Origin of the sequence: Pseudomonas sp. Marseille-Q5115 (assembly GCF_916618905.1) — a bacterium.
GTDB classification, from domain to species: domain Bacteria; phylum Pseudomonadota; class Gammaproteobacteria; order Pseudomonadales; family Pseudomonadaceae; genus Aquipseudomonas; species Aquipseudomonas japonica_A.
In genome coordinates, this window is record NZ_CAKAKI010000001.1 from 3964594 (window position 1) to 4195279 (window position 230686).

Annotated in this window: 191 protein-coding genes, 3 tRNA genes, 3 rRNA genes, 2 pseudogenes and 1 riboswitch (2 of these 200 running past the window's edge); of the genes and pseudogenes, 92 read left to right on the plus strand and 107 right to left on the minus strand. The window is 62.0% G+C overall.

What is annotated here, in order from left to right; all coding sequences use genetic code 11:
* A protein-coding gene (locus tag LG385_RS18155; RefSeq protein ID WP_225775370.1) for an ABC transporter substrate-binding protein crosses the window boundary here: on the plus strand, positions 1-526 show its 3' portion. 263 nt of this gene lie to the left of the window's left edge; the window shows 526 of its 789 coding nt (coding positions 264-789); the start codon falls outside the window, past its left edge; its stop codon occupies positions 524-526.
* A gap of 42 nt (positions 527-568) precedes the next feature.
* Complete coding sequence (locus tag LG385_RS25550) at positions 569-2116, plus strand: amino acid ABC transporter permease/ATP-binding protein (protein WP_318781405.1); 1548 nt, start codon at positions 569-571, stop codon at positions 2114-2116.
* On the opposite strand, the gene recD is transcribed toward LG385_RS25550, so the two are convergent.
* The 9 genes from recD to tyrS form a co-directional block, all read right to left on the minus strand.
* A complete protein-coding gene (recD, locus tag LG385_RS18170) occupies positions 2094-4160 on the minus strand; it encodes an exodeoxyribonuclease V subunit alpha (RefSeq protein ID WP_225775371.1) in 2067 nt (688 codons plus the stop codon). The genes LG385_RS25550 and recD overlap by 23 nt on opposite strands.
* On the minus strand, positions 4157-7840 hold the full coding sequence (recB, locus tag LG385_RS18175; RefSeq protein WP_225775372.1) for an exodeoxyribonuclease V subunit beta: 3684 nt from the start codon (positions 7838-7840) through the stop codon (positions 4157-4159). Before recB ends, recD begins: the two co-directional genes overlap by 4 nt.
* Complete coding sequence (gene recC / locus LG385_RS18180) at positions 7837-11295, minus strand: exodeoxyribonuclease V subunit gamma (RefSeq protein ID WP_225775373.1); 3459 nt, start codon at positions 11293-11295, stop codon at positions 7837-7839. Before recC ends, recB begins: the two co-directional genes overlap by 4 nt.
* Before the next feature lie 152 nt (positions 11296-11447).
* A 5S ribosomal RNA gene (gene rrf, locus LG385_RS18185) occupies positions 11448-11563 on the minus strand.
* 125 nt (positions 11564-11688) lie between these two features.
* Positions 11689-14576, minus strand: a 23S ribosomal RNA gene (locus tag LG385_RS18190).
* A gap of 236 nt (positions 14577-14812) precedes the next feature.
* A tRNA-Ala gene (locus LG385_RS18195) sits at positions 14813-14888 on the minus strand.
* 7 nt (positions 14889-14895) lie between these two features.
* Positions 14896-14972 (minus strand) — tRNA-Ile (locus LG385_RS18200).
* A gap of 79 nt (positions 14973-15051) precedes the next feature.
* Positions 15052-16588, minus strand: a 16S ribosomal RNA gene (locus tag LG385_RS18205).
* Together the 16S, 23S and 5S rRNA genes with 2 tRNA genes alongside form the textbook arrangement of a ribosomal RNA operon.
* A gap of 513 nt (positions 16589-17101) precedes the next feature.
* Positions 17102-18301 carry a tyrosine--tRNA ligase gene (gene tyrS / locus LG385_RS18210; RefSeq protein WP_225775374.1) on the minus strand — a complete coding sequence of 400 codons (1200 nt, stop codon included), beginning with the start codon at positions 18299-18301 and terminating at the stop codon, positions 17102-17104.
* A gap of 219 nt (positions 18302-18520) precedes the next feature.
* On the opposite strand from tyrS, the gene LG385_RS18215 reads away from it, so the two are divergent.
* Both LG385_RS18215 and LG385_RS18220 read left to right on the plus strand, forming a co-directional pair.
* A complete protein-coding gene (locus tag LG385_RS18215) occupies positions 18521-19948 on the plus strand; it encodes a peptidoglycan DD-metalloendopeptidase family protein (RefSeq protein ID WP_225775375.1) in 1428 nt (475 codons plus the stop codon).
* The gene (locus tag LG385_RS18220) at positions 19948-21039 is read left to right on the plus strand and encodes an anhydro-N-acetylmuramic acid kinase (RefSeq protein WP_225775376.1); all 1092 of its coding nucleotides are present in this window, start codon (positions 19948-19950) and stop codon (positions 21037-21039) included. The genes LG385_RS18215 and LG385_RS18220 overlap by 1 nt, the downstream gene beginning before the upstream one ends.
* Positions 21040-21088: 49 nt before the next feature.
* On the opposite strand, the gene erpA is transcribed toward LG385_RS18220, so the two are convergent.
* Together erpA and argC are read right to left on the minus strand one after the other, a co-directional pair.
* A complete protein-coding gene (gene erpA / locus LG385_RS18225; RefSeq protein WP_181113117.1) occupies positions 21089-21439 on the minus strand; it encodes an iron-sulfur cluster insertion protein ErpA in 351 nt (116 codons plus the stop codon).
* Between the two features lie 120 nt (positions 21440-21559).
* Positions 21560-22594 (minus strand): N-acetyl-gamma-glutamyl-phosphate reductase, encoded by a 1035-nt coding sequence (gene argC / locus LG385_RS18230; RefSeq protein WP_225775377.1) that lies wholly within the window; start codon positions 22592-22594, stop codon positions 21560-21562.
* A 132-nt stretch (positions 22595-22726) separates the two neighbouring features.
* Between argC and hemJ the strand changes: the two genes are divergently transcribed.
* The 4 genes from hemJ to coq7 all read left to right on the plus strand — a co-directional run bounded on the left by hemJ (position 22727) and on the right by coq7 (position 25107).
* Entirely contained in the window at positions 22727-23152 is a 426-nt protein-coding gene (gene hemJ / locus LG385_RS18235) for a protoporphyrinogen oxidase HemJ (RefSeq protein ID WP_181113123.1), read from the plus strand.
* Between the two features lie 82 nt (positions 23153-23234).
* Positions 23235-24008: an SDR family NAD(P)-dependent oxidoreductase gene (locus LG385_RS18240; protein ID WP_225775378.1), complete on the plus strand. Its 774-nt coding sequence runs from the start codon at positions 23235-23237 to the stop codon at positions 24006-24008.
* Positions 24009-24079: 71 nt separating this feature from the next.
* Positions 24080-24418, plus strand: a complete 339-nt coding sequence (locus LG385_RS18245; protein WP_181113129.1) for a histidine triad nucleotide-binding protein — start codon at positions 24080-24082, stop codon at positions 24416-24418.
* Between the two features lie 41 nt (positions 24419-24459).
* Entirely contained in the window at positions 24460-25107 is a 648-nt protein-coding gene (gene coq7 / locus LG385_RS18250; protein ID WP_225775379.1) for a 2-polyprenyl-3-methyl-6-methoxy-1,4-benzoquinone monooxygenase, read from the plus strand.
* A 56-nt stretch (positions 25108-25163) separates the two neighbouring features.
* Here coq7 and speD read toward each other — a convergent pair whose 3' ends face one another.
* On the minus strand, positions 25164-25958 hold the full coding sequence (gene speD, locus LG385_RS18255; protein ID WP_225775380.1) for an adenosylmethionine decarboxylase: 795 nt from the start codon (positions 25956-25958) through the stop codon (positions 25164-25166).
* A 209-nt stretch (positions 25959-26167) separates the two neighbouring features.
* Complete coding sequence (locus LG385_RS18260; protein WP_225775381.1) at positions 26168-26611, minus strand: OsmC family protein; 444 nt, start codon at positions 26609-26611, stop codon at positions 26168-26170.
* A 186-nt stretch (positions 26612-26797) separates the two neighbouring features.
* On the opposite strand from LG385_RS18260, the gene crp reads away from it, so the two are divergent.
* Positions 26798-27436: a cAMP-activated global transcriptional regulator CRP gene (crp, locus tag LG385_RS18265; protein ID WP_181113140.1), complete on the plus strand. Its 639-nt coding sequence runs from the start codon at positions 26798-26800 to the stop codon at positions 27434-27436.
* Here the strand turns inward: crp and LG385_RS18270 are convergent.
* The 7 genes from LG385_RS18270 to rpe form a co-directional block, all read right to left on the minus strand.
* Positions 27421-28137, minus strand: coding sequence for a biotin/lipoate A/B protein ligase family protein (locus LG385_RS18270; protein ID WP_225775382.1), 717 nt, complete (start codon positions 28135-28137; stop codon positions 27421-27423). The two genes, crp and LG385_RS18270, sit on opposite strands and share 16 nt — an antisense overlap.
* Before the next feature lie 36 nt (positions 28138-28173).
* Positions 28174-28980 carry an indole-3-glycerol phosphate synthase TrpC gene (gene trpC / locus LG385_RS18275; RefSeq protein WP_225775383.1) on the minus strand — a complete coding sequence of 269 codons (807 nt, stop codon included), beginning with the start codon at positions 28978-28980 and terminating at the stop codon, positions 28174-28176.
* Positions 28977-30026: an anthranilate phosphoribosyltransferase gene (gene trpD / locus LG385_RS18280; RefSeq protein WP_225775384.1), complete on the minus strand. Its 1050-nt coding sequence runs from the start codon at positions 30024-30026 to the stop codon at positions 28977-28979. The genes trpC and trpD overlap by 4 nt, the downstream gene beginning before the upstream one ends.
* Positions 30027-30035: 9 nt before the next feature.
* Positions 30036-30635, minus strand: a complete 600-nt coding sequence (locus LG385_RS18285) for an anthranilate synthase component II (RefSeq protein ID WP_225775385.1) — start codon at positions 30633-30635, stop codon at positions 30036-30038.
* 53 nt (positions 30636-30688) lie between these two features.
* Positions 30689-32170, minus strand: a complete 1482-nt coding sequence (gene trpE / locus LG385_RS18290) for an anthranilate synthase component I (RefSeq protein ID WP_225775386.1) — start codon at positions 32168-32170, stop codon at positions 30689-30691.
* Between the two features lie 66 nt (positions 32171-32236).
* Positions 32237-33055, minus strand: a complete 819-nt coding sequence (locus tag LG385_RS18295) for a phosphoglycolate phosphatase (RefSeq protein WP_225775387.1) — start codon at positions 33053-33055, stop codon at positions 32237-32239.
* Complete coding sequence (gene rpe / locus LG385_RS18300; protein ID WP_181119000.1) at positions 33052-33726, minus strand: ribulose-phosphate 3-epimerase; 675 nt, start codon at positions 33724-33726, stop codon at positions 33052-33054. Before rpe ends, LG385_RS18295 begins: the two co-directional genes overlap by 4 nt.
* Before the next feature lie 139 nt (positions 33727-33865).
* On the opposite strand from rpe, the gene LG385_RS18305 reads away from it, so the two are divergent.
* Positions 33866-34825, plus strand: a complete 960-nt coding sequence (locus LG385_RS18305; RefSeq protein ID WP_225775388.1) for an alpha/beta hydrolase family protein — start codon at positions 33866-33868, stop codon at positions 34823-34825.
* 81 nt (positions 34826-34906) lie between these two features.
* Here LG385_RS18305 and LG385_RS18310 read toward each other — a convergent pair whose 3' ends face one another.
* The 3 genes from LG385_RS18310 to LG385_RS18320 are packed head-to-tail and all read right to left on the minus strand — an operon-like array spanning position 34907 to position 37364.
* Positions 34907-35671: a TerB family tellurite resistance protein gene (locus LG385_RS18310; RefSeq protein WP_225775389.1), complete on the minus strand. Its 765-nt coding sequence runs from the start codon at positions 35669-35671 to the stop codon at positions 34907-34909.
* Positions 35671-36342 carry an N-acetylmuramate alpha-1-phosphate uridylyltransferase MurU gene (gene murU / locus LG385_RS18315; RefSeq protein ID WP_225775390.1) on the minus strand — a complete coding sequence of 224 codons (672 nt, stop codon included), beginning with the start codon at positions 36340-36342 and terminating at the stop codon, positions 35671-35673. The genes LG385_RS18310 and murU overlap by 1 nt, the downstream gene beginning before the upstream one ends.
* Positions 36339-37364 (minus strand): aminoglycoside phosphotransferase family protein, encoded by a 1026-nt coding sequence (locus LG385_RS18320; protein WP_225775391.1) that lies wholly within the window; start codon positions 37362-37364, stop codon positions 36339-36341. The genes murU and LG385_RS18320 overlap by 4 nt, the downstream gene beginning before the upstream one ends.
* Before the next feature lie 128 nt (positions 37365-37492).
* Here LG385_RS18320 and LG385_RS18325 point away from each other — a divergent pair, with 128 nt between their 5' ends.
* The 11 genes from LG385_RS18325 (at position 37493) to LG385_RS18375 (ending at position 51316) form a co-directional block, all read left to right on the plus strand.
* Positions 37493-40276 (plus strand): LPS-assembly protein LptD, encoded by a 2784-nt coding sequence (locus LG385_RS18325; RefSeq protein ID WP_225775392.1) that lies wholly within the window; start codon positions 37493-37495, stop codon positions 40274-40276.
* On the plus strand, positions 40257-41549 hold the full coding sequence (locus tag LG385_RS18330; RefSeq protein WP_181113962.1) for a peptidylprolyl isomerase: 1293 nt from the start codon (positions 40257-40259) through the stop codon (positions 41547-41549). The genes LG385_RS18325 and LG385_RS18330 overlap by 20 nt, the downstream gene beginning before the upstream one ends.
* Entirely contained in the window at positions 41546-42532 is a 987-nt protein-coding gene (gene pdxA / locus LG385_RS18335; protein WP_225775393.1) for a 4-hydroxythreonine-4-phosphate dehydrogenase PdxA, read from the plus strand. Before LG385_RS18330 ends, pdxA begins: the two co-directional genes overlap by 4 nt.
* Entirely contained in the window at positions 42532-43338 is an 807-nt protein-coding gene (gene rsmA / locus LG385_RS18340) for a 16S rRNA (adenine(1518)-N(6)/adenine(1519)-N(6))-dimethyltransferase RsmA (protein ID WP_181113181.1), read from the plus strand. Before pdxA ends, rsmA begins: the two co-directional genes overlap by 1 nt.
* Before the next feature lie 82 nt (positions 43339-43420).
* Positions 43421-43801, plus strand: coding sequence for a Co2+/Mg2+ efflux protein ApaG (apaG, locus tag LG385_RS18345; RefSeq protein WP_225775394.1), 381 nt, complete (start codon positions 43421-43423; stop codon positions 43799-43801).
* Positions 43801-44622, plus strand: a complete 822-nt coding sequence (locus tag LG385_RS18350) for a symmetrical bis(5'-nucleosyl)-tetraphosphatase (RefSeq protein WP_181113187.1) — start codon at positions 43801-43803, stop codon at positions 44620-44622. The genes apaG and LG385_RS18350 overlap by 1 nt, the downstream gene beginning before the upstream one ends.
* A gap of 17 nt (positions 44623-44639) precedes the next feature.
* The gene (gene glpE, locus LG385_RS18355; protein WP_225775395.1) at positions 44640-44966 is read left to right on the plus strand and encodes a thiosulfate sulfurtransferase GlpE; all 327 of its coding nucleotides are present in this window, start codon (positions 44640-44642) and stop codon (positions 44964-44966) included.
* A gap of 305 nt (positions 44967-45271) precedes the next feature.
* Complete coding sequence (locus LG385_RS18360; protein ID WP_225775396.1) at positions 45272-47194, plus strand: PrkA family serine protein kinase; 1923 nt, start codon at positions 45272-45274, stop codon at positions 47192-47194.
* A gap of 121 nt (positions 47195-47315) precedes the next feature.
* Positions 47316-48590 (plus strand): YeaH/YhbH family protein, encoded by a 1275-nt coding sequence (locus tag LG385_RS18365; RefSeq protein ID WP_225775397.1) that lies wholly within the window; start codon positions 47316-47318, stop codon positions 48588-48590.
* Positions 48587-50149, plus strand: a complete 1563-nt coding sequence (locus LG385_RS18370) for a SpoVR family protein (protein WP_225775398.1) — start codon at positions 48587-48589, stop codon at positions 50147-50149. Before LG385_RS18365 ends, LG385_RS18370 begins: the two co-directional genes overlap by 4 nt.
* Positions 50150-50200: 51 nt before the next feature.
* Entirely contained in the window at positions 50201-51316 is a 1116-nt protein-coding gene (locus LG385_RS18375; RefSeq protein WP_225775399.1) for a multifunctional CCA tRNA nucleotidyl transferase/2'3'-cyclic phosphodiesterase/2'nucleotidase/phosphatase, read from the plus strand.
* Positions 51317-51351: 35 nt separating this feature from the next.
* Here LG385_RS18375 and folK read toward each other — a convergent pair whose 3' ends face one another.
* Both folK and folB read right to left on the minus strand, forming a co-directional pair.
* Positions 51352-51852, minus strand: a complete 501-nt coding sequence (gene folK / locus LG385_RS18380) for a 2-amino-4-hydroxy-6-hydroxymethyldihydropteridine diphosphokinase (protein WP_225775400.1) — start codon at positions 51850-51852, stop codon at positions 51352-51354.
* Positions 51843-52196, minus strand: a complete 354-nt coding sequence (gene folB, locus LG385_RS18385; protein ID WP_181113208.1) for a dihydroneopterin aldolase — start codon at positions 52194-52196, stop codon at positions 51843-51845. The genes folK and folB overlap by 10 nt, the downstream gene beginning before the upstream one ends.
* Positions 52197-52268: 72 nt before the next feature.
* On the opposite strand from folB, the gene plsY reads away from it, so the two are divergent.
* Positions 52269-52838 carry a glycerol-3-phosphate 1-O-acyltransferase PlsY gene (gene plsY / locus LG385_RS18390; protein ID WP_225775401.1) on the plus strand — a complete coding sequence of 190 codons (570 nt, stop codon included), beginning with the start codon at positions 52269-52271 and terminating at the stop codon, positions 52836-52838.
* A gap of 34 nt (positions 52839-52872) precedes the next feature.
* Here plsY and tsaD read toward each other — a convergent pair whose 3' ends face one another.
* Positions 52873-53898, minus strand: a complete 1026-nt coding sequence (tsaD, locus tag LG385_RS18395; protein WP_225775402.1) for a tRNA (adenosine(37)-N6)-threonylcarbamoyltransferase complex transferase subunit TsaD — start codon at positions 53896-53898, stop codon at positions 52873-52875.
* Positions 53899-54100: 202 nt separating this feature from the next.
* On the opposite strand from tsaD, the gene rpsU reads away from it, so the two are divergent.
* The 6 genes from rpsU to LG385_RS18425 all read left to right on the plus strand — a co-directional run bounded on the left by rpsU (position 54101) and on the right by LG385_RS18425 (position 60782).
* Positions 54101-54316 (plus strand): 30S ribosomal protein S21, encoded by a 216-nt coding sequence (gene rpsU, locus LG385_RS18400; RefSeq protein ID WP_002551877.1) that lies wholly within the window; start codon positions 54101-54103, stop codon positions 54314-54316.
* Positions 54317-54541: 225 nt separating this feature from the next.
* On the plus strand, positions 54542-56500 hold the full coding sequence (gene dnaG / locus LG385_RS18405) for a DNA primase (protein WP_225775403.1): 1959 nt from the start codon (positions 54542-54544) through the stop codon (positions 56498-56500).
* Between the two features lie 67 nt (positions 56501-56567).
* On the plus strand, positions 56568-58418 hold the full coding sequence (gene rpoD / locus LG385_RS18410; protein ID WP_225775404.1) for an RNA polymerase sigma factor RpoD: 1851 nt from the start codon (positions 56568-56570) through the stop codon (positions 58416-58418).
* A 174-nt stretch (positions 58419-58592) separates the two neighbouring features.
* Positions 58593-59312 carry a GNAT family N-acetyltransferase gene (locus LG385_RS18415; protein WP_225775405.1) on the plus strand — a complete coding sequence of 240 codons (720 nt, stop codon included), beginning with the start codon at positions 58593-58595 and terminating at the stop codon, positions 59310-59312.
* 60 nt (positions 59313-59372) lie between these two features.
* Positions 59373-59449: transfer RNA gene (locus tag LG385_RS18420), tRNA-Ile, on the plus strand.
* 211 nt (positions 59450-59660) lie between these two features.
* Positions 59661-60782 (plus strand): Fic family protein, encoded by a 1122-nt coding sequence (locus tag LG385_RS18425; RefSeq protein ID WP_225775406.1) that lies wholly within the window; start codon positions 59661-59663, stop codon positions 60780-60782.
* Here LG385_RS18425 and LG385_RS18430 read toward each other — a convergent pair.
* The gene (locus LG385_RS18430) at positions 60772-61110 is read right to left on the minus strand and encodes a helix-turn-helix domain-containing protein (RefSeq protein WP_225775407.1); all 339 of its coding nucleotides are present in this window, start codon (positions 61108-61110) and stop codon (positions 60772-60774) included. The two genes, LG385_RS18425 and LG385_RS18430, sit on opposite strands and share 11 nt — an antisense overlap.
* A 141-nt stretch (positions 61111-61251) precedes the next feature.
* Complete coding sequence (locus tag LG385_RS18435) at positions 61252-62685, minus strand: DUF2723 domain-containing protein (protein WP_225775408.1); 1434 nt, start codon at positions 62683-62685, stop codon at positions 61252-61254.
* Positions 62686-63127: 442 nt separating this feature from the next.
* Here LG385_RS18435 and LG385_RS18440 point away from each other — a divergent pair, with 442 nt between their 5' ends.
* From LG385_RS18440 to LG385_RS18560, 25 genes are all read left to right on the plus strand, one after another.
* Entirely contained in the window at positions 63128-63586 is a 459-nt protein-coding gene (locus LG385_RS18440) for an Lrp/AsnC family transcriptional regulator (RefSeq protein WP_181113230.1), read from the plus strand.
* Positions 63587-63809: 223 nt separating this feature from the next.
* On the plus strand, positions 63810-65492 hold the full coding sequence (locus tag LG385_RS18445) for a flavin monoamine oxidase family protein (RefSeq protein WP_225775409.1): 1683 nt from the start codon (positions 63810-63812) through the stop codon (positions 65490-65492).
* Positions 65493-65496: 4 nt separating this feature from the next.
* Positions 65497-66303 (plus strand): carbon-nitrogen hydrolase family protein, encoded by an 807-nt coding sequence (locus LG385_RS18450; protein WP_225775410.1) that lies wholly within the window; start codon positions 65497-65499, stop codon positions 66301-66303.
* A 625-nt stretch (positions 66304-66928) separates the two neighbouring features.
* Positions 66929-67696, plus strand: a complete 768-nt coding sequence (locus tag LG385_RS18455) for a hypothetical protein (RefSeq protein WP_225775411.1) — start codon at positions 66929-66931, stop codon at positions 67694-67696.
* A gap of 65 nt (positions 67697-67761) precedes the next feature.
* The gene (locus LG385_RS18460; protein ID WP_225775412.1) at positions 67762-68877 is read left to right on the plus strand and encodes a DegT/DnrJ/EryC1/StrS family aminotransferase; all 1116 of its coding nucleotides are present in this window, start codon (positions 67762-67764) and stop codon (positions 68875-68877) included.
* Positions 68878-68898: 21 nt separating this feature from the next.
* Complete coding sequence (locus LG385_RS18465; protein ID WP_225775413.1) at positions 68899-70422, plus strand: lipopolysaccharide biosynthesis protein; 1524 nt, start codon at positions 68899-68901, stop codon at positions 70420-70422.
* A complete protein-coding gene (locus tag LG385_RS18470; RefSeq protein WP_225775414.1) occupies positions 70419-71348 on the plus strand; it encodes a glycosyltransferase family 2 protein in 930 nt (309 codons plus the stop codon). Before LG385_RS18465 ends, LG385_RS18470 begins: the two co-directional genes overlap by 4 nt.
* Before the next feature lie 111 nt (positions 71349-71459).
* Positions 71460-73670, plus strand: a complete 2211-nt coding sequence (locus LG385_RS18475; protein WP_225775415.1) for a polysaccharide biosynthesis tyrosine autokinase — start codon at positions 71460-71462, stop codon at positions 73668-73670.
* Positions 73671-73702: 32 nt separating this feature from the next.
* Positions 73703-74488 (plus strand): WbqC family protein, encoded by a 786-nt coding sequence (locus tag LG385_RS18480; protein WP_225775416.1) that lies wholly within the window; start codon positions 73703-73705, stop codon positions 74486-74488.
* A gap of 10 nt (positions 74489-74498) precedes the next feature.
* On the plus strand, positions 74499-75020 hold the full coding sequence (gene rfaH, locus LG385_RS18485) for a transcription/translation regulatory transformer protein RfaH (protein ID WP_225775417.1): 522 nt from the start codon (positions 74499-74501) through the stop codon (positions 75018-75020).
* 19 nt (positions 75021-75039) lie between these two features.
* Positions 75040-76041: a glycosyltransferase gene (locus tag LG385_RS18490; RefSeq protein WP_225775418.1), complete on the plus strand. Its 1002-nt coding sequence runs from the start codon at positions 75040-75042 to the stop codon at positions 76039-76041.
* Positions 76038-77285, plus strand: a complete 1248-nt coding sequence (locus LG385_RS18495) for a glycosyltransferase family 4 protein (protein WP_225775419.1) — start codon at positions 76038-76040, stop codon at positions 77283-77285. Before LG385_RS18490 ends, LG385_RS18495 begins: the two co-directional genes overlap by 4 nt.
* On the plus strand, positions 77254-78564 hold the full coding sequence (locus tag LG385_RS18500; RefSeq protein ID WP_225775420.1) for a hypothetical protein: 1311 nt from the start codon (positions 77254-77256) through the stop codon (positions 78562-78564). The genes LG385_RS18495 and LG385_RS18500 overlap by 32 nt, the downstream gene beginning before the upstream one ends.
* On the plus strand, positions 78530-79780 hold the full coding sequence (locus LG385_RS18505) for a hypothetical protein (protein ID WP_225775421.1): 1251 nt from the start codon (positions 78530-78532) through the stop codon (positions 79778-79780). The genes LG385_RS18500 and LG385_RS18505 overlap by 35 nt, the downstream gene beginning before the upstream one ends.
* Before the next feature lie 53 nt (positions 79781-79833).
* Positions 79834-80949: a glycosyltransferase family 4 protein gene (locus LG385_RS18510; protein WP_225775422.1), complete on the plus strand. Its 1116-nt coding sequence runs from the start codon at positions 79834-79836 to the stop codon at positions 80947-80949.
* Positions 80946-82148 (plus strand): glycosyltransferase family 4 protein, encoded by a 1203-nt coding sequence (locus tag LG385_RS18515; protein WP_181113270.1) that lies wholly within the window; start codon positions 80946-80948, stop codon positions 82146-82148. Before LG385_RS18510 ends, LG385_RS18515 begins: the two co-directional genes overlap by 4 nt.
* 61 nt (positions 82149-82209) lie before the next feature.
* A complete protein-coding gene (locus LG385_RS18520) occupies positions 82210-83622 on the plus strand; it encodes an undecaprenyl-phosphate glucose phosphotransferase (protein ID WP_225775423.1) in 1413 nt (470 codons plus the stop codon).
* 52 nt (positions 83623-83674) lie between these two features.
* Positions 83675-84757, plus strand: coding sequence for a polysaccharide biosynthesis/export family protein (locus LG385_RS18525; RefSeq protein ID WP_181113276.1), 1083 nt, complete (start codon positions 83675-83677; stop codon positions 84755-84757).
* A gap of 109 nt (positions 84758-84866) precedes the next feature.
* Positions 84867-87341 carry a pyrroloquinoline quinone biosynthesis protein PqqF gene (pqqF, locus tag LG385_RS18530; protein ID WP_225775424.1) on the plus strand — a complete coding sequence of 825 codons (2475 nt, stop codon included), beginning with the start codon at positions 84867-84869 and terminating at the stop codon, positions 87339-87341.
* Positions 87342-87475: 134 nt separating this feature from the next.
* Complete coding sequence (gene pqqA, locus LG385_RS18535; protein ID WP_003243383.1) at positions 87476-87547, plus strand: pyrroloquinoline quinone precursor peptide PqqA; 72 nt, start codon at positions 87476-87478, stop codon at positions 87545-87547.
* Positions 87548-87613: 66 nt separating this feature from the next.
* Entirely contained in the window at positions 87614-88525 is a 912-nt protein-coding gene (pqqB, locus tag LG385_RS18540; RefSeq protein WP_225775425.1) for a pyrroloquinoline quinone biosynthesis protein PqqB, read from the plus strand.
* 61 nt (positions 88526-88586) lie between these two features.
* Positions 88587-89375 carry a pyrroloquinoline-quinone synthase PqqC gene (gene pqqC / locus LG385_RS18545; RefSeq protein ID WP_225775426.1) on the plus strand — a complete coding sequence of 263 codons (789 nt, stop codon included), beginning with the start codon at positions 88587-88589 and terminating at the stop codon, positions 89373-89375.
* Positions 89372-89647 (plus strand): pyrroloquinoline quinone biosynthesis peptide chaperone PqqD, encoded by a 276-nt coding sequence (gene pqqD / locus LG385_RS18550; protein ID WP_181113287.1) that lies wholly within the window; start codon positions 89372-89374, stop codon positions 89645-89647. The genes pqqC and pqqD overlap by 4 nt, the downstream gene beginning before the upstream one ends.
* Positions 89619-90767, plus strand: a complete 1149-nt coding sequence (gene pqqE, locus LG385_RS18555; protein ID WP_181113290.1) for a pyrroloquinoline quinone biosynthesis protein PqqE — start codon at positions 89619-89621, stop codon at positions 90765-90767. The genes pqqD and pqqE overlap by 29 nt, the downstream gene beginning before the upstream one ends.
* Positions 90733-92568, plus strand: coding sequence for a prolyl oligopeptidase family serine peptidase (locus LG385_RS18560; protein WP_225775427.1), 1836 nt, complete (start codon positions 90733-90735; stop codon positions 92566-92568). Before pqqE ends, LG385_RS18560 begins: the two co-directional genes overlap by 35 nt.
* Here the strand turns inward: LG385_RS18560 and LG385_RS18565 are convergent.
* From LG385_RS18565 to tssI, 5 genes are all read right to left on the minus strand, one after another.
* Entirely contained in the window at positions 92565-92723 is a 159-nt protein-coding gene (locus LG385_RS18565) for a YqaE/Pmp3 family membrane protein (RefSeq protein WP_011063854.1), read from the minus strand. The genes LG385_RS18560 and LG385_RS18565 overlap by 4 nt on opposite strands.
* A gap of 374 nt (positions 92724-93097) precedes the next feature.
* Positions 93098-94882: an acyl-CoA dehydrogenase C-terminal domain-containing protein gene (locus tag LG385_RS18570; protein ID WP_225775428.1), complete on the minus strand. Its 1785-nt coding sequence runs from the start codon at positions 94880-94882 to the stop codon at positions 93098-93100.
* Positions 94883-94980: 98 nt separating this feature from the next.
* On the minus strand, positions 94981-96267 hold the full coding sequence (locus LG385_RS18575; RefSeq protein WP_225775429.1) for a sensor domain-containing diguanylate cyclase: 1287 nt from the start codon (positions 96265-96267) through the stop codon (positions 94981-94983).
* Positions 96268-96482: 215 nt separating this feature from the next.
* Complete coding sequence (locus LG385_RS18580) at positions 96483-98288, minus strand: phenylacyl-CoA dehydrogenase (RefSeq protein WP_225775430.1); 1806 nt, start codon at positions 98286-98288, stop codon at positions 96483-96485.
* A gap of 165 nt (positions 98289-98453) precedes the next feature.
* A complete protein-coding gene (tssI, locus tag LG385_RS18585) occupies positions 98454-100241 on the minus strand; it encodes a type VI secretion system tip protein TssI/VgrG (protein ID WP_225775431.1) in 1788 nt (595 codons plus the stop codon).
* Between the two features lie 359 nt (positions 100242-100600).
* Here tssI and LG385_RS18590 point away from each other — a divergent pair, with 359 nt between their 5' ends.
* Positions 100601-101608, plus strand: coding sequence for a hypothetical protein (locus LG385_RS18590; RefSeq protein WP_225775432.1), 1008 nt, complete (start codon positions 100601-100603; stop codon positions 101606-101608).
* A gap of 1384 nt (positions 101609-102992) precedes the next feature.
* A complete protein-coding gene (locus LG385_RS18595) occupies positions 102993-103544 on the plus strand; it encodes a hypothetical protein (protein WP_225775433.1) in 552 nt (183 codons plus the stop codon).
* Between the two features lie 44 nt (positions 103545-103588).
* Here LG385_RS18595 and LG385_RS18600 read toward each other — a convergent pair whose 3' ends face one another.
* From LG385_RS18600 to bioB, 6 genes are all read right to left on the minus strand, one after another.
* Entirely contained in the window at positions 103589-103879 is a 291-nt protein-coding gene (locus LG385_RS18600) for a pyrroloquinoline quinone biosynthesis protein PqqE (RefSeq protein WP_225775434.1), read from the minus strand.
* 73 nt (positions 103880-103952) lie between these two features.
* Entirely contained in the window at positions 103953-104633 is a 681-nt protein-coding gene (gene bioD, locus LG385_RS18605) for a dethiobiotin synthase (protein WP_225775435.1), read from the minus strand.
* Positions 104634-104647: 14 nt separating this feature from the next.
* Positions 104648-105442, minus strand: coding sequence for a malonyl-ACP O-methyltransferase BioC (bioC, locus tag LG385_RS18610; protein ID WP_225775436.1), 795 nt, complete (start codon positions 105440-105442; stop codon positions 104648-104650).
* Positions 105435-106145: an alpha/beta fold hydrolase gene (locus tag LG385_RS18615; RefSeq protein WP_225775437.1), complete on the minus strand. Its 711-nt coding sequence runs from the start codon at positions 106143-106145 to the stop codon at positions 105435-105437. Before LG385_RS18615 ends, bioC begins: the two co-directional genes overlap by 8 nt.
* Complete coding sequence (gene bioF / locus LG385_RS18620; RefSeq protein WP_225775438.1) at positions 106138-107328, minus strand: 8-amino-7-oxononanoate synthase; 1191 nt, start codon at positions 107326-107328, stop codon at positions 106138-106140. Before bioF ends, LG385_RS18615 begins: the two co-directional genes overlap by 8 nt.
* A 3-nt stretch (positions 107329-107331) precedes the next feature.
* A complete protein-coding gene (gene bioB, locus LG385_RS18625; protein ID WP_181113330.1) occupies positions 107332-108390 on the minus strand; it encodes a biotin synthase BioB in 1059 nt (352 codons plus the stop codon).
* An 83-nt stretch (positions 108391-108473) separates the two neighbouring features.
* On the opposite strand from bioB, the gene LG385_RS18630 reads away from it, so the two are divergent.
* The 5 genes from LG385_RS18630 to rarD all read left to right on the plus strand — a co-directional run bounded on the left by LG385_RS18630 (position 108474) and on the right by rarD (position 113972).
* Positions 108474-109211: a ComF family protein gene (locus LG385_RS18630; protein ID WP_225775439.1), complete on the plus strand. Its 738-nt coding sequence runs from the start codon at positions 108474-108476 to the stop codon at positions 109209-109211.
* Positions 109212-109266: 55 nt separating this feature from the next.
* Complete coding sequence (locus tag LG385_RS18635) at positions 109267-110031, plus strand: TOBE domain-containing protein (RefSeq protein WP_225775440.1); 765 nt, start codon at positions 109267-109269, stop codon at positions 110029-110031.
* 67 nt (positions 110032-110098) lie between these two features.
* The gene (locus LG385_RS18640) at positions 110099-112003 is read left to right on the plus strand and encodes a PhoX family protein (RefSeq protein WP_225775441.1); all 1905 of its coding nucleotides are present in this window, start codon (positions 110099-110101) and stop codon (positions 112001-112003) included.
* A 50-nt stretch (positions 112004-112053) separates the two neighbouring features.
* A complete protein-coding gene (locus LG385_RS18645) occupies positions 112054-113028 on the plus strand; it encodes a serine/threonine protein kinase (RefSeq protein WP_225775442.1) in 975 nt (324 codons plus the stop codon).
* 50 nt (positions 113029-113078) lie between these two features.
* Positions 113079-113972, plus strand: a complete 894-nt coding sequence (gene rarD / locus LG385_RS18650; RefSeq protein WP_225775443.1) for an EamA family transporter RarD — start codon at positions 113079-113081, stop codon at positions 113970-113972.
* Positions 113973-114177: 205 nt separating this feature from the next.
* On the opposite strand, the gene LG385_RS18655 is transcribed toward rarD, so the two are convergent.
* Positions 114178-114696 carry a glycine cleavage system protein R gene (locus LG385_RS18655; protein WP_181113347.1) on the minus strand — a complete coding sequence of 173 codons (519 nt, stop codon included), beginning with the start codon at positions 114694-114696 and terminating at the stop codon, positions 114178-114180.
* A gap of 276 nt (positions 114697-114972) precedes the next feature.
* Between LG385_RS18655 and LG385_RS18660 the strand changes: the two genes are divergently transcribed.
* Positions 114973-117156 carry a malate synthase G gene (locus tag LG385_RS18660; protein ID WP_225775444.1) on the plus strand — a complete coding sequence of 728 codons (2184 nt, stop codon included), beginning with the start codon at positions 114973-114975 and terminating at the stop codon, positions 117154-117156.
* A 131-nt stretch (positions 117157-117287) separates the two neighbouring features.
* Here the strand turns inward: LG385_RS18660 and LG385_RS18665 are convergent, their stop codons facing one another.
* Together LG385_RS18665 and LG385_RS18670 are read right to left on the minus strand one after the other, a co-directional pair.
* Complete coding sequence (locus LG385_RS18665) at positions 117288-118625, minus strand: OprD family porin (protein ID WP_225775445.1); 1338 nt, start codon at positions 118623-118625, stop codon at positions 117288-117290.
* 255 nt (positions 118626-118880) lie between these two features.
* Positions 118881-119324 (minus strand): response regulator, encoded by a 444-nt coding sequence (locus tag LG385_RS18670; protein ID WP_225775446.1) that lies wholly within the window; start codon positions 119322-119324, stop codon positions 118881-118883.
* Between the two features lie 216 nt (positions 119325-119540).
* Between LG385_RS18670 and LG385_RS18675 the strand changes: the two genes are divergently transcribed.
* Both LG385_RS18675 and LG385_RS18680 read left to right on the plus strand, forming a co-directional pair.
* Positions 119541-121478: a putative nucleotidyltransferase substrate binding domain-containing protein gene (locus LG385_RS18675; RefSeq protein WP_225775447.1), complete on the plus strand. Its 1938-nt coding sequence runs from the start codon at positions 119541-119543 to the stop codon at positions 121476-121478.
* Positions 121475-122182 carry a PolC-type DNA polymerase III gene (locus tag LG385_RS18680; protein ID WP_225775448.1) on the plus strand — a complete coding sequence of 236 codons (708 nt, stop codon included), beginning with the start codon at positions 121475-121477 and terminating at the stop codon, positions 122180-122182. Before LG385_RS18675 ends, LG385_RS18680 begins: the two co-directional genes overlap by 4 nt.
* A gap of 4 nt (positions 122183-122186) precedes the next feature.
* Here the strand turns inward: LG385_RS18680 and LG385_RS18685 are convergent, their stop codons facing one another.
* Positions 122187-122690 (minus strand): ATP-dependent zinc protease, encoded by a 504-nt coding sequence (locus tag LG385_RS18685; protein WP_181113363.1) that lies wholly within the window; start codon positions 122688-122690, stop codon positions 122187-122189.
* A gap of 192 nt (positions 122691-122882) precedes the next feature.
* Between LG385_RS18685 and LG385_RS18690 the strand changes: the two genes are divergently transcribed.
* Positions 122883-123770 carry an acyltransferase gene (locus tag LG385_RS18690; RefSeq protein ID WP_181119043.1) on the plus strand — a complete coding sequence of 296 codons (888 nt, stop codon included), beginning with the start codon at positions 122883-122885 and terminating at the stop codon, positions 123768-123770.
* Here the strand turns inward: LG385_RS18690 and LG385_RS18695 are convergent.
* Positions 123767-124330, minus strand: a complete 564-nt coding sequence (locus tag LG385_RS18695) for a DUF2780 domain-containing protein (RefSeq protein ID WP_225775449.1) — start codon at positions 124328-124330, stop codon at positions 123767-123769. The genes LG385_RS18690 and LG385_RS18695 overlap by 4 nt on opposite strands.
* Before the next feature lie 192 nt (positions 124331-124522).
* Between LG385_RS18695 and LG385_RS18700 the strand changes: the two genes are divergently transcribed.
* Positions 124523-124864 carry a hypothetical protein gene (locus LG385_RS18700; RefSeq protein WP_181119149.1) on the plus strand — a complete coding sequence of 114 codons (342 nt, stop codon included), beginning with the start codon at positions 124523-124525 and terminating at the stop codon, positions 124862-124864.
* Positions 124865-125013: 149 nt separating this feature from the next.
* Here the strand turns inward: LG385_RS18700 and fdhA are convergent, their stop codons facing one another.
* The 7 genes from fdhA to glyA all read right to left on the minus strand — a co-directional run bounded on the left by fdhA (position 125014) and on the right by glyA (position 133825).
* The gene (gene fdhA, locus LG385_RS18705; protein ID WP_225775450.1) at positions 125014-126213 is read right to left on the minus strand and encodes a formaldehyde dehydrogenase, glutathione-independent; all 1200 of its coding nucleotides are present in this window, start codon (positions 126211-126213) and stop codon (positions 125014-125016) included.
* A 124-nt stretch (positions 126214-126337) separates the two neighbouring features.
* Positions 126338-127195, minus strand: coding sequence for a formyltetrahydrofolate deformylase (gene purU / locus LG385_RS18710; protein WP_225775451.1), 858 nt, complete (start codon positions 127193-127195; stop codon positions 126338-126340).
* 83 nt (positions 127196-127278) lie between these two features.
* A complete protein-coding gene (locus tag LG385_RS18715; RefSeq protein ID WP_225775452.1) occupies positions 127279-127908 on the minus strand; it encodes a sarcosine oxidase subunit gamma in 630 nt (209 codons plus the stop codon).
* 39 nt (positions 127909-127947) lie between these two features.
* Complete coding sequence (locus LG385_RS18720; RefSeq protein WP_225775453.1) at positions 127948-130965, minus strand: sarcosine oxidase subunit alpha; 3018 nt, start codon at positions 130963-130965, stop codon at positions 127948-127950.
* The gene (locus LG385_RS18725; RefSeq protein ID WP_181113386.1) at positions 130962-131291 is read right to left on the minus strand and encodes a sarcosine oxidase subunit delta; all 330 of its coding nucleotides are present in this window, start codon (positions 131289-131291) and stop codon (positions 130962-130964) included. The genes LG385_RS18720 and LG385_RS18725 overlap by 4 nt, the downstream gene beginning before the upstream one ends.
* 14 nt (positions 131292-131305) lie before the next feature.
* Entirely contained in the window at positions 131306-132556 is a 1251-nt protein-coding gene (locus tag LG385_RS18730; protein ID WP_225775454.1) for a sarcosine oxidase subunit beta, read from the minus strand.
* A 15-nt stretch (positions 132557-132571) separates the two neighbouring features.
* Positions 132572-133825, minus strand: a complete 1254-nt coding sequence (glyA, locus tag LG385_RS18735) for a serine hydroxymethyltransferase (RefSeq protein WP_225775455.1) — start codon at positions 133823-133825, stop codon at positions 132572-132574.
* Positions 133826-134017: 192 nt separating this feature from the next.
* Between glyA and LG385_RS18740 the strand changes: the two genes are divergently transcribed.
* Entirely contained in the window at positions 134018-135070 is a 1053-nt protein-coding gene (locus LG385_RS18740; protein ID WP_225775456.1) for a threonine aldolase family protein, read from the plus strand.
* A 79-nt stretch (positions 135071-135149) separates the two neighbouring features.
* Here LG385_RS18740 and LG385_RS18745 read toward each other — a convergent pair.
* The 4 genes and pseudogenes from LG385_RS18745 to gbcB all read right to left on the minus strand — a co-directional run.
* A pseudogene (locus LG385_RS18745) lies at positions 135150-135404 on the minus strand (chemotaxis protein); the annotation flags it as partial.
* Positions 135405-135797: 393 nt separating this feature from the next.
* Complete coding sequence (locus tag LG385_RS18750; protein WP_181113401.1) at positions 135798-136100, minus strand: cell division protein ZapA; 303 nt, start codon at positions 136098-136100, stop codon at positions 135798-135800.
* Complete coding sequence (locus tag LG385_RS18755) at positions 136097-136327, minus strand: hypothetical protein (protein WP_225775457.1); 231 nt, start codon at positions 136325-136327, stop codon at positions 136097-136099. The genes LG385_RS18750 and LG385_RS18755 overlap by 4 nt, the downstream gene beginning before the upstream one ends.
* A 246-nt stretch (positions 136328-136573) precedes the next feature.
* Positions 136574-137674, minus strand: coding sequence for a glycine-betaine demethylase subunit GbcB (gbcB, locus tag LG385_RS18760; protein WP_225775458.1), 1101 nt, complete (start codon positions 137672-137674; stop codon positions 136574-136576).
* 302 nt (positions 137675-137976) lie between these two features.
* Between gbcB and gbcA the strand changes: the two genes are divergently transcribed.
* Positions 137977-139272, plus strand: a complete 1296-nt coding sequence (gbcA, locus tag LG385_RS18765; RefSeq protein ID WP_225775459.1) for a glycine-betaine demethylase subunit GbcA — start codon at positions 137977-137979, stop codon at positions 139270-139272.
* Here the strand turns inward: gbcA and LG385_RS18770 are convergent.
* Together LG385_RS18770 and LG385_RS18775 are read right to left on the minus strand one after the other, a co-directional pair.
* Entirely contained in the window at positions 139246-139911 is a 666-nt protein-coding gene (locus LG385_RS18770) for an RHS repeat-associated core domain-containing protein (RefSeq protein WP_225775460.1), read from the minus strand. The two genes, gbcA and LG385_RS18770, sit on opposite strands and share 27 nt — an antisense overlap.
* On the minus strand, positions 139898-140605 hold the full coding sequence (locus LG385_RS18775; RefSeq protein WP_225775461.1) for an RHS repeat-associated core domain-containing protein: 708 nt from the start codon (positions 140603-140605) through the stop codon (positions 139898-139900). Before LG385_RS18775 ends, LG385_RS18770 begins: the two co-directional genes overlap by 14 nt.
* Before the next feature lie 168 nt (positions 140606-140773).
* Between LG385_RS18775 and LG385_RS18780 the strand changes: the two genes are divergently transcribed.
* On the plus strand, positions 140774-142870 hold the full coding sequence (locus LG385_RS18780) for a TonB-dependent siderophore receptor (protein ID WP_225775462.1): 2097 nt from the start codon (positions 140774-140776) through the stop codon (positions 142868-142870).
* A gap of 201 nt (positions 142871-143071) precedes the next feature.
* Here LG385_RS18780 and LG385_RS18785 read toward each other — a convergent pair whose 3' ends face one another.
* The 6 genes from LG385_RS18785 to LG385_RS18810 form a co-directional block, all read right to left on the minus strand.
* The gene (locus tag LG385_RS18785; RefSeq protein WP_225775463.1) at positions 143072-143842 is read right to left on the minus strand and encodes an electron transfer flavoprotein subunit beta; all 771 of its coding nucleotides are present in this window, start codon (positions 143840-143842) and stop codon (positions 143072-143074) included.
* A 10-nt stretch (positions 143843-143852) separates the two neighbouring features.
* Entirely contained in the window at positions 143853-145073 is a 1221-nt protein-coding gene (locus tag LG385_RS18790) for an electron transfer flavoprotein subunit alpha/FixB family protein (protein WP_225775464.1), read from the minus strand.
* Positions 145070-147040: a dimethylglycine demethylation protein DgcB gene (gene dgcB, locus LG385_RS18795; protein ID WP_225775465.1), complete on the minus strand. Its 1971-nt coding sequence runs from the start codon at positions 147038-147040 to the stop codon at positions 145070-145072. The genes LG385_RS18790 and dgcB overlap by 4 nt, the downstream gene beginning before the upstream one ends.
* A 117-nt stretch (positions 147041-147157) precedes the next feature.
* Entirely contained in the window at positions 147158-149218 is a 2061-nt protein-coding gene (gene dgcA / locus LG385_RS18800) for a dimethylglycine demethylation protein DgcA (RefSeq protein WP_225775466.1), read from the minus strand.
* 15 nt (positions 149219-149233) lie between these two features.
* Positions 149234-149764, minus strand: coding sequence for a DUF5943 domain-containing protein (locus LG385_RS18805; protein ID WP_181113443.1), 531 nt, complete (start codon positions 149762-149764; stop codon positions 149234-149236).
* A 60-nt stretch (positions 149765-149824) separates the two neighbouring features.
* A complete protein-coding gene (locus LG385_RS18810) occupies positions 149825-150802 on the minus strand; it encodes a dipeptidase (RefSeq protein ID WP_225776280.1) in 978 nt (325 codons plus the stop codon).
* Between the two features lie 284 nt (positions 150803-151086).
* Here LG385_RS18810 and LG385_RS18815 point away from each other — a divergent pair, with 284 nt between their 5' ends.
* The gene (locus tag LG385_RS18815; protein WP_181113447.1) at positions 151087-151515 is read left to right on the plus strand and encodes a lysozyme inhibitor LprI family protein; all 429 of its coding nucleotides are present in this window, start codon (positions 151087-151089) and stop codon (positions 151513-151515) included.
* A gap of 95 nt (positions 151516-151610) precedes the next feature.
* On the opposite strand, the gene LG385_RS18820 is transcribed toward LG385_RS18815, so the two are convergent.
* Positions 151611-152552 (minus strand): GlxA family transcriptional regulator, encoded by a 942-nt coding sequence (locus tag LG385_RS18820; RefSeq protein WP_225775467.1) that lies wholly within the window; start codon positions 152550-152552, stop codon positions 151611-151613.
* A 163-nt stretch (positions 152553-152715) separates the two neighbouring features.
* Here LG385_RS18820 and LG385_RS18825 point away from each other — a divergent pair, with 163 nt between their 5' ends.
* The 5 genes from LG385_RS18825 (at position 152716) to LG385_RS18845 (ending at position 156422) form a co-directional block, all read left to right on the plus strand.
* Positions 152716-153654, plus strand: coding sequence for a choline ABC transporter substrate-binding protein (locus LG385_RS18825; RefSeq protein ID WP_225775468.1), 939 nt, complete (start codon positions 152716-152718; stop codon positions 153652-153654).
* 61 nt (positions 153655-153715) lie between these two features.
* Entirely contained in the window at positions 153716-154612 is an 897-nt protein-coding gene (locus tag LG385_RS18830; protein ID WP_225775469.1) for a 3-keto-5-aminohexanoate cleavage protein, read from the plus strand.
* A gap of 2 nt (positions 154613-154614) precedes the next feature.
* Positions 154615-155580: an L-carnitine dehydrogenase gene (locus LG385_RS18835; RefSeq protein WP_225775470.1), complete on the plus strand. Its 966-nt coding sequence runs from the start codon at positions 154615-154617 to the stop codon at positions 155578-155580.
* Entirely contained in the window at positions 155573-156061 is a 489-nt protein-coding gene (locus tag LG385_RS18840; protein ID WP_225775471.1) for a thioesterase family protein, read from the plus strand. The genes LG385_RS18835 and LG385_RS18840 overlap by 8 nt, the downstream gene beginning before the upstream one ends.
* Positions 156062-156167: 106 nt before the next feature.
* Positions 156168-156422, plus strand: coding sequence for a hypothetical protein (locus tag LG385_RS18845; RefSeq protein WP_181113462.1), 255 nt, complete (start codon positions 156168-156170; stop codon positions 156420-156422).
* A 47-nt stretch (positions 156423-156469) separates the two neighbouring features.
* Here LG385_RS18845 and LG385_RS18850 read toward each other — a convergent pair whose 3' ends face one another.
* Together LG385_RS18850 and LG385_RS18855 are read right to left on the minus strand one after the other, a co-directional pair.
* The gene (locus tag LG385_RS18850) at positions 156470-157573 is read right to left on the minus strand and encodes a GlxA family transcriptional regulator (RefSeq protein ID WP_225775472.1); all 1104 of its coding nucleotides are present in this window, start codon (positions 157571-157573) and stop codon (positions 156470-156472) included.
* A 408-nt stretch (positions 157574-157981) separates the two neighbouring features.
* The gene (locus LG385_RS18855) at positions 157982-159358 is read right to left on the minus strand and encodes an L-serine ammonia-lyase (protein WP_225775473.1); all 1377 of its coding nucleotides are present in this window, start codon (positions 159356-159358) and stop codon (positions 157982-157984) included.
* Positions 159359-159787: 429 nt separating this feature from the next.
* Between LG385_RS18855 and LG385_RS18860 the strand changes: the two genes are divergently transcribed.
* From LG385_RS18860 to betA, 6 genes are all read left to right on the plus strand, one after another.
* Positions 159788-160735 (plus strand): choline ABC transporter substrate-binding protein, encoded by a 948-nt coding sequence (locus LG385_RS18860; RefSeq protein WP_225775474.1) that lies wholly within the window; start codon positions 159788-159790, stop codon positions 160733-160735.
* 64 nt (positions 160736-160799) lie between these two features.
* Positions 160800-161645: a choline ABC transporter permease subunit gene (gene choW / locus LG385_RS18865; protein WP_181113470.1), complete on the plus strand. Its 846-nt coding sequence runs from the start codon at positions 160800-160802 to the stop codon at positions 161643-161645.
* Complete coding sequence (gene choV, locus LG385_RS18870; protein ID WP_225775475.1) at positions 161642-162877, plus strand: choline ABC transporter ATP-binding protein; 1236 nt, start codon at positions 161642-161644, stop codon at positions 162875-162877. The genes choW and choV overlap by 4 nt, the downstream gene beginning before the upstream one ends.
* A gap of 151 nt (positions 162878-163028) precedes the next feature.
* The gene (betI, locus tag LG385_RS18875; protein WP_181113474.1) at positions 163029-163628 is read left to right on the plus strand and encodes a transcriptional regulator BetI; all 600 of its coding nucleotides are present in this window, start codon (positions 163029-163031) and stop codon (positions 163626-163628) included.
* Positions 163629-163702: 74 nt separating this feature from the next.
* Positions 163703-165175, plus strand: a complete 1473-nt coding sequence (betB, locus tag LG385_RS18880; RefSeq protein ID WP_225775476.1) for a betaine-aldehyde dehydrogenase — start codon at positions 163703-163705, stop codon at positions 165173-165175.
* A 75-nt stretch (positions 165176-165250) separates the two neighbouring features.
* A complete protein-coding gene (gene betA, locus LG385_RS18885; RefSeq protein ID WP_225775477.1) occupies positions 165251-166978 on the plus strand; it encodes a choline dehydrogenase in 1728 nt (575 codons plus the stop codon).
* A gap of 26 nt (positions 166979-167004) precedes the next feature.
* Here the strand turns inward: betA and serB are convergent, their stop codons facing one another.
* Positions 167005-168210 carry a phosphoserine phosphatase SerB gene (serB, locus tag LG385_RS18890; RefSeq protein WP_225775478.1) on the minus strand — a complete coding sequence of 402 codons (1206 nt, stop codon included), beginning with the start codon at positions 168208-168210 and terminating at the stop codon, positions 167005-167007.
* 122 nt (positions 168211-168332) lie between these two features.
* Here serB and LG385_RS18895 point away from each other — a divergent pair, with 122 nt between their 5' ends.
* The gene (locus LG385_RS18895; protein WP_225775479.1) at positions 168333-169820 is read left to right on the plus strand and encodes an AhpA/YtjB family protein; all 1488 of its coding nucleotides are present in this window, start codon (positions 168333-168335) and stop codon (positions 169818-169820) included.
* 132 nt (positions 169821-169952) lie between these two features.
* Here LG385_RS18895 and LG385_RS18900 read toward each other — a convergent pair whose 3' ends face one another.
* The 9 genes from LG385_RS18900 to LG385_RS18940 all read right to left on the minus strand — a co-directional run bounded on the left by LG385_RS18900 (position 169953) and on the right by LG385_RS18940 (position 179139).
* Positions 169953-170657, minus strand: coding sequence for a membrane integrity-associated transporter subunit PqiC (locus tag LG385_RS18900; protein WP_225775480.1), 705 nt, complete (start codon positions 170655-170657; stop codon positions 169953-169955).
* 160 nt (positions 170658-170817) lie between these two features.
* On the minus strand, positions 170818-173076 hold the full coding sequence (parC, locus tag LG385_RS18905; protein WP_225775481.1) for a DNA topoisomerase IV subunit A: 2259 nt from the start codon (positions 173074-173076) through the stop codon (positions 170818-170820).
* A 7-nt stretch (positions 173077-173083) separates the two neighbouring features.
* Entirely contained in the window at positions 173084-173605 is a 522-nt protein-coding gene (locus LG385_RS18910; protein ID WP_225775482.1) for a TIGR02281 family clan AA aspartic protease, read from the minus strand.
* Complete coding sequence (locus LG385_RS18915; RefSeq protein ID WP_225776281.1) at positions 173602-174588, minus strand: esterase-like activity of phytase family protein; 987 nt, start codon at positions 174586-174588, stop codon at positions 173602-173604. The genes LG385_RS18910 and LG385_RS18915 overlap by 4 nt, the downstream gene beginning before the upstream one ends.
* Positions 174588-176492 (minus strand): DNA topoisomerase IV subunit B, encoded by a 1905-nt coding sequence (parE, locus tag LG385_RS18920; protein ID WP_225775483.1) that lies wholly within the window; start codon positions 176490-176492, stop codon positions 174588-174590. Before parE ends, LG385_RS18915 begins: the two co-directional genes overlap by 1 nt.
* 29 nt (positions 176493-176521) lie before the next feature.
* Positions 176522-177130 carry a YqiA/YcfP family alpha/beta fold hydrolase gene (locus LG385_RS18925; RefSeq protein WP_225775484.1) on the minus strand — a complete coding sequence of 203 codons (609 nt, stop codon included), beginning with the start codon at positions 177128-177130 and terminating at the stop codon, positions 176522-176524.
* Between the two features lie 54 nt (positions 177131-177184).
* Positions 177185-177997: a 3',5'-cyclic-AMP phosphodiesterase gene (cpdA, locus tag LG385_RS18930; protein ID WP_225775485.1), complete on the minus strand. Its 813-nt coding sequence runs from the start codon at positions 177995-177997 to the stop codon at positions 177185-177187.
* Between the two features lie 81 nt (positions 177998-178078).
* On the minus strand, positions 178079-178531 hold the full coding sequence (locus tag LG385_RS18935; protein WP_181113496.1) for a DUF1249 domain-containing protein: 453 nt from the start codon (positions 178529-178531) through the stop codon (positions 178079-178081).
* Positions 178522-179139: an NUDIX domain-containing protein gene (locus tag LG385_RS18940; RefSeq protein ID WP_181113498.1), complete on the minus strand. Its 618-nt coding sequence runs from the start codon at positions 179137-179139 to the stop codon at positions 178522-178524. The genes LG385_RS18935 and LG385_RS18940 overlap by 10 nt, the downstream gene beginning before the upstream one ends.
* A gap of 145 nt (positions 179140-179284) precedes the next feature.
* Between LG385_RS18940 and LG385_RS18945 the strand changes: the two genes are divergently transcribed.
* Positions 179285-180028 carry an RsiV family protein gene (locus LG385_RS18945; RefSeq protein ID WP_181113500.1) on the plus strand — a complete coding sequence of 248 codons (744 nt, stop codon included), beginning with the start codon at positions 179285-179287 and terminating at the stop codon, positions 180026-180028.
* On the opposite strand, the gene cytX is transcribed toward LG385_RS18945, so the two are convergent.
* The gene (gene cytX / locus LG385_RS18950; protein WP_225775486.1) at positions 179988-181286 is read right to left on the minus strand and encodes a putative hydroxymethylpyrimidine transporter CytX; all 1299 of its coding nucleotides are present in this window, start codon (positions 181284-181286) and stop codon (positions 179988-179990) included. The genes LG385_RS18945 and cytX overlap by 41 nt on opposite strands.
* A 52-nt stretch (positions 181287-181338) precedes the next feature.
* Complete coding sequence (gene thiC / locus LG385_RS18955; RefSeq protein WP_225775487.1) at positions 181339-183225, minus strand: phosphomethylpyrimidine synthase ThiC; 1887 nt, start codon at positions 183223-183225, stop codon at positions 181339-181341.
* Between the two features lie 139 nt (positions 183226-183364).
* Positions 183365-183471, minus strand: a riboswitch (TPP riboswitch).
* Between the two features lie 102 nt (positions 183472-183573).
* Here thiC and LG385_RS18960 point away from each other — a divergent pair.
* Entirely contained in the window at positions 183574-185007 is a 1434-nt protein-coding gene (locus LG385_RS18960; protein WP_181113504.1) for a TolC family outer membrane protein, read from the plus strand.
* A gap of 71 nt (positions 185008-185078) precedes the next feature.
* Here the strand turns inward: LG385_RS18960 and waaA are convergent, their stop codons facing one another.
* Genes waaA through LG385_RS18985 form a run of 5 tightly spaced genes read right to left on the minus strand, consistent with a single transcriptional unit; the run spans position 185079 to position 190918 of the window.
* Entirely contained in the window at positions 185079-186350 is a 1272-nt protein-coding gene (gene waaA, locus LG385_RS18965) for a lipid IV(A) 3-deoxy-D-manno-octulosonic acid transferase (protein WP_225775488.1), read from the minus strand.
* A 50-nt stretch (positions 186351-186400) separates the two neighbouring features.
* The gene (gene dhbA, locus LG385_RS18970; RefSeq protein WP_225775489.1) at positions 186401-187156 is read right to left on the minus strand and encodes a 2,3-dihydro-2,3-dihydroxybenzoate dehydrogenase; all 756 of its coding nucleotides are present in this window, start codon (positions 187154-187156) and stop codon (positions 186401-186403) included.
* Positions 187157-187209: 53 nt separating this feature from the next.
* Complete coding sequence (locus tag LG385_RS18975) at positions 187210-188085, minus strand: isochorismatase family protein (protein WP_225775490.1); 876 nt, start codon at positions 188083-188085, stop codon at positions 187210-187212.
* Between the two features lie 10 nt (positions 188086-188095).
* A complete protein-coding gene (locus LG385_RS18980) occupies positions 188096-189730 on the minus strand; it encodes a (2,3-dihydroxybenzoyl)adenylate synthase (protein ID WP_225775491.1) in 1635 nt (544 codons plus the stop codon).
* A complete protein-coding gene (locus tag LG385_RS18985) occupies positions 189731-190918 on the minus strand; it encodes an isochorismate synthase MenF (RefSeq protein WP_225775492.1) in 1188 nt (395 codons plus the stop codon).
* A 227-nt stretch (positions 190919-191145) separates the two neighbouring features.
* On the opposite strand from LG385_RS18985, the gene fepB reads away from it, so the two are divergent.
* On the plus strand, positions 191146-192123 hold the full coding sequence (gene fepB / locus LG385_RS18990) for a Fe2+-enterobactin ABC transporter substrate-binding protein (RefSeq protein WP_225775493.1): 978 nt from the start codon (positions 191146-191148) through the stop codon (positions 192121-192123).
* A gap of 74 nt (positions 192124-192197) precedes the next feature.
* Here the strand turns inward: fepB and entS are convergent, their stop codons facing one another.
* Positions 192198-193433 (minus strand): enterobactin transporter EntS, encoded by a 1236-nt coding sequence (gene entS / locus LG385_RS18995; RefSeq protein ID WP_225775494.1) that lies wholly within the window; start codon positions 193431-193433, stop codon positions 192198-192200.
* A gap of 129 nt (positions 193434-193562) precedes the next feature.
* On the opposite strand from entS, the gene fepD reads away from it, so the two are divergent.
* From fepD to LG385_RS19010, 3 genes are read left to right on the plus strand one after another with little or no spacing between them, the layout of a single operon-like run.
* Entirely contained in the window at positions 193563-194549 is a 987-nt protein-coding gene (fepD, locus tag LG385_RS19000) for a Fe(3+)-siderophore ABC transporter permease (protein ID WP_225775495.1), read from the plus strand.
* Positions 194546-195541: an iron-enterobactin ABC transporter permease gene (gene fepG, locus LG385_RS19005; protein ID WP_225775496.1), complete on the plus strand. Its 996-nt coding sequence runs from the start codon at positions 194546-194548 to the stop codon at positions 195539-195541. Before fepD ends, fepG begins: the two co-directional genes overlap by 4 nt.
* On the plus strand, positions 195538-196332 hold the full coding sequence (locus LG385_RS19010; RefSeq protein WP_225775497.1) for an ATP-binding cassette domain-containing protein: 795 nt from the start codon (positions 195538-195540) through the stop codon (positions 196330-196332). Before fepG ends, LG385_RS19010 begins: the two co-directional genes overlap by 4 nt.
* 67 nt (positions 196333-196399) lie before the next feature.
* Here LG385_RS19010 and LG385_RS19015 read toward each other — a convergent pair whose 3' ends face one another.
* From LG385_RS19015 to LG385_RS19040, 6 genes are all read right to left on the minus strand, one after another.
* The gene (locus LG385_RS19015; RefSeq protein ID WP_225775498.1) at positions 196400-200365 is read right to left on the minus strand and encodes an enterobactin synthase subunit F; all 3966 of its coding nucleotides are present in this window, start codon (positions 200363-200365) and stop codon (positions 196400-196402) included.
* Positions 200362-200574: an MbtH family protein gene (locus tag LG385_RS19020; RefSeq protein ID WP_225775499.1), complete on the minus strand. Its 213-nt coding sequence runs from the start codon at positions 200572-200574 to the stop codon at positions 200362-200364. Before LG385_RS19020 ends, LG385_RS19015 begins: the two co-directional genes overlap by 4 nt.
* A 35-nt stretch (positions 200575-200609) precedes the next feature.
* Complete coding sequence (gene fes, locus LG385_RS19025; RefSeq protein ID WP_225775500.1) at positions 200610-201866, minus strand: enterochelin esterase; 1257 nt, start codon at positions 201864-201866, stop codon at positions 200610-200612.
* 58 nt (positions 201867-201924) lie between these two features.
* Complete coding sequence (locus tag LG385_RS19030) at positions 201925-204105, minus strand: TonB-dependent siderophore receptor (protein ID WP_225775501.1); 2181 nt, start codon at positions 204103-204105, stop codon at positions 201925-201927.
* Positions 204106-204359: 254 nt separating this feature from the next.
* Positions 204360-204845 carry a hypothetical protein gene (locus LG385_RS19035; RefSeq protein WP_225775502.1) on the minus strand — a complete coding sequence of 162 codons (486 nt, stop codon included), beginning with the start codon at positions 204843-204845 and terminating at the stop codon, positions 204360-204362.
* Between the two features lie 45 nt (positions 204846-204890).
* Complete coding sequence (locus tag LG385_RS19040) at positions 204891-205079, minus strand: hypothetical protein (RefSeq protein WP_225775503.1); 189 nt, start codon at positions 205077-205079, stop codon at positions 204891-204893.
* 263 nt (positions 205080-205342) lie between these two features.
* Between LG385_RS19040 and LG385_RS19045 the strand changes: the two genes are divergently transcribed.
* The 4 genes from LG385_RS19045 (at position 205343) to LG385_RS19060 (ending at position 208728) form a co-directional block, all read left to right on the plus strand.
* A complete protein-coding gene (locus LG385_RS19045; protein ID WP_225775504.1) occupies positions 205343-205675 on the plus strand; it encodes a DMT family transporter in 333 nt (110 codons plus the stop codon).
* Positions 205676-205744: 69 nt separating this feature from the next.
* The gene (locus tag LG385_RS19050; RefSeq protein WP_225775505.1) at positions 205745-206917 is read left to right on the plus strand and encodes an NAD(P)/FAD-dependent oxidoreductase; all 1173 of its coding nucleotides are present in this window, start codon (positions 205745-205747) and stop codon (positions 206915-206917) included.
* On the plus strand, positions 206914-207726 hold the full coding sequence (locus LG385_RS19055; protein ID WP_225775506.1) for an aldo/keto reductase: 813 nt from the start codon (positions 206914-206916) through the stop codon (positions 207724-207726). The genes LG385_RS19050 and LG385_RS19055 overlap by 4 nt, the downstream gene beginning before the upstream one ends.
* Positions 207727-207756: 30 nt before the next feature.
* The gene (locus LG385_RS19060) at positions 207757-208728 is read left to right on the plus strand and encodes a metal ABC transporter ATPase (RefSeq protein ID WP_225775507.1); all 972 of its coding nucleotides are present in this window, start codon (positions 207757-207759) and stop codon (positions 208726-208728) included.
* 3 nt (positions 208729-208731) lie between these two features.
* On the opposite strand, the gene hldE is transcribed toward LG385_RS19060, so the two are convergent.
* The 3 genes from hldE to msbA all read right to left on the minus strand — a co-directional run bounded on the left by hldE (position 208732) and on the right by msbA (position 212871).
* Positions 208732-210153 (minus strand): bifunctional D-glycero-beta-D-manno-heptose-7-phosphate kinase/D-glycero-beta-D-manno-heptose 1-phosphate adenylyltransferase HldE, encoded by a 1422-nt coding sequence (gene hldE, locus LG385_RS19065; RefSeq protein WP_181113546.1) that lies wholly within the window; start codon positions 210151-210153, stop codon positions 208732-208734.
* 79 nt (positions 210154-210232) lie between these two features.
* The gene (locus LG385_RS19070; RefSeq protein ID WP_225775508.1) at positions 210233-210904 is read right to left on the minus strand and encodes a sulfotransferase family 2 domain-containing protein; all 672 of its coding nucleotides are present in this window, start codon (positions 210902-210904) and stop codon (positions 210233-210235) included.
* A 164-nt stretch (positions 210905-211068) separates the two neighbouring features.
* Positions 211069-212871 carry a lipid A export permease/ATP-binding protein MsbA gene (gene msbA, locus LG385_RS19075; protein ID WP_225775509.1) on the minus strand — a complete coding sequence of 601 codons (1803 nt, stop codon included), beginning with the start codon at positions 212869-212871 and terminating at the stop codon, positions 211069-211071.
* A 114-nt stretch (positions 212872-212985) separates the two neighbouring features.
* Here msbA and LG385_RS19080 point away from each other — a divergent pair, with 114 nt between their 5' ends.
* Positions 212986-213627 carry a lipopolysaccharide kinase InaA family protein gene (locus tag LG385_RS19080; protein WP_225775510.1) on the plus strand — a complete coding sequence of 214 codons (642 nt, stop codon included), beginning with the start codon at positions 212986-212988 and terminating at the stop codon, positions 213625-213627.
* On the opposite strand, the gene LG385_RS19085 is transcribed toward LG385_RS19080, so the two are convergent.
* The 14 genes and pseudogenes from LG385_RS19085 to glnE form a co-directional block, all read right to left on the minus strand.
* A complete protein-coding gene (locus tag LG385_RS19085; RefSeq protein WP_225775511.1) occupies positions 213602-214756 on the minus strand; it encodes an O-antigen ligase family protein in 1155 nt (384 codons plus the stop codon). The genes LG385_RS19080 and LG385_RS19085 overlap by 26 nt on opposite strands.
* 93 nt (positions 214757-214849) lie before the next feature.
* Positions 214850-215806, minus strand: a complete 957-nt coding sequence (locus LG385_RS19090; RefSeq protein ID WP_225775512.1) for a glycosyltransferase — start codon at positions 215804-215806, stop codon at positions 214850-214852.
* Between the two features lie 34 nt (positions 215807-215840).
* Positions 215841-217235: a PIG-L deacetylase family protein gene (locus tag LG385_RS19095; protein ID WP_225775513.1), complete on the minus strand. Its 1395-nt coding sequence runs from the start codon at positions 217233-217235 to the stop codon at positions 215841-215843.
* Positions 217232-218128, minus strand: coding sequence for a GNAT family N-acetyltransferase (locus LG385_RS19100; RefSeq protein ID WP_181113977.1), 897 nt, complete (start codon positions 218126-218128; stop codon positions 217232-217234). The genes LG385_RS19095 and LG385_RS19100 overlap by 4 nt, the downstream gene beginning before the upstream one ends.
* On the minus strand, positions 218128-219258 hold the full coding sequence (locus LG385_RS19105; protein ID WP_225775514.1) for a glycosyltransferase: 1131 nt from the start codon (positions 219256-219258) through the stop codon (positions 218128-218130). The genes LG385_RS19100 and LG385_RS19105 overlap by 1 nt, the downstream gene beginning before the upstream one ends.
* Entirely contained in the window at positions 219242-220999 is a 1758-nt protein-coding gene (locus LG385_RS19110) for a carbamoyltransferase (protein ID WP_225775515.1), read from the minus strand. Before LG385_RS19110 ends, LG385_RS19105 begins: the two co-directional genes overlap by 17 nt.
* Before the next feature lie 124 nt (positions 221000-221123).
* Positions 221124-222559: pseudogene (locus LG385_RS19115) on the minus strand (lipopolysaccharide kinase InaA family protein).
* Entirely contained in the window at positions 222560-223312 is a 753-nt protein-coding gene (locus LG385_RS19120) for a lipopolysaccharide kinase InaA family protein (RefSeq protein WP_225775516.1), read from the minus strand.
* Positions 223309-224043, minus strand: coding sequence for a lipopolysaccharide kinase InaA family protein (locus LG385_RS19125; protein WP_225775517.1), 735 nt, complete (start codon positions 224041-224043; stop codon positions 223309-223311). The genes LG385_RS19120 and LG385_RS19125 overlap by 4 nt, the downstream gene beginning before the upstream one ends.
* Complete coding sequence (gene rfaP, locus LG385_RS19130; protein ID WP_225775518.1) at positions 224043-224849, minus strand: lipopolysaccharide core heptose(I) kinase RfaP; 807 nt, start codon at positions 224847-224849, stop codon at positions 224043-224045. The genes LG385_RS19125 and rfaP overlap by 1 nt, the downstream gene beginning before the upstream one ends.
* Positions 224846-225970, minus strand: a complete 1125-nt coding sequence (locus LG385_RS19135) for a glycosyltransferase family 4 protein (protein WP_225775519.1) — start codon at positions 225968-225970, stop codon at positions 224846-224848. The genes rfaP and LG385_RS19135 overlap by 4 nt, the downstream gene beginning before the upstream one ends.
* Entirely contained in the window at positions 225970-227031 is a 1062-nt protein-coding gene (gene waaC / locus LG385_RS19140; protein WP_225775520.1) for a lipopolysaccharide heptosyltransferase I, read from the minus strand. Before waaC ends, LG385_RS19135 begins: the two co-directional genes overlap by 1 nt.
* Positions 227032-228081, minus strand: coding sequence for a lipopolysaccharide heptosyltransferase II (gene waaF, locus LG385_RS19145; protein WP_225775521.1), 1050 nt, complete (start codon positions 228079-228081; stop codon positions 227032-227034).
* 53 nt (positions 228082-228134) lie between these two features.
* Positions 228135-230686, minus strand: the 3' portion of a protein-coding gene (gene glnE, locus LG385_RS19150) for a bifunctional [glutamate--ammonia ligase]-adenylyl-L-tyrosine phosphorylase/[glutamate--ammonia-ligase] adenylyltransferase (RefSeq protein ID WP_225775522.1). It continues 367 nt past the right edge of the window; 2552 of the gene's 2919 nt are visible here — the last part of the coding sequence; the start codon falls outside the window, past its right edge; the stop codon is at positions 228135-228137.

Below are 230686 nucleotides of genomic sequence, written 5' to 3' on the forward strand. Positions count from 1 at the left end.
CTACGACGCGATCATTTCCGGGATGTACATCACACCCGAGCGCGAAGCCCAGGCCCAGGCGATCCCGTACGCCAACACCGGCGCGGCGATCATGGTGCCCAAAGGCAGCGAGCTCAGCCCGAAAACGCCGGAAGACCTCTGCGGCCTGAAGATCGGCCTTGAGCAAGGTACCACTTGGGTGGCGAAATTCCGCGAGCTGTCCACCAGCTACTGCGTGCCGAACAAGAAAGGCGAGATCACCGTGAGCGAGTTCCCGTCGGCGCCAGAGGTGACTCAGGCCTTGCTCTCCAAGAACGTGCAGGCACAGGTGGAGATTGCCGGCGCGGCGCACATGATCGCCCAGCGCACCAACGGCCGCGTGATCGTGACCTCGGAAAAACTGGTGTACCCGCAAACCCTGGGCATCTACGTGAAGAAGGGCAACGCCGATACCTATGCCGCCTTGCTGGAAGCGGTGAAGGCCAGCAAGCAGAACGGCGAGTACGACGCGATTCTCAAGAAGTACGACCTGGAAGCGGTTAACTGACGTTTATCAGCCGCCCTTCCGGGGGCGGCGCCTGAGGTGCCTATGCAATTCGACTGGAGTTATTTTGTTTCGCTGTTTTCCATGGCGGACTTCTGGAAAGCCTGCGTCACAGTCATCGCGTTGAGCGCCCTGGCGTGGTTCCTGGGGATGATACTGGGCTTCTTGCTGGCGTCGGCCAAGCTGTCGACATCGCGGTTCCTAAGCCTGCCAGCCAGCGCCTACATCTGGTTCTTCCGCAGTATTCCGCTGCTGGTGCTGGTGGTGTTCGTGTACAACCTGCCCCAGCTGTTCCCGGCCACCGGCGCGGTGCTGTCCAACCCGTTCTATTCCGGCTTGTTCGCCCTGGTAGTGACCGAAGCGGCGTACATGGCGGAGATTCACCGTGGTGGGCTTATCTCGGTGCTCAAGGGCCAACGGGAAGCCGGCCGCGCGCTGGGCATCGATACCGTGGGCCTGCAGCGGCTGATCGTGATTCCGCAGGCGTTTCGCATTTCGCTGCCCACGCTGATCAACGAATACATCACCGTGGTGAAGTTGACCTCGCTGGTGTCGGTGATTTCCCTCACCGAGTTGCTCACCGTTGGCCAGCGGCTGTATGCGCAGAACTTCCTGGTGATGGAAACCCTGGCCGCGGTCGGCGCGTATTACGTGCTGATCGTGACGGTATTCGGCTGGCTGCTGCAGTGGCTGGAGCGTTCGCTGGACCTCAACCGTCGCACACCCGCAGCCTTGAACGAACACGCCCTGGCCCAGCTCCGCAGCGTACCGGCGGCGGCCACGCGGCCCAGCGAACCGGTGCCTGCTCGCGGCGCGGCGCCGGCCCTTCAACTGCGCAACCTGCACAAGCGTTATGGCGAGCACGAGGTGCTCAAGGGCATCGACCTGACCGTCGCCGCCGGCGAGGTGATTTCTATCATCGGGCCGTCGGGTTCGGGGAAAACCTCGCTGATTCGCACCATCAACGCACTGGAGAGCATCGAGCAGGGTGAAGTGGTGCTGTTTGGAGAGAGCTATATCAGCGCCGGGGACAAGCCCAACACTGCACGGGTGCGCCAGGGTATTCGGCGCATCGGCATGGTGTTCCAGAATTTCAACCTGTTCCCGCACCGCACCCTGCTGGATAACCTCACCCTGGCGCCCCGCTACCATGGCGAGCCCAAAGCCGTAAGCGAGCGCCGGGCGCTGGCCCTGCTGGATAAGGTTGGCTTGCTGGCCCACGCGTACAAATACCCGCAACAGTTGTCCGGTGGCCAACAGCAACGCGTGGCCATCGCCCGCGCCATGGCGCTGAACCCTGAGATCATGCTGTTCGACGAGCCCACCTCCGCGCTGGACCCGGAGCTGGTGGGCGAAGTGTTGAAGGTCATCCGCGACCTCGCCGACGAAGGCATGACCCTGGTGATCGTGACCCATGAAATGGACTTCGCCTTGTCTATTTCAGACCGGGTGATTTTCATGGAGAACGGCAAGGTCGCATTCGATGGGTCGCCCCAGGCCATCCGTACCGAGGCAGCGGCGCAACGGGTGCGCCGCTTTATCGGCCTGGAAGAAGAAGCCTCGCCGTCGCTCAGCGAGCGGGCTCGAGCATAAGCCCGCTGAGCCGGCGCACCTTGCGTTTTACCGCTTCCTCGAACACCCCGGGGCGCGGTTCCACCAAGCTGAACCAGCGCCTGGCGCGGGTGATCCCGGTGTAGATCAGCTCCTTGGTCAGCACCGGGTTCAGCGCATCGGGCAGCACCAGCGCGGTGTGCTCGAATTCCGAGCCCTGGGACTTGTGCACCGTCATGGCGTACACGGTTTCCACATCGGTCAGGCGGCTGGGCAATACGAAGCGAACACCGCCCTGCCCGTCGTTGCGCGGGAAGGCCACGCGCAGCGTGAGCCGTGACGAACCTTCGGCTTCGGGCAAGCGCAAGGCAATGCCGATGTCCCCGTTCATCAAGCCCAGGCCGTAGTCGTTGCGGGTCATCAGTACGGGCCGCCCCTCGTACCAGTGATGGTCGCTTTCAATGAGGCCGGCGGCGTACAGCGCCCGGGTCGCCCGTTGGTTCACCGCCTCAACGCCCCAGGGGCCTTTGCGCACCGCGCATAGCAGGCGGAACGTATCGAAGGCGCGCAATACATCACCTGCCCATACCAGCCAGGCGGGGTCTTCAAGTGAAGCGGTGGCTGCAGGGCGGTTGCGCTGCACGAGGGTAAGGTAGTGCCGATAGCCGAGGGGGCCGCCTGTGCGGGCACCGGCGCCCTTGGTCGCCCCGTTGAGCAACAGGCGCTCCAGCGCCTGATCCTGCTCGCCATGCAGGCGGCAGCTGGCGATGTCTTCCAGCGAGCGATCGTTCAACACCTTCCGGGCATCTTCAGGCCGCTGCTGGTTGACGCAGCGGGCCAACTCACCAATGCCACTGCCTTCCCCAAAGCGCCGGGAATAACGCAGCATCACCAGTTGTTGCGCCAGGGCATGCTCGGCGTCAGTACCCTCCTGCAGGCCAGCTGTGGAAAGGCTTTGCCCGGCAATCGCTTCTAGCCAGGCTTGAGTGGCTGGCGTGTAATAGCCCTGCTCGGCGTCGCGGCACAGATCGCCCAGCACCGCGCCGGCCTCTACCGATGCGAGCTGGTCCTTGTCGCCCAGCAGGATCAACCGCGCCTTAGGCGGCAGCGCCTCCAGCAAATTGGCCATCATTTCCAGGTCGATCATCGACGCTTCGTCCACCACCAGCACGTCCAGCGGCAAGGGGTTACCCCGGTGGTGGCGGAAATGCCGCGTGCCGGGCCGGCTACCCAGCAAACGGTGCACCGTGGTGACATCGGTGGGGATACGCGCCTTGATCGCGTCGGCGACGTCCAGGCCCTGCACTTGCAGGCCGATGGATTCGGTCAAGCGGGCGGCGGCCTTCCCGGTAGGCGCGGCGAGGCGAATGCGCAACGGGCGGTTCGCCTCGACCCGAGGCCCTTGCAGCAACGCCAGCAGGCGTACCACCGTGGTGGTTTTGCCGGTGCCCGGGCCGCCCGTGATGATGCTCAGGGCCGAGCGGGTAGCCAGGGCACAGGCCAGCTTCTGCCAGTCCACCGGCATGGACGCCTGATGAGGGAACAGCGCATCCAAGCGTTCACCCAGGTCAGCCGGAACCTCCGAAGGCTGCGCTAGGCGCTGCCGTAAAGCACCGTCCACCGCGCGCTCGTAATTCCAGTAGCGGCGCAGGTACAGGCGGCTGCCATTGAGTACGAGGGGGCAATCCGCTGCACCAAGGGCGCCTGTCGCCACCAAAGGGGAGGCGCTCAAGGTGTGCAGCCATTGGGCAAGCTCCAGCGTGGCGAGCACCTGGGAGGGCAGCACTTCACCCGAAAGGCCGGCGTCCCCCTCCGGTGGCAAGGACAGCGCAAAATCCGGCTCCAGCAGGGTTTGCTCCAGGTCCAGGCATACGTGGCCATGGCCCAGTTGGTGGCTGGTGAGCGCGGCGGCGAGCAATACCAGAGGGTCGGCCGTGCTCACTCGTTCGGCGAAGAAACGTACCAGGGCTTCATCCAGCGGCCGCAGCCACCCGCGCTCCACCCACAGCCGCAGCAAGCGAAACAGGCCGTCGATGGATGCCAGGGGCGAGGTGGTTTCTTTCTGTTCAAGCGTGAGTTCACTCATACCAAGGCCCCCAGGAACAGATCAGCCTGCTCACCCGGGCCGGCGTCTTCCAGGCGGCCCTGGAACAGCAGGTCGAGCTGCTCGATAAGCGCCCGGGGTGGGCGGCTGAAATACACGCCTCGCGTAGGGGCGCTCAAACCGCGCAGGAATATGAACAAGGCGCCTCCTATGTGCTGGTTGTAGTCGTAGCCCGGCAGGCGAGCCTTCAGTTGCCTGTGAAGCGCCAGCAGGTACAGCACATATTGCAGGTCGTAACGGTGTTCGAGGATCGCGGCCTCCATGGCCAGCGGCGAATAACTGGAGTCGTCCGGGCCGAGCCAGTTGGATTTGTAATCGGCCACGTAATAGCGCCCGTTGTGTTCGAAGCACAGGTCGATGAAGCCCTTGAACAGGCCGTTGAGCCGCCCGCCTTCTGCCGCGGCGCGCGCCGCCCCATGATGGGTGTGCTGGCGAACCAGGGTGTCGAGCCGGTGAACGTCCACCTCGCTGCTGGCGAACCAAAACTCCATTTCATAACGATACGTGGCCAGCTCGGCCAGGCAAGCCTCCTGCCCGTCGCCCAATGGCAGCGGCGCCTGCAGCATGCCGCCCAGCCATTGCTCAAGGGTGGGTATCCAGCCGCTCCAGCTGCGGGTGGCGCAACGCCGGGCCAAGGTATCGCGCATCAGGGCGGGCCGCTGGGCAAGCGCGGCAAAGCCTTCGCGTGCCGCCCACTCCAGTAGCCCGTGAAGGAAGGTGCCAGGGTGAGGGCCCCGCGGGAACTGGTGGATCGGGCCCTGGGCAGGCCCCAGGGACGTGGCGTTGCCGAGGGGCTCATCGTCCAGCAGGTTTTGCGCGCGCAGGCTGTCGGGGGCCAGGCCACCATCGACGTTTTCGGCGATACGCAAGGCGCTGTAGGACGCGATCCACCAGTGCTCCGCCGCCCGCCGCGCGGGGGTAAGGGCCGGCCGCGGCTGGCGCTCACTGCGCGGCGGCACATAGATCTCTCCGGTCGCTTCCGGCACTGGGCATACCGCTAAAGCGGGCAAGCCGCCTTGCACGGTGGCGAGCCAATCGCCGAGCGCAGGGGATTCCGCCAAGGGCTGGCCGCCCCCCAGCAAGTAGCCCAGCGCCGAACGGTGCAGCGCAGAGCGGCTTTCACGGCCACGCTTGAGGTCGGCCACGCCCAGCCAGCAGGCGTATTGGGCCCGCGTGAGCGCAACGTAGAGCAGGCGCAGGTCCTCGCCCAAGCGCTCGTCATCGGCAGCAGCAATGGCGGCATCGTCGGGTGCCATGGACACGCACACTTCACCCTCGGGGGTGTGCCAGCTCACCGGCAGCCGGCTGCCATCGACGGGGCGGGCGCTGCAGACGAAGGGCAGGAATACCAGTGGATACTCAAGGCCCTTGGACTTGTGAATGGTCACCACCTTCACCAGTTGCTCGTCGCTTTCCAGGCGCACCACTTGCTCGTCGCCACCGTCGTGGGTGCTGGTCAGCCGTTCCGCCAGGTGCCGAATCAGTGCTTGTTCGCCGTCCAGCTCGGTGGAGGCTTGCTGCAGCAATTCAGTAAGGTGCAAGAGGTTGGTGAGTATGCGCTCCCCGTCCGCTCGGGCGGTGAGGGTCTGGGGCATGTCGAAATCGTGCAGCAGGCGGCGCAGCATGCTCAGTACACCCTGGGTGCGCCAGAGCACGCGGTATTCGCGAAATTGCATCACCCGCGCTTCCCAGGCCAGTTCGTTGCGGTTCAACGCCTCCAGCTCGGACAAAGGGCGGGCCAGGGTGACGCTGGCCAGCGCGGCGCGCAGCAAACGATCGGCGTCCGGCTCGGCGCAGGCGCGCAGCCAGGCGAGCACATCCAGTGCTTCCTGGCTGTGAAACACCGACTCCTTGTCCGACAGGTAAACGCTGCGCACGCCTCGCGCCCGTAGTTGAGCGCGTATCGCCCGCGCCTCGCCACCGTCGCGCACCAGGATCGCGATGTCGGCAGGTGCGAGCGGGCTGAGTGTGCCGTCCCCGGCTTGGAAGCCGCACAGCCCGCGCTTCCCCAATTCCAACAGGCGCACGATTTCGCTCGCGCAGGCCGGCGCCAGTTGATCGCGGTAGACACCGTTGGCCACGGGCTTCTCGCTATCGAGCGCCCAGAACGTCAATGCAGGCTGGGGCTCGCCCTGTACTACCCATTCCTGCTTGCGCCCCTGCGCCTCCACCGACAGGAACGGTACCGGGTTGTCATCTGCTTCGCGGAACAGGAACGCGCCACGCCCCTGCTCGCGCGCCTCGGCCTGTTCGAACACACGGTTGACTGCTGTCACCATGGCGTGGCTGGAGCGGAAATTGGTACCCAGGCTGTGCAGGCGCCCGGCACTGGCCCGGCGAGCGCGCAGGTACGTGTGGATATCGGCGCCGCGGAACGCATAAATCGCCTGCTTGGGGTCGCCGATAAGGAAGATGCCAAGGTCTGTGCGGTTATCGGCGATCTGATAGATGCGCTCGAAAATGGTGTATTGGATCGGGTCCGTGTCTTGAAACTCGTCGATCAAGGCCACCGGGAACTGCGTGCGGATCACTTCGGCCAACGCTTCGCCGGCGCTGCCGCGCAAGGCGGCGTTCAGGCGAAGCAGCATGTCGTCGAAACCCATTTCGGCGCGGCGACGCTTCTCGTGTTCGAAGCGATGCGCAATCCACGCCGCCGCATGCTGGAGCGCGTCCGCGCCTGGGTCCGGCAAGCCTTTGAGGCGATCACGCAGGGTAAGCATCGCTTCGAAGGCTTCATGATTGGGCGGGTCGGTTTTCCATGCCTCGGCAATGCCTTCCGGTGTAAGCCGCTCAAAGCCCTTGCCGATGTCCAGTGTGTGAAGGTTCGGATCGGCGTGCCAGTCTGCCAGCCCTTGCAGCCAGGGCTCAAAATAGCGCGGCTGAAGCTTGCGCGCGTCCACGGCTTTATCGGCAATGCCCTGCAGCAGCAAGGCCCGCACCTGCTCGACCCATTCTGCCCATGGCTGCTTGATGCGAGACAGCTCCTCCAGCCGGCGCTGCAAGCCGCTCTCGATGTGATGGCCCGGGTGCGCGGCTTCGTCCAGTGGCTGCGCACCGCTCAGCAACGCACGCACGCGCGCCAGCAGGCTTGTTGGGGACTTCCAGTGTTCGCGCACCCAGGTGAGGGTGTCGCCGACCATGCCGTAGCAGTATTGCCGCCAGTAGTCGCGCACCACTTCGCCCAGCAGCTCGCTGTGGTCGGTTTCCAGGCTTTGGGTGAACAGGCTGCCGCTGTCAAAGGCGTGCTCGCGCAACATGCGTTGGCACCAGCCATGGATGGTGGACACCGCGGCTTCGTCCATCCATTGCGCCGCGGCGTCGAGCTTACTTGCACAGGCCGGCCATTGGCTGTCGGGGTAGTCTTCTCGCAACTGCCGCACAAGGTCGTCGGGCGCCGGGATTTCATCCCGAAAGAACTGCGCCGCTTGCGCCAAACGGGTGCGGATACGGTCACGCAGTTCCTTGGTGGCGGCATCGGTGAACGTCACTACCAGGATTTGCGGCGGCAGTAGCTCCCGCCCGAACCCGCAGGCCTCGCCCCCATGGTTGAGCACCAGGCGTAGATACAACGCCGAGATGGTAAAGGTTTTCCCGGTGCCGGCGCTGGCTTCGATCAGCTGGCTGCCGCGCAGGGGAAAGGTCAATGCCAAGGGGCGCGTCATCGGCTGTTCTCCTGAGCGGAAAGGTCTGCCCAGGGGGCGGCATGCAAGGGTTGGTACAACGTTTCTACCCAGCCTTCGAAGGTTTCGTCCTGAGTCAGGGCGTTGAAGTCCGGGTATTGGCGCGCCAGGGCCATGTCGCGGGTGCGCTCGCCGGCGGCACCAAAATCGCTGCCGTCATAGGCCAGCTGAGCGGCTTTGATTCCAGCGTCACGGTCCTTGGCGTCGAGGAAGGCAAAGGCGGTACGAGCAGCGACAGGTAGGGGCTGCGCCATGCCCAGGTGCCAGCCCTGTAAGAGGCCAGCCAAGTGCCCGCTGGCGACGGACTGCTCCAGTGGCGGCAACATCAGGGTAATGTCAGTCGCCACCACGGCGCTGTGTAGCGGCAGGCCTTCAGCACAGGCGATGAGGTGCTGCACCCAGGTTTCGATCAGGCGAGGCCATTTGCGGCCGCTGCGCGTGTTGATGCCGTTGGCCACCAAGGTAACACTGAGCAGTGACCCATCGCTGCCTTCGTGCACGCCGCCCAGCCAGCCTTCGACTGCTATGCCTTGCGCTTCGAAGTGAAGCGGCAAGGCGCTGTCCAGCCGTTGTGGCCAGCGCACCAGCAAGCCCTGGTAACGTGTGATCAGGTCGGGCAACGGCGCAATCAATTCGGCCTGCAGCAGTTCGCCAAACCCCGCCATCGGCAGCCGGCCCGCAGCCTGCAAGCGTTGGGCGTGGGCTTGTAACACTGTGTTCAGCTCGCTGTCGCCGGCGAGCACGGCGGCATCGAGCAGGTGCCGGCTCAGCCCATAATGCTGCAAGCCGTCGAGGGTGAAGGGTTCGGCTTCATCCAGCGCGCCTTGCAGCTCTTCGAAGTAGATCTTCAGCCGCTGCGTGTAAAAATGCTTCACGGGGTTACGGAGGAAATTGGCAAGCACATCAGGCGCGATGGGCGCATCCAGCGTGTACGCCGGAAGCGGTTGTTCCACGCTCAGCGCTTGCACCGGTTCATGCACCCGCTGCCACTCATGCGCATAACTGAAAAGCCCTTCGTGGCCTGCCTCGAAATACCGCGCGCTGAAAGGCTGGAGCGGGTGCTCCAAGGTGAGCCCATGGAGCAGCTCGGTGCTGTCGCTCTCCTCCCCTTCTAGCCGCCAGCCGCTGGCGAGGTGGTCACGTAGTTGGCCGATCAGTACCGACGGCGGCCGCTCGGTATTGTCGCGAATGCTACGGCCTACCCAGCTGATGTACAGCTGGTGCCGCGCAGACAACAATGCCTCCAATAGCAGATAGCGGTCGTCTTCCCGTCGCGAGCGGTCGCCTGGGCGGTAGTCCGCAGCCATGAGGTCGAAATCCAGGGGCGGCTGCGCGCGGGGATAATCGCCGTCATTCATGCCCAGCAGGCACACTACATCGAAGGGAATGGCGCGCATGGGCATCAAGGTGCAGAAATTCACCGAGCCCGCCAGGAAGCGCTGGTTCAAGCTGCCCTGATCCAGCCCAACCAACCAGGCTTCACGCACGACCGTAAGCGGCAGGGCGTCCTGCAGCTCCACATGTTCGCAAGCTTGCAGCCACTGGTCCCGCAGCTCATCCAATTGAATGAGCAGGTACTCGGCGTGTTCGTCTTCCGGCACGAAGAAGTCCACCAACAGCTGCTGCAGGCGCTCACCCCACTCCTGGGTAGCGGCGGGCGAAGCGAGGGTTTGATACCAATGGTCAAGACGATCGACCAACGCATACAGCGGGCCAACCAGAGCAGCATCCAGCCCACCGACCTCGTCGTATGGTTCTATCCCGTCGAAGCCGGCTTCGCCGCCTACCGCGTAGCCCAACAGCATGCGGCGCAGGCCAAACCGCCAACTGTTCTGCTCGATCCCTTCGGGCAGCCCCAGTGCCGTGCGCTGCCGTGCATCCAGCCCCCACCGAATGCCCGCCCCTTCGATCCAGCCATGGAGAATTGCCAGGGATTGCTCGGGTATACCAAAACGCGCCCGTAGCGCCGGCACGTCGAGAAGGTCCAGCACTTCACCGACCGCGAATCTGCTATCCGGCAGGTGCAGCAAATGCTCCAACGCAATCAACAAGGGCTCACGGCCGCGCTGGCCTTGGTCATTGAGGGTGAAGGGTATGTGACGACGGTCGTCCCGCGGCACCTGGCCAAATACTGCCCGTATGTGTGGGGCATAGGCATTGATATCCGGCACCATCACGATTACGTCCCGGGGGTTCAGATCCGGGTTGGCGGAAAAACGCTGCAGCAATTGATCGTGCAGCACTTCTACTTCGCGTTGGGGGCTGTGCGCCAAGTGAAAACGAATGGAGTCATCTGTTGCCGGGTTAACCGCAGGCCATAGCTCGCGGGTTTCCCGTAAGGGCCGTAGTTCCAGTATGTCGTTCTGCAGTTGGCTCAGGAGGGTGGGGGTGTCACTTTCGCTATAGAGGTCGATCTTGCCGTCGCTGAATGCGCCACGGTAGCTGTCTGGCTGGTCGAATTCATCGAGCAGGCTGATGTAGTCGCGCCCTTGTTTACCCCAGGCGGCCAGCAAGGGGTGAGCATGCTGGTGAAGGTCTTGCGCCTCTACTTGAAGCGGCATACCTGACTTGCGTTGCTGGCGCCGGTATTCACGGCGGAGCAGGTCTTTATCGGCGACGATGTCGGCCCAATGATGGCGACACGGGTTATGCACACACAACAGCACCTGGGTGAAGCGGGAGAGCCCGGCAAGCGCATGAAGTATCTGGGCAGGCAGGGACGATATGCCGAAGACGATGACCCGTTCTGGCAAATCAGCCGGTGGGGTTTGCGCTGTGGTGATAACTTCCATGTAGCGCTGATGCACGCCTGCCCGGCTTTGGGCCATACCTTCCTGGCCTACGTCCTCGAGCAACGCTTGCCATAACGCAGCTTGCCATCTGTTGGCCTCGGCCAGCGGCTTCGCCTCCCCTCTTGCCGAGCGAAGCTGAAACGCACCGTTGCCCCAATCCTCCAGCCAGTCCGCCCGGTACACCTGGTACTGGTCATAGAGGTCTGCCAGACGTTGGGCGAGCTGGTAACGCTTGCGCATGTCCGTGTCGTCGCCAAGGAAACGCGCCAGTGGCTCGAATGAGGGCTTGAGCACGAGGCAGGGTAATAAGCGCATGAGCCGCCAGGTGAGCGGCACTTTGTCCAAGGGCGACACTTCAGGAATCAGGTCCCTTCCCAGTACGGCACGGTACAGCTGCCACATGAAGCTGCCGGGCAATTGCACATCGATCGCAGCAGCAATGCCACAGCCGCCGTTCTCCGGATCTTGGGCAAGGGCCATCTTCAGCCACTGGGCGATACCGTTGCTTTGTACCAGGGCAACTTCGTTTTGCAAGGGCCGCAGCGGGTAACGCCGCATCCACTCCACTACCAGGCTGCGCAAGTCATCGGGGCGGTTGCCATGGATGACCATGAACCCTGGTGTAATGGCTTCGGTTGCTGACATTCCGCCGTCCCGGAGATAAAGAATTGGAGGGAGACGATGCCACTACTGCCTTTGGGTCGCAAGGCGTGTGAGGCCGCGGGGCAGTGGCGTTTTCGAGGGCCAGAAAAGACAAAACCCCCGATCGCGAAGCGATCAGGGGTTCTGGGTTTGAATCTTGACGATGACCTACTCTCACATGGGGAAACCCCACACTACCATCGGCGATGCATCGTTTCACTGCTGAGTTCGGGATGGGATCAGGTGGTTCCAATGCTCTATGGTCGTCAAGAAATTCGGTAGCGGCCCCGTTTGCACGCGGTCGCGAATCTGGGTATGTGATGTTTGTGATGTCGCCAATTTTCGGTGTGTCTTCACCGCCGCGCTCTGTGCTTACACAGATTGCTTGGGTGTTATATGGTCAAGCCTCACGGGCAATTAGTATGGGTTAGCTCAACGCCTCACAGCGCTTACACACCCCACCTATCAACGTCGTAGTCTTCGACGGCCCTTCAGGGAGCTCAAGGCTCCAGTGAGATCTCATCTTGAGGCAAGTTTCCCGCTTAGATGCTTTCAGCGGTTATCTCTTCCGAACATAGCTACCCGGCAATGCCACTGGCGTGACAACCGGAACACCAGAGGTTCGTCCACTCCGGTCCTCTCGTACTAGGAGCAGCCCCTCTCAAATCTCAAACGTCCACGGCAGATAGGGACCGAACTGTCTCACGACGTTCTAAACCCAGCTCGCGTACCACTTTAAATGGCGAACAGCCATACCCTTGGGACCGGCTTCAGCCCCAGGATGTGATGAGCCGACATCGAGGTGCCAAACACCGCCGTCGATATGAACTCTTGGGCGGTATCAGCCTGTTATCCCCGGAGTACCTTTTATCCGTTGAGCGATGGCCCTTCCATACAGAACCACCGGATCACTAAGACCTACTTTCGTACCTGCTCGACGTGTCTGTCTCGCAGTCAAGCGCGCTTTTGCCTTTATACTCTACGACCGATTTCCGACCGGTCTGAGCGCACCTTCGTACTCCTCCGTTACTCTTTGGGAGGAGACCGCCCCAGTCAAACTACCCACCATACACTGTCCTCGATCCGGATAACGGACCTGAGTTAGAACCTCAAGGTTGCCAGGGTGGTATTTCAAGGATGGCTCCACGCAGACTGGCGTCCACGCTTCATAGCCTCCCACCTATCCTACACAAGCAAGCTCAAAGTCCAGTGCAAAGCTATAGTAAAGGTTCACGGGGTCTTTCCGTCTAGCCGCGGATACACTGCATCTTCACAGCGATTTCAATTTCACTGAGTCTCGGGTGGAGACAGCGCCGCCATCGTTACGCCATTCGTGCAGGTCGGAACTTACCCGACAAGGAATTTCGCTACCTTAGGACCGTTATAGTTACGGCCGCCGTTTACCGGGGCTTCGATCAAGAGCTTCGCTTGCGCTAACCCCATCAATTAACCTTCCGGCACCGGGCAGGCGTCACACCCTATACGTCCACTTTCGTGTTTGCAGAGTGCTGTGTTTTTAATAAACAGTCGCAGCGGCCTGGTATCTTCGACCGGCAAAAGCTTACGGGGCAAGCCCTTCACCTTCGCCGGCGCACCTTCTCCCGAAGTTACGGTGCCATTTTGCCTAGTTCCTTCACCCGAGTTCTCTCAAGCGCCTTGGTATTCTCTACCCAACCACCTGTGTCGGTTTGGGGTACGGTTCCTGGTTACCTGAAGCTTAGAAGCTTTTCCTGGAAGCATGGCATCGACCACTTCATGCCCGAAGGCACTCGTCATCAGCTCTCGGCCTGGGGATCCCGGATTTACCTAAGATCCCAGCCTACCACCTTAAACCTGGACAACCAACGCCAGGCTGGCCTAGCCTTCTCCGTCCCTCCATCGCAGTAACCAGAAGTACAGGAATATTAACCTGTTTTCCATCGACTACGCTTTTCAGCCTCGCCTTAGGGACCGACTAACCCTGCGTCGATTAACGTTGCGCAGGAAACCTTGGTTTTTCGGCGTGCGAGTTTTTCACTCGCATTGTCGTTACTCATGTCAGCATTCGCACTTCTGATACCTCCAGCCAGCTTCTCAACTGACCTTCACAGGCTTACAGAACGCTCCTCTACCGCGTCACTTGCGTGACACCCGTAGCTTCGGTGTATGGTTTGAGCCCCGTTACATCTTCCGCGCAGGCCGACTCGACTAGTGAGCTATTACGCTTTCTTTAAAGGGTGGCTGCTTCTAAGCCAACCTCCTAGCTGTCTAAGCCTTCCCACATCGTTTCCCACTTAACCATAACTTTGGGACCTTAGCTGACGGTCTGGGTTGTTTCCCTTTTCACGACGGACGTTAGCACCCGCCGTGTGTCTCCCATGCTCGGCACTTGTAGGTATTCGGAGTTTGCATCGGTTTGGTAAGTCGGGATGACCCCCTAGCCGAAACAGTGCTCTACCCCCTACAGTGATACATGAGGCGCTACCTAAATAGCTTTCGAGGAGAACCAGCTATCTCCGAGCTTGATTAGCCTTTCACTCCGATCCACAGGTCATCCGCTAACTTTTCAACGGTAGTCGGTTCGGTCCTCCAGTCAGTGTTACCTAACCTTCAACCTGCCCATGGATAGATCGCCCGGTTTCGGGTCTATACCCAGCGACTAAACGCCCTATTAAGACTCGCTTTCGCTACGCCTCCCCTATTCGGTTAAGCTCGCCACTGAATATAAGTCGCTGACCCATTATACAAAAGGTACGCAGTCACAGAACAAGTCTGCTCCCACTGCTTGTACGCATACGGTTTCAGGATCTATTTCACTCCCCTCTCCGGGGTTCTTTTCGCCTTTCCCTCACGGTACTGGTTCACTATCGGTCAGTCAGTAGTATTTAGCCTTGGAGGATGGTCCCCCCATGTTCAGACAAAGTTTCTCGTGCTCCGTCCTACTCGATTTCATTGACAAGAGATTTTCGCGTACAGGGCTATCACCCACTATGGCCGCACTTTCCAGAGCGTTCCGCTAATCTCAAATCAACTTAAGGGCTGGTCCCCGTTCGCTCGCCACTACTAAGGGAATCTCGGTTGATTTCTTTTCCTCAGGGTACTTAGATGTTTCAGTTCCCCTGGTTCGCCTCTTGCACCTATGGATTCAGTACAAGATACTCAGCTTGTGCTGAGTGGGTTCCCCCATTCAGAGATCTCCGGATCAAAGTCTGTTTGCCGACTCCCCGAAGCTTATCGCAGGCTACCACGTCTTTCATCGCCTCTGACTGCCAAGGCATCCACCGTATGCGCTTATTCACTTGACCATATAACCCCAAGCAATCTCGGGATCGTACGGTGGTGAAGACAACATTCGCCGAAAATTCGCGATTCAACTCACAAATTTTACCTTAGCCTGAACACACACCAGTGAAAGTGCTGTCCAGTCTATCTTTCTATCACATACCCAAATTTTTAAAGAACGATTCTGAAAAAGATCAGAAATCAACATTCAGGCCTCGAACCGAGGGAATGCTCATTTCTAAGCTTTGACCGATGAAGGTGGTGGAGCCAAGCGGGATCGAACCGCTGACCTCCTGCGTGCAAGGCAGGCGCTCTCCCAGCTGAGCTATGGCCCCAAACAACTGGTGGGTCTGGGCAGATTCGAACTGCCGACCTCACCCTTATCAGGGGTGCGCTCTAACCAACTGAGCTACAGACCCAGTTAGATCTGAACCTAATCGTCTTTTACAAGGAATCAAGCAATTCGTGTGGGTGCTTATGGGCGGCTGTGTCGTCGATTAAGGAGGTGATCCAGCCGCAGGTTCCCCTACGGCTACCTTGTTACGACTTCACCCCAGTCATGAATCACACCGTGGTAACCGTCCCCCCGAAGGTTAGACTAGCTACTTCTGGTGCAACCCACTCCCATGGTGTGACGGGCGGTGTGTACAAGGCCCGGGAACGTATTCACCGCGACGTTCTGATTCGCGATTACTAGCGATTCCGACTTCACGCAGTCGAGTTGCAGACTGCGATCCGGACTACGATCGGTTTTGTGAGATTAGCTCCACCTCGCGGCTTGGCGACCCTCTGTACCGACCATTGTAGCACGTGTGTAGCCCAGGCCGTAAGGGCCATGATGACTTGACGTCATCCCCACCTTCCTCCGGTTTGTCACCGGCAGTCTCCTTAGAGTGCCCACCTTAACGTGCTGGTAACTAAGGACAAGGGTTGCGCTCGTTACGGGACTTAACCCAACATCTCACGACACGAGCTGACGACAGCCATGCAGCACCTGTCTCAATGTTCCCGAAGGCACCAATCCATCTCTGGAAAGTTCATTGGATGTCAAGGCCTGGTAAGGTTCTTCGCGTTGCTTCGAATTAAACCACATGCTCCACCGCTTGTGCGGGCCCCCGTCAATTCATTTGAGTTTTAACCTTGCGGCCGTACTCCCCAGGCGGTCAACTTAATGCGTTAGCTGCGCCACTAAGAGCTCAAGGCTCCCAACGGCTAGTTGACATCGTTTACGGCGTGGACTACCAGGGTATCTAATCCTGTTTGCTCCCCACGCTTTCGCACCTCAGTGTCAGTATCAGTCCAGGTGGTCGCCTTCGCCACTGATGTTCCTTCCTATATCTACGCATTTCACCGCTACACAGGAAATTCCACCACCCTCTACCGTACTCTAGCTTGCCAGTTTTGGATGCAGTTCCCAGGTTGAGCCCGGGGATTTCACATTCAACTTAACAAACCACCTACGCGCGCTTTACGCCCAGTAATTCCGATTAACGCTTGCACCCTCTGTATTACCGCGGCTGCTGGCACAGAGTTAGCCGGTGCTTATTCTGTCGGTAACGTCAAAACAGCAAGGTATTCGCTTACTGCCCTTCCTCCCAACTTAAAGTGCTTTACAATCCGAAGACCTTCTTCACACACGCGGCATGGCTGGATCAGGCTTTCGCCCATTGTCCAATATTCCCCACTGCTGCCTCCCGTAGGAGTCTGGACCGTGTCTCAGTTCCAGTGTGACTGATCATCCTCTCAGACCAGTTACGGATCGTCGCCTTGGTGAGCCTTTACCTCACCAACTAGCTAATCCGGCCTAGGCTCATCTGATAGCGTGAGGCCCGAAGGTCCCCCACTTTCTCCCGTAGGACGTATGCGGTATTAGCGTTCCTTTCGAAACGTTGTCCCCCACTACCAGGCAGATTCCTAGGCATTACTCACCCGTCCGCCGCTGAATCCGGGAGCAAGCTCCCGTCATCCGCTCGACTTGCATGTGTTAGGCCTGCCGCCAGCGTTCAATCTGAGCCATGATCAAACTCTTCAGTTCAATACTGCTTGGGTTTTGAGAAAACCCTAAACTTGGCTCAGCAATCGCAAGACTTCCCGAAGGAAGCCACTCAATTCGAATTTCTTCGTTTGAGTTCTTGTGATGCTGATAATCATTGTGACAATCAGTCCAACTCACAAGCACCCACACGAATTGCTTGATTCATTTTGTTAAAGAGCGGTTGGTTGAGCTGTTCGCTTCAACCGAGGCGCGCATTCTACGCTAACCTTACATCGTGTCAAGCGTTTATTTTGGAAGTTTTCAGAATTTCTCGTTCAACTTCAAACACTTGACTGCTTCGCTAACCTCTCGAAGCGGGAGGCGAATTCTACAGCGTTACCACCTGCTGTCAACCCCCTTTCTCACCGCATCCGATCCGGAGATCGAAGCCACTTCCGGCTTACCCGAGCTGCTAACTTGTTGATTCTCAAGAAGTTTGCCGTTCCGTTGTCGCTGGAAGTGGGGCGCATTATAAGGGCTTTCGAGAGGGCGTCAACACCTTTCTTGAAAAACTTACTCGGCGCTCAGCGTGATGCGTGCGAAGGCCTTTTTGCCCGCCTGGCAAACGTGCGTTGCGCCCAGCTGGAATACAAAGGAGCGGTCCACTACTTCACCATCTATACGCACGCTGCCTGCGCTGAGCAGATCGCGCGCAGCCGCAGAGTTCTTCACCAGGCCTGCCTGGTTGAGCACCGCTGCAATAGGCATAGGCTCTTTGGCTACCAGCGCTACCTCTGGAAGGTCTTCAGGCAGCTCCCCTTCCTTCATACGGTTACCCGCACCGCGATGCGCATTCGCGGCAGCTTCTTCACCGTGGAAGCGAGCAATGATTTCCTCGGCGAGCTTGATCTTGATATCCCGGGGGTTCGCGCCGGCAGCAACGTCGGCCTTGAAGCCGTCGATCTCGGCCATGGAGCGGAAGCTCAGCAGCTCGAAGTAACGCCACATCAGGGTGTCGGGAATAGACAGCAGCTTGCTGTACATCACGCCGGGCGCTTCCTGGATACCTATATAGTTGCCCAGGGACTTGGACATCTTCTTCACGCCATCCAGGCCTTCAAGCAGCGGCATGGTCACGATGTTCTGTGCTTCCTGCCCATAGCCACGCTGCAGCTCGCGGCCCATCAGCAGGTTGAACTTCTGATCGGTACCGCCCAGCTCCACGTCTGCCCGCAAGGCAACGGAGTCGTACCCCTGCACCAGCGGGTAGAGGAATTCGTGGATCGCGATCGGCTGGTTACCGCTGTAGCGCTTCTGGAAGTCATCGCGCTCCAGCATCCGCGCCACCGTGTACTGGGAAGTAAGGCGAATGAAGTCCGCCGGGCCCATCTGGTCCATCCAGGTGGAGTTGAACGCCACCTCGGTGCGGGCGGGGTCGAGAATCTTGAACACCTGGGTTTTGTAGGTCTCGGCGTTTTCCAGCACCTGCTCCCGAGTCAGAGGCGGGCGCGTGGCGCTCTTGCCGCTGGGGTCGCCGATCATTCCGGTGAAGTCACCAATAAGGAAGATCACCTGATGCCCCAGATCCTGGAACTGCCGCAGCTTGTTGATAAGCACGGTGTGGCCCAAGTGGAGGTCGGGTGCCGTTGGGTCGAAACCGGCCTTTATTCGAAGCGGCTGCCCGCGCTTGAGCTTCTCGATGAGCTCCGCCTCGACCAATACCTCTTCCGCGCCGCGCTTGATCAGCGCCAGCTGCTCGTCAATAGAGTGCATATAAAGCCCCACAAGGCTGCGATTCAAAAACGCCCAACATACAAGATCGCCGCCTCAAACCCAAGCAGCACGGCGATGTGACTCGGCCCTCAGGCAAAAGCGTCTGGGAAAGCTTGCCTCACGGATGAATTGGTTATATTTTAGGCAGTTATTTCATCTTCATCATGTCATTCATCTTTTCCAAGTCATTTCCATTCTCATTTATAAAGCCCAGAACCCATGACCGACGCCCCAACCAAAGCGCCGCCCCTGTACCCCAAAACGCACCTGCTGGCCGCCAGCGGCATCGCCGCCCTGCTTAGCCTGGCACTGCTCGTCTTCCCATCCGCGGAGGTTGAAGCCAAGAAAACCTCCCTCGCTATCGATCTGGAACCGCCAAGCCAAAGCCTGCAGGAACAGAGCCCGGATACGCTCTCAACCGCACCCGACAACGGGGATTCGCCGTTTGCGCAGATAGAAGGTGACGCCGATGACGCAACGGCCTCCGCTCCCGAAACCCCGGCCCAGCCACAACCGGCGCCTGCGGTAGCCGCGGCGCCTGCGGAGCTTCACCGGCAGGTTGTGGTCGGCCGCGGAGATACGCTTTCAGCGCTGTTTGAAAAGGTGGGCCTCTCGGCCGCCGAGGTACAGTCCGCGCTGGACAGCGACAAGCAGGCGAAACAGTTCACGCACCTGCGCAAGGGCCAGATCCTCGAGTTCGAACTCACGCCCGACGGCAAGCTGCAAACACTGCACACCAAGCTGTCGCACCTTGAATCCATACGCCTGGAGCGCGGCAGCAACGGCATGTTCGCCTTCCAGCGCGCGGTCGAAACCCCTGTCACGCGCGCGGCCTACGCCCACGGCACGATCACCAGTTCGCTGTCGGTGTCAGCGCAGCGCGCCGGGTTGTCCCACGCCCAGATCATGGATCTGGCAAACATCTTCGGCTACGACGTGGACTTCGCCCAGGACATCCACCCCGGTGACCAGTTTGACGTGGTCTACGAGCAGCGCGTTCTGGACGGCAAGGTGATCGGTACCGGCAGCGTGCTATCCGCCCGCTTCATCAATCGGGGCAAAACCTACACGGCGGTTCGGTACACCAACAAGCAGGGCAACACGAACTACTACACGGCCGACGGCAACAGCATGCGCAAGGCATTCGTGCGCTCCCCGGTGGATTTCGCCCGCATCAGCTCGCGCTTTTCCGGCGGCCGCAAGCACCCCATCCTGAACAAGATCCGCGCTCACCAAGGGGTGGATTACGCCGCGCCACGGGGCACCTCGATCAAAGCTACCGGCGACGGCAAGGTTGTTCTGGCCGGGCGCAAAGGCGGCTATGGCAACACCGTGATCATCCAGCACGGCAATACTTACCGCACCCTCTACGGGCACATGCAAGGCTTCGCCAAAGGCATTCGTGACGGCAGCCCGGTGAAGCAAGGCCAGGTGATTGGTTACATCGGCACTACCGGCCTGTCCACTGGCCCGCATGTTCACTACGAATTCCAGGTAAACGGCGTGCACGTAGACCCTCTGGGCCAGAAGCTCCCGATGGCAGACCCCATCGCCCGCAACGAACGCCAGCGCTTCCTGCAGGTTGCCCAACCGCTTATGGCCCGTATGGACCAGGAGCGTTCTACCCTCGTGGCGAGCAAGCGCTGATGAGCCTGTATGTCGGGATCATGTCGGGCACCAGCCTGGATGGTCTCGACATCGCAGTGGTGTCTCAAGAGGGCACCACCCGCCTGATCGCCTCTCGCTATGTACCCCTTCCTGATTCGCTACGCGCCGAGCTGCTCGCCTTGTGTGCCAGTGGCAACGACGAGGTCGCCCGTGTAGCGCTGGCTGAAAACGCCTGGGCCACCCTGGCAGCCGACGGCATCAACCACCTGCTCTCCGAAGCCGGAATAGCAGCGCTCGAGATACGGGCCATTGGTAGTCATGGCCAGACCATTCGCCATGAGCCCGCCCGTGGCTTTACGGTCCAGATCGGCAACCCGGCTCTTCTGGCAGAGCGCACTGGCATCACTGTGGTTTCGGATTTCCGCCGACGTGATGTGGCCGCTGGCGGCCAAGGCGCCCCACTCGTTCCCGCCTTCCATGAAGCGCTGTTCGCGGCCCAAGGCAGCGCGGTCGCTGTGCTCAATGTGGGAGGCTTTTCCAACCTCAGCCTGATCCGCCCGGGGCATCCCGTTCGCGGCTTCGATTGCGGCCCAGGCAACGTACTGCTGGATGCCTGGATAAACGCCTGCCGTGGCGAGTTGTTCGACAGGGATGGCGCATGGGCAGCCAGTGGCGTGGTCGATCGGGCACTGCTGAATACAGTGCTGGCAGACCCATTCTTCGCCGCCACAGGCCCCAAAAGCACCGGCCGGGAGGTCTTCAACCTGGCTTGGCTGCAGCAACAGCTGGCGAAACACCCACAGGTCAGCCAAGCGGACGTGCAAGCAACATTGCTGGAACTTACGGCGCGCACGGTCACTGATGCCCTGCTCAAAGTGATGCCAGCCCCCGAAGGAGTATTCGTGTGCGGCGGCGGCGCTCACAATGCAGCGCTCATGGCCCGCTTGCAAAGCCTGTTGCCGGAAAGCCGAGTGCTGAGCACCGACGCCCTGGGCGTGGACCCGGACTGGATGGAAGCCATGGCGTTTGCCTGGCTGGCCCACTGTTGCCTGGAAGGTATCCCGGCCAATCGCCCCGAAGTGACTGGTGCGAGCGGGCTGCGGGTGCTGGGCGCGATCTACCCCGCATGAACGAAAACGCCGCGACAATGCGCGGCGTTCTTGCAGCTGATGCGAAGGGTCAGATCGAGAACGACTGCCCACAACCGCAGGTGGTGCTGGCATTGGGGTTGTTGATCACGAACCGGGACCCCTCAAGCCCTTCCTGGTAGTCCACTTCCGCGCCAGCCAGGTATTGGAAGCTCATCGGGTCTACCACCAGGCTTACGCCTTCGCGCTCTACGATGGTGTCATCGTCGGCGATGTCTTCATCGAACGTGAAGCCGTACTGGAAGCCCGAGCAGCCGCCACCGGTCACGAATACGCGAAGCTTCAAACGATCGTTGCCCTCTTCCTCGACCAGGGTTTTCACCTTGTGGGCGGCACCCTGCGTGAACTGCAACACCGTGGGCGTGAAGGTTTCGACACTCATGTTGACTCTCCCGGCGCTAGCCGAACTCTAATGCGAAATGCGGGCATTATCCGCTTTCCCGAGCAAAATGGTCAACAATTGCTCAGGGCATGGGGCCGGCTCATTCCGCACCGGCCGTAATTACGGCATCAAGCCCGCATGCGCCAGGCCCAGGCGCTCGTCGAGGCCGAAAAGGATGTTGAGGTTCTGAACGGCTTGCCCGGAGGCGCCCTTGACCAGGTTGTCGATCACCGAAAGCACGACTACCAGATCCCCGCCCTGAGGGCGATGAACTGCAATACGGCAGACATTGGCGCCACGCACGGAGCGGGTTTCCGGATGGCTGCCTGCAGGCATCACATCCACGAACGGTTCTTGCGCATAGCGGCGCTCGAACAAGGCCTGCAGGTCCACGGACGTATCCGCAACGGTAGCGTAGAGTGTGGCGTGAATGCCGCGAATCATTGGGGTAAGGTGGGGAACGAAGGTCAGACCGACCTCGCCGCCCGCCGCCTGGCGCAACCCCTGGGTGATCTCGGGAAGGTGCCGGTGCCCCTTCACGGCGTAGGCCTTCATGCTTTCGCCGGCCTCGCAGAACAGTGAGCCTACGCTCGCACCGCGGCCAGCACCGCTTACCCCGGATTTGCAGTCTGCGATCAGGCGGGTATTGTCCGCCAGCCCGGCTTCAAGCAGCGGCAGGAAGCCCAATTGAGCCGCGGTGGGATAGCAACCTGGCACTGCAATCAGGCGAGCGGAGCGAATACGTTCGCGGTTCACTTCCGGCAGGCCATACACAGCTTCGCCCAGCAATTCAGGGGCACCGTGGGGCTGCCCATACCACTGCGCCCATTCTTCGGCGTTTTGCAGGCGAAAATCCGCAGACAGGTCGATCACACGGGTGCCGGCTGACAGCAATTCGCCTGCAAGGGAATGGGCTACACCATGAGGCGTGGCGAAGAACACCACATCGCAGGCACCCAAGGCGGCGGTGTCTGGCACGCTGAATTTGAGATTGTCGTAATGGCCGCGCAGGTTCGGATACATGTCAGCCACCGATACGCCGGCTTCCGACCGGGACGTAATAATCGCGACCTCAGCCTCGGGATGCTGGGCCAGCAGGCGCAACAACTCGACACCGGTGTAACCCGTGCCGCCAACGATACCCACCTTGACCATTTGCCTGCCCACCCTGAACACGATCGGAAAGCCCGGATAATAGGGGCGTGCGGCAGGGGCGACAACTGTTGGCGTGACGCGTGGGCGCTGGCGTTCTACTATCGTGACGGTCTAAACCGTGGAAGCCTGGAAATGCTCTATCTCTGGATCAAAGCCCTGCACATCGTGAGCCTGGTGTGCTGGTTCGCGGCGCTGTTCTACCTGCCCCGACTGTTCGTTTACCACGCCATGAGTGAGGACACGCCCAGCCGGGAGCGCTTCGTTATCATGGAGCGCAAGCTCTATCGAGGCATCATGACACCGTCCATGCTGCTGACCCTGATCTTCGGCGCATGGCTCGTTTACCTTAACCCCAGCTGGATGAGCATGGGCTGGCTGCATGCGAAGCTCGCCCTGGTAGTGCTGTTGATCGGCTATCACCATGTGTGCGGCGCCCACCGCAAGCGGTTCGAGCGCAACGAAAGCCGCCATAGCCACACGTTTTATCGCTGGTTCAATGAGGTGCCGGTGGTGTTGCTGCTGGTGATCGTGGTGCTGGTAGTGGTCAAGCCCTTCTGATCGGTGAGCGCTGCGGCTTGTGACACGCTTCAGCCGTGGCGTTAAACTGCGGCGCTCATCTTCATCGCCATTCGGTATCCCTATGCCTTCCTACGCCCTGGTGACAGGCGCCTCGAGCGGTCTTGGCTTGGCCCTGGCTGAAGCCTTGGCCCGGCGAGGCCGCAACCTGCTGCTGGTGGCACGTTACCGTGACGACCTCGAGCCGATCGCGATCGAATTCACCCAGCGCTTCGGCGTGGAAGTGCTTTTCCGCGGCTGCGACCTCAGCGAGCCCCTGCGGCTGACCGGCTTTCTGCTGGAGCTGGAGGAAAGCGGGCAGCACATCGACTTGCTGGTAAATTGCGCAGCGATCCATTCCCAGGGGCACTTTCTGGCCCAGGACTGGCTGCGTGAGCAGGACCTCATCGAGTTGAACATGCTGGCCCTGGCTCGCCTGTGCCATTCAATCGGAAACGCCATGGCCGTGCAGGGCGGCGGCCAGATTCTCAACGTAGCCTCGATAGCGGCTTTCCAGCCGGGGCCCTGGATGAGCAGCTATGCTGCCAGCAAGGCTTACGTACTGCACCTTTCGGAAGGGCTGCGCGAGGAGCTTCGGCAGAGTGGTATCGGTGTATCGGTGCTCTGCCCGGGCCCTCTGCGCGTGCACGGCGAACAGCAGCGTGAAAAACGCGGCAGCCGCCTGCCGATGACGCCTGAAGAAGTGGCGCTTACCGCGGTGCTGGCGCTGGAGCGCAACAAGGCGCTGATTATTCCCGGCTGGCGTAACCGTTGGCTGGTTCGCGCTTCGCAAGTGGCACCCCGATGGTTGGTACGCAAGGCGCTTTCCTCGATCAACCGCACCGCTGCAAGGGCCTGAACAGAGAGCGCTGGGCGGATGCGCGCCCGGATAGGTAAACTGCACCACACTGACAGCCAGGGAGAAACGCTGTGGACACGCTTTTCGACAAGATCATCCGAAGGGAAATACCTGCCAATATCATCTATGAAGATGATCAGGTCATCGCCTTCCATGACATCGCACCCCAAGCCCCGGTGCATTTTCTGGTAGTACCCAAGAAGCCCATCGCTACCTTGGCCGACCTCACCGAGGAAGATGCACCGCTTGCCGGGCACATTCTGTTCACCGCGCAACGGCTGGCCAAGGAACTTGGCTGCGAGAAGGGCTTCCGCGTTGTAATGAACTGCAATGAACTGGGCGGCCAAACGGTTTATCACATTCACATGCATGTGCTTGGCCAGCGCCAGATGCACTGGCCGCCGGGCTGATAACCACGCGCTCCCCGCCATTCTTATCCCAGGAGGTTTTCGTGGCCAACGACCGTCACTATTCGACTATCGACAAACTGCTGCTCCAGGCGGATAACGTCGCCCGCACACTGTTGCCGTTCAGCGGGCAGCCTGCTCGCCCATCGCCCGCCCTGCTACAGCCGGACGTAGCCCTGAGCGACGCCCAGAGCAAGCACGTGGCCGGGCTGATGCGCGTGAACCATACTGGAGAAGTTTGCGCTCAGGCCTTGTACCAGGGCCAGGCGCTGACGGCGCGGCGCACGGAAATCCGTGAAGCCATGGAACATTCCGCCGACGAAGAGGTGGATCATCTGGCGTGGTGCGAGCAACGCATCCGCCAACTGGGCAGCCGCCCGAGCGTGCTGAACCCGCTGTTCTATGGTGCGTCATTCGGAATGGGCGCGGTTGCCGGGCTGATCAGCGACAAGGTGAGCCTTGGGTTTGTAGCTGCAACCGAGCAACAGGTATGCAAGCACCTTGATGAGCACCTGCAGAAACTCCCCGTTGAGGACCAGAAGTCTCGCGCGATTCTGGAGCAGATGCGTACGGATGAAGCCCATCATGCACAAGCGGCACTGGATGCCGGTGGCCTGCGCTTCCCATTGCCGGTGAAGCTGGGCATGAGCCTGATGGCGAAGGTAATGACCAAGAGTACCTATCGGATCTGACCGCCGAGGGCGGTACCCGCAACCGGGCGCAAAGCCCGGCTGGGTACCGCTCGCTTTTACTGGGCGAAGTTACGCCCGTAGAAGATCTCCAGCATTTCGTGCTTCACCCGCTCCGTTACCTGGCTGCGCTGCTCGGCGGAGAAGTTGCTGGTGGCGTCGCCGAACAGGTAGTTGTCCAGCTCGAATTCCTTGAGCAACATCTTGGTATGGAAGAGGTTGTCCTGATACACGTTCACGTCGACCATCTGGTAGGCGTCGCGCGTGTCATCGGACAGGTAATTCTGGATCGAGTTGATCTCGTGGTCGATGAAGTGCTTGCGCCCTTCGATGTCACGCGTAAACCCACGCACGCGGTAATCCACGGTCACGATATCCGAGTCGAACTGGTGGATCAGGTAATTCAGCGCCTTGAGCGGTGAAATCACCCCGCAGGTGGAAACGTCGATGTCCACACGGAAGGTCGCGATGCCGTTATCCGGATGGATTTCCGGGTACGTATGCACCGTGATATGGCTCTTGTCGAGGTGCGCGAGGATGGTATCCGGCAGCGGGCCGGGGGATTCCTCGATCTGGCTCTCGGTAGGGGTAACCGGTTGCTCGGAAATGAGGATGGTCACACTGGCGCCCTGTGGCTCGTAGTCCTGACGCGCGATGTTCAGGATATTGGCACCAATGATATCTACAACATCCGTAAGGATCTGGGTCAGGCGGGCGGCGTCGTACTCCTGGTTGATGTACTCGACGTAAGCCTGCTGGTCCTGCGGCGTCTGCGCATAGCAGATGTCGTAGATGTTGAAGCTCAAGGTCTTGGTCAGGTTATTGAACCCGTGGAGCTTGAGTTTGCTTTTCACCGTTGGAAAACTCTCTTTGAATGCGGCCCGGCCGCGTGATCAAGCATGCCCGTCAGGCGCCGGCTGGCGTCTGCGTAGGACGGTTTACACCTCTTCGCGATGGCGATTTTGGTTGTCTTGCCCGGGGGGTTCCCGGCTTCAAGGTGGGCCTTGAAAAAGTGGCGCATTATGCAGACCCGCGCCACCGTATGCCAGAGTATGGGGCGCTTTTATGATGCCTGGGTGTTGCTGTCGCCCAGCTCGACGATTTCGTACGAGTGAGTGATGTTCACCCCGCCGCGCGCCAGCATGATAGAGGCCGAGCAATATTTTTCGGCGCTCAGCTCCACGGCGCGCTTCACGTGAGATTCCTTCAGGCCACGCCCCTGCACCACGAAGTTGAGGTGAATGCGGGTAAAGACCTTGGGGTCATCTTCGGCGCGCTCGGCGTCCAGGAAGGCCTCGCAGCTCTCCACGGGCTGGCGGGCCTTCTTGAGGATGGCAACCACGTCGAAGCTGCTGCAGCCGCCCAGGCCGATCAGCACCATTTCCATGGGGCGCACACCCAGGTTGCGCCCGCCGTTTTCCGGCGCGCCGTCCATGACTACAGCGTGCCCGCTGCCGGATTCACCGATAAACATGGCCCCGCCGGCCCATTGGATTCGTGCCTTCATTGCTGGCTCTCCGCTTAAAAGGCCGCCAGCTTAGCACAGGCCTCCATGGCCAAAATCAGCCCTCGATGCCCAGCGGGCTCAAGTTATCGGTAATTATCGCGATACAGATGAAGTGCTGGTAAGCTGACGTCAAGATGATGGCATGCCGCCACTCCACCCTGTTGCCTCGTACCGGAACCCCAGCCCATGGTCGCGTTAGCCGCCAAAATCAACCCCGTCGACAAGCTGTTGGCTCATTGCCAACGCCGCCGCTATGCCGCCAAAAGCACTATTATCTGTGCGGGCGACAAGTCGAACGTGCTCTCGTACATCATCAAAGGCTCGGTCACGATTCTGATCGAAGACAGCGATGGCCGGGAAATGGTGATTGCCTACCTCAACCAGGGTGACTTCTTCGGCGAACTGGGGCTGTTCGATCCACCTCACATGGAAGGCGAACGTAGCGCCTGGGTTCGCGCCAAAACCGAATGCGAAGTGGCCGAAGTGGGCTACGCAAAGTTTCGTGAGCTGGCGCGTCTGGACCCGGAAATACTGTACAGCCTCGGCACGCAGATGGCTTACCGGCTGCGCAGGACCACCCGCAAGGTGGGCGACCTGGCCTTCCACGATGTTACCGGGCGCGTTGCGCGCTGCCTGACCGACCTGTGCAAGGAACCGGATGCGATGACGCACCCGGACGGCATGCAGATCAAGGTGACCCGTCAGGAGATCGGCCGGATCGTAGGCTGTTCCCGCGAGATGGTCGGCCGCGTGCTGAAAGACCTGGAAGAGCGCCAGCTGATCCACGTTAAAGGCAAAACAATGGTGGTCTACGGTACGCGCTGATTCAGCACGCGAACAGCTGCAAGCTCTGCCTCGAGGGCCGCTTGCAGTTGGCCCAGCGCATGCACGCCCGCGAAACGCTCCTCGAAGGCAAGGTGGCTTGCAGGGTTGCAGCGCTGGGCTAGCCCGCAGCCCTCATTGAACGCATTCACTACCGCGATCATGTCTTCACGCTGGTTTTCCATGAGCATGGCCCCGTGCACCAGCACAACCGGCCCTCCATGGTGGCGTGACTGCCGCCAACGCTGCGCGGTGCCAACCCATTTGCGCCCGTCGATATTCACGTTGTAGCGCCCATCGCAGAACGCCCCCGGCACCTCGCCCAGGCTTGCCTGTGCGCCCAGCCCGCGAATCACTGCACACAACGGATCACATAGACGAAGGTAAGCACGCTCCAGCCTATTGAGATCACCTTCGACGCGGGGCGCTGCGTATACGAGTGCCACATTGATGGTGGCCGAGGATTGTGGCACCGGTTCACCGCCGGTTTCGCGCAGCAACACCGGCCAGCCAAGCGCCGCAGCGGCCGCAGCACCGTTTGAAAAACCAGGCAAGCGCTCCATGCGCCGAGGCATTACCAAGGCTTGGTCAGTGGGCTGCCACAGCAATAGCCCATCGGCGCGCTCGCCATCACATACCGAGGCGAGCAACGCCAGCTCAGCCTGCAAGCCTTGTTCGGTGGCAAGTTGCTGAACGTCATCCATGAAGGTGCTCCTTGCGCTCCAGTTGATAGCCCGAGCTCAGCGCTGGGGGAAGAACAACCGCGCCAGCTCGTCGCCCGGGTGCTCCGCGCGCATGAAGGCTTCGCCAACCAGGAAGCCGTACACGTCGTTGATCTCCATCAGCTCCACATCGGCGCGATTGAGGATGCCGCTTTCGGTGATCACCATACGGTCCCGCGGAATGCCTGGCAGCAGGTCGAGGGTGGTTTCCAGGCTCACGTCAAAGGTATGCAGGTTGCGGTTGTTCACGCCGATCAACGGAGTATCCAGATGCTTGAGCGCACGCTCCAGCTCTGCGCCATCGTGCACTTCCACCAGCACGTCGAGGCCCGCGTCCTTGGCGGCGCCCGCCAGCTCAACCATCAGGCCGTCGTACAGCGCGGACACGATCAGCAGAATACAATCGGCGCCCAGGGCCCGAGCTTCATACACCTGGTAGGGGTCGATCATGAAATCCTTGCGGATCACCGGCAGCGAGCACGCGTCACGCGCCTGTTGGAGATAGTGGTCGGCGCCCTGGAAAAAGTCGATATCCGTGAGCACTGACAAGCAAGTGGCGCCGCCGGCCTCGTAGCTTTTGGCAATCTCTGCAGGGAAGAACTCCTCGCGGATCACCCCCTTGCTCGGGGACGCCTTCTTTACCTCGGCGATCACCGCAGGTTGCTTGAGCTTGCGCTGACGTAGCAAAGCTTCGGCGAAGCCGCGAGCGGGCGAGGCAACGCGGGCCGCAGCCTGTTGCTCGCTCAGGCTGATCCGCGCCTTGCGCTCGGCCACTTCCTCGGCTTTGCGGGCCAGGATCTTTTCCAGCACTGTCGGCACGCTCATGCTTCGTTCTCCTGCTTGAATACGGCGGTAAAGGCGCCCAGTTCTTCGAGTTTTTCCCGGGCCAGCCCCGTGTGAAGCGCGTCGCTGGCCAAGGCTACCCCTTCCTTGAGCGTGGTGGCGTGGTCTGCGGCATAAAGCGCGGCGCCAGCATTGAGGATGATCATCTCGGCAGCCTTGCGACCGTTTTCGGTCTTGCGGCGCCCCAGCGCATCGCGAATCAGCTCAAGGGAGGCCTGCGGGCTATCGACCGTCAGGCCGTGCAAGCTCTGGCTGCGCAAGCCAAGGTCTTCAGGCTCTACGGTGTATTCGATCACTTCGCCGTTCTTCAGCTCCGCCACGGTGGTAGGGGCGGCCAGGCTGAACTCATCCAGGCCATCGCGCGAGTGCACCACCAGCACGTGCTTGCTGCCCAGGCGCAGCAGCACCTGAGCCAACGGGCGGCACAGGGCCGGGGTGAACACACCCACCACCTGATGCACCACGCCTGCGGGGTTGGTCAGCGGCCCGATCATGTTGAACAGCGTGCGCAGGGCAAGGTCCTTTCGGGGCCCGGCGGCGAACTTCATGGCGCCATGGTGGGCCTGGGCGAACATGAACCCGATGCCGATGCTGTCGATGCAGCGCGCCACTTGAACAGGCGTGAGGTTAAGGTAAACCCCGGCGGCCTCAAGCAGGTCCGCGCTGCCGCTTTTGCCGGACACCGCGCGATTGCCATGCTTGGCCACCGTGCAACCAGCAGCGGCCGCTACCAGCGCCGAAGCAGTGGACACGTTGAAAATATTCGCGCCATCGCCGCCGGTACCCACGATGTCGACCACCTTGTCCAAGGTGCCGAGTTCCACCTTGCCAGCCAGTTCACGCATGGCAGACACAGCGCCGACGATCTCGTCGATGCTTTCGCTTTTCATGCGCATGCCCATCAGGAACGCGCCGATCTGGGCCTCCGTGCATTGGCCGGTCATGATCTGCCGCATCACGTCGCGCATTTCTTCGGTGCTCAGGTCCAGCTGGCTGACCACGCGCCCCAGGGCTGTCTTGATATCCATCTGGTGTCCTTAACCCTGGCGAGTGCCGCCGGTTTGCTTGAGGAAATTGGCCAGCAGCTCATGGCCTTGTTCGGTGAGGATCGACTCCGGATGAAACTGCACGCCCTCGATATTCAGGGTTTTGTGGCGCAGCCCCATGATCTCGTCCACGCTGCCGTCGGCGTGTTGTGTCCAGGCGGTCATTTCCAGGCAGTCCGGCAGGTTTTCGCGCTTCACGACCAGCGAGTGGTAACGGGTCACGGTCAGTGGCTGCGCAAGCCCCTCGAATACGCCCAGGTTACGGTGGGTAACCGGGCTGGTTTTACCGTGCATCGCCTGACGGGCGCGAACCACTTCACCGCCATAGGCCTGGCCCAGCGCCTGATGCCCCAGGCAAATGCCCAGGATCGGCAGCTTGCCTGCAAAGTGGAGAATAGCCTCGATGGAGATACCCGCCTCGCTTGGCGTGCAGGGGCCCGGGGACACCACGATGCGCTCCGGCGCCAGCGCCTCTATTTGCGCAACGGTCAGTTCATCGTTGCGCACCACCTTGACCTCGGCGCCCAGCTCGCCCAGGTATTGCACAACGTTATAGGTAAAGGAGTCGTAGTTATCGATCATCAGCAGCATGGCGCGAACCTCTCGAATCGGGAATCGGGCAGGCCCTGTGCGGCCCGCTCCGCTTATTCAGCCGTGGCCTGCTCGGCCAGTGCGACGGCGCGGAACATCGCCCGCCGCTTGTTCAGGGTTTCTTCCCATTCCAGGGCCGGTACCGAGTCGGACACGATGCCCGCGCCCGCCTGCACATGCAGCTCCCCACCCTTGATGACCGCGGTGCGTATGGCAATGGCGGTGTCCATGTTGCCGTTCCAGGCGAAGTAGCCCACGGCGCCGCCGTACACGCCACGCTTGACGGGTTCCAGCTCGTCGATGATTTCCATGGCGCGGATTTTCGGCGCCCCCGACAGGGTGCCGGCCGGAAGAATGGCCCGCAGCGCGTCCATGGCGGTCAGCCCTGCCTTCAATTGGCCGGTCACGTTGGAAACGATATGCATCACATTGGAATAACGCTCGATCACCATCTTTTCGGTGAGCTTCACGCTGCCGATTTCCGATACCCGGCCCGTATCGTTGCGGCCCAGGTCGATCAGCATCAAATGCTCTGCCAGCTCCTTCTGGTCGCTGAGCAGGTCCACTTCCAGCGCGTGATCCGCCTCTTCGGTAGCACCTCGCGGCCGGGTACCCGCGATGGGGCGAACGGTGATCTGATTATCTTCCACCCGCACCAGCACTTCGGGCGAACTGCCCACCACGTGGAAATCACCGAAGTTGAAGAAGTACATGTAGGGCGTGGGGTTGAAGCAACGCAGGGCGCGGTACAGGTCGATGGGCGCCGCGGCGAAGTCGATCGACATGCGCTGGGAAGGCACCACCTGCATGCAGTCCCCCGCCAGAATGTAATCCTTGATGGTGCTCACCGCGCGCTCGAAGTCTTCCTGGCTGAAGCTGGAGCGGAACGCCGGCTCCGCGCCTGCTGGCCGGGAAAAGTCCAGCCCAAGGCGTGGCGTAATGGGCTGGCGCAGCCGAGTGATCAGTTCTGCCAGCTGTGCGCGGCCTTGTTCGTAGGCGTCTGCCTGGGCAGGGTCGGCCAGCACGATGGCGTGCATCTTACCCGCCAGGTTGTCGAAGACCACCACGGCATCCGACACCATCAGCAGGATGTCCGGCACACCGATAGGGTCCGGGTTGGGGCAAGCGCCCAAGCGTTTCTCTACATACCGCACACAGTCATAGCCGAAATACCCGACCAGCCCGCCGTTGAAGCGTGGCAAGCCGGCAATGGTGGGCACGTTGTAGCGGGCTTTGAACGCCTCGACGAAGGCGAGCGGATCCTCGACCTCGTGCTGCTCGATCTCGACCCCGTCACGGGTGACGCTTACCGCATGGCCATGCACCCGCAATACGGTTCGGCAGGGCAAGCCGATGATGGAATAACGCCCCCACTTTTCCCCGCCCTGCACGGACTCGAGCAGATAGGAGTTGGGTTGGTCAGCCAGCTTCAGGTAGATCGACAGCGGCGTATCGAAGTCGGCCAGGGTTTCGTGGGCAAGGGGAATGCGGTTGTAGCCGGATTGGGCCAAGCGCAGGAATTCTTCGCGGGTCATAGCAGCCTCGTGGCGGAGGAAAGAACGGAGTACGAGCAAACGCGCCGGCGGGCCGGCCAGGGGAAGTCAGGCGCGCCAGCGCCAGCGGGCCAGGGCCTTGATGACTTTCATCCAGAGTTTGCAGGTAACCGCCACGGGGGATTCTCGACCTGAAGAGGCAGGGGTGTCGGGCAACGTTATCTCAGCGGCACGCTCGAAGCAACCAGGCAAAAGTGCCCGCAGGTCATCCAGCACCAGTGAGGGCTGCTCTTCGGCAATCGGCCGCCCATGGTTGTAGCCATAGGTAAGGCCCACACAGGCCACGCCAGCGGCCTTGGCTGCACGGATATCGTTGCGCGAATCGCCCACGAACAGGGCGTGTTCCGGGGCTACCCCGGCCATTTTCATTACATGGAACAGCGCGGCCGGATCAGGCTTCTGTTGTGGCAGCGTATCGCCACCGATGATCCAGCGAAAATATCGCCCCAGCTTCAGCTCATCCAGCAGCGGCGCCACGAACTGCTCGGCCTTGTTAGTGATAAGCGCCATTTCCACGCCTTCCTTGGCCAGCCATTTCAGGGTATCGCGAACGCCCGGGTATACCTCGGTGCGGCCGTGGTCCTCGCCGTAAGCGGTCATGAACAGCGCAAGCCCGCGGTCGGCGAGCTCGTCATCGACCGTGCTATGTTCGAGACCACCGGCCAGCGCCCGGCGCACCAGCACCTTCGAACCGTTGCCGATCCACAGGCGCACGGCATCGATACCTGCAGGCGGGCGGCCGAGCTCGACGAGCATGCGATCGACCGCGGCGGCCAGGCCCGGCACGGAGTCCACCAGTGTGCCGTCGAGATCGAACATCACAAGCCTGGGCAACTGGCCGGGGAACAGCCGCTCGAACCCGCTCATGGGCGGGCCAGGGCGAGCTCGGCGCGCATGCTGTCGATCACCGCGCGGTAATCCGGGGCGTTGAAAATGGCCGAGCCGGCCACGAACGTATCGGCGCCCGCGGCAGCGATCTCACGAATGTTGTGCACGTTCACGCCGCCGTCGATTTCCAGGCGGATATCCCGACCGCTGGCGTCGATGATCGCCCGCGCCTGGCGCAGCTTCTCGAGCGTGCCGGGGATGAATTTCTGCCCGCCAAACCCCGGGTTCACGCTCATCAGCAGGATCATGTCTACCTTGTCCATCACGTATTCGAGCACGCTCAGGGGGGTAGCCGGGTTGAACACCAGCCCCGACTTGCAGCCGCCTTCACGCACCAGCTGCAGGGAGCGGTCGATGTGCTGGGTGGCTTCGGGATGGAACGTGATATAGGTGGCGCCGGCTTCGATGAAGTCACCAATGATGCGGTCTACCGGGCTGACCATCAGGTGCACGTCGATAGGCGCGGTGATGCCGTACTTGCGCAGCGCGGCGCACACCATCGGGCCGATGGTCAGGTTGGGGACGTAGTGGTTGTCCATCACATCAAAATGCACCACATCCGCTCCAGCGGCGAGTACGTTGTCTACCTCCTCGCCCAGGCGAGCGAAGTCGGCGGAGAGGATGGACGGCGCAATAGCGAAGGGTTGCATGCTGGACCTGTAGGCTGAACACGGTGGCGCGCATTGTAGCCGATGGCGGCCCAAGGCGGGCAGTAGCGCGGCCGAGGGCACTGGCGGTGGCCGCCGAATGGCCTTAGGCTGCGGTCAAGCAATCGATATGGAAACCACGATGCGCGCTTTTTACTGTGCCAGGCTGCTCGCACTGGCGGCCGCCCTCCCCATTTCATTTCATGCCATCGCCGCTGACGAACCCGCCGCGCCGCCTGCGGCGGTAGAGCGTGCGCCCTTGCTCGAGCGCAGCGAACAAGAGGCCCAGGCTATCGCGCGCCAGCTTCCAGCCCAGGAGGTACAAACGCTGCAGGCCAGCGGGGATAACTTCATGGCCCTGTGGCACCCGGCTAACGACGCCGACCCGGTGGGCATGGTGATCATTGTTCCGGGGGCCGGAGAAAGCGCCAACTGGCCCGACGTCGTGGCGCCCCTGCGCACACGGCTGCCGGATGCTCGCTGGGGCACGCTCAGCCTTACCCTCCCCGACCTTGTCAGCGAAGCGGTGCAACCGCGCGGCATCGAACCGCCCGCCCCGGCGGCAGCGGGAAGCTCGGCAACGCCCCCCGATGCCAATGCGCCGATCGAACAGGCGGCGGCCAGCGGCTCGGATACCACCGCACCGACGGAGGGCGAGAACAGCACCGATGACCAGTTGAAAACGGACGCCGCCCGAATCTTTGCGCGTATCGACGCCGGCATTGCCTTCGCCCAGCAGGTGAAGGCACGCAACATCGTGCTGCTGGGCCACGGGACCGGCGCCTATTGGGCCGCCCGCTACCTGAGCGAACGCCAGCCCTCACGCGCTCAGCGCCTGGTGATGGTAGCGGGCAGAACACCCGAATCAGCCCCGGCCGGGCTAGACCTGCTGGCACCGCAGCTGAAGGTGCCGGTAGCAGACATTTATTACGCGACCAATCCCAACCTGCGCAGTGCCGCGGCTCAGCGCCTGCAAGCCAGCAAGCGCCAGGCCGGTAGCCAATACAGCCAGACCGAGCTCAATGCCCTGCCCGGCGACCGCGCGGCCGAGCAGGAGCAACTGTACCGTCGGATCCGCGGCTGGCTGAGCCCGCAGTCGTAAACCTGGGAGCGCTGTGGCAGCCCGCCTGGGCGGCGACCGGCCCGGCAGGGCCGCAAATCCTGCGACGGCTGACACGTTGGCTCAGAACCCCCGCCGCCGGCGCACCACCTCATAGGCACCGTGTAGCTCTCGGGTGCGTTCGGTCGCGGCCTTTACCTGAGCCGGGCTGGCGCCTTTGCCCTGCAACTTGTCGGGATGGTGGCGGCTGAGCAATCGCCGATACGCTTGCTTGATCTGTTCCGGGTCGGTCGCCGCGTTAACGCCCAACACCCGCAAGGCATCGTGGTAGGCCCCGGCCGGGCCCGCCAGTGTGCGTGATGCAGGCGCGTAGTCCTGGCCCAGGGCCCGCAACTGAGGCGCGGTCCAGCCAAGCCAGTTACCCCAGTCGAGCATAAGCTGCTGCTCGGCCGGGCCTACGCGGCCATCCGCCCAAGCCATCCGCCAGCAAGCCCGCAACAGCCCTTCCGCTGTGGTTGGCTGGCCTTGCAATCGGCGCAGGTGGCTGCGCAGCGGATCCTTGCCAGCCTTGCCACGGCCAAACGCGGCAATGGCTCGCTTGCGCGCAGGCGCGTCCATCCCCAGCAAGGCCATTTCGTTGCGTGCCTGGGCAATGTGGCTTTCCTCAACACGGCCGTCGGCCTTGGCCAGCCGCCCCAGCAGCACGAACAGCAGTTCATCCTCGGCCAGCCCCGGTCGCCCATTCATGCGGGCCCACAGCTCGGCCCAGCGGTGAGCATCCAGGCGGCGGTCCACCACCTGGCCCAGCAAGCCGCCCAGGATCGCTCCTGGAATGTGAGCCAACGCAAAGCCCGCCGTCACGCCTACAACTGTCACCGGCCACAACATCAATGGCGCTCCGCAAGCAGTTGCTCAACCTCTGCCAGGCGCTCCGGGGTTCCTACATCTACCCAGGGGCCGTCAAAGTACTCACCCGTCACGCGGCCGTCAGCCATAGCCTTGCGCAGCAAAGGGGCCAGCTTGAAAGCACCTTCGCCGCAGCCCTCGAACAAGGCAGGATGCAACACAGCAATACCGCTGTAGGTCAAGGGTTGACCCGCTGCAGGCAAGTCGGCAAGCCGCCCTTCATTCAAAGCGAAGTCCCCCGAGGGATGGTGCGCCGGGTTGTTCACCATCACCAGATGCGCCAAGGCGCCCTCGGGCAAGCGCAAACGTGAATAGTCATAACCGGACCATACGTCACCGTTGACGATTACAAAGGCGCCATCGTCCAACAGTGGCAAGGCCTTGAAGATCCCGCCGCCGGTTTCCAGAGGCTCGCCCTCAGGCGAATAGCGGATGTGCGCGCCAAATCGCTCGCCGGTGCCGAGGTAGGTTTCGATCTGCTCACCCAGCCAGGCGTGATTGATCACGATGTCCCTGTAACCGGCCTTCAGCAAGGCTCGCAACTGATGCTCGATCAAGGGCACGCCGCCCGCTGGCAACAGTGGCTTGGGCGTGTGCAGGGTGAGTGGGCGCATGCGCTCGCCTTTGCCGGCGGCGAGGATCATCGCCCTCATACGCTCGCCTCGGCGGGTTGTGGCAGGGTGCTCAGCAGTTCGGCCAGCCCCGACAACTCCTTGCGCCGCTTGCACACCGCATTGATGTAGGCGAAGAAGCGCGGTACATCTTCCAGGTAGCGAGGTTTGCCGTCGCGATGGCAGATGCGGGCAAAGATGCCGATGACCTTGAGGTGGCGCTGAACCCCCATCAGGTCGCTGGCCTGGAGGAAATCGGTAAGGCTGGGTTGCACCGGCATGCCTTGTTCACGGGCCGCGTGCCAGTATTGGCTCAGCCAATCGCCTACGCGAGCCTCGGGCCAGCTGAGGAACGCATCCTTGAACAGGCAGGTAATGTCATAGGTCACCGGCCCATACACAGCGTCCTGGAAATCCAGCACCCCAGGGTTGGGCGTACTGAACATAAGGTTGCGGGGCATGTAGTCCCGGTGCACCAACACCCGGGGCTGAGCCAGGGCGCTGTCGATCAACAATTGGCTGACCGCAGCCCACTGCGCCTGCTGGTTCTGGTCAAGCTCCACGCCCAGGTGGCGGCGAACGTACCATTCCGGGAACAGTTCCAGCTCGCGGCGCAACAGCGCGTCGTCATAGCTGGGCAAGGGTGCGGTCATGGGCAACTGCTGGAACTTCAGCAATGCCTGTATCGCCGCATCGAACAACGCGTCGGCGTTATCCGTGGAGATCACCTCCAGGTAGGTTTTGCGCCCCATGTCACTGAGCAGCAGAAAGCCCCGCTCCAGGTCCTGCGCATGAATAAAAGGCACATGCACGTCGGCGCTGGCCAGCAGCGCGGCGATGTCCACGAACGGTTTACAGTTCTCCTGCGGAGGCGGGGCGTCCATCACGATGAAGCTTCGCTCAGGGGTAGCCCAGCGGAAATAACGGCGGAAGCTCGCGTCGCTGCTGGCGGCGCTCAATTCGCCCTCGGGCACCTCGCCCCAGCCTTGGGCCCGGTACAGGTTCTTGAGTTGCAACTCAAGCCATGGCTGAAGTTGTTCGAGGCGTACATCTTGATCGGGCATTTAAGGAGTCTCCAACGGCGCTAGCCGTCAAGCGGGTCATGCTTTATTATCCAGCATCTTTTTCAGACCATCGAGAGGCGTGCACACCCGCACGGGCAGATGGCACGCAGGAAGCCCGGACTAATAAGATGGCATTGAAATCCCCCGCGTTTCGTAGAAAGTTTCCGTTGCTGGTTACCGGCGGCCTGCTGGCGATGCAACCCTTTGCATCGTCTTTCGTCAGCGCCGCTCCGCAGTATGACTGCCAGGTGTCCGCTTCGGGTTCCTGGGACTGCAAAACCCGCGACACCAGCGCCGCACTTCCACCCCGCCCCCAGCATACCGCCTCTTCGGTAAGCGCAGCGGCAGGTGATGAAGGCGGCACCGCTGGCGAAGACACCGCCCCGGCCACCACGCTGGTAACCGAAAGCAAGGGCCGTGTTCTCAAGTCCCGCAGCGCCGATTACAGCCATCTGGACTGGGTACCCCGGGAAAAGCTCACGCCCGCGCAGCTCGCGGAAACCGGCCCCTACTGCTCCGGCACCTACGTAGAGCCGTTGCGCCCCGGCATGAACGACAAAACGTCGAAGTCCGATGCGCCTACCTATATCAATGCTCGCGCCTCGCGCTACGAGGAGCAGTCGCAAACCGCTACCTTGGCGGGTGATGTGGTCATGCGCCAGGGCAGCATGCAGGTCGAAGCCAACGAAGCCGCGCTGCATCAGGCCGAGAACCGTGGCGAGCTGAACGGCAATGTGAAGCTGCGTGACAACGGCGCGCTGATCGTGGGCGATCACGCCGAAGTCCAACTGGACACCGGTGCTGCCCAGATCGACAACGCCGAATACGTACTGCACAAGCAGCGCGCCCGTGGTTCGGCGCTCTACGCCAAGCGGGCCGAAAACGCGATCATTCGCCTCAAGGATGGTACCTACACCACCTGCGAACCGAGCAGCAACGCCTGGTCCGTCAAGGGCAACAACATCACGCTGAACCCGGCCACCGGCTTCGGCACCGCGACCAACGCCACGTTGCGCGTGAAGGACATCCCTGTCCTCTATACGCCGTACTTCTACTTCCCGATCGATGATCGCCGCCAATCCGGTTTCCTGGCGCCGAGCATCTCGACCAGCAGCGACAACGGCCTTACGCTGGTCACCCCGTACTACTTCAACCTGGCGCCCAACTACGACGCCACGTTGTACCCGCACTACATGGCCAAGCGTGGCTTGCTGATGGAAGGCGAGTTCCGCTACCTCACGCCCACCAGCGAAGGCCAGTTCGGCGGCGGTTACCTGAACGACGAGAACGACGACCGGGAAAACCAGTCCGACTACGCCAAGCGTCGCTGGATGATCAACTGGCAGCACAAGGGCGGCCTGGATACGCGCCTGCTGAGCGAAGTGGACTACACCCGCATCAGCGATCCGTACTACTTCCAGGACCTGCAAACCGATCAGATCGGCGTCGAGAACCGCGACTTCGTCAACCAGCAGGGTGCGCTCACCTATCGCGGCCAGGGTTATACCGCGCGGCTGAACGTGCAGAGCTACCAGCTGGCGACCGTTTCGGACATCACCCCGTACGACCGCCTGCCACAGCTCACCCTCGATGGCGCGCTGCCGTTCCGCCCGGCGGGCCTGCAGTTCAGCTATCACACCGAAGCCGTACGCTTCGATCGTGATTTGCGGACAGGTACCTATACCGACGACAACGGGTTTGAAACCCCGCGCATCGACCGTAACGTCTTCGGCCTTGCGCGCGCCAACGGCGACCGCCTGGACCTGGTTCCGGCCATGAGCCTGCCAATGGATTGGACCTACGGTTACATCCGCCCGACCGTCAAGTACAAGTACACCAAGTACAACCTTGACCTGGATTCCAAGGGCAAGGCGGATCTGTTGAGCACCGCCAACACTACCGGCGAGTCTTACAGCAGCTCCCAGGACATCAGCGTACCGATCTTCAGCGTGGACAGCGGCCTGTACTTTGACCGCGACACCCAGATGTTCGGCACGGATTACCGACAAACGCTTGAGCCACGCCTGTTCTACCTCTACGTTCCGTACGAGAACCAGAACGACATTCCGGTCTTCGATACGGGTGAAAGCGTGTTCAGCTACGCCTCGCTGTTCCGGGACAACCGCTTCAGCGGCGGCGATCGCATCGGTGACGAGAACAAACTGTCCCTGGGCGTAACCAGCCGCTGGATCGAGGATAACGGCTTCGAACGCCAACGCTTCGCGATTGGTCAGGCCGTGTATTTCAAGGATCGCAAGGTTCAGCTTCCGCAGATCGCTTACCAGGACCGCGAAGACGCCCAATCGGACGTTTCCCCGTACGCGCTGGAATACGAATACCGCTTCAACCGCGACTGGCGCTTCACCTCGGACTTCAACTGGGACCCGGACAGCCGCAGCACCCGCTCGGGTAGCGCGATGTTCCACTACCAGCCAGAAGACAACCCGAACAAGATCATCAACGCCGGCTTCCGCTACCGTGACGATACTATCCACTACGACACAGCCACCGGCCGTTGGCAGTTTGGTGGCGACTACGGTAGCCCGGGCAACGACAACTACGTGAAGGACTACTACAAGATCCAGCAGCATGACTTCTCGGTCATGTGGCCGCTGGTTCCGCAGTGGAACCTCATCAGCCGCTGGCAGTACGACTACAACCGCAACCGCACGCTGGAAGCCTTCGGTGGCTTCGAGTACGACAATTGCTGCTGGAAACTGCGCCTGATCAACCGCTACTGGGTTGATTACGACGAATACAGCCAGAACGCCCCAGAGAACGAAAAGGGCGATCACGGCATCTTCCTCCAGATCGTGCTCAAGGGCCTGGGTGGCGTAGTAGGCAATAAAGTCGAAGGTTTCCTCGACAAAGGCATTCAGGGTTATCGTGAACGTGAAGACCAAGCTATGTGATCGACTGCGCCCCCTGCTGTTGGGCGCACTGTTTATAGGTACCCTGGCGCATGCGCAGGTTCAGCAACTGGACAAGGTAGCGGCCATCGTCGACAACGACGTGATCATGCAAAGCCAGCTGGACCAGCGTATGCAGGAAGTTCGGCAAACCATCGCCAAGCGTGGCGGTGGCGAGCCGCCGATCGAGGAACTGCAGAAGCAGGTGCTCGACCGCCTTATCCTGGAAAACCTGCAGCTGCAGATCGGCGAACGCTCCGGCATTCGCATTACCGATGAAGAGCTCAACGGCGCGATGGGCACCATTGCCCAGCGCAACAACATGAGCCTGGATCAGTTCCGCGCTGCCCTGGCCCACGACGGCCTGTCGTACGACGGGGCCCGTGAGCAGGTACGCCGCGAAATGATCATCAGCCGGGTGCGGCAGCGTCGCGTTGCCGAGCGTATCCAGGTGACTGAGCAGGAAGTGAGGAACTTCCTGGCGTCCGATCTCGGCAAGGCTCAGCTGTCGCAGGAATACCACCTGGCCAACATCCTGATTGCCACACCGGATGGCGCGAATTCGCAGCAGATCCAGGCCGCGGGCAACCAGGCAATGGCTTTGTACCAGCAGCTACGCGAGGGCGCGGACTTCGCACAGCTGGCTACCACGCGTTCGGCCAGTGACAACGCCCTCGAAGGCGGTGACATGGGCTGGCGCAAGGCGGCTCAATTGCCAGCCCCGTTCGACCAGATGCTGGCTTCGATGAAGCCGGGCGAGGTAACCCAGCCGGTACGTACCCCTGGCGGCTTCATTATCCTCAAGCTGGTGGAAAGCCGCGGTGGCCAGGCAGAAATGCGCGAAGAAGTCCACGTTCGCCACATCCTGCTCAAGCCAAGCGAAATCCGTAGCCCGGCTGAAACCGAACGCTTGATCAAGACGTTGTACACCCGCATCAAGGACGGAGAGGATTTCGCCACGCTGGCCAAAAACTTCTCGGAAGACCCGGGCTCTGCGCTCAACGGTGGCGATCTCAACTGGATCGACCCGCAATCGCTGGTGCCCGAGTTCCGTGACGTGATGGCGCAAACCCCGGTAGGCACTGTATCCCAGCCCTTCCAGAGCCAGTTCGGCTGGCACGTTCTCGAAGTGCTTGGCCGCCGCGCCACCGACGCTACCCAGCAAGCTCGTGAACAGCAGGCGCTGAACGTACTGCGCAGCCGCAAGTACGACGAAGAACTGCAAAACTGGCTCCGTCAGATCCGTGACGAGGCCTACGTCGAAATCAAGCAGTGAGCGCCCTTCGCTTCGCGCTTACACCTGGCGAGCCAGCCGGCATAGGTCCTGACCTTTGCCTGCTGCTGGCCTCCGAGGCTCAACCCTACCCTCTCATTGCCATCACCAGCCGTGACCTGCTCGCCGAGCGGGCCACGCAGCTGGGGCTGGCAGTGGACCTGAGGAGCGTTACCCTCGCGGCATTACCTGACACACCCGCCCCCGCGGGTGCGCTGTACGTCCTGGATGTGCCGCTCGCCGCACCGGTTGTTGCCGGCGGCCTGAACCCCGCCAACGCTGACTTCGTACTGGCTACGCTTACCCTGGCCGGCCAAGGCTGCCTGCAGGGCTACTTCGCCGGCATGATCACCGCCCCTGTCCACAAGGGCGTGATAAACGAGGCCGGCACGCCTTTTTCCGGGCATACCGAGTTTCTCCAGGAACTGTGCGGTGCCGAGCAGGTAGTCATGATGCTGGCAACCCGTGGCCTGCGCGTGGCCCTGGTGACGACTCACCTCCCGCTCAAGGATGTTGCAAACGCCATCACTGACGAGCGCGTGGAGCGGGTGACTCGTATCCTGCACCGGGACCTGCAAGAGAAGTTCGGCATTGCCACGCCGCGTATCCTGGTGTGCGGGCTTAACCCCCATGCCGGTGAAGGCGGCCATCTGGGGCATGAGGAAATCGACGTGATCGAGCCAGTGCTGCAGCGCCTGCGTACTGAAGGCCTGGACCTCACAGGGCCGCTCCCGGCCGACACGCTGTTTACCCCCAAACACCTCGAGCACTGCGACGCGGTGCTCGCCATGTATCACGATCAGGGCCTGCCGGTGCTGAAGTACAAAGGCTTCGGCGCGGCGGTCAACGTCACCCTGGGCCTGCCGATCATCCGCACCTCCGTCGACCATGGCACTGCCCTGGACCTGGCCGGTAGCGGCAAGGTCGATACCGGCAGCCTGCAGGTCGCACTTGAAACTGCCTATCAAATGGCCGAGGCACGTTGATGAACGAGCAATACCAACACCGGGCGCGTAAACGCTTCGGTCAGAACTTTCTCCATGACGCCGGCGTGATCGACCGCATCCTGCGCGCGATCCATGCCCGTGAAGGCGATCGGCTGCTCGAGATAGGCCCCGGGCAAGGTGCCCTTACCGAAGGCCTGCTGGACAGCGGCGCGCAACTGGACGTGATCGAGCTGGACAAGGACCTCGTGCCCTTGCTGCATCAGCGATTCGAAGGCCGTGGCAACTTCGCGCTGCACCAGGGCGACGCACTGAAGTTCGACTTCGCCCGGCTCGGCGCCGCCCCGCGCAGCCTGCGGGTGGTCGGCAACCTGCCCTACAACATCTCCACGCCTTTGATCTTCCATTTGCTTGGCAACGCTGCCCTGATCAAGGACATGCACTTCATGCTGCAGAAGGAAGTGGTCGAGCGGCTTGCCGCGGGGCCTGGCGGTGGCGACTGGGGCAGGCTATCGATCATGGTTCAATACCATTGCCGCGTGGAGCACCTGTTCAATGTCGGCCCCGGTGCGTTCAACCCGCCACCAAAGGTGGATTCGGCCATCGTGCGCCTGGTGCCTCACGAAACCCTGCCCCACCCGGCGAAGGACCACCGGCTGCTTGAGCGGGTAGTGCGCGAGGCGTTCAATCAGCGCCGCAAGACCCTGCGCAACACCCTCAAGGCACTGCTGCCGGCCGCGGCCATCGAGGCGGCGGGCGTGGATGGAAGCTTGCGCCCGGAGCAGTTGGACATCGCAGCGTTCGTACGCCTGGCCGACCAACTGGCCGACCTCCCCGAGGCGTCATAGCCCAGGCAAGGCCATCCACGGCAGGATGGCCTAGACTCATGGCGACGCATTGTTCATTCGATCCGGTTTAAAGGCTGCACCTATGTCTGACCCGCGTTATCACATAGACGTCTCCGTCGACACACGCTTCCTGGCGGAGCAATCCAGCCCTGATCAGGGCCGCTACGCATTCGCCTATACGGTGACCGTTCGCAACAAGGGCAAGGTGCCTGCGCGGCTCATGTCACGCCACTGGGTGATCACCGATGGCGATGGCAAGGTCGAGGAAGTGCGCGGCCCCGGCGTTGTGGGCCAGCAGCCGCTGATCGGTGTGGGCCAGGCGCATACCTACAGCAGCGGTACCGTCATGGCCACGAAAGTGGGCAACATGCAGGGGAGCTACCAGATGGTTGCCGAAGACGGCAAACACTTCGACGCCATCATCGCCCCGTTTCGCCTCGCCGTTCCCGGGGCCCTGCACTGATGGCGGTGTATGCGGTAGGTGACCTTCAAGGGTGCCTGGACCCACTCAAGCGCTTGCTCGATGAGGTTCACTTCGACCCCGCCCGGGATACGCTCTGGAGCGTGGGCGACCTGGTCAACCGCGGCCCCCAATCGCTCGAAACCCTGCGTTTTCTTTACTCCATTCGCGATTCGTTCGTGTGCACGCTCGGCAATCACGACCTGCACCTGCTGGCCGCCTGGTACAACATCGAACGGCTTAAAAAAGCCGACACCCTCGCCGAAGTGCTTGAAGCCCCTGACGCACCCGAATTGATGCAATGGCTGCGTGGCCAGAAGCTGCTCCACTACGATGAGCCGCGCAACATCGCCCTGGTGCACGCGGGTATTCCGCCTGTCTGGCCGCTGAGCAAAGCGCTGCGCCATGCCGCCGAAGTGGAAAGCGCGTTGCGCGACGATAACCTGGTAAAACCTTATCTGGACGGCATGTACGGCAACGAGCCCGCCAAGTGGAACAAGGATTTGCACGGCGTGACGCGCCTGCGGGTGATCACCAATTACTTCACGCGCATGCGCTTCTGTACCCGTGACGGGAAGCTGGACCTCAAGGGCAAGGAAGGCGCTGACAGCGCGCCGCCGGGCTATGCGCCCTGGTTCAGCCACAAAGACCGGCGCACCCGCCACACCCGTATCATATTTGGCCATTGGGCGGCGCTGGAAGGCCGTTGCAACGAGCCCGGCGTATTTGCCCTGGACACCGGCTGCGTGTGGGGCAACGCCATGACCCTGATGAACATCGATACCTTGCACATGCACCGCTGCAAGTGTTCACCCAATCGCTGAGCGGCACAGGAGCCATCATGTCGGAATTCAAGCGTATCGCCCCTCAACAGGCGCAAAGCCTTCGCGAGCAGGGCGCAGTGGTGGTCGATATCCGCGACCCGCAAACGTATGCCACCGCCCATATCAGCGAGTCGCGCCACCTGGACATCCACTCCTTGCACGACTTCATCGCCAAGGCCGATCTGGACGCGCCACTGGTGGTGGTGTGCTACCACGGCAATTCGAGCCAGGCTGCGGCCGCCTACCTCATCAGCCAGGGGTTCTCGGACGTCTACAGCCTCGACGGTGGCTTCGAGCTCTGGCGCCAGACCTTCCCGCAGGAGGTTTCAAAGCAGGCCGAGTGAAATTTTTTTTGTCATGTTCCATACCTGACAAGCGCTCCACGGGGTCACGGTTTCCGGGGCCTCGCTGCCTCCCCATGCCTCCCAGCCCCCTAACTAAATGCGGGGGCGCCCTTGAATTTCTGGATTACCAACTATCCTTAAGCCCAGGCCATCCAAAACAGGGGAGAGCCGGTATACCGGCGCGCGGGTCATCGGTAGCAATTTTCAGGTGTTCTGGGGGGTAATGGCAGCAGGTCGGCTCCGGCTGCCACCAAGCATCGGCTGAGTGATCCGACGTCGGCTCCGGTATCGAGCGAGGTGACGTCATGAGTATTTTTAGCCACTTCCAACAACGTTTCGAAAGCACGCGACAGGAAGAGCTCACACTTCAGGAATACCTGGAGCTGTGCAAAACCGACCGCAACGCCTACGCGTCGGCGGCCGAACGCTTGCTCACGGCCATCGGCGAGCCCGAGCTGGTAGATACTGCTGCCAACTCCCGTCTGTCTCGCATATTTTCCAACAAGACCATTCGTCGCTATCCGGCGTTCAAGGACTTCCATGGAATGGAAGACTGCATCGACCAGATCGTGTCCTACTTCCGCCATGCCGCCCAAGGCCTGGAAGAAAAGAAACAGATCCTCTATCTGCTCGGCCCGGTAGGCGGCGGTAAGTCCTCGCTCGCAGAAAAATTGAAGCAGTTGATGGAAAAAGAACCCTTTTACGCAATCAAGGGTTCGCCGGTGTTCGAATCCCCGTTGGGGCTGTTCAACGTGACCGAAGACGGGGCCATTCTCGAGGAAGACTTCGGCATTCCCCGCCGCTACCTCAACACCATCATGTCCCCCTGGGCCACAAAGCGGCTGCAGGAGTTCGGCGGGGACATCAGCCAGTTCAAGGTGGTCAAGCTCTACCCTTCCATCCTGAACCAGGTCGCACTGGCCAAGACCGAGCCGGGCGATGAGAACAACCAGGACATTTCCGCGCTGGTGGGCAAAGTGGACATCCGCAAGCTGGAGGAATACCCCCAGAACGACGCCGACGCCTACAGCTATTCCGGTGCATTGTGCCGCGCCAACCAGGGCATGATGGAATTTGTGGAAATGTTCAAGGCACCGATCAAGGTGCTGCACCCGTTGCTGACTGCCACTCAAGAAGGCAACTACAACAGTACCGAGGGCCTGGGCGCGATACCGTTCACCGGGGTACTGCTGGCCCACTCCAACGAATCGGAGTGGCATACCTTCCGCAACAACAAGAACAACGAAGCCTTCATTGACCGTATCTATATCGTGAAGGTGCCGTACTGCCTGCGGGTCAGCGACGAGATCAAGATCTACGACAAGCTGCTGATCAACAGCTCGTTGTCCAAGGCACACTGCGCCCCGGACACACTTAAGATGCTTGCCCAGTTCACCGTACTTTCGCGGCTCAAGGAGCCGGAAAACTCGAATATCTATTCGAAGATGCGGGTGTATGACGGCGAAAACCTGAAGGACACCGATCCCAAGGCGAAGTCGATCCAGGAATACCGGGATTCGGCGGGCGTAGACGAAGGCATGAACGGCCTTTCCACTCGCTTCGCCTTCAAGATCCTGTCCAAGGTGTTCAACTTCGACCCGCACGAAGTGGCGGCCAACCCCGTGCACCTGTTGTACGTGCTGGAACACCAGATCGAGCAGGAACAATTCCCCGCAGAGGTACGAGAACGCTACCTGCGCTACCTGAAGGAATACCTGGCGCCTCGCTATATCGAGTTCATCGGGAAGGAAATCCAGACCGCGTACCTGGAATCCTACAGCGAGTACGGTCAGAACATCTTCGATCGCTATGTGCTTTACGCAGACTTCTGGATACAAGACCAGGAGTACCGCGATCCGGAAACCGGCGAAATCCTCAACCGGGTGGCCCTGAACGAGGAATTGGAGAAGATCGAAAAACCGGCCGGCATCAGCAATCCGAAGGATTTCCGCAACGAGATCGTCAACTTCGTGCTGCGTGCCCGTGCCAATAACAATGGCAAAAACCCGACCTGGCTGAGCTACGAGAAGCTGCGCGTGGTGATCGAGAAGAAAATGTTCTCCAACACCGAGGACCTGCTGCCGGTCATCAGCTTCAACGCCAAGGCCAGCAAGGAAGACCAGCAGAAGCACAACGACTTCGTTACCCGTATGGTCGAACGCGGGTATACCGACAAACAGGTGCGGTTGCTCTCCGAGTGGTACCTGCGTGTTCGCAAGTCGCAATAAGCCCGCGAGCGGCAAGGGACAAGCTCCAAGCGGCAAGCTGCCCGGTACTGCCGGGTAGCCTTGCGTATGCCGAATTCTTGCAGCTTGAGGCTTGAGGCTTGAAGCTGCCCCGGAGGGGCCTATGAGTTATGTGATCGACCGACGCTTGAATGGCAAGAACAAAAGTACGGTAAACCGCCAGCGCTTCCTGCGGCGGTACCGTGATCACATCAAGAAAGCGGTGGAAGAAGCGGTCAGCCGGCGCTCCATCACCGACATGGAACACGGCGAGCAGATCAGCATCCCCGGCCGCGACATCGACGAACCCGTGCTGCACCACGGCCGTGGCGGCAAGCAGACCACCGTCCACCCTGGTAACAAGGAGTTCACCTCCGGGCAGCATATTCCCCGCCCTCAAGGTGGCGGTGGAGGTGGCAAGGGTGCCGGCAAGGCTGGCAACTCCGGTGAGGGCATGGACGAGTTTGTATTCCAGATCACTCAGGAAGAGTTTCTGGAATTCATGTTCGAAGACCTCGAGTTACCGAACCTGGTCAAGCGGCACCTTACCGGCTCTGAAACATTCAAGACTGTTCGTGCGGGTATCGCCAACGAGGGCAACCCGTCACGCATCAACATTATCCGCACCCTGCGCTCGGCCCATGCCCGGCGTATCGCGCTATCTGGCAGCAGCCGTGCGCGGCTGCGTGAGGCGAAGGCCGAGCTGGAACGCCTTCGTCGGGAGGAGCCCGATAACTTCGGCGATATCCAGGCACTGGAAGCGGAGGTGGAAAAACTCAACGCGCGTATTCACCGGGTACCCTTCCTCGATACCTTCGACCTGAAGTACAACCTGCTGGTCAAACACCCCAACCCCAGCTCAAAGGCTGTGATGTTCTGCCTCATGGACGTTTCCGGTTCCATGACCCAGGCCACCAAGGACATCGCCAAGCGCTTCTTCATCCTGCTGTACCTGTTCCTCAAGCGGAACTACGACAAGATCGAAGTCGTGTTCATCCGCCACCACACCAGCGCCCGGGAAGTCGACGAGGAAGAGTTCTTCTATTCCCGTGAAACAGGCGGGACCATTGTGTCCAGCGCGCTGAAACTGATGCAGGAAATCATGGCGGAGCGGTACCCGACCAACGAATGGAATATCTACGCCGCCCAGGCTTCGGATGGCGACAACTGGAACGATGATTCCCCCATCTGCCGGGAGATCCTCACCAAGCAGATCATGCCCCATGTGCAGTACTACACTTACGTGGAAATCACCCCCCGGGAGCATCAGGCCCTGTGGTTCGAATACGAGCGGATCGGCGATCACTTCCCCGACACCTTCGCCCAGCAACAGCTGGTGACCGCCGGGGACATCTATCCGGTCTTCCGTGAACTCTTCCAACGCAGGCTAGTGACATGACCGCGAGAGAGCAGAAGCGCCAACCTTTGTCCGTTGGCTCGGAGTGGACATTCGAGCTTATCCAGACCTACGACCGGGAAATCGGCCGTATCGCAGAGCGCTATGCTCTGGATACCTACCCTAATCAGATCGAAGTGATCACCGCCGAGCAGATGATGGACGCCTATGCGTCGGTGGGCATGCCGTTGGGCTATCACCACTGGTCCTACGGCAAACACTTCCTCAGTACCGAGAAATCCTACACCCGTGGGCAGATGGGCCTGGCCTACGAGATCGTGATCAACTCAGACCCGTGCATTGCCTACTTGATGGAAGAAAACACCATCGGCATGCAGGCCTTGGTGATCGCCCATGCCTGCTACGGCCATAACAGCTTCTTCAAGGGCAATTACCTGTTCCGCACCTGGACGGACGCCAGCTCGATCATTGATTACCTGGTGTTCGCCAAGCAGTACATCATGCAGTGCGAGGAGCGCCACGGCATCGACGCCGTGGAGGACCTGCTCGATTCCTGCCATGCCCTGATGAACTACGGCGTGGACCGCTACAAGCGCCCCTACCCTATTTCCGCGGAAGAGGAGCGCCGTCGCCAGAAAGACAGGGAAGAGCACCTTCAGCGGCAGATCAACGACCTGTGGCGCACCATTCCAAAGGCGACTGAAAAGGCAAGCGAGCAGGATCACGCGCGCTTCCCGTCTGAGCCCCAGGAGAACATCCTCTACTTCATCGAGAAACATGCGCCGCTGCTGGAGCCCTGGCAACGGGAAGTAGTGCGGATCGTTCGCAAGATCGCCCAATATTTCTATCCACAGCGCCAGACGCAGGTGATGAACGAGGGCTGGGCAACGTTCTGGCACTACACCTTGATGAACGACCTGTATGACGAGGGCCTGGTAACGGACGGCTTCATGATGGAGTTTTTGCAGTCCCATACCAGCGTCGTATACCAGCCGGGCTATGACAGCCCGTATTACAGCGGTATCAACCCTTACGCGCTCGGGTTTGCCATGTACCGGGACATTCGCCGGATCTGTGAAAAACCTGACGAAGAAGACCGCCGCTGGTTCCCGGATATTGCCGGCAGCGATTGGCTGTCCACGCTCAAGTTCGCGATGAGCAGCTTCAAGGACGAGAGCTTTATCCTGCAGTACCTGTCGCCGAAGGTCATTCGCGACCTGAAACTGTTCAGCATTCTGGATGACGATCAGCGGGATGACCTGCTTGTACCCGCCATTCATGACGACAGTGGCTATCGGCTCATCCGGGAAACGCTCGCCGCGCAGTATAACCTTGGCAATCGTGAACCCAACGTGCAGATCTGGAGCATAGACCGCCGGGGCGACCGATCACTGACACTGCGCCACCAACAGCACGACCGCAAGCCGCTTGGGGAATCTACCGAAGAGGTGCTCAAGCACCTGCACCGCCTGTGGGGCTTTGATGTACACCTAGAAACCGTGCAAGGCGATCAGATAGTCAAGACTCACCATGTACCTCCGCGCAATGACCACGGCGAGGGCGACTACGGCCGCCTGGACATGGCTGTGGTTCACCTCTGAGCTGATCCTTCGGCGCTGCCGGTATATCCTGTAGCTCTGAAGGAGAACTGCATGAAGATTTACAAGGTTGGCGGCGCCGTGCGCGACCGCCTGCTGGGCCTGCCCGTGGCAGACATCGACTGGGTGGTGGTCGGGGCCTCGGCCGAAGCGATGCTTGCGCTGGGCTACCGCCCTGTAGGGGCGGATTTTCCTGTGTTCCTCCATCCCGACACTGGCGCCGAATACGCGCTGGCACGCACTGAACGCAAGAGCGGCCGGGGTTATGGCGGCTTCGTGTTCCATGCAAGCCCCGACGTTACTCTCGAGGACGACCTGCGGCGCCGAGACCTCACTATCAATGCCATGGCTGAGGACGATGACGGCCATGTCATTGATCCCTACGGAGGCCAAGCTGACCTCGAACAACGCTGGTTGCGTCATGTTTCCCCGGCGTTCGCCGAAGATCCCTTGCGTGTATTACGTGTAGCCCGCTTCGCGGCGCGATATGCCCCGCTGGGCTTTCGGGTGGCCCCACAGACACTGGAACTGATGCAGCAACTGAGCGAATCCGGGGAGCTGGAGGCGCTAACGCCTGAGCGCAGCTGGAAGGAAATTTCCCGGGCGTTGCTTGAAGCTACCCCGGAGGTGTTTTTCGATACGCTTGAAGCGTGCGGGGCTTTGGAAGTGCTGTTCGCCGAGTTCAGCGCATTGCCGAAGCCTCTGCGCAAGCTCAGCTTGCAAGCCCTCCATCAGGCGGCTGCAGAGGAACATCCGTTGGCGGTGCGCTGGTCAGCACTGCTGCTGCACCTGAACTCCCAGGCCGTTGCCGCGCTGAGCGCACGCTTTAAGGTGCCTCGCGATTGCCAGGAGCTGGCCCAACTGGCTGCCGAATACCACACGCAGGCAGAACACGCTCGCGAAATGGACCCCGAAGCGCTACTGCAACTGTTGCAAGCCTTCGATGTGTACCGCAGGCCCCAGCGCTTTGAAGGGTTTCTTCATGCCTGTGAGATGGCGGCGCGAGCGGAGGGCAGGCCATCTTGGCCCGAGGGAGCGTATCTGCACGGCGCCGCAGCCGCAGCGCGTGCCGTCCCGGTGAAGCCTCTGGTGGATGCGGGCTATACCGGCCAGGCGCTGGGCGACGCGCTAAAGCAAGCCCGCCTGGCAGCCCTGACAAAACTTCTGTAAATACTCGTACCCCGCCGCTTCCCACGCATATGAGCCTAATGGGCGGGCGCCTGCCAATCGAACGGCACCCGCGCCAGGCGCTGGTCGATGGATGCTTCGCCCCACAACTCGGCAAAGGTGCGCCCTACGCCTGGGTGCACTTCATCCGGCGCCAGCAGGGCCAGTGGCCACAGTACGAAAGCATTGCGCAGTATTTCGGCCCGCGGCAACACCAGCCCGTCGAAGTTGCCCACCTGCTGGCCGTACATCAGCACGTCGATGTCCAGCGGCAGGCCTTTGCGCTGCGGCGCATAGCGGCCGTTGTCCGCCTCGATGAACTTGAGCTTGCGGTCCAGTGCCATCAGCGGCATGGCTGTGAGCCCGGTGACGACCAGGTTGAGGAAGGGCCCGCTCTTGATGCCGATGGGCTCGCTTTCGAACACCGGAGAGCACTGCAGGCCCTGGAGGATTTCGGCAAGCGCGTCGAGCCCGGCGCACAAATGAGTATGGCGGTCGATATTACTACCGAGCCCCAGGTAAACCCTGGTCAGCGACATCCGCGCTCGATCTCCACACCCACACCCTTGGCGGCCGGAACGGCGCCAGGCTTGGTGACACGCAGGCGCAGCCAGGGCATCCCGAAATCGCTCATCAGTTTCGCAGCGAGCCGTTCGGCGAAGGTTTCCACCAGTTCGAACCGCGCTGCCTGGGCAAACGCCTGCACGGCTTCGGACACCTTGGCGTAATCGAGGGCCTTGGTCAGGTCATCGTTGGCCGCCGCAGGCCGGTTATCCCAGCCAAAGCTGAAATCCAGGCGCAGGCACTGGCGAATATCGCGCTCCCAGTCATAGGCACCAATCACGGTGTCTACCTCAAGGCCTTCGATGAACACGATGTCCAAGCTTTTTCTCCCCTGACGACAAAGGCGCCCTGCGCCGTTAGAATCCGAACGTCCACGCCCGGAATAGTTAGCATGCCTTGGTTACTGGCCCTTGTGGCCTACCTGCTCGGCTCACTGTCCTTCGCCATCCTGCTCAGCCGAGGGGCCGGGATGCCCGACCCCCGCGCCAGCGGTTCCGGCAACGCCGGAGCCACCAATATGCTGCGCGTTGCAGGGCGTAAACTGGCCATGCTGACCCTCCTTGGTGACCTCGCCAAGGGCCTTGCACCGGTGTTGCTGGCCAAGGCCCTGGGGCTCGGCCTGCAAGCCCAGGCGTGGATCGGCCTGTGCGCGGTGATAGGCCATTTGTTCCCGCTGTACTTCAACTTCAGGGGTGGCAAGGGTGTAGCTACTGCCGCGGGCATGTTGCTGGGCCTTTACCCGCCCGCCCTGCTGCTGGCAATAATCGTGTGGCTGCTGACCTTTCAGCTGACCCGCACGGCCTCTCTGGCTGCCCTGACTGCAATTCCGCTCACCCTACCGCTACTGGCCTGGCAGGCACCACAGGCACTCTTGCCAATGACCGTACTCACGGTATTGGTAGTGTGGCGCCACCGAGCGAACCTGCGAGACCTGCTGGCAGGGCGGGAGCGGCACTTTTAGGCGCCTTCACCCAAGCCCTGCCAGACGGGCCCCGTCACACTGCGGGTAGTTGTTCCATCGGCCAGCGAGCATGTACCTGGATACCCAAATCCTCATGCTGCCCGGCCAGCAACCGCTGGCAGCCCGCATAAGCGATCATTGCGCCGTTATCGGTGCAAAACCGGGGGCGGGCATAGAACACGCCGCCGCCCAATTGGCCGGTCATGCTTTCCAGCGAGGCCCGCAAAGCCTTGTTGGCGCTCACACCACCCGCGATCACCAAGGTTTTCAGCCCGGTTTGCTTGAGGGCACGTTTGCATTTGATGGCGAGAGTCTCAACGACTGCCTGCTGGAACGCCAGCGCAATGTCGTTACGAGTTTGTTCACCGTCGTCGCCAGCTGCCTTGCACTGCTGCCAGGTGTTGAGCGTGAAGGTTTTCAGCCCGCTGAAGCTGAAGTCCAGCCCGGGGCGGTCGGTCATCGGCCGCGGGAAGGTAAAGCGACCCGCAGTGCCGAATTCCGCCAGGCGGGCTATTTCCGGACCGCCGGGGTAAGGCAACCCCATCAGCTTGGCCGTTTTGTCGAAGGCCTCGCCTGCGGCGTCGTCCAGGCTTTCGCCGAGCAGCTCATAGCGACCGATGCCGTCGACCCGAACCAGTTGCGTATGCCCGCCGGAAACCAGCAAGGCCACGAACGGGAACGCCGGCGGCTGATCTTCCAGCATGGGCGCCAGCAGATGGCCTTCCATGTGATGCACGCCTAAGGCGGGAATACCCCAGGCGAACGCCATGGCTTGCGCGCAGGACGCACCGACCAGCAGCGCGCCGACCAGCCCCGGGCCCGCGGTATACGCAATGGCGTCGATATCGCCCGTGGTACGGCCGGCCTGCCCCAGCACTTCACGAATCAAGGGCAGCATACGTTTCACGTGGTCGCGCGAAGCGAGCTCGGGCACCACGCCGCCATAGACACGGTGCAGGTCGATCTGGCTGAATAGCGCGTCGCCGAGCAGGCCCTGCTCGCTGTCGTACAGCGCGACGCCCGTTTCATCGCAGGATGTTTCCAGTCCCAGTACTAGCATGGGTATCAATAGCCTTTGCCGAGGCGGTAACGAAGGCGCGCATGATAGTCGCGCCCCGTCGTGCCGACCAGCGGTTTTCGATCAGAGGCTTTGCAATCCGTGCCTTCAAAGGGTAACATCCGCAACCCTTGAAAACCGACGTATTCCACCGCGCTTTAAAGCAGGGGTACGTTGCCCCGGTAATGAATTAAGGTAGCCCTGGATGCCAGCCGTCAAAGTTAAAGAGAACGAACCCTTCGACGTAGCTCTGCGTCGTTTCAAGCGCTCCTGCGAAAAAGCCGGTGTACTGGCTGAAGTTCGTAGCCGCGAGTTTTACGAAAAGCCGACTTCCGAGCGCAAGCGCAAGGCTGCAGCCGCAGTCAAGCGTCACGCCAAGAAAGTTCAGCGCGAACAGCGCCGCGCCGTTCGCCTGTACTAATACCGGCGTTCGCTGCAAGCATTTGTCTGGCCCGGCCTTCAAAGCCGGGCCATTGGCAATTGCGGATCACGTAATTCCGGCGGGTGGCCCTGTGCCGCCAACCGCGATCCAACTGCGTTCCCCCTCCGTTTTCGTTGCACAGCGCTCGCTGCGACTGGCACTGCCTCGGTGCTAACATTCCGCACCATCACTTGACCAACCGCACGTCTAGCCTGAGGGCATGGCATGGCCGGGCTCATCCCGCAAGGTTTCATTGACGATCTGCTGAACCGCACTGACATCCTCGATGTAGTGAGCTCACGCGTTCAACTGAAAAAAGCGGGCAAGAACTTCACCGCATGCTGCCCGTTCCATAAGGAAAAAACCCCGTCGTTCAGCGTCAGCCCAGACAAGCAGTTCTATTACTGTTTCGGCTGCGGCGCCGGCGGTAACGCCTTGGGCTTCGTGATGGACCACGACAATCTGGACTTTCCCCAGGCTGTCGAGGAGCTTGCCAAAGCAGCGGGCATGGAGGTGCCGCGCGAAGAATCACGCCGTGGCAGCAAGCCGCGCCAGCCTACGGATTCGCCGCTGTACCCGTTGCTGGCCGCAGCCGCAGACTATTATCGCCAGGCCCTGCGGCAACACCCGGCACGCAAAAGCGCGGTGGAATACCTCAAGGGCCGCGGGCTTACCGGGGAAATCGCTCGCGACTTTGGCCTGGGCTTCGCTCCACCGGGTTGGGACAACCTGCTGCGCCACCTCAGCAGCGATACCCTGCAGCAGCGGGCGATGATCGATGCCGGGCTGCTGATCGAGAACGCCGAAACCGGCAAGCGCTATGACCGCTTCCGGGACCGGGTGATCTTTCCGATACGCGACAGCCGGGGGCGGGTCATCGCTTTCGGCGGCAGGGTGCTCGGCGACGACAAGCCCAAATACCTGAACTCGCCGGAAACACCGGTGTTTCATAAAGGCCAGGAACTCTACGGCCTGTTCGAGGCTCGCAAATACAATCGCAACCTCGACGAAGTCATCGTTGTCGAAGGCTACATGGATGTGATTGCCCTGGCTCAGCAGGGCCTGCGCAACGCGGTGGCTACCTTGGGTACCGCTACCAGCGAGGAACACATCAAGCGATTGTTCCGTATTGTGCCTGGCATTCTGTTCTGCTTCGACGGAGACCAGGCCGGCCGGAACGCTGCCTGGCGCGCACTGGAAGCTGCGCTGCCCAGCCTTCAGGATGGGCGCAAGGCACGCTTTTTGTTTCTGCCGGAAGGGGAAGACCCGGACACGTTGATCCGTGCCGAGGGCCTGGACGCGTTCAAGGCGCGTATCGCGCAGCATGCGCAACCGCTGGCGGATTATTTCTTCCAGCAGTTGTCCGAAGAAGCGGACCCGCGGTCGCTTGAAGGCAAGGCGCATATGGCCACGCTGGCGGCGCCGCTGATTGATCGGGTGCCCGGGGCGAATTTAAAGGCATTGATGCGGGCAAGGCTGGGTGAAATTACCGGCCTGAGTGGTGAAGCAATGAGCCAACTGGCTCAACGGCAACCTCAGCGAGACACCGCCCAAGGCAGTGATCCTGGGGGTTACGTGGACTTCGAGGGCCCCGCCGACTACGTACCGGCCTACCTTGACGCGCCAACCATCGAGCCCAACCAGCCATGGCAACCGCGCAAGGGCAGCGGGAAGAAAAGAGACGGCAAGCCGTGGGAGCGCGGCGGCCAGCGCCGGGACTTCGAGCCCAGGGCGCCACGTACGCCAACCAGTGTGGAGCCGCCCACGCTCAGCGCGTTGCGTACGCTGTTGCACCACCCGCAGTTGGCGACAAAAGTTGAAGATGCCAGCCATCTGGCCGATGAAGATCATGTTTACGCCCAATTGCTGGTCGCGCTGCTCGAGGCACTTCAGAAGAATCCTCGGCTACGCTCTCTGCAATTGATCGCCCGGTGGCACGGGACGGACCAGGGGCGCCTTTTGCGCGCTCTGGCCGAGAAAGAATGGCTGATAGAGGCCGACAACCTTGAACAACAGTTTTTCGACACCATTTCTAGCCTGTCAGCCCGTCAACGTGAGCGCAGCCTGGAAAACCTGATTCGAAAGGCCAGGCAGGGTGAACTCAGCGCAGAGGAAAAAAACCTGCTGCGCGAGCTGCTTAGCCGCAATGCAAACGCACAAAACCCGACCTCAACTGGCGTGTGAGGTCCTAGCTCGGGTATAATCCTCGGCTTGTTTTTTGCCCGCCAAGACCTTCAGTGGATAGGGTGTTATGTCCGGAAAAGCGCAACAGCAATCTCGTATCAAAGAGTTGATCACCCGTGGTCGTGAGCAGGGCTACCTGACTTACGCCGAGGTCAACGACCACCTGCCCGAGGATATTTCAGATCCGGAGCAGGTGGAAGACATCATCCGCATGATCAACGACATGGGGATCAACGTATTCGAGACTGCTCCGGATGCGGATGCCCTCCTGTTGGCCGAAGCCGACACGGATGAGGCTGCCGCGGAAGAAGCCGCCGCTGCGCTGGCCGCCGTCGAGACCGATATCGGTCGCACCACCGACCCCGTCCGCATGTACATGCGTGAAATGGGTACCGTGGAGCTGCTCACCCGCGAAGGCGAAATCGAAATCGCCAAGCGCATCGAAGAGGGTATCCGCGAAGTCATGGGAGCTATCTCCCACTTCCCGGGCACTGTCGACTATATCCTTAGCGAATACGATCGCGTCACCACCGAAGGTGGCCGCCTGTCGGACGTTCTCAGCGGCTACATCGACCCTGACGACGTGATCGCCAGCCCGTCGGACATGCCACCTCCCGTCGATCCCAAGGCAGCGCCCGCCGCTGACAAGGAAGAAGACGAAGAGGAAGACGGCGACGCGACCGACGACGAGGAAGAAGGCGAAAGCGGGCCGGATCCGGAAGTTGCCCGTCAGCGCTTCGGTGCAGTCGCCGAACAGCTTCAGGCGGCTCGCAAGGTCCTGAAGAAGCACGGCCGCGACAGCAAGGAAGGCGTAGCCGAAATGCTGCTGCTGGCCGAACTGTTCATGCCGATCAAGCTCGTGCCCAAGCAGTTCGAAGTGCTGGTGGAGCAGGTACGCGGCGCGCTGGATCGCGTTCGTGCCCAGGAGCGCGCCATCATGCAGCTGTGCGTACGTGACGCCCGCATGCCTCGTGCAGACTTCCTGCGCCTGTTCCCCGGCAACGAAGTGGACCAGGGCTGGGCTGCCTTCCTGGCCCGCGGCAAGGCGAAATACGCCGAAGCCATCGGCCGCGTGCAGGCAGATGTAGAGCGCTGCCAGCAGAAGCTGATCGACCTTGAAGCCGAAACCGGCCTCACCGTCGCGGAAATCAAGGACATCAACCGTCGCATGTCCATCGGCGAAGCCAAGGCTCGCCGCGCCAAGAAGGAAATGGTCGAGGCGAACCTGCGTCTGGTGATTTCCATCGCCAAGAAGTACACCAACCGTGGCCTGCAATTCCTCGACCTGATCCAGGAAGGCAACATCGGCTTGATGAAAGCGGTGGATAAGTTCGAATACCGTCGCGGCTACAAGTTCTCGACCTACGCCACCTGGTGGATTCGCCAGGCGATCACTCGCTCCATCGCCGACCAGGCGCGCACCATCCGTATTCCGGTGCATATGATCGAGACGATCAACAAGCTCAACCGTATTTCCCGCCAGATGTTGCAGGAAATGGGCCGCGAGCCCACTCCGGAAGAGCTGGGTGAACGCATGGAAATGCCTGAGGACAAGATCCGCAAGGTATTGAAGATCGCCAAAGAGCCGATCTCCATGGAAACGCCGATCGGCGACGATGAAGACTCCCACCTGGGCGACTTCATCGAGGACTCGACCATGCAGTCCCCGATCGACGTGGCTACGGTAGAAAGCCTCAAGGAAGCGACCCGCGAAGTGTTGTCCGGCCTTACCGCCCGCGAAGCCAAGGTGCTGCGTATGCGTTTTGGTATCGACATGAACACTGACCACACCCTTGAGGAAGTGGGCAAGCAGTTCGACGTTACCCGTGAGCGTATCCGCCAGATCGAAGCCAAGGCGCTGCGCAAGCTTCGCCACCCGACCCGTAGCGAGCACCTGCGCTCGTTCCTGGACGAGTAAGCTTCACGCGCGTCACAAAACCCCGGGCTTGCTCGGGGTTTTTTATTGCCGACAACATCCGGCCTAGGCGCCTATATGGGCAAGCAATTGGCTCCCTTTAAATTCTCTCCAATGGATCTTTAACAGAACCATTGCTCCGCTACAGTGGTGCATCCACATAACAAGGCAGGCACCATGGCAAGGCAGAATGAATACGGTCAACCCATTGGCTTCCCTATTGAAGGGTGGGCGCCCCGGCCCCAGCCTGCCGGGGTTACCCTGCCCGGCCGCTACTGCCGCCTTGAGCCGCTGGACGCCGATACCCACGCCGCCGACCTGTATGCCGCCTATAGCCAGGCCAAGGACGGCAGCGACTGGACTTATCTGTTCGTTGGCCCTTTTGATAGCCCCGAAACTTACCGGGCCTATGCCGAAACCGCCGCCTTGCGCACTGACCCTCGTCACTTCGCCGTGATTGACCTGGGCACAGGCAAAGCCGTCGGCACCCTGGCCCTGATGCGGATCGACCCTACCCATGGCGCAATCGAGGTGGGCAGCGTGACCTTCTCTCCCTTGCTCAAGCAATCTCCACTGTCCACCGAAGCCCAGTACCTGCTTATGGCCTACGCGTTCGATACGCTTGGCTATCGCCGCTACGAATGGAAATGCGACGATCTCAATGCACCTTCTCGCAAAGCGGCAGAACGCCTTGGCTTCAGCTATGAAGGCACCTTCCGCCGTGCCGTGGTTTACAAAGGACGTAACCGCGATACGGCGTGGTATTCGATCATCGGTGAGGAATGGCCAGCCGTTAAGAGCGCCTTCGAGGCGTGGCTCGCTCCGCAGAACTTCGATAAGCAGGGCCAGCAGCGGCATGCCCTTGCGGCCTTGCGCAACCCCGCAAGCAATAAGTAACAAACGGTTCTTTCGGATGGCACCCAACCAAAAGCCTCGTTATAATCGCCCGTCTCTCAAGGGCCTATAGCTCAGTTGGTTAGAGCAGAGGACTCATAATCCTTTGGTCCACGGTTCAAGTCCGTGTGGGCCCACCAACTCCAAAGCCGCGCATTGCGCGGTTTTTTTGTGCCTGTTGGTTTTCCATCGGCAGACACAAAAGGCGCCTGCCCTGCTTCCCTCAGCCCGGATCCTGAGCCGAATAACCCGCTATTCGGCTCACCACATGAGCCGAATAGCGGGTTATTCGGCTCACCACATGAGCCGAATAGCGCTATTATTCGGCTCATCGCGTTCGGAGATTTACCCGTGAACCCTCCTGCTTGGATCTGGCAATTCCCCGGCTGGCCGGCTTTCACATGGCAAGCCGAGCCGCTTTTGCCTTTGCTACGCGCCTGTACCCAAGCACAGGGCCGTCTCTTAGGGATGGCGGGTGCCGTTGAAGAAACCACAGACGCACAGCAGTATCTCGATGCATTGCTGCAGAACATCATCACGTCTTCTGCCATTGAGGGCGAAGAGCTGAATGCTGGTTCGGTGCGATCATCCCTTGCTCGCCGGCTGGGTGTGCAAGACAGCGGTAAACCGAGTCCCCGTAGCGAGGGGCTGGCCGCCCTAATGCTGGATGCCACCCGCAACTACGACCACAGCCTCACGCTTGGCCGGTTATTCACTTGGCACAAGTGGTTATTTCCTGCTGACGAGCCGTTGCTGACGCCACCTGTTCGGGTAGGCACGTTGCGGGGTAATGAACCCATGCAAGTTGTGTCCGGCCGGTTGGATCGACCCACTGTTCATTTCGAAGCACCACCACGTGAAGGGCTGGAGGCTCAGTTACAAGCCTTTATAGACTGGTTCGACAGCAGTCATGCAAATGCAGCGCTCGACCCACTGCTACGTGCCGGCATCGCCCACTTCTGGTTCGTGACCCTCCATCCGTTCGACGACGGGAATGGCCGGCTCACCCGCGCCCTGACCGACCTTGCGTTGGCACAGGCAGACAACCAGGGGATTCGCCTGTATGCCATGTCCGCCAGCATCCTGGAAGACCGAGCTGGCTATTACCATGTACTGGAAACCAGCCAAAAGGGTGGTCTGGATATTACGGCCTGGCTGGAATGGTTTCTTCACACGCTGCTGCGCAGCCAGACTGCCGCAATGGCTCGCATAGGGAGGGTGATGGCCAAGGCCCGCTTCTGGCAAACACACCGCGGCGCGGAGCTGACCGAGGAACAGGTCAAGGTCCTTAACCGCTTGCTCGACGGTGGAGAGCGAGGTTTCGAAAGCGGTATCAGCGCGGCGCAGTATCAGGCCGTGGCCAAGGTCTCCAAGGCAACGGCCACTCGACACCTGGCCGACCTGTTGGCCAAAGGTTATCTGGAACGGCTGCCTGGCGGCGGGCGGAGCACCCGTTATCGGGTCAACAACTAGGCGAATGTGTTGGCATATCCTGAGCAGAAGCCGGGCCGGCTTGATCGCTTTGCAGTGCTGCCAAGACATGAGCAGGATCGTTTTGTATAGCCCGCAGCAAAGCCCTGGCTGGCCCTACAGGATCGCGGCGCCCCTGCTCCCAATTTCGGAGTGTGCCGACCGCCACATCTATTTGCTGATTCCAGCCTCGATTGAGCCCCCCCGTTCCGATTATGAGGTCGCCCGCATCCGGATTCCGGGTCAAGTGAATCTGGAAGGCGAAGTACTCTTCCTCGCTAAGCAGATCCATTACATCTTCGGTGAAAATGGGCGTTTCAATGAATATCATACAGCCGGGCTTCCTGCGCCAATGGCGTACATGCTAAAGCCCGTCACGCAGCAGATCACTGCCCTCTTATCTGCGGTTACAAGTGACGGGCGAAGCCAACCGGTGCAGCCAAGCCCGCCGTGGCGGCTAGTAAGCGAAGCCTTACTTGCCGAGCAGTTGATACCCCACCACCAGCTTCTCCAGCTTGAACCGCGCCTTGATACCTTCGCAGTAACTGGTCCGAGGCAGGAATGCACCTGGGCCCTGCAGGTACAGGCTCAGGTCCTGGGCGTTTTCACAGGGCATGAGAGAGCGGTCGGTGAGTATGCCTGCGGCTTGGGCCGAGCGCAGTGCGCCCATGGGAATCCAGTCCGAGACGATCAGCGCGCCCACGGGGGCGGAGGCCGCATAGAAATGGGCGAACTCCTCGGCGGAGCGATCGCGCAGGTACGGCACCATGATGTAGTGGATGTCGTTACGCATAGGCAGCGCCTCGGCGTGCACCGGCAACGGCACCGCGCCAGCGGTGTACAACAGCCACATACCCAGTAGCGCGGCCGGTGAACACAGCGCCGACAGCCCAAGCAGCCAAGCGCCCAGGCGGGTATTAGGGAGCAGCTCGCGCAGCTGAATCACCCCGAGCACCGCTGCGAAGATGACACCGGGCAGGAAAAAGGCGAAACGCTCATACACGTTGAATGACACCGCGAACACGAAGTTAAACAAGAGCGTCCACCACACCAGGCGCAGCTTGCGATCTTTAGGCACCAACACGAGCCCCAACAGCTGCGGCCCGATCAGCGACAGGCAGAGCAACATGACGGAGTTCTTTTCGTGCCACATCACGTCGAAGCGCAGCATGCTGCCTTCCCAGCTTTGGTCAGGAGCGAACGGGGAGGCGCCGGTAAGGTAATGGCGGGCGGCCTGCAGCAGGCTCATGCCTGAGTCCAGGTCGTTGAACATCGCCGGGTACGCCGTGAGAAAGCCCACCACAAAAGCCGGTACGGTGAGCAGGATGAACACCCGCTGTTCCCTTGCCAGGCGCAGGTACAGCGGCAGCATCACTACGAAGGTCAACGGGTGAGTACTCGCGGCCAGGCCGGTGAACAGCCCGATCACCAGCAGCTTGCCGATGTCGCCCAGGCCGCTGCGGCGCTCGAAGTACAAGGCGTAGGCGAGCACCACGAACAGCGCGTGAAAGATGTACACGCCGGCCTTGGTCGACACCCAGAATACGGCATGGGAGAGCACCATCACAGTAGCGCCCAGGAGCGCCAGGTTACGCTGCGAGCCCAGGTTACGGGCCAACCAGTACGTGCTCCCCGCCAGGGGGATTAGCAGGATGGAATTGAGCAGGCCCAGCACCTGAATGCCGAACTGCTCGAACACCGCCGTACTGAAAAACTGATAGAGCGGGTGATCCGACGCCCCCAGGGTTTCGCTGAAGTACCGGCCCACGGTGGCGTCGGCGATGGCCATGCCATTGTCCATCCATTGCACCGGGCCGCTGGAGGCCAGGAAGCTGGCGACGATGGCGGCGCACAGCAACAGCAGCGGCCACGGCCCCTTGAAATGGTTTGAATATCCTTGGCCCATCGAGTGTTCTCCTTGAAACAAACCAGGTAAAGCAGCCTGTGCGCGTGTCGATTTGCGCTGCTCCAGCTCAAGCCCTTGTGCACAAACGCAAGTGAGGCTTCAACTAATAAGTTTGAACCGAATAAGTTGACGCTCGTATCAGTTTGCAGATGGCGAAATGACTTGCAGCAACTTCCCGAATGAGCACCATGCCATCAGGCCTCGTATAACCCGCAACTATAACGACATTTATTTCAAAGCCACCGCAAATTAATAAATGGGTCGATGGCGTTTCGCCACCTAGCTGACGCCAAAAAACTGGAAAGTCCCCTTCTCAATTTCCTGCCACGCCAGAACTGCACGAAAAAGAATCTTCACGCCTATTCGACGTTTTGCGATAACGAGTGACTCGGAGCGCTGGGTTTACTAGGATAGCCCTATGCCTTCATGTGTTTGAGCACCGATGACAGATCACAGCGCATTTTCCCTCGACGGGGTTGACCGTCAATTGATTGCCGCCCTACAGGTGAATGCGCGCGAGAGCGTTGCCACCCTTGCCAGAAAACTGGGGATTGCCCGAACCACAGTAACCTCGCGCCTCGCCCGCCTGGAGCGCAACGGGGTAATCGTTGGCTATGGCGTTCGCCTGGCACAGCGCGCCCTGACCGGCGGCTTGCAGGCCTATGTAGGCATCACGGTACAGCCCAAGGCGGGCCGCGATGTGCTCAAGCGTCTTGGCGCCATGGCACAGATTCAGCAGCTGAGCGCGGTAAGCGGCGAGTTCGACTATGTGGCATGGCTACATACAGACAGCCCAGAGGCGCTGGATGAGCTGCTGGACCAGATCGGCGCCCTTGAAGGCGTAGACAAGACCACTACATCGATCATCCTCAGCACCAAGATCGATCGCGGTCGCGGTTAGCGCGATATTCCCTGTGGGGTTTGCCATACCCAAGGAAAGCTCGCTGACATGGGTCGTTCGCGGGCCTAGCCCGCCCTACGGCAAAAATGACTAGCGTGTTTACCATTTCGACGAAAAATCAGGCAAAAAGACCGCACTCTGCGTCTTAATAACGTGCCAGCACCTCCCTAGAATCCCCGTCAGCCTTTCTATACTGACCAGACTGCATTCCTGCGAGGTGCCCATGCTCAAACCCAACCGCCATCCCGCTGGCTTCGAGAAGCCGATTACCGTATTCGGGCCTGACTTTCCCTTTGCCTTCGACCAGTGGATCGAGCATCCCGAGGGGCTGGGCAGCATTCCGGAAGCGAACCACGGCAAGGAAGTGGCCATCATCGGTGCGGGCATCGCGGGCCTGGTGGCGGCGTATGAGCTGATGACGCTCGGGTTGCGCCCGGTGGTATATGAAGCCTCACGCCTGGGCGGGCGCCTTCGCTCGCAGCCTTTCGAAGCGGCTGAAGGCATCATTGCCGAGCTGGGCGGCATGCGCTTCCCGGTTTCCTCTACCGCGTTCTATCACTACGTCGACATGCTGGGGCTGGAAACCCGCCCCTTCCCTAACCCGCTCACTTCAGCATCGGGCAGTACCGTGATCGACCTTGAAGGGCAAACCTACTACGCCGAAAACGTGGCGGACTTGCCCAAGCTGTTCCACGAAGTTGCCGATGCCTGGGCTGATGCACTGGAGGAGCGGGCGCATTTCAGGGAAATCCAGCAAGCCATACGCGACCGCGACGTTACCCGCCTCAAGGCCCTCTGGGACAGCCTTGTGCCCCTGTGGGACGACCGCACCTTCTACGATTTCGTGGCCACGTCCAAATCCTTCGCCGGGCTTACCTTCCAGCACCGTGAGGTGTTCGGGCAGGTAGGGTTCGGCACCGGTGGCTGGGACTCGGACTTCCCCAATTCCATGCTCGAAATCCTTCGGGTAGTGATGACCAACTGTGACGATCACCAGCATCTGGTAGTGGGCGGTGTAGAGCAAGTGCCCTTGGGCATCTGGCGGCATGTGCCGGAGCGCTGCGCCCACTGGCCTGAAGGCACCAGCCTGAGCAGCCTGCACAGTGGCGCGCCCCGCTGCGGCGTGCAAAAGGTCGCACGCGCCGACAACGGCCAGTTCGCCGTGACCGACGTGTGGGGCCACACCCGTGTGTACCCTGCCGTGCTCGCCACGTGCCAGAGCTGGCTGCTTACCACCCAGATCGAATGCGAAGAATCGCTGTTTTCCCAGAAGATGTGGATGGCCCTGGACCGCACCCGCTACATGCAGTCCTCGAAAACCTTTGTGATGGTCGACCGGCCATTCTGGAAGGACAAAGACCCTGTCACCGGCCGTGACACCATGAGCATGACCCTCACCGACCGCCTTACTCGTGGCACGTACCTGTTCGATAACGGGGAAGGCAAGCCTGGCGTGATCTGCCTGTCTTATTCGTGGATGAGCGATGCGCTGAAGATGCTGCCCCATCCGGTCGAAAAGCGGGTGAAGCTTGCCCTGGATGCCTTGAAAAAGATTTACCCCACCGTTGACATCGCCGGGCACATCATTGGCGACCCGATCACTGTGTCCTGGGAGGCAGACCCGCACTTCCTTGGCGCTTTCAAGGGCGCGCTGCCGGGGCACTACCGCTACAACCAGCGCATGTACGCGCACTTCATCCAGCGCGACATGCCCGCCGAACAACGCGGGATTTTCATTGCTGGCGACGATGTGTCCTGGACCCCAGCCTGGGTGGAGGGAGCCGTGCAAACCTCACTCAATGCCGTGTGGGGGATCATGAACCATTTCGGCGGCAACACATTCCCCACCAACCCGGGCCCTGGCGACGTGTTCGACGCGCTTGGCCCGGTCGCCCTTGCGGACTGACGCCATGCGAATCGCCTTGTATCAGGGCCCTGCGGGGCCCAACCTGCCAGCGCAAAACCTGGCCAGGCTTGAGCGTTGGGCAACCGAGGCGGCGCGCCGTGGCGCCGACCTAGTAGTATTCCCTGAGATGTTCCTCAGCGGCTACAACATCGGTTCCCAGGCCGCCCAGGCACTGGCTCATCCTCCCGACGGAGAAGCGCCGGCGCAAGTCGCCGCGATTGCACGCAGAAACAGCATCGCCATTGCCTATGGCTACCCCGAGGCAGGCCCCGCCGGGGCAGTCTACAACGCCGCGCAGCTCGTGGATGGGCAAGGGCAACGCCTGATCGACTACCGCAAGGCGCACTTGTTCGGCGACCTCGACCGGGCCATGTTCAGCGCAGGCGATGGCGGGTTCCCGGTAGCCACGCTCAACGGATGGAAGCTTGGCCTGCTGATCTGCTATGACGTCGAATTTCCGGAGGCTGTACGCCATCTGGCGTTGAGTGGAGCCGAACTGGTACTGGTGCCAACGGCCAACATGGCGGGCTTCGAATTGGTGGCCGAAGTCACGGTACGGGCGCGGGCCTACGAAAATGGCTGCTATCTCGCCTATGCCAACTATTGCGGCGAGGAAGCCGACCTGCATTACTGCGGCCTCAGTAGCCTGTGCGGCCCGGGTGGTGAGCAATTGGCCATTGCGGGAACAGAAGAAGCCCTGCTGATAGCCGATCTGGACCGGCAGCATCTGCATGCAACTCGCATAGCCGCCCCTTATCTCGCTGATCGCCGTAACGATCTTTACGGCCGTCGCGGCCCTCAGTCAAATTAACGACAGCGCGCCGAAGCCTCTGACAGACGTCGCCATATATCTGGCGACGTAAATTCAAAAGCCTAACGGGCGACAGTACATCGTTGACACCCGCTGAAAGCCCCTGCCAGAGGGCCTACGCCGGTATTTGACGAGAGAAATCAATGATTTCCGCCTGATGGCCATCACTGTGCGCCAAAACGCTATTAATATGATGGCGTCAAAATTAAATTTTCATATTTATCATGTAGTTACATTCTTACATCCCTCGCTAGCGTGTTTACGCCACTTTTTTCGTCCGAAATGATTGACAGCTAGCGGCTAAAAACCGATATATCACTCACCCAAGGCGAAGACCTCGGTCGGCTCGCACTACGCCAGCCATCATAAAATCTGAAACACCCCACAAGCCGCCACGAAGAGCGCTCACTTTTTTTGAGCGCCCAAGGTATCGGCTTGTTATTGATTTGGCCGCCTGCATCAGCACCCGATTTGTAACGGGAGGGCGGTAGCGTTCCTGAAACATTACATACAGGCAGTACGAAGTTTGGGTCCAACGGATTACAGGACCTGGCGGTAGCTTTGTCCGAAGTCAACAACTTCGGTTTAAAAGTTAAGCGTTCATTCACGGATAGAGTGTCTTGTCATGTCGCCATTGTTCCGCAACGACCCTACTTCAATTGCACTTCTGGTCAATGATATGGACCAGCAAGGGCATGCTGTTATCGAACATGCATTTTCATCTGATGACTTGGCTGAAATGCGCCAATACGTGGAACGTGAAGCCGGCCGGCACCACGGCCAATATTTCGCCTACCACGGCCTGAAGGCCCTTGCCGGCAGCCCCATGGCTCGGCTTGCGGCATCCCCCGAGCTGGCAGCGATCCTCGACCAGCTGCATCGCCACGCCACCGGTGCCCCTGCAACCAGCAGCGAAATCTTCCCCGTGCTGCGCTGCGTCCAGGGCGGCACTGGCGCCCGCGAATCCAACGCCTTCCACTATGACGCCACCCTCGTCACCCTGCTGGTACCCGTGTTTATCCCGGAGCAAGGCGAGGAACGCGGCGATCTCATCATGTTCCCCAACCTGCGCTCGGTGCGCTCCAGCGTGGCGGCCAATGTGATCGAAAAGGCCGTGCTGCAGAACAAGTTCAGCCGCCGCGTGCTCACCCACGGCATCCAGGCCGGCTGGTTCAAGCCACGCACGCTGCCACTGGTGCCGGGCAACCTTTACCTGTTCTGGGGCTACCGCAGCCTTCACGCCAACCAGCCGTGCAGCCCGGAGGTACGTCGCGCTACCGCGCTGTTCCACTACGGTGATCCTCACGCCGGCAGCCTGGCCACCCGGCTGATCCTCAAGCTCAACCAGCAGCGCGCACGCCGCAGCGTTGCCCGTTCCGACACCGTCGCCTGACCCGCACTGGACTTTGCCGTCACCTCGACAGCCATCCGCGCAAGGCTTGCGCAAGGACGATCCGCATGATCAATGTCACCAAGTCGTACATGGGCAACCTGGAAAAATTCAAGGCGTACGTGGACGGCATCTACGCCTCACGCTGGCTGACCAACCAAGGGCCGCTGTGCTGCGAGCTGGAAGAGCGCCTGAAGGATTACCTCGACGTGCGTAACATTGTGGTCGTCAGCAACGGCACCATGGCCTTGCAGGTCGCCTATCGCGCGCTCGGCCTCACCGGTAGCGCCGTGACCACGCCCTTCAGCTTTGTGGCAACCAGCAGCACGTTGCAGTGGGAGCACATTCGGCCAGTGTTCGCGGACATTTGCCCGGACACCTGGAACCTGGACCCCGCCCGCATCGAGGCCAGCCTGCAGGAAGACACCGGCGCTATCGTGGCCACCCACGTGTTCGGAAACCCCTGTGCCGTGGATGAGATCGACACCGTGGCTCAGCGCCATAAGCTGAAGGTGATCTACGACGGTGCCCATGCGTTTGGCGTTCAACAGGCCGGGCAGTCGGTGCTCAACCGGGGCCACGTGACCACGTTGAGCTTCCATGCGACCAAGCTGTTCCACACCATCGAAGGCGGCGCCATCGTGACCAACGATGACGACCTCGCCGAGCGTGTGCGGCTGATGACCAACTTCGGGATCGCCGACTACGAAACCATCGAGGGCCTGGGCACCAATGCCAAGCTGAACGAGTTCTCCGCGGCGATGGGGCTGTGCATCCTCGACGACATCGAGCTGATCCTCGAGCAGCGCGCGGAGATCGCCCACTTCTACACCCGCCACCTGGGCGACTACCTTCAACTGCAACGCGTGGCGCCCGACAGCGAACCCAACTTCAGTTATTTCCCGGTGGCCCTGGCCAACCATCGGGCGATGTTATCGGCACGGGCCGCGCTGCAAGCCGCCGACATCAACCCGCGCCGTTACTTCTACCCGTCCCTGGACACGATCGACTACCTGCAACCGCAGCAGGCGCAACCGATCTCCCGTGGGCTGGCGCAGCGTGTGTTGTGCCTGCCGATCTATCCGGGGCTGGGGCGGAACATTCAGCAACGCATCGTCGACACCCTGCTACGCCAGTGTGATTCGCCACTCCTACCCTTGGCGCCGCTGCGCCGGGCCCTTTAATCATCCGTAGCCGGGCCGGTCATGAGCACAAACCGATCGATATTTCGCAACACCACCCTCAACTACGTTGGGCAGGCCTATACGCTGTTGATCGGTATCGTGATCATGCCGTTTTATCTCAGCCACCTCGGCGCGGAGGTGTATGGGCTGATCGGTTTCTATACGGTGCTGCAAACCTGGCTGCAGCTGCTGGACGTCGGCCTGTCGCCTTCGCTGGTGCGGCAGATTGCGCACCATCAGCACGCGGGCAATGAAGGTTGCCGCGAGGGCGGCTGGTTGCTGCGCTCATTCGAGCTGATCTTCCTTCCGCTCGCCTTGCTGACCGTGGTGGCGGTGTACCTGGGTAGCCCGTGGATTGCCGCGCATTGGCTCAATGCCCAGGCGCTGGACACGTCCACCATTGTGCAATGCATCACGCTGATGGGCTGGATGGTTGCGCTGCGGTTGTATGCCACGCTGTACAAAAGCGGCCTGCAAGGCCTGGAAATGCACGCCTGGCTCAACGGTGCCAACGTGGTGATCACCACTTTGCGCTACTTTGGTGGCCTGTTCCTGGTGGCAGTGGTGTCGCAGGACGCGTTGGTATTCTTCAAGTTCCAATTGTGCGTGGCGGTGATCGAAACGTTGATCTTCGCCAGCAAGGCCTATAGCCGCTTGCCCACGCCACGCTGGTGGAGTGGCTTCAATTGGGCGCTGGTCAAGCCCATCGTGCCGTTCGCCCTCAGCCTGTCGTTCACCTCGGTGCTGTGGATCGTGCTCACCCAGCTGGACAAGATCCTGCTGTCCGAGCGGCTGTTGCTGACCGAGTACGGTTACTTCTCCCTGGTGGCGCTGATGACCACCGGAATCCTGATGCTGATCAACCCGCTGGTGCAAACCCTGCTGCCGCGCATGACCGTGCTGCTGGCCGAGGGGCGGGACAAGGACATGCACCAGCTGTACCTGGCTGCCAGCCGCTTTACCTGCACCTTGCTGTTTCCACTGGCGAGCGTGATGGCGGTGCACGCCGGCGACTTGCTGTATGCCTGGAGTGGTGACCGCGCCGCAGCCGACTGGGGCAGGCCGATCCTGTTCTGGTACGCCTTGGGCAGCGCGATCATGGCCGCCAGCACCTTCCAGTACCACCTGCAATACGCCTACGGGCAGATCCGCCTGCACGTGTGGTACAGCGTGATTTCTGCCGCCGTCACCGTCCCGGTGATGGTGTTGGCCATCGACAGTTGTGGCGCCCTGGGCGCCGCTGCCGCGTGGTTCGTGCTGCGGCTGCTGTCCTTTGCCATCTGGCCGCGCGTGGTCCACCACCACCTGGCGCCGGCCCTGCATGGCGTGTGGTTGAAAGACATTCTGCGGATCAGCCTGATGACCCTGCTGGGCCTTGGGCTGACCGAACCGATTGTGCGCCTGATGGCCGGCGAAGATCGCCTGCTTACCCTGGCGAGCCTGGCCATCTGCGGCCTTGTCACCCTGGCTATCGTGGCCGGCAGCGACCGCTTGCTCGCCGCCCGGGTGATTCTTCTGTTCAGCAAACCGAGCGTAGGACGATGAACATTCGAACCGAACGAGACATCATGCAAGGCTGGGGTGGGGCAAGGATTCCGCTTGTCAGCGTAGTCTGCCCGGCTTTCAATCAGAAAGCGTTCATCGCCGCGACGGTGGACAGCTTTCTTGCCCAGCGAACCGATTTTCCGTTCGAGATCCTGATCAACGACGATGCCTCCACCGACGGTACCCGGGAGATCATCCAAGCCTATGCCGAGCGTTACCCCACCCTCATTCGCCCGGTGCTTCACGAGCAGAACCAGTACCGTCAGGGCAAGCTGTTCTACCCTGCCCTGTTCAACATGGCCAAGGGGCGCTACCTGGCGTATTGCGATGGCGACGATTTCTGGACCGACCCGCTCAAGCTGCAAAAGCAGGTGGACTTCCTGGAGCGCCACCCCGACTACGTAATCACTTATCACGACGCGGTGATGGTCAGCGAACAGGGCGAACAAGGGCTTCAGCTCGGGCGTGCCTGGCAGCGTGACGCGACCAGCGTGGAGCTGATGCAAGGCCGGCGCATTTCAACCCTTACCGCGTGCTTCCGTAACGTGCTGCGCGAGCTGCCGCGCGAGCTTGAGCTGGCGCCCCTGATGGACGTGTGCTGGTGGTCGATGCTCGGCGCGCACGGCAAGGGCAAATACCTGCCAGACATCACCCCAGGTGGCTACCGCGTGCACTGCGGCGGGATGTTCTCCATGCGTGGCGAAAAGAAAAAACTGCACATGTCGCTGCAGACCGCCGCCTGCCTGGCCAACTACTACCACAACCGCGGCAACCAGCCCTTGTACGAGCACTTTCTTACCCAGGTGTTCGGCCTGTCGCTGGCCGCGGTATCGCCCTGGCAAAAGCTCAGCGCCCTGGGGCTGGTAGCTGCCAACGTAAGCCGCAACCTGTTCCGCCGGCTGGCGCTACCCATGGGAAGGAGCTAGCGATGCCTGCCCCCGATTGACGGCCGGCATCACCTGCCTGGCACCTTCAAGCACTGCTTCATTATCACGGACACGATTGCCAACGCCGCGCGCCTTGGCCAGGAGCTTCACATGACCGCAATGACCCGTTCCAGCCTGGAGTATCAGCAGGACACTCGGATCGACGTGGCAAGTATCTTGCGCATGCTGTTCGACCACAAAGTGTTGATTGCCTGGGTGGTCGGGCTCTTTACCCTGGTTGGGGGCATTTACGCGATCGTCGCCACGCCGGTGTACCAGGCCAACGCGATGATCCAGATCGAGCCGAAAAAGATCGGGCTTGATGCCACGCCGGTGTTCAACAGCAAGCCGACCTCGGTGTCCGAAGCGGCCACCGAAATCGAACTGATCAAATCGCGCGCCGTGCTTGGGCGTGTGATCAGCGACCTGAAACTGGACATCGTCGCCACCCCCCGCTACCTGCCATTGATTGGCAAGTGGTATGCGCGCCAGTTCAAGCCCGCAAAGGGTCACGTTACCGCAGCCCCCTTCGGGCTGAACCGCTTTGCCTGGGGTGGCGAAGCCATTGCCGTCGATGCGCTGGAAGTGCCCAAGGCCATGCTGGGCCTGCCGCTTACTCTGGTCGCTGGCGCCAACGGCAGCTACAGCGTGCAGGACGCCGACGGCAACGCCGTGGTGGACGGCAAGGTAGGCCTGGCGAGTGCAAGCAATGGTGTGAGCCTGCTGGTTACCTCGCTGCAAGCGCGCCCGGGCACCGAGTTTCGCCTGGTGCGTAACCGGGAGCTGGCCACCGCTCTGGATTATCAGGAGCGCCTGAAAGTCAGCGAGGCCGGCAAGGATTCGGGCATTGTGTATATGTCCATCCAGGACACCGACCCCGCTCGCGCCGTGATGTTGGTCAAGGAAGTAAGCGACCGCTACGTACGCCAGAACGTGGAACGCAGCTCTGCCGAGGCCGCGCAACGGCTGGATTTTCTCCGCTCGCAGCTGCCGGTGGTACGCGCCGAGCTGGAGAAGTCCGAAGAAGCGCTGCACGAATTCCAGTTGCGCACCCATGCCGTGGACATCGGCCAGCAAACCCGTACCTTGCTGGACCAGGTCGTGGACTACGACAACCAATTGTCCGAGCTGCGCCTAAAGCGCACCGATCTGGATCGCCTGTACACCCGCCAACATCCGCAGTCGGTGGCGATGTCCCAGCAAATCGGCCAGCTCGAAGCCCAGAAGGCCAAGCTTCAAGCTGAAGTGGGCCAGCTGCCCGAGACCCAGCAGGAACTGCTGCGCCTGAGCCGCGACATGCAGGTGACCACCCAGACCTACACTAACTTGCTCAACCGTGTGCAGGAACAGGACATCATCCGCGCGGGCAACATCGGTAACGTGCGTGTGATCGACGCCGCCGACGCCAATGTGGAAGAGCCGGTGAAACCCATGCGCAAGCTCATCGTGGCCCTGGCTGCGTTGCTGGGCGCGCTGTTCGCAATCTCGATCATCTTCGTTCGCCAAGCGTTCTACCGCGGCGTCGAGAACCCTGAGAGCGTCGAGCAACTTGGGCTGCCGGTGTACGCCTCGCTGCCGCTGTCCCGCCAGCAGGAACGCCTCAACCGCGGGCAAACCCGCAAGGGCCAGGCGCCTTCCCGGCTGCTCGGTGTGGTGGCGCCTCGCGAAGCGACCATGGAGGCACTGCGCAGCCTGCGTACCAGCCTGCACTTCGCGATGGCTGAAGCACGCAACCACATCCTGATGATCACCAGCCCTACCCCGGGCGTGGGCAAGTCCTTCGTGTGCGCCAACCTGGCGGTGGTCAATGCGCAATCGGGCAAGCGCGTACTGCTGATCGACGCCGACATGCGCAAAGGCTACCTGCACCAGCAGTTCGGTGTGCAGCCGCGCCACGGCCTGGCTGATGCACTGGCGGGCAAGCTGCCCTTTGCCGACGTGGTCCACGACACTGCGGTGAAGAACCTGCAGCTCATTTCGTGCGGCTTCGCGGCGCCCAACCCGTCCGAACTGCTGATGCATGAAAACTTCACTCGCCTGCTGCGTGAACTGGCGCCGCATTACGACCTGGTGATCATCGACACCCCGCCCGTGATGGCTGTGACCGACGCAACGCTGGTGGGCCGTCAGGCAGGCACTTGCATGATGGTCAGCCGCTTCGGGCAGAGCACGGTGAAGGAGATCGACGTGGCCCGCCGCCGCCTGTTGCAGAACGGCGTGACCCTTAAGGGTGCCATTTTCAATGGCGTGGTTCGCAAGGCCTCTACCGCCGAATACGACTGCGCTTCGTATGGCTACGACTACGGCGACAGCCGCGCGTAACCGTTCATTGACTCGCCAGGGACAGACACAGGATGAATACGACGATAGCCATGATGCAGCCCTACTGGTTCCCCTACCTGGGCTACTTCCAATTGATTGCCGGCGCCGATGTGTTCGTCCTGGGCGACGACCTGCAATACGTGAAAGACGGCTGGATCAACCGCAACCGCGTGCTGTGCGGGGGCAAGCCCTGGTTGTTCAGCCTGCCGCTGGCCCGGGACGTTCATGGCCTGGCGATCAACCAGCGGCGCCTGGCCGACACCGCCACCGGCAATCTGGACAGCCTGCTCAAGACGCTCGCGCTGCATTACGCGCGCGCGCCACAGCGAGCCGAAGTGATGCCCTTGCTCGAAGGCATCATGCGCTACCCGGATGCCAACCTGGCCCGCTATCTGGAGTACAGCCTGCGCCAGGTGTGCGCCTACCTGAAGATAGACACCCCCATTCTGCTGGCCTCCGAACTGGATATTCGCGACATCGCCGATAAACAGGACCGCGTGATCAAGACCATGCACCGCCTGGGTGGCAACCGCTACATAAATCCCATCGGCGGGCGCGAGCTGTATGAAGAAGAACGCTTCCGTCAGGCCGGGCTGAGCCTGCGCTTCCATCACATGGGAGACATCAGCTATGCCCAGTTCGGCCAGGCGTTCGTGTCGCACCTGTCGATCATCGACGTGTTGATGTTCAACCCGGTGGAACAGATCCGCCAATGGCTCGACCACTACAGCCTGCTGCTGCCTGCGCCGCGCATGGACGCAGCCCGGGCCCAGGCCAGCGTGCCGGTCGCTGCCCGTGCCCCCCTTTCTCTGTCATAGGACACACGCCATGGATGCCGCTGTCGCCAACCGCTTGAACGCCAACTGGTATTTGATCCAGACCAAGCCACGCCAGGAAGCACGCGCCGAGGAGCACCTGGCCCGTCAAGGCTTCGAGTGCTATCGCCCGCTGACTGAAAGTGCCCCTGCCGGCGCCCGGTCGAGCCGCCTGGTGGAGCAGCCGCTGTTCCCCGGCTACCTGTTCATTCATATGCACCGCGACGATAGCTGGTACCCGATCCGCTCTACCCGCGGCGTGTCGCGCATCGTGGCGTTCGGCCCCAACCCGTGCCCGGTGAGTGACAAGCTGATCGACGAAATTCGCCAGCGCGCTCATGTCACTAGCGACACACCGGGTTTTCATCGTGGCGAGAAAGTCGGCGTGGTCACCGGGGACAGTGAGATGGAAGCGATCTTCCTGTGCAATGACGGGGAGGAACGAGCGGTGATCCTGCTCAACCTGCTGCAGCGCCAGCAACGCGTGGTACTGGCTCGCCAGAACCTGCAACGAGTGGTCAGCCATGCGTACTGAATCTCAGCGGAGGCGCAACATGAACGGTACCACTACCCTGGTGACGCTCACTTATGGGCAGCGCCTGAACTACCTGCGAACACTGGTTAACCGGTCACTGGGCAGCTGGCGCATCCAGCGCGTGATCGTGGTGAGCAACGCCTCCACCGACAACCTGCGCTCACTGTGTGAGGCATGGCCGGGCCAGGTGGAGGTGATCGACCTGCCCATCAATACCGGCTCGGCCGTGGGTTACAAGGTAGGGATAGAGGCCGCGCTGGAGCGAGGCGCCGAATACATCTGGCTGATGGATGACGACAACGCGCCCACGCCCGGCGCCATCGACGCCCTGCATCAACGCTTGTTCGAATGCGCCCAGGGGCGCGGCTGGGACAAGGCCGCGGTGATCGGCTTCCGCCCCACGCATCAGGCGGACATTGCCGCTGGCGTACCCCGGCCGTTCGCCGTGCAATGGCGCTCCAGCTGCTTCGGCTTTCATATCGCGCAGCTGCCGTACAAGGTGTGGCGCCGCACTCCTTGGGGGCGGCCCAACGCTCGGCGCAAGCAGGCCTCGCTGGTGAAGCTGCCGTTCACCACCTATGGCGGGTTGCTGGCTCACCGCTCGCTGTATGAGCGCATCGGCACGCCACTGGGCGATCTGCTGCTATATGCCGACGACACCGAATACACCTGGCGCATCACCGCGTCGGGTGGCGAGATTTTCCTGGCCACCGAGGCCGTGCTGGATGACCTGGAGCATTCGTGGAACATCAAGGAGCGCACCGGCAACATCTACGAGACCTTCCTGCTGGGTAACTCGGAGTTTCGAGCCTATTACGCCGCGCGTAATCAGGCGTGGTTCGACAAGCACGTCTGGGCCGCGTCTGGCTGGCTGTATTACCTCAACCGGTCGCTGTTCCTCTTCTTGCTGCGCCAGGTAGCCCGTCGCAAGGGCTCGCTGGAGCGGCTGAACCTTATCGAGCAGGCGATCCGCGACGGCGAGTCGGGACGGCTGGGCACTCACGAGTCCTATCCGCTATGAAGCTACTGTTCCTTAACAGCCTGTACGCCCCGCACATTGGCGGGGGCGCCGAGATTGTGCTGCAACGCACCGTGGAAGGGCTGCAAAGGCGTGGTGATGACGTTTGCGTGCTGGCCACCGGCCCTCAACCCGGGTTACACGTCACTGACGTTCGCGGCGTCAAGGTGTACCGGGCCGGGCTGTTGAACGCTTACTGGCATTTCAGCCCTCAACGCCCCGGCGCGCTGGTGCGCCTAGGCTGGCACCTGCGGGACCGCTACAACACCGGCATGCGCCAGTACGTGCGCGAAGTGATCAAGCGGGAAAAGGTGGACGTGGTGGTGTGCCACAACCTTGCAGGCTGGTCGGTCGCGGCCTGGGATGAAATCACCGAGGCAGGGCTGCCTACTGTTCAGGTGCTGCACGACCTTTACCTGTTGTGCCCGGGCAGCAACATGTTCAAGAAGGGCAACGCCTGCAAAACCCCCTGCACCCTCTGCCGCAGTTTTCGCCAAGGCCATGCCGAGCGCTCCGCGCAGGTGACCGCGGTGGTGGGCGTGAGCGAGTTTCTATTGCAGCGGGTGCGGGCTGCGGGCTTTTTCAGCAAGGCTGACGCCAGCGTGGTGTACAACGCCACGCCGCGCGCCGATACCGCCATCGCTGCCTACCAGCCGCCTGCGCAACCCACGTCGGCGCCCGTTCGGTTTGGCTACCTGGGCACACTGTCGGAACAAAAAGGGCTGACTTGGCTGATCCGTCAGTTCAATACCCTGGACTTTCCCGCCACCCTGGAAATCGCCGGGCGCGGGCAGGCCGACTACGAGGCGCAGCTCCGCGCCCTGGCCGGCGATACACCGCGTATCCGCTTCGTGGGCTACCAGTCCCCGGAAAACTTCTACCGCCACATCGACGTCGCCGTGGTGCCTTCGGTGTGGAACGAGCCCTTCGGCCTGGTGGCCGTTGAGGCCTGTTCCCATTCGGTGCCGGTAATCGCCAGTTGCCGGGGTGGCTTGCCGGAAATCATCGAGGACGGGGTGAACGGGTTGCTGTGCTATCCCGAGCAGCCTGGCTCGCTGGCCGAGGCCATGAAGCGCCTCGCGCAGGACCCTGCCCTGCGCCAGCGCCTGACCGACCAGGCGCGCTGCAGCGTGGAGCACTTGCTGGACATAGAGCGGATGCTGGACGCGTATCAAGAACTCTTCAAACAGGTTGTTACCAAGGGGTCGCCACGTCATGGCAACGACATTGCCGTACACAGCCGTTGAGCGCCGGGCCTGGCTGGCCTTCGACAAATCCACGGTCATGGCCTGGACCGCCTTGAGCCTGATGGGCGTGGAGACGTTCTCCGGCGCGCTTCGCTATTACCTAGACATGGCGGGCGCCTCGGCGCTGCTCTACTTGCCCAAGGCCGCCTGCCTGGCGCTGTTTGCCCTGGAACTGTTCAGTGCCCGGCTGAGCCGCAGCTTCTGGTTGGCGTTGCTGTTGCTCGCCGCCTCCAGCCTGATGGGGATGCTGCATGGGGCCAGCGCCAGCAATGTCGGCTTTAGCCTGTTCATCTACAGCCCGCTGTTGTTCGGCATGCTGTGCGGGGCGTACCTGCAGCAGCGCAAGCACCTGATGGTCTGGATAGTGGGCCTGTGCCTGGTGGCCTCGATGGCAGGGATACTGCTCGACAAGTACACCAGCGTGCCGTGGAAGGGTTACAGCTACAACCTGGGCGATACCACCCTGCGTGGCAACACCGCCTGGTCGACCGGAGGCACCGATCGCCTGGCCGGGTTTGCCCGGATGTCCACCACGGCCGCCATGATGATGGCTATCTACGCCCTGTACCTGACTGCTTTCACCCGCTCCCGGGTGTTGATGAGCCTGCTGTTCGCCGCCACCTTTGGCAGCATCCTGCTGACCACGAACAAATCCACTGCCGCCGCGTTTGCCATCGCGCTGCTGCTATTGCCCATCTTGCGTCAGCCGCTGCTGTGCCGGGTGCTGTTCCTGCTTGTAGTAGGCATGGGAATCGCCCTCCCCGTGCTATCTGTACTGTCGGATTTCGACGGCCACGCCACCACGGGCGACAGCGTAATGGCCTCGTTCTATGACCGTCTGGTGAATACCTGGCCGATGGTGATCACCACCATTACCCGCGAAGGCTGGGGGGTCATGGGCGCTGGCTTCGGCATGATCGGCAGCAGCGTGGCGCTGTTCCCGGTGTACTCGGCGCAGATGCCTGCGGTGACCGACAGCACGGCCTTGTACCTGTGGAGCACCCTGGGGGTGGCCGGCATCCTCCTGTTCGGTGGCCTGCTGCCGTTGCTCAGTGGCCTGGCTGCGCGGCGGGACTGGATGAGCGGCGCACTGATGACGATCACGTTCTGCATCACCCTGATCAGTTGGACCACTGACGTTCTGGAGGTGCCTGTCGCGGCCCTGGCCGTCGGGCTGGCCGTGTCGCATCTCCTGAGGCGCCCCGCTGTTCCGACCTTTGAGCTGTATTTGCGGGAGCTGTCCCATGAACCTGTATTTCCTGCGCCGCGCGCTCTGTAGTGCCGCGTTGCTGTTGTGCTGCCCGGCAGGTGCCTTTGCAGAAGAGGCACCGGCGGCTTCCGCAGGCTTCATCCTCGGTGTGGGTACCCACTTGTTCAACCAGCAAAAGCAGGTCGAGGCGCCCTTCGCGATGATGCGCGACGCGCAGATCCGTTCGGTACGCGATGACGCGTTCTGGTCCACGGTGGAACAACTGCCCGGCCAACTGATGATTTCGCCGGACTGGTACAAATACCTGCGCGAGCAGCGCGCCAGCGACATGAGCAACATCCTGGTGCTGGGGTATGGCAACCGGTTCTATTCCAACAACAGCAAGCCTGTATCACCGACCGTGCGCGCCGGCTTCGCTCGCTACGTCGACTTCGTAGCGCGCCGGCTCAAGGGCCAGGTAGGTTTCTACGAGGTGTACAACGAGTGGGACGTGGAGGACCCGATTACCCAGGCGTTTGGCGAGGCGTACCTGGACCTGGTGCGAGATACCTCCCGCCAGCTACGGCGCCTCGATCCGGGCGCGCGCGTCCTCGCCGGCGCGGTGACCACCCGTGGCATCAAGGTCGGTTTTGCCGACCGGCTGGTGCGCAATGGCGTGATGAAGTACGTGGACGGGCTGTCGCTGCACCCTTATGTGCATTGCGAAAAGACCAACGGCGGCAATACGCCGGAAAGCTGGATTCGCTGGATGCGGCAAGTCTCCACGCGGCTCGACAACCTGGCGGGCGAGCCTGTCCCGCTGTACCTGACTGAAATGGCCTGGCACAGCACTGGCGACCTGGACCCTTGCGGCATAGACGAAACCACGCAGGCTGCCTGGCTGGCGCGGGCGTACCTGCTGGCCAAGACCCTGCCGGCCATCAAGGGCCTGTGGTGGTACGACCTGAGCAACGACGGCAACAACCCGGCTGACCCGGAACACAACTTCGGCCTGTTGCGTCGGGACCTGAGCATCAAACCTGCCTATGCCGCGCTCAGGCGCATCGCGCCGGTGCTCAATCACTACCGTTATGTGCCGGCGCAGCCACTGCCGGCTACCCAAGGAAGCGAGCCGCTGATCGAAATGGAATTTCGCCGGGGCAGCCATCGTCTGCTGGCGGTATGGACAGAGGGGCAGCCCGGCCCTGTGACCCTTTCGTCACCCGGCGCGCCGACGCATCCGGTCCAGGTGAGCGGCATGCCGTTGTTGATTCGGCTCGACGACAGTAGCGCCCCAAGAACATGACCGGCCAGGCAGGCCCTTTCAACACCGACCCGCTGCACAAGGATGTATCGAAGATGATTGTCATCAATGCGCGTTTTTTGACCCAGGAACTTCGTGGTGTGCAGCGTTTTGCCGAGCAGATCTGCCTCGCGCTGAAAACCTTGCGTAATGACGTGGTGTTTGTATCACCGCCGGGCATCCGCATGGAAGAAACCGCACACACGCTGGGCGCCCAGGTGATCGGCCGCAACAGTGGCCACTTGTGGGAACAGCTGGATCTGCCCCTGTACCTGCATCGCAACGGGCGCCCATGGTTGTTGTCGCTGTGTGCCACCGCACCCGTTTTTTATCGTCGCCAGGTAGTGACTCATCACGACATTACCTATGTGCGGCACCCCGAGAGCTACAGCCTGGCGTTTCGCACGGCCTACCGCCGGATGACCCCGCTGATGCTCAAGCGGGCTCACACGCTGATCACGGTCAGCGAGTTCTCGAAGCGGGAAATCGGCGAGTTCTACGGCATGCCTTCCGCTCGCATCCTGGTGGTGCCCAATGCGGTGAGCGGCGCGTTCCAGCCCCATCGTCTGGAGATCCCGCGGCCGTACCTGCTGGCGGTGTCCTCGCCCAGCGCGCACAAGAACTTCGCGCGGATGATCGAGGCGTTTCTGCGGCTCAAGGGCCATCCGGAAGTGGAGTTGCGCATCGTGGGCGCGGCGAATGGCATTTTCGCTGACCCCAGCCTGCAGCACCAGGCCGCTGGCGACCCGCGGATTCACTTCCTGGGCCGGCTGACCGACGCACAACTGATTGACCAGTACCAGCATGCCAGTGCCTTCGTGTTCCCTTCGCTGTATGAGGGCTTTGGTATTCCCCCCCTGGAGGCGCAGGCCTGCGGTTGCCCGGTACTGGCCGCCAACGCCGCGTCGATCCCGGAGGTGTTGCAGTCCAGCGCGCTGTACTTCGACCCGCTGGACGTGGACCAGATGGCCCGCGCCATGGCGCTGGTGCTGGACAACCCGTCCATTGGCGAACACCTGAGAACCCTCGGGCTACGCAACGTGGCGCGCTTCAGCTGGCAGGCCTCGGCCCGGCTGATCAGTGACCGGCTGGATACGCTGCAGCAAAACGACCGCACCCCTTTGCACATCACTACTAAAGGCGCTGAACAGCGCGCCAGGGAGCACCAATGAAAATCGCCATCGTCCATGACTGGTTGGTTACCTTTGCCGGAGCGGAGCGAGTATTGGCGTCTTTGCTGAAAGTGTGGCCGCAGGCAGACCTGTTTGCGGTGATTGATTTCCTCAGCGATGAAGACCGCGCCCGCCTGGGTGGCAAACAGGCGAAAACCACCTTCATCCAGCGCTTGCCCAAGGCACGTACCAAGTACCAGAAATACCTCCCGTTGATGCCATTGGCCATCGAGCAGATGGACCTTTCGGGCTACGACCTGATCATTTCCAGCAGCCATGCGGTGGCCAAGGGCGTGCTCACCGGCCCCGACCAGCTGCACATCAGCTATGTGCACTCGCCCATTCGCTATGCCTGGGACCTGCAACACCAGTACTTGACCGAAAGCGGCATGAACACCGGCCTGAAGGGCAAGCTGGCGCGGATGATTCTGCATTACATGCGCATGTGGGACCAGCGCACCGCCGCCGCTGTCGATGATTTCGTGGCCAACTCCCGCTTCATCGGCCGCCGCATCGACAAGGCCTACCGCCGGCCGTCCACGGTGATTTACCCGCCGGTGGACACCAGTGGCTTCAGCTTCAACAGCGAGAAGCAGGACTACTATGTGACTGCTTCGCGCATGGTGCCCTACAAGAAAATCCCGATGATCGTGCAGGCCTTCGCCGCCATGCCGGACAAGCGCCTGGTGGTGATCGGCGACGGCCCCGAGCTGGCCAAGGCGCGTGCCGTGGCCGGGCCGAACGTAACCATCCTTGGCCAGCAACCTTTCGAAGTGCTGCGCCAGCATTTGCAGAATGCCAAGGCGTTTGTGTTTGCCGCCGAGGAAGATTTCGGCATTACGCCAGTGGAGGCACAGGCCTGTGGCACGCCGGTAATCGCTTATGGCCGTGGCGGCGTGCTGGAAACCGTACGGGGCCTGGACGACACGGCACCCACCGGCGTGTTCTACCCGCAGCAAAGCGTGGAAGCGCTGATCGCCGCCGTGCAAACGTTCGAGCGCGAAGGCCACCGTATTTCCGCGCGGGCCTGCCGTGAGCAGGCAGAGCTGTTTGGCGAGCGGCGCTTCGAACGCCAGATCCGCCACTTCGTGGAGGTGCGTTACGCCGAGGCCAACCTGCCGGCACCCTTGGCCGCTACGCCACGCCTCACCTTGGCCTCCTTGAACAAGGCCGCCCCGGCGGTGGTGACACCGATGTAACCGGGCTTTCCCGCAATTGGCCACATTGAACCGATGCACGTTTCACTGACAGGACGACACCATGACGACACCTCACAAGGGCATTCTTCACGCCCACCAGTCCTTCCTTTCCCTGGCCCACCGCTTGCTCGACCTGGCCGTGATCGTCGCCGGTACGCTCTGGGCCGATTGGGCCAACCAGCATCCGATTACCAGTGAAACCTGGATCAAGGTGTTGCTGGCCGTGCTGGTATTCCACTGGTTGAGCGAGTACCACAAACTCTATGGCTCCTGGCGCGGCGAGCGGATTAGCAGCGAGCTACGGCGGGTGGCCACTTATTGGGCGCTGACGTTCATGTGCCTGCTGCTGGCCGATCAGTTGCTGCCGCAGAACAGCGCGCTGCCAGCAGCCCATCACCTACAGACCTTCGCTTTCGTACTGGCGATACTCGGTGGCTACCGGTTGGCGATCCGCAGCACCCTCCACGCCCTGCGCAAGCGCGGCTACAACACGCGCAACGTGGCGATCGTGGGCACCGGCCAGGTAGGCGAGCGGCTGGCGTTGTCCATGGCCCAGGCACCGTGGATGGGCTTGCGGTTGTTCGGCTTCTATGACGACCAGCCACAGCAGATGGACCTCTCCGGCATCGGCCGCCGCGTGATTGTGCGCGGTGGGCTGGATCAACTCATCGACCACGCCCGCGACGGCCGTATCGACAAGGTGTACATCACCCTGCCGATGGTGCAGGAGCCGGTGATCCAGGAGCTGGTGAAATCCCTGAGCGACACCACTACCTCGGTGTACCTGATCCCCGATGTGTTCATGTTCGATCTGCTGCATGCACGTAGCGAAAGCATCAACGGCCTGGCCAGCATCAGCCTGATCGACAGCCCCATGGAAGGCTCGAGCAGCCTGATCAAGCGCGTCGAGGATATCGCCGCCTCCAGCCTGATCCTGGCAATGATTGCCGTGCCCATGTTGCTTATCGCGCTCGCTATCAAGGTTACTTCACCTGGCCCGGTGCTGTTCCGCCAGGTGCGTTACGGGCTGGATGGCCGCCCGATCAAGGTATGGAAATTCCGCAGCATGACGGTTCAAGAAAACGGCAGCGATGTACGCCAGGCCAGCCGTAACGACGTGCGCATCACGCCATTGGGCAAGGTGCTGCGCCGCACGTCGCTGGACGAACTGCCGCAATTCTTCAACGTGCTGATGGGCGACATGTCCATCGTGGGGCCACGCCCGCATGCCGTTGCGCATAACGAGCAATACCGGCGGTTGGTGAGCTGCTACATGCTGCGCCACAAGGTGAAACCCGGTATCACCGGGTGGGCCCAGGTGAACGGCTGGCGCGGCGAAACCAACACGCTGGACAAGATGCAGAAACGGGTGGAATACGACCTGGATTACATCGAACGCTGGTCGGTATGGCTGGACCTGAAAATCATCGCGCTCACGCTGTTCAAGGGCTTCGTGAACAAGAATGCCTACTGATGCCGCCGCGCATTACTCACGCGAGAAGTCTGTTTCTCCAAGGAAGATTGAAATGAATCGCAATGTATTGGTTGCCATGCTGTTGAGCGCGGTGCTTCAAGGTTGTGCCTTCGCCCCAGGGCAACACATGACACCGGACGATGCCTCCGAGGACACTGGCATCAACGGCCCGGTGCGCGTGGTGCAGATCACCAACAACAGCGTCAACGAAGAAAAGACCATCTACCAGCCACAGCCCGTGCCGGCTGAACTGCTGACGTACAAGCCCGAGGAATACCGCATCGGCCCGGGCGACGCACTGGTGGTAACGGTATGGGAACACGAGGAGCTGAACGCCCCGTCGGGCCCGGATCAGGGCAGCTCGGCCGCGCGTGTGGTGCGTGGTGACGGGACCATCTACTACCCCTACATCAGCTCCATCGTGGCCGGCGGCAAGACGATCGAAGAGTTTCGCGCCGAGCTTCAGCAAAAGCTGTCGCAGTACCTCACCGTGGCCAAAGTGGATGTGAACGTGCAGGGCTATGAAAGCCAGCGTGTGGTGCTGTCGGGGGCTTTTCGCAGCCCCGGCGTGCAGCCGCTGACCAACGTGCCGCTGTCGATGGTCAGCGCCATCAGCAAGGCCGGGGGCGAGGCGGACAACGCGAATCTTGCCGGGCTGATCCTCAAGCGCGATGGCAAGGAATACCTGCTGGACATCGATACGCTCAACCGCAAGGACTCGCCGCTCAACCGCATCTACCTGAAAAACGGCGACCAGTTGCACCTGGGCAACTACCGCGCAAACAAGGTGTACGTGCTGGGCGAAGTACACAACCCGCAGGTAATGAACTACGGCGGCAGCACCTTCAACCTGATGGAAGCCTTGGGTAATGCCGGCGGCATCAGCCAGGAAACCGCCAACGCCGAGGCGATCTATGTGATCCGCAGCGCGCAACCGGAAACCAGCCAACCGCCCACGGTGTTCTACCTCAACGCCAAGAAGCCCACCGCCTTCCTCCTGGCTCGGCAGTTCGACCTGCAAAGCGCCGACGTAGTGTTCGTGGGGCCCGCCAATATCACGCGCTGGAACCGCTTCATCAGCCAGTTGCTGCCGTCCGCCAGCGTAGTCGCCACGGGCGCTGCCTTCCGCAACTAAGGAAGCTTGCGTAACGGTCACGCCCTGTCGGTACCGTTACGCAATATTTCCCCCTTCCCTTTCAGGGATCCGCTACGATGAAGGCCTGTTGCCTCTGGATCGGATCCCCATGTCTGCTGCTCAATCAGCCGCCAGCGCGACTCTGGTGCTCGACAACGGGCTACGTGTACGTATCTGTCACGAGCCGCGCCTCAAACGCGCGGCTGCATTCTTGCGGGTTGATGCAGGTAGCCACGATGTCGACCTGGCCTGGCCTGGCCTCGCGCACTTCCTTGAACACCTCTTCTTTCTCGGCACCACCCGCTTCGCCGGCGATCAGGCATTGATGCCGTTCGTCCAGCGCCATGGCGGGCAACTCAATGCCTCCACCCGCGAGCGAACCACGGATTACTTCTTCGAAGTTCCGGTGCCTGCCTTTTCCGGCGCGCTGGAGCGAATGTGCGAAATGTTCGCCAACCCGCGGCTCAGCGCCACCGACCAGCGCCGTGAGCGTGAAGTACTGCACGCCGAATTCATCAGTTGGTCACGGGACAACCAGGCCCACCATGAGCTATGGCTTACCAGCCCACTGTCGGCGCGCCATCCGCTGCGTGCCTTCCACGCCGGTAACCGTTACAGCCTGCCGCTCGAGCGCGCCGAGTTCCAGGTAGCGCTGCGCCAGTTCCACTTGGACCACTACCACAGCGGGCAGATGACCCTGACCCTCGTAGGCCCCCAGCCGGAGGATTACCTGATCCGGCTGGCGCAACGTGCCTGTGCCATCCTTCCAAGGGGAAAGCCACGGCTTCGTCCCGCGCCACCGCCGCTACTCGACGGTACCGGGGACGCTCAGCCACAAGCCGAAGGCAGCCGCTTCAACCTGGCGTTCGCCTGCGATGAGCTGCCTGAAGGGGCGCCAGCGGCCGTGGCGTTTTTCAGCACCTGGTTCGCCAATGCCCAGCCCGGCGGATTGCAGGCGGAGTTGCTACGGCGCGAACTGATCGAAAGCATGCGGGTAAGCGCTCACTACCTGTACCAAGGGCAGGCGCTGATCGATATCGAATTCACGCTTACCGCCCATGGCCAACGGCACCTGCCAACCCTCAGTGCGCTGACATTCGACTGGCTTGAGTTTTTCGAGGCTGTGGATGACTGGCCCATGCTTCGTGAGGAGTACGCGTTGTTGCAAAGGCGCCAGGCCCTGACCAGCGGCGCCCTGGCCTTGGCCAGGCGCCTGGCTCAGCCTGAAGAACACGCCGAAGTGCTGGACAACCAGGGCCTGGTTGCCTTGCGTGCCCTGCTTGCCCAGTTGCGGCCCGAACGCGTGCTTCATCCGCTGCCCAAACCCTCAGATGCGTTTGTCGCCTCCGCACCTGGCGCTCATTGGCGGCTGCCTCAACGCAACCGCTTCCTGCGGCCAAGCCGCCGCCCCGATCAACCCGTGGCCGACATTCGTGCCATGCGTTACGCACAGGGTGTAGATAACAGCGCACATGAGGCCGAATTGCTGTTGCGCTGGAACGTAGGCGCATCCCACCAGGCTGGCCTGTGGCAGGTGCTGGACCGCGCCTTGCAGCGGCTGGTGCACGAGGCACGGCAAGCCGGGGTGAAGGTGCTGTTCACCAGCCTGGGTGAAGACTGGCAGCTACGCCTCAGCGGCGTCAGCGAGCCGATGGCGCCGCTGCTGGAGCAGGTGCTGGCTGTCTTGAATGCGCCGCCGCCAGAGGTATGGCGCTATGCCGAGCCGCTGACGCCGCCAGCACAAACGCCTATTCGCGAATTGCTGCGCCAATTGCCCGAGCACTGCCTGGGCAATAGTCGTGGCAGCGCCCGTCATCAGCCGGAAGACGTGCAGCCGGGCAAACTTCAGAAGGTCTGGAGCGTGGCTACCTGGGAAGGTCTGGCGCTGGGCTTCAGCGATTCAAGCCGCAGTGCGCTTAACCTGGCGCTGCGGGCCATGCCGGGCCACCCCGACCCACAGATGGCCGCCCGCGCCCGGCGCATGCAAGGCAAGCGCTGGAGCGTACTGCCCGCGCCCGGGAGCGAGCATGCCCTGTTGCTGTTCTGCCCCGCACCGCCGGGGTCGATCAGCGAGGACGCTGCCTGGCGGTTGATCGCACAGATCGCCCAGGCGCCGTTCTACCAACGGTTACGGGTAGAGTTGCAGCTGGGGTACGCGGTGTTCAGCAGCTTCCGACAGATCGCCGGCTTGCCGGGCCTGGTGTTTGGCGTGCAGTCACCCGGCACGGACCAGCCCGCGTTGCTTGGCCATTTCGATCAGTTCCTCAAGCAACTGCCGCGGCTGATCGGCAACCTGGGCAGCGAGAAGCTGCTTGGCCAGCGGCAGTCATTGATCAACCGCTTGAAACCGGAGGAGATGGACACCAGCCAGCTGGCGGACACGCTATGGCAGGCCCACCTGGGTGGCCACGACGGGGATTATCTCAAGCGCTTGCAGCAGGCCATGGGGGAGTTGCGCTCTACCGAGCTGGTGAGCGCGGCTTGGCGGTTGGCCAACGCCGACCACGGCTGGCTGGTATTGGCAAACGGGGGTGAAGCACCAAAAGGGTGGGAGGCAATGGGAACATTCTTACCGGAACGGTAATGAGCTTTCCTTTATTTTTCACCTAACCGGCTGGTTACTTTGAGTACAATGGCGGCCAACCTCGCATGAACGTCCGCGCCCGCGCGCGGACTAAACATTGCCGGCTTTTTTCTTTCCTACAGAGGATGACGCCCATGTGGACCAAACCTGCTTACACTGATCTGCGTATTGGTTTTGAAGTAACGATGTACTTCGCTAATCGTTGATCTCAACGATCGGCATGACGCCTCGGTTCGCCGGGGCGTTTTTATTTGCGCTATTCGAGAGCCCACATGTACGTTCAAATCCTCGGCTCGGCGGCGGGTGGTGGCTTCCCTCAGTGGAACTGCAATTGCCCCAATTGCCGTGGCCTGCGTGACGGCACCTTGCGCGCCCAGGCTCGCACCCAGTCCTCTATTGCCCTGTCCGATGACGGCGTGAACTGGATTCTATGCAACGCCTCCCCGGACATTCGCGCGCAGCTACAAAGCTTCGCGCCGCTGCAACCGGGCCGCGCGCTGCGCGACACGGGCATCGGGGCGGTCATCCTGCTGGACAGCCAGATCGACCACACCACCGGGCTGCTGAGTTTGCGTGAAGGTTGCCCGCACCAGGTGTGGTGCACCGACATGGTCCATCAGGACCTCACCACCGGCTTCCCGCTGTTCAACATGCTTAGCCACTGGAACGGTGGCTTGCAATGGCAACGGATCGGCCTGGACGAAAGCTTCACCGTACCGGCCTGCCCGGCGCTGCGCTTTACCCCTTTGCCACTGCGAAGCGCTGCCCCACCCTATTCCCCGCACCGGTTCGATCCGCACCCCGGCGATAATATCGGGCTGATAGTGGAAGACCTGAACACCGGTGGCCGATTGTTCTATGCACCAGGCCTGGGCCAGGTGAGCGAGGAACTGCTGACACGCATGGCGCAGGCAGACTGTTTGCTGGTAGACGGCACCCTGTGGGAAGACGACGAGATGCAACGCCGTGGCGTAGGTACCCGTACCGGCAGGGAAATGGGCCACCTGGCGCAAAACGGCCCCGGCGGCATGCTTGAAGTGCTGGACGGCCTGAACGTTGCGCGCAAGGTGCTGATCCACATCAACAACACCAACCCGATCCTCGACGAAGACTCCCCCGAGCGCGCCGAAGTGGAGCGGCGCGGCGTAGAAGTGGCCTTCGACGGCATGAGCATCCAGCTGTAGGGTACGCCTGCGCCTTGCAGGAGCTTTCAACCTGCAGGAAGCGGGCGTAGCTCGCGAATGGATGACGCGCCTTACACCGATCACAAGAGGCATTCCCGTGAGCGAACAACCCCTCACCCCGGCCGAATTCGAACAGGCCTTGCGCGCCAAGGGCGCCTATTACCACATCTACCACCCGTACCATGTGGCCATGTACGAAGGGCGCGCCACCCGCGCGCAGATCCAGGGATGGGTGGCCAACCGTTTCTACTACCAGGTCAACATCCCCATGAAGGATGCGGCCATCCTTGCCAACTGCCCGGACCGCGAGGTGCGGCGCGAGTGGATTCAGCGCCTGCTCGATCATGACGGCGCGCCGGGCGAGGACGGTGGCATCGAAGCCTGGCTAAGGCTGGGGGAGGCCGTGGGGCTGGACCCCGACCAGCTGCGTTCCCAGGAGCTGGTGCTGCCGGGCGTGCGCTTTGCCGTGGACGCTTATGTAAACTTCGCCCGCCGTGCGAGCTGGCAAGAAGCCGCCAGCAGCTCGCTGACCGAATTGTTCGCGCCACAGATTCATCAATCCCGGCTGGACAGCTGGCCGGCGCATTACCCGTGGATCGATCCGGCAGGCTACGAGTACTTCCGTACCCGCCTGGGCCAGGCGCGCCGGGATGTGGAGCATGGGTTGGCGATAACCCTGGCCCACTACACTACGCTCGAAGGCCAGCAGCGCATGCTGGAGATTCTGCAGTTCAAGCTCGATATCTTGTGGAGCATGCTGGACGCCATGACCATGGCCTATGAGCTTGATCGCCCTCCTTATCACAGCGTGACCCGCGAGCGGGTCTGGCACAAAGGAATAACACTATGAGTTTCGACCGTAACCGGGTGCCCGCCTGGCGCCCCGGCTATCGCTTTCAATACGAGCCGGCGCAGAAAGGCCATGTGTTGCTCTACCCTGAAGGCATGATCAAGCTCAACGAAAGCGCGGGCGCCATCGGCGCGATGATCGACGGCCAGCGCAGTGTCGCGGCAATCATCGACAGCCTGAATTCACAATTCCCGGGTGTACCGGAGCTGGCCGACGACGTCGAACAGTTCATGGAGGTGGCGCGTGAAAAGCACTGGCTCCAGCTCGCCTGAGCCCGCAGTGGGCCTGCCGCTGTGGCTGCTGGCGGAGCTGACCTACCGCTGCCCGCTGCAGTGCCCTTACTGCTCCAACCCGCTGGACTTCGCCGCCCAGGGGAAAGAGCTGACCACCGAGGAATGGTTCCGGGTGATGGCCGAGGCCCGCGAGATGGGCGCGGCCCAGCTGGGGTTTTCCGGTGGCGAGCCGCTGGTGCGCCAAGACCTTGCCGAGCTTATCGGTGAGGCTCGCCGGCTGGGGTATTACACCAACCTCATCACCTCCGGCATCGGCCTCACCGAAGCCCGCCTGGATACCTTCAAGGCGGCTGGCCTGGACCATATCCAGATCAGCTTCCAGGCCAGCGACGAGGACGTGAACAACCTGCTCGCGGGCTCGAAAAAGGCCTTCGCGCAGAAGTTGGCGATGGCGCGAGCGGTGAAAGCACGGGGCTACCCGATGGTGCTCAATTTCGTGACCCACCGGCACAACATTGACCGTATCGACCGGATCATCGAACTGTGCCTGGCATTGGAAGCTGACTTCGTGGAGCTTGCCACCTGCCAGTTCTACGGGTGGGCACAGCTGAACCGCGTAGGTTTGCTGCCAACACAAGAGCAGTTACGCCGGGCCGAGCGCATCACCAACGAATACCGTGCACGGCTCGAAGCCGAGGGCCATCCGTGCAAACTGATCTTCGTGACGCCGGATTACTACGAAGAGCGGCCCAAGGCCTGCATGAACGGCTGGGGCAGTATCTTCCTGACCGTGACGCCTGACGGCACCGCATTGCCTTGCCACGGCGCGCGCCAGTTGCCGGTGCAGTTCCCCAATGTGCGGGAACAGTCGCTGGATGATATCTGGTACCGCTCCTTTGGCTTCAATCGCTTCCGGGGCTATGACTGGATGCCCGAGCCGTGCCGCTCCTGCGATGAGAAAGAGCAGGATTTCGGCGGCTGCCGCTGCCAGGCGTTCATGCTGACCGGCGACGCCAGCAATGCCGACCCGGTGTGTGCCAAATCGGCTCACCATGGGGTGATTTTGGCAGCGCGGGAGGAAGCCGAGCGCAGTACCACTCCTATCGAAGGGCTGACCTACCGAAATGAGCGAAATTCACACGTCATCGCCCGGGGCTGAGCCCCTTGGCGCACCGGAAGTGGTTGCCGCTGGCCGCGACTTCGCCGAACTCGCCGTTACTGGCGCCGGGCTGTTCTGGAACGAATTCCGCCCTGAAGAAGGTAGCTCCCGGCTCTATCGCTGGCAGGAAGGCGCCACTCACTGCGTCACACCTGAAGGGTTCAGCGTACGCAGCCGGGTGTACGAGTACGGCGGTGGGGCCTTCTGTGCCGGGCCGGAGGCGGTGTATTTCGTCAATGAAAAAGACCAGCAGATCTACCGGCAAGCGGTCACACCCTTGGGCGAGCCCGAACTGCTGAGCCAGGGTGGCTGCCATTATGGCGGCCTGGCCTGGCATCACGGCCTGGTGCTAGCGGTAGAGGAACGGCCGGGGCTGCCTTATCCCAGCCACCGCCTGGTGGCACTCGACGCCCAAACCGGCGAGCGCCAGGTACTGGCCGAGGGCGCGGACTTCTACGGCGCGGCCACACTCAGCCCGTGCGGCAAGCGCCTGGCGTGGGTGGAATGGGACCGCCCCGAGCAGCCGTGGACGCGCACTCGCTTGATGTGTGCGGAACGCGCGGGCAGCGAGGGTTGGAATGCGCCGGCCTGCGTGGCAGGCAACAGAACAGCCGAATCCCTGCAGCAGCCACGGTTCGACAGCCAAAGCCGCCTGTATTGCCTGAGCGATCGCAAAGGGTTCTGGCAACCCTGGGGCGAAACCGCTGATGGTTGGGCCATGCTGCCCGGCAAAGCGGCGGACCACGCCAGCGCGCCTTGGCAACTGGGTACCACCAGCTGGTTGCCGCTGCCTGAAGGCGGCTATGCCGCGAGCTGGCTGGAGAAAGGCTTCGGCTACCTCGGCGTTGTCAGCGATGCGGGGGAGCTGACTGATTACACCGATCACTACACACGTTTTCGCAGCATCGCTGCCACTGACGAATACTTGTATGCCATTGCCGCCTCCCCGCTGCTTCCGCCTGCGGTGATCGCCATCAACCGAGCTAACCACGAGCTCGACGTAATCGCAGGTAGCGAGCCATTACTGCCAGCCTCAGCGATCACAACACCCCGGCCGTTCACCTACCCCAGCGGCGACGGCGAGGCACACGGCTTCTTTTACCCTGCGTACGGCGAACCGGCGAACGCGCCCTTGCTGGTGTTCATTCATGGTGGCCCAACCTCCGCCTGCTACCCCGTGCTGGACCCGCGCATACAGTTCTGGTGCCAGCGTGGCTTTGCCGTTGCCGACCTGAACTACCGTGGCAGCAGCGGCTATGGCCGCGCCTATCGCATGGCGTTGCAGCATAACTGGGGCGTGACGGACGTACAGGATGCCGGGAACGCTGTAACCTGGTTGCGCGCCGAACGCTGGGTAGACGACGCCCACGCCTTCATCCGTGGCAGCAGCGCCGGTGGCTACACCACACTGTGCGCCCTCGCGTTCCTGGATATTTTCAGCGGCGGTGCCAGCCTGTATGGCGTAAGCGACCCGATGACGCTTGCGCGCGAAACCCACAAGTTCGAGGCCGATTACCTGGATTGGCTGATCGGCGACCCTGACCAGGATGCCCAGCGTTACGCCGAGCGTACCCCGCTACAGCACGCTGACCGTATCACGGCCCCGGTGATTTTCTTCCAGGGCGAGCTTGATACGGTGGTGGTGCCCGAACAGACCGCGGCGATGGTCGCTTCGCTAGAGGCCAACGGCGTGCCGGTCAAAGCGTTCTTCTACGCCGAGGAGCGCCACGGCTTTCGCCAGGCGAAAAACCTGGCGCACGCACTGGAGCAGGAGTGGCTGTTCTACAAGGGGATGGTCTAACGTTTCGCGATGATGTAGACAGCATGCACAATGCCCGGAATGTAGCCACAGAGCGTGAGCAGAATGTTCAGCCAGAAGGCGCCCCCGAAGCCCACTTGCAGGAAAACGCCCAGCGGGGGGAGCAGGATGGCGAAAATGATGCGGATCAGGTCCATGGGGTAATGCCTCCAAAAGGTATACCTCACAGACCCCGGCCTGCCGCTGCGGTTCAGCGGTTGGCGCCTCTTGCTCTATAGGAAGCGGGCGGAGCTCGCGAATTGCCAGCGCCGCAAGAAGGCCGTTCTTGCGCTTCTCGCAGGGGGCCCATCGATTCATATTCCCAGAAACAAGAAACCCCGCCGAGGCGGGGTTTGCAGACTTGTTTCCCTGACATCCATATCGTCCCGCCAGCCTTGGCAGTGATCCTTTTCGTGTCCCTTTTCTGTTCGGCGCTTCCTGCGCTACGTCCATGTGCACAAGATACGCACCGCAGCGGCGGGCGCCAATCAGCTATCGACACCGGTGCGTGTAAGCGATGGCTTACACGCTATCAGACAGCCAGAAATTGCTCCGCTTCCAACAGGTACAAGGATTCACTGCCCGCCCTTACCGAAGCGGCGAGCGAGTGAATACGGGGCAGCAGCCGTGCGAAGTAGAACCGCGCGGTGCCCAACTTGCTGGCGTAGAACGCTTCCTCGCCCCCTGCCAGCGCAGCCTGGGCCATGCGCGCCCACATATAGGCGTACGCCGTGTAACCAAAGGCCTGGAGGTATTCGACCGAGGCAGCGCCGATTTCCTGCGGGTTGCCGGCGGCACGCGTGAGCACCCATTCCGTAAGGCCGTCGAGGGTATCGAGGGCGGCCGTCAGCGGCGCAGTGAACTCGGCAAGGTCACTTGAGGCGCCGTTGGCAAACGCGCGGATTTCGTCCGAGAACAACCGATAGAATGCCCCGCCGCTGCCCACGACTTTACGGCCCACCAGATCCAGCGCCTGAATGCCGTTGGTGCCTTCGTAGATCTGGGTGATTCGCACATCGCGCACCAGCTGTTCCTGGCCCCACTCACGAATATAGCCATGGCCACCGAATACCTGCTGGCCGTGAACGGTCGTTTCAAGGCCGGCATCGGTAAGGAATGCCTTGGCCACAGGCGTGAGCAACGCTACGAGGTTCTCGGCACGGGTACGGCGTTCGGGTTCTTCTGCGTATTTAGCCACGTCCAGCTGCATCGCCACATAGGTGGAAAAGGCTCGTCCACCTTCGTTCATGGCTTTCATGGTGAGCAGCATACGGCGCACGTCCGGGTGCACGATGATCGGGTCGGCCGGCTTGTCCTTGGCCTGTGGGCCTGTGGGCGAACGGCTTTGCAGGCGCTCGCAGGCGTATTCCACGGCGTTCTGGTATGAGCGCTCACCGGAGGCCAACCCTTGGATACCCACGCCCAGGCGCTCGTAATTCATCATGGTGAACATGGCGGCCAGGCCCTTGTTCTCTTCGCCCACCAGGTACCCGACCGCGTCGTCGAAATTCATTACGCAGGTGGCAGACGCCTGGATGCCCATCTTGTGCTCGATGGAGCCACAGCTCACGGCATTACGTTCGCCCAGGCTGCCATCGGCGTTGACCATGAACTTAGGCACCAGAAACAGCGAGATACCCTTTGGCCCGGGCGGTGCGTCGGGGAGCTTGGCCAGCACGAGGTGGATGATGTTCTCGGTAAGGTCGTGCTCGCCACCGGTGATGAAGATCTTGGTGCCGCTGACCTTATAGCTGCCATCGGCCTGGGGCAGCGCGCGGGTACGGATGATGCCCAGGTCGGTGCCAGCATGGGGCTCGGTAAGGCACATGGAGCCTGCCCATACGCCGGCGTACATGTTCGGCAGGTACTGCTGCTTCAGAGCTTCACTGGCATGGGCGCTAATGGACAGGCAGGCCCCGGAGGTCAGCATGGGGTACAAGCCGAAGGCCAGGCTGGCCGAGTTCACCATTTCCTCGACTTGAGCCGAAATGGCCTTGGGCATGCCCATGCCGCCAAAGGCCGGATCGCCCCCTACGCCTACCCACCCGCCTTCGGCGTACAGCTTGTACGCCTCCACAAACCCTTTGGGCGTGGTAACTACGGTATCGGCGTAATGGCAGCCTTCTTCGTCGGCGGCGCGGCTGAGGGGAGCAATGGCGGTACCGGTAAGCTTGCCGGCTTCCTCCAGCACGGCCAAGGCGGTTTCGGCGTCTACCACCTCCGCCAGCGCAGGCAGGCTGGCCCACTGAGCAGGCGCGTCGAATACGTTTTCAAGGATGAAACGCATGTCGCGCAACGGGGCTTTGTACTCGGCCATGGCAACCTCTCAGAACACAAAAAAGGAGATGGCGCCAGTGTAGCCCAACAACAAATCAGAGACGTAGCGTCATGGCGTGACCGGACAGTTTAGCTCGGTCACGCTGCATTTCGCGTCCGGATGGCTCCCCGTCGATTCTGGCCATGGGCTACCACGCAATTGCGGCCGGCCCCCTTGGCGGCATACAGCGCCTGGTCGGCGGCCTTCAACACCTCTTCGGGGTTGCGCTGTTCGAGTTGCCGCTCGGCGACGCCAATGCTGATGGTGACCGAAACCTGAGTGGCAGCGCTGGCACCCCGGCGTTGCCTGCCTTGCAGATCGTCGGCGGGGCGGTCCGGGTCCCGCAGGTGGATGGTGTAGGCGGCGATCACGCCTCGCACCGCTTCCAGGTGAGGCAGGCACTCTTCCAGGGTTTTGCCGGCGAACACCAGGGCGAACTCTTCGCCCCCATAGCGATAGGCCCGGCCCCCGCCACTCACCTTGCCGAGCTTGCTGGCTACCAGGCGCAATACCTGGTCGCCTACGTCATGGCCATGGGTATCGTTGAAGCGTTTGAAGTGGTCCACGTCGCTCATGGCGATCACGTAGTTGCGCCCCAGCCGCTGCAGCCGTTCGTTCAGCGCGCGACGGCCCGGCAAGCCGGTAAGCTCGTCACGGAACGCCATCTGGTAGGCCTCATGCGCTACCGCTGCGGCGATCATCAGCATCACCTGGCTGCACATGATATTGAGCGTGAACGGCAGGATGAAGGTCTTGGGCAGCATCCAGAACAGGCCTACCAACCCCACCAGTTGGGCGGCATGCAGCGGGCGGGGCTGGCGGACGTATTGAACGCCCAGCAGCACGAACATCAGGAAAAATACAGGGTAGGCCAGCTGGATCAGGCTCATCCACTGCCCATGCAGCGCGGGCCAGCGAATGTCCGCGAGCCAACTGAGCAGCGCCTGCGGGAAACTTTGCTCAAACCCGAGCGCCACTGCGCCCACTGCCAGCAGCACGGCGAAGCGGGCCACCATGTCCTGCACCAGGTGCGTGCGCTCCTGCCACGCGCCGAACAAGCCGTAAAGCAGGGGCAATAACAGGCAGCACAGATGGAAGATCACTGCGGCGTCATCGCGGACCTTGCCGTTGTCCCGGTAATAGTCGGTCTGGGTGTCCAGGAGGAAATAGGCGACATACACCGTGACCATCAGGAACAGCTCACGCTGGCGGCGGTACACCGCGCAGTAAGCACCACCCAACAACAGCACCAACGTAGGCAGCACGTTGAACAGCGAGGTAAAGAATGTGCTCAGGTCACGTACATAGGCTGCAGCCAGCCCCGCCAGCAATAACAGGGCAGACGGCAGAAAGTGGCTATAGCGATAGGCAGATGAACGCGGCAAAGGGACTGGCTCCGGCCCAGCAAATGGTATGTGGCATTGTGCCTTTATTTGTATCGGCCGTGCCTCTTAAAGAATGAGGCACCCGTCAAAGGTCGGACCAAAAGCCGGCGCTTACATTCCCTCGAGTGGCCTGGAGCATCAATAACACCTTTTTTTGCGAGCAACAAAAAAGCCGCTACCTGTGAAGGTAGCGGCTTTGGGAGCAGCGGGCAGTATCAGTAGCCGAGGTCGAACGCCGCTTCTTCCAGGGCCATCAAGTTGCTTGCCCCCGACAGCATCGCAGCCACATGGGTGCGGGTGCGCGGCAGGATGCGCTGGAAGTAGAAGCGTGCGGTGTGCAGCTTGGCGGTGTAGAAGGCTTCTTCGGAAGTGCCTTCGGCCAGTTTCTGCGCAGCCAGGCGGGCCATGTCCGCCCAGAAGTACGCCAGGCAGGCGTAGCCCGAGTACATCAGGTAATCCACGGAGGCCGCGCCCACTTCTTCGCGATCCTTCATGGCAGCCATGCCGACTTTCATCGTCAGCTCGCCCCACTCTTTGTTCAGCTGGGCCAGGGGCGTCACGAATTCCTTCACGGCTTCGTTGCCTTCCTGGGCCTGGCAGAACTTGTGCACGATCTTGGTGAAGCCCTTGAGCGCTTCGCCCTGGGTCATCAGTACCTTGCGACCCAAGAGGTCCAGGGCCTGAACGCCGGTAGTGCCTTCGTACAGCATGGAAATGCGGCTGTCGCGAACATTCTGCTCCATGCCCCACTCGGCGATGAAGCCGTGGCCGCCGTAGATCTGCACCCCGTGGTTGGCCGCTTCGAAGCCTACTTCGGTCATGAAGGCCTTGGCGATCGGGGTCATGAAGGCCAACAGGCCGTCAGCGCGCTTCTTCTCTTCTTCGTCCTGACTGTACTTGACGATGTCTACCAGCTTGGAAGTGAAGTACACCATGGCACGGTTGCCTTCGGCGAATGCCTTCATGGTCAGCAGCATGCGGCGTACGTCGGGGTGAACGATGATCGGGTCAGCGGCTTTGTCTGGCGCCTTCGGGCCGGTGAGCGAGCGCATCTGCAGGCGGTCACGGGCATATTTCAGGCCACCCTGGAAGGCGATCTCGGCATGGGCCAGGCCTTGCAGGGCGGTACCCAGGCGAGCGGTGTTCATAAAGGTGAACATGCAGTTCAAGCCTTTGTTCGCCGCGCCGATCAGGTAGCCGGTGGCGCCGTCGAAGTTCATCACGCAGGTCGCGTTGCCGTGGATGCCCATCTTGTGCTCGAGCGAGCCACAGGACACACCGTTGCGCTCGCCCACGCCGCCTTCGGCGTTGGGCAGGAACTTGGGCACGATGAACAGCGAGATGCCTTTGGTGCCAGCCGGGGCATCGGGCAGGCGAGCCAGTACGATGTGGACGATGTTATCGGCCATGTCGTGTTCGCCGGCGGAGATGAAGATCTTGGTGCCGCTGACCTTGTAGCTGCCGTCGGCCTGAGGCTCGGCCTTGGTGCGCAGCATGCCCAGGTCGGTACCGCAGTGAGGCTCGGTGAGGCACATGGTGCCGGTCCACTCGCCGGACACCAGCTTGGTCAGGTAGGTGTGCTGCTGTTCCGGGGTGCCATGGGCAGAGATGGTGTTCATCGCGCCATGGGACAGGCCGGGGTACATGCCCCACGACCAGTTGGCGGTGCCCACCAGTTCGCTGATAACCAAGCCCAGCGACTCGGGCAGGCCTTGGCCACCGTGGTCCACGTCATGGGCCAGGCTTGGCCAGCCGCCTTCAACGAACTGCTTGTAGGCTTCCTTGAAGCCCGTCGGCGTTTTCACCCCGCCCTCGGACCAGGTGCAGCCTTCGAGATCGCCTACACGGTTCAGCGGCGCCAATACCTGCTCGGCGAATTTGGCGCCTTCTTCGAGGATGGCATCGACCATGTCCGGGGTAGCATCCTGGCAGCCAGGCAGGCTTTGATAGTGCGCTTCATAGCCGAGCAGCTCATCGCGAACGAAGCGAATATCACGCAAGGGGGCCTTGTAGTCGGGCATAACGAAAACCTCTGTGCTGAATCCGGTAGGGGGTGAACCGCAAATAATCGACTCATCCACCCGCGGCGGACGCGTCAAACAGGTGTTTGAAACATACGTTTATGCCAGATGGGTTGTCAAGGGGCATGGCTGGGCCGCTGATCGACTCTCGCCCGACGAGAGGCTTTAATTGAGATTGATGGCGGTCGATCCTTTTATATCGACCGTCACACCGGATAACAGAATCCGCCCATCGGGGTGCATTACCAACTTGCTCGAACCCACCTCCAGGCTGATGGCCGTTGTAGCCTTGAGCGCTAGCACGCCCTGTTCGACCGAGACGCAATAGTTGCCGTCCTCGACGATCACGCTGCTTTCCAGCTTGATGATCTCCGAGTGCATCCCACTAACGATTGTCCTGCGATTGCCACCTACAGAGCGGCTTTCGTCCGCCTGGACGCTGATATTCAGATTACGGTGAGCATGCACGAGGACCTGTTCGGCACCGGTCTTGTCATCGAACCGCAAGGCGTTTGCCGTACGGGCGTCGCCCTTGATCGAGCGCGTGAGGAAGCCGCTCTGTGTCTTTTGCGCTGGCAACGCCCAGGGCGGCGAGTTGATACCGTTGTATAAACTACCGATGATCAATGGGCGATCAGGGTTGCCGTCCAGGAAGGCCACGATCACTTCGTCACCCACCCGGGGTATCTGGATGCTGCCGAAACCACCACTGGCAGCAGCCTGCGCTACACGAACCCAGCACGAGCTGCGGTCGTCGGACGTGCCGTTGCGGTCCCAGTGGAACTTCACCTTCACCCTGCCCAATTCATCTGTAAAGATCTCCTCGCCACGGGGCCCGGTCACGATCGCGGTCTGCGGCCCGCTGATCACGCCCCTGGGCGTATCAAGGCTTGGCCGGAACGGAATCTTGCGGCGGATACAGGTAAAGGTGTTGCTATAACCGGCCCCACCCTGGTTGCTGTAGTTATTGCGACCATAGTGGTCCACCGCAAGCAGCAGGAAGTGCCGGTCTTCGGGTTGGCCATCGTCATGGTCGTAGTGTTGCGTCAGTTCGAAGGTATGGCCGGGCTCCATTGCCCGGCAAGTACTCTTGCCATCGAACACCTTGCCCTGGACTTCCATTGCCTCGAGCCGGTGCCTTGCCTTGGCATCCCCTGCTTCGAGATTGGGATAACCATAGAGGCCCTCGTACTGAAAGACCTCCAGTTCGCCAACGTCGCCTTGTTCATTGATCGATTTCAAATGAACCCAGTTCGAGTCCCGGGGATATTTGTAGTTGAAGGTTTTAAGTGACAAGGCGCTCGGCTGGAAATGGCGCGCGCCCGACCATTCGGTGATCGAATCCTCGGTTTCAACAGCAGACGCGCCGTGGTAGCGGATTACCGGTTGCGCCACCAGCGGCTTGAGCCGGTCACTGTCATCGGCAATGATCAGGCGATGGCCGTCTTCGCGATGCTGGAACATGAAGAACAGGCCCTCGTTTTCCAACAGCCGCAGAACGAAATTAAGGTCGCTTTCCTCGTACTGCGTGCAATAGCTCACAGGCTCGAGCGGCTTACTCAGGCGGAATTCGTAATCGGCCAAGGCTGGGTAATGGGCCAGGACCTCTCTCACGATTTCCTCGGTGGATTTGTCCTGGAAGATACGGGAATCGCGGCGGCGGCTGAGCACCCATAGCCATGGCACCAGCTCGGCGTGGTAATGCGCGACCTGTTTATCGACACCCACATGAACAAAGTTCGACACCAGCGCGCTGATGTACCTCATGCTGCCATCGGCCAAGGTGATGCCAATCCGCACCTGCTGCCCGATCAGCTTCTTCAACTCGATGTTGGGATCGTGGGCTATCAGCTGCACATTGAAGCGGAACAGCTCGGACATCGCCTCCCGCCCTTCGAACCGCAGCAGTTGCAGTACTTGATGGGAAGGTAATGGCGAATGAAACGTGAACAAGCGATTGTCCTGTAAGCAATGACCCAAGGTTTTCCATAATCATGATGAGCTTCCTGCGCCTATCGAAACGGCCACATGGAACCGCTCCCAGGCGCGGAACGTCAATAAAACGTTACCAAAAAGCGTCAGAAAATGTTGCGAACAGCCTGGGGCTTTGCGGCCGCTCAACGTCTCGCATCAACCTCTCAAACGCCTCTAAAACAGGCCTTTCAAGGCATCCTAAGGACACTTGGCGTCGGTGATAAAGGTCGCTATAAGCGGATCCCATCCGTTTGAAATCGATAGGTCCTGCCTGTAGGCTCGTCCCCTTTCGAGGCTGCCAACCCAGCCAAAAGCCATGCCGACAAGGAAAGCCCGTCATGAGCCCAAGCAATGCCCAGCTCGAACAGCTGGACCGCGAACTCGACGAAAACCAGCGTGAACTGATCATTTTGCCCATGGACGGGCCTGTCACACGCATCCCCCCTTTCACCACGGTGCCAACCCCAACCCAGGCACCCCGAATATGTACCCGGACACAGCCCGGGTTACTGGATGGCGCCTGGGGCAGAACACAGGCTGCCTATAACGGGACGGTTCATGAGTATGTGAATACGAATGCAGGCGTTCCGAGTGCATTGGGTGTATATGATCTTTACAACTTTGCGAAGTTTTATCGTGATATCGGCGGCTTCGGTACCAAGGTCAAGATATCGACCCACAACGGACGGCAGTACTTAGTGCTGACTGGCCACGCCGGACTTCGAAATAAACTCAAGGGCACGCGCTATGGCATTCGCAATCCTCAGCTCGTCGAGATGGGAATCGGGAAGTACGGCATAAGAGGAACTTCCATCTCCGGCTTCAAACTCTCCTGCTATGTAGCGGTCGGTATTGAAGTTTTGGAATGGGTTTTTAATGACGAAGCGGTAATGAGTGACTTATTTGCAGGGATCGGGGTGGAACTCGTAAAGGCGGGAATCGCCTCGGCGGTTGGGTATGCCGTGGCGGTTATCGTGGCTGCTTGGGTTGGCACCGTTCTCCTACCCGTTGCGGCAGGGGCATTCATAGTGTTCGCCGTAGGGTATTCATTGAATACCCTGGATACCGACTATGGCGTGAAGAAATCGGTGAAGGCCGGTCTCCGCTACGGAGTTGAAAACCTCCACAACCTAAAGTTAAAATTTACCGAGATCAGAAAAGTCGACCTGCAAAAATATACCACAAAAATAGGCAATGGCATTGCGTCGAGCGCAACGGAACACTTCCTAGAGGAAACTAAAAAATGGGCGCTACAAAAAATACAATATGAGGGTATATACCCTTCAGGCTGGCCTGCGCCTCCCCGCCTCCCCCGCCTGCCTGGCTTTAATATCCCAGGACTATAGCCTGATGACGTCCAGAACCAAACATCATCATCTACAAACGTTATCGACAAAAACCAGACTAATCGCTACGGCGTTCATCCCCTTCATGCTGCTTATGACTTGCCTTTCACTTTATTGGCTAATAAAATTCCTGATTCAACTCTACGGGAGACTTCAGCGCGAAGCTCTAGTCGTAGAAACTCAATATATAGTTCTCATTTTCCTAGCGGCGCTACCTATTTTTGCTCTAGCGACTACCTCCGCTATAGTTGCAGCATACACAGGCAAAAAATTTGATCCACCGAAGGGATCAAGGCTATTTAGATTTCAAAACCTAATGTTTACAGTGGCATTCAAGACACTTATTTACCTAGTACCAGCGACCGCTATTATTATAACTATAATACTGCTTGCAAGAGGCTATTCGCCCTGCGGAAAGCTATATATTTCAGGCACCACTCGACAGATCTATTGGGTAAACGACGATCGCGCATGCTTCAAGCCCGACCACTACATAAACGATAACTGGCCCTGCAAGATAGTGAATGGAAAGGACGTTTGCATTCAGGTAGACGGGCGATAAAGCGCATCTGGATCTACTAACCTACCCGGGCACCCAATAGTTCTACCCTAGCGCAGCCGGGGTTACTGGATGACGCCGTTCTCAGACTTCTTGTAAACTATAAACCCATGCGATCACATTTTTACGAACCAACATCTGAGCGGCTTAGTATACGCCTGAGGTGTGTCGCCGCTGTGTTTGCCTTTGGCATGGGAATAATAGGTATATTCTCAGTTTATTTTCTGATGACACACATATACCCACTCTATGCCCGACTGTATCGTAATGACTTAGTAGTTGAAACGCCGTACCTCATATTCTCGCTTCTCATGGCTCCGCCCGCAGCGACACTATTCGTAGTAGCCGGAATTTCTTCTGTATTCACCGGAAGAAAGTTTGACCCTCCAAAGTGGTCCCCTTTATTTAAATTGTCTACGCTAATGCTAGCCACATCCGCTTATACGTTCATTTATATTGTACCAACCGTAGTGACACTTACTACAGCCACCTTATATCTCCGAGGGTATACTTCTTGCCACGAGTTACGGATCGCTGCATCAGCCTGGAATGTCTTGTGGATCAACGACGATCGTTTATGCTTCAAGCCCGAGCACTACATCAACGATAACTGGCCCTGCAAAAAGATCAATGGAAGGGACGTTTGTGTTCCGCTGGACGGACGGTAATTTTATAACTCTGCATCCATACGACGCATGTCATTCAATAGCCACTATGGCGACCGGAATTAAAGGTTGACCAGACAACTGAAGCGTCCAACTCAAAATTTGCATCTTACATTTCCGATGGAGGATGCATCAAGTTTCGATAATAAGTCATAGCGCTATGAAACCGACAAGCTATTATTTAGAGCCATCACCAAATAAAATTAGACTATTCGCAGCCATTCTCATACCGATCTTGTTGCCTGCAGGCGTACTCGCCTGTTACTGGACGTGGCACGGCGTACTGCCAATTTATGGCCGGCTTTATAGAAATGCGCCCGTCGTAGAAACACCCTATCTACTCTTTTGGCTTCTGATGGCACCGCCCGGCCTGCTCGCCTTGATTATAGGGTTGGTAATCTCAGCAGTGACAGGTAAAAGCTTTGACCCGCCTAAAAGCTCTCGCTTATTTAAATTTCAAAGTTTGATGTTTGCCGCCTCATTCAAGATACTCGTTTATACAATCCCATTCGCCATTGTAGTAACGACAGCACTCCTGATCGCCAAAGGCTATTCACCTTGTTCCAAACTGCTCGTCTCAGGTTCAGCTTGGCAGGTTTTTTGGGTAAACGACGAACGCGCATGCTTCAAGCCCGACCACTACATAAACGATAACTGGTCATGCAAGAAAATCAACGGCGAGGAAGTTTGCATCGAGATACAAGGTTGGTAAGCGTGTGCACTGGCTTCACGTAACAAAAGCCAGTGCAGCACACATCAAGCGTACGTATCGATCATCGTGCCCAGCGCTCGATCCGAGGCTTTTTCGACTTTGGCCCCCGCCTCTACCTGCAAGGCAGCCTGGGTCATTTGCACGGTAAGCGCGGCGAGGTCGGTCTGCTGGCTGGCATCCACGGCGTTGAGGCGTTGCGCCTGGTAGCCGGTGGACTGGGTGAGCGCCGCGCTATCGTTGGCTACGCCGGCCACTTTGGCGGCGGCGTTGTCGAAACGGGTGCTGGCGGCCTGGATGGCGCTAAGGCCGGAGGTCATGGCGGACGAAATCTGCATGGCACTGTCCTGTTGCTAATTGGCTATTAGCCATCAGTGTACGCCGTTCCGCGGCAGCGTAAAGCGACGCTGGTCAGGCGAGGCGGCTGAGGTCCAGATGGTCGGCGACTGCGGCGGCATCTGCTTGCGGCAAGCGAGGCACCTGGCCGATGCACGGTGCAGGCAGGCGCTCCGCGAGGGTCGCCAGATTGGCTTCCAACCGCGACGTGCGGGGATCGATGATGTTTGCAACCCACCCCGCCAACGCCAGGCCATCCCGCGCGATGGCTTCGGCGGTGAGCACCGCATGGTTGATGCAACCCAACCGCACGCCTACGACCAGGATGACCGGCAAGCCGAGTGCGATGGCCAGGTCTGACAGGTTGTCCTGCCCGGCCAACGGCACCCGCCAGCCGCCAGCTCCTTCGATCAAGGTGAAGTCGGCGGGCTGTGCCAGCACCTTGCGCATGGAGGGCAACACAGCCTGCACCGTCAAGGCTACCTCTGCCTCCTGCGCGGCGATGTGCGGGGCAATGGCCGGCTCGAACGCGAACGGGTTGATGGCGCTATAGGGCAGCTGAAGCGTGCTTTCGGCCATCAAGGCCAGGGCATCGCTATTGCGCAGGCCGCCCGACGTGAGATCACAGCCAGACGCCACCGGCTTGGCCCCCAGGGTGCTCCAGCCGTTACGTCGTGCCGCCTGAAGCAACCCGGCGGAAATGGTGGTCTTGCCCACTTCGGTGTCCGTGCCAGCGATGAAATAGGCGTGTTTCATGGTGTGATCCTTTGTCATGGCTTACTTAGCACCCCGTACACCACCTGGTACGTGGCGGGCAGGCCGGCCGGTTGGCGAAAGCCTTCGTAGGCGGCGACCATCGCGGCAATACGCGCGCGGCCAGTGAGCCCACCGGGGCGCCCGGGGTTGAGGTTATGGGCACCTAGCGCTTTCAGCTCGTGGGTAAGCCCGCGAACGTCGGGGTAGTGCAACACATGCGGGTTACAAACCAGCGCTTCCACCCGCAGGCCGCTGTGGTCGCACAGCTGTTGATATGCCTCGAACCGACGGAAGCGGTTCACGTGCACCTGGCCGTCTGCGGCTTCCCAACTTGCCCGCAATTCGCCCAGAGTGCCGGTGCACAGGCTGGCGAAAGCGAACCGACCGCCCGGGCGCAGCACCCGATGGGCTTCGGCCAGCACTTTTGTGAAGTCTTCGCACCATTGCACGGCCAGGCTGGTGAATATCAGGTCCACGCAGCCATCGCGTAGGGGCAGACCTTCCGCGTCTCCGGCCAAATACCAGCGGGCGCCACCCTGAGTGCGCGCATGGGTGAGCATGCCCTCGGCAATGTCCACTGCCAGCCCGGCGGCATCCGGCCAGCGTTGGGCCAGTTTGCGGCTGAAGTAACCCGTGCCGCTGCCGAGGTCGAGCCAGCGGGCCGGGACCGATGCGCCGCCAAGCAGCGCGAGCAAGTGCTCGCCCACGTCACGCTGCAAGCCCGCCACGCTGTCATAGGTGTGGGCAGCACGGGAGAACGACGCCGCCACCTGGCGTTTGTCCGGCAACGCCGCCGTCGCGTCATTCATAGGTTGCTTCCTTGATAAATGCCCATGCCCGGTTGGCCAATACGGCAGGCGCCTCCAGCACCAGAGCATGGCTGCCTTCAAACGCCTCGATACAGGCCGTGGGGGCAATCTGCTCGACTGCCGATGCAGCGCCCGCGGGCACCAGCGCATCGGCACGGGCATAAATATGCAATTGCGGCAGGCTGATCGCTTGTAATGCGCCACGGTTATCCAACGCTGCCAGCAGTGCCAAGCCTTGGGCCGTGGCGTAGGCGGTGTCCAGGCTCAAACCTATAAGCAGTGCGCGCCCGCGTGGAGCGCCTTGAGTGCATAGCAGGCCGAAACGCTTGAGCGTGCCGGCTGGGTCCGCCGTGCAATGGGCTGAAAAGGCCTCGAACGTCTCCGAGGCCATGGCAGCGGGCCAACCGTCGCGCGCCACGAAACACCCGTTACTGGCGAGCGTGATGACACCCGGGCAAGTGCGGGCTCGACGTTCGGCCAGCTTCACCGCAAGCATGCCGCCGAGAGACCAGCCGAGCAGCCAGGCGCCCGGAGGAATGGCCTGATCAAGCTCGGCCAGGGCTTGCTCAGGGTCGGCCGACTGAGGCAGCGAATGGACCGTGACAATGGCCTGCGGCCGCGCCGCGCGCAATGCCGTAGCCAAAGGTTCCAGTGCCGCCGGGCCAAGCCCCCACCCCGGCAGCAGGGCGAGCGTTTCACTCATTGCCCAGCTCCGGCAGTGCCTGGCAAGCCGCCAGGCCATCGAGTAACCGGGCTACCTGCGCCTCTGTGTGCGCCGCAGACAGGGTCACTCGCAAACGCGCGCTGCCGGCCGGCACGGTGGGCGGGCGTATGGCGGTGACCAGCAAGCCCTGGCCGCGCAACCGCCGGGACCAGGCCATGGCCCGCCCACTGTCGCCAATAACGATTGGCTGAATGGGGGTATCACTGGGCATCAGACCAAGCCCCAATGCTTCGGCGCCTGTACGGAATTGCCGCACCAGTGCGGCCAGATGCTCCCGCCGCCAGCCTTCATGGCGCGCCAGCTCCACACTTTTAAGCGTGGCGCAGGCCAGCGCGGGCGGCTGGCTGGTGGTGTAGATATAAGGGCGGGCGAACTGCACCAGGTAGTCGATCAGCGCCTCGCTGCCGGCCACAAAAGCGCCAGCGGTACCGAACGCCTTGCCCAAGGTCCCGACCAGTACCGGTACGTCATCCAGCCCCAGGCCGAAATGCTCCACCACCCCACCGCCCTGTGGCCCAAGCACGCCGAAACCGTGCGCATCGTCCACCATCAGCCAGGCGTTGCGGGCCTTGGTTACCTGCGCCAGCGCCGGCAGTTCGGCAACATCGCCGTCCATGCTGAACACGCCGTCCGTGACCACCAGCGAGGCGCCGTCAGGGGGCGCTTTTTCAAGCCGGGATGCCAGGCTCGCAGGGTCGTTGTGCAGGTAGCGTGAAAACCGCGCGCCGCTCAACAAGCCGGCGTCCAGCAGAGAGGCGTGGTTAAGCCGGTCTTCGAGTACGCTGTCGCCCTGCCCCACCAACGCGGTGACGGCGGCAAGGTTGGCCATATAGCCTGTGGAAAACAACAACGCACGGGGCCGACGGGTAAGGTCCGCCAGCGCCTCTTCGAGTGCATGGTGAGGCGCACTGTGGCCGATCACCAGGTGCGACGCACCGCCGCCCACGCCCCAGCGCTCGGCACCGCTGCGCCAGGCAGCGATCACATCCGGGTGGTTGGCCAGGCCCAGGTAGTCGTTGTTACAGAATGCCAGCAACGGCTGGCCGTCCACGATAACCTCGGGCCCCTGCGCGGTGCCCAGCAAAGGCCGCTGGCGATACAGGCTGTTGGCGCGCCGCTCGTTCAGTCGATCGGCAATGCGCGCCTGAAGGTCCGCTGCCATGCCTCAGGCAGACGCTGCGTCGTAGAACAGCTCGCCGCTGCGTTGCTCCACCAGCGCTTGCTCGATCGCCGCCTGATGAACTTCGTCATCGTGCTCTTCGCGGGCTTCGGGGCGAATGCCCAGCCGCGCAAACAGCTGCATGTCCTTGTCGGCCTGCGGGTTGGCGGTGGTGAGGAGTTTGTCGCCGTAGAAAATGGAGTTCGCGCCGGCCATGAAAGCCAGGGCCTGCATCTGCTCGTTCATCTGCTCGCGCCCGGCGGACAACCGCACGTGGGATTGCGGCATCAGAATGCGGGCCACGGCCAGCATACGAATGAAGTCGAACGGGTCGATGTCTTCAGCATTGGCCAGCGGCGTGCCGGCAACCTTCACCAGCATGTTGATCGGCACCGATTCCGGGTGCTCTGGCAGGTTGGCGAGTTGGATCAGCAGCCCGGCGCGGTCATCCAGCGATTCACCCATGCCGAGAATGCCGCCCGAGCAGATCTTCATGCCCGCGTCCCGTACATACGCCAGGGTTTGCAGGCGCTCACCGTAGGTACGGGTCGTAATGATGCTGCCGTAGAACTCTGGCGAGGTGTCCAGGTTATGGTTGTAATAGTCCAAGCCGGCCTGGGCCAGCGCCACGGTCTGCTCCTGATCCAGCTTACCCAGGGTCATGCAGGTTTCCAGGCCCAGCGCTTTCACGCCGCGCACCATCTCCAGCACATAGGGCATGTCCTTGGCCGAAGGGTGCTTCCAGGCGGCGCCCATGCAGAAGCGGGTAGAGCCGATGGCCTTGGCGCGCGCGGCTTCCTCAAGCACCTTTTGCACTTCGAGCAGCTTTTCCTTCTCCAGGCCCGTGTTGTAGTGGCCGGATTGCGGGCAGTACTTGCAGTCCTCGGGGCAGGCGCCGGTCTTGATCGACAGCAGCGTGGACACTTGAACCTCGTTAGGGTTGAAGTGCGCGCGGTGAACGCTCATAGCCTGGAACAGCAGATCGTTGAACGGCTGGGTGAACAGGGCCTTTACTTCGGCCAACGTCCAGTCATGACGCAGCGGGCTTTGCAGGCTGGCGCTCATCGGGGGTTCCTTGTTCTATGCTGGGGTGCCCGGGCGAACGCCGGGCTGGTCACGGTATGAAACAAATGGTCAAGGAAGGCCTTATGCGCTGTCAACCGCTACGCGACCTGTTGGTCGACATATGCTCAAAATTTAATCAACGCTGTTATCTGTGCGGGGGCGAAGGGGACAACCCCTATCCGCTGTGCAGCGGGTGTGAAGGTGATCTGCCGTGGGCGGGTGCCGCCTGCGTGCACTGTGCGCTGCCGCTGGTTTTTGAGGGCCCGGCCTGTTCGGCCTGCCAATGGTCACCGCCCCCCTTCGAATGCGTGGAGGCACCCTGGACTTATGACTTTCCATTGGACGCTGCCATCAAACGCTTCAAGCATCAGGCCGACAGGCCCATGGGCCACCTGCTCGGCCATCGGATGGCGGCCTGGCTCGAACACCGTTACGCCGAAGGCCTGCCGCGGCCGGACCGATTGCTGCCCGTTCCGCTGTCGGCGAAACGGCTGCGTACGCGCGGCTTCAATCAAGGCCAATTGATGACCGAGTGGCTGGCCGCCGCGCTGGGGCTCACAGGGGATAGCCGTATGTTATTGCGCACCCGCGACACCCGCTCTCAACAGGGTTTGAACCTGGCGGAGCGCCAACGCAACCTGCAGGGCGTGTTTTCCATCGCGCAGGGCGCCATGGTGAAAGGGTTGCACCTGGCACTTGTGGATGATGTGGTTACTACCGGCGCGACGGTAAAGGCGCTTGCTACGCTGCTGCGCCAGGCCGGGGCACGCCGGGTGGACGTGTACTGCCTGGCCCGCACGCCAGCGCCGCCCTGCGCTTGACGCTTCGAAGGCAGGGCCGCAAGGTCTCGGCTTTGCCCCTCTCGTACCGTTTACCATGTCGCTACCTGCCGCATTGTCCCATTACCTGTCCCATCGCCCGCAGCGCATTGCCTTGTTGCAGCACATTGCCGAACAGGGTTCGATCACCCGGGCCGCCAAGGCCGCAGGGCTGAGTTACAAGGGCGCGTGGGACGCGATCGACGAGCTGAACAACCTCGCCGCTCGGCCTCTGGTCGAGCGCAGCGTTGGCGGCCGGGGCGGCGGCGGAGCGCGCCTGAGCGAAGAAGGCCAGCGCCTGCTGCGCTTGTATCAACGGCTGCAAGCCTTGCAGGCGCAGGTACTCGAAGCCGCCGAGGACAGTGCCGACCTCGACCTGCTGGGTCGCCTGATGCTCCAGACCAGCGCGCGCAACCAGTTGGCAGGCACCGTGGCCTCGGTCGAGGAAGATGGCGCGCACGATCTGGTTTATCTGGACCTCGGCGGGGGCCTGCACATCTGCGCGGCCATTACCCGTGAGAGCACCCATCGGCTGCACCTCACCGCGGGCACCCACGTGGTAGCCCTGATGAAAGCTGGCTGGCTGGCTGTGCATGATCGGCACACCCCCTGCGACGGAACGGCCAACAGGCTGCCCGCCCAGGTCAATTCCATCGAGCCAACCGACGCCGGCTCCAGCGAAGTACGGATGAACCTCCCCAACGGGCAAACCCTCTGCGCGCTTGTGGATAACACCACCCGAGACACGCTTGGCCTGGAAAGCGGTGCCGAGGTTGCAGTCAGCTTCGATCCCGGCTCGGTGTTGCTGGGCCGGCCTTTCTGAAACTTAAGTAACAAAAGCTTCATGGTGCATGGTTAACGTGGCTGGCTGAACCGCCGGGAGCCTGACCATGGAACACTATCAAGAAGATGACCGCCCCACTGATCTGGAGCGATATGTAGGCCTGAGCCGTCGGCGCTTCATCGGTGCCGGCGCGCTGTGCGGGGCTGCGATGTTTTTAGGCGGCGGCCTGCTGGCTCGCAGCACGCTCGCCCAAGCTGTGGAACAAGCCGGCAGTGCCTTGCTGGGCTTCGGCCCGATCGCCGCAGCCACCACCGATACCGTCACACTCCCGCCGGGCTACAAGGCCCAGGTGCTTATCAGCTGGGGCCAGCCCCTGCATGCCGACAGCCAGGCATTTGACCCCAGCGGCCGTGCCGATGCCGCTACCCATGCCGGCCAGTTCGGCGACAACAACGACGGCATGAGTTTCTTCCCGTTCCCGGACGACCCCAACCGCGCCTTGATGGCCATTAACAACGAGTACACCAACTATCGCTACCTGTTCGAGCACGGCGGCATGCCGGCTTCGGCCGCGGAGGTGCAGAAGGCCCTGGCCGTGGAAGGCGTGTCGGTGATCGAAGTACGCCGCCAGGACGGCCGTTGGCAATTCGTCCAGGGCTCCCCCTACAACCGCCGCATCCATGGCAACAGCCCGTTGCGCTTCAGTGGCCCGGCAGCCGGCGATGCGTTACTCAAGACCGCCGCCGACCCCAGCGGCCTGAAGGTGCTGGGCACCTTCCAGAATTGCGCCAACGGCAAAACCCCCTGGGGCACCTACCTCACGTGCGAAGAGAACTTCACCGACTGCTTCGGTTGTACCCAGCCCGATCAACCGCTGGACGCGGCGCAGAAACGTTACGGCCTGGCCCCGGCCAGCAAGGACATCGGCTGGCACCCTCACGACGAACGCTTCGATGTGTCACGCAACCCCAATGAGCTGAACCGCCACGGCTGGGTGGTGGAGATCGACCCGTTCGACCCGAAGTCCACGCCGGTAAAGCGTACGGCGTTGGGCCGCTTCAAGCATGAAAACGCGGCCGTGAGCGAAACCCGCGATGGCCACGCCGTGGTGTACATGGGCGATGACGAACGTGGCGAGTTTATCTACAAGTTTGTGAGCCGCGACCGGATCGACCATGGCAATCCGGCGGCCAACCGGGACTTGCTCGATCACGGCACGCTCTATGTGGCGCGCTTCGACGCTGGCAACGGCGATGCCGACCATCCCAAAGGCCACGGTGAATGGGTAGCCCTTACCCATGGCCAGCCCGGCCTGGACGCCGCCAGCGGGTTCGCCAGCCAGGCTCAGGTGCTGGTACATGCGCGGCTTGCCGCTACCGCGCTGAAGGCTACACGCATGGACCGCCCCGAGTGGATTGTGGTCAGCCCTCTGGACGGCCAGGTGTATTGCACGCTTACCAACAACAGCAAGCGTGGCGAAGACGGCCAGCCGGTAGGCGGCCCCAACCCTCGGGAAAAAAACGTGTATGGGCAGATCCTGCGTTGGAAGCCGAAGGCCGGTGACCACGGCGCCCTGGCCTTCGAGTGGGACCTGTTCGTGGTAGCGGGCAACCCCACCGCCCACCCGAACGGGGCCAAGCGTGGCTCCTCGAACATCACCGCGCTGAACATGTTCAACAGCCCCGACGGCCTTGGCTTCGACGCCAGCGGTCGCCTGTGGATATTGACCGACGGCGACATGAGCAACAGCGGTGACTTCGCCGGCATGGGTAACAACCAGATGCTCGCGGCCGACCCGGCTACCGGCGAAATCCGCCGCTTCATGGTGGGCCCGGTAGGTTGCGAGGTGACCGGCATCGCGTTCGCCCCCGACTACCGCACGATGTTCGTGGGCATCCAGCACCCTGGCGAAAACGGCGGCTCGACATTCCCCGAGCACCTGCCCAACGGCAAGCCGCGTTCGTCCGTCATGGCGATTACCCGTGAAGACGGCGGATTGATAGGCACCTGAGTACAGGCGTCTGCGCTACCATGTGAAGCCAGGCGCACCCAGGAGCTGAAATGTCCCACCCTTTCGACACACTTACTCCCGACCGGGTACTCGATGCCATAGAAAGCATCGGGTACCTGAGCGATGCGCGGGTAATGGCCCTTAACAGCTATGAAAACCGCGTGTATCAGGTTGGGATCGAGGACAGCGAGCCGTTGATCGCCAAGTTCTACCGGCCCGGCCGCTGGAGCGATGCGGCAATTCTGGAAGAACATGCGTTTACCGCGGAGCTGGCCGACTGTGAAGTGCCCGTGGTGGCGCCCCTGATGCGCGACGGGGTGAGCCTGTTCGAGCACGCCGGCTTTCGCTTTGCGCTGTTCCCCCGCCGTGGCGGCCGGGCGCCAGAACCTGGCAACCTTGACCAGCTTTACCGTCTCGGCCAACTGCTGGGCCGCCTGCATGCGGTAGGGGCCAGCCGCCCGTTCCAGGCCCGCGAAGCGCTGACGGTGGATAACTTCGGCAGTGCCTCCCTCGCTACCTTGCTGGACGGAGGATTTATCCCCAAAAGCCTGTTGCCTGCCTATTCCTCGGTAGCACGGGATTTACTGGCGCGCGTCGAAGCCGTATTCGCCAGCACGCGCTTTACCAGCATTCGCCTGCACGGTGACTGCCATCCCGGCAACATCATGTGCCGGGAAGAAGTGTTCCACCTCGTGGACCTGGATGACTGCCGCACCGGCCCGGCCGTTCAAGACCTGTGGATGATGCTTGCCGGCGAGCGGCATGAAAAGCTCGGCCAGCTGGCCGAACTGATGGACGGCTACAACGAATTCAACGACTTCGACCCTCGCGAGCTCAACCTCATCGAACCCCTGCGGGCCCTGCGCCTGCTGCACTACAGCGCGTGGCTGGCGCGCCGCTGGGACGACCCGGCGTTTCCCCGTAGCTTCCCCTGGTTCGGGAGCGAGCGCTATTGGGGTGACCAGGTGCTGGCCCTGCGAGAACAGCTCGCGGCCTTGAATGAAGAACCGCTGCGGCTGTTCTGACCGCCTCATCCGTCACACCGTAGAACCACAAGAAACCACAAGGAAGCACCATGCAAACCGCCAACCCGCGGCGCGGGTATGTATTGGGCCTGACTGCCTACATCATCTGGGGGCTGTTCCCCATCTATTTCAAAACCCTGCAAAGCGTTCCTTCGATGGAGATCATCGTCCAACGCGTAGTGTGGTCGGCCGTGTTTGCGGTTGCCACCATTCTTGTGTGGAGGCATCCGGGTTGGTGGAAAGCCCTTGTGGATAACCCGAAACGGTTCCTGATCCTCATGACCAGCGGCACCCTGATTGCTGGCAACTGGCTGGTGTACGTGTGGGCCGTAAACAATGGCCGCATGCTCGAAGCCAGCCTTGGCTACTACATCAACCCATTGGTAAACGTGCTGCTCGGGATGTTGCTGCTGGGAGAACGGCTACGCCGTTTGCAGTGGGTGGCGGTCGGCCTGGCAGTTATCGGTGTGGTGCAACAATTGTGGCTGGTGGGCAGCCTGCCGTGGGTGTCGTTGGCGCTGGCGTTGAGCTTTGCGTTTTATGGGCTGATCCGCAAACAGGCGCCGGTGCCCGCCCTGCCCGGGTTGCTGGTGGAAACCTGGATGTTGCTGCCGTTGGCGCTCGGCTGGTTGCTGTTCCATGGCGACGCCATGACCACCCAGCCTGCGTTCTGGAGCACACCGGTGGCGCTGCTACTGGTTGCAGCGGGCCCGGTCACGCTGGTGCCGTTGCTGTGCTTTACCGCAGCGGCTCGCAACCTGCCCTACGCCACCCTGGGCTTTCTCCAGTATGTAGCCCCTACCTTGGTATTGCTGCTGGCAGTGACCTTCTATGACGAACACCTCAGCGCGGCGAACCTGACCGCCTTCGGGTTTATCTGGCTGGCGCTGGCGGTGTATAGCGTGGACGTATGGCAAGTGCTACGTCGAAATGCTGGTCATTAAATGATCAACCCTCTGAAAGCCCTGGCCCGCCTGGATTTCAGAGGAGTCTCCCAAGCTTATCCACAGGCTGGTCCACGCGGTTTGTGCACAAGCCTCTGAAATTGCTCGTTTTTTGATCTGTTCGTTGGAGCCCGCGCCATTGCTGGCTTGCAGCCGTCACCCCCCAGCTTATCCACAGCCCCGTTCAAGTTTTCCATGAATAACCTCAAGGCTCGGGTCGCAGCTTCAAATCCACCATCAATTCATCCGCCAGTGCCTCCAGGCTCTCCTGCAGAGCGTCGAGATTGACCGTTTCCGGCACGGCCAGCTGGGCTTCGGCCGTGAACAGCAATTCATTGGTCATGGGCGCGGGCGATGCGTCTGTGGATAAACGCTCCACGTTCACGCCCTGCGCGGCAAGCACCCGGGAAATGTCCCGCACGATGCCGGGCCGGTCATTGGCCGTTACGCTCAGGATCACGCGCTTGAGCACTTCGCTCTGGGCGCTACTGCTTTGTTCCACCAGTACCCGTATACCGTGCGTGCTCAGTTGCTGGAGGGCGTCCACCAGTTCCGCTCGGTTCACGGCAGGCACGTCCACCCGCAGAATGCCCGCGAACTGCCCTGCCATTCGTGCCATCCGGCTTTCAAGCCAGTTGCCATGGTGTTCGGCGACGCAATTAGCAATGCGCTCCACGTGCCCGGCCTTGTCCTGGGCCAATACGGTCAATACCAGTTGGTCCACGGTGCGTCTCCCTGTGAAGTGAACCGCTAGTATAGGCCTGTAGGGCGATACCGCTGATGCCAGGTAATTTGTTGACCAACCAGACAAGAAACTTCAGCCTGGCGACTGTCCGGGTTATGCTTGGGCGGCGAGGCGGCAACGGCTTCCACAGAGCCTTGGAGCGTGACTGTTCAGTCTTGTTTTGCCTTATAGAACAGCTCATGTAGTATCGCGAAAAAAGCACTACATAACACCCATTTCGTCCTTCGACGCCACTGGCACAGAGTGAGGCAAGCAATGACCGATTACGTCAACGTAGGCGACCTGCGGGTTGCCAGGGTACTGCTGGACTTCGTGAACAACGAAGCCATTCCAGGCAGCGGCGTTACTGCCGAGGCGTTTTGGGCCGGGGCCGATCGGGTGATCCATGAGCTGGGCGAAAAGAACCGCACGCTGCTTGCGCGCCGTGATGCGCTGCAGGCAACGCTGGACGGCTGGCATCGCGAACGTCAAGGCCAGCCGCACGATCAGGTCGCGTATAAAAGCTTTTTGAAGGAGATTGGCTATCTGCTGGAAGAGCCGGCCGACTTCCACGCCACAACACAAGGCGTAGACGAAGAGGTCGCCCGCCTCGCCGGGCCGCAGTTGGTGGTACCGGTGATGAACGCGCGCTTCGCCTTGAACGCCTCCAACGCGCGCTGGGGCTCGTTGTACGACGCGCTTTACGGCACCGACGCCATCAGCGAGGCCGAAGGCGCAGAAAAAGGCAGCGGCTATAACCCGGCACGTGGCGCCAAGGTAATCGCCTTCGCCAAGGCCTTCCTCGATCAAGCGGCGCCCTTGGCGAGCGGTTCCCATGCCGACGCTACCGCCTATGTCATTGAAGGCGATGCGCTGGTGGTTTCGCTGGCCAACGGAGAACGCGTCGGATTGGCCGCCCCTGAGCAGTTTGTGGGGTTCCTGGGCAACACCGAAGCGCCTACCGGCGTGCTGCTCAAGCACAACCAGCTTCACTTCGAAATCCAGATCGACGCGCACAGCCCTGTCGGCCAGACCGACGCGGCAGGCGTTAAAGACGTACTGATGGAATCGGCGCTTACCACCATCATGGACTGTGAAGACTCGGTTGCCGCCGTGGACGCGGACGACAAGGTCATTGTTTACCGCAACTGGCTTGGCCTGATGAAAGGCGACCTGGCCGAGCAGGTGAGCAAACAGGGCAAGGTGTTCACCCGCACCATGAACCCGGACCGGGTGTACCGCACCGCAAGCGGCGGCGAGCTTACCCTGCACGGCCGTTCGCTGTTGTTCGTACGCAACGTTGGCCACTTGATGACCATCGATGCCGTGCTCGACAAACACGGGAACGAAGTGCCGGAAGGCATTCTCGACGCGCTGTTCACCAGCCTGGCGGCGATCCACGACCTCAAGGGCAACGGGGGCCGCCGCAACAGCCGCACCGGCTCGGTGTATATCGTGAAACCCAAGATGCATGGGCCGGAAGAAGTGGCCTTCGCCAATGAACTGTTCGCCCGCGTGGAAGGCGTACTCGGCCTGCCCGCGAATACCCTGAAAATGGGCATCATGGACGAGGAGCGGCGTACCACCGTAAACCTGAAGGCGTGCATCCAGGCCGCGCGGGAACGCGTGGTGTTCATCAACACAGGCTTTTTGGACCGCACCGGGGACGAGATCCATACCTCCATGGAAGCGGGCCCGATGGTACGCAAGGCCGAGATGAAAGCGCAGCCCTGGATCGCGGCCTACGAAAACTGGAACGTGGATGTTGGCCTGGCTTGCGGCCTGCAAGGGCGTGCGCAGATCGGCAAAGGCATGTGGGCCATGCCAGACCTGATGGCCGCCATGCTGGAACAGAAAATTGCTCATCCGAAGGCCGGCGCCAATACCGCCTGGGTGCCCTCGCCTACCGCGGCTACCCTGCACGCACTTCACTATCACCAGGTGGATGTTTTCGCTCGCCAAGCCGAACTGGCCAAGCGTGAACGCGCTTCACTGGACGCCATCCTGAGCATTCCCTTGGCGCCGAACACCGACTGGTCGGCCGATGAAATCCGCAATGAGCTGGATAACAACGCGCAGGGCATTCTCGGCTATGTGGTGCGCTGGATCGATCAGGGTGTGGGCTGCTCCAAGGTGCCGGACATCAACGACATCGGCCTGATGGAAGACCGCGCGACGCTGCGCATTTCCAGCCAGCTGCTGGCGAACTGGTTGCGCCATGGCGTGGTGACGGAGGCTCAGATAGTGGAAAGCCTGAAGCGGATGGCGCCGGTAGTAGACCGGCAGAACGCCAATGACCCGGCCTACCGACCGATGGCCCCGGGCTTCGATGACAACATCGCGTTCCAGGCCGCGCTGGAGCTGGTACTCGAAGGGGCCAAACAGCCCAATGGCTACACCGAGCCGGTATTGCATCGTCGGCGCCGGGAGTATAAGGCCCAACAGCGCACTACCCTGTAGCAGCGAAGGGCGGGCCACGCTGGCCTGCTCGCGAAGAAGCCGCCCCGACACAAGCGGCCCTGTCGGGCCGGTCGCCCCCAAGGCGTGCTGCTACAGCGTTCGGCCCGGCCTGTAGCGGGCCGGGCCTTTTGTTACAACAACGGCAGGGTGTAGCTCAGGATCAGGCGGTTCTGGTCCTGGTCATAGTCGCCGCCCACGTTGGTGCGCAGCATACCGTTACGCCAGCCCAGGCCAACGCCTTTGAACGAACCGCTCTGGACCACGTAGTCCACGGCAATGTCGCGCTCCCACTCTTCACCGTGGCCGTTGCCGTTAGCAGCGGTGATCTGGGTACCCTTGAGGTAGGTAACCGAAGCGGTAAGGCCGGGTACGCCCACCTCGCTGAAGTTATAGGCATACTGCCCGAAGCGGGTTTGCTCGCCGGCGCGGATAAAGCTGGAGATCAACCGGTCGGTGAACAGATACACGCTGGTGCCGGTCGCACCTTCGTTAGGAAGCCCGCCTTGGTTCAGCTGGGTGAAGTTGCTGTTCTCCGACACGCTCTGATAACCGGCCGTGAAGGCATGGCCACCCAAGCTGTAAGTGAAGATGGCGCTCCAGGTGTCGTTATCGATCTTGCCGCCGGTACCATTGCTGTAGCCGCTCAGCTTGTAGCCTGCGGTACGGCCAGCGGCCGAATCGTTGGCGCCGTCTGCATCGGTCTTGAAATAACGCAGGTCGGTCTTGAACGAGGAGTCCTTGCTGATCGGGTACACGTGCACCAGGCCCGCGAAGTGCTGCTTGTAGTAGTCCTCGAGGTTGGCGTAGTAGTACTGCACGGTGAGTTGATCGTTGACCAGGTAGTCGCCACCGCCGAACCAGAACTCGTTACTCTCCTGAGTGCCACCTGCTACCGCCAGCCCGGTGCGGTTGGTGGAAGCACGCCCCACCGCGTGTTCCAGGCGCCCTGCCACCAGCTTGAGCTTGTCGATCTCGTTGGAAGTGATCATGCCGCCCTCGAAGGTCTGGGGCAGTACACGACCATCGTTGGAAACAAGGATTGGCAGCTTGGGCTGCAGGTTGCCGTAGCGCAGCTCGGTCTTGGAGAAGCGCATTTTCCCGGTCACGCCTGCGTGGCTCCAGGAGTCCACCGGGTCACCGTTGGACTCGGACGGGATCATGCTGCTCCCCTGATGGCGGCTCGGGCTGCTATCGAGCGTCAACCCCAGCAACCCCTGCGCGTCCAGGCCAAAGCCTACCGTGCCGTCGGTGTACCCCGACTTGTAATCCAGCACAAACCCTTGCCCCCACTCAGCCAGCTTGCTGCCAGCACTGGTGGTTTGCTCCCGGTAATCGTTGTTGAAATAGAAGTTACGCAGTGCCAGCGTGGCCTTGCTGTCCTTGATGAAATCGGCATGTGCCACCGAAGGCAAGAGGCCTGCGGTAAGTACTGCGAACGCGCCAAGCGCGGCCTTGTTATTAACGGTCATTTGGTGCTCCCCATTGTGTTTCTAATTTTTGCGGGAGCATAAATATCAGCACCAATGCAGCCTTTGCAACGGTGCCTTGCAGGAGTTGCAACAAAGGTTGCACCTTCAAGGAGGTTTTTTTCCGATCAGCGCAACCCTCCGATAGAAATTGGCGCCGCTTCAGTACTTATAAGTCTATGATTTTTAAAAGTTTATAGCTTTCGAGGTGCCCTGCCATGCGAGCACATGGTTATAGCTAATAAATCTTAAAATTTCTCAGCTAATACCCAATTCTCGGCGGACCAGCTGCAGCAATTGGTTGGCGTCGATGGGTTTCAGGAGGAAGTCCACCACGCTCAGATGCATAGCCTCGATCGCGTCCTGCACCGCTGCGTCACCCGAAATGATGATGATCGGCAGCGCCGCCCTTTCCGATTCGCGTAGCTGGCGAATCAGGTCCAGCCCTGTGGCGGGAAACATTCGCAAGTCGGTGATAAGCAAGCCCAGCCCGCGGTCTTGCATCAGCAGCTCGAACGCGGTGCTGGCATTGCTCGCGGTGGTGCACTCGATACCGTGCAAGGCGAGTATTTCGGCTAGCAGTTCGCGGGAATCCGGGTCGTCGTCTACCACCAACGCACGCAGGGGCGCCAGTGTGGGCACCCGTAAAAGCTCATTGAGCGCCTCGCGTTCCTCGTCGCTGAGGATATCCAGATCAGACATCAGCCTCGCCATCCGTCACATGCAAACATACGACCGCAGGCCCTGGCTAACCGCCACGGCCACGCTGGGTCGGGTGCATAAGGTGAAGCATAGCCCCCGGGTTGCCAACGGAAAAAAGGCATATTTCACAACCGATACCTACTACTTACGTCCAATGGGCAGCAGCAGCCAGCGGGCGGACGATGACCACAGAACATAAAAAAAACGATACACACCATGAGCAAGGCAGACGCGTACGTTCAGGCAGGAAAAACCGCAGTTCTGCAGAACGTGCACGGCACGTTGCAGTTCCTTCAGCGCTTTGCGCCTTTCAGCCAGATGGAACAGGTACACCTGGTTTATCTGGTGGAGCAATGCCACCTGCGCTTCTACGCCAGCGGCGAAAGCATTCTCAGGCCCGATGAAGGCCCGGTAGAGCACTTCTACATCGTCAAACAGGGCCGTGTGGTGGGTGAGCGCCCGAGGAGCGCTGGCGGCGGCAACGAGACCACCTTCGAGATCGCCAGCGGCGAATGCTTTCCCCTGGCCGCACTGCTCGGCGAGCGCGCTACCCGTACCGAGCACCTTGCCGGTGATGACACCTTTTGCCTGCGGCTGCCCAAGGCGAGCTTCATTCATCTGTTTGCCCTGTCGGCACCCTTCAGGGACTTTGCCTTGCGCGGCGTCAGCAGCTTACTGGACCAGGTCAATCGGCAAGTGCGTCGGCAAGCCGCAGAAACCCTCGGCAGCCAGTATTCACTGAACGCTCGCCTGGGCGATCTCGCCCTGCGCCATCCCGTGACCTGCGATTGCAGCCTGCCCGTAAGGCTCGCAGTCAAGGCCATGCACGAGCAGCAAGTGGGCAGCATTGTGGTGGTGGATGCCGAGCAGGCGCCCGTGGGCATATTCACCCTGCGCGATCTGCGCGAGCTTGCGGCTCAGACCAATGCCGACTTCAACCAGCCCATCGCGCAGCGGATGGTAACCGCCCCGTTCACGCTGTCACCGGACGCCACCGCCTTTGAAGCCGCGCTGGCGATGACCGAGCGGCACATCGCACATGTGTGCCTGGTAAAGGACGGACGGCTATGTGGCGTGATCTCCGAGCGAGACCTGTTTTCGCTTCAGCGCGTGGACCTGGTGCACTTGGCCAGGGCTATTCGCACCGCGCCAACCCTCGACAGCCTCACCGCCATCCGCCAGGACATTGGCCCGCTGGTAGAGCGAATGCTCGCGTTTGGCGCGTCGTCCACTCAGATCACTCGGATTGTGACGCTGCTGAATGACCACAGCGTATGCCGAGTGATCGAGCTCACGATCACGGCGTATGGCGATCCTGGCGTGGCCTTTAGTTGGCTAAGCTTCGGCAGCGAAGGCCGCCAAGAGCAAACGCTGTACACCGATCAGGACAACGGCCTGCTGTTCGAAGCCGACGATGCCGTGCACGCCGCAGAGTTGCGCGGCAAGTTGCTGCCGCTGGCCCACCAGATCAACCAGGCACTCGCCCACTGTGGTTTTGCGCTATGTGCCGGGAACGTGATGGCCGGCAACCCGGAACTATGCCTTTCACACGCCGAATGGTCGCGACGCTTCGCGGCTTTCGTGCGAGAAACCACACCAGAAAACCTGCTGGCTTCGAGCATCTTCTTCGACGTGCGAACGGTGTGGGGAGACCCGGAACCGGGTTACTGGCTACAGCAGCGGCTATTGGCGCAAGTGGCGGATAACGGGATTTTCCAGCGCATGATGGCCAGCAATGCCCTGCGCCAGCGCCCGCCGGTAGGGCGCTTTCGAGAATTCGTGCTGGCGCGCAAGGGGAGCGAGCGCACCGCTACCCTGGACCTGAAAACACAGGGCCTGGGCCCCTTCGTCGATGGTGCACGGTTGCTGGCCCTGGCCAATGGCATCAGTGCCACGCCTACTGTAGAGCGCCTTCGCCAGCTGGCGCAGCGGGGCGTCATCGACGCTCAGGATGCAGCGGCCTACGAAGAAGCGTATGCGTTTATTCAGCAACTGCGACTGCAACATCACCAGGCGCAAAGCCGCGAACACTTGCCGTGGTCCAACCGCCTGGACCCCGATACGCTCAACCAGCTGGACCGGCGCATCCTGCGTGAATCCTTGCGTCAGGCTCAGCGGCTGCAAGGCAGCCTCGCGACACGGTACCAGCTGTGAGCCTGTTCGACCGGTTCAAGCCCCGCCTCGTGAAGCTTTCACCAGAGCAGGCGCGCCGCTTGGCCGCCTTGACACCTCCAGCGCCCTTGCACAGCACACCGCTGGAGGCGCAGCCCTGGGCCGTGGTAGACGTCGAAGCCACAGGCCTGCATCCGCAAAAGGATCAGCTGCTGGCCATTGGCGCGGTTGCGCTGGAGGGCCAGATCATTCCGCTCGGGCAAGGGTTCGAATGCACCTTGGCCGCCAATTGGAGCAAGCCCGGGCCAAGCGTATTGATCCACGGGCTCAGCCCCTCCGCAGTGGCCAAGGGAACGCCACCCGCCGAGGCATTGCTGGGCTTTCTGGAGTGGCTGGGGGGCCGTCCGCTGCTGGCCTTTCATGCCAGCTTCGATCAAGCCATGTTGAGCCGAGCGATCAAGCTTACCCTTGGGTTGCAGTGGGACGCACCCTTCATAGACCTTGCCCAGGTAGCCCCGCTTCTTTGCCCTGAGCTGGCCACCCACAACCACAGCCTGGATGACTGGGCCGGCCAGTTCGGCTTGCAAACCGGCGAGCGCCATAACGCCAGCGCCGATGCTCTGCTCACCGCCGAACTTGCGCTGATGCTGTTCAGCCGGGCACGCCGGCAAGGGCTGGCCACGCCATTGGCGTTGCACGAAGCCTTGGTGCGCTGGCACCGGTTACAGCATCAGCCGCGTTTCTGACAGTTCAGCACTCAGGCTGGCCCGCCACATAACGCCGCGCCGGGTTCACGGCAGCATCGAATTCGCGCAAGCCCTTGGCCCCAATCAGCAAGGGATAATTGAAGCCGCTGCGGTCGGTGAGGTTGACCTCGATGGTGCGCTTCACGTCCCCCAGGCACAGCTCCAGGTCGATCACTGGGCGGTGGGCGACTTCCACGCTCTCTTCTTCGCCTTCGTTTTCATCGGCGCGGCTTTTGATCCGGCTCATGCGCGAGACCTTGTGCTCGTACACCTTGCCATCCGCGTCCCGCGTAGCCAGGCGAAAACGCACCCAGTCTTCGCCATCGCGGGTGAAGGTTTCGATATTGCGGGCCGACAGCGAGGCTGTAAGCGCCCCGGTGTCCATCTTGGCTTTGAGGGTTTGCCCGATTTCCGGCAGCTTGAAGTACTCGTAGCGGCCATACAGCGTTGGCTCGGCGGCCATGGCGGAGAGCGACAGCAAGGACAGCAGGGCAAAGACAGCTTTCACGTGTTCATTCCTTTTCAGGGGCGCGAGGAGTTAGATTCCGGCACCTGCATTAGTTCGCCAAACGCCTAAGGTAAGGGCTATGCCCTTTACAAAAAGTAAAAATTTGGTGAAGTCCCGCTCAGCCGTCTGCATTTGGCGCGGCAACGGCGTGCCCGTATCATTGCGGCCCTGACCATGCATACGAGTTTTTCCATGCTCCACCTGCTTAAAGGCTGCCTTACCGCCTCGCTGCTGTTGCTCAATACGTTGGTGCTGATCGGCCCGCTGATCATCCTGGCTTTGCTCAAGCTGATCGCACCTGCCGCCTTGCGCGACAGCGCGTCTCGTGGGGTGATGTGGATCGCCGAAACCTGGGCAGAAATCGACAAGGCAATCTTTGCGCTTTGCACCCCTACCCGCTGGGATATCCGTGGGCTTGAAGCCCTGCACCTGGACGCCTCGTACCTGGTGGTCTGCAATCACCAATCCTGGGTAGACATCCCTGCGTTGATCCAGGCGTTCAACCGCCGCGCGCCGTTCTTCAAGTTCTTCCTCAAGAAAGAGCTGATCTGGGTACCTTTGCTGGGCCTGGCATGGTGGGCATTGGATTACCCCTTCATGAAGCGCTACAGCAAGGCGTTTCTGGACAAGCACCCGCAACTGCGTGGCAAGGACCTGGAAATCACCCGCAAGGCCTGCGAGCTGTTCAAGCGCCAGCCCGTAACGGTGGTGAATTACCTGGAAGGTACGCGCTTTACCCAGGCCAAGCATGACCAGCAGGCATCACCCTTCCGCTATCTGCTCAAGCCCAAAGCCGGCGGCGTGGCGTTCGTGCTGGCAGCCATGGGCGAGCAGCTCGATCGGCTGCTTGATGTGACCGTTGTGTACCCCAGCCAGCGCATCCCCGGGTTCTGGGACCTGCTGTGCGGCCGCGTGCCCAAGGTGATCATCGACATTCAATCCCGAGCCATTGACCCGGCGCTGGTGCAGGGCGATTACGAGAACGACCCCGCGTTTCGCCAGCATGTTCAGGGCTGGATCAACCAGCTGTGGGCGGAGAAGGATGCCCGCATCGAAGCGTTGCGGGCACGGCACGGTTAAGGCTGGGTGCCCCATACCGAGGCCAGGCTCTGCAGGGCGGAGCCACTGGCACCCTGCTGGCCCAGGTATTGAAGGATGATCGGCGCAAACTGCGTCACCATTCCACTGTTCATGCCCAGCTGGCTGAACGCGCTGTTCATGTCCTGAGTGGTTTTCACATTGGTGAGGGCGTTGTTCAGCGCACTCGCCTTGTTGCTGTCCGCATTGCCCATCAACCCGCTTAGCCCTACCAGGCCGCCCAGCGCGTTATTGCCGGAGAGCTTGTCCAGCCCAGGTACAGATTTGGTCAATTCGGTGTATTGCGATTGTGGCAGCTGATTTTTGGCCAGCCCCAGCATCGCACCGGTGCCACCGATGGCCTGTTCGGGAGTAATTTTGAGTTGGGTACCCAGGGTGTTGAGCAACCCCGCCGCTGGCGCCGCGGCGGCTACCGGCGCACCGTTCTGGTTGCCGTTTTGCAGAGTGGACGCAGCGTTGACCGCGTCGTTGAGGTTGAAAGCCATGGCCTGGCTTGCCGCGAGGGCGAAGGAAAAAGCCAGCAGGCTGGGGGACATACGCATCGATTACCGCTCCTGATACAAAATACCTCCATTGGACGCGAGAGAGCCGAAGGGTTCAACCGCTGGTCTGTCAGGCCAATGTGTAGGAGGCGGCGCAGCCGGCGAACCAGGCCCCAACTGAGCATGGCCTATAATCACCGGTCAAACCGGAACGCCGGGCGCCGGGGTGCCGGCCCGATGGGAGCCATGGCATTGAAAAAATACTGGACGCGATACCTGGACTTACTCGACAACGACCTGAACACCCGGGTATTCGACAGCTTCAAGAATATGGTGCTTTGCGCACTGTTATTCGCAGCTGGCACCAACGCCATACAAACCGACCATCGAGTGTTCTTTAGCCCGGTCGCTACAAACCTGGCAGGTTGGGGAATCATTGCCGTATCGGCCGTGCTGATGATTCTGAATATCAGCGACGGCGTTCGTCGATTGGGCAAGCTTCGCTATCACCTGATTCTACAGATACTGATTGTTCTGTTTTATGTCGTGATTTCTGTGCGCGTTATAGAAATCGTGTGGAGTTTTCGGGCGTGACAGGCCCGCAAGCTCTCAGGCTACTGACTGACGTTCCTCCAGTTACTTGCCAGATGCTGTAAGGCGGACCACCGGCCAGGCAAAGCCTGCAACCATAAATATCCGGTCGTAGGCTTTGCTCTCTTCACGCTATTGGCCAGTTACTGCAATCAAGCCGCGCTAAACAACCGATGCGGATCGATCACAAACTTCTTCGGCACACCAGCATCGAACTCGCCGTAGCCCTGCGGGGCCTGGTCGAGGCTGATTACCTGCACGCCAACCACTTCGGCGATGTTGATGCGGTCCCACATGATGGCTTGCATGAGTTGGCGGTTGTACTTCATCACCGGGGTTTGGCCGGTATGGAAGCTGTGGGATTTGGCCCAGCCCAGGCCGAAGCGAATGCTCAATGCCCCCACCTTGGCGGCAGCGTCGTGGGCACCCGGGTCTTCGGTAACGTAAAGGCCTGGAATGCCGATCTTTCCGGACACCCGGGTGATTTGCATCAAGGAGTTAAGCACAGTGGCCGGGGCTTCCTGCTGAGCGCCTGCATGGCCATGGCCGCGCGCTTCGAAACCTACGGCGTCTACCGCGCAGTCCACTTCAGGCTCGCCCAGCAGGTTGGCGATCTGCTCATGCAGTGGGGTGTCCTGGCTCAGGTCGGCGATCTCGAAGCCTACGGCCTTGGCATGGGCCAGGCGGGTGGGGTTCACGTCCCCCACAATCACCACGGCGGCGCCCAGCAAACGAGCCGAGGCGGCAGCCGCCAGGCCAACCGGGCCGGCGCCGGCAACGTAGACGGTACTGCCAGGCCCGACGCCTGCGGTGACCGCCCCATGGTAGCCGGTGGGCAAGATGTCCGAGAGGCAGGTGAGGTCGCGGATCTTCTCCATGGCCCTGTCGCGGTCAGGCAGCTTGAGCAGGTTGAAGTCGGCATACGGCACCAGCACGTATTCGGCCTGGCCGCCGGTCCAGTCACCCATGTCCACATAACCATAAGCGCCGCCAGCACGGGCCGGGTTTACGGTCAGGCATACGCCGGTGTGTTGCTCCTTGCATGAGCGGCAGCGGCCGCACGCTACGTTGAACGGCACAGATACCAGGTCACCGAGTTGCAGGTTTTCGACGTCGCTGCCTTTTTCGATCACTTCACCAGTGATTTCGTGGCCGAGCACAAGCCCAACCTGGGCAGTGGTACGGCCGCGCACCATGTGTTGGTCCGAGCCGCAGATGTTGGTGGAAACCACACGCAGGATCACCCCATGCTCGATCTTGCGCCCGCGGGGGTCCTGCATCTTGGGATATGCGATGGATTGCACCTCGACCTTGCCGGTTCCCAGGTACACCACGCCACGATTGTCAGCCATGCTCGTTCACCTCGCTATTGTTGTTTTAGCTGCAAGCTGTAAGCGGCAAGCTGCAAGAAGCAGCAGCCCTACCTTTTGCTTGAAGCTTGTTGCTTGAAGCTTGAAGCCGGCGGCCAAGCCGCCGTTAGAGAACGACGGTACGGTTGGCGTTAAGGAACACCCGCCGCTCGATGTGATAACCCACTGCTCTGGCCAGGGTGAGGCATTCGATGTCTCGGCCCTTGGCGACCAGGTCTTCGGCGTAATGGGCGTGGTCTACTACTTCCACGCCCTGAGCAATGATCGGCCCTTCGTCCAGGTCGTTGTTGATGTAATGCGCCGTGGCGCCCACCAGTTTCACGCCCTTGTTGTAGGCCTGATGGTAAGGCTTGGCGCCTTTGAAGCCGGGCAGCAGTGAATGGTGGATGTTGATGGCCCAGCCATCCAGGCGCCGGCATAGCTCGGGCGAGAGCACTTGCATGTACCGAGCAAGGATCACCAGCTCGGCACCCGTGCTTTCCACCACCTCCATCACCTTGCGTTCCTGGGCTGGTTTGTCGGCCGGGTCCAGGGGGAAGTGGTAGTACGGAATGTCATGCCAGCGCGCCAGCGGCTCCAGGTCAGGGTGATTGGAAACTACCGCCGTCACGTCCATCGGCAACTGCCCGATGCGCTGGCGGTACAGCAGGTCGTTCAGGCAGTGGTCTGCCTTGGACACCATGATCACTACCTTGGGCCGGTACTGCGGCGCGGTGAGCTCGAAGCGCATGCCGAACTCGTATACGCGTTCACCCAGCCCGGCGCGAAAGCCCTGCTCATCGAAGCCTTCGGGCTGGCGGAATTCCACGCGGATGAAAAATCGCGCGGAGAGCCTGTCATCGAAGGAATGGTGCTCGGTGACGTAACAACCCTGCTCGTACAGGTAGCGGGTGACCGCGTCCACCGTGCCGAGCCGGCTGGGGCAGTCGGCGGCGAGTATCCAGGTATCAGGGGCGCGGCTCATGGGGTTCTCCGTAAAAAAGCCGTAGGAGCGGGCGATAGCCCGCGAACGGGGTAGATCAGTTGTTCGCGGGCTTACGCCCACTCCTACACCACAGCCAGCCCGTACTCCGCGCTGGCATCCTGCAGCCACAGCCACCAGTAATCGGCGAAGCTGCGGCGGATCACCAGCTCCCAGGTGTCCTCGCCCATGCGCCGAATGATCAGCTGCGACTTGGCGAACACCGTCCCCACACCCTTGCCCACGGGGAAGTTGTTTGGATGTACATCGTAGCTGGTAGATTTCATCAGCATCTCACGGACCTTCGGCCCGGTGAGCTCCAGTACAGTTTGCCCGCCACTCACATTCACCACTTGGATGTGCTGCCCGTCCAATGCATCGCGCAGGCGCTGCTCGGCGGCGAATTCCTCCCCGCGCGGGCAGATGAACAGCCACTCGTCCGGCCCCATCCATTGGAGTGTAGTGTCGCCACTGCCCACCACGGTGAGCGCAACCGGCAGCTCCAGGCCGAGCGCCTTATGCACCCCGCTCGCGAATGCAGGGTTATTGCCATCGCCGCGCAGGGTGAGATGGCCCAGCAGTTTCTTTTCCCGAAGGGTTACGCCTGCACTTGCCCTACCCTTGCCAACCAGGCTGGCAAGGTCTGCATGATGCAGAGGGGTCTCGGCCTTCACCGGGGCATCGGGGCGCTGCTGGTATACGTTGGCTGTGCTCATTTCAAAGCCCTTCAAAAATGTCGTGGGTGCCGGTGCCGGTCATACGTTCTGCCGCTCGCCTTTTGGGTCCACGAACACTGAACCGCAGATCTCCGCTTCGATGGCGCTGCCGTCGGCGAGCGGGGCCCACACCTTTTCGCCCATGCGCTTGAGCCCGCCTTTCACCACAGCCATCGCAAAGGAACGGCCCAGCGTGGGGCTCATGTAGCTGGAGGTCACGTGGCCCACCATGTCCATGGGGATCGGCTGCTTGGGATCGAACACCAGTTGCGCGCCTTCAGGCAGTACGCGGTTGGGGTCAACCGGCTTGAGGCCTACCAGTTGCTTGCGGTCTTCACGCACGCAATCTTCGCGGCTCATGCCGCGCGAACCGATCCACGGGAAGGGCTTGGTACGGCCCACACACCAGCCCATGTTCAGGTCGTCCGGTGTCATGGAGGCGTCCGTGTCCTGGCCCACGATGATGAAGCCCTTCTCGGCCCGCAGCACGTGCATGGTCTCGGTGCCATACGGCGTAAGGTTGTACGCCTTGCCGGCTTCGACGATGGCTTCGAGCACGCCCATGGCGTAGTCGGCCTGGATGTTCACTTCGTAGGACAGCTCACCTGTGAACGAGATGCGGAAGACACGCGCCGGCACGCCCGCCACCTTGCCTTCCTGCCAGGTCATGAACGGGAACGCTTCCTTGTCCAGATTGATGTCGGTGACATGGCTCAACAGCTTGCGGCTGTTGGGGCCCGACAGCGTGAGCGTGGCCCAATGGTCGGTGACCGAGGTGAAGTACACCTTCAGTTCCGGCCATTCGGTCTGGTGGTACAACTCAAGCCACTGCAGCACGCGCGCCGCGCCACCGGTGGTGGTGGTCATCAGGAAGTGATTGTCGGCCAGGCAGGCGGTCACGCCGTCATCGAACACCATGCCATCTTCTTTGCACATCAAGCCGTAGCGGGCCTTGCCCACGTCCAGCTTGGTCCAGGCGTTGGTGTACACACGGTTCAGGAACTCACGGGCGTCCGGGCCCTGAATGTCGATTTTGCCAAGGGTGGAGGCGTCGAGCAGGCCCACGCTGTCACGCACGGCCTTGCATTCGCGGGCCACGGCACTGTGCAGGTCCTCGCCACGGCGCGGGAAGTACCAAGGGCGCTTCCACTGGCCCACATCCTCGAACTCCGCGCCTTGCTTCACGTGCCAGGCATGCAGCGCGGTGAAGCGCACGGCATCGAACAGGTGGCCGCAGTTGCGCCCGGCCACCGCGCCGAAGGTCACCGGCGTGTAATTGGGGCGGAACATGGTGGTGCCCATCTCGGTGATGGAGATGCCACGGGACCGCGCCGCGATGGCCAGGCCGTTGATATTGCCCAGCTTGCCTTGATCGGTACCGAAGCCCAGCGCGGTATAGCGCTTCACGTGCTCCACGGATTCGAAGCCTTCGCGGGTGGCCAGCTCGATCGCCGCCGCGGTAACGTCATTCTGCAGGTCCACGAACTGCTTCGGCGCCCGTGCGGTGGATTTGTCATGGGGTACCTGGAACAGCGCCAGGGTAGGTTCTTCAAGGCGGCTTACGGCTGTGGGCACCACGCCTTCCACGATCTTGAAGCCTGCTTCTGCCGCAGCGCGCGCGCCACCTTCAAAGCCGTCTGCCAAGGCGTCCCCCAGCGGGTACACACCGTTGATGCCGCCTACACAGACACGCTTTTGCGCCGCTTCTCCTGGTACGAAACCGAGGATGTCTTCACGCCAGATCGGGCGCCCGCCCAGGTGGGACGCCAAGTGAACCACGGGGCTATAGCCACCGGAGCTCGCCACCAGGTCGCACTCCAGCCATTCGCCCGGGCTGAGTACCTTCATGGCCTTGGCGTCGATGGCAGCGATGCGGGCCCCGGTTACCCGGCGGGTACCGCGGGTTTCAAGTACCGCGCTGCTGGTCAGGATTCGTACGCCTTTGGCGCGAGCTTCCTCTACCAGCGCGCCCCGCGGGTTGGGACGGGCATCGGCGATGGCCACCACTTGCAGGCCCGCATCAAGCCAATCCAGCGCAGCCCGGTAAGCGTGATCGTTGTTGGTGCCCAGTACCAGTTGCTTGCCGGGCGCCACGCCGTATCGGCGCACGTAGGTGGAAACCGCCCCGGCCAGCATGTTGCCGGGCAAATCGTTGTTGCCGTACACCTGCGGCCGCTCGTGAGCACCGGTTGCCAGTACCACGCGGTTGGCCCGCACACGGTGAACACGCTGGCGCACCTGCCCGATCGGCGCGCGCTCGCCCAGATGGTCGGTAAGGCGCTGGTGAATGGTGAGGAAGTTATGGTCGTGGTAACCATTGACCGTGGAGCGTGGCAGCAGGGTCACGTCCGCCATACCGCTCAGCTCGGCCAGCACGGTGGCGACCCACTCGGCCGCAGGCTTGCCGTCGAGGGTTTCCCGGGTGTCCAGCAGGCTACCACCGAACTCTTCCTGCTCGTCCGCCAGGATCACCCGCGCGCCGCTGCGCGCGGCCGCCAGCGCCGCTGCAAGCCCGGCCGGGCCCGCGCCCACAATCAGCACATCGCAGTGCTGGTTCATGTAGTCGTAGCTGTCGGGGTCGATCTCGGTCGGCGAACGGCCAAGCCCGGCGGCCTTGCGGATGTACTTCTCGTAGGTCATCCAGAAGGATTGCGGGTACATGAACGTCTTGTAGTAGAAGCCCGGGGGCATTAGCTTGCCGCCCACCTTGCCGAGGATGCCCATCAAGTCGTTGTTCACGTTGGGCCAGCCGTTGGTGCTGCTGGCGACCAGGTTGGCGTACAGCGCCTGCTGCGTGGCGCGCACGTTCGGGATCTGGGTGGCTTCGGTGGCGCCGATCTGCAACACGGCGTTGGGCTCTTCGGCGCCAGCGGCGACGATGCCGCGCGGGCGCGAATACTTGAAGCTGCGCCCGATCACATCCACGCCATTGGCCAGCAGGGCCGAGGCGAGCGTGTCGCCTTCAAAGCCGGTATAGCGCTGGCCATTGAAGGTAAATTCGATGCGTTTGTTGCGGTCGATACGGCCGCCGCTGGACAGGCGATTGACCTGGCTCATACCTTTTCCCCTTGCGCACGGGTCACTGGCTGCGCCGCGGAGGGCTTTTGCGTGACCTGCGGTTTGGCACCGATCGGATAGGTTTCGAAAATCTCGTAGGTGACCGTGTCGCGGCTCATGTTGAAGTAGCGGCGGCAACCGGTGGCGTGCAGCCACAGCTCATGGTGAATCCCGCGCACGTTGTCGCGGAAGAACATGTAGGTGCCCCACTCCTCGTCGGTGCAGGCGGCAGGGTCGAGCGGGCGCGGGATATGCGCCTGGCCGGCCACCTGAAATTCCTCTTCGGAACGGGCTTCGCCGCAATACGGACAGAAGATATGCAGCATGGTGGTGTCTCCGGTCAGTGGGCCACGGCGGCGGCGCCGTGCTCGTCGATGAGGGCGCCGTTGTAGAAGCGGTCGATGGAAAACGGTTTGGCCAGCGGGTGCATTTCCCCCTTGGCCAGGCTGGCGGCGAACACGTTGCCCGAGCCCGGCGTAGCCTTGAAGCCGCCGGTACCCCAGCCGCAGTTGAAGAACAGGTCCTTCACCGGCGTTTTGCTGATGATCGGGCAGGCGTCGGGCGTGGTGTCGACGATCCCGCCCCACTGGCGGTTCATGCGCACCCGCGACAACACGGGGAACATTTCCACGATGGCCTGCAGGGTGTGTTCGATCACCGGGTAAGAGCCGCGCTGGCCGTAGCCGACCCAGCTGTCGATACCGGCGCCGATCACCAGGTCGCCCTTGTCGGACTGGCTGATGTAACCGTGCACGGCGTTGGACATGATCACGCTGTCGATGATGGGCTTGAGCGGCTCGGACACCAGCGCTTGCAACGGGTGGGATTCAATCGGCAGGCGGAAGCCGGCCAGGCTGGCCATGTAGCCCGAATTACCGGCGGTAACCACGCCCACACGCTTGCCGCCGATGAAGCCTCGGTTGGTTTCCACGCCGATCACCACGCCGTTTTCCTTGCGGAAACCGGTAACCTCGGTTTGTTGAATCAGGTCCACGCCCAGCGCGTCGGCGGCACGGGCATACCCCCAGGCGACCGCGTCGTGGCGAGCCACCCCGCCCCGGCGTTGAACCGTGGCTCCGATAATCGGGTAGCGGGTATTTTTCGAGCAATCCAGGTAAGGGATTTCCTCGGCAACCTGTTGGGCATTGAGCAATTCGCCGTCCACGCCATTGAGGCGGTTGGCGCTTACCCGCCGCTCGGAGTCACGCATGTCTTGCAGGGTGTGGCAAAGGTTGTATACGCCACGCTGAGAAAACATCACGTTGTAGTTGATGTCCTGGGACAACCCTTCCCACAGTTTCATCGCGTGCTCGTACAAGTGGGCGGATTCGTCCCACAGGTAGTTCGAACGCACGATGGTGGTGTTACGGGCGGTGTTGCCGCCGCCCAGCCAGCCTTTCTCGATCACGGCCACATTGGTGATGCCGTGTTCCTTGGCCAGGTAGTACGCCGTGGCCAGGCCGTGGCCGCCACCGCCTACGATGATCACGTCATACACAGGCTTGGGCGTGGGCGTGCGCCACATGCGCTGCCAGTTTTCGTGGTGGCTGAGGGAGTGCTTGAAGAGGCCAAAGCCTGAATAGCGCTGCATGATCGGTACTCCAGCTCAGCGGTAAACCGGGAATTCGGCGCACAGGGTGCTGACCTGGGCAGCCACGTTGGCCTCCACGTCGGCGTCGCCGAGGTTGTCGAGAATGTCGCAGATCCAGCCCGCCAGCACCTGGCACTGCTCCACTCTGAAGCCGCGGCTGGTAACCGCCGGGGTGCCAATCCGCAGGCCGGAGGTCACGAAGGGGGACTGCGGGTCGTTAGGCACGGCGTTCTTGTTCACTGTGATATGGGCACGGCCGAGGGCCGCATCCGCTGCCTTGCCGGTGAGCCCCTGCCGGATGAGGCTGACGAGGAACAGGTGGTTGTCGGTGCCGCCGGAGACCACGTCGTAACCGCGGTCCACGAATACCCCGGCCATGGCCTGGGCGTTGTCGATCACCTGTTGCTGGTACACCTTGAAGCCCGGCTCCGAGGCTTCCTTGAAGCACACGGCCTTGGCCGCGATCACATGCATCAGTGGGCCACCCTGGCCACCGGGGAATACCGCGGCGTTGAGCTTCTTTTCAAGCTCTTCGTTGTGGCGCGCCAGGATCAACCCACCGCGTGGGCCGCGCAGGGTCTTGTGGGTAGTGGTGGTCACCACGTCGGCATAGGGCAGCGGGTTCGGGTACAGCCCGGCCGCCACAAGCCCAGCCACGTGGGCCATGTCCACGAAGAGGTAGGCGCCTACCTTGTCAGCGATTTCACGGAAGCGGGCGAAATCCAGCGTCTTGGAATAGGCGGAGAAACCGGCGATGACCATCTTCGGTTTGCATTCCAGGGCCAAACGCTCGACCTCGTCGTAGTCGATCAGCCCGGTGGCCGTGTCCAGGCCGTACTGCACGGCGTTGTACAACTTGCCGGAGAAACTCACCTTGGCGCCGTGGGTAAGGTGGCCACCGTGCGCCAGGCTCATGCCCAGCACCGTGTCGCCCGGTTGCAGCAGCGCCAGGTACACGGCGGCATTGGCCTGCGAGCCGGAATGCGGCTGCACATTGGCGTAGTCGGCGCCAAACAGCGCCTTGGCGCGATCGATGGCCAGTTGCTCTACCGTGTCCACATGCTCGCAACCGCCGTAGTAGCGCTTGCCCGGGTAGCCTTCGGCGTACTTGTTGGTAAGGCCGCTGCCCTGGGCTTCCATCACACGCTTGCTGGTGTAGTTTTCCGACGCGATCAGCTCGATATGGTCTTCCTGGCGCTGCTCCTCGGCGTTGATGGCTGCCAGCAGTGCGTCGTCATATCCCTGAATCTGGTCTTGCTTGCTGAACATCGCGGATCTCCCAGCGCGGATGGCGCCTGTCATAGGTGCAGTGGGGTCGATGGTAGGCTCGGCCCCGGTGCGTCAGATGCCTATGGGCGCCACGCATCGGTGCGATTACGACATGGACGGAACCTTCGCTCCCATACCGCTCTAGGCCCGCGCGGCGTACAGTAGCCCGGGTATCTACTATGGAAGTGCCCCATGTACGAGCAAAGCCAACAATTCGCCAGCGACAACTACTCTGGCGTGTGCCCGGAAGCCTGGGCGGCAATGGAATTGGCCAATCAGGGCCATCAGCGCGCCTATGGCGATGATGAATGGACGGCCCGGGCGGCGGACCATTTCCGCCGACTGTTCGAAACCGACTGCGAGGTGTTTTTCGCCTTCAATGGCACGGCCGCGAACTCGCTGGCCTTGTCGGCCTTGTGCCAGAGCTACCACAGTGTGATCTGCTCGGACGTCGCCCACGTGGAAACCGACGAATGCGGTGCGCCGGAGTTTTTCTCCAACGGTTCCAAATTGCTGACCGCCCGCAGCGAAGCCGGCAAGCTCACTTCCGAGGCTATCCGTGAGATCGCCTTGAAGCGCCAGGATATCCACTACCCCAAGCCTCGTGTGGTGACGCTTACCCAGGCCACGGAAGTGGGCACGCTGTACAGGCCCGATGAGTTGAAGGCCATCAGTGCAACCTGCCGCGAACTGGGGCTCAACCTGCACATGGACGGCGCCCGCTTCGCCAACGCCTGCGCCTCGCTGGGTTGCAGCCCGGCCGAGCTGAGCTGGAAGGCTGGCGTGGACGTACTGTGCTTTGGCGGCACCAAGAATGGGATGGCCGTGGGTGAGGCGATTCTATTCTTCCGCAAGGAACTGGCCGAGGACTTCGATTACCGCTGCAAGCAAGCAGGCCAGTTGGCGTCAAAGATGCGCTTCCTGTCGGCGCCGTGGGTAGGTTTACTGGAAAACGACGCCTGGCTGCGCCATGCCCGGCACGCCAACGCCTGTGCCCGCCTGTTGTCAGAGCTGATTGCAGACATCCCTCAGGTGAGCCTGATGTTCCCGGTAGAAGCCAACGGCGTGTTCCTGAATATGCCTCAGCCTGCGCTGGCAGCACTACAGGGCCGTGGCTGGCGCTTCTATACCTTTATCGGCGGCGGCGCGCGCTTCATGTGCTCGTGGGACACCAGCGAAGCCCGCGTGCGAGAACTGGCGGCGGACATTCGTGCAGTGGTGGACGGCAACGCTGCGGCCTTGTAGATGTTTTAGGGCGACACATTTCGCGAGCCTCGCCCGCTTCCAGCAACGCGAAGGGGCTCCCACGGCGATCGGCGGGCGACTACAGCTTGAAACCACCCATCTGCCGCCGGAGCGCGTCGGCCAGGGCCATCAGCGTCTGGCATTGCTCGCGGCAGTCGCGCACTTCAGCGGCGGTGGACCTCGCCAGGTCGGAGATACCTTGCACGTTACGGTTGATCTCCTCGGTGACCGCCGACTGCTCCTCGGTAGCGGTGGCAACTTGATGGTTCACATCGCTGATTCGTTCCACCTGGCCGCTGATCGCCGCGAGTGACGCACCTGTGCGCTCGCTCGCGGCACCCAGAGGCCCGGCCAGCAGGCGCTCGATGTCGTTGCGAGTGGCCTCGATGCTGGCAGGTAACGCTGTTTCAACCAGATAACGCTTGGCCAGGCGGTCGATCACGGCCGTGTACAAGCCGACCACGATCAGCAGGCTGACAATCAGCGCTGCGCCCATGCTCAAGATCAACTTCCACTGGATACTGCGTTGCCAAAGCTGCATGGTGGCTCCTCGAGGCGTACCTGCCACGCGCCCACAGGCGTACTGCCGGTATCTCGCGCGCCCAGCGGCGCGGTACGGCACCGCGCCTTGCCCTTAGTGGACCGCAAGCAGCGCTTCACTGCTCAACCCTGCTGCAGCGGGGCGACCAACCGGCTTATGCTGCCTGAGTGAGCGAAGCGGCGTTGATTACTCCGCCGCCTTCCCTACGGTCCGCTCCAGCTGTTCTACCGTAGCGTTGACCTGGCTTTCGTATTCTTCCAGCGCCAGCTGGTGTTCACGACGAGCCTCCAGCAACTGAGAGCAGATGTTCATGGCGGTAAGCACCAGCAAGCGGTCGCCCAGCAACGTGGGGTGCTTCTTCTTGGTCTCGGCCAGGCTCGCCTTGAGCATCATTGCCGCATCGAACAAGGTTTGTTCCTGATCGGCCGGGGCACGCAGGGTGTAGTCGCTGCCGAGGATTTCGACTACCCGCGTGGTGTTCTGGCTCATGCGCCAACCGGTTCGGGGCTGACCCTTTGAATCAGGGCCTGAATGCGTGCTGCCGTAGCGCCTTGCTGTTCTTCCTGCTCCAGCAGGGAGATCTGCAGGCTGTCGTTCTCATCCCGGGCTTGCGCCAGCTCGGCGCTCAGCTTGCCATTCGCCTCGGCCAATTGACGGTTCTGCTCTAGCAGTTCGCCGACCAGTGTTTCCAGTTTGTTAAGGGATGCTTCCAACATGAGGGGTACTCGAAACCAGGGTGAAGATGAAGGGCGCGTACGATAAGAAAAAAGCGCGCGCCTCGCCAGCGCGAAGGTATGAACAAGCATGAAAATACAAGATGAAGCCTGCCGCTTCGCGTTGGGCATGCGACTCGAGGATAGATGCCGGGTTCCCGGGCCAGGGTAACAACGGACCAACGGTCAGCGACGTACCGCGTAGCAGGCCCTGACCCTGTGAGAGAGGCGAACCCTGCGAGCACTCCCTCAATACTCGATCCGCACATCCCCCTTGGGCACGCTGCAGCACGCCAGGATGTACCCCTCGGCTTCGTCTTCCTCCGTAATGCCCCCGTTGTGTTCCATTTCTACCTCGCCGCTAAGCTTGAGCACCTTGCAGGTGCCGCAGATGCCCATCCCACAGGCCTTGGGAATGGTAAGCCCCAGCTTGGCGGCTGCGGCGTGGACTGTTTCCCCCGGGGTCACGCGGATGCTCTTGCCGGTATCCACGAACTCCACCTGGTGCAGGTCCGCGGCAGGTACCTCCGGCGCGTCGGCGGCTTGCTCGGCTTGCTCCACTGCGTCTGCCCGTGCCTCGGGCGGCGTGGCGCCAAAGGATTCTTCGTGATAGCGGCGCATGTCAAAGCCGGCCTGCTCAAGCAGCCGTTTCACTGCCGTCATGTACGGGGTGGGGCCGCAGCAGAACACTTCCCGGTCGAGGAAGTCCGGTGCCATGAGCTCGAGCATCGGGCGGTTCAGGTAACCCCGGTATCCAGCCCAGGGTTCACCCAGGCCGTGTTTCTCACAAATGATATGTAGCGCGAAGTTGGGAATACGCGCCGCCATCTGCTCCAGCTCGCGGTGGTAGATGATGTCTTTGGGGGAGCGGGCGCTGTGCACGAAAATCATGTCCACGTTGGCGTTGGTGTCATAGAACCAACGAGCCATGGACATTACCGGCGTGATCCCCACCCCGCCGCTCAGGTACAACACCCTGGTAGAGGGGTAATCCATGGCATTGAACAGCCCCACCGGGCCATGCACCGCCAGCTCCTGGCCCTCGTGAAGAGTGTCGTGCAGCCAGTTGGACACGCGCCCGCCCGGCACACGCTTGATGGTAATGGAGAAGCTGTAAGGCACTGAGGGTGAACTGGAAATGGTATAGGAGCGCATCACTGGCTGGCCGTCGATTTCCAGCTCCAGGGTCACGAACTGCCCGGGCTTGAAGAAGAACATTACCGGCTGGTCGGCCATGAAGCAGAACGTACGTACATCCCAGGTTTCCTGAATCACCTTGACGCAACGAACGACATGACGGCCATTGGCCCAGGTCTGGGTGGTGACCGGGTTCAGGAAATTATCAGACATGCTTGCCACTCCATAGCCGACCACCGGCCTTGTGGTCCCGATTCTGCGTGGCGCCCGTGCAGCGAACTTTCCTGTTCGCGACATCGGCATGCTCATGGCGACCAGCCTTGCCAGCACTGGCTCGGGTGGTCGGGAACGGATTCGGCCATGTCGCCCATGGATAAGGTTCGCCACCTGCTCCCAAGCACACTCGCCACATATCGGTCGCAGCCTCGATTCAAGGTTGCGGCGCCACCGTGAAGCGCGATCCCGCGCGCCCCTACTGCCCTGCCGCCGGCGCGCCGGCCTTGAGGATTTTAACGATGGACGTCACCCAGAACCTGAGCCTTGGCGATCCGCTGGAACCCGCGCGCAGTGCCACCGCCCATATGCTGCAAACCCGGGAGCGCACGTTCTCGTTGCCGCAGCCGTTCTACACCGACGAAAGGCTGCACGAGATAGATATGCAGGAGATCTTCCACAAGGAGTGGCTGATCGCTGGCATGACCTGTGAAATCCCGAAAAAGGGTAACTACCTCACGCTGGAGATCGGTAAGAACCCGGTGATCGTGGTGCGCGGCGCAGACAACGCCATCCATGCCTTCCATAACGTGTGCCGCCACCGCGGCTCACGCTTGTGCACAGGCGAAAAAGGCAAGGTCGCCAAGCTGGTATGCCCTTACCACCAATGGACCTACGAGTTGGACGGCCGCCTGCTGTTCGCCGGCAGCGAAATGGGCGATGACTTCGACATGAAGGCGTACGGCTTGAAGCCCGTACATGTGAAAAACGCCGGTGGGTATATCTTCATCAGCCTGGCGGACAACCCGCCCGCCATCGACGAGTTCCTCCAGACCCTGGCCCATTATATGGAGCCCTACGACATGGAGAACACCAAGGTGGCTGTGCAAACCACCCTGCGCGAGAAAGCCAACTGGAAGCTGGTGCTGGAGAACAACCGCGAGTGCTACCACTGCAACGGCTCTCACCCGGAACTGCTCAACACCCTGCTGGAATGGGACGACACCAACGACCCGCGCGCCAGCCAGGCCTTCAAGGACCATGTGGCCGAATCCGCCGCGGCCTGGGAAGCGGAGAAGATCCCTTACCTGCACACCAGCTTCGGCCTGCGCAACCGCATCGTGCGCATGCCGCTGCTCAAGGGCACCGTTTCCATGACCATGGACGGCAAGCCTGGCTGCAGCAAGCTCATGGGTCGGATCAAGAACCCGGACCTGGGCTCAATGCGCATCCTGCACCTGCCCCATGCCTGGAACCACTGCATGGGCGACCATGTGATCGTATTCACCGTATGGCCGATCAGTGCACAGGAAAGCATCGTCAGCACCAAGTGGCTGGTGCACAAGGATGCCGTGGAAGGCGTGGATTACGACCCTGCTCGCCTGCGCCAGGTGTGGGACGCCACCAACGACCAGGACCGTCGCCTGGCCGAAGAAAACCAGAAGGGCATCAATTCAACTGCGTATCAACCTGGCCCGTACTCGAAAACCTACGAGTTCGGCGTGGTCAACTTTATCGACTGGTACAGCGAGCGCATGCTCAATAACCTGGGCGCCGAGCCGGCGGCGTATTTAAAGGGCGTGGCTGCGCACGAGTAGGTCACTGCGACCTAGCACGTCAACAAGCTCGATAGCACGAGGGGGCCGGCGCCTAAAGGCCTGGCGCCCCCATTGCACCGCCAGTGCCCCTCTGCCCAGGGCGGTAAGGGCAGTGGCGGCAATGGACGCGATTTTTGCCGCATCACTATCGGTAGCAATGCCTACGATCCAGGCCACGCTGCTGCCCGCCATCAGGGTGGCGTCTACCCCGACCATCAGTTTGGAGGGCGGCGAGACCCGGTAGCCTGTGAGCATCATCGCTCCGTAGGCCACGATCCCCAGTGCGCCCATGATATCGCCCAGCAAGTCCAAGGCTTCCTGACCACCTGGGTCATGTCGGTTGACCGGGTCGCCCTGACAATAGGTATAGGCATTAGGGCCGCCCCGAGCGAAGGGTGACAGGGCATCCGGCTGGCAGAACCGCATCATAATAGGCTGGTAAAGGCGGCGGCCATTGCCCAGTGGGTACACACCCCACGGCTCGCGCCGCTGCCCCGTGTAGCCGAGCTGGCCTGTCATGCCTGGGGTGGCCTGGTAGCCGAAAGGCAGATACGGCGCACGCGGCTTCACGTGGCTCAGTACTGTCCGCGCACGGTCATGGGCCACAAGAGCTGTGTGGGCAGGCTTAAGCCAACACATGCTTGAGTTCCTGCACTTCCCGCATATACCAGTGTTTCGCGTAGTAGCTGCGCCGCACGCCAAATACGCGACCAGCAGCCCTGCGCGCCCCTGCCTGCCAGATCATTGGAGCAAAAACAGTGATGCGCAGCGCTACCGATCCCACACCCAGGCCGATACTCGCCCAGGCAAGTGTGCTCTGGGCCTGCTGATCCGCTTGGGCGCCCGCGATCACCCCGGCAGCCACCGAGGCTCCGCTGGCCAACAGCGCAAGCCGGGTACCCCACATCATGGAAGCCGAAGTAGCTTTCATGCTCTTGCTGCCCAGGTTTGTCAGGTGCAGCGCGGTCATGGCAATACCGTTCACAATCCCGCCAATGACGAGGGAGGCAAATGCGCGGCCTGTCCTATCCACTCGGTTCACGGGGTCCCCGGCGCAATAGGCGTAGGCATTAGGGCCACCCTCGCCAAACGGGCTGTGCCGATCAGGCTGGGCAAATCGGCCAAGCGTTGCTTGATAGCCACGGTAACCCTCGCCCAGCATATATAGCCCTGCTGCTGATTCCATCCATTGGCCGGTAAACGCTGATTGGTTGCGCATCGCCAAGGGCTGTAAGGCGCCGAAGGGTGTATAGCAATGGCGGCCGGTACCTACCCCATGGCAGCTCGCGAGGACAGTGCCGGCACGGTCGGCCATCAACAATCTATCAGGCATGCCATTTTCCCCTGAGCCTGGCTGGAAGATTAGGCAAGTCATCCCTGCGCGGCTACCTGGCACTTCTGTCAGGTAGTTGCCAGATGAAACGATTTACCTATACCCATCTCTAGGAACGAATTAGAATTGTTCTCATTAAAATCAGTCCAATCCCAGGCTTCCCTCTTCATGCACCTCAAAGTCTCCAGGTCCGCTCTGGCGGTCGCGCTGTTCTCGCTACCACCCGCCACCCTTGCACACGCCGATACCGTCGAACTGGCACCCACTCAGGTACAGGACAGCGCGCTACCTGTAGAGGAGGGTTACACCCGCGCAAGCGCCAGCACCGCTAGCAAGTCTGAAGTGCCCGTGCGTGACGAAGCCCAGAGCGTGAACGTGGTCACCCAGCAAACCCTCCAGGATTTCAGTGCTACATCGCTGGACGACGCCATGAAATTCGTCAGCGGCGTTTCGCAGGGCAATACCCTGGGCAATACCAAGGATGCGCTGGTCAAGCGCGGCTTCGGCACGAACGACGACGGCTCGATCCTGCGCGACGGCGTACGCTCGGTAGTGGGCCATAACCTTAACGCTACCACCGACCACGTGGAGGTGCTCAAAGGGCCAGCCTCTTTGCTCTACGGCGCGCTCGACCCCGGCGGGCTGATCAACGTCATCAGCAAGCAGCCGCAATACACCCAAAGCACCACGGTCACGGGCTCGGCCTACAGCGAAGGGGGCGGCACCCTGAGCGTGGACACCACCGGCCCATTGGGCGACACGGGCCTGGCTTACCGCTTGATCGCGGAGCAGAAACACGAGGATTACTGGCGCAACTACGGCACGGACGAGCACACGCTGGTGGCACCATCCCTGACATGGACCGGAGACCGCGCCAGCCTTACGCTGTCTTACGAATACAACGACTACAGCAGCCCGTTCGACCGCGGCACGGTGTTCGTGAACGGCCATCCTGCTGATGTGAGTTACAGCAAGCGGCTGGACGAGAAGTGGGCGAAAACCGTCGGTATTTCGGAAACGGCGCAGGCCCGATTCGAGTATCAGCTGAGCGACACCTGGAAAACCCGCGTCACCTACGGCTGGAACAACGACCGCTACAGCCTGGCTATCGCGCAACCGAACACGCTTGTTAACGGCAAACTCACACGCGTGGCCAATGGCGGCCATTATGATTACGAAACCCGCTACGCCAGCCTGGACTTCATCGGCGAGCAACAAGTCCTGGGGCAGCGCCATGAGTTGCTGGTGGGCATTGATAACGAAGCCAGCGACAAGTACCGGGGCAAGACGTATCGCAATACAGCCGTGAAAGGGTTCGATATCTACAACCCTACCTATGGAAATTTGGCCGAGCCCAGCGTGGTAAGCCCTGCCACGAGCAACCTGCGCAACGAGCTCACTTCCACCTCGGTGTATTTCAAGGACAACTGGCACCTGAACGATCGCTGGATTGCGGTATTTGGCGCTCGTCAGCAGCATTATGACCAGTACAGCTCGCAGGGCCTGGTCACCAAGGTGGTCAACCGCGACGACAACGGCGAAGCCTTCATCCCCTTCGCCGGCCTGGTGTATCAACCAACCGATACGTGGGCGTTGTATGGCAACTACAGCCGCTCATTCGTGCCCAACGATACGGTAGACGACGCCGGTAATACCTTCGACCCCGAGGAAGGCCGCAGCTACGAAGTGGGCGCCAAGTTCACACCTTCGCAGGCGCTTAACGTCAACCTGGCGCTGTTCGATATCGTGAAGACCAATGTGGTTACCACCGATGCGAATGACGACAACGCCGAAGCGGCGGGCAAGGTGCGCTCGCGCGGTCTTGAACTGGACGCCACTGGGCACTTGGCGCCGCGCTGGGATGTGATTGGCACCTATGCCTATACCCGCACGAAAGTGCTCGAAGACAAGAAATACGAGGGCCTGCGCTTGAGCAACGCGCCCGAGCACACCGCCAGCCTGTACCTGACGCACCACTTGTCTGTGGCGGACAATCTGGGCCAATGGCACGCTGGCGCAGGGGCTCGCTACGTAGGTGAACGCGCGGGAGATGCCGCCAACACCTATTGGTTGGACGGATATACCGTTGCCGACGCCTTCCTGCGCTGGGACCTTCCTACCGCCGGATACAAGACGCGGTTACAGCTGAATGTAGATAACCTGTTCAACAAAGAGTACTACCCGTCCAGCACGGGCAGCGGCCAGCTTCAAGTGAACGTAGGGGAAGCACGCACGGCGAGGCTGACAGCCAGTGTGACGTTCTAAGGTCGCGCACCCTTGCGCCATTCGCGAGCTGCGCCCGCTTCCCACAGGTGAGTGAGCGAGCCCCTCAGGGTGTCAGGATGAATCCTGTGGGAGACGGGCGGAGCCGCAGGCGGAGCTCGCGAATAAGGGCTTAGGAAAACCGCGCAAGACAGTTGCTTCCCACAAAGTTAGAGCCCTCCCACCAGAGAAGCGGCCTGCAGTTCAGCGAACAACGCCCTCTTCAACCAGCAGCTTGAGGATCGCCTCGGCGCCTTCTTCGGGGCTTACACCCTTGAGCACCTTGCCGCCACCGCCGCTGGCTTTGGCGGTAGCGGCTTTCATCCGGTCGGCACCGCTTTTGGCCTTGATCACCTTCAGGCGCTTGGGCCGGGGGCGGGCCGGTTGAAGCTCTGCGATGCTCAACAATTCGTCCTGCACGATTTCCACTTCATGGGCCAGCAGTTCACCGCGCTGGGCAGGGCCATAAGCGCTTTGCCGAGCCTTGGGCGCGGCGCTGTCCACCGTCGCAATCAACGGCAGGCGCACGTTCAAGCGGCGTCGCTGGCCGCGAGGCAATGCCTGCAACACCTGCGCAATGCCGTTATCGATCCGCTCGATCTCCGCCAGCCCTGTGACCACCGGCCAGCCCAGCCGCTCGCCCAGCAGATAGGGCAGCATGCCAGAACCTTCGCCTGTTTCTGCCCGACTACCCGCCAGTACCATCTGAACGCTGGCATCACGCAGGTATTCAACCAGCCCGGGCAGCGCATCGCCGTTGGCCGGTTGTTCCAGCACATCCAGGTGTGACAGGCCCATGCCAAGGTAGTCCCGCAGTGCCGGCTCGGCGGGGTCGCCCACATGCAATACTTCGAGCGCTTCGCCCGCCAGGCGAAGGCCCAGCTCAACGGCGCGAGCGTCATGTTCGGCCCGCCGGGCGCGGCCGGACGCGGGATGAGCGCCTACGGATACCAGGGTTACGATCTTGCTTTTCATCGGGCAGGCCTCAGGCAGCGTTTCGTTCAGCGCCATTGCGCCGTTTGGCCATCGCCTCGATCAAGGCGCGCAATACTGCGCTGCTGTCCGCGATGACCGAAAGATCAGCGCGCTTGATCATGTCGCAGGTCGGGTCCATGTTCACCGCAATCACCTTGTCGCAGGCACCGATCCCCTGAAGGTGCTGAATGGCCCCGGAGATTCCAATCGCCACATACACCCGCGCAGTTACCCAGGTGCCGCTGGCACCGACCTGCCGGTCGCGCGTCATGAAGCCATCGTCCACGGCCACCCGCGAGGCGCCTTCGGTGGCACCCAAGGCGACTGCGGCCTGGTGGAACAACGTCCAGTCCTTCACGCCGTTGCCGCCCGACACAATGAATTCGGATTCGGCCATTGGGACCGCGGCAGGGTCCACGGCTACCGCGCCGCCGTCTTCGATCCGCGACAACGTACGCACCGCCGGTGGTTCCAGCATCAGCGGGAGTGCTTCATGGCGGGTCTCGCTCACCGGCTCGGCACATTCGGCTGCAGCGAGGATCATCCGCGGCAACGCTTGCGTAAGGTCCTGGTACCCGGCCCCAGCGCGGCCGGTGCACTGGCCATCCTTGACCTGCCACACTCTTGTGGCGGGCCGTTCACCCAGCCGCGCCGCGAGGCGACGGCCCATTTCCCCACCGCCGTCACGGCTATCGGGGAGCAACCAGTGGCGCGGGCTGAGCTGGCTTTCCAGCGCGTGCAGCGCCTGAATGCGTTGCTCCGGCGCATAACCCGTGTATTCATGCCCCTCGAGCCGCAGCAAGCGGTCTACCCCCGCCGTATCGAAGGTTGTCTCCTTGTGCTCGCCGAACACCACAGCGAGCACCGCGCCATCCGCGCCCGCCAACTGGCGTGCCAGGCCAAGCAGGTCACGGTCGTGAGCGGTCAGTCGGCCGCCGACCATGTCAGGCGCCACCGCCACGTAGAATGCTGGCGTGGGTACTTGATGCAGTGGCAACTGAACCTGGGCTGTGGCCATGCGCCGGACGTTGCCACCTTGCTCGGCGCCGCTGCGGTCGATGCGGCGAATGCCGTTTGGCCCGATGAACCCTACCGCGTGAGGGTTCTTGCGTACTACGCCCGTGGGCCCGCTCCAGCTTGCTTGTTGGGCTTGCAGGCTGGCGTGCAGCGGGTGCAAGCGGTTGCGGGCAATCCATTCAGCGTGTGGGTCACGCCGTATCACATCGCTCATGGGGCAACCTCCGCCGGGGCTCGCTGGGTGACGTCGGGCTTTCTGACAGGGGCAGGCGCATCATCGATCAAGGCATCGGCCACCAGCTCTGCGAGGTCTTTGATGTCCGGGCGCGGCGCAACCACACCTTCAAGCATGGCGGTGCACTGCGGGCAGCCCACCGCCACCAGCTCGGCGCCGGTTTCGCGAATGTCGTTCATACGCATGTCTGGAATGCGCTGCCGGCCCGGAATGTCCGTAATGGGGGCGCCACCGCCGCCGCCGCAGCAACGGGACCTGAAGCCAGAGCGCTCCATTTCCTTCACTTCGATGCCCAGCTCACGCAGTACTTGGCGCGGCGCTTCGTATTCCCCGTTATAGCGGCCCAGGTAGCACGGGTCGTGATAAGTCACGCTGCCACCCCGGTGCGTGCCAACGTTAAGCTGTTGCGCTGCCATAAGCTCGGCCATGTACGTGCTGTGATGGAGCACCTCATAGTTGCCACCGAAGGCGCCGTATTCATTCTTCAGTACATGGAAGCTGTGCGGGTCGCAGCTTACGATGCGGTTGAACCGGTACTGCCCCAGGGTGTGGATATTGCGTTTGGCCAGTTGCTGGAAGGTGGCCTCATCCCCCAGCCGGCGCGCCACGTCACCGCTGTCCCGCTCCTCGAGGCCAAGCACGGCGAAGTCCACTTTCGCTGCCCGTAGCACCTTCACGAAGGCACGCAGGGTGCGCTGGTTGCGCATATCGAACGCACCATCCCCTACCCAGAACAACACGTCCGCCTGTTTCACCTCGGCCATCAGCGGCAGGTCCAGGTCCGCTGCCCAATGCAGCCGCCCGCCAGGCGCGAAGCCTCCCGGGTTATCCGTTGCGATAAGGTTTTCCAGCACCTCGGCGCCTTTGTTCGGCGTGGCCCCTTTTTCGAGGGTGAGGTGGCGGCGCATGTCCACAATGGCGTCCACGTGCTCGATCATCATGGGGCACTCTTCCACGCACGCGCGGCAGGTGGTGCAGGCCCACAACGTATCCGCTTCCACCAGGCCATTGACGATTGGCTGGTGCGCATTGCCGCCATGCTCGCCCAGCGGCCTGCCCTTGCCATCGGGGGATGGGTACGGGCTGCCGGCGAAGCGCGCATCGGTGCCGCCGGCCAGGCCAATGACCATGTCCTGAATCAGTTTTTTCGGGTTCAGCGGTTGGCCGGCGGCAAAGGCGGGGCACATGGCTTCGCACTTGCCGCACTGCACGCAGGCATCGAAGCCCAGCAGCTGATTCCAGGTGAAGTCCTTGGGTTTCTCCACGCCAAGCGGTGCCGTAGCGTCGGCCAGGTCGAGTGGCTTGAGCCCGCTGGAACGGCCGCCACCGAAGCGCTCGGCGCGGCGGTGCCAGGCCAGGTGGAGCGCGCCAGCGAAGGCATGCTTGAGCGGGCCACCCCAGGTCATGCCGAGGAACAGTTCGCTCACACCCCACAGCACGCCAACGAAGAGAATGGCTGCCAGCACCCAGCCGCCGAAGTCCGCTGGCAACAGGCCCGCCACTGGCAACGTGGCAACGAAGAAGCTGGCGGCGAACATCAGCAGGCTTTTCGGCAGCCGCATCCACGGCCCTTTGGACAGGCGCGACGGCGGGTTGAGGCGGCGCTTGTACACGAACAGCGCGCCACAGAACATCACCGCCGTGGCCACCAGCAGCGCGTAGCCCAGCACCTTGTTGTGCAAGCCAAAGCCATGAACCGCAATGGCAAGTACCGCCGCCAAGGCAAAGCCGCCCGCCGTGGCCACGTGGGTATTGGACATGTAGCGGTCGCGGGCCACCACATGGTGCAGGTCCACCAGATAGCGGCGCGGCATGGCCAGCAACCCACCGAGCAGGTCGACCTTGGCGGCGCGGCCCTGGCGCCACAGGGCAACCCGGCGGGCGGCGCCCAACAGCGTGAGCGCCACGGCGGCGAAGAGCAGAATGGGGAGAATGGTGTCGAGCATAGGGCGCAAGCCTCTGATAATCCTGTAGGAGCTGGCGCCAGCCTGCGAACGGCTCGCCGCGATTTCATGTAGCCAGATTCGCGAGCTACGCCCGCTTCCTACAGGGGGTGTTGTGCCTTAGAAGTCCTTGCACAGGCGCAGGGCGTCGTACAGGGCGGCGTGCACGTTGCGCTGGGCCACGCAGTCGCCGATCCGGAACAGCAGGTAGCCCTCGCCCGGCTGGCTGAGCGACGGTTGCGGTTCGATGGCGAACAACGCGTCTATGTCGATCTGGCCTTTGTTGCGCGAGCCTTCCTTGAGGCCGTAATACAAGGCTTCGTCTGGCCGCACACCGTTCTCGATCACCACCTGGTCCACCACGCGCTCTTCCTTCGCGCCGGTGTATTCGTTCTCCAGCAGCGCGATCAGCTTGTCTCCCTCGCGGTAGACCTTTTCCAGCATCAGGTCGCCGGTCATGATCACCTCCTTGGGGTACAGGCTGCGGTAGTACGTAGGGAATGTGGTGCCCCCCATGGCCACGCCGGGCTTGATGTCATCGGTAACGATTTCCACCTGGCTGCCTTTGTCGGCCAGGAAGTCCGCCGCGGACATGCCGGTAAACTCGCAGATGGTGTCGTACACCAGCACGTTTTTGCCCGGCGCCACCTTGCCGTCAAGGATGTCCCAACTGCTGACCACCAGCCCCTCTTCCGCGCCCCAGTGCTCGTTCTGCTCCATGAAGGGATGGCCACCGTTGGCCAGCACAATCACGTCCGGGCGCAGGTCCATGATGGTGTCGATATCGGCCGCGGTGCCCAGGCGCAGGTCTACATTCAGGCGGGCCAGCTCCAGCTGGAACCACCGGGTAATGCCGGCGATCTGGTCGCGCTGAGGGGCCTTGGCGGCGATGGTGATCTGGCCGCCGATCTGCTCTTTCTTCTCGAACAGGGTCACGTCATGGCCACGCTCGGCGGAAACGCGCGCGGCCTCCATGCCCGCCGGGCCCGCCCCCACCACCACAACCTTGCGGCGTGGCCCGTTGCTTTTTTCGATGATGTGGGGCACGCCCATGTATTCACGGGAGGTTGCAGCGTTCTGAATGCACAGCACGTCCAGCCCCTGATATTGGCGGTCGATGCAGTAGTTGGCGCCCACGCATTGTTTGATCTGGTCTATCTGCCCCATCTTGATCTTGGCGATCAGGTGCGGGTCGGCGATATGTGCGCGGGTCATGCCCACCATGTCCACATAGCCGCCTTCCAGAATCCGCGTTGCCTGGTTCGGGTCCTTGATGTTCTGTGCGTGCAGTACCGGTGCTTTCACTACCTCCTTGATGCCGGCTGCCAGGTGCAGGAACGGCTCGGGTGGGTAGCTCATGTTGGGGATAACGTTGGCCAGTGTGTTATGGGTGTCACAGCCCGAGCCCACCACCCCGAAGAAGTCGACCATCCCGGTGGCATCGTAGTAGGCCGCGATCTGCTTCATGTCTTCATGGCTGAGGCCATCGGGATGGAATTCATCACCGCAAATGCGCAAGCCTACGCAGAAATCATCGCCCACTTCGGCGCGCACGGCCTTGAGCACTTCCAGGCCGAAGCGCATGCGGTTTTCGAAGCTGCCACCCCACTCGTCGGTGCGCTTGTTGACCCGTGGGCTCCAGAACTGGTCGATCATGTGCTGGTGCACGGCTGAAAGCTCCACGCCGTCAAGCCCGCCCGCCTTCGCTCGGCGCGCAGCCTGGGCGTAGTTGCCGATCACCCGCTGGATTTCTTCCGGCTCGATGGTCTTGCAGGTGGCGCGGTGCACAGGCTCGCGGATGCCGGACGGCGACATCAAGGTAGGCCAGTGTTCCCCATCCCAACGCGAGCGTCGGCCCATGTGGGTGATCTGGATCATGATCTTGGCGCCGTGTTTGTGCATGGCGTCGGCGAGGTTCTGGAAATGCGGGATGATCCTGTCGGTGGACAGGTTCACGGATTTCCACCAGCCCTGCGGGCTATCGATGGCAACGCTGGACGACCCACCGCAAATGGCCAGGCCGATGCCGCCCTTGGCCTTTTCTTCGTAATACTTGATGTAACGCTCGGTGGTCATGCCGCCGTCGGTGGCATACACCTCGGCGTGCGCGGTACTCAGTACGCGGTTGCGGATCGTCAGTTTGCCGATCTGGATCGGCTGGAACATCGCTTCGAACGCCATTTGCTTTCTCCGACCCTAGCGCGGCTTGACTACGAACAGCCCGTCGTCGTGACCTTCTTCGGCACCGCTGTACACCTGCTCGGCCACGGTGCGCAGTTCACTGCCACGGGCGGCAAGAATCTGGTCCATGGCGCCAGCGAACCAGCCGGTGAACATGTAATCCACCTTGCGGCCAACCTTGCCGTACACGTACACAAAGCAGGAGTGCTCCAGCTTTACGCTGGCGGTGCCTTGCTCCAGGTCAATGTCCTGGATCTTGAACAAGCCCCAGCCGCGTTGGCTCAGGCGTTTCATGTAGTGCTCGAATACCGCTACGCCTTCCAGGCCATGGCACTCGGCTTCCTTCTCGCACCAGTGCCAGGCCGACTTGTAACCCGCCTTGTAGAGGATTTCGGCGTAGGCATCGGCGCCAAGTACTTCCTCGATGCCCATGTGGTTATTGACGAAGAAATGGCGGGGCACATAGAGCATCGGCAGGGCATCGCTGGTCCAGACGCCGGTTTCGCTGTCGACTTCGATGGGTAATTCAGGGGCGTGCTTGGCCATGGAACTTAACTCCAGTCAAAAAAGTTGCTATCAATCGTGATCAACGGTGTAGCCGTACCGCTATTCGCCCCAGACGTCGGCCAACACGCTCATCCAGTTTTCGCCCATGATCTTGCGAACCACCCGCTCGCTGTGCCCGCGCGTGAGCAGCGTTTCGGTCAGGTTGGGGAATTCACCCACGGTGCGGATGCCCAGCGGGTTGATGATCTTGCCGAAGTTGGTCAGGCGGCGGGCGTAGCCCTTGTCGTGGGTGAGGTACTCGAAGAATTCCTGCCCATGGCCCTGGGTGAAGTCGGTGCCGATGCCAATGGCATCCTCGCCTACGATGTTCATCACGTATTCGATGGCTTCGGCGTAGTCGTCGATGGTGGAATCGATGCCCTTGGCCAGGAACGGCGCGAACATGGTCACGCCCACGAAGCCACCGTGGTCGGCGATGAACTTCAGCTCCGCGTCAGACTTGTTGCGGGGATGCTCCTTCAGGCCCAGCGGCAGACAGTGGGAATAAGTGACTGGCTTCCTGGATTCCAGGATCACTTCTTCCGAGGTTTTCGAGCCCACGTGGGACAAGTCGCACATGATGCCAACGCGGTTCATCTCGGCGACCACTTCGCGGCCGAAGCCCGACAGCCCGCCATCGCGCTCGTAGCAGCCAGTGCCTACCAGGTTCTGGGTGTTGTAGCAGAGCTGCACGATGCCCACGCCAAGCTGCTTGAAGATTTCCACGTAGCCGAGCTGGTCCTCGAACGCATGGGCGTTCTGGAAGCCGAACAGAATGCCGGTCTTGCCTTGCTCCTTGGCGCGGCGGATATCGGCGGTGGGGCGTACCGGCATCACCAGGTCGCTGTTTTCACGGATCAGCTTCTGGCTGGCGGCAATGTTGTCGCAGGTGGCCTTGAAACCTTCCCATACCGACACCGTGCAGTTGGCGGCGGTAAGGCCGCCCTTGCGCATGTCTTCGAACAACTCGCGGTTCCACTTGGCGATGATCAGCCCGTCGATGACGATGCTGTCGGCGTGCAGTTCGGCCGGGCTCAAAGCTGGGCTCATCAGGCTGTCCCCTTGTCAGCGGTACGCCAGATCGTTTGCCGGCGCTTTGGGGGCCAGCATATGCCCCCGCGCCTGCGGGCCCGGATGCAAAAGCGACCGATCAAATGCCAAAAGCGTCAAGGTGGCCCGTACCCGGCCAAAGCAGGCCACATGCAGGGCATATGCAAGGCTGTACAGCCCTTCTGAACATGAAATCCATCCCCCTGGCTGTTCAGCAGGCGGAGGTTGAGCCAGAATCCGTGAATCTTTTCGCACGGCCCAGGGGCGTGGTAATGAAATCGTGGTTATGGATACTGGCGTTCATCGCCGTGGGTGCTCAGGCGGCCGACGAAGACGGCCCTACGCCGTGCGACAACGTGGAAACCAGCCAGCAGAGCCTGGATTGCTCGGTCTATAACCGCAAAACCGCAGAGGCTGAGCTCAACGATGCCTACAACGGCCTGAACGCCCGTGTCAGTGCGCAATATGGCGACCAGCCAGCTGTGCTCAAGGAGTACCTGGCCAAGGTGAAAGCCGCCCAGGACTTATGGCACAAGCTGCGTGACGCCGACTGCGCCGTGGAAATACTGGAAGCCGACAAGGACGGCACGTCCAGCCAGACCGCGCTCAACGATTGCATGGCCCAACGCAGCGACGAGCGCAGCGAGTACCTGCAAACCATCGGCACCCAGGGCGACGAAAACGACGCGCCGGACCAGTGATAGCCCCTGCGTGGCGATAGCAGCCTCTCATGGAGCAGTATTGTTTGGCGGCGACCGCGGCCCCTTGTGGGAGTAGGCGAAAAGCCTGCGAACATTCACGGTTGCGGTGATCGATCCTCACGCGGCGGCCGACCAAACCGCACCTTGTAACGCCGGGTGAAATAGGACCGCAACTCGAAGCCACAGGCAATGCTTACCTCGGTTACGCTCATGTCGGTTTGCCGAAGCAGTTGGCGGGCTTTTTCCAGGCGTATACCCAGATAAAAGCTGCTGGGCGTTTCCTGCAAATGCAGCTGAAACAGCCGTTCCAGCTGGCGCCGCGTAACCCCCGCGCAGTCAGCCAGTGCCAGCGTGCTCAGCGGGGTTTCAATGTGCTGCTCCATGGCCCCGATGGCCTGCACCAGCTTGCGGTTGCGGGTACCGTAGCGCGACGCCACCGCCATGCGCTGGTGATCCTGGCGTGGCCGGATCCGCCCCAGCACGAACTGTTCGGACACTTCGATGGCCAGCTCACTCCCATGGGCCTGGGCGATCAGGTCCAGCATCAGGTCGATCGAGGCGGTGCCACCGGCGCAGGTGATAATACGGCCATCGATCTCGAAGAGTTCCTGCGTGGCTTCGATGGTCGGCCAGCGCTCCCTGAAGGCATCCAGCGCCTCCCAGTGCAAGGTCACCCGGGCCGTATCGACTACCCCGCAGGCCGCCAGCACAAAGGCACCGGTATCGATACCGCCAAGCGTGCCGCCCTGCGCCGCAATCCGGCGCAGCCATCCCCGCAAGGGCAGCGACACGCTTTTCAGTGGGTCAAAGCCGGCAATCACAAACACGCGCGCGGGTGCGAGCAACTCACTCAAGCCACCATCCACGTTCACCGACATGCCATTGCTGGCCAATACCGCCCCGCCATCCAGGCTAAGCACTTCCCACTTGTAAAGCCCCGGGCGGAAGCGATTGGCGACTCGCAGGGGCTCGATCGCGCTGATGAAACCCAGCGCCGAAAAACCAGGCAGCAGCAAAAAATGGAACACATCAGGCATGGGCTCGGCTCCGCGGGTATGGCCTGGTTAATAACGCGGCGGTCGCCGGCGTGCAACTCCCCGTCGCCACAGTGCGCTTGCCGCTGCGCCTGTGGGGGTAACCTCTCGCTCAAGGTGCACAGACACCCCTACCTATAAATGCCCTGCCAGAGGAACTACCGCCATGAAGAGGTTGATCCGCTGCTGTCTGCTGATGCTTACCGCTACCGCTATTCCCCTCACCCAAGCCGCAGACCCGGAGAGCTGCAAGAATGTGCGCCTTGGCGTGGTGAACTGGACCGATGTAATCGCCACCAGTGGCATGGCCCAGGTGCTGCTGGATGGGCTGGGGTATGAAACCCGCCAGACCAGCGCCTCTCAACAGATCATCTTCGCGGGGATTCGCGATCAACGCCTGGACCTGTTCCTGGGGTACTGGAACCCGCTGATGACCGCTACCCTCACACCATTCGTGGAGCAGAAGCAGGTGCGCGTGCTGCAAGCGCCTAGCCTGGCGGATGCTCGCGCCACGCTGGCGGTGCCGACCTACCTGGCCGATCAGGGGCTTAAAAGCTTCAGCGATATCGCTCGGTTTAAAACGCAACTGGGCGGCAAGCTCTATGGCATCGAACCGGGCTCGGGCGCCAACACCCAGATCAAGCAGATGATCGCCAGCAACCGCTTCGGCCTGGGAGATTTCCAGCTGGTGGAATCCAGCGAGGCCGGGATGCTCTCGGCGGTCAGCCGGGCGGTGAAGCGCAAGGAAGCCGTAGTGTTCTTCGGCTGGGCCCCGCACCCCATGAACGTGAACCTGGACATGACGTACCTCAGCGGCAGCGAGAACGCTCTTGGCCCGAATGAAGGGCAAGCGACCGTGTGGACCGTCACCGCGCCCGACTACGCCAGCCGCTGCCCCAACGTGGACCGTTTGCTGACCAACCTCACCTTCAGCGCTGCCGACGAAAGCCGGATGATGCAGCCGATCCTCGACCACAAGGATCCGCTCGACGCCGCGCGCCAGTGGCTCAAGGACCACCCCCAGGACCGTAGCCGCTGGCTCCAGGGTGTAACCACCTTCGACGGCAAGCCCGGCGACAGCAACCTGCGCCTCACCGCCAACTGACCCTGCTTCTGCCTATGCGCTGACTTCAGCGCACGGGCAGGCTCGCCCCAAGGAAAATGCCATGAACCACGACGTGATCATCACCTGTGCCCTTACCGGCGCAGGCGACACCACCGGCAAAAGCCCATTTGTGCCCGTAACCCCCAAGCAGATAGCCGAAGCGGCGGTAGAGGCTGCCAAGGCGGGCGCCACGGTGGTCCATTGCCATGTGCGCGACCCGGATACCGGGCGCTTCAGCCGTGATGTGTCGCTGTACCGAGAATTGATGGAGCGCATCCGCGAAGCGGACGTGGACATCATCGTCAACCTCACCGCGGGCATGGGCGGCGACCTGCAGATCGGCCCGGGCGAACAGCCCATGGAATTCGGCCCTGATACCGACCTGGTGGGGCCGTTGACCCGGCTCGCCCACGTAGAAGCGCTGTTGCCGGAAATCTGTACGCTCGATTGCGGCACCCTGAATTTCGGCGACGGCAATAGCATTTATGTCTCTACGCCCGATCAGCTTCGCGCTGGAGCGCGGCGGATCACCGAGCTCGGCGTGAAGGCCGAACTGGAGATTTTCGACACCGGCCACTTGTGGTTTGCCAAACAAATGATCGCCGAAGGGCTGCTGGACGATCCGCTCTTCCAGCTGTGCCTGGGCATCCCCTGGGGCGCCCCGGCCGACACCACCACGATGAAAGCCATGGTCGACAACATTCCTGCAGGTGCGACCTGGGCCGCGTTCGGCATCGGCCGTATGCAAATGCCCATGGCGGCACAAGCGGTGCTGCTCGGCGGCAACGTGCGCGTGGGGCTGGAAGACAACCTGTGGCTGGAAAAAGGCGTGCTGGCTACCAATGGCCAGTTGGTGGAGCGGGCCGCAGAGATCCTTACCCGCCTGGGCGCCCGCGTACTTACGCCGGCCCAGGGGCGCGCAAAGATGAAGCTCGCTCGCCGCGGCGAAGGGGTATAGCCATGGAATTCATCACTGAGGTAAAAACCTTTGCCGCACTGGGCGGTGGCGTGATCGGGAGTGGCTGGGTAGCCAGGGCGCTGGCCCACGGCCTCGATGTGATTGCCTGGGACCCCGCGCCCAACGCCGAAGCAAATCTGCGCCAGCGAGTCGCCAACGCTTGGCCGGCGCTGGAAAAGCAAGGCCTCGCACCGGGCGCCTCGCCCACCAGGCTGCGCGTGGTGGGCAGCATTGAAGCCTGCGTGGCCGATGCCGACTTTATCCAGGAAAGCGCGCCCGAACGGCTGGAACTGAAACTTGAACTGCACGCTGCCATCAGCGCGGCGGCAAAGCCCGGCGCCATTATTGCCTCCAGCACGTCTGGCCTGTTGCCCAGCGACTTCTATGCCAGCGCCCTGCACCCTGAGCGCTGCGTGGTCGGGCATCCGTTCAATCCGGTTTATTTGCTGCCGCTGGTAGAGGTGGTCGGCGGCCAGCACACGGCGCCCGAAGCAATCGAAGCAGCACAAAGCATTTATTGCAGCCTGGGCATGCGCCCCCTACATGTGCGCAAAGAGGTGCCAGGGTTTATCGCCGACCGGTTGCTTGAAGCGCTATGGCGTGAAGCCTTGCATCTGGTCAATGACGGCGTGGCTACCACAGGGGAAATCGACGACGCGATCCGCTTTGGCGCGGGGCTGCGCTGGTCCTTCATGGGCACCTTCCTCACTTATACCCTGGCGGGCGGCAATGCAGGTATGCGTCACTTCATGCAGCAGTTCGGCCCCGCCCTGCAATTGCCGTGGACGTACCTGCCTGCCCCGCCCCTTACCGAGCGGCTGATCGACGATGTAGTGGACGGCACCTCGGCGCAGCTCGGAGAGCACAGCATCGCCGCGCTGGAGCGTTACCGGGACGATGCCTTGCTAGGTGTGCTGGCGGCCGTGGCACAGGCCAAACACCAACACGGGATTGGCGACCATGAGTGAACCCTGGGTTACCTGGGAAGGCCGCGTGCTGCCTGAATGGACGGACTACAACGGCCACCTGCGCGATGCGTACTACCTGCTGGTGTTCAGCTATGGCACCGATGGTTTCATGGACAGTATCGGGCTGGACGCCGAGGGACGCGAAGCCAGCGGCCATTCATTGTTTACGCTCGAATGCCACCTCAATTTCCTCCATGAAGTGAAGCTGGGTGAAAACGTGCGCGTTCACACGCAATTGCTCGCCCACGACCAGAAGCGGGTATGGCTGTACCACAGCCTGCATCGCCCCGGTGCCCCGGAGGCACTGGCAGCAAGCGAACAGGTGTTATTGCATGTGGCCCTCGAAGGGCCCAGATCCGCCCCGTTTGGAACCACCGCGCTGAAGCAGTTGGCGATGATGAAGCATCAGCAGCCGAGCCTTTCTGCAGCCCGCTACATCGGCCGAGTGATCACAGCCCCCGGGCTGACGAATCATGGCTGAAAACGACGTGTTCATGCCCGCCTGTGCCACGACTGCGCCTGGCTATTGCAGGCATGGGTAGCGCTGACCACAATCGGGAAAACTCACCGACCGAGGGTACCCGACCATGATGCACGCCGACCTGATCGACCAGGATGACCTGTTAGGAAAACTGCGCGCATTGGGCTTCGAGATGCCTGCGGGGGCCAGTGCGGAACAGGCCTGTGAATGCGCCGTGCGTGGGCTGGATGCTCACCGCGCCAAGGCGCTGCGCGGCCTTGTGGAGCAACTGCTGGGTGGCAGCGCGACCATTCTACCGGCCGTGCGCCAGGCGATAGACCGCAACCTGCTGCCTGCGCTGGCACAGTTCGGGCGGGCCTGATCCGCCCTTTTGCCCGTAGGAGGTCAACCCTGTGGGAAGCTGCGGGGCTAAACCCTCACGCTCGCGAACGTGGACTCATTGCGCGCCTGGCTGAGCGCGGCCAACGGGCCGGACAACGGTGCCAGCACCATGGCCTGGGGAATCGGCAACATGGCCACCTGTTGGGAAGTGTTGGAGCCTGCACGTTCGTCGCGAGGCGGGATGCCGAAATATTCCCGGTAGCATTTGGAGAAGTGAGGCGTGGACACAAAGCCGCACACCGAGGCGACTTCGATGATCGACATCGGGGTTTGCTTGAGCAACTGCCGCGCCCGGATCAAGCGTAGTTTGAGGTAGTAGCGCGACGGCGAACAGTGCAGGTATTTCTGGAACAGCCGCTCCAGCTGGCGGCGAGACACGGACACATACACGGCAAGTTCGTCGAGATCGATCGGCTCCTCCAGGTTGGCCTCCATCAACGCCACGATTTCCTGAAGCTTGGGCTGGTTGGTCCCCAGCATATGCTTGAGCGGCACGCGCTGATGGTCCTGCTCGTTGCGAATACGCTCGTACACGAACATCTCCGAAATCGCAGCCGACAGCTCACGGCCATGATCACGGCTGATCAAATGAAGCATCATGTCCAGCGGCGCGGTACCGCCGGAGCTGGTGAAACGGTTACGGTCCAGCGTGAACAGCCGGGTACTCATGGTGGCCCTTGGGAAAGCCTCTTGCATGGCAGCCAGGCATTCCCAGTGAACACTGCAATCGAAGCCATCCAACAGGCCAGCGCAGGCCAATGCCCAGCTTCCTGTGCATACCGCGCCCAGGCGCCGGGATTGGCGTGCCTGGCTTTGCAGCCAAGTCACGTGCTCTCGGGTGACGGTACGCTGGATGCCAACTCCGCCACACACGATCACGCTGTCCATCACCGGGGCCTGATGCATCGCGGCGTCCGGGGTGATCTGCAGGCCATCGCTTGCCCACACCTGCCCGCCATCGGCACTCAGGGTGGTCCAGCGATACAGCTCTCGGCCCGAGAGCTGGTTTGCCATACGAAGGGGCTCAACCGCCGAAGCGAGGGAAATCAGCGTGAAATTATCCAGCAGCAAAAAGCCGATGGATTGTGGCGTACGGGTCTGGGGTTGGGCCCCGGAGTTGAACGACATCATCGCGGTATCTCCTCATGCGGAAGGTTGACCCCAGGCTAAGGGTTCTTTTTCTGCAGATAACCGGAGCAATTGCCATGCCGAAAGTTGAATGCGCATTCAATAAAGCCCAAAAACGACGTCGCAATCAGTCTAGAGCCGACATCGCCATTACCGCGCCCGACACCCATGACGCGCGGTCGCTCACCCGGCGTTGAGCACTTCGGTAGCAATGCTCGGCGCAAGCGTGGCCTACCCAGGGAAACGCTGTCACCCAAGGACGCATCTGCAGCCACTGATAGGCGCCTCGACGCGCCAAAAGGCAGCGGCCCGTGGGCCAATGGGCAAAAAACGCGCAGCCTCATGCATTGCACATGGCCATCAACTGGGCGCCTGTGCGCCTGAGGAGCGCCGCTGGCAGACCCGCTAGCACTAACACTCGATAGCACTTACCGCCAGGCCACCTCGCGAGGTTTCCTTGTACTTGTCATGCATGTCGGCACCCGTGTCGCGCATGGTGCGAATAACCCGGTCCAGTGAAATGAAATGGCTGCCGTCACCCCGAAGCGCCATTTGCGCGGCATTGATGGCCTTGACTGCGGCAATGGCGTTTCGCTCGATACACGGCACCTGCACCAGCCCGCCCACAGGGTCGCAGGTCAGGCCCAGGTTGTGCTCAAGGCCGATTTCAGCGGCGTTTTCCAACTGCGCCGGGGTGGCCCCAAGCACGTCCGCCAGGCCCGCCGCGGCCATGGCGCAGGCACTACCCACCTCGCCCTGGCAGCCCACTTCAGCACCCGAGATAGACGCGTTCTTCTTGCACAGAATCCCCACGGCCGCCGCGGCCAGCAGGAAATTCACCACGTCGTCATCGCTGGGGTGTTCGCTGAATTTCATGTAGTAGTGCAGCACGGCGGGAATGATCCCGGCAGCGCCGTTGGTGGGGGCCGTAACCATCCGGCCACCGGCGGCATTTTCTTCATTCACCGCCAAGGCAAAGAGGTTCACCCATTCCATGGCCGTGAGCGTAGAGCCGATCACGTTGGGCTTGCCCAGCTCCTGCAGGCTTCGGTGCAGCCGCGCGGCCCGGCGGCGTACGTTCAGCCCGCCCGGCAGTACGCCCTCCTCCGCCAGGCCCTGATGCACACAAGCCTGCATGGCAGCCCAGATGGTCAACAGCCCCGCCCGGATCTCTTCCTCGCTGCGCCACACCTTTTCGTTCTCCAGCATCAGGGCCGAAACGCGCAGGCCATGCAGCTCGCACAACTCGAGCAGCTGGGCGGCCGTATCGAAATCGTAGGGCAGCTCGGTGGAGTCGTTGTCCAGCCGGCCGGACGCGGCCTGTGCGGCGTCCACCACAAACCCGCCGCCTACCGAGTAATAGGTTTCTTCCAGCAGAGCCCCCTCGGCCCCTTCAGCTACAAGGGTCATCGCATTGGGGTGATACGGCAGGTTTTCATCGAGCAGGCGCATGTCCCGTTGCCAGTCAAACGCCACCGGGAACTGGCCGTCGAGCATCAGGGGTTCGCCGGCCTTGAGCGCCGCCACCGCAGGCAAGATGGTGTGCGGGGCTACTGTGTCAGGCCAGGCACCGCTGAGCCCCATGATCACGGCGTTGTCGCTGCCATGGCCAATACCAGTTGCAGACAGCGAACCGTATAGCCGCGCTTCCACACGTTTTACCCGGGCAAGCACCTTGAGTTCACGTAAACGCGCGGCGAACAGTGCTGCCGCGCGCATCGGGCCCACGGTATGAGAGCTGGATGGCCCGATGCCGATCTTGAACAGGTCGAACACACTGATTGCCATGGCCGGCAAACCTCCTGAATGCGCCGTTGAGCGCCGGTTGAGACGGCCGCCAGGCTAGATCGGCAGCCGTCCTTTGGCTGCATCATTCGCCTTTTGCCGGGGCGCGAGGAGTCTGCAACCGACCCAGCCTTGCTCGCCAGCGCCCAGCGCCCTCGCAGGGTTTTACCCGTCCGAACGCGGCTGTAGCGGGATTCCGGGGCACGCCGAGGCCGGCCGGTGGCTGGATACGACCTCATCGGTACTGGATACGACCCCCCCTGTACTGGATGCGACCCACCCAGTAGGCGTTTGCCCGGCGCTGTTGGATGATCAAAAGCGTCCCGTTTGAACGGCGCCCTGGCTGGCGCGATTGTCCGCCCTGGCGACAGCGACGGCCCGCACTTCCCATAACGGCATTCGCCGCATAGAAAACACCAAGGAGTCCACCCGATGAGAGCTGCACCATCGCTATTGCTGGCCGCCGCGTTGTGTCTACCGGTGGCCGCCCAGGCCGCGGACCCGGCGCAATGCAGCACCGTGAACTTCTCTGATGTCGGCTGGACCGACATCACCGTGACCACCGCGGTGACCAGCGCGGTATTGCAATCATTGGGCTACAAGACCAAAACCACCATGATCTCGGTGCCAGTGACCTACAAGTCGCTGGCGGACGGCAAGAACATGGATGTGTTCCTGGGCAACTGGATGCCCACCATGGAAAACGACATCAAGGCGTACCGCGAGGCCGGCACCGTGGAAACCCTTCGGGCGAACCTGGAGAACGCCAAGTACACCTTGGCCGTGCCCCAGGACCTGTGGGACGCCGGCCTCAAGGATTTCGCCGACCTGCCAAAATTCAAGGACAAGCTCGACGGAAAAATCTACGGCATCGAGCCCGGTAACGACGGCAACCGCTTGATCCAGTCGATGATCGATAAAAACGCCTTCGGCTTGAAAGATGCAGGGTTCAAGATGGTGGAATCCAGCGAGGCGGGCATGCTGGCCCAGGTGGACCGTGCCGAGAAGCGCCACACCGGCATTGTGTTCCTGGGCTGGGAACCACACCCCATGAATACCCGTTTCAAGATCAAGTACTTGACCGGCGGCGACGACTTCTTCGGGCCGAACTTTGGCCAGGCCACCATCTATACCAATACCCGCAAGGGGTATGCCGAGCAGTGCCCCAACGTTGGGCAACTGCTGAAAAACCTGTCCTTCACCCTGAACATGGAAAGCGGGCTGATGGGCAATGTGCTGGACGACAAGATGAAGCCAGACGCTGCGGCCAAGGCCTGGCTGAAGAAAAACCCTCAGGTGCTCGACACCTGGCTCGCCGGCGTAACCACGCTCGATGGCAAGCCGGGGCTTGAAGCCGCCAAGGCCAAACTTGCGCAATAACTGCTGAACCTCCGGCAGCCAGCCTGCCGGGAACCGCTCTCCACCGCAGGCAGGTACCGATACCATGCTGACAGACCATAAACTTCCGCTAGGCGAACACATCGCCGCCTTCGTCGACTGGCTGACCCAGCACGGCGCCAGCGTCTTCGACTGGATCGCCTCGACCCTAGAGGCAATGATTCATGGCCTCACGGCCGGGCTCACGTGGTTCCCGCCGCTCGCGCTGGTCGCCATCTTTGCCGGGCTGGCGTACTACATTCAGCGCAAGATCAGCCTCACGATATTCGTCGCCTTGTCATTCCTGCTCATCCTCAACCTGGGGTACTGGCAGGAAACCATGGAAACCCTTGCCCAGGTGACCTTCGCCACCGTGGTGTGCGTCGCCGTTGGGGTACCGCTGGGCATCATTGCGGCCCACCGCCCGCTGTTCTATACCTTCATGCGGCCTGTGCTGGATTTGATGCAGACCGTACCCACCTTCGTCTATCTGATCCCTACCCTCACCCTGTTCGGGCTGGGCGTGGTGCCGGGGCTTATCTCAACGGTGGTGTTCGCCATCGCTGCACCGATTCGCCTGACCTACCTGGGCATATGCGACGTGCCGCAAGAGTTGATGGACGCTGGCAAGGCTTTCGGGTGTTCGCGCAGGCAGCTGCTATCACGCATCGAGCTGCCCCACGCCATGCCCAGCATTGCCGCCGGGGTAACCCAATGCATCATGCTGTCGCTGTCGATGGTGGTAATTGCCGCCCTGGTAGGCGCGGACGGCTTGGGCAAGCCGGTGGTGAACGCTCTGAACACCGCTGACATTGCCCTCGGTTTCGAAGCGGGCCTGGCGATCGTGCTGCTGGCGATCATGCTGGACCGTATCTGCAAACAACCCGATGTAAAAATCGGAGGTGACGCATGAGCATCATTCGCTTCGAAGACGTAGACGTCGTATTCAGCAAGCATCCAAAGGAAGCGCTCAAGCTGCTGGACGAAGGCCTGAGCCGGCCGGAAATCCTCAAGCGCACCGGCCAGGTGGTGGGGGTGGAGAAAGCCAACCTCGAGGTAAACAAGGGCGAAATCTGCGTACTGATGGGGCTTTCGGGCTCCGGCAAATCGAGCTTGCTGCGCTGCATCAACGGCTTGAACACGGTCAGCCGCGGCAAGCTGTTCGTGGAACACGAAGGCAGCCAGATCGACATTGCCTCCTGCACCGCCGCTGAACTGAAGATGATGCGCACCAAGCGTATCGCCATGGTGTTCCAGAAGTTCGCACTCATGCCTTGGCTTACCGTTCGCGAGAACATCAGCTTCGGCCTGGAGATGCAGGCACGGCCTAGCGAAGAACGCCGACGGCTGGTGGACGAAAAGCTCGAGCTGGTGGGCCTGACCCAGTGGCGCAATAAAAAGCCGGACGAGCTCTCCGGCGGCATGCAGCAACGGGTAGGGCTGGCCCGGGCATTGGCCATGGATGCCGACATTCTGCTGATGGACGAACCTTTCTCCGCGCTGGACCCGTTGATTCGCCAAGGCTTGCAAGATGAGCTTCTGGACCTTCAGCGCAAGTTGCAGAAAACCATCGTGTTCGTGAGCCACGACCTGGACGAAGCGCTCAAGCTGGGCAGCCGCATCGCCATCATGAAAGACGGCAAGATCATCCAGTATTCGCGCCCGGAAGAAATCGTGCTCAACCCGGCCGACGATTACGTACGCACTTTCGTAGCCCACACCAACCCGTTGAACGTGCTCTGCGGCCGCAGCCTGATGCGACCGTTGTCCGCCTGCAGCCGCCTGGACGGCGAGGTATGCCTGGACCCAGGCAGCAACGCCTGGTTCGGCTTGAGCGAACAGAACACGCTCAAAAGCAGCCGCCTGGGCGATGGCCCGATGGATGTGCAAACCTGGCAACCCGGCCAGCCTGTTGAAAGCCTCGGCCGCCGCCCAACGCTTGTGGGCGCTGAAATCGGTATGCGCGAAGCGCTGGAGATCCGTTACCACACCGGCCACAAGCTGGTGCTGCATGAGCAGAACCGCATTGTGGGCATCCTTGGAGATACCGAGCTGTATCACGCGCTGCTGGGTAAAAGCCTGGGGCATCCGGCTGAGGCGCCCCCCCTTCATGACGCCGTAGTGCCATTGCGCAAAGCCAATTGACAGGCAGCCGCGGCCCACGCGGTAAACTGCACTCCACCCCAAAAGCGACCCCCGAGGTCGCTTTTGTTATTTGAACGGTCAATCAAAATAAATTAGACTGGCCCCGCTGTTGTCGAGCACTGCTCGTTGCCGGGCCATGAGGAGAGCACCGATGCCAAAGGTGGGAATGCAGCCCATACGTCGCCAGCAACTGATCGAAGCCACCCTGCAGGCGGTGGATCAGGTAGGCATGGCCGACGCCAGTATCGGGGTAATCGCCAAGACCGCCGGCGTGTCCAACGGCATCATCAGCCATTACTTTCAGGACAAGAACGGCCTGATCGCGGCCACCATGGGCTACCTGATGCGTGCCCTGGCAATCAGTGTCGCCGAGCGCCGCCGTGCGCTGGAAGACAACAGCCCCCGGGCGCATTTGCGGGTGATCATCGAAGGCAACTTCGACGCCAGCCAGGTCAACGGCCCGGCAATGAAAACCTGGCTGGCCTTCTGGGCCGCCAGCATGCATCAACCGTCGCTGCACCGGTTGCAGCGGATCAACGACCACCGGCTGTATTCGAACCTGTGCTGCGAGTTTCGCCGGGTTCTGCCCGTAACCCAGGCGCGTAATGCCGCGCGTGGCCTGGCTGCGCTGATCGACGGCCTGTGGCTGCGCGGCGCGCTTTCCGGGGATGCGTTCGATACCGAGCAGGCGCTGCGCATCGCCTATGAATACCTGGACATGCAACTGGCGAAACCCGAGCTCGCCGCCTGAGCTGGCGGGCCGTTTCGCCTTAACCTGGTGCTCCTGCCTTTTGCGGAGCGCCCTCGGACACTGCGAGGAACGACATGGCCCGTTTCGGCTTGCAAAAACTCTATATCGACGGCGGCTACGTGGACGCCAGCGGTGAAGGCGTCTTCGATGCCATCAACCCGGCAACCGGCGAAGTGCTCGCCCAGGTGCAGCGCGCTACTGCGGCAGACGTGGAAAAAGCCGTAGCCAGCGCCGAAAAAGGCCAGAAGGTATGGGCCGCGATGACCGCCATGGAGCGCTCGCGCATCCTGCGGCGCGCCGTTGATCTGCTGCGTGAACGCAACGATGGGCTTGCCACCCTGGAAACTCTGGACACCGGCAAGGCCTATTCCGAAACCCGCTACGTGGACATCGTGACCGGCGCCGACGTGCTGGAATACTACGCCGGCCTGGTGCCTGCCATCGAAGGCGAGCAGATTCCGCTGCGCGACACTTCCTTCGTCTATACCCGTCGCGAGCCGCTGGGCGTCACCGCTGGTATCGGTGCGTGGAACTATCCGATCCAGATCGCCCTGTGGAAATCCGCGCCGGCACTGGCCGCCGGTAATGCCATGATCTTCAAGCCGAGCGAAGTCACTTCGCTTACCACGCTCAAGCTGGCGGAGATCTTCACCGAAGCCGGCCTGCCCGCCGGTGTGTTCAACGTGCTCACCGGCAGCGGCCGTGAAGTGGGCACCTGGCTGACCGAGCACCCGCGTATCGAAAAGGTGTCGTTCACCGGCGGTACCGACACGGGCAAAAAGGTGATGGCCAGCGCTTCCAGCTCCTCGCTCAAGGAAGTGACCATGGAGCTGGGCGGCAAGTCCCCGCTGATCATCTGCGCTGATGCCGACCTGGACAAGGCCGCGGACATCGCAATGATGGCCAACTTTTACAGCTCCGGGCAGGTCTGCACCAACGGCACCCGTGTCTTCGTGCCGGCCGCGCTCAAGGATGCTTTCGAAGCCAAGATACTGGAACGCGTGCAGCGTATTCGGGTAGGGGATCCATTGGACGAAGCCACCAACTTCGGCCCGCTGGTGAGCTTCCAGCATATGGAAAGCGTGCTGGGCTATATCGCCAAGGGCAAGGCCGAGGGCGCGCGCCTGCTGTGTGGGGGAGACCGCCTGCAGGATGGTGCCCTGGCCCAGGGGGCCTACGTTGCGCCAACCGTGTTCACCGATTGCACCGACGAGATGACCATCGTGCGTGAAGAGATCTTCGGGCCGGTGATGAGCATCCTTGCCTACAGCGATGAAGACGAAGTGATCCGCCGCGCCAACGACACGGACTTCGGTCTGGCCGCTGGCGTGGTTACACCCGACCTGAACCGCGCCCACCGCCTTATCCATCGCCTGGAAGCCGGTATCTGCTGGATCAACGCCTGGGGTGAATCGCCCGCGCAAATGCCAGTGGGCGGGTACAAACAGTCGGGCGTGGGCCGTGAAAACGGCATTTCGTCCTTGGCCCAATACACCCGGATCAAATCCGTTCAGGTGGAATTGGGCGACTACGCCTCCGTGTTTTAAACCCCAGTGCTCTGACGCCTGGCGTTCTCCTGCGGCTTGCCTACTTGGCAAGCCGCCGCATCCAAAAGGTGCCCTATGAAAAACGAATACGACTACATCATCATCGGTGCCGGCTCGGCCGGGAACGTGCTGGCTACCCGCCTCACCGAAGACGCTGGCGTGAGCGTGCTGTTGCTCGAAGCCGGCGGCCCCGATTACCGCGCCGATTTTCGTACCCAGATGCCTGCCGCCCTGGCCTTCCCGCTGCAGGGGCGCCGCTATAACTGGGCCTATGAAACCGACCCCGAACCCCATATGAACAACCGTCGCATGGAGTGCGGGCGCGGCAAGGGCCTGGGTGGCTCGTCGCTGATCAACGGCATGTGCTACATCCGCGGCAACGCGCTGGATTACGACGGCTGGGCTCAACTGCCCGGCTTGCAGAACTGGTCATACCTGGACTGCCTGCCCTACTTCCGCAAGGCCGAAACGCGCGACATCGGGCCCAACGACTACCACGGCGGCGACGGTCCGGTAAGCGTCACCACGCCCAAGGCCGGCAACAATCCGCTGTTCGCCGCCATGGTCGAAGCAGGTGTACAAGCGGGTTACCCGCGCACCGAAGACCTGAACGGCTACCAGCAGGAGGGGTTCGGCCCGATGGACCGCACCGTGACCCCCAAAGGCCGCCGCGCCAGTACCGCCCGCGGCTACCTGGATCAGGCCCGCGCGCGCAAAACGCTGACCATCGTCACCCATGCCCTCACGGACCGCATCCTGTTCGACGGCAAACGCGCCGTTGGCGTGGCGTATTTGCAGGGCGAAGGCACCACGCTTGTGGAAGCCCGGGCCCGCAAGGAAGTGCTGCTGTGCGCTGGCGCGATCGCTTCGCCACAGATCCTTCAGCGCTCCGGCGTTGGCCCCGCGCCGCTGCTCAAGGCAATGGACGTTCCGGTGGTACACGACCTTCCGGGCGTTGGGGAAAACCTCCAGGATCACCTGGAAATGTACCTTCAGTACGCCTGCACCCAACCGGTGTCGCTGTACCCGTCGTTGCTGTGGTGGAACCAACCGGCCATCGGCGCCGAGTGGATGTTCAACGGTACCGGCATTGGCGCAAGCAACCAGTTCGAAGCCGGTGGCTTTATCCGTACCCGTTCGGAATTCGCCTGGCCGAACATTCAGTATCACTTCCTGCCGGTGGCGATTAATTACAACGGCAGCAACGGCGTGAAGGAACATGGCTTCCAGGCGCACGTGGGCTCGATGCGCTCCCCTAGCCGTGGTCGGGTACAGATAAAGTCTCGCGACCCGCGCGAGCATCCCAGCATTCTGTTCAACTACATGGCAACCGAGCAGGACTGGCAGGAATTCCGCGACGGCATTCGCATCACCCGGGAGATCATGGCCCAGCCAGCCCTGGACCCTTACCGAGGCCGCGAAATTTCACCCGGCGCGCACCTACAAAGCGACGAAGAGCTGGACGCTTTCATTCGTGAACATGCGGAAACAGCGTTCCACCCTTCATGCTCCTGCAAGATGGGCACCGACGACATGGCGGTAGTGGATGACCAGGGTCGCGTGCATGGCATGGAGGGGTTGCGTGTGGTGGATGCGTCCATCATGCCGATCATCACCACCGGCAACCTGAACGCCCCGACCATCATGATCGCGGAGAAGATCGCCGACCGTATCCGCGGCCGCCAGCCGCTGCCACGCAGCACGGCCAGCTACTACGTGGCAGGCGATGCACCGGTCCGCGGCAAGCCGATGCGACCGGTGCTGCCCACCGAGCCGGCTATGGAGCACCCAAGCTTCTCGTAGCAGCAGGGCTTGCCCGCGACCAGGCGCTACAACAACCGGTCTTCCACGCCCAGCAGGTACAGCACGCCTTCCAGCCCCAGGGTCGAGATGGAATGCCTGGCCGAGGCCTTCACCAGGGGCTTGGCGCGGAAGGCCACGCCCAGGCCGGCAATCGCCAGCATCGGCAAGTCGTTCGCGCCGTCTCCTACAGCAATGGTCTGCTCCAGGCTCAAGCCTTCCCTTGCGGCCAGTTCACGTAACAAGTCGGCCTTGCGCTGGGCATCCACGATGGGCTCCACCGCCACACCCGTGCATTTGCCGTCTTCCACTTGCAGCTCGTTGGCGTACACGTAGTCGATGCCCAGGCGGGCCTGTACCTGCCGGGCGAAATAGGTGAACCCTCCGGACAGAATGGCCGTCTTGTAACCCAGCCGTTTCAGCCCCGCGAACAACGCCTCTGCACCGTCGGTGAGCCGCAGTGCGGCGCCGATTTCATCCAGTACGCTAACGTCCAGGCCTTTGAGCAGTGCCATGCGCTCTATGAAGCTCGCGCGGAAGTCGAGTTCGCCACGCATCGCCCGCTCGGTGATGGCCGACACCTGCTCGCCTACGCCCGCAGCCTTGGCCAGTTCGTCGATCACTTCGGCCTGGATCAGTGTGGAATCCATGTCGAACACAGCCAGCCGACGGTGGCGACGATTGATGTCATCCAGCTGCAGCGCGATGTCCACGTTCAAAACGCGTGCGGCTTCCAGGAGCTCGGCGCGCAAGGCTTGGGGGTCGGCTGGTGAGCCCTGCAGGCGAACGTCCACACAACCGTGAGTGGCCGGGGTAGCGCCGTCCAGATAAGCCAGGGCCGACAGGCGGTCAATGCGCTCCACCTCCAGCCCGTGGCTGGCGACAATCCGGGTTACCTCGTGTAGCTGGGCCGCCACAAGACCATGGGTCAGCACGCTGAGTACATACCTGGGCTGAGCCTGAGCCTGCGCCCAATGGGCGTACTCGGGCATGGCCATCGCTTGAATGTGCGCCTGAACACCAAGGCCCGTGCAGGCAGCCTCCAGGCTTACCTGCAGGGTTTGCGCGGGGGCCACCGTGAGCTCGACCACGGCCGTGAATGCAAGCGCGCCGTGGGTCACGTTCTGGCTGACGTCCAGAAGGCTCGCGCCGCCCTCGGCGAGCACGCCCATCAGTGCGGTGCTCAGCCCCGGCCGATCGCGGCCGGTGATGTTGATCAGGACGAATTCAGGCACGACCCACCTCGGTATTGGCAAAAAAAGCGCATTCTAACCAGTTTCCAGGCCTGGCGGCGCTTTGAACCCCAGGGGTCGATCGTTATACTGCGCAGCACTTCCAGCCTCAAGAGCCGAGCGCAGTGAACCGGCCCACGCCAGTCAAAAACGATAATTTCTTCCTGCTGATCTTTCGGGCCTTGCGTCATCGCCGCGTACCGATTGCCCTGCGCATCGCTACCCACAATGTGATTCTGGTCGCCGTGGCGCTGGTAATCTACGCGTGCGTGATGGGTTTGCAGTTCAAGCAGGCCATGCACGAGCAGGCGGATGCGCTAGGGCAAAGCCTGACCACGCAAACCGCCGTCTCCGCCACCGAGCTGCTGGTGTCCAACGACATCCTCAGCCTCAACGTGCTGCTGAATAACCTGGCCAAGAACCCATTGGTAGCCCATGCGGCCATCTATAGCGGGGACAACCGGGTGATCGCCGAGGCAGGGCAGAAGCCCAAGCCGGGTCTGTTGACCATGTCGGGGGGGGTATATGAAACCCGCCTGTCGTTCCAGGACGTGACCACCGGTACGCTGCGGGTCAGCCTGAACATGGAAGAATTCCAGCAGCCGATGACCATCAGCCTGCAGAGCATGGGCATTCTCAGTGCCATTCTGCTGGCCCTGGCGCTGGCCTTCAGCCTGCGTATTGGTCGCCACCTCACCACGCCATTGCTGCAATTGCGGGTGTGGCTGCGCCATATCGACCCTTACACGCCGGCGATCGAACGGCAGGATGAAATCGGCGACGTTGCCCGCGACCTGCATGCCCGCTATGCGCCCGAGCCTCCGCCAGAGCCGGAGCCTGAAGTTGTGGACGAGGAGGAGGAAGCTGCACCTGCCTTCGCGCCATTCACCGGCACCCCTGCCAAGCCAGCACCCGCTGGCCGGCGAGTGCTGGCTGATGAAGATGAAGAGGACGACGACGCGTTTGCCGATCTGGGTGATCTGTCTGTGCCCGGCCCCGCAGCCGAGGTTGCTACCCCGCTTGCCCCTTCCGTCCCCCAGCACAGTGTTGTGCTGGCTGTGCAACTGGGCTCCCAGGAGCAACTGAAGCGGTTGCCTCGCGCACGCTTGCAGGAGTTGGTCGATCGCTACCGTTCCTTCCTGAACCAGGCCGCTTCCCTGTACCAGGGCCATGTACAGCACCTCTCGGACGGCAGCAGCCTGGTACTTTTCCACAGCAACGACGGCGGTGACGATTACCTCACCAATGCGATTTGCTGTGGCGAACTGCTGCGCGCTCTTGGCCATGAGTTGCAGATAGAAGTAGCGGACAGCGGTATCACGCTTCAATTGCAGCTGGGCCTGGCCCTTGCCGGAGAACTGCACGGCCTGGACGAAGCCGCTGTGTTGGCAACCGAGCCAGCCCGCGCCGCGCTGGCCTTGTCGCAACACAGCCGCAACCTGCTGCTGGTAGAGCGCAAGGTGAACGAAGACCCGCTCATCCGCCAACGCGCGCGCATCCGCTCGATCGCAAGCCCGGAGGGTGCTTCGTGCGTAGAGCGTTTGCTGGAGCCTTTCCCGTCCCTGCTGGAACGTCAGCTGGCGCGCATCGCAGAGCGCCGCGTCAAGCCCTGAGGCGAGTGCCTTCCTGGGACGGCTTGATCCTCGAGGGACCGGGCGGGGCCCGCGAATGGACTGCACCGCCAGGTTCGGGGGCTATCGCCCCCTCCTACAGCGCGCTGCGCAGGCCTTATGGCATTGACGGAATCAGAACCTGAACACTTCCATGTTCGTCCGCACGGGCGTGGCCAGTGGGATTTTTTGTTTTTCGGGCTCTTCTTTTTTCACTTGGGCGGGCGCGGGCTTGCGCTCATCGGCCAGCGAGGGCTGATTCGCCAGGGGCTTCACCGCTGCGCTCAGCTGTTCAGCCAAGCGTTGCAGCAGTACGCCCTGAGCCTGGACCTGCGCCGCAGTGTCACCGGTGTGTTTTTCTTCAAGGTGCACAAGGCGGCTGTCTCGCACCTGGCCACGCCGATCCAGCACGCGCCATTGGGCATCCAATACCGCAGGCTGGTTGGCGCCGGAGTCCAGCCGGGTGATGGACAACAGCACCTGGGCATCAGGTGTGAAGTTCGCCACGGTGGGCGCCAGCATCACGCGCTGGGTATCCAGCCGCCAAGCCAGTTGCCGCAACAGCAGCTGGTCGATGTCGGAGGTGAGGCTACCCGCCCAACGGCCATCGGTGGCGGCGGTCAGGCTGCCGTCCTTCTGCCGTTGCAGCAGGGTTTCGCGCTGAAGGTAATCGGCGACCGATACCGGCCCCAACAACACCGCCATGCCAGTGCTGTGCTTGGGCTGGCCGGGGTTGCCGCCGTTGAGTTGATACAAGGCCACCGGCTGGTGAACGCTGCAGCCGGCCAGGCCGAGCACACCGGTCAGAAGTACAGCGAAAGGGAGGCGCAGAAAAGTCATGATTCCGTCCAGGCAGCCCGATTCGGCTGGCCGTAGTGATACCGATACCAATGGGCGCTATCAGCAGAGCGCCACAGGGCCCATATCATCCGTGAATACCGCGCAGGACTCCAGCTTCCCATGACCGCCCGCCAGAAAGCTGCCACCTGCGCGGCAGGATTCAGACGGAGGGTTCTACCAGTAAAGCATCCACGCGCTGGAAGCCACGCGGCAGTTTATTGCCACGTCGGCCGCGTTCACCTTTGTAATGTTCGAGGTCGTCGGCCTTCAGTGACAGCGTTCGCTTACCGGCTTGAAGCACCAGGGTCGCACCGTCGGCAATGATCGCCAGGTCGGTGACATATTCCTCTCGGCTCGCCACGCGATCACCTGGCACGCCGATGATCTTGTTGCCCTTGCCTTTGCCCAGCTGAGGCAGGTCCGCCACCTTGAATACCAGCAGGCGGCCTTCAGTGGTGACCGCCGCGACCCATTCATGCTCTCGGTCTTTCACCGGCCGCGGCGCCATTACCTTGGCCCCGTTCGGCAAGCTCAACAGTGCCTTGCCGGCCTTGTTCTTGGCTTGCAGGTCTTCGCCTTTCACCACGAAGCCGTAGCCGGCGTCGGAAGCAATCACATACAGAGCGTTGTCGTCTGGCAGCAGCAGGCACTCGAATTGCGCCCCGGGCGGCGGCGTAAGGCGGCCGGTGAGAGGTTCACCCTGGCCCCGCGCGGAGGGCAGGCTATGGGCGGGCAGCGAGTAGCTGCGGCCGGTCGAGTCAATAAATACCGCATACTGGTTGGAGCGGCCCGGCGCCGCAGCCTTGTACCCATCGCCGGCTTTGTAGGACAGCGCCGTACCGTCGATATCATGGCCCTTGGCGCAACGCACCCAGCCTTTTTCCGACAACACTACGGTCACCGGCTCGGTCGGCATCAACTCGTTTTCAGACAGCGCCCGGGCTTCGGCACGTTCCACGATCGGCGAGCGGCGGTCGTCGCCGTAGGTTTTGGCGTCGGCGATCAGTTCACCGCGCACCAGTTTCTTCAGCTTGCTCTCGCTGGCCAGCAAAGCCAGGAGTTTCTCCCGCTCCTTGGCCAGCGCATCCTGCTCGTCGCGGATTTTCATTTCTTCCAGGCGCGCCAGTTGGCGCAGCCGGGTATCAAGGATGTAGTCGGCCTGAGTTTCAGACAGGGCAAAGCGCTCGATCAGCCTGGCCTTTGGGTGGTCCTCGGTGCGAATGATATGGATCACTTCGTCGAGGTTGAGGAAGGCGACCAGCAAGCCTTCCAACAGGTGCAGGCGGCGCTCGACCTTGTCCAGGCGGAACTGCAAGCGACGGCGCACCGTGCGTACCCGGAACTCCAGCCATTCCTGCAGCAGCGTGCGCAAGTTTTTCAGCTGGGGGCGGCCGTCCAGGCCAATGATGTTCATGTTGACCCGGTAGGTGGATTCCAGGTCGGTGGTAGCGAACAGGTGCTGCATCAGCTCGGCGGCATCCACGCGGTTCGAGCGCGGAATGATCACGATGCGGCAAGGGTGTTCGTGGTCCGATTCGTCGCGCAGGTCGGCCACCATGGGCAGCTTCTTGGCCTGCATCTGCGCCGCGATCTGCTCCAGCACCTTGGCACCGGACACCTGGTGCGGCAGCGCGGTGACCACAACATCGCCGTCTTCCACCCGATAAACCGCCCGCATGCGCACCGAACCACGGCCGTTCTCGTACATCTTCAGCAGTTCGTGCCGCGGCGTGACGATTTCGGCCTCGGTAGGGTAATCGGGCCCTGGCATGTGCTCGCACAGCTGCTCGATCGTGGCATGGGGTTCGTCCAGCAGGCGCACGCAGGCCGTGGCCACTTCCCTGAGGTTGTGCGGCGGAACGTCCGTTGCCATGCCTACGGCAATACCGGTAGTGCCGTTGAGCAGGATGTTGGGCAGCCGTGCAGGCAACACCGCCGGCTCGTCCAGCGTGCCGTCGAAGTTGGGCACCCAATCCGCCGTGCCTTGCCCCAGCTCGCTGAGCAGCACTTCGGAGTAGCGCGACAAGCGCGCTTCGGTATAGCGCATGGCGGCGAAGGATTTGGGATCGTCCGGCGCGCCCCAGTTGCCCTGCCCGTCAATCAGCGTGTAGCGGTAGCTGAAGGGCTGCGCCATCAGCACCATGGCTTCGTAACAGGCCGAGTCACCGTGAGGGTGGAACTTGCCGAGCACGTCACCCACGGTACGCGCGGATTTCTTGTGCTTGGAGTCGGCGTCCAGCCCCAGTTCGCTCATCGCGTACACGATCCGCCGCTGCACGGGCTTGAGCCCATCGCCGATGTGCGGCAGGGCGCGGTCCATGATCACGTACATGGAATAGTTGAGGTAGGCCTGTTCGGTGAAGTCAGCCAGGGACCGGCGCTCAACGCCGTCCAGGCTGAGATCGGTTGATTCGCTCATGCAAGCCTCATCGTTGGGTGTTCTGGCGCAACAGCATGTTGCCGTCACGCAGGGTAAATTCAAGTCGTTTCAGGGCACTCATGCCCAGCAATATCTGTTCGCCCGGCAATCCGGGCACCACCACGGCGCTCACCTGAGCCAAGCGGATATCGCCCAGCTCCAGGCTCGACAGCCGAGTGCGGTAACCCTGGGTGGCACCGTTGGCTGTGTTGAGCATCACCGGGGCGCCTTTTTCAAGGCTGAGCCGGCCGGCCACCTGGGAAGGAATCGCGACTTCGGTCGCGCCGGTATCGATCATGAAGCTCACGGCCTGGCCGTTCACCCGCCCGTTCGCGACAAAATGGCCTTGGCGATTGCCCTGCAGGCGTACCTCCACAAAACCGGCGCCGTGCGTGGACGCCACCTCCCGGTTGGGGTTTTCCTGCTTCTGTTCCCAGTCACCGAAGAAGCGCGACGCCAGGAACAACCCGGCGATCCACGCCAAGGCCAGCAACCAGCGCCCTGCCAGGCGGCCCGGAGGCGAATTCACGGGGCGCCCCAGCCGCCGGCGGGCGCAGCGAAGCGCCATACCACAGGGCGTTGCTCGCCGTCGGCGCGCACCCAGTCGTTGTTATCCGTACCGATCCAGGCGCCGTCGTCATCCAGTGCGAGGGCTTCGGTCAGGCCGTAGGGTTTTTCGTAACGCCTTGAAGGTTGCAAGCCCGCCTCCGCGAAGGACCAGCAGCGCTCTACCGCAGCCGTTTCGGCGTTGCGTCGGCAAACCTTGTAGGCATTGCGCTCCAGCGTAAACAGCTTTTCCTTGAAGTACGCCAGGTCCGAAAAGTCCTTGGCGTAGCTCAGGCCAATCCGCATCGGTGGTGGCACCTCTTCCGAACCGCCCTCGCTTAGTAACACGCAAGGTGTTCCACACGCCCAGCCATCCGTGCCCAAGGCCAACCCCAGCAGGCCGCGCTGCTCGCGCTCCGCCGCCAGCCACAAGCGCTTGCCGTCAGGTGTAATGGCAAGCCCTTCGAAGATCGCGTTGAAGTGATGCAACAGCCCCTGCTGACGCGCCTCGGCCACCATACCGGCCGGCAGAGGCAACCACTGCGCGTCGCCACTCTGGGTAACGCGCAGCACACTGGCTTTGGCTTCGCTTACCAGATACAGCTGCTGCTGGTTATCACAGGCGATGCCCTCGAAATCCTGGCTACCGCCGCGGATCCAGCCGGCCGCCGTAGCCCGAAGCACGATGCTCCAGGGTAAGCCCATGTCAGGCGCAGCTGGCGCTTCGAAGGCGAGCGGCCGGCTTTGCCACACTGCCGCTGTACGGTCCATGCGGTATACCTGATCGTCGTCGCGGTCTGACACGGCCCATAACTCGCCCGCGCACAATGCCAGGCCGGACAGGTTACCGCCGCGCATGCCTTCCACTGGGTATTCGCCCTGCAAGGTGAGTTCGGGCACCGCTTCGCCCCCTTGGGCGATCGCGATGCTACCGAGCAACAACCAGGCCGCGAACGCGGCACGGATCAACTAAGCACCTCGGCAAGGTTGCCCTTGGCTTCCAGCCAGTTCTTGCGATCGCCCGCGCGCTTCTTGGCGAGCAGCATGTCCATCATTTCGCTGGTTTGGGCGAAATCATCCAGAGTGAGCTGCACCAGGCGCCGGGTGTTCGGGTCCATGGTGGTTTCACGCAGCTGCGGCGGGTTCATTTCACCCAGCCCCTTGAAGCGCGTTACCTGGGGCTTGCCGCGTTTCTTCTCGGCCACCAGGCGATCGAGAATGCCGTCGCGCTCGGCTTCGTCCAGGGCGTAGTAGATCTCCTTGCCCAGGTCGATGCGGTACAGCGGTGGCATGGCCACGTACACATGGCCTGCGTCCACCAGCGGGCGGAAGTGCTGCACGAACAGGGCGCACAGCAGCGTGGCGATGTGCAACCCGTCGGAGTCCGCGTCGGCAAGGATGCAGATCTTGCCGTAGCGCAGCTGGCTCATGTCGCTGGCGCCAGGGTCTACCCCGATGGCCACGGCAATGTTGTGCACTTCCTGGCTGGCGAGCACTTCGTTGCCGTCCACTTCCCAGGTGTTCAGAATCTTCCCGCGCAGCGGCAGGATCGCCTGAAATTCCTTGTCGCGCGCCTGCTTCGCAGAGCCACCGGCCGAATCCCCTTCCACCAGGAACAGCTCGGCGCGGGCCGGATCCTGACCAGCGCAATCGGCGAGCTTGCCCGGGAGTGCCGGGCCTTGGGTGATGCGCTTGCGCTCGACCTTCTTGCTGGCCTTCAGCCGGCGACCGGCGTTGTTGATCGCCAGTTCGGCCAATTGCAGGCCCAGTTCCGGGTGGGCATTGAGCCAAAGGCTGAAGGCATCTTTCACTACGCCCGACACGAACGCCGCGGCCTCGCGAGAGGACAGCCGCTCTTTGGTTTGCCCCGAGAACTGTGCGTCCTGCATTTTCATGGACAGCACGAAGGCGATCCGCTCCCACACGTCTTCCGGCGCCAGCTTCAGCCCGCGCGGCAGCAGGTTGCGAAACTCGCAGAACTCGCGCATGGCATCGAGCAAGCCTTGGCGCAACCCGTTCACATGCGTGCCGCCCTGGGCGGTGGGGATCAGGTTGACGTAGCTTTCCTGGACCGAATCGCCGCCTTCGGGCAACCACAGCAGCGCCCAGTCCACGGCTTCCTTGTTACCGGCCAGGCTGCCGCAGAACGGCTCGGCCGGCAGGCGCTGGAAATCACTGACAGCATCGGCCAGATAGGAGCGCAGTCCATCTTCGTAGTGCCATTCGGTTTTCTCGCCGCTGGCCTTGTCTTCGAAGGTGACCGACAGCCCCGGGCACAACACGGCCTTGGCCTTGAGCACATGCTTGAGGCGGCTGATGGAGAACTTTGGCGAATCGAAGTATTTCGGGTCGGGCGAGAAATACACGCTCGTGCCGGTATTGCGCTTGCCCACGGTACCAATGACCTTGAGGTCGCTGGCCTTGAAGCCGTCGGCGAAGGACATTTCGTATTCCTGGCCGTCGCGCTTCACCCGTACGCGCACCAGCGTGGACAAAGCGTTGACCACCGAGATGCCCACACCATGCAGGCCGCCGGAGAACTGGTAGTTCTTGTTGGAGAACTTGCCGCCCGCATGCAGCTTGGTGAGGATCAATTCAACGCCCGGGACGCCTTCCTCGGGGTGAATGTCCACGGGCATGCCGCGGCCATCGTCGATTACCTCGAGGGAGTGGTCGGCGTGCAGAATGACCTGAATGGACGTGGCATGCCCCGCCAGGGCTTCGTCCACACTGTTGTCGATGACTTCCTGGGCCAGGTGGTTGGGCCGCTGGGTGTCGGTGTACATGCCCGGGCGTTTGCGCACCGGGTCGAGGCCCGAGAGGACTTCGATGGCGTCGGCGTTATAAGAGCTAGCGCTGGGAGTGGCCATGGGTTCTCTTCGTCAATCGTAATAAAGGTTCACAGGGCGGCCAGGTCGATGGCAGCGCAGCGTGCTGGCTCCAGGCCGGCAAACAGGAACAGTTCCGGCAGGCGCTGGGCGAAGCCTTGATAGCCATGATCGCCACCCGGGCGCACATCCACGGTGCAGCCTTGGTAAAACGTTTCGGCACGCCGGTAGTCGAGGGTTTCGTCCCCGGTTTGCAGCCACACCTGAACACGTGCTCCGGCTACGGGTGGTGGCACCTCAAAATCAGCCAAGGCGTGCACGTGGCTTTCAGTGAGTTGCCACTGCTCGCCTGTGTAATGGTTGCGCTGCATCCCAAGGTGGCCGTCGAACAACCTATGCGGATTCACCGCCGGGTTGATCAGCAGGGCACGCAGCCCGTGCCGCTGTGCCAGGTGGGTCGCATAGTAGCCGCCAAGGGAGCTACCGACCAGCAACGGTTCACCCAGGGTTACAATTGCCTCTTCCAACTGCAGCATGGCCTGCCGCGGATGGTGATGCAGCGCCGGCACCTGCAAGCGGTCGTGCAGATCGACCTGCGCCGCAGCGGCAATAAGCTGGCGCGCCTTCTGCGAGGCCGGTGAGCTGTTCAGCCCGTGGATATATAAGATAGAAGCGGCCACGCGGGCCTCCTGCGGATAAATCGAAACGGCCGAGTGTATCTCAGCCGTACAGAATCAATAGCCGCTGCCGCCGAAGCCTGGTGCGAATTCGAAATCCGGCACCCTCGAAACAGCGGTATCCAGGCGGCCATCCGGATGCAGTTGCAGCCAACGGTAGCCCGGCGCTACGCGGTCAACGGAAAAATCTTCGCTCAATGGCTCGAACTGCACGCATGTCGAAGGCGTGGCCAGCAGGCGCACGCCGTTGCGCTCGCGGTCCAGGTGCTGGTGGATATGCCCCCAGAGCAGTGCCCGAACTTGTGGATAGCGGTCAATGATCGCGAGAAAAGCGTCAGCATTGCGCAGGCCAATGGGCTCCATCCATTTGCAATCGATGGAAACGGGATGGTGGTGCAGGCACACCAGGTGATGCCGCTCTGGCGCGCCGCTGAGGGCAGCTTCCAGCAGCGTCAACTGGCTGTCCGCAAGCCAACCTGGAACAGAACCTGATACGGACGAATCCAGCAGCGTAATGCGCCAGTTACCGATATCGACCACCTGCTCCATCAGCTCGGTGTGGCCGAAATGATCCGCCATGACGGTTGCTTCATCGTGGTTGCCCGCCATCCAGCGGTGCGGCGCATCGATGCTGGCGGTCATTTCCTGGAAGCGCTTGTACGATTCAAGCGTGCCGTCCTGGGACAGGTCGCCGGTGGCGAGCATCAGGTCCACGGCCGGCTGCTCGGCCATCACTCGCGCCATGACCTGACGCAGGCTGTCGGCGGTGTTCATGCCCAGCAACGTACCCTCGGCCTCGGCAAAAAGATGGCTGTCGGTCAGTTGCAGTAGCAACACAGAGGATTCAGATGTGAGTTGGCGGTTCGGCAAGGGCCGTCTCCCGGTACGGATACTGGGGGGATTATGGTGCGGTTATAAGAAAAGCGCGATATGCGGGTAGCGCGCCATTTCCTACCTGACGTGCTCGTATTCGTGGCCACACGCCAGGCAATGACTCAGCCACTCCCCCAGGAAAAGATTCAGCTGGGCTTTTTCATCGGGCTGGTGCATGGCCGCGTTGGGGTAGGGATAGATGCCGCGAAAACGTCGGGCGTGCTGGGCGCCGATCACTTCGGCCATGCGTGCGTCGTGGTACACCTGCACTTCCATCCGAGGCACCGGCAGCCACGGCAAGCTGTGCTTCTGGCTAACGCTCAAGGTGGTGGTGTAAGGGCTGGCCTGGGTCACTTCGATACTCAGCACGCCCAGGGCCTGGTCGCCCTGGGTCATGCCGATCTGGCGCGAACGCTGCTCGCCACGCATGCCAGGCAACAGCCGCATCAGGCGTGCGTAGTTGGCCTCGCAGGCCGCCTGCAACCCGGCCAGATCGACCCGGTAGCGTTCGCGCAACAGATTCACTTCCACAACCCCCTGACTTCTTCGCGGTTCAGTGCCAGCCATTGAATGGCGATCAGCGCGGCCGCATTGATGATCCTGCCATCCCGTACCGCCTGCAGCGCATCCTCGAATGCCCACACCCGTACGCGAATGTCCTCGCCCTCTTCCTCCAGCCCGTGCAATCCACCGGCCCCTTCGCTGGTGCAACGCCCCAGGTACAGGTGGACGTACTCATCACTGCCACCAGGCGAAGGGAAGTACTTGGTTATCGGCCACAGCGCTTGAAATTCCAGCCCAGCTTCCTCCTCCGCTTCGCGGTGCGCAACCGCTTCGGGGGTTTCATCCTTGTCGATCAGACCAGCAACCATCTCGATCAACCAGGGGTTGCCCACCTTGCCCATCGCGCCTACCCGGAACTGTTCGATCAGCACCACTTCATCGCGCTGGGGGTCGTAGGGCAGCACACACACGGCGTCATGGCGGACGAACAATTCCCGGCTGATTTCCTTGCCTAGCCCACCGGCAAACAACTCGTGGCGCAGGAACAGCTTGTCGACCTTGTAGAAACCGGTGAAGCAGTTCTCGCGCCGGGTAATCTCGACCTTTGTTGGCAACGAATGGTTAGCGTCTGTCATACGAATCCTCTTTTTCCATCATCAAAGTTGCATCTTCCTTCAGTGGCGTGCAACCCGCGTGCCTGATCCAGAGCGCCCAAGCCTATGGCGAACTCATCGTTGCGTTTATAGTCCAACCCCGACTTCATCATTGCCAGGGAATTCCATGTCACCCTTGAAAGTTTCAGCGTTGGCGCTTCTCGCGTTGAGTCTTGGCGCCTGCCAAAGCCTTTTTCAACCCGATTACGACAAACCGTTGAAAACCGAGCGCGAGGCCTGGGAGCACATCAAGCCCGGCTGCACCACCGCAGATTGCCCGTTGGTGAACCTGGATACCGTGCATTTTCCCGATGAACCGGCGCTCGACACGCTGGTACAGCAGCGCCTGCTGCAAATGACCCGCGACAACCCTGACCTGGCGCCGGCAACCTCATTACCGGCGTATGAACAGCAATTTCTGAGTACGGCCCAGGCCAGCTATTCCACTTACCTGCAGGCAAAGGTAAGGGAACAGCATGACGGGCTGGTGATCGTGGAGCTGTCCAGCTACCTGGACACCGGCGGCGCCCATGGCCTGCCGGGCAGAGGGTTCGTGACCTGGTCGCGCCAGCAGCACAAGGCACTGACGCTGGCCGATATGGTGGTTCCAGGCCAGGAAGCCACATTCTGGCTGGCGGCCCAGGAAGCCCACCGGGGCTGGCTGATAGCCCAAAAGCTGGACCAGGACGCCGAATTCGTCAAGAACTGGCCCTTCCAGCGCACCGAAAACATTGCCTTGGCATCCGACGCCGTCGTGCTCAAATACAATGTTTATAGCATCGCCCCGTATGCCATGGGGCACGTAGAGCTGAAGATTCCTTATGCGCGCCTCAACGGGGTGATCCGGCCGGAGCTACGCCCCCGCCGCTGACCGGGCCCAGTACCTTCGAAAGCGCCAGATGCAGCAGCCCGGCAAGTATCAGCGAGGGCAGCGTTGCGCCAAGGTCTGGCCAGTAATGGGCCAAGGCTTGATAAAGCACGATACCCGCGCCCCAGGCCACCAGCGCAGCGCCTCGCCACGTGGGGCAGGCGTTTGGCGCGCGGCGCTGGCGTAGCAGGTAATGGTCCACCAGCACCACGCCGAACAGCGGCGCGAACACCGAGCCGATCAGGAACAGGAAGTTCTGATACTGGGCCAGCGGGGCGAACGCGGCGATCAGGGTGCACACAACCCCCACCAGAACCGCCAGGTGTTCCACTTTCAGCCGCACCAGCAGGCCGCTGGATACCGCTGCGGAATGGATATCGGCGAAGGCGTTCTCCGATTCGTCCAGCAGAATCAGCAACAGCGGGATGCCCAGCCCGGCACCTGCCAGTGCCAGCAACAGCGCATTGGTTTCGCCGCTGGGCGCGAAGGCGAGCGTGTAGGCGACGCCGAGGCCCATCAGCCACACATTGCCAAGCAGGAAGCCCAGCGCGGTGCCCTTGAACACTTTGCCCGCCGAACGGCCGAAGCGCGAGTAGTCGGCAATCAGTGGCAGCCAGGACAGCGGCATGGCAATGGCAATGTCGAAGCCTGCCGCGAATGCCAGCGAGCCATCGCCAGCGCGCTGCCACAGGCCTGCCAGGTCGGCGGTGGCAAAGAGGTTCCAGGTAAGCCAGACACACGCCGCCAGCAGCAGCCAGATCCCCCACTTGCGTAATACACGACGCACGAAGGTCAGCGGCCCGCTCACTGCCAGCAGGGTTGCCAATGCGCCGAACGCAAGCGTCCAAAGCAATGGATTGGCCCACACACTGGCCTCGCCCCACCGCGTGGTCGCCAAAAGGCTCGCTGCGTCCCGCATCACGATCAGCTCGAACGCGCCCCAGCCTATGAGCTGAAGCAGGTTCAACATGGCGGGCAATGCTGCGCCATGACGGCCAAGGCTGGTTTTCAGCGAGGCCATGGCGGACAGGCCAGTGTCCGTGCCGATCACCGCAGCGGCGGCCAGCAACAGCACACCTACCAGCGTGCCCAGCACAATCGCCAACAATCCATGGGCCAGGCCCAGCCCGGGCGCAAGCAACGCGCCGGTCTGTAGCACCATCAGGCCCACACCGAGGGAAAACCACAGCGTAAACAGGTCGCGAGCGCCGAATACGCGGCGCTCCTGGGTAACGGGAATATCAGGGGAATATTGAGTCACTGGGTGTTTCTCGCGAGCAAGGGAGAACGCCTGGCCATGCCAGGCGCACGGGTCAGAGTTTTTGATACAGCTGGCTACCTTCAGCCTTGAACCGCTGCGCTTGCTGGCGCATCCCTTCTTCAGCGCTCACTTCCACGCTGGGGATCTGGTTGGCGGCATACTCACGTACTTCCTGGGTGATTTTCATCGAGCAGAACTTCGGCCCGCACATGGAGCAGAAATGCGCGACTTTGGCCGATTCCTTCGGCAGGGTTTCGTCGTGGTAGGCCCGGGCCGTGTCGGGGTCCAGCCCGAGGTTGAACTGGTCTTCCCAGCGGAATTCGAAGCGCGCCTTGGACAACGCGTTATCGCGCAGTTGCGCGCCGGGGTGCCCCTTGGCGAGGTCGGCGGCGTGGGCGGCGATCTTGTACGTGATGATCCCGGTTTTCACGTCATCCTTGTTCGGCAGCCCCAGGTGCTCCTTGGGAGTGACGTAGCACAGCATGGCGCAGCCGAACCAGCCGATCATCGCGGCGCCAATGCCCGAAGTGATGTGGTCGTAGCCGGGCGCAATGTCGGTGGTGAGTGGCCCAAGGGTGTAGAACGGCGCCTCGTCACAGCATTCCAGCTGCTTGTCCATGTTCTCCTTGATCAGCTGCATGGGCACGTGGCCCGGGCCCTCGATCATGCACTGCACATCGTGCTTCCAGGCGATCTTGGTCAATTCGCCGAGCGTTTCCAGCTCACCGAACTGCGCGGCGTCGTTGGCATCGGCGATGGAGCCCGGGCGCAGGCCGTCACCCAACGAGAAGCTCACATCGTAGGCCTTCATGATTTCGCAGATCTCTTCGAAATGCGTGTACAGGAAGTTCTCCTGATGATGGGCCAGGCACCATTTGGCCATGATCGAACCGCCACGGCTGACAATCCCGGTTACCCGTTTTGCCGTGAGGGGCACGTAGCGCAACAACACGCCAGCGTGGATGGTGAAATAGTCCACGCCCTGCTCCGCCTGCTCGATCAGCGTGTCGCGGAACAACTCCCAGGTCAGGTCTTCGGCCACGCCCCCTACCTTTTCCAATGCCTGGTAGATAGGCACAGTACCGATAGGCACCGGGGAGTTGCGGATGATCCACTCGCGGGTTTCATGGATGTGTTTGCCGGTGGACAAGTCCATCACGGTGTCCGAGCCCCAGCGGATGCCCCAGGTGAGCTTGGCCACTTCTTCTTCGATCGAGGAACCCAGGGCGCTGTTACCGATGTTGCCGTTGATCTTAACCAGGAAGTTGCGGCCGATGATCATCGGCTCCAGTTCGGTGTGGTTGATGTTGGCGGGGATGATCGCGCGGCCCCGCGCCACTTCATCGCGCACGAACTCGGCAGTGATTTCTTTCGGGATGTTGGCGCCGAAGCTGTGACCTGCATGCTGCTCGGCCAACAACCCGGCTGCTCGTGCCTCTTGCAGCTTCATGTTTTCGCGGATGGCGACGTATTCCATCTCGGCGGTGATGATGCCCTGCCGGGCGTAGTGCATCTGGCTTACGTTCGCCCCCGCCTTCGCCCGGCGCGGATTTCGCACATGGGCAAAACGCAGCCGGGTAAGCTCGGCATCCGCCAGGCGCTGCTGGCCGAAGCTGGAACTCAGCCCGGGCAAACGCTCGGTGTCGCCACGGTCGTCGATCCAGCCTGAACGCACATCGGCCAGGCCCTTGCGCACGTCGATGTGCGCCGAAGGGTCGGTGTAGGGGCCGGACGTGTCGTAGACGAACACCGGCGGGTTGATCTCGCCGCCAAAATCCGTGGGTGTTGCGTCGAGGCTGATTTCCCGCATCGGCACGCGAATGTCGGGGCGTGAGCCTTGCACATACACCTTGCGAGACCGCGGGAAAGGTTGCACCGATTGCTGGTCGACCTGGGCCGACTCACTGAGGTGGGATGCGTTGTGGCGTTGTTCGCTCATACAGGTTCTCCAGCCAGGCAAAGGGGCGTCGGAGTGAACCTGGAACGGAATAGCCCTATGGCAGCGGAGTTGTGCCGGAACGGAGCAATGCGTTTTTGCAAACGACATTCCCGGACCGAGCACAAGAGGACTCGCCGGGAAAGCGAGAAATCTTGTTCCCTACGCAGGCATCAACCTGATCAGGTTCAACGGGATCCGGAATTATCCGATCTCAGCCCCTCGCTTGGGGCACCCCGACAAGAACGAGGCAGAGTCTAGCGACATACCAGTGGCAACGCCAACCTCCCTGGATAATACTGCCTCGCCAGCGGTCCGAAGCTGGGCTGAATTCATGACAAGGGACTGACTATGTTTCGCGCGATACGGATGGCGGTAGGTGCAATCGGCGTGCTGGCTACCGGGGCCCAGGCCGCGACCGCGCCGCTGGCCAGCCAGACCGATCTGATGAGCGTTTATCAGCAGGCCGTTGAAAACAACGCCGACCTGGCGGCTTCCCGCGCCGATTTTGCCGCCCGCCAGGAATCCGTTCCCCAGGCCCGTGCCGGGCTGCTGCCGAACCTGTCGGCCGGCGCGGACGTGAACGACACGCGCCAGGCGCTGGACAAACCCGCCATGACCGCCAACCGCAGTGGTACGTCTTATCGGGCCACGCTGAGCCAGCCGATCTTCCGCGCCGACCGCTGGTTCCAGCTCAAGGCAGCCGAAGCCGCCGATGAGCAGGCCGGGTTGGAATTGTCGGCGACCGAGCAGAACCTGATTCTGCAAACCGCTGAACGCTACTTTGCCGTACTGCGCGCCCAGGATGGGCTGGCGACCGCGCGCGCCGAGGAGAATGCCTTCCGCCGGCAGCTGGACCAGTCCAATGAACGGTTTAACGTGGGCCTTACCGACAAGACCGACACGCTGCAATCGCAGGCGAGCTACGACACGGCCCGGGCCAACCGCAGCACGGCCGAGCGCCAGGTATCCGATGCCTTTCAGGCGCTGATCACCCTAACCAACCGGGAATACAACGCCTTGCAGGGCGTGGTCCATACCCTGCCGGTGCTACCGCCGTTGCCCAATGATGCTCGTGCCTGGGTAGACACCGCGACCCAGCAGAACCTGCAACTGCTGGCCAGTAACTTCGCCGTGGACGCGGCGCAGCAAACCCTGCGTCAGCGTAAAGCCGGGCACGCGCCCACGCTCGATGCGGTTGCCCAGTACGAAAAAGGTGACAACGATAATTTCGAGCTGAGCAACCCGTCGAACAATGGCGTGGTGTATGGCGGTGATGTAGAGCGGCGCACCATCGGTTTGCGTCTGGAGATCCCGCTGTACAGTGGCGGGCTGACCAGCTCCCAGGTTCGCGAGGCCTATCAACGCTTCAGCCAGAGCGAATACCGCCGCGAAGGCCTGCGCCGCCAGGTGGTGGAGGACACGCGTAACCTGCATCGGGCGGTGAACACGGATGTGGAACTGGTGAAGGCACGCAAGCAGTCGATCATTTCGAACCAGAGCGCGGTGGAAGCGACCGAAATCGGCTATCAGGTGGGCACGCGCAATATCGTCGATGTGCTGGACGCGCAGCGCCAGCTGTATGCCTCCGTGCGGGACTACAACGACAGCCGGTACGACTACATCCTCGACAACTTGCGCCTGAAGCAGGCCGCCGGCACTTTGAGCCCGCAAGACCTGCAAGACCTGGGGCAGTACCTCAACCCCAACTACAACCCGGACAAGGACTTTCTTCCTCCCGACCTGGAAGCCCAGGCGAAGGCGCTGCTCAAGCCGAATCGGTGAGCGCCTGAAGCCCCTTTTCGCGGGCTCCGCCTACGGCTTCGCTTGCTTCTACCGAACCGTTGCGGGTTGAGTCAGGCCAGCTTTTCTACTGCCTGTAGCAGCCGCTCCAGCGCCCCCTGATTTGCACGCATCACCGCCAGGCCGGCCTCACCCATGCGGCGAGCCGCCTGGGGCAGTTCGATCAGGTTGCGCACGGCGTCGGCCAGCCCGGTGGCATCGTCTACCACTTCCAACGCCTTGGCGTCGGTCAGCCGCTCGGCGATGTCCTGGAAGTTGAACAGGTGCGGGCCGCTGAGCACGGGCTTTGTCAGCGCGGCGGGTTCGAGCAGGTTATGCCCACCGTTGGGGACCAGGCTTCCGCCCACGAAGGCGATGTCCGCCGTGCCGTACAGCAACAGCAACTCGCCCATGGTATCGCCCAGCAACACCTGTATACCCGGCCCGACTGCTTCGTTGGTCGCCCGACGAGCGCCGCTCATGCCCGCTTGCTCCACCAGGGTACCCACCTGTGCGAAGCGCTCAGGGTGGCGGGGTACCAGCACCAGCAAGGCATCGGAGTGGGTGCTCAGCAACTCACGGTGCGCCGCGAGAATAATCTCGTCCTCGCCCTGATGTGTGCTGGCCGCGATCCACACCGGGCGGTCGAGCGCCTGCCATTGGGCGCGCAGCGCCTGAGCGCGCTCAGGCAAATCAGGGGCCGGGTGCAGGTCGAACTTGATCGAGCCGGTAACAGTCACGGCTTCCGGCCGGGCGCCCAGGTCACGAAAACGCTGCGCTTCGGTTTCGGTCTGCACAGCGAGCAGGCTCATTTGCTGCAGCATGGGCGCGGTAAGCCCGGAGAAACGGGCATAACCCCGCGCCGACCGCGCGGATAACCGCCCATTGGCCAACGCCACGGGAATACCGCGCCTGGCGCATTGATTCACCAGGTTCGGCCAGAGCTCGGTTTCCATGACGATGCCAAGCCGGGGCTGTACATGGTCGAGAAAGCGCCCCATTGCCCAAGGTAGGTCATAGGGCAGGTAGCAGTGCTGCACCCGCGGGTTGCCTTCGAACAATGCACGGATACGCTCCGAGCCGGTGGGTGTCATGCAGGTGAGCGTGAGCGGCAGGTCGGGATAGCGTTCCAGCAGCGCTCGCACCAGCGGCGCTGCGGCGATGCTCTCTCCAACCGACACCGCGTGCACCCACAGCCCGCCCTTCGCCATGGGCGGCAGGCCATGGGCGAAGCGCTCGCCGATACGTTTGGCGTACGCCGGGGCACGGCGCGCACGCCACCAGAGGCGCACGGCGATCAAAGGCAAACCGAGGTGAAACAGGGCGGTATAGAGGGTTCTGTTCATGGCGCGAAAGTGTACCCCAAGCCCCTTCCCCTTACACCGCCCCTGCCGCGTCAGGCAGCAAGGGTAGCGCCGCCGTCCACCACGATGTCCTGCAGGGTGATATGGCTCGCCAGGTCCGAGGCCAGGAACAGCACGGTGTTGGCGATTTCATCCGGCCGGGCGATCTTGCGCAGCGGGATGCTCAGTTTGTACTGCTCCGGCAGCCCGTCCACCAGCCGCTGAAGGCCTGCCTCATCCCCCACCATGGCGCGCAACATGGGGGTATCGGTGGAACCGGGCGACACCAGGTTGCAGCGCACGCCATGGGCGGCGAGCTCAAGGCCCACGCAGTTGTTCAGGGCTACCAGCGCCGCCTTGGAGGCGCAGTAGCCGGCCATGTTCAGGCGTGGAACATGGGCTGCGTTGGACGCGATGCTCACGATGGCGCCGCTGCGCTGGGCCTTGAACACCGGCACCAGTTGGCGGAACAACAGGAACGGCCCGGTGGCGTTTGCCGCCATTGAGGCATTCCAGTCTTCCAGGCTAAGGTCATCGCTGTTGCCCAGGCGCAGAATGCCCGCGCCATTGACCAGCACATCCACGCGGCGCCGCTCATTGAGCAACTGCTGACACACCTGCTCCACCTGCTGGGGGTCGGTCACATCCATTACCACCGTGCGAAACGAGTAGTCCGACTCGGCGAAGTGCTTGTCCAGCCCAACAACTTCAGCTCCCGCGGCCTGAAAGCGCATCGCCGTGTGCAGGCCGATGCCTTGGCCCGCGCCCGTGACCCATACACGTTTGCCGGCAAAATCCAGAGTGTTCATACGTAAAAGCTCCAGCGGCCAGGCGTGCAAGCCTGGCCGTGTTCAAGGAAGGGTCAGGCGGCCGGAGCCTGCTTGCTCGCAATGATCTTCAACCAGCCATCCAGCGTGGGCTGGCCCGCCAGCTCGGCGAAGCTGACGTTCAGGCCCTGGCGCTGCCAGGCCGAGACGAGCGTCATCACCTGTACCGAGTCCAGGCCGTAATCCATCAGATTGTCCGGGCCTTCAGGCAGGTCATCCTCGGCATCCAGGTAGGGTTCGAGCTGGCCCAGCAGCCAGGCCTGATCAAAACGCGTGGCCGCTTCGCCGATCACGGCCTGATAACCAATCACGCTGCCGCAGCGGGTGGCCACGTAGCGAAGGGCAAGGCGATGTTCTTCCTCGGAGAAATCACCCAATGCATCGCCGATGAAGAAGGGCTGGATGTCGCGCATGAAGGCGTCGGTGGCGGTGACCATGCAGCCGATGTTGGCGTACACACCGCAGATCAGCAGCTGGTCGCGGTGCCACTCCTTCATCAGGTCTTCGAGGTGCGAGCGCTGGAAGGCGCTGTAGCGCCATTTCACCAGCACCGTATCGTTGCGCGCGGGGGCCAGCGGGGCGACCACATCCTGCAAGGCAGGGTCTGCGGTAGTCAGGCCCGGGCCCCACATGTCATTGAGCAGGGCCCGGTCTTCCGGCTTCTGCTCGGTTGGTTGCGCGGTGTACACCACCGGGATGCCTTGTGCATGGCACCAGTCGCGTACCTTGCCGATGCGCTCGATCAGCGCGGCCACCAGCGGGCTGTCTTCGCCGTAAAAGGCGGTGAAATACGCCTGCATGTCGTGAATCAACAGCACGGCACGGGAAGGTTCCAGCGTCCACTTGACCTTGTTGGCCGGGAAGGTGTCTGGCGTTGGCAGCGGGTAGGAAGCCAGTTTTGGGATAGCCATTGAACGAACCTTATACCTGTTCTGAGTGAGTAGCCTGAAGCGCGGTGCGAAGGCGCTGCTTGTCGATCTTGCCAACTGCGGTCAGGGGGATCTGCTCCAGGAACTGGAAGCGATCCGGCAGCTTGAACTCGGCCACGCCCTGAGCGCGCAAATACTTGCGAAGCGCGGCGGGCTTGAGGCTGGTGTCGCTGACCACCACGCAGGCGCAGCTTTTTTCGCCCATGAGTTCATCGGGTATGGCCACCACGGCGGCATGGGTGATGCCGGGATGTTGCAACAGCAGGTTTTCCACCTCGGCGGCGGCGATTTTTTCGCCACCTCGGTTGATCTGGTCCTTCACTCGCCCCACTACCCGTAGGTAGCCCTGTGCGTCCTGCTCTACCAGGTCGCCGGAGTAATAGAAGCCCTCGGCGTCGAATACCTGGGTATTGTGTTCCGGGCTCAGGTAATAGCCTTTGAAGGTGTAGGGGCCGCGGGTAGCCAACATTCCGGGCTGGCCCTGAGGTACCTGATTGCCTTGCGCGTCCATTACCCGCACTTCGTCGTCGGGGCTCATCGGGCAGCCCTGGGTGGTGAAGATGCGCTCGGCGTCGTCATCCAGCCGGGTGTAGTTCACCAGGCCTTCGGCCATCCCGAATACTTGCTGCAACTGGCAGCCAAGCTCTGGCGGAATGCGACGCGCCAGCGCCTCGGCGAAGTTCGCGCCCCCGACCTGGATGACCTTCAACGACGCCAGGCGTTGCCGGTGCGCGGGTGCTTCCTTGAGCCACAGGGCAACGGCTGGCGGTACCAGCGGTACCCAGTTCACCTGGTGGCGCTCGATAAGCGCGAAGCAGCTAAGCGGCTCCGGGTCGCGGGCCATCACCACGCAGCTGCCCGCCACGAATACGCCCAGCACACCCGGGGAGCTCATGGTGTAGTTATGGCCGGCGGGCAAGGCACAAAGGAAGCGCGTTGCAGGGTTGAGCCCGCAGATTTCCACGCTACGGCGCACGCTGTAGTAGTAGTCGTTGTGAGTGCGCGGGATCAGCTTCGGCGTGCCGGTGCTGCCGCCCGAAAGCTGGAAAAAGGCAACTTGATCGGCAGCAGTAGGCTGCGCCACAAAACCGTCCGCGGGCTCGGCCAGGCAATCAGCCAGGCTCAGCGCGCCCGACGGCATCGTGTGTGCGCCTGCGTCCAATACTACTGTGCCTAAGGCCGGTGCCACTTCGCGTAATTCCTGCAGGAATTGCTCGTTGGCGAACAGGCCGTGATTCAGCGAGCCGATTAGCAGTTTGGGCTGAATTTGCTTCGCATACGCCAGCAATTCGAGGCGCTGATGGCTGAACAGCGCGTTCACTGGGGCTACGCCCAGCTTGAGCAGGGCCAGGTAAGTGACGAAGAATTCAGCCACGTTGGGCAGTTGCACCAGCGCCGTGTCATAGGTGCGCAGGCCTTGGCGGTAAAGCGCAGCCGCCAGGCGGGTGGAACTGGCATCAATGTCGGCATAGCTGAAGGTGCGCTCGCCGCAGATGATGGCGGGCGCGTCCGGGCGAGCCGCAACCTGCTGCTCAAGGATGTGCGTCATGGGCACGTCCAGCCAGTAGCCCTTTTCACGGTAGCGGGCAGCCAGGTCGGCGGGCCAGGGGGTAAAGGCGATGGTCATTCAGTGCTTCTCCGTGGCCAGGCCGCACGCGGCCAGCATAGTGCCCAGTTTTGCCTGGGTTTCGGCCCACTCGGCCGCAGGGTCGGATGCTTCGACGATACCGGCACCGGCGAACAGGCGCAGGCAGTTCTCTACGACTGTCCCACACCGAATGGTCACGACCCACTCCCCGTTACCGGCGGCGTCGCACCAGCCCACCATGCCGGTGAACAAGCCTCGCTCGAAAGGCTCCACGAGGTTGATCAGCTTGCGGGCCAGGTCGGTAGGCGCGCCGCATACGGCGGGGGTGGGATGAAGCTGGCACGCCAACTGAAGCGAAGAGCGGCGGGGGTCGCGCAGCTCGCCTTCGATGGCCGTGGACAGGTGCCACATGGCCGCCGTGCTGAGCAAGGACGGCTGATCCGGAACGGTAAGGCTGCTGCACTCCGGCGCCATGACTGCCCGGATGTCCTCGATCACCAGACGGTGCTCGTAGTGGTCTTTTTCCGAATCCAGCAGGGCCTCTGCGGTGCGCTGGTCTTCTTCGGGGTTCGCCCGGCGCTTGGCCGAGCCCGCCAGCGGGTTGCTGTACACGCGGCTACCGCGCTTGCGTACCAGAAGCTCAGGGCTTACGCCGATCAGTTCGCCCTGCTCTGGCAGAGGAATGCGGAAGTGGTAGCCATGGGCGTTCTGGCTCGCGAGCCGGCCAAGCACTTCCTCGACCTTCACCGGTTGGTCAAGCTCCACTTCCAACATCCGCGACAGCACTGCCTTGCGAATGGTGCTGCTGCGGAAGTTGGCGATAGCCTGGCTTACCGCCCCCTTGAACCCTGCTTCGTCAGGCACGCTGCGCTGCCTCACCACTACGGGCAACGTCGCCTCGACGCTTGGCACGATGGCCGCAGGCTCGCCTTCGATCCAGCGATGCTTGCGCGGAATATAAAGGCAAGACGGCTGCGTGGTATCGAACGGGATCGCACCTATCAGCACCGGTTCCTCGATACCCGCAGCTCGGGCGTCGGCGAACGCTTGCTCCACCGCGACAAGCAGGGCGCCGCCATCGCGCCCGGCACCTGCGGCGGGAGTGGTGATAGTCGAGAACACGCCTTGGCCGCGCAAGCAGCGGGTGCCTGAGCGAAACAGGAATTCGGGGTCCTTGGCCGCTACCTCTGTGTTAGAGAGGTGCGCGGCCGGCGTCAGTTTGGTCATTAAATGTCACCAAAAGCTTAACGAGAATTGTTATCAATCCATTTCAGGGTAAGTACCCGGGGTGCCACTGTCAATGATGGCAAGCGAGCGGAACGGCCCGTTCCGAGATGTAAGGCTTTGATTACAAAGATGTACGCAACAGCTACTGCTACGTGGGAATGCACAGGTTGCGCTGCGGCCGAGTGGCGGGGAGAATGCGAGCCTTTCGCATATAGCCTGGAGTTCGGATGATCTCGCGTGCCCCCCGCCTGTTTTGTCGCACCGTCGCCGCGCTGGCATTCATTGCGCTGGCCGGGCTATCCCTTGGCGTTCAGGCCGAGGAAGGCTGGCCACGAAAGGTTGTCACCCGCAATGGCGTGGTAACGCTCGATCAACCACCACAGCGCATCGTGTCCACCAGCGTGACGCTTACCGGTTCGTTGCTGGCCATTGACGCGCCGGTGGTCGCCAGCGGGGCTACCGCGCCCAATAACCGTTTCGCCGATAGCCAGGGCTTCTTTCGCCAGTGGAGCGACGTAGCCGCGCAGCACCAGGTAAAACGCCTGTATATCGGCGAGGCCAGCGCTGAAGCGGTGGCGGCCGAAGCGCCGGACCTGATCATCGTGAGCGCCTCGGGCGCCGACTCGGCCCTGGCGCTGTATGAGCAGTTTTCCGCGATCGCCCCCACACTTGTGGTGGATTACGACGACCATAGCTGGCAAGGCGTGGTGGAACTGCTTGGCCGCGCCACGGGCCACGAAGCCCAGGCCGTGGCGCGCATCAACGACTTCGACGCACGGGTGGCTGCCCTCAAGGGGCGGTTGAAGTTGCCGCCGCAGCCGGTTTCGGCATTTGTGTACAACGCGCCGGCACGCCAGGCGAACCTGTGGACGGCGGAGTCTGCTCAAGGTCGGCTGCTGGCATCGCTGGGGTTTGAACTCGCGCCGCCACCCACCGACCTGCCCACTGTCATCAGCCAGGGCAAGCGCAAGGATATTCTTCAGATAGGTGGAGAACACCTGGCCAGCGGCTTGACCGGGAAAACCTGGCTCATGTTCGCCGGCGAGCAGGCCGACGCCGACGCTATCAAAGACAACACCTTGCTCGCGCACCTGCCTGCGGTGAAAGATCAGCAGGTGTATGCGCTGGGTAACGACACCTTCCGCCTCGATTACTACAGTTCCGGGCACCTGCTGGATCGGCTGGAAGCGGCGTTCGGCCGGTAGGTCGGGTTCGCGGGCAACGCCCACTCCTACGCGGCATGCGGTTCCGGCAACAGGCATGCCCAGGCTGAATGCCGCTAAGCGCTCACCGCCTCACAGCGCAGGCGCCGCAGCCCGGTCATGCCCACAGCGATCAGCAACCCTGCCACCACTGCCGCGATGCCGAACACTGTTGCCGCTGGCGCGGGCATCAGCAGCGAACCCAGGGCGCCTAGCAACGCGGCACCGATGGCATCGCCGCACACGTTCTGGGCGGTCCACAGGCCGTTGATACGCCCAAGCAATGCGTCAGGGGTTTGCGCCTGAATCACGGCGTACTGCAACAGGGCATTCACCGCGCTCAAATAGCCGAACACTGCAAGGCACAGCAATGCCAGCGGGAGATTCGGCAGCAGCCCGAACACGCCGATGCAGGCAAATGCGCCGATTGCGGTGAGCAACATCAACCGGCCGGGCCGGGCATAACCTCCCACGCGCCCACTGGTGATGGTGCCCAAGGCGGCACCCAAGGGCGTGGCGGCGTACATCAGCCCAAGTTCGCTCGCACTTACCGCCCAGTGGGGCGCAAGCGCGGGATACAGCACCCGTACCGCGCTCGCCATGGTCACGAGGGCGCCTACCAACGCCACCGCGCCCACCACCCGGTTTGTACCCAGAAAAGCGAAGCCGCTCACCAGCGCCCGCAGCGGGTGCTCTTTTTGAACGGCCGGCGCAGGCAAAGCCGGCAGGCGCAACAGCAGCAACACTGTGAACAAGGTACCCAGCGCGGCGGCGAGGTAGTTGCACAGCACGCCGCCACGGGCGATCAGCACACCGCCGATCACTGGCGACAGGATGGTACCGAAGCGAACGGTAAGCATGCTGATGGCTCCGGCGCGCACCATGTTCTCTCGCCCTACCAATACCGGCGTCGCTGCCAGCAAGGCGGTTACGCCGATAGCTCCAAAGAAGCCATCCCAACAGCCCAATACGTAGATCGCCAGCAATGAAGGCTCGGGCAATGCTGCGTTTGCCGCCAGGCCCAGAAAGCCCAGCCCACAACTGGCCCGGGACAGAAGGATCAGCCGGCGCCGCTCGTGCCGGTCGGCCATCACGCCGCCGAAGATCAAACCCAGGAACATGCCTGCCCCTGTGAGCGTGACCGACAGGCCAACCTGAGCCGGCGACTGGGTAATGCTTTGCACCTGCACAGCGATAGCGATGGCCAGCAATCCGAGAGAAAGAATGGAGATCAGCCGGGCGATGAATACGGTCCGAAACGCAGCGTGCGTTTTCAGCAGGCTCAGGTCGATGAACAGTGAAGGTTTACTCATGGGCACCACGGTGGGGAAAGGTTTCTACCTTGGGGTTGCGGGCCATGTTAGCATTCTGACAACTCATCTCATCAGAGAATGCTTCGTATTAGCGAAGATACATTCGTATTCACTGAGTATCGTGACTTCATGCGTTTTGTTTTTTCCCTCGCGGGGTTGGTAGTCGCGCTGCTGGCCGCTATCGCGCTGAGCCTGCAAGTCGGTGCCAGCCATGTCCCTCTGGCTGATGTTTGGCAGGCCCTCACAACCAACTGCGGCACTCCCGTTTGCACACTGGTAACCGACGCTCGCCTGCCCCGTACCTTGGCCGGGCTTGTGGCAGGCATGGCGCTAGGCACTGGGGGCGTGCTGATGCAAACCCTTACTCGCAACCCACTGGCGGACCCCGGCGTGCTTGGCGTGAATGCCGGCGCCAGCTTCGCCATTGTGGTCGGCATTGCGTTCTTTTCAGCGCACAGCCCATTTGCGTATCTCACCTTCGCCTGTGCCGGCGCGCTCGCGGCTTCGCTACTGGTCGCCTTTACCGGCATGGCCAGCGGCCGGCGCTTCAGCCCCGTGCGCCTGTTGCTGGTGGGCGTGGCCTTGGGCGCTGCGCTGGAAGGCATTGCCTCCGGCATCTCGTTGCTCAACCCGTTGGTCCACGACCAGGTGCGTTTCTGGCAAGCGGGCTCGCTGGATATCCGCGAACTGACGCTATTGCGCTGGGCAGCGCCGCCCATCGTGGCCGGTGTGCTGCTCAGCCTGGCCCTGGCGCGTTCACTGGACAGCCTTGGCCTGGGTGATGATCTCGCCGCCGCGCTGGGCACCGGCGTGCTGCGCACGCAACTGCTGGGGCTAGGCTGTATCACCCTGCTGTGCGGTGCCACTACGGCGCTGGTTGGCCCGATCGCGTTCGTTGGGCTAATGGTGCCTCACATGGCGCGCCGAGTCGCCGGGCCATCTCACGCACGGCTGCTTCCAGCGGCCCTGCTGATCACCCCCCTGCTGCTGTTGCTGGCGGACACACTTGGGCGCTTGCTCACCGCCACCGAACTGCGGGTGTCCATCATGACCGCCCTGATCGGCGCACCGGTATTGGTGCTGCTGGCGCGGCGCAGCCGGCTGGTGGCGCTGTGAGCCGGGTCACGCAGCGGCGCCGCGTGCAGGGATGCGCGCTGGCACTGATGGCGGCGTGTTTGTGGCTGGGCGTGTATTCCCTGGGCAAAGGCACCCTGCCGCTAAGCCCCGAACAGTTGCTGAACGCCTTGCTTGGCCAAGGGCCAAAAGGCACGCGAATGATCGTGATGGAATGGCGCCTGCCGCGGGTGGTGGTCGCGCTCTGCCTGGGCGCCGCGCTGGGCGTGAGCGGCGCGATCTTCCAGTCGCTGCTGCGTAACCCGCTGGGCAGCCCGGACATTCTGGGGTTCAACCTGGGCGCGTATACCGGTGTACTGGTGTGGGTGGTGATGTTCGAGGGCGGCATGCTTGCCAGCACTGGCGCAGCCCTCGCTGGTGGCCTGGTGACTGCCCTGCTGGTTTACCAGTTGGCCTGGACCAGCAGCATGAGCGCGCTCCGGCTGATCGTGATCGGCCTGGGCATGCGTGCCTTTTTGCTGGCGGTCAACAACTGGCTGGTCACCAATACCACGCTCGATACCGCAGTGTCCGCAGGCCTGTGGAACGCGGGTTCGCTCAATGGCGTAACTTGGGCGAAGGCGCTTCCTGCGTTGCTGATCATCGCCGGGGCGCTGGCCGCCGCGCTGCTGCTCAGCCGCCGCATGCGCCTGCTGGAGATGGGCGATGACACAGCCTGCGCGCTGGGCGTGCCAGTAGAGCGGTCACGGCTGTGGCTGATGCTGGCGGGTATCGTTCTCACCGCCGCCACTACCGCTGTTGCAGGCCCCATTGCCTTCGTCGCGCTGGCAGCTCCGCAGATTGCCCGCCGCCTTGGCAGCGGCCAGGCGCTTACCCTGTCCATGGCCGCGCTGTGCGGCGCCTTTTTGCTGCTCAGTGCAGACGTTGCCGCGCAGCACTTGCTTAGCCCCTACCAAGTGCCTGTTGGCCTGATTACCGTCAGCGTTGGCGGCTTGTACCTTATTGCTCTGCTGATTCGCGAGGCCCGTAAATGACCGTACCGTCCAGTCGCCTTTACGCCACCGATCTCACCTTGGCATACGACGGCAAAGTGGTTGCCAAGGACCTGTCGGTCAGCATCCCTGAAGGCGAGCTGACGGTGATCATTGGCCCGAATGCCTGCGGCAAGTCCACCTTGCTGCGCAGCCTCAGCCGGTTGTTGCAACCGGCCAGCGGCCAGGTGTGGCTCGACGGCCAGGCCATTCAGCAATACCCCACCAAGGAAGTCGCGCGCCGTTTGAGCCTGCTGCCCCAGAGCGCCAGCGCGCCGGGCGACATTACCGTCAAGGATCTGGTTGCCCGCGGCCGCTATCCACACCAGCGCCTGCTGAGCCGCTGGCGCGACGAAGACGAGCGCGCGGTACAAAAAGCGATGCAGGCCACGGGTGTGGATAACTTATGGGCCGAGCCGGTGGACACACTGTCTGGCGGGCAGCGCCAGCGGGTGTGGATCGCCATGGTATTGGCCCAGCAAACGCCGTTAGTGTTGATGGATGAGCCCACCACATGGCTGGACATTACTCACCAGATCGAGCTGCTGGAATTGCTCCAGCACCTCAATGAAGACCATGGCCATACCTTGGCGGTGGTGCTTCATGACCTCAACCAGGCGTGCCGTTACGCGACCCACCTGATTGCCATGCGCGACGGTAAGATCGTTGCCTGCGGCCGCCCCCGGGACATCGTTACCGTGGAGCTGATCGAGCAGGTATACGACCTGCGCTGCATGATCATCGAAGACCCGGTAGCGCATACGCCGCTGATCATTCCATTGGGCAGCCGCTAAACAGCGGCCCCTGTAGCAACGGGGCGGGCCATCCGGCGAAGCCGCAGGCGGAGCTCGCGAATAAGCGCTAAAGGGCCTTCAGCGCACGGTTGATCATGGGCCCGACCTGAGCCAGCATGGCTGGCGAAATGATATCCACGTGAGCGCAATCCAGCCGCTGGACTTCGAGCCCTTTCACGAAGCGACCCCAGGTTTGAGTAACGTCCATCCCTGATGGCAGGGTTTTCTCCGCCACGAACAAGGTGGCGATGCCTTCGAAGCGGGCACTACGCGCCGTGGCCAGCAGGCGTACGGCGTCCGCGTAGTTGGCCTCAATATGGTCGAACAGCCGCGTGCCGCCCTCGCCTCCCGCTTCGCCCAGCACGCCCCGTTGCGCGGCAATGAATTGCTCGCGTTCACGGTTCACTTCCGCCAGCACTTCGGGATCGAGCTGGTTCTTGCCAGCGCGCTCGTCCCAGTTCTGCGTCTCGGGCGGATAGGTATCCAGCAGCCCCAGGAACGCCACCTCCTCACCTTCCGCGCGCAGCCGGGCCGCGATGCCGTGGGCCAGGGTGCCACCAAGCGAATAACCCAGGAAATGATACGGCCCCTTGGGCTGCAAACCGCGAACCAGCTCGAGGTGTGCATCGCACACGTCGTCCAGGTGCTGCCCATGCTGCAACGGCCCGATGCCGCGGGGCGACTGGATGCCCAGCAGGGACCAATGCGGGTCGATGTAGCGCTGCAACACGCTGAACTGCCAGGCGAACCCGGAAGCCGGATGGAAGCAGAACAAAGTAGGGCCATTGCCCTGCCGCAGCGGCAGCAAGCTGTCGGTACCGGCGGCCTGTGCCTCGGCTTCGCTTTGCTGCGCTTCGAGCAGGCTGGCCAGCCGCGCTACAGAAGAGGCGATCATCACCTGGCCTACCGAGACTGGCCGCTGCAATTCACGCCGCAGGTTCGCCGCCAAAGTCATGGCCAGTAACGAATGCCCGCCCAGTGCGAAGAAATCGTCGTCGGCGCTTACCTCATCACGTTCCAGAATGCGCCCGAACGCGCGCGCGATGGCTTGCTCCAACCCCTGCGCTGGCGCCCTGCCTCGGCTTTCACCTTGCACGCTTGGCAACGGCAATGCCTTGCGATCCAGCTTCCCGGTAGCGCCAAGGGGGAACGCCTCCATCTCGACCAGAGCGACCGGCACCATATGCGCTGGCAAGCGGTCGGCCAGCGTGGCGCGCAGTGAGGGCAAATCCAGCTGGGCACCGGTCTGGGGGATCACGTAGCCCACCAATTGGCGTGCATCGCCGCCCGTGGCGTTGGCCGCCTCGCCCAGCACGCGAGCATGGGTGACCGCCTGCGCGATACCGGGCAAGGCCAACAAGGCGTGGTCGATCTCGTTCAGCTCGATGCGTTGGCCGCGGATCTTCAACTGATCGTCGCTACGCCCAAGGTATTCCACTGCGCCGCTTTCCAGCCAGCGCGCCACGTCGCCGGTGCGGTACATACGCTCGCCGTTGCCATAAGGGTCTGCCACGAACCGGCTGGCGGTAAGCTCCGCTCGGCCGAGATACCCATGGGCCAGCTGCACACCCGTAAGGTAAAGGTCCCCGGCCACGCCTGGCGGCACCTGGCGCAGGCGGCGATCAAGGATGCGCAGGCCGGTGTTCCATACGGGATAGCCAATCGGCACGCTGGCCCCGGTTACCCCCGCCAATGCCTCGCCGTGTGCCGGGTACCAGCTCACGTCCACGGCGGCTTCGGTAGGGCCATACAAGTTGTGCAGCGCCACGCCTGTACGCCGCTGCCAGCGACGGGAGAGGTCGGCGGGCAGTGCCTCACCGCTGCAGAAGACCTGCCGCAGCGGTTTGCACCGCTCAACCGCAACAGGATCGTCAAGGGTGGCGACGAAGGCCGCGAGCATCGACGGCACGAAGTGCATCGTGGTAACCCGCTGCTGCTCGATCAGCAGCTGCAGCGCTTCCGGGTCGCGATGGGCCTCGGGTGGCGCCATGTGCAGCCGCGCGCCAACGATCAGCGGCCAGAAGAACTCCCACACCGACACGTCGAAACTGCTCGGCGTTTTCTGCAACACGGTGTCGGCCAGGCCGATGGGGTATTGGTGCTGCATCCATAGCAGCCGGTTGACGATTGCCTGGTGCCCTACCACCACCCCCTTGGGGCGGCCGGTGGAGCCCGACGTGTAGATGATGTAAGCGGCGCTGCAAGGTTGCGGGCCGCTGAAGTTTCGCGGCAGGGCCGGGTCGGCTTGTAGCAGCGCGTCATACCGCAGCATGGGGCCGGTACTGAAGCCTGCCAGCCGCGTGGCTTGATCCTCGGACGCCAGCACCAGCCGCGGGCTGGCGTCTTCGAGCATGAGCGCCAGACGGTCGTCCGGATAGCCCGTATCAAGAGGGAGGTACGCCGCGCCCGCTTCCACGATTGCCATCAGCGCCAGGGACAGGAACACCGAGCGCGGCAGCGCCACGGCCACGGTATCGCCTGGCTGCACGCCTTGCTGCACCAGCCGCTGGGCAAGGGCAATTACCTGCTCACGTACCTCTCGGTAACTGAGTTGATGCTCGGCATCGGACAAGGCTGCCGCAGCCGGGGTGAGTTCCGCCTGGCGGCGCAGTAGCGTAACCAGGGTGTCATCCGTGAGCGGCCGAGCAGTGCGGTTGACGGTTGCCAGCAGCGAATGGTCTTCGGCATGCAGCAGGTCAACCGCGCGGCAAGGCAGGGCCGGTTGCTGGGCAAACTGACGCGCCAGCAAGGCAAACCGTTGCACATGGCGCGCCAGGGCCTGGGCGTCATAACGCTCGGCGTTGGCCAGCACCTCAACGGTGAGCTGTTGGGCCTGGTCCAGGTAGAGGGTGATCTCCAGGTCCCTTACCGGGCCAGCAGCCAGGGCATGCGTGACGCCCGGCACGCCGTCGAAATCCAGCTGGAATTCGAACAACTTGAGGTTGATCACCGCCCCATACAAAGGCTCCGCGTCGCCCACGCGGCCCAGGTCGCGCTGGATCTGCTCGGCTTCATAGCGCTGGCGCCGGCGCAGGGTTTTCATTTCCTTCGATACGCTTTTTGCCAGGTCGAACAGGTCGTCCTCGGCACCAATGTGCATTTCCATCGGCAGCACGTTGATCACGGCGCCCGCAGCGCTGGCCGCGGCCGAACCCATGCGGCGCATGAAGATGAAGCCTGCGGTAAAGTCGTCCTGACCGCCCAGCCGCGAAAGCCACAGCGCCACCAGCGCGACTGCAATATCGGCGGTGCCCAGGCGGCGGGGCTCGGCGGCAGCCAGCAGCGGCTGCATCAGCTCAGGTGGCACCACGCAGCGTTCACGCAGCAATTGGGTAGTCGGCACCTGGCCGCTCAGCGGCGCGGGCGAAAGGGTGACAGGCGGTGGGAGCTGGCGGGCTTTTTCTACCCAGAAATCACGATCCTGCCGGCAGGTTTCCGAAGTCTCGTAGGCTTGGTATTCCTCCACCACATTCTGGAACGGCGTCCAGGGAGATGGCCCCGGGGCTTCGCCACGCATGGCGGCGGTATAACGCTGAGCGATGCGCCTGGTGAGGCCGGCGAAGCTGTAGCCGTCCAAGGCCAGGTGGTGATAGCGCTGGTACCAGCACCATTGCTGGTCTGCGGTGCGCAACAGCACGTTCGCCCACTGCAGCCCTTTGCCCTGAGCGCGCAGGTCCTGGCGCAGGTCGGCCTGCATCCAGGCCATGGCGGCGCCATGCGGGTCAGGATGGCCGCGCAGGTCTACGCACGCCGCTGCCGGCAAAGGCGCGTTCGGATCGAAGCGCTGGGCAGGCACGCCGTCGTGCTCGGTGAATACCAGCCGCAGGGTATCCACCTCCGCCACCCCGGCATCGATCGCCTGCAACAGCACCGGAACGTCAAGCGCGCCCTCCAGCTCGACGTAGTGCGCCACGGCATATGCATTGTGGTGAGGGGTCAGCTGGTCGGCGATCCAGATCCCGGGCTGCGCAGCCACCAGGGGCAATTCACATAATTGCTGGCGAACCGGGTTCATCAAGGCGTTCTCGCTCATTTGGCCACCCCGCTGGCGGCGGGCGCGCAAAGGTTTTTCCAAGTGAGCTCAACCCACTCCCCGCAGGCCGCGCGGCTTGCCGGGCCGTGTACCTGGCGCCAGCCGGCGGGCACAGGGGCGACGTCCGGCCACAGGCTGTATTGCCCACGCGCATTGGCAAGGACGAAACACACCTGTAGAGGGTCATCGAAGGGGTTGAGCTGTTCCACGTGCGTATCCTTTTCCAAGTCAAAAACAAATGCAGCTAGCGGGGCATATCCGCCCACAACGCGGCAAGCCCATCGAGCAGCCCGCCACGCCAGCACAGGGCATCATGGCCGCCATCTAGCGGCCGCCAGACGTGGGGCCAGCCCCGCTTCGCCAAAAGGGGTAGCAACTGCTGATGAGCAGCCTGGATCAATGGCTCGCGGGTGCCGGCTTCCAGGTACAGCTTGAGGCCGGAGCCAGCGCCCAGCCCTTGTTCGATCTGCTCGATAAGCCAGCCGCCCGGCGCTCCCGCTTGTTCAGCCGGGCGCCGTGGCCACCAATACGAACCGGACTGGCTCAGCACACAGCCGAACCGTTCAGGCCGATGGAGGCCGGCATACAGCGCCGACAACCCGCCGAAGCTCTGGCCTGCGACAACGGTGCTGCTCGCCGCCTCGCTGAACGCGGCACACTGGCGCACCAGCGGCAGCAATTCTTCTTGCACGGCTTCCCAGAAGTCGGGATTACACGTGAGTTCGCGAGCGCGGTGGGCACTGTCGATGTTGTCGATCAACACGTAAACGGCGCCAGGAAGCTCACCTGCGGCAGTCAGCTGGCTCAACGCCGGGCCCACGGGCACCGTCTCGGCCCAGAACCGCCCATCCAGCAGAATTGCCAAAGGCCGCCGCGCATCCCCCGCCGAGCCAGTGCCACCGATCCATACCTGGCGTTGATTGCCCAGCCGTGCGCTGTTCCATTCAAGGCGGTGCAGCTCAGGGAAGCCCGGTGCCGGCCATAGGTCGCCACGGTCAAACGCCGCCCAGGCGGGCTGCGGTGGCGCATCGGGCAACTGCGCGGTGGACACTTCGATCCCGCGTTGGCCTGTCCAACCCCGTTGGCGGTTGAGGGGGTCTCGGCGGGCGGCGGCAAAGCGGGATTTCCACCAGCTACGCAGTGCTTCACGCCCCTCGCCCGGGCCGTTGGCGTTTTGGCTGGGTATCAGGCTGTAGCTGCCGCGCCAGGTATCGGCCAGCTCAATCTCGAAATACCACACGTCCGTGCCGGCCAGCCGCTCGAGGCTTTGCGGGCCTTTTGCCTGGTGGTGATCGGTCACGCCAGTGATGTTGATCCACACCCGTCGGGTAGTGGAGTGTTCAGCCAACCCTTGTGGGTCGCGCCATAAAAAAGTGAGCCGGCAGTGGCCAGGGCTCGCCGCTTCGATCAACGGCGTACCCAGCGCGGCAATGGCTTGCCACCACTGCTCGGTTCCGGTGTCGCTGCGTTGCAGCACAGGGCTGCGTATAGCGTTTGGCATCAGCTCGTTCCAGGCGTGGCCACTGCCGGCTAACGTGCTGGCAGCGGCCCGGGGGCGATCAGAAGTCGTAGCGGGCGCCTACGGTCATGCTACGAGAAGGCCCGGTGAAGTTGAACGTGGAGACCGACCCCACCCGCGAGTAGTACTCGCGGTCGAACAGGTTGTTCACGTCCAGGGTGGCGGTGAGCTGCTTGGTGACAGGGTAAGACAACTTGGCATCCACGGTGGCATAGCCTGGGGCGGCCACCTTGATGTTGTTGCTTTCCATGTAGAAGTCGCTCATCCCGGTGATACCCCCACCCACGCTCAGGCCCGAGAGCAGGCCAGCATCGAGGGTGTACTTGGTCCACAGCGAGGCCTGGTGCCGCGGCATCGTCATGAAGGTGGTGTTGGGTGCGCCTTCCAGGCTCTCGGTCTTCATGTAGGTGTAGCCGGCCAGCACATCCCAGTTGGGGGTGAGGTTGCCGCTCACTTCGAACTCGGCGCCGCGGATGCGGGATTTGCCCCCTGCCACGTAATAGCTGGTGATGCTGGTGCCATTAGCGTCGACCGGGTTCACCGCGCGGTTCTTGTCGTTCAGCTGGAAGGCCGACACGCGTGCGTTCAGGCCGCCGTCGAAGTAGCTGCCCTTGATCCCCACTTCGAACTGCTCGCCCTCATGGGGCTTGATGAGTTTCCCATCCTGGCCAACGTTGGATTGCGGCTTGAACACTTGCGAGTAGCTGGCATACAGGGAATGGTGCTCGTCCAGGTCGAAGACCATGCCGCCGTACGGGGTAACGTAGCCGTTGACGTCGCGGTCGCTGCCGGTTTTGGCGCCGCTGGCCAACGTGGTGGTGTAACCCTCGCCACGATAGCTGCTCAGGCGCGCGCCACCGATCAAGGCCAGGCGGGCAATCGGCCGGAAGGTGACCTTCGAGTACAGGCCCAGCTCCTGCTCGTCGGTATCGACCTGAGTGGTATAGAACTTGGCCGGCTTGGCAATATCCGTCGGGTCGTAGGTATTGACGTTGATCGTGCCAAAGACCTTGCTGCCGTCCTTGTAGGTGGTGTTGTAGTGCTTGTAGTCGGTACCCACCACGAACTCGCTCACCTGCCCCAGCGCCGCGAACGGCTGGCTGTAGCTGGCGTCCATCGAGAACGCATCCTGCTCGAAGTCGCGGTTGCTGGCGCGCAGGGTGGTATTGCCGTTGGCCTGCACTGCCGCCCCGGTAAAGGCATACATGTAGTTGGTGTCGCGCTGCGACCCGCGCAGGGCAATTCGCCCGTAGCCGCCGTTGTCGAAGCGGTGCGTCAGCTCGGCGGTAAGGTCGGTGGTCTTGCCGTCGAAGTAGTTCCAGTCGGCGCCGAAGAACTTCGACTGGCTGAAGTCCAGCAAGTTACCCTTCGCGTCGGTTGGGTAGCCGTTGTTGGGGGTGATGTTCTTCACTTCATGCAGCAGGCCGAACGAGACCTGGGTGCTGTCGTTCAGGTCGACATCCAGCGCACCGTAGTAGGTGTTGCTGGTATTGGCGTTGTAATCGACTTCGCCATTGGTGTCCGAGCGCGAGGCGATAAAGCGCCCACGTACGCGCCCGGCTTCATCCAGCGGGCCGGACACGTCCACCTCTTGGTAGTTCTGGTCCCAGGTGCCGTAGCGCGCTTCCACGTGGCCCTGGAATTCGGCGGTGGGGCGCTTGCGAACCATGTTCACCACGCCGCCCAGTTCGCTGGTGCTGTTGAACAGCCCCGACGGGCCACGCATCACTTCTACCCGGTCGAACGCCACCAGCGACGGGACGGTACCGAAGATACTGGCCATGGGCGCCGGCAGGCCGTCGATATTGAATTCGTCGTACTCGTAGCCGCGGGCATAGATCGACGAACGCCCGCTATCGTTGGTGAGCACGCGCAGGCCGGCGGTGTATTTGGCCAGGTCATCGAGGTGCACGAACTGCCGGTCGCGGATGTATTCGTTGGTGTAGCTGGTGGTGGACTGGGGAATGTCACGCAGGGCGGCCGGGGTTTTGGTGCCTACGGTGGCGGATTCGGTGGTATAGCCGCCGGTTTGTTCGGAGGGTGGCATGTCGTACAGCCGGTTGCCCTCTACGGTGAGCGTGTCCAGTTCCACGGCAGGCGCTTGCAGGGTAACGGTTTCGGCCAAGGCACTCAGCGGAAACGGTACCAGCAAACTGGCCAGCAGCAGGCGCTGCGGGCGGCTGCCTGTGAATAAGTGCGTGATTCCCCGGTGAACGTTCATCGATTGTCCTTTGTATTCCGAACGGTGAAGCGAGCCGGCGCGCGGGCCTTGCACGGAGCGTTCAGCCCCGGCGGCGCTGCGGGCAGCGTCCAACCCATCTATGGTCAGGCCGGCCAGCCAAGAGTAATGGCAGCATGCAATCCCCCTGACGACGCAGTACGCTGCATCGCCGAGGCGCTCGGATGGTAGTCAATCTCAATAACATCCGCAAACCTATAGCATCTTATTTGCGGATTGATACATTTGGGGGGGTGTCAGGCAGCAGGCGCGCCCATTCCCGGCGTAGTACTGTCCACCTGCGGCCTGGAATTGAGGATCTGGATGTCGAAGACCTGCTCGATTACCTGTTTTGGCCCCTGGTTCAGGCTCCAGGTAAAGAACACAAGGCAGCCCAGAAGGAACACGAACAGCACAGAGCCCACAACACTCTGCGCAACGCCAGCCCAAAACCCCGGCTTCGCGTTTCTTATCTCATCGCCGGCTTTCCCGGCGTAATACTTTTCGAGCTGTTCGGCCTGGGTTTCAAGGGTGATATCGAGAAAGTCTTGAGCGAGTTGGCTGGCCTGGTTTCTATAACTCTCTAGCTGAGAGAGACTATTGCTTATGTCATGAAAAGGAACCAGGTCCTCATTGGAGGGCTCGGCACCGTTTCTTGATTTGAAGCCCTGTATATATTCAATCTTTTGCCGCTTGTATAACGAATAGGCGATGATTCCGAGAATATCGTTCTCGTTAGTCACCAACTCCCTGTAAATATAGTTATAGCTTCCATTCGACATCCGCAGTTATGCCTTTCTCAACCGGAGCGAAGCGCTTACGAAGGCCACTCTCAGCTCTTCGGTTGTCTTTCGGCCTTCGGAAAGTATTGCCGCAACCTCGCGGGGAAGCGCAGACGTGGGCTTGCCATTGCCGGCGGCCAGCCTGGCATTGGCGACACTGATAAGGCTTCGGGAAAACAGCAGCTTGTTTTTCATGGCGGGAGGACCTCAACGGCTTTGCTCAATAGGAACCCTACCTCAGCCTCGCCACAGGTTCAATTGAACGAAGTTTGACTTTCCCCGTAAACGCTGGCCAGCAAGGGCTGGATCGCTATTCGAAATTGTATACGGATGTTAGGCCACCCCTGCTCTTCGTCAGGACACGCTAAGCGAAGCAGATTGACCAGCCCCCTTTAAGGGCTGCTGTCCTTGAGCGCTCCGCTTCCTCTAGAATGTTCTGAAACAAACAAGGACATCCCATGACCGCCTATTATTACCTCGCCATCGCCATCTGCGCCGAAGTGATCGCCACCGTTTCGATGAAGGCCGTGAAGGGCTTTAGCACGCCGCTGCCGCTGGCGTTGGTGATCGTGGGTTATGGCATTGCCTTCTTTATGCTGACCCTGGTGGTGCGCAGCATTCCGGTGGGGATCGCCTATGCGATCTGGGCGGGCATGGGGATCGTGATGGTGAGCATCGCGGCGTTGTTCATCTATGGGCAGCGGCTGGACGTACCTGCCATGGCCGGCATGGCGCTGATCGTGGCCGGTGTTGTGGTGATCCAGCTGTTCTCGCGCACGGCAGGGCACTGAAGCGCGGCAGCCGCCCCGGGAAAGCCTGTCAGGTATACTGGGCGCCTGTCTGGCGCACCGAGGTACCCAATGCCCACCCCTATTTCCACTGATGTGCTGATCGTTGGCGCTGGCGTCGCGGGCCTATGGCTGAACGCGCGCCTGCGCCGGGCTGGCTGGTCCACCGTATTGGTGGAGCAAGGCAGCCTGGGCGGCGGCCAAACCTTGAAGTCCCAGGGCATCATCCACGGCGGCGCCAAATACGCCTTGCACGGTGCGCTCACTGGCGCCTCCGAAGCCATCGCCGACATGCCACGCCGCTGGCGCGAAGCCTTGGCCGGCACCGGCGAGCTGGACCTGCGCGGCGTGCGCCTGCTCTCCGAAGCGCACTACCTGTGGTCGCCCGGCACACTAGCCGGCAACCTCACCAGCTTTTTCGCCAGCAAGGCCGTGCGTGGCCGCGTGGATGCCGTAAAGGGTGATCAGCTACCGCCCGCTCTGCAGAACCCTGGGTTCAAAGGCAAGGTGTACCGCCTCGCCGAGTTGGTAGTGGATGTGCCCAGCCTGGTACAGCGCCTGGGTGAACTCGCCGATGGCAGCCTGCTGGCCGCCGAGCATATCGAACCACTGACCGAAAATGGCCGCCCTGTGGGGCTGCTGGTGGATGGCCGGGAAATACGGGCCCAGCGCATCGTGCTCAGCGCGGGCGCGGGCAACGAGGCCCTGCTCAGCGCGCTGGGGATAAAACAGCCTGCCATGCAGCGCCGCCCGCTGCACATGGTGATGGCCAAAGGCGCCGCGCTCAAGCCGCTGTATGCCCACTGCCTGGGTGGCGGGCCCAAGCCGCGCATGACCGTGACCACGCACCCGGCCCCGGACGGGCAATGGGTCTGGTACCTCGGTGGCGACCTGGCCGAAGCCGAAGGCGTGGCCCGGGACGAGGCGCAACAGATCGCCGCGGCGCGTCACGAAGTGAGCCAGTTGCTGCCGTGGGTAGACCTCACCGATGTGCACTGGGCCACGTTGCGTGTGGACCGCGCCGAGCCGGCGCAGTCCGGGCTTGTGCGCCCCGACAATGCCTTCCTCGCGGCAGAAGGCCCGCTGCTGGTGGGTTGGCCCACCAAGCTGGCGCTGGCCCCGGATTTTGCCGATCGGGTGATCGCCGCCCTCGCCCACGACGGCCTGCAACCCATTTCCACCCCCGGCCTGCCAGAGTTGCCACAGCCCCCGCTGGGCGTACCCGCCTGGGCGGTGCTGCCATGAGCCTGCCTACGCTGCACGGTTTGCAACGGCCGCTGGGCTCCACTGGCCTGATGGTTTCGCCGCTGGGCCTGGGCACAGTGAAGTTCGGCCGCGATCAGGGCGTGAAGTATCCCAATGGCTTCACCATCCCGGATGACCAGCAAGCTGCTGCCCTGCTCCGCCAGGCCCAGGGGCTGGGCATCAACCTGCTGGACACGGCGCCCGCCTATGGCCACAGCGAAACCCGCCTGGGCCCGTTGCTGCGCGGCCAGCGTGACCAATGGGTGATCGTGAGCAAGGTGGGGGAAGAGTTCGAGAACAACCAGTCGCGCTTCGACTTCAGCGCCGCACACACGCGGTTTTCGGTAGAGCGCAGCCTGCAACGGCTGGAAACGGACTGCATCGACCTGGTGATGGTGCACTCGGACGGCAATGACCTGCACATTCTCGAGCACACCGATGTCTATGAAACCCTTGCCCGGCTGAAGCAGGAAGGGAAGATCCGCGCCTATGGTTTTTCCGGCAAGACCGTTACCGGTGGCCTGAAGGCCCTGGAAATCGGCGATTGTGCCATGGTCACCTACAATCTGAACGAACAGGCGGAGCGGCCGGTCATTGAATACGCGTCGTCACATGGCAAAGGTATTCTGATCAAGAAAGCCTTGGCCAGCGGCCATGCGTGTCAGCAACCGGGCATCGACCCGGTACGGGCGAGCTTCGAGGCCCTGTTCATGCAGCCCGGCGTTACCGCTGCGATAGTCGGCACCATCAATCCTGTGCATCTGGCCCATAACGTGGCCACCGCCGCCACGGTCCTGAGCAAGCGCTAAGGTGGGGCGGCACGTCGATAAGGAATTTTCATGCCGCGCACCCTTCGCCGTAGCAACCCAGGCAACTTCAAGACCCTGCCCCTGATGGTCGAAGCCGGGCCTGATGGCTTGGCCTACCAAGGCACCGGCATGCCGATCAACTTCAGCCAGACCCTCGAAAAGCGCAAGCCCGTGACGATCGAGGATCCGCAGCGGTTTCGGCTGGAGTTGGCCAACCTTGGAATCTCCGTTCGCCTTACCCTCGCCTGGGAAGGGCGGGAATACTGGGTACTGGTGCGCCAGCAGCGGATCGACCGGGGCGATGTGGTGCTCAAGCTGATATCCGGGTATGTGCCGGCCCACGAGCTCAATATTCCGCTGCACACCGCCGTACAGGAAATAGCCGAAGAATGCCTGCTCGAAACGCCTGAGGGCTGGCTGAACGGGCGGTTCAAGGACACCTGGCTACCCGCCCCCTACAGCCCTGCCCTGCGCTATCGGGAAACCGCGCCCTTCAGCTTGCGCCCCTGCAACGGCGATGCCCTGCCTGTACGCACCGGCAGCCTGACCTTGATCGAACGCCCGCGCGCCTATGTTCATCAGCCCACTGCCTCGTTGCAGCTGGTGTATGACATGCGCCTGGAGATACCCAAGGAGGTTCGCGGGCTGAGCCTGTATCACGTGGACGAGCGGCTGGAGAAAGGCGAGCTGGTGACCCGGCTCAATCGCAGCCGGCCCGACCTGTACCTCATACCGCTGAAAAACGGCGCGCCGCTGGCCGAGCTCTATACCCTGCGCAAGGGCAAACTGGTGCCTGCGCCCACCCGCGGGCTGTACCTGGCCGAAAGTTTCGGCCGCCAGGAAGGCTGGGTAGTGCGGGAGGAGCGGGTGCGCTGGCGGGAATGGCTGGCACGCCAAGGGGTGAATGCCCCAGCCAGGCCGAAAACCCGGCTGCGGCGCATTACCACCCGGGCCAAGGCGCTTATTCGGCTGGCGCGCTTTGGCCGGGGTGATAAAGGCTGAAGGTCAGCGGTTGCGGATCTTCTCGACGATGGCGGTGGTGGAGCTGTTTGCCACCAACCCCAGCACCCGCACGGTTCCGCCATACCCTTTGACGATGTCCGCACCCACTACCTGGTCTACAGAATAGTCGCCGCCTTTTACCAGTACGTCTGGCTTTACCTGGCGCAGCAGGTTCTCGGGCGTGTCTTCAGGGAAGCTCACTACCCAATCCACCGCGCCAAGGCCGGCAAGCACGGCCATACGCCGGTCCACGCTGTTGATCGGGCGGCCCGGCCCCTTCAGGCAGGCGACCGAAGCGTCATCGTTGATGGCAACCACCAGCCGATCGCCCTGGGCCCGGGCTTGTTCGAGGTAGGTCACGTGGCCGGCATGCAGAATGTCGAAGCAGCCATTGGTGAACACGATTTTCTCGTTATGCGCACGGGCATCATCAATGGCCAGCAGCAGCTGATCCAAGGTGAGCACGCCGCGCTCCGAGCCCTGCTCGCGAGAGATAGCCCGGCGCAGCTCCGGTGCGCTGATGGCGGCGGTACCCAGCTTGCCGACCACGATGCCAGCCGCCAGGTTGGCCAGTGCCACGGCATGGGGCAACTCTTCTCCAGCAGCGATGGCAGCGGCCAGCGTGGAAATCACCGTATCACCGGCACCCGTCACATCGAATACTTCGCGGGCACGGGCGGGCAGGTGAAGCGCCGGGTGGCCTGGGCGCAGCAAGGTCATGCCATGTTCGCCGCGGGTGACCAGCAAGGCGCCCAACTCCAGGTCGGCCATCAGCGTGGCGCCCTTGGCCACCAGTTCGGCTTCGTCGGCGCAGCGCCCCACGATGGCTTCGAATTCGCTCAGGTTGGGGGTGATCAAGGTGGCGCCCCGGTAACGGGTGAAGTCCTTGCCCTTGGGATCGGCCAATACCGGGATGCCACGCTTGCGGGCGGCTTCGATGAGCGCCTGGTGGTTCTGCAGCGCGCCTTTGCCGTAATCGGACAGCACCAGCACCTTCACGCCCGCCAGCAATGCTTCTACATCGTTGCTCAATTGCACCGGGTCGGTGGCAAAGGGCTCTTCGAAGTCGATGCGCAGCAGCTGCTGATGACGGCTCATTACCCGCAGCTTGACGATGGTGGGCTGGTGGCCGATACGCTGGAAACTGGCCTTCACCCCGGCGGCACGCAGGCTCGCGGCGAGGCTTTCGGCGGCTTCGTCCTCGCCGGTAACGCCAACCAGCGACGCGGGCGCGCCAAGGGCGGCGATGTTCAGGGCAACGTTGGCGGCGCCGCCGGGGCGGTCTTCGATCTGCTCTACCCGCACCACCGGCACGGGCGCCTCCGGGGAGATGCGTGAAGTGCCGCCATGCCAATAGCGGTCGAGCATCACATCACCGACCACCAGGACAGGTGCTTGATCGAAACGCGGCATCGACAACTTCATGGCCCAACCCATCTACAGTTAACAGGCCGGCGATAGTATCACAGGGCCGAGCGCGGCCCGAGCCCCAGTGCCCGGCGGCTCAGTCGTAGCCCAACAGCTCGTAGTCCCGCGCATACAACTGGCGCAGGCGCCTGCGGGCCGCCGGGCCAACCGCATAGCGCACCCGCTGCGGGGTACGTTCGTAAGCAGGAGCAGACCAGGGCAGTACGGCGGGAATGCAGAGAAAATCCCGTAATGAGCCAAAATCACGCATCAGCGTTTCGTAGTAGCCGATAAAGTCGAGCCGAAGCACGCCGTGGGCATCGACCAGGAAGTCTGTCTGCGGAGCGAATTCGGGGTAGGTGCGCAGAACCTGCGGCGTCAGAGTGTGCGCCACGAACCCGTCGAAGCCTTCATCCGCATCCATGTCCTCACAGGCTTCGGCAGCCTGAAACAGGCGGGCCTCCATCAGCCGCGCCCAGGCGACATACGCCCGCTCTACCGGGTCGCGCACAAAGGCGAATTTGAAAGCACCGGCGTAGTGCTCTGGAAACTTGTGCTCGTACCAGCGCAGCGGTACGTGGCCGGGATTGGTGTGGCCGAACAAGGCGGCGTGGACAGCGTCACCCTCGCAGCCGAACACATTGATGAACAAGCAGCGGTTGGCGCGGAATGGCTCGGGAAGCCGCGCCGGCCCCCGCAATAAAGCAGGGTTGAAGGGCTCGTTGCGGGCCAGGCGGCCGGAGGTGCTTGCAGGTAGAAATCGCTTCACTATAAAACAGGAAAATATCCCCTCCCGGCCCGTGCCGTATCGGCCATAGCCGACACTAGCAAACTGCCATTGAAGATACATCACCGCTTCGTCCGTTAGCGTATCAGGAGCATTACGCACGGCCAGCGGGAGGCAATCCCTCACGCTGGCCGGCTAGCCCACTCTCAAGCGAGGTTCATTTTGCCAGGCTCTTCCAGACCCATCGCATGAAGGCGGGCATAGAAACCATTCAAGGCAAGCAGTTCCTGGTGCGTTCCGCGCTCCACGATGCGGCCCTGGTCCATCACCAGAATAAGGTCGGCTTTTTCGATGGTGGACAGGCGATGGGCGATCACCAGTGTGGTCCGGCCCTTCATCACCTGGTCCAGCGCGCCCTGGATGTGCCGCTCCGATTCAGTGTCGAGGGCCGAGGTGGCCTCATCGAGGATCAGTAACGGAGCGTTTTTCAACAGTGCGCGGGCGATGGCCAAACGTTGGCGCTGACCGCCAGATAGCAGAACGCCGTTTTCTCCGACATCGGTATCAAACCCTTGGGGCAATTGCTCGATGAAATCCCGGGCGAAGGCGTCTGTCGCGGCAGCTTCGACCTGCTCTCGAGGCGCCCCCGACAAGTCGCCATAGGCGATGTTGTTCGCTACGGTGTCATTGAACAGCGTTACTTGCTGGTTCACCTGGGCGATATGCTTGCGCAGGTTGCGAAGCCGGTAGCCCTGCACCTCAACGCCATCCAGCAGGATTTCCCCGTCCGCATGGTGATAGAAGCGCGGAATCAGATTGGCGAGGGTCGATTTACCACTACCCGAGCGGCCGACCAGCGCCACCATCTGGCCTGGCTCTGCCGTGAAGCTGATGTCTCGCAATACCTGCCGATCAGTGTCCGGGTACTTGAAGTTCAGCCCGCGAACCTCCAGCCGGCCGCTGACCTGCTCGCGCTCGATGGTCCCGGTATCCACCTCAGGAGCCACGTCGAGCTGTTCGAAAATACTCTCGGCGCCCGCTACGCCACGTTGAATGGTCGAGCTTACTTCCGAAAGCTGACGGATTGGCTTGGGCAGCAGGCCGGCGGCGGTAATGTACGCGATCAGATCCCCTGCGCTGGCGTCTCCGCGCAGCCAAAGCACCAGGAACATCAACACGGCCATGGCTGTGTAGATCACCAACTGCAGCATCGGCGTATAGACCGCTCCGGTCTTGGTCATGCGCAGCTGCTTGTCGGTATTGCTCTGGCTCGCCTTGCGAAAACGCTCGGCCTCGTAGCGCTCGCCACCGAAGCTGCGCACCACCCGATAGCCCTGGATGGTCTCGGAGGCGACATGGGTTACATCGCCCATGGCGACTTGTATCTTTTTGCTCTGCTTGCGGAATTTCTTGCTGGTACTGCTCACCATGATGGCGATCACCGGCAGAATGGCCAGCATCACAAGCGTCAGCCGCCAGTTCATCATCAAGAGGTAGCCGAACAGGAATACGACAGTCAGCCCCTCGCGAATGACCACCTTGATGGCGTCGGTGGCCGCACCGGTGACCATCGTGACGTTGAAGGTGATGCGTGAAATAAGGTGGCCAGAGTTATGCGTGTCGTAGTACCGGTTGGGCAACACGAGCAGTTTATCGAACAGTGCCAGGCGCAGGTCGTGGATCAGCCCAAGGGATACCTTGGCCAGGAAATAGTTGCCCAGATACGAGCCCAGCCCCTGCCAGGCCGCGATCAGCACGATCAATATAGGTACGGCTTGCAGGAGGTGCAGCTCCCGCAGGTAAGGCACCGTGGGAAAGAGCACTGCCTGGGGGTTGTTCAGCCCATCGACGAAGTATTTGAGAATGCCCGCCAGCATCGGCTGAGTAGAGGCGAACACCACGAAACCGACGATGCTCAAGCTGAACAGGCCTACGTACGGCCGCATGTAAGACAACAGCCGTAGATAGATCTTCAGGCTCGAGGGCGCGGAGGGCTCAGGGTTGCTCATGAGAAATCATCGTATTGAAAGAGCCGCGCAGTGTAGCACAGGGGGCCATCATGCAGCCCGGGTGCGCTACCATACGCGCCTGCCCCGCGTCAGAGGGCCTATGCAGGAGTATTGATGCAAGCGCTTGATCACCGCCGTTATCTGGCATTGAGAGACGGGGCCAAGGTATTGGAAGCCGATGGCTCGGGCGACAAGGTGCTGCGGCTCCAGGATGGCTCTATGCTCAAGCTGTTCAGGCGCAAGCGGCTATTGACCTCGGCTGCCTGGTATCCCTATGCCCGGCGCTTCGCCGACAACTGCCGTCACCTTGCGGCCAGGGGAATCCCCTGCCCGCAGGTGAACGCCGTATATCGCATTGGCGAGATCGAGCGGGACGCGGTGCATTACGCACCCCTGCCCGGCGCGACATTGCGGCAGCTGATCGAGGCTGGCACCGCTCATGCCCCCTTGCGCGCGCAACTGGGCGAGTTCATTGCGCAACTGCACGAAAACGGCGTGTATTTCCGCTCCGCTCACTTGGGTAACGTAGTGCTCACCCCCACAGGTGAGCTGGGCCTGATCGACATTGCAGACTTGCGCCTCTATCGGCGCCCGCTCAAACGCTCGTTACGTGAGCGCAACTTCAAGCATATGCTGCGTTACCCTCAGGATCGCGCCTGGTTATGTGCCGATAGCGAGGCCTTTGTCACCGGGTATATGGCAGGGCAGCATGTGTGCCCCGAAGCGGCGGTCAATGAGGCACTGGCGGCGGCCTGACCCCGCGGGAAAGGGTACCCCCAAGGATCACCGCCGCTGGCAGCAGCACGAGCAGCCACAACTCGTCGGGGTTGCCTACGATCTTGCTGCCGTCGAAGTTGAGCATCAGCAGCGCGGCCGTCAGGTAAAGGCCCCAGGGGCTGCGCTGCCGCCAGGCCTGCCAAAGGGTCGCGGCCATCAGGGGAAGGAAGATCATCAGCGATACCCCCCCGGTATAAAGCCCCAGCGACACGAAGATGTTATGCGGGTGAGGGATAGGTATGCCCCCTGGCAGAGTTTGCGTGGTGTGGAAATTCACCCCGCAACCCAGCAGCCATCCGCACCGTTCCCACTCGCCTGTCATGATCCGGAACAAGTCGGTTCGGTATGAATCACCCCGGCCTATCAACGAAGCAACCCATGGCTCGTGCCACAGGCACCACAGCGTAAGCGCCACGCCCAGCGCCAGTACCGCTACCACTGCACCGCCGACGCGCGGGCTGCGGTAAATGCTGTACAGGCTCCAGATCCCGGCCAGGAAGACGCCGCCGACGATACCCGTACGGGTTTGCAACACGAACGCCACGGCGATGAATGACAGCACGGCTGCGGCTGCCATTTCCGCATGGCGGCGCTCGCGGGCCCAGACCGGCAAGCTCAATCCCAGCGCACAGACCAGCCAGATGCTGGTGTAGATCACGTTTTCCATGCGTGCGGGCAAAAGGTCCACCCGTGCGCCCAACGCTACACCGTGCTCAAGGTAGGCATAGCCGGCACACACATAGATATACAGGCTGATGATCCAGAACAGCGCTCGGGCCACCTCGCCTCGGTGTAAAAACTCCCCCTGCGCCAGGGCGGCGACGATAAACACGAACAGACCGGTATAAACGATGTGTTTATAGAACTGCATGCCCTCTTCCCGCATCGCCGGTACCAGGCACCATCCCAGGAATACCAGCCATCCGACAGCCAGTGGCTGCTTGAACAGGCCGAAGCCGCGGTTACGGATCAACGCGATCAGGCCAGGTAGCGCAATAAACGCGTAGAAGAGGTTATTGGTCCACTTCGCCGAACCTTGAACAACAAAGCTCAGGACGAAAGCCACCAGCAGCGCAGTGAAATAACGTTGGAAGGACTGGCTTAGCAAAACGACCCCTTAGCCTCTTTAGAATGTTCATCGGCATGCGTCGCTTGTCTGGTAGATACCATCTTCGTGCCGAACGCTTCCATTAAGCTGTGCTCAGATTCCCAACGCATTGCGCAAGCGGGCCAGCCGACCAGGTACCGGCGTGGGACGTAACGGAGCGCGCATGCACTCCACGACTTGTGCGCCTATGCTGTTGAACCCATAGCGGCCTTGCACCAATGCCTGCCCCTGGGCGGCGATCCTGGCGGCGAACGCTGGCTGCTCACGCAGTATGGAAAGCTTCTCCCGCAATTGCGCCAGGTCCCGGTAAAGCACCACGTTGCCCATGTCGGTGAACCCCAGAGCCGCGTTCTCTTCTTCCCCCTGGTCGTAGGCGAACAGAACACAGCCTGCAGCCATGGCTTCGAAATTCTTGATCATGTATTCACCCATGCCCACATCCGCGCTCACGAAAAAGCGAATGCGGTTAAGCATGTGGTTGTACTCGGCGCCTGATTCGGTACGCGTGATCAACAGGTCTTCCACCGCTGCGAGGGATTCCAGGAACGCCTTGCGTTGGGCGTAGGCAACGCTTTTCAGACTACCCACGAAGCCCAGCTCGATGTCCCGAACCAGACCCAATTCACCAACCAGCGTATGGTCGTAACCCTTCGGCACGAAATGGGCATCCACTCCCTCTTCGCGCAGCCGCCGGGTAACCTGAGCGCCTGAGCTGATCACTCGCACCCAGGGCAAGTGCCGGTAATGCTCGCTGAATTTACCGGTGTACTTGCAGGTGATGTAGTTCTGGTAAGCGTCATGCTCGAGAATCACCAGGTTGGGCACCGTGCGGATGAACGATACCTGCCGGATTTCCTGCTTGAACCGCAGGAAAAACAGGATGCGGTCGTAACGGGTGACGTCTACGTTTCGCTTGAACCACGCGCGCAGGTTGCGCTGATCCGCGCTGTCCAGCCACCGCAAATCACACGTACAGTGAGCGGCAACGCCCTGATACAGCTCATCAAGAATGGCGCGTTGATCTTTCTGCACCAGAAACAAAACGTTCATAGACATCTCTCGAAGCACCAGCGGCCGCCATTCGTCATGGATCGAGGCGCCAGAAAAGTTCGTGCCGCCGCACCGCCTTGCGGAAGAATTCGTTTTCGCCTTCCACCGCCCAGCGGCGAGCGGCCAGCACACGCTGCAAAGCGCGGCGCAGCCGTCGCTTGAACGGTAACGGCGGCTGCAGATCATGCATCATGCCCAGCGCCATGGCTTTGTTCATGCGCGCCTCGGCCTCTACCGGCAGGCTGACCGGCCAGGCAATGGCCTCGCTGTCAAAGGCCGGCGGCAGCGCCACACCGTCGTGAGCGCTACCCATGGGCCAGCGATCGTTGTCATGCAAATGGTTGGCGTAGCCGAGAAATTCCGAAGGCTGCCATTCCAGCCCCTGCAAGGCCTCGCGAACAGCATGGTGCGCCTGAATATGGTCGGGGTGAGGATCGAGGGCTGTATGTGGAAGCACGATGACGTCAGGCCGAGCGAGGCTGATGAGCGCGCGAAGGTCGGCTATGAGGTTATCCCAGCAAGGGCGGCCGTCATCCCCTGGCAGCGCCAAAGGGTTGAACTGGCGGAACAGCCGAGTATCAGCCATCCCAGCCTCACGGGAGGCTACTGCTTCCTGCGGCGCGGCGCGCATGGCTTCAAGCTGTAGGCAAAAATAGCCCAGCTGCACGCAACGCGATTCCGGCACCCCCCCCCAACGCGGCACGGTGACGCTGTCCCAGGCCCTCAACCGACCCTTGAGCCGCGCCGCGTCTTCGCGTCCAAGGCCCATGGCCTGGTAATGCTCGGCTTCGATTTCGCCCGCGGTAAGCGTAACGATCCAACGGTCCCGAGCGCCGCTGTACAGCCCGAACGCTGCCAGCTCCGCGTCATCGGCGTGCGGGGCGATAATCATCAACCGTTGCTCGCGGTAATCCGGCTGGGCGAAGGCCCATAGCTTTGGTGTACCGCTGATTCGACAAAAACGGCCGGCCAATCGAACACCCTCGCCCAAGCTGGGGCCGTGCGCAGAGAGGTTCAGATAGCGCAAGCCAACACAGCCCCGCTCGAACGTCTGCTTGTCGGTGCTCCCGTCGATCTCGATCACGGGGTCGAGAAAACGGCCCAGCCAGGTGCTACGCACGTTCACTTGAGCAATGACCGTCCACTGCGTACCTGGCAATGGCTCACCCAGGCTCAAGGTGCCGCTTTCCCAGAGGGTGTCAAGCCGGGCGGCGCCCTCTGGAAAGCGGTACTGATAATCCTGCCGGGGCGAATAAAACAGATGGTCCGCGAACCATGCCTCATGCGCCATCCAGCCCAGCATCCCTAGCAGGATAGGTACCCACCAGGCCAGGAATACCCCGGCAAGCACCAACACAACCATGCCGGCCAGCAGCGCAACGCGCTTGTTGCGCCGGTGGCGTTTGAGCAAGGCTTGCTTGCGGCTCATACCTTGAACACCTGCGCCGGGTTGCACCACCGGGCCTTGTACTCTCTATCCGCGCGCCCAAAGGAAAACCGCAGCGGCTTACCAAGGGCCCGGGCGTCTTCCCAGGCCGCCTGAGTATTAAGGAAACTGAGCACGCTTCCGGGGCTGAATTCGCGGGTCTGGGGGTCGACACCACCGTTCACGTATTCCACGCTGACCCATTCCGGGGCTTCTACGCGGAAGATCAGTTGCACGGCGATGGGCGCGTCATTGAGCAGCAGCACCGACCCCACCATGAACTCTTGCAACAGGGCCAGCACCTCAGCCATGCGGGCGGCGCCGGTCGCAGGAAACCCCCAGCGGCGCTCGAACAGGTCGCAATACAACGCGGCGAATTCGGCCGGAGCAAAGTCGCTCACGGCGCGCACCTGACCGCCCGCCTCTTCCAACAACCGCAGTTCGCGGCGTTGGTTGTAACGAAACTTCTTGGAAAGCGCTTCGGGCTCCCGCGCAAGGGCCAGCGCCTCTGCCTGTTCCGATAACCCCTGGAAGCGGCCGACGTTCGGTTCGCCCAGATAACGGCCCAGATGACGCAGCGGTGCCAAGATCCCGGCCTGAGCTGGCAGGATGATTTCAGCGTTGCCCAAATCGAACAGCCCTTTCTTTCCGTGGCGTTTGAGCACTTCCTTGGATAACGCCAGGTGTCGCCCCCAAGTCGGGATCGCAGCGCACAATTCACCGTTGCGTCGCCACCCAAGGTAACGGACAGGAATATCGGCCAAGGTGGCCAGCCGCTCCACGAATACGGGATGGGTTGCCACGCTTCCACCGAAGCGCGCCCACGCATCGGCATAGGCAGGAGCGTCTATAGCTTCCCACCCACGCTCTCGCCATTGCCGGACTCGGTTCAATATCATGCCTGGGCGCTCAACCGGGCCACCGCTGGCAGCTGCCAGAACAGCTTGCTCACCGACTCATCGCTGAAACGCGCTTTCACCTGCTCGGCCATGGCGGTTACCAGCGCCGCTCGGCATTCGTCACCATAGCTGGCGACCTCGGCGAGGCAGTCGGCAAGCGCAGCAGCGTCCCCGAGGGGGAAGAGCAAACCGGCCCCTTCGACCACTTCGCGCGCGCCGCCGCACGCCGTGGCGACCACCGGCACACCCGCCACCATCGCCTCCAGCAGCACCATTCCAAAGGGTTCATGATCAGAACTGAGCGCGAAGACGTCAAAAGCGCGGAAATAGCGCGAAGCCCCCGGGACCTGGCCGGAAAAGGTAACTCGGTCGGCAATCCCCAGTTCAACGGCCAGCTGTTTGAGAGGGGCCTCCAGCCTGCCCTCGCCCATGATCACCAGCCGAGCCTGCTCCGGCAGGCGAGGCAGGGCCTGAGCAAACCCGCGCAGCAGAGTGGCCTGGTCCTTGTCGGGATGGAGGCGGCCAGCGTTGCCGACAATCCAGCCTTGCGTCGGCAACCCCAATGCTTCACGGGCTTGGCTGGCACTCATCAAGGCCTGCTCGCGGGCAGAAACGTCCACTCGATTGTAAAGGGTCTGGATGCGATCGGCCGACCAACCTGGCAGGCACCGGCGTATGTCGTCGCGAACCGCGTCGGAAACGCCGAGCAGGGCCAGGCGCTCCTTGAAGATCTGAGCGAACAGACGCCGCCCACGCCGCTGATAATCCCCGAAGGCGTGGTGAACGCCCACCACCGGCAGTGCGGTGGCCAACAACGCGACATAGATCGGCTTGAAACGATGGGCGATGCAAAATTCGAAATTTCGCGAGGCGGCGATCGCCCGAAGCTGGCGGATCGCGCCCAGCTTCAGGCCGCGCACGTCACGGGAAGAAAGCTCCATGAAGAGCACTTCGCTCGACTCACAGCCCGCCGCCACCTGGGGGTCGGCACGGCCGGTGAGGAACACAGTTGTGACTGCAAAGCCGCGGCCTGCGAACAGGCGGGCGTATTGACGGGCGCAATCGAGGAAAGGCCCGTCATAGCCGTGGCAGAACTGCAGCACTCGCCGCTCAGGCGACTGGGTCATGAGGGCTCGCGCCGTCCTTGGTGATCAGGATGTCTTCCATGATCAGGTACTGCAGGTCCGAGCCGTAGAACATGTTCAGGGCATCGGTTGGCGAGCAGATCATCGGTTCACCCCGGCGGTTGAGCGACGTGTTGAGCGACACGCCATTGCCGGTAAGTTCTTCGAGCGCTTTCATCATGTCGTAGTAGCGTGGGTTGTATTCACGCTTGAGCACCTGGGCACGCGAGGTGCCATCCTCATGCACCACTTCCGGTACGCGGGTTTTCCATTCTTCCGCCACCTCGAAGGTGAAGGTCATGAAGGGCGCCGGGTGGTCCACCTTGATCATCTGCGGCGCTACGGTGTCGAGCATCGACGGGCAGAATGGGCGCCAGCGTTCGCGGAACTTGATCTGGTGGTTGATGCGGTCGGCTACGCCGGGAACGCTCGGGCAGCCGATGATCGAACGGCCACCCAGCGCGCGCGGGCCAAACTCCATGCGCCCCTGGAACCAGGCAACAGGGTTGCCCTCGACCATGATCTGGGCGATTTCCTTGGGCATGTTCTCCAGCTTGCGGCCCTTGGGCTTGTTCGGATGGCGCGCACAGGCCGCGATCACATCCTCGTTGGAGTACGACGGGCCCAGGTAAACATGCTCCATCTTCTCCACCGGCACGCCACGGGCATGGGAAACATACGCCGCCGCGCCAACTGCGGTGCCAGCATCACCGGACGCCGGCTGCACGAACAGCTCTTTCACGTCCGGGCGGGCGATGATTTTCTGGTTCAGCTTCACGTTCAGCGCACAGCCGCCAGCAAAGGCCAGCTTGCCGGTTTCCTTTAGCACATCGCCCAGGTAATGATCGATCATCTGCAGCGCGAGCTTTTCAAACAGGGCCTGCATGCTCGCGGCGTAGTGGATGTAAGGCTCGTCGGCGATATCGCCTTCACGCTTGGGCCCCAGCCATTCGATCAGCTTGGGCGAGAAATAAAAGCCCTTGCCGTTTTCCTTGTAGCGACGCAGGCCGATCACGTTCGCGTACTCGGTATTGATCACCAGCTCGCCATTCTCGAAGCTGGCCAGGCGGGAAAAATCATACTTGCTGGCATCGCCGTACGGCGCCATGCCCATGACCTTGAACTCGCCGTCCAGCATCTCGAAACCGAGGAATTCGGTGATCGCGCCGTAAAGCCCACCCAAAGAATCCGGGTCGAAGAATTCCTTGATCTTGTGGATCTTGCCGTTCTCGCCGTAGCCGAAGAAGGTGGTGGCGTACTCACCCTTCCCATCGATGCCGAGGATGGCGGTTTTCTCGGTGAAACCCGAGCAGTGGTAGGCACTGGAGGCGTGAGCCAGATGGTGCTCCACCGGCTCGATCTTGATCTTTTTCGGATCGAAGCCCAGTTGCTCCAGGCACCATACGATCTTCTTGCGGTAACGCTTGTAGCGCCGATTGCCCATCAGCAGGGCGTCAAGTGCACGGTCGGGGGCATACCAGTAACGCTTGGCATAGTGCCAGCGGGCCTTGCCGAACAGGCTGATGGGCGCGAACGGGATGGCTACCACGTCCACATCGGCGGGTTTGATGCCGGCGTGCTCCAGGCAGAACTTCGCCGACTCGTACGGCATGCGGTTCTTGGCATGCTTGTCCCGCACGAAGCGTTCTTCTTCGGCGGCCGCGACCAGCTTGCCGTCGATGTACAACGCAGCGGAAGGGTCGTGGCTGAGGGCGCCGGACAGCCCGAGAATCGTCAGTGCCAAGGGTCAGTGCCTCTGTGTACTCAATACGCGCCCGAAGGCGCCAATATTGCTGTTGATCGAAAGCGCGCGAGTATAACCCAACCGTCCGCGCCCCAATACCTGCTGTCCCGTTGCAGCCCTGCTATCACAACCGCGGCAGGCGCTCGTCCAGCAAACGGTACAGCGGGCTGTCGGCTGGCCAATTGCGCAGAAAGCGGGCGCGATCACGGCCATAGGCCGCCGCGAAGCTACTGGCGGTCGCGAGCTGCTCCATCGCATCGAGGTCGATCAAGGCCCATTGGCCCTGCGACCAGAACAGGTTATGGGCCTTCATGTCCCCATGGCTGATTTGCTCGCGAATCAACGCGGCGAACAGGGCGTCGAGCGCGACCAACTGCGCCTCGGGCACCTGCCCATCTGCAATATGGCCGCTGAAACACTGCATCAGGTCGGGGCCATCGAGGTGTTCGGTCACTAGATAAGCCACCCCGCGCAGCCCGAACGTGCGGGTTTCCAGCACGGCCAGCGGCGCAGGGGTGGCGATACCGAGAAAGCGCAGCCGCTGCGCCTCGATCCAGGAATGCCAGGCCCGGCTGGGCCGCCAGAATCGCTTGAACCAGTGCGCCACGCCCTTGATGTTGTAGCGCTTGATCAGCAGCGGCCGGCCGTTGGCGTTGACCCTGGCCACGGTAGCCGCGCCGCCGGTCTTGTACAGGTGGCCGTGATCTATCAACTGGTCGGCATTGGCCAGCACCGGCAGCATGGCGGCTTCTTCGCTGCGCGGCATTGCCCTGAGCAGCGATGGGCCTCGGCTTACGCTGAACAACGTGCAATCACGGCCGGCCTTGGCGAGCAAATCCCGCAGGCGCCAGGCACGCACCTTGGCGATCTGTTTTTCCAGCGCCTCCATCGGCAGCGCGTGCTCACTGTTCGCCAGAAGGTAATGCACCAGCAGCTCCTCGACGAACGGCATAAGCCCTTGAGGCAGCTGGGCAAAGAACACTCCGAGGTTTTCCAGTACCCGCTGGCGCGACAGGGGCTGGCCCGGCTGTTCGGCACGCACCCCTCCGCCGTCCACCACATAAACGCGCCCACCACTGCGCAGCAGGTTGTCCAGGTGCAGGTCTTCCTGCCACAGGCCCTTGGCGTGCAAGCCGGCAATCGATTCGAGCGCCTGGCCGAGAACTTCGGCCTGTGCGTCAGCCAGCAGGGGCAAGCCCTCTACCTGTTCCCAGGCGGTGCCCAGGCTTTGCCCACCCTGAAGGAACTCGAACAGCAACCAGCCGCCCTCGCCTTCTCGCAAGCCCTCGGCCAGCAGCGTGGGCGTGGCGATGCCTTGCGTAGCCAGCAGCGCGCGCCGTCGCGCTCACGCTGAAACTGACGCGCCGCCCGGGGGCCTACCAGCAATTTCGCCAGCACCGCCCGGCCCCGCCATACGCCCGCCCCTACATAGCGCTGGCCTGGAAGCACTCGCAAGAGAGAAAGCAGCTGCAGGTCCGCTGGGCCGGCGGCGTCGGCCAGCGACAGCGTGATAGGCAATTCCGGCGTTCGGCCTGCCCGCGCCAGCTGTAGCAACGTCATTTAACGTGTCTCCTTGTGGCGTCGACGAACCAGCAGCTGCTCCATCCACGCCGTAATCTGCGTATCGGTGGGCGCCGCCTGCAGGTAGGCGGCGAGAAACCCCCGAATGTCCACTTCCGACCACGCCGATGCGCGGCGCAGCAAGGGTTCGAGGTCTCGCACCCGATCACGCTGGCCCTGCCAGGCCGAGCGGGTTTTCTCCAGGTCGATCAAGCGTGCCTCGAAGCCATCGCCCTCGGCGCGCAGGAAAATATGCTTGGGGTAGAAGCAACCATGAACCAGCCCCGCGCAATGCAGCTTGCGCGCAAGCTCCCCACAGGCCTGTACCAGCGCCGCGCGGCGGGCCGGCGTGAGCACGGGCCACTGCGCCAGCCAGGCCCCCAACTCGCTCCAGTCATCCAGGGCGCGGGTCAGTAACATGGCCTGCCATTCACCGCCCTGCCGCCGCTCGGCAAAATAACTGGCCTCCAATGCCGGGACGGCCAATGCCTCGTAGCGGCGGATATTGCGAAATTCTCGGGCTACAGTGGGTTCGCCGAGGGGGTGGCGCAGGCTGCGGATCAGATAATTGGCCTGCCGCTTGAGGTAGAAACCCTGCGCGCCTACGTCCAGCCGAAACACCTGGCTCCAGCCGCCACGCCCTACGTTCGCATCATCCACGGCGGTAAGCGGCAGCGCCCACAGCGTGTCGAAGTCGGTCAAGCCACGGCTGGCAAGCAGGGGCTGATCCCCTGGTGCGATAAAGAGCTTCATTCCCGGCCCTCGAAAAAGCTGACGATGTGCCGGATGCGTTTTTTATCCGAGGCATTGAGCCGCTCCCGCCGGCGATACGCCAGGTAGAACCGAAGCCGCTGGGTAGCGGAAAGCTCGTATTTGGCGACCTTGTCCAGGCAGGCCAGGTCCTTGGTGATGCGATACCGCAGCATGAACCCCCACCAGAATGCCCCGTTGGGGCAGTCGATCAGGTACAGCGTGCCCGCGTCGTCCACCAGCAGGTTGCGCCATTTCAAATCGTTATGGGTGAAGTGGTGATCGTGCAGGGTTCGCGTATGGCGGGCCAGTTGCGCGCTCACATGCTCCACCCACTGCCGATCCTTCAGGCGAGGGTCCTGGCGCTTCACCAGTGCCAGCAGGTCCTCCGTGGCGGGCAGCTCGCGCGTGATCATGGCGCCACGCTCGAATGACACGTTGTCACGTTCCAGCCCGAAGCCCACCACATGCGCGGTAGGAATGCCCCATTTGGCGAACCGCTTGAGGTTCTGCCATTCGGCTTTCACCCGAGGCTTGCCGAGATAGCGGCGCAACCCTTTACCCGCGCCGGTGTAGCGCTTGACGTAATAGGCCACGCCCTCATGATCGACCTTGACCAATTCAGACAAGATGTCACGAGTCAGGCGCTCGCCTTCCAGGGCGAAGACCGCATCCAGGCTGCCAAATACCGTAGCCAGGTCTTCGTCGGCAGGGTCCAGCTTCCAGCCGGCCATCAGAGCGCGTCCCCGTAACGTTGCTTGCGGGCATAGAGCTTGCCAGCCTTGCGTTCCAGCCAGGCCAACAGCGTGGCTTCGTCGCGTAGCACCTGACGCAGCGGTTGCTGGAAGTAGGCCCGCAGGAAGCGCAGCTTGTCACGCTGCGTAAGCCCGATGTCCAGGGCGGAAAAATAGAGCGCGGCCAGGTCTTTGTCGCGCCAGCGGCGAGTGATGCGCTGGCGAGTTTGCGCACGGTGCAGGTCGATCACGGACAAGCGGAAATCCGCTGCATTGAACGGCCGATCGGTGTGCAGGAGGAAGTGGCAGATATAGCAGTCACGATGGTTCACGCCCGCCCGGTGCATGGCGCCGGTCATCTGCGCCACCCGTTGGATCAACGCCCACTTGGTGAGGGGCAGCGGCGGGTTGGTGCGCCAGTCCAGGCTGTAGTCTTCCAGGCTGATCGTGGGCGCCAGCTCCTCGGTCACGATGAACGAATGCTGCGTGGCCGGGTTAGCGCCTCGCTCACCGAACGCCACGGCGGTCATGGTGGGTACGCCTACTTCATGCAGCCGGCGGATGGCAGCCCACTCCTGGCCGGCGCCAAGTACTGGCAGCTTGGCACTGAAGAGGTTTTTGAATACTTCACCCCAGCCGATGCCGCGGTGGATCTTGACGAAATACCCCCGGCCCTCGACCTCGGTGCGCAAGGTGCGACGCCCTTCGAGTTCGCGGTACACCTCCCCTTGCAAGCCTTCTACGGCAACAAAGGGATCGGTGTTGGACCACAGGTGTTTGAACGGCTCGGCAAGGACCAGCTTCATGCGGCCCGCTCCTGCAGGATCACGTCGGCGGCGTGCTGCGGCATGCTGTACAGGTCGGCGCTGTCGGCAAAGGCCAGCCCGTTGCGCGACCATTCGGCACGCGCGGCGTCGTCTTCAAGCAGGTGCTGCAGCTCACGATTGAGTTCGGCCTGCTCGAACGGCTCGCCCAACACAACCCCGGCACGCGCTTCCTCGATGTAATGGGCGTACCCGCATACCGCCGTGACCAGCACCGGCAGCCCAGCGACTACCGCCTCGAGCAATACGGTACCTGTGTTCTCGTTGTAGGCCGGGTGAATGAGCGCGTCGGCGCCCAGCAGAAAACGCGGAATGTCACTGCGGCCTTTCATGAACGTCACCTGCTCGTTGAGGCCCAGGGCCGTGCTCTGCAGTTGGAACACCTTGGGATCGTCCTGGCCAATCACGAATAACCGAGTGCGCTGGCGCAAGGCCGCTGGCAATGCCGCCAACGCCTTGAGCGAGCGGTCCACGCCTTTGGTCTTGAAGCCCGAGCCGATCTGTACCAGCAGCCGATCCTGCTCACCCAGGCCGAATTCCCGGCGGAACTCCGCCCGCACTTCGGCCGCATTGGCCGGCGCGCGGCGGTCCTGGGAAATACCCGGCGGCAACAGATGGAAGCGCTGCTGTGGGGTTGCGTAGTGTTTGACGAAAAGCGGTTGCTGAACTTCGGAAATCATCAGGATTTCCGTGCGGGCCTCGGGTGCGAACACCGCGCGCTCGTATTCGGCGAAATGGCGGTAGCGGCCCCAGCGGCGGTACAGCGGGTTGCGCAAGGTTTGCGCCTTGTCTTCGTAACAGCCATCGGCGGCGTAGTACACGTCCAGTCCGGGCATCTTGTTGAAGCCGATAAGCCGATCCACCGGGCGCTTCGCCAGGTCGGCCGCCATCCAGGCGCTCAGCTTCTCGTTGCGGCGATGATTGAACAGCGCCTTCACCGGCGCTACCAACACTTCGAAGCCAGCGGGCACGTCGCCCTCCCAGATCAGGGTATACACACGGATCTGGTGGCCGCGCCGCTGACATTCAAGGGCAATGCGCATGAAGTCTCGCTGCAGCCCGCCGAACGGGAAATATTTGTACAGCACAAAAGCCAGTTGCATCAACGCAGGTCCTCGGCCAATAACAGCGCGCTCAGGCGTCCTGCCACTCGTTCTGGGTTTACGCGAGTGAAGCACAGGGGCCACTCACGCTTGATATTGTGTTTACGCAGGTCTTCAGGGGTGGGCTTGTACGTGCAGTTCTTCTGCAGGCAGGGCGCGCAGGGCCAGTCGCTGCCCAGGTGCTCCTGGGTACGGCCATAGGCGCCGGTCAACCCAGGGTTGGTGGGCCCATACAACGACAACGTAGGCACATCCAGGGCTGCGGCCAAGTGGCCCAGACCGGTATCGACTGCCACGCATGCGCGGGCCTTGACCAGTACGTCGGCCACGCCTGCCAGGTTGAGCTTGGGCAATACCGAAACGTTGCTCAGCCCGGCGGCGATACGGTGGGCACGGCGGAATTCGGTTTCGTTGCCCCACGGCAAGCGCACGCCAATGTTGGCCAACCCCAGCCGCTCGGCGAGTTCACGCCAGTAGGCTTCGGGCCAGTGTTTGCTGTCCCAGGTGGTGCCATGCAGGAACACCACGAATGGTACCGGATGAGGCACCGCCAGCTGACGTGAACGGTTCAGGCCATACTGGCCGAAAGTATTGGGCAGGTCGTAGCCCAACGCCAGGGCAAACAGCTGGCGCACGCGCTCTACCGCGTGCTGGCCACGCACCACGCCCAGCTTGCGGTCATAGAAGCGGCTGGCGAGGGGCTCGCGCGCCGAACGTTTGTCCAGCCCCGCCACGGGCGCCCGTGCGTACCGGGTGAGCCAGGCGCTTTTCAGCAGCCCTTGAGCGTCTATCACCAGGTCGTAGCTGCGCTCGCGCATCTGCTGTTTGAAACCCCGCCACTCACCGCTCCTGACCGTGTGCCAGAGGTTCTTGCGCCAGCGCCGGATAGCGACCGGGATCACTTTATCTACGGCAGGGTGCCAGGTGGGTATTTCGCGAAAGCCCTCTTCGACCACCCAGTCGAAACGGATCCCGGGAATGGCGCGCGCGGCATCGGTGAGTGCCGGCAGCGTATGAATCACATCGCCCAGGGAAGAGGTTTTGATCAGCAATACCCGCACTTACTCGGCCCCTGCCATCAGGTTGACGGTGTCGGTCGCGTCCATGCCTTTCAAGGCATCGATGACCCGCTGCGAATCCAACAGGCGCAAGCAGTTGTAATGGCCGAAGCGGCACGTTCGGTCGAAGCAAGGCGAACAGTCGATGCCCAGGCGCACCACTGCCACTTGATCGGCGAGCGGCGGGGTGAAGCCGGGCGAGGTCGAGCCGTACACGGCCACCAGCGGCCGATTGAGCGCGGCGGCCACATGCATCAGGCCCGAGTCGTTGGACACCACCGCTGCGGCGCAGGACATCAGATCGATGGCTTCGGCCAGCGAAGTATCGCCGCACAGGTTCACTGCTTCTTCCCGCAGCCCCGGGATCAACCGTTCGCGAATCGCCTCGGCCACGGGCTCATCTTTTTTGGAGCCGAACAGCCACACTTGCCAACCCTGACGAATGCGCGCCTCGGCGACGTCGGCGTAATGTTCTGCCGGCCAGCGTTTCGATTCGCCAAACTCCGCCCCGGGGCACAGCGCGAGCACCGGGCGATCGAGTTGCAGCCCGAAGCGCTCCAGCGCAGCGGCCCGGCTGGCGGGTTCGATCCGCAGGCGTGGCTGGGGATAAGGCGTAGGGAGCGCTTCGCCCGGTGGATACGCCAAGGCCATGAAGCGCTCGATCATCAGCGCGTAGCGGTCCTTGTCCAGCGGCCGGATGTCGTTCAACAGGCCGTAGCGGAACTCGCCTTTCCAGCCCGTGCGCCGGGCGATGCCGGCGAAGAACGGCACCAGCGCGGACTTGAGCGAATTGGGCAGCACGATGGCTTGATCGTATTGGCCCTTGAACGACCGGCCGATCTTGCGCCGCGTGGCGAGGTCCAGCACGCCATGCCCGAGCGGGAAGCTGAGGGCATGGCGTACTTCGGGCATGCGCTCCAGGATCGGGCGGCTCCACTCAGGGGCGAGCACGTCGATCTGGCAATCGGGATGGCGGGCCTTCAGACACTGGAACAGCGTCTGGGCCATCACCATGTCGCCGACCCAGCTGGGCCCGATGATCAGAATTCTCATGGGTTTTCCGCAAACGATCGGGGAAGCGGGCGCCTTCCCCGTGGATTCTCAGTTTAACCTAGCCCGAACCAGGCCCAGATTCGCATGACCTCGCGGCGCTCGGCGACAAACTGGTCCCCGGCGATTACCCCTGCCTGCTTCTGCAAGGCACGCCGATGCGCGACAGCGCGGTAGGCCTTGTACGCCTCCCTCAGCAGGCTGGCCTCGAACGGCGGTAGCAACCCTGCCTGCTCGAGCCCCTCGAGAATACGGATGTTATCGGTGTAGCGCAGCAGCGCGGGATGCTCGCGCGACCAGGCCAGGGCCGCGTATTGCACCATAAATTCAATATCGACGATACCTCCGGCGTCCTGCTTGATGTCGAAGGGCATCTGCGGATCGAAGGCATTGTCGCCACGCCCGGCGGCGGTGATACGGGTTCCCAGGTTATCGCGCATCTTGGCGCGCATCTCGCTCACCTCTTCGCGCAGCTGGGCCAGGTCCCGCTCGCGCCCCAGCACTTGGGCTCGGATGTCCTCGAATGCGCGGGCCACGCTGGCGTCCCCCACCAACACCCGGGCGCGCACCAGTGCCTGGTGCTCCCATGTCCAGGCTTCCTGCTGCTGGTAGCGCTGGAAAGCGCCCAGCGAACTGACCAATAGCCCAGCCGCGCCGGAAGGCCGCAAGCGCATGTCTACCTCATACAACTGCCCAGAGTTGGTTTGCGCCGTGAGCAGGTGGATGATCCGCTGGCCGAGCCGGGTAAAGAACTGGCCGGCGTCGATAGGCCGCTCGCCGTCGGTTTCCGCTGCGCCATCGGCGTCGTGGATGAATACCAGATCAAGGTCCGAACCATGGCCCAGTTCCAGCCCGCCCATCTTGCCGTAGCCCACAATGATGAAACCTGGATCGCACAGGCTGCCATCCGGCCGCGCGGGGGCGCCGTGGCGTACGGTGGTTTGCCGCCAGGCCAGCCCCAGCACCTCGGCGAGGATGGCCTCGGCAAGCCAGGTGAGGTAATCGCTCACTTTCATCAGCGGCAAGGTGCCGGCAATTTCCGCGGCCGCCACGCGCAAGCTATGGGCCAGCTTGAAATGCCGCAGCGCTTCCATTTGCTGTTCCAGGTCGTCTTCAGGGATGCGCGTCAGCCGTTCGCGTAGCTCAGCGGCCAGTTCCGGCGCCAGCGGCGGATGGAACAGCCGCGCCTCGTTCAGCAACTCATCGAGCAGCAGTGGGAAGCGGGTAATCTGCTCGGCGATCCAGGGGCTGGCGGCACACAGCGTCAGCAGCTGACGCAGCGCACCCGGGTTCTCGGTCAGCAGCACGAGATAGGCAGACCGCCGCGCCACCGCTTCTACCAGCGGCAATACCCGCTCGAGCACCAGGTCGGGCTCGGCATGCTCGCTCGCCTGCGCCAGCAGCCTTGGGATAAAAGCGTCCAGCCGCTCGCGACCCATCCGCTGCATGGCCCGCAACTGGCCGCTGGCCCTCAGGCTCGCCAATCGCTCCAGCGCCTTGGCTGGCGCCTGGAACCCTCCTTCGGCCAGCTGCGCGATGGCGGCCTGATCGTCCTGGCGCTCCTCCCACAGCGGCAGCCATTCGGCGCCCACCATCACGTCACCGCTGTCTTCATCTTCGTCGGGGTCGGCGATCACCCCGCGGAAGTGCCAATCCACCCGCTCACGCCAGCGCATCAGCTCGGCATGGAAGGTTTGCCAGTCTGCAAAGCCAAGCATGAACGCTACCCGTGCCTGGTCCAACGTGCCATCAGGCAGCATCTGGGTTTGCCGATCTGCAATGGCCTGCAGGGCGTGCTCGGTATAGCGAAGGAATTCATACCCATCCCGTAGGTCGTCTACCACCTCGGCGGGCAAATAACCCTGCCGCTCCAGCGTCGCCAACACGCCAAGCAGCGGGCGCTGTTGCAGGCTGAGGTCACGCCCGCCGTGAATAAGCTGAAAGGCTTGAGCGATGAACTCCACCTCGCGGATACCGCCAGCGCCTAGCTTGATGTTGTCCGCCATGCCCTTGCGGCGAACCTCCTGCTGGATCAGCTGCTTCATGGTGCGCAGGGCTTCGATGGCGGAAAAGTCCAGATAACGCCGGTACACGAACGGGCGTAGCAGGTCGAGCAGTTGGGCGCCGGCTTCCTCATCGCCCGCCACTACCCGGGCCTTGATCATGGCGTAGCGCTCCCAGTCGCGGCCCTGATCCTGGTAATACTGCTCCAGCGCATTGAAGCTGAGCACCAGCGCCCCCGCCGAGCCGTATGGGCGAAGGCGCATGTCGACCCGGAACACGAAGCCGTCGACGGTCACCGGGTCCAATGCCTTGATCAAACGCTGACCCAGCCGGATGAAGAACGCCTGGTTATCTTCCGAGCGCCGCGCACCTTCGGTTTCGCCGCCTTCCGGATAGGCGAAGATCAGGTCGATGTCCGAGGAGAGGTTCAGCTCCCCGGCCCCCAGCTTGCCCATCCCCAGCACGATCAGTTGCTGAGGCTTGCCTGAATGGCGCCCCACGGGCGTGCCGAACTGTTGGCAGTGCCTGGGGTACAACCACTGATACGCCTCATCTATACAGGCATCGGCCAGGTCGGACAGGTCGCGGCATGTGGCTTGAAGAT

Excerpts from the sequence above, each read along its gene's own strand:
- LG385_RS18320 (WP_225775391.1), bottom strand. The coding sequence starts at position 37,364 with ATGCCCGATCAAGATGTACGCCTCGAACAACTTCAGCCATGGCTTGAG.
- LG385_RS19030 (WP_225775501.1), bottom strand. The coding sequence starts at position 204,105 with ATGAACGTTCACCGGGGAATCACGCACTTATTCACAGGCAGCCGCCCG.
- LG385_RS18505 (WP_225775421.1), top strand. The coding sequence starts at position 78,530 with ATGAACCTGTATTTCCTGCGCCGCGCGCTCTGTAGTGCCGCGTTGCTG.
- LG385_RS19050 (WP_225775505.1), top strand. The coding sequence starts at position 205,745 with ATGCCCACCCCTATTTCCACTGATGTGCTGATCGTTGGCGCTGGCGTC.
- LG385_RS18850 (WP_225775472.1), bottom strand. The coding sequence starts at position 157,573 with ATGATGTCGTTCAACTCCGGGGCCCAACCCCAGACCCGTACGCCACAA.
- LG385_RS19120 (WP_225775516.1), bottom strand. The coding sequence starts at position 223,312 with ATGAAGCTCTTTATCGCACCAGGGGATCAGCCCCTGCTTGCCAGCCGT.
- LG385_RS18220 (WP_225775376.1), top strand. The coding sequence starts at position 19,948 with ATGAGCCTGTATGTCGGGATCATGTCGGGCACCAGCCTGGATGGTCTC.
- betB (WP_225775476.1), top strand. The coding sequence starts at position 163,703 with ATGGCCCGTTTCGGCTTGCAAAAACTCTATATCGACGGCGGCTACGTG.
- LG385_RS18900 (WP_225775480.1), bottom strand. The coding sequence starts at position 170,657 with ATGACTTTTCTGCGCCTCCCTTTCGCTGTACTTCTGACCGGTGTGCTC.
- recD (WP_225775371.1), bottom strand. The coding sequence starts at position 4,160 with ATGAGTGAACTCACGCTTGAACAGAAAGAAACCACCTCGCCCCTGGCA.
- LG385_RS18690 (WP_181119043.1), top strand. The coding sequence starts at position 122,883 with ATGCTCCACCTGCTTAAAGGCTGCCTTACCGCCTCGCTGCTGTTGCTC.
- LG385_RS18675 (WP_225775447.1), top strand. The coding sequence starts at position 119,541 with ATGAGCAAGGCAGACGCGTACGTTCAGGCAGGAAAAACCGCAGTTCTG.
- LG385_RS18365 (WP_225775397.1), top strand. The coding sequence starts at position 47,316 with ATGAGTTATGTGATCGACCGACGCTTGAATGGCAAGAACAAAAGTACG.
- msbA (WP_225775509.1), bottom strand. The coding sequence starts at position 212,871 with ATGAGCAACCCTGAGCCCTCCGCGCCCTCGAGCCTGAAGATCTATCTA.
- rarD (WP_225775443.1), top strand. The coding sequence starts at position 113,079 with ATGCAAACCGCCAACCCGCGGCGCGGGTATGTATTGGGCCTGACTGCC.
- LG385_RS18725 (WP_181113386.1), bottom strand. The coding sequence starts at position 131,291 with ATGCTGCATATCTTCTGTCCGTATTGCGGCGAAGCCCGTTCCGAAGAG.
- pqqC (WP_225775426.1), top strand. The coding sequence starts at position 88,587 with ATGACGCGCCTTACACCGATCACAAGAGGCATTCCCGTGAGCGAACAA.
- LG385_RS18305 (WP_225775388.1), top strand. The coding sequence starts at position 33,866 with ATGCGCGCTTTTTACTGTGCCAGGCTGCTCGCACTGGCGGCCGCCCTC.
- LG385_RS19095 (WP_225775513.1), bottom strand. The coding sequence starts at position 217,235 with ATGAGCCGCAAGCAAGCCTTGCTCAAACGCCACCGGCGCAACAAGCGC.
- LG385_RS18830 (WP_225775469.1), top strand. The coding sequence starts at position 153,716 with ATGAACCACGACGTGATCATCACCTGTGCCCTTACCGGCGCAGGCGAC.
- gbcB (WP_225775458.1), bottom strand. The coding sequence starts at position 137,674 with ATGTCTGATAATTTCCTGAACCCGGTCACCACCCAGACCTGGGCCAAT.
- parC (WP_225775481.1), bottom strand. The coding sequence starts at position 173,076 with ATGAGCGAATCAACCGATCTCAGCCTGGACGGCGTTGAGCGCCGGTCC.
- LG385_RS18570 (WP_225775428.1), bottom strand. The coding sequence starts at position 94,882 with ATGGCCGAGTACAAAGCCCCGTTGCGCGACATGCGTTTCATCCTTGAA.
- LG385_RS18435 (WP_225775408.1), bottom strand. The coding sequence starts at position 62,685 with ATGGGCCAAGGATATTCAAACCATTTCAAGGGGCCGTGGCCGCTGCTG.
- LG385_RS18840 (WP_225775471.1), top strand. The coding sequence starts at position 155,573 with ATGAGTGAACCCTGGGTTACCTGGGAAGGCCGCGTGCTGCCTGAATGG.
- fepB (WP_225775493.1), top strand. The coding sequence starts at position 191,146 with ATGATCTCGCGTGCCCCCCGCCTGTTTTGTCGCACCGTCGCCGCGCTG.
- betI (WP_181113474.1), top strand. The coding sequence starts at position 163,029 with ATGCCAAAGGTGGGAATGCAGCCCATACGTCGCCAGCAACTGATCGAA.
- fes (WP_225775500.1), bottom strand. The coding sequence starts at position 201,866 with ATGCCAAACGCTATACGCAGCCCTGTGCTGCAACGCAGCGACACCGGA.
- LG385_RS18740 (WP_225775456.1), top strand. The coding sequence starts at position 134,018 with ATGTACGAGCAAAGCCAACAATTCGCCAGCGACAACTACTCTGGCGTG.
- waaF (WP_225775521.1), bottom strand. The coding sequence starts at position 228,081 with ATGAGAATTCTGATCATCGGGCCCAGCTGGGTCGGCGACATGGTGATG.
- LG385_RS18615 (WP_225775437.1), bottom strand. The coding sequence starts at position 106,145 with ATGAGTGAAACGCTCGCCCTGCTGCCGGGGTGGGGGCTTGGCCCGGCG.
- rpe (WP_181119000.1), bottom strand. The coding sequence starts at position 33,726 with ATGCAACCCTTCGCTATTGCGCCGTCCATCCTCTCCGCCGACTTCGCT.
- LG385_RS18640 (WP_225775441.1), top strand. The coding sequence starts at position 110,099 with ATGGAACACTATCAAGAAGATGACCGCCCCACTGATCTGGAGCGATAT.
- tsaD (WP_225775402.1), bottom strand. The coding sequence starts at position 53,898 with ATGCTAGTACTGGGACTGGAAACATCCTGCGATGAAACGGGCGTCGCG.
- LG385_RS18730 (WP_225775454.1), bottom strand. The coding sequence starts at position 132,556 with ATGCAGCGCTATTCAGGCTTTGGCCTCTTCAAGCACTCCCTCAGCCAC.
- LG385_RS18450 (WP_225775410.1), top strand. The coding sequence starts at position 65,497 with ATGCGAATCGCCTTGTATCAGGGCCCTGCGGGGCCCAACCTGCCAGCG.
- crp (WP_181113140.1), top strand. The coding sequence starts at position 26,798 with ATGGTCGCGTTAGCCGCCAAAATCAACCCCGTCGACAAGCTGTTGGCT.
- LG385_RS18630 (WP_225775439.1), top strand. The coding sequence starts at position 108,474 with ATGCGCTGTCAACCGCTACGCGACCTGTTGGTCGACATATGCTCAAAA.
- LG385_RS18775 (WP_225775461.1), bottom strand. The coding sequence starts at position 140,605 with ATGCCTGATAGATTGTTGATGGCCGACCGTGCCGGCACTGTCCTCGCG.
- LG385_RS18595 (WP_225775433.1), top strand. The coding sequence starts at position 102,993 with ATGAAACCGACAAGCTATTATTTAGAGCCATCACCAAATAAAATTAGA.
- purU (WP_225775451.1), bottom strand. The coding sequence starts at position 127,195 with ATGAGCCGCGCCCCTGATACCTGGATACTCGCCGCCGACTGCCCCAGC.
- LG385_RS18445 (WP_225775409.1), top strand. The coding sequence starts at position 63,810 with ATGCTCAAACCCAACCGCCATCCCGCTGGCTTCGAGAAGCCGATTACC.
- LG385_RS18645 (WP_225775442.1), top strand. The coding sequence starts at position 112,054 with ATGTCCCACCCTTTCGACACACTTACTCCCGACCGGGTACTCGATGCC.
- LG385_RS18270 (WP_225775382.1), bottom strand. The coding sequence starts at position 28,137 with ATGGATGACGTTCAGCAACTTGCCACCGAACAAGGCTTGCAGGCTGAG.
- fdhA (WP_225775450.1), bottom strand. The coding sequence starts at position 126,213 with ATGGCTGACAATCGTGGCGTGGTGTACCTGGGAACCGGCAAGGTCGAG.
- pqqB (WP_225775425.1), top strand. The coding sequence starts at position 87,614 with ATGTACGTTCAAATCCTCGGCTCGGCGGCGGGTGGTGGCTTCCCTCAG.
- LG385_RS18430 (WP_225775407.1), bottom strand. The coding sequence starts at position 61,110 with ATGATATTCATTGAAACGCCCATTTTCACCGAAGATGTAATGGATCTG.
- dnaG (WP_225775403.1), top strand. The coding sequence starts at position 54,542 with ATGGCCGGGCTCATCCCGCAAGGTTTCATTGACGATCTGCTGAACCGC.
- LG385_RS18770 (WP_225775460.1), bottom strand. The coding sequence starts at position 139,911 with ATGTGTTGGCTTAAGCCTGCCCACACAGCTCTTGTGGCCCATGACCGT.
- waaA (WP_225775488.1), bottom strand. The coding sequence starts at position 186,350 with ATGAACAGAACCCTCTATACCGCCCTGTTTCACCTCGGTTTGCCTTTG.
- LG385_RS18500 (WP_225775420.1), top strand. The coding sequence starts at position 77,254 with ATGGCAACGACATTGCCGTACACAGCCGTTGAGCGCCGGGCCTGGCTG.
- dhbA (WP_225775489.1), bottom strand. The coding sequence starts at position 187,156 with ATGAACACTCTGGATTTTGCCGGCAAACGTGTATGGGTCACGGGCGCG.
- LG385_RS18960 (WP_181113504.1), top strand. The coding sequence starts at position 183,574 with ATGTTTCGCGCGATACGGATGGCGGTAGGTGCAATCGGCGTGCTGGCT.
- LG385_RS18665 (WP_225775445.1), bottom strand. The coding sequence starts at position 118,625 with ATGACCGTTAATAACAAGGCCGCGCTTGGCGCGTTCGCAGTACTTACC.
- LG385_RS18240 (WP_225775378.1), top strand. The coding sequence starts at position 23,235 with ATGCCTTCCTACGCCCTGGTGACAGGCGCCTCGAGCGGTCTTGGCTTG.
- LG385_RS18860 (WP_225775474.1), top strand. The coding sequence starts at position 159,788 with ATGAGAGCTGCACCATCGCTATTGCTGGCCGCCGCGTTGTGTCTACCG.
- bioC (WP_225775436.1), bottom strand. The coding sequence starts at position 105,442 with ATGAATGACGCGACGGCGGCGTTGCCGGACAAACGCCAGGTGGCGGCG.
- LG385_RS18470 (WP_225775414.1), top strand. The coding sequence starts at position 70,419 with ATGAACATTCGAACCGAACGAGACATCATGCAAGGCTGGGGTGGGGCA.
- LG385_RS18465 (WP_225775413.1), top strand. The coding sequence starts at position 68,899 with ATGAGCACAAACCGATCGATATTTCGCAACACCACCCTCAACTACGTT.
- LG385_RS18815 (WP_181113447.1), top strand. The coding sequence starts at position 151,087 with ATGAAATCGTGGTTATGGATACTGGCGTTCATCGCCGTGGGTGCTCAG.
- LG385_RS18260 (WP_225775381.1), bottom strand. The coding sequence starts at position 26,611 with ATGAAGGCACGAATCCAATGGGCCGGCGGGGCCATGTTTATCGGTGAA.
- LG385_RS18440 (WP_181113230.1), top strand. The coding sequence starts at position 63,128 with ATGACAGATCACAGCGCATTTTCCCTCGACGGGGTTGACCGTCAATTG.
- LG385_RS18480 (WP_225775416.1), top strand. The coding sequence starts at position 73,703 with ATGAATACGACGATAGCCATGATGCAGCCCTACTGGTTCCCCTACCTG.
- LG385_RS19080 (WP_225775510.1), top strand. The coding sequence starts at position 212,986 with ATGCAAGCGCTTGATCACCGCCGTTATCTGGCATTGAGAGACGGGGCC.
- rpsU (WP_002551877.1), top strand. The coding sequence starts at position 54,101 with ATGCCAGCCGTCAAAGTTAAAGAGAACGAACCCTTCGACGTAGCTCTG.
- LG385_RS18980 (WP_225775491.1), bottom strand. The coding sequence starts at position 189,730 with ATGACCATCGCCTTTACCCCCTGGCCCGCCGACCTGGCTGCCCGCTAC.
- LG385_RS18755 (WP_225775457.1), bottom strand. The coding sequence starts at position 136,327 with ATGTTGGAAGCATCCCTTAACAAACTGGAAACACTGGTCGGCGAACTG.
- LG385_RS18780 (WP_225775462.1), top strand. The coding sequence starts at position 140,774 with ATGCACCTCAAAGTCTCCAGGTCCGCTCTGGCGGTCGCGCTGTTCTCG.
- parE (WP_225775483.1), bottom strand. The coding sequence starts at position 176,492 with ATGGCCACTCCCAGCGCTAGCTCTTATAACGCCGACGCCATCGAAGTC.
- LG385_RS19045 (WP_225775504.1), top strand. The coding sequence starts at position 205,343 with ATGACCGCCTATTATTACCTCGCCATCGCCATCTGCGCCGAAGTGATC.
- LG385_RS18525 (WP_181113276.1), top strand. The coding sequence starts at position 83,675 with ATGAATCGCAATGTATTGGTTGCCATGCTGTTGAGCGCGGTGCTTCAA.
- LG385_RS19090 (WP_225775512.1), bottom strand. The coding sequence starts at position 215,806 with ATGAACGTTTTGTTTCTGGTGCAGAAAGATCAACGCGCCATTCTTGAT.
- LG385_RS19040 (WP_225775503.1), bottom strand. The coding sequence starts at position 205,079 with ATGAAAAACAAGCTGCTGTTTTCCCGAAGCCTTATCAGTGTCGCCAAT.
- LG385_RS18325 (WP_225775392.1), top strand. The coding sequence starts at position 37,493 with ATGGCATTGAAATCCCCCGCGTTTCGTAGAAAGTTTCCGTTGCTGGTT.
- LG385_RS18695 (WP_225775449.1), bottom strand. The coding sequence starts at position 124,330 with ATGCGTATGTCCCCCAGCCTGCTGGCTTTTTCCTTCGCCCTCGCGGCA.
- hldE (WP_181113546.1), bottom strand. The coding sequence starts at position 210,153 with ATGAAGTTGTCGATGCCGCGTTTCGATCAAGCACCTGTCCTGGTGGTC.
- erpA (WP_181113117.1), bottom strand. The coding sequence starts at position 21,439 with ATGAGTGTCGAAACCTTCACGCCCACGGTGTTGCAGTTCACGCAGGGT.
- LG385_RS18845 (WP_181113462.1), top strand. The coding sequence starts at position 156,168 with ATGATGCACGCCGACCTGATCGACCAGGATGACCTGTTAGGAAAACTG.
- entS (WP_225775494.1), bottom strand. The coding sequence starts at position 193,433 with ATGAGTAAACCTTCACTGTTCATCGACCTGAGCCTGCTGAAAACGCAC.
- LG385_RS18215 (WP_225775375.1), top strand. The coding sequence starts at position 18,521 with ATGACCGACGCCCCAACCAAAGCGCCGCCCCTGTACCCCAAAACGCAC.
- dgcA (WP_225775466.1), bottom strand. The coding sequence starts at position 149,218 with ATGGCGTTCGAAGCGATGTTCCAGCCGATCCAGATCGGCAAACTGACG.
- pqqD (WP_181113287.1), top strand. The coding sequence starts at position 89,372 with ATGAGTTTCGACCGTAACCGGGTGCCCGCCTGGCGCCCCGGCTATCGC.
- LG385_RS18660 (WP_225775444.1), top strand. The coding sequence starts at position 114,973 with ATGACCGATTACGTCAACGTAGGCGACCTGCGGGTTGCCAGGGTACTG.
- argC (WP_225775377.1), bottom strand. The coding sequence starts at position 22,594 with ATGGTCAAGGTGGGTATCGTTGGCGGCACGGGTTACACCGGTGTCGAG.
- choV (WP_225775475.1), top strand. The coding sequence starts at position 161,642 with ATGAGCATCATTCGCTTCGAAGACGTAGACGTCGTATTCAGCAAGCAT.
- glpE (WP_225775395.1), top strand. The coding sequence starts at position 44,640 with ATGTCGGAATTCAAGCGTATCGCCCCTCAACAGGCGCAAAGCCTTCGC.
- dgcB (WP_225775465.1), bottom strand. The coding sequence starts at position 147,040 with ATGCTCGACACCATTCTCCCCATTCTGCTCTTCGCCGCCGTGGCGCTC.
- tyrS (WP_225775374.1), bottom strand. The coding sequence starts at position 18,301 with ATGCACTCTATTGACGAGCAGCTGGCGCTGATCAAGCGCGGCGCGGAA.
- LG385_RS18750 (WP_181113401.1), bottom strand. The coding sequence starts at position 136,100 with ATGAGCCAGAACACCACGCGGGTAGTCGAAATCCTCGGCAGCGACTAC.
- LG385_RS18360 (WP_225775396.1), top strand. The coding sequence starts at position 45,272 with ATGAGTATTTTTAGCCACTTCCAACAACGTTTCGAAAGCACGCGACAG.
- LG385_RS18825 (WP_225775468.1), top strand. The coding sequence starts at position 152,716 with ATGAAGAGGTTGATCCGCTGCTGTCTGCTGATGCTTACCGCTACCGCT.
- LG385_RS18670 (WP_225775446.1), bottom strand. The coding sequence starts at position 119,324 with ATGTCTGATCTGGATATCCTCAGCGACGAGGAACGCGAGGCGCTCAAT.
- LG385_RS18565 (WP_011063854.1), bottom strand. The coding sequence starts at position 92,723 with ATGGACCTGATCCGCATCATTTTCGCCATCCTGCTCCCCCCGCTGGGC.
- LG385_RS25550 (WP_318781405.1), top strand. The coding sequence starts at position 569 with ATGCAATTCGACTGGAGTTATTTTGTTTCGCTGTTTTCCATGGCGGAC.
- LG385_RS18940 (WP_181113498.1), bottom strand. The coding sequence starts at position 179,139 with ATGACAGACGCTAACCATTCGTTGCCAACAAAGGTCGAGATTACCCGG.
- LG385_RS18835 (WP_225775470.1), top strand. The coding sequence starts at position 154,615 with ATGGAATTCATCACTGAGGTAAAAACCTTTGCCGCACTGGGCGGTGGC.
- LG385_RS18350 (WP_181113187.1), top strand. The coding sequence starts at position 43,801 with ATGGCGGTGTATGCGGTAGGTGACCTTCAAGGGTGCCTGGACCCACTC.
- LG385_RS18295 (WP_225775387.1), bottom strand. The coding sequence starts at position 33,055 with ATGAGCGGGTTCGAGCGGCTGTTCCCCGGCCAGTTGCCCAGGCTTGTG.
- LG385_RS18635 (WP_225775440.1), top strand. The coding sequence starts at position 109,267 with ATGTCGCTACCTGCCGCATTGTCCCATTACCTGTCCCATCGCCCGCAG.
- LG385_RS18720 (WP_225775453.1), bottom strand. The coding sequence starts at position 130,965 with ATGAGCCAGGTCAATCGCCTGTCCAGCGGCGGCCGTATCGACCGCAAC.
- LG385_RS18590 (WP_225775432.1), top strand. The coding sequence starts at position 100,601 with ATGAGCCCAAGCAATGCCCAGCTCGAACAGCTGGACCGCGAACTCGAC.
- glyA (WP_225775455.1), bottom strand. The coding sequence starts at position 133,825 with ATGTTCAGCAAGCAAGACCAGATTCAGGGATATGACGACGCACTGCTG.
- recC (WP_225775373.1), bottom strand. The coding sequence starts at position 11,295 with ATGTCAGCAACCGAAGCCATTACACCAGGGTTCATGGTCATCCATGGC.
- LG385_RS18495 (WP_225775419.1), top strand. The coding sequence starts at position 76,038 with ATGAAGCTACTGTTCCTTAACAGCCTGTACGCCCCGCACATTGGCGGG.
- LG385_RS19010 (WP_225775497.1), top strand. The coding sequence starts at position 195,538 with ATGACCGTACCGTCCAGTCGCCTTTACGCCACCGATCTCACCTTGGCA.
- hemJ (WP_181113123.1), top strand. The coding sequence starts at position 22,727 with ATGCTCTATCTCTGGATCAAAGCCCTGCACATCGTGAGCCTGGTGTGC.
- LG385_RS18310 (WP_225775389.1), bottom strand. The coding sequence starts at position 35,671 with ATGTTGTGGCCGGTGACAGTTGTAGGCGTGACGGCGGGCTTTGCGTTG.
- LG385_RS18460 (WP_225775412.1), top strand. The coding sequence starts at position 67,762 with ATGATCAATGTCACCAAGTCGTACATGGGCAACCTGGAAAAATTCAAG.
- murU (WP_225775390.1), bottom strand. The coding sequence starts at position 36,342 with ATGAGGGCGATGATCCTCGCCGCCGGCAAAGGCGAGCGCATGCGCCCA.
- bioD (WP_225775435.1), bottom strand. The coding sequence starts at position 104,633 with ATGAAACACGCCTATTTCATCGCTGGCACGGACACCGAAGTGGGCAAG.
- rfaP (WP_225775518.1), bottom strand. The coding sequence starts at position 224,849 with ATGAAGCTGGTCCTTGCCGAGCCGTTCAAACACCTGTGGTCCAACACC.
- LG385_RS18515 (WP_181113270.1), top strand. The coding sequence starts at position 80,946 with ATGAAAATCGCCATCGTCCATGACTGGTTGGTTACCTTTGCCGGAGCG.
- LG385_RS18490 (WP_225775418.1), top strand. The coding sequence starts at position 75,040 with ATGAACGGTACCACTACCCTGGTGACGCTCACTTATGGGCAGCGCCTG.
- LG385_RS19060 (WP_225775507.1), top strand. The coding sequence starts at position 207,757 with ATGCCGCGCACCCTTCGCCGTAGCAACCCAGGCAACTTCAAGACCCTG.
- rpoD (WP_225775404.1), top strand. The coding sequence starts at position 56,568 with ATGTCCGGAAAAGCGCAACAGCAATCTCGTATCAAAGAGTTGATCACC.
- bioF (WP_225775438.1), bottom strand. The coding sequence starts at position 107,328 with ATGGCAGCGGACCTTCAGGCGCGCATTGCCGATCGACTGAACGAGCGG.
- LG385_RS18475 (WP_225775415.1), top strand. The coding sequence starts at position 71,460 with ATGACCGCAATGACCCGTTCCAGCCTGGAGTATCAGCAGGACACTCGG.
- LG385_RS18560 (WP_225775427.1), top strand. The coding sequence starts at position 90,733 with ATGAGCGAAATTCACACGTCATCGCCCGGGGCTGAGCCCCTTGGCGCA.
- LG385_RS19135 (WP_225775519.1), bottom strand. The coding sequence starts at position 225,970 with ATGCAACTGGCTTTTGTGCTGTACAAATATTTCCCGTTCGGCGGGCTG.
- recB (WP_225775372.1), bottom strand. The coding sequence starts at position 7,840 with ATGACGCGCCCCTTGGCATTGACCTTTCCCCTGCGCGGCAGCCAGCTG.
- LG385_RS18455 (WP_225775411.1), top strand. The coding sequence starts at position 66,929 with ATGTCGCCATTGTTCCGCAACGACCCTACTTCAATTGCACTTCTGGTC.
- trpE (WP_225775386.1), bottom strand. The coding sequence starts at position 32,170 with ATGACCCGCGAAGAATTCCTGCGCTTGGCCCAATCCGGCTACAACCGC.
- LG385_RS19105 (WP_225775514.1), bottom strand. The coding sequence starts at position 219,258 with ATGACCCAGTCGCCTGAGCGGCGAGTGCTGCAGTTCTGCCACGGCTAT.
- bioB (WP_181113330.1), bottom strand. The coding sequence starts at position 108,390 with ATGAGCGCCAGCCTGCAAAGCCCGCTGCGTCATGACTGGACGTTGGCC.
- LG385_RS19015 (WP_225775498.1), bottom strand. The coding sequence starts at position 200,365 with ATGAGCGAGAACGCCTTGATGAACCCGGTTCGCCAGCAATTATGTGAA.
- gbcA (WP_225775459.1), top strand. The coding sequence starts at position 137,977 with ATGGACGTCACCCAGAACCTGAGCCTTGGCGATCCGCTGGAACCCGCG.
- rsmA (WP_181113181.1), top strand. The coding sequence starts at position 42,532 with ATGAACGAGCAATACCAACACCGGGCGCGTAAACGCTTCGGTCAGAAC.
- LG385_RS18975 (WP_225775490.1), bottom strand. The coding sequence starts at position 188,085 with ATGGCTATCCCAAAACTGGCTTCCTACCCGCTGCCAACGCCAGACACC.
- trpC (WP_225775383.1), bottom strand. The coding sequence starts at position 28,980 with ATGAGCGTGCCGACAGTGCTGGAAAAGATCCTGGCCCGCAAAGCCGAG.
- trpD (WP_225775384.1), bottom strand. The coding sequence starts at position 30,026 with ATGGATATCAAGACAGCCCTGGGGCGCGTGGTCAGCCAGCTGGACCTG.
- LG385_RS18520 (WP_225775423.1), top strand. The coding sequence starts at position 82,210 with ATGACGACACCTCACAAGGGCATTCTTCACGCCCACCAGTCCTTCCTT.
- fepD (WP_225775495.1), top strand. The coding sequence starts at position 193,563 with ATGCGTTTTGTTTTTTCCCTCGCGGGGTTGGTAGTCGCGCTGCTGGCC.
- LG385_RS18580 (WP_225775430.1), bottom strand. The coding sequence starts at position 98,288 with ATGCCCGACTACAAGGCCCCCTTGCGTGATATTCGCTTCGTTCGCGAT.
- LG385_RS18945 (WP_181113500.1), top strand. The coding sequence starts at position 179,285 with ATGTCACCCTTGAAAGTTTCAGCGTTGGCGCTTCTCGCGTTGAGTCTT.
- LG385_RS18370 (WP_225775398.1), top strand. The coding sequence starts at position 48,587 with ATGACCGCGAGAGAGCAGAAGCGCCAACCTTTGTCCGTTGGCTCGGAG.
- pqqF (WP_225775424.1), top strand. The coding sequence starts at position 84,867 with ATGTCTGCTGCTCAATCAGCCGCCAGCGCGACTCTGGTGCTCGACAAC.
- choW (WP_181113470.1), top strand. The coding sequence starts at position 160,800 with ATGCTGACAGACCATAAACTTCCGCTAGGCGAACACATCGCCGCCTTC.
- LG385_RS18820 (WP_225775467.1), bottom strand. The coding sequence starts at position 152,552 with ATGCCTGATGTGTTCCATTTTTTGCTGCTGCCTGGTTTTTCGGCGCTG.
- LG385_RS18415 (WP_225775405.1), top strand. The coding sequence starts at position 58,593 with ATGGCAAGGCAGAATGAATACGGTCAACCCATTGGCTTCCCTATTGAA.
- LG385_RS18790 (WP_225775464.1), bottom strand. The coding sequence starts at position 145,073 with ATGAGCGATGTGATACGGCGTGACCCACACGCTGAATGGATTGCCCGC.
- plsY (WP_225775401.1), top strand. The coding sequence starts at position 52,269 with ATGCCTTGGTTACTGGCCCTTGTGGCCTACCTGCTCGGCTCACTGTCC.
- rfaH (WP_225775417.1), top strand. The coding sequence starts at position 74,499 with ATGGATGCCGCTGTCGCCAACCGCTTGAACGCCAACTGGTATTTGATC.
- folK (WP_225775400.1), bottom strand. The coding sequence starts at position 51,852 with ATGTCGCTGACCAGGGTTTACCTGGGGCTCGGTAGTAATATCGACCGC.
- LG385_RS18855 (WP_225775473.1), bottom strand. The coding sequence starts at position 159,358 with ATGGCAATCAGTGTGTTCGACCTGTTCAAGATCGGCATCGGGCCATCC.
- LG385_RS18600 (WP_225775434.1), bottom strand. The coding sequence starts at position 103,879 with ATGCAGATTTCGTCCGCCATGACCTCCGGCCTTAGCGCCATCCAGGCC.
- LG385_RS18985 (WP_225775492.1), bottom strand. The coding sequence starts at position 190,918 with ATGACCAAACTGACGCCGGCCGCGCACCTCTCTAACACAGAGGTAGCG.
- LG385_RS19125 (WP_225775517.1), bottom strand. The coding sequence starts at position 224,043 with ATGGCCGGCTGGAAGCTGGACCCTGCCGACGAAGACCTGGCTACGGTA.
- LG385_RS18285 (WP_225775385.1), bottom strand. The coding sequence starts at position 30,635 with ATGCTGCTGATGATCGATAACTACGACTCCTTTACCTATAACGTTGTG.
- LG385_RS19055 (WP_225775506.1), top strand. The coding sequence starts at position 206,914 with ATGAGCCTGCCTACGCTGCACGGTTTGCAACGGCCGCTGGGCTCCACT.
- LG385_RS18375 (WP_225775399.1), top strand. The coding sequence starts at position 50,201 with ATGAAGATTTACAAGGTTGGCGGCGCCGTGCGCGACCGCCTGCTGGGC.
- LG385_RS18510 (WP_225775422.1), top strand. The coding sequence starts at position 79,834 with ATGATTGTCATCAATGCGCGTTTTTTGACCCAGGAACTTCGTGGTGTG.
- apaG (WP_225775394.1), top strand. The coding sequence starts at position 43,421 with ATGTCTGACCCGCGTTATCACATAGACGTCTCCGTCGACACACGCTTC.
- thiC (WP_225775487.1), bottom strand. The coding sequence starts at position 183,225 with ATGAGCGAACAACGCCACAACGCATCCCACCTCAGTGAGTCGGCCCAG.
- LG385_RS18805 (WP_181113443.1), bottom strand. The coding sequence starts at position 149,764 with ATGGCCAAGCACGCCCCTGAATTACCCATCGAAGTCGACAGCGAAACC.
- betA (WP_225775477.1), top strand. The coding sequence starts at position 165,251 with ATGAAAAACGAATACGACTACATCATCATCGGTGCCGGCTCGGCCGGG.
- LG385_RS18715 (WP_225775452.1), bottom strand. The coding sequence starts at position 127,908 with ATGAGCACAGCCAACGTATACCAGCAGCGCCCCGATGCCCCGGTGAAG.
- LG385_RS18785 (WP_225775463.1), bottom strand. The coding sequence starts at position 143,842 with ATGAAAAGCAAGATCGTAACCCTGGTATCCGTAGGCGCTCATCCCGCG.